This is a genomic window from Maribacter sp. ACAM166, from assembly GCF_005771495.1.
Taxonomy (GTDB): Bacteria; Bacteroidota; Bacteroidia; order Flavobacteriales; family Flavobacteriaceae; genus Maribacter.
Genome location: NZ_VAUW01000003.1, coordinates 57,672 through 288,357 on the forward strand (window position 1 = coordinate 57,672; position 230,686 = coordinate 288,357).

Consider the following 230,686-nt stretch of genomic DNA (forward strand, 5'->3'; position numbering starts at 1 on the left):
TAACGGTTTCAAAACGTTTTAGACCTAATAAAAACTAAGTTTTCAACTATGAAAAAAGTTATGTTTTTGATATTCTTATCAGTTCTTGTATCTAAAGTAAGCGGTCAAGAAGGTTTTAAAATGGGGATACAGGCTGGATTGCCTTTTAATGATTTTAATGAAGCGCTAAGTGTTGTTGTTGGGGTTGATGTCTCTTATATGCACCCGTTGGGCGAAGTTGTTGATATAGGTCCATCGGTGGGTTATATTCACGGGTTTGCAGAAACGTTTCAATCAAATGTTGTTAGCGCTGATTTAGAATCGGTTCAGTTTCTTCCACTGTCGGCAGGAGTTCGATTTTGGACGTCGAATTATTTTTCATTTGGAGGGAATGTAGGTTGGGCAATGGGAATAAATGAAGGTAATGACGGTGGTTTATATTACAGACCAACGATTGCCTATTTAATGAGTTCTAGTGTTGAGATTAATTTTTCATATACAGGCATTGAATTAGATGCTGCCACTTGGTCAACATTAACACTAGGTATCGTATATAATTTTGAACCTAAATATAGAACTCGGCGTTAATTGGAAATAGAGCTTAAAGAAGTAGTACTTCTACAGATTCCTATCTATAGTTAAGGCAACATTTATTACTTTTGAACCATGAAAATTATCATTATTAATGGTCCCAATTTAAATTTGTTGGGAAAAAGAGAGCCAGATGTCTACGGGGTAGAAACGTTTGAAGATTACTTTTCAAAACTTCAATTTAAATTTAAGGATATCGAGTTGGAGTATTTTCAATCCAATATAGAGGGAGAATTGATTTCCAAAATTCAGGAAACAGGTTTTTCTTATGATGGTATTATTTTAAATGCGGCCGCTTACACACACACGTCTATAGGTATTGGAGATGCTGTTAAGGCTGTTGAAACTCCCGTAGTTGAAGTACATATATCAAATACGCACAAGCGTGAAGAGTTTAGGCATATTTCTTATATTTCTGCAGCAGCAAGCGGTGTTATTTTGGGTTTCGGACTCAAAAGTTATGACTTGGCCATTGAAAGTTTTAAGGAGTAATTACTATAATCTTTTAACATCTACCAGCCCATTCTATAACGTACATAGTAAGAAAATTGATTACTATGAAAAGAATTGGCTTTATACTATGCAGCATATCCTTACTGTTATACGTATCATGTAGTGACGAAAGTGATTTGGCACTTACACCAATACCCCAAAATTCGATAACTATTACCAATGCTTTCTCTAACTTGATATTTTCAAGTCCTTTAGACTTGCAATCGCCTGAAGATGGAACCAACAGAATTTTCGTTGCAGAAAAGGGCGGTGTTATAAAAACGTTTGAGAACAGAGAATTGGTAGAAGACGCATCCACATTCTTAGATATTTCAAGTAGAACTGCAACCACTAGTGAATTGGGTCTACTAGGTATAGCTTTTCATCCAAAGTATAGTACAAATGGGTTTCTGTATGTGACCTATACGCCAAGTGAAGATTTGGCCGTAATTTCTAGATTTAAAGTTTCTGAAACTGATATTAATACAATAGATGAATCTAGTGAGACAATTCTATTACAAATTCCACAACCGTTCACGAACCATAATGGTGGTCAATTGGCTTTTGGTTCTGATGGATATTTATATATTGCGTCGGGCGATGGTGGTGGTTCGGGTGATCCAAATGGGAATGCTCAGAACTTAGATAACCTTTTAGGAAAGATTTTACGGATTGATGTAAATATGGAAGATCCCGGATTGAATTATGCAATACCAACGGATAACCCGTTTGTAGGTGATGAGAATGCCAGAAGTGAAATATACGCATACGGCTTAAGGAATCCTTGGAGATTTAGTTTTGATGTTCAAACCAATACGATTTGGACAGGTGATGTTGGCCAAGATGAATTAGAAGAAATAAACATTATCGAAAAGGGAGGTAATTATGGATGGAATATTCTTGAAGGCACTTCTTGCTATCAAAATACAGATTGTAATACGACGCGCACTATAGGGCCAGTTTTTGAATATGGCCACAGTACTAATGATAAATCAATTACAGGTGGCTATGTCTATAGAGGAACTAAAATACCTGAACTAAATGGCTATTATATTTATGGCGATTTCGTGTCTGGCAGAATTTGGGCCTTAGATCAGTCGGGAAATAATCAGTTGTTGTTAGGGACCGGTTTAGGTATATCTTCTTTTGGAACCGACGCAAGCAACGAATTGTATATTTGTAGTTTCGATGGAAAAATTTACCAACTTATGGCAGATAATTAATTAAGAGATTTCTCTTCGGGTCTTAAATACTTTGCTTCAACATAGAAAGTAGCGAAGGGTAGAAGAGAGGCTGCCCCAAATATCAAGAGTTTCTTAACACCCCATTTTTTCTGATAGCCAACTACAATTGTAAGTACTATAAAAGCAATAAATAGAAATCCATGAGCATAGCCAACTAATTTATTGGGTCCAGGTATTTCTGCCCAATATTTTAAGGGCATGGTTACCGCGAACAACGCCAAATAAGAGATTCCTTCCAAAATTGCCGTTGCTCGAAATAATTTTAACATGTTTGTTTTTTTTAATACTTATAAATGGATTACCTCATCATATGCTGCCGCAACTGCTTCCATAACAGCTTCGCTCATAGTAGGGTGTGGATGAACAGTTTTCAAGACTTCATGGCCTGTCGTTTCTAGTTTGCGACCTAAAACTGCTTCAGCAATCATATCGGTTACACCAGCGCCAATCATGTGGCAACCCAACCATTCGCCATATTTAGCGTCAAAAATAACCTTTACGAATCCTTCAGATGCTCCAGATGCTTGCGCTTTACCACTTGCAGAGAATGGAAACTTTCCTACTTTGATTTCGATACCTTTTTCTCTTGCTTGCTTTTCGGTTAAACCTACGGAAGCAATTTCAGGGGAACAGTATGTACAACCTGGTATGTTTCCGTAATCCAATGGTTCTACATGCATATCTGCAATTTTTTCAACACACAGTATACCTTCAGCCGAAGCAACGTGTGCTAGAGCTTGACCTGGTGTAACATCACCAATAGCATAATAACCAGGTATGTTGGTTTGGTAAAAGTCATTCACCAAAATTTTATCACGATCAGTTGCAATACCAACATCTTCAAGCCCTATATTTTCAATATTTGTCTTGATACCAACTGCTGATAGAACGATATCAGCCTCTAAAATTTGTTCACCTTTAGAAGTTTTTACCGTAACTTTTACACCATCACCAGAGGTATCAACAGAAGTAACTTCTGCTGAAGTCATTATTTTGACTCCTGCCTTTTTGAAACTTTTCTCTAATTGTTTTGAAATATCCTCATCTTCAACAGGAACAATATTTGGTAAATATTCTACTACGGTAACTTCAGTACCCATAGAATTATAGAAGTATGCGAATTCAATACCGATTGCTCCACTACCAACAACAATCATCTTCTTCGGCTGTTTTTCTAAGGTCATTGCTTCCCTATAGCCTATGATTTTTTCACCATCTTGGGGTAAATTAGGTAACTCTCTACTTCTAGCACCTGTAGCAATAATAATATGTTTGGCGCTATATTCGGTTTCAGAACCATCTTCGGGCTTGACAGTTACTTTTTTGCCAGTTTTTAAAGTCCCGTAGCCCTTAATAACTTCAATTTTATTCTTTTTCATTAAGAACTGGACCCCTTTGCTCATTCCGCCGGCAACTCCACGACTTCTTTTAACAACAGCATCAAAATCCTTATCAACACTTTCTGCTTTTAATCCATAATCTTCAGCATGTTGCAGATATTCAAATACTTGTGCAGATTTCAATAAGGCTTTAGTTGGAATACAGCCCCAATTTAAGCAAACGCCTCCAAGACTTTCTTTTTCTATAATGGCAGTCTTAAATCCTAATTGTGAAGCCCGAATAGCAGTAACATATCCTCCTGGACCACTACCTAAAACAATAATATCGAAAGTGCTCATATTTTGATTTTTTTGATGTTTTAAATGAGGTGCAAAAGTACAAAACCAAATCGAAATTTGGGTTAGTCAATTTAACATTTATGATTGTAGTACTAGGTCATAATTTGTTGCAGACTACTATAGATAGGCTCCAAATAGTTGAATAGTATTCAGAGCTTATCTAATAGTGTTTAATCTCTTGGCATGGTAAACTACTGTATAGATGGATAATGCGTAATCTTCATCTAAACATAATATTCAAGGTCTTATTTTGAATCAGGCACAAAATTTAAAGCGACTCCATTAACACAATGTCGTAAACCAGTTGGTTTTGGGCCATCTTCAAAAACGTGTCCTAAATGGCCGCCACATGTGCCACAATGCTCTTCGGTTCTTTTGTAGCCTGCTTTAAAATCTACATCATAACTTACATTGCCTTCTATTTCTTCATAAAAACTTGGCCATCCTGTACCAGATTTAAATTTTGTCTTGCTTTTAAATAGAGGAGTTGAACAAGCAGCACAAACGTAAGTTCCTTCCTTTTTGTTCTCTAATAATTCGCTAGTAAAAGGGTTTTCGGTTGCAGCTTCACGCAATACATAATACTGTTCATCGGTCAACTCTTTTTTCCATTCTTCTTTGGTTTTTTGAACCTTAAATTCTTTTTGTTGCTCGGTTTTTGATTCTGTAGCCATTTCTTTCTCCTGTGATGTTACCTTGCAACTTGCAAAAAGTACCAATAGGGCTATTCCAATTTTTATTTTCATAATGCAATTTTAATTTTAGTCGTTAATCTTAAATTATATCTTTCAAGATATTGTATTTACGGAACTATATAGGTTAAGGTTTTCAAAAAATAACTTAACCTACAAAAAGAAAGCCTTTGAGCTATCCTCAAAGGCTTTTAAAAGCTATAATGACTGCGCTATTTTGCAAAATTAGTCAAGCTTAACTTTTTGAATGTTCTCTTCATCAATACCAATATGTCGCAGTACAGCATTAAAATCTGATGTGTCTAGTTTACCTGTAGCAGCAAACTCACCAGGAATAATTACAACTCTTAAAATTTGATTATCTGTAAAATCTGGATTCAAATTAATTAAATCAAAATTTCCATCAATAAATACCTGAACATCAAAAAGTGTATGAGTATAAACATATTGTATCGTTCCTTCTTCTAGGAAGAAGTTTTGGGGAATTAATCCCCAAGAATCTTCGATAGCACCATCTTCAAATTCTACAGGTCCGTCGTACCTGTAAACTAGAACTGCATCTTCCTTTCTCGTTTCGAAATTGGTGAAATCTGAAAAGGTTATTAAAGTTTCGTGTAAATTATCAGCATCGATATAATCGAAGTTTACACCATCTAATTCAAATACTTGAGCTTGAATAGCATCAATGCCGTTCTCACCATTTTCACCATCGAATCCGTCAAATCCGTCCCTTCCATTCAAACCTGGCAGCCCTTCTGGCCCTTCGCAAGAGATTAAAAATAGGGTGACGAGTACTCCTAAAAATAAATTTAATTTTTTCATAAGATTAGTATTATTTAGTTTTTGTATGTAATAGTAAAGTGTATTTCAAAAAGTGTTCCATTTTTGGTTATCTAATATATAAATCGGATATTAACTGCTATAATTTTTAACAAAAACAAACACGGTCGACCGTCTTTCCAAGTTGATTAGCTTTACCAAAAAATTAAACGATAATATGTCTAACGTAATAGTTCACTCATTATTTACTGATTTTGATATCAACCTCTTTAAAAGTGGTAAGCATTACCGACTTTATGAAAAACTAGGTTCACATTTAATTAAGGTTGATGGAGTAAAAGGCACCTATTTTTCAGTTTGGGCACCTAGTGCAAAATCGGTTTCGGTTATCGGGAATTTTAACGCTTGGAATGTGGATAAACACAAACTGAACGTACGTTGGGATGGAAGTGGAATTTTTGAAGGGTTCATCCCAAATGTTGGCAAGGGAGAAGTGTATAAATATAAAATACAGTCTAATAATAATGATATTTGGACGGAAAAGGCAGACCCATTTGCTAGGTTTTGCGAGCATCCACCAAACACCGCTTCTATCATATGGACAGCAGACCATAAGTGGAAGGATACCGATTGGATGGGCTATAGAAAAGAGAAGAATGGATTAGATAAGCCGTATTCAGTTTATGAGGTTCATTTAGGTTCTTGGAAAAAAAATGCTGAGAATAAGTTTTTGACCTATACCGAATTAGCAGAAGATCTTGTTTCTTATGTTAAGGAAATGGGGTATACACATATAGAGTTTATGCCTATTATGGAATACCCTTATGATCCATCTTGGGGATATCAATTAACAGGTTATTTTGCACCCACCTCAAGATTTGGAACACCAGAAGAATTTAAATTATTGGTAGATACCTTTCATCAAAACGATATAGGAGTGATTTTAGATTGGGTCCCTTCACATTTTCCAGAAGATGCACACGGTCTTGGTTTCTTTGATGGGTCAAACTTGTACGAGCATCCAGATAGGCGAAAAGGGTATCACACAGATTGGAAGAGTCTGATTTTTAATTATGGTAGAAACGAGGTTAGGGCTTTTCTAATTAGTAATGCCCTCTTTTGGTTGGATCAATACCATATAGATGGATTGCGTGTAGATGCAGTAGCTTCCATGCTATACCTTGATTATTCTAGGGAAGAAGGGGAGTGGGAACCAAATATATACGGCACTAACGAAAATTTGGATGCGATTTCATTTATACGTGAATTGAATGAAGCAGTATATTCAAATTTTGATGGCGTACAGACAATAGCCGAAGAATCTACTGCATTTTCTGGAGTTTCAAAACCTGTAGAACATGGTGGTTTAGGCTTTGGAATGAAATGGATGATGGGTTGGATGCATGATACCTTACAGTTCTTCCAAAAAGAACCCATATACAGAAGACACCATCAAAATGACCTTACTTTTGGTATGACTTATACCTTTACAGAGAATTTTATGCTACCATTCTCACATGATGAGGTGGTTTATGGTAAGCAATCCCTATTATATAGAATGCCAGGTGATGAATGGCAGCGCTTTGCGAACTTAAGGCTTCTTTTTGGATACATGTTTACACACCCAGGTACCAAACTTATGTTTATGGGCGGTGAATTTGGACAAACCGCAGAATGGAATTTTGAACAAAGTTTAGATTGGCATTTGTTACAATATGAAGGTCATTCTGGGATTCAGAATTTTGTAAAGGATTTGAACCATTTATATAAAAATTCTCCTGCGATGTATGAAAAGCAATTTAGTCAAGAAGGTTTTCAATGGATAGACTATAGCGATCATGAAAATTCAATTCTTACCTATGTACGTAAAGGCCACGATGAAGAAAATGATTTAATTGTAGCATGTAATTTCACACCTATTCCTCGGGAAAATTATAGAATTGGCATCCCTAAAAAGGGTATAATTAAAGAGATTTTGAATAGTGATGATAAAAAATACGGTGGAGGAGGAAATTTAAATAAAACCATCAAAACTTCATCTAAAGTTTCCCACGGGCATAAAAAGTCTATTGAAATCACTATACCCCCATTAGGAATTGTAATTTTAGGGTAATTAGTTTAAGCTAGACGATTTATCATAAGCATTATGTGATTTCGGTTTAATGTTTTTTGATATCCTTGTAATAATATTATCATGATCACAAATACAGAACTTGAATATAAAGGTAATTTATACCCCAACCATATAGTTGAGTTTACGCAAGACACAGATAAGTTGTATTTCACAACAGAGAATGGTGTCGTTCTACAGATTACAATTCTTAGGGGGAGTGTTATACGTTTTAGATATGCTACGAATTACAACTTTGAACCAGATTTCTCCTATGCGATTGATCCCGAAGGAATCATGGGATATAGTAAATTAGAAGTCGTAGAAAACGACACAGAATATATCATATCTACCACAAGGTTGAGTGTATTGGTCGACAAAAAAACCTTGAGAATCCAAATTTCAGATTTAAGCGGAAATATTATATATGAGGATGAACTTGGGTTTCATTGGGAAGAAAATTATCAATACGGTGGCAATACCGTAAAAATGAGTAAGATTACGCAAACAGGTGAAAGCTTTTATGGTATGGGAGATAAAGCCATGCATAGTAATCTTAAGGGTAAAAAAGTAGAGAATTGGGTTACAGATCAATTTGCATATGCTAAGGAGCAAGACCCACTTTATAAGGCAATTCCATTCTATATTGGCTTGAATAAAGGTAAGGCCTATGGTGTCTTTTTTGATAATAGTTTTAAGACAAGTTTCGATTTTTCACATGAACGCAGAAACATAACAAGTTTTTGGGCAGACGGTGGTGAAATGAACTATTATTTTATATTTGGACCAGACATGTCAACGGTAGTAAGTTCGTATTCTAGCCTAACCGGTACACCAGAATTACCACCTATGTGGGCATTAGGCTTTCATCAATCCAAGTGGAGTTATTATCCAGAAAGTAATGTAAAAGAAGTAGCTAGCGAATTTCGGAAACTTAAAATACCTTGTGATGCCATCTATCTAGATATAGATTATATGGACGAATTTAAATGTTTCACTTGGGACAAGAATCATTTTCCCGACCCTAAACAAATGATACAAGAACTTGAGGAGGATGGGTTTAAAACGGTAGTTATGATTGATCCAGGAATTAAAGTGGATCGAAATTATTGGATATATAATGAAGCTTTAGAAAATGATTATTTCTGTAAAAGGGGAGATGGCCCTTTGATGCATGGGAAAGTTTGGCCGGGTGAATGTAATTTTCCTGATTTCACCAATCCTAAGGTAAGAGAATGGTGGGCTGAACTTTATAAAGAGTTTATGACTGAAATAGGTGTTCATGCAGTTTGGAATGACATGAACGAGCCAGCAGTTATGGAAGTTCCTACGAAAACAGCTCCATTAGATACTAGGCATAATTATGATGGTCATCCATGCACTCATAGAAAGGCTCATAATGTCTATGGAATGCAAATGGTTAGGGCTACTTACGAAGGCGTTAAGAAATATGTGTACCCAAATCGACCTTTTGTAATAACAAGGGCAGCATTTGCTGGAACGCAACGATATTCCTCAACTTGGACAGGAGATAATGTGGCCACATGGGAACACTTATGGATAGCCAACGTTCAAATGCAGCGTATGTGTTTAAGTGGTTACTCTTTCGTTGGTTCTGATATTGGGGGTTTCGCCGAACAACCAGATGGGGAATTATTTGCTAGATGGATACAATTGGGAATATTTCACCCATTTTGTAGGGTTCATTCAAGTGGCGATCATGGTGATCAAGAACCATGGTCTTTTGGAACTGAAATTACAGATATCGTTCGAAAGTTTATAGAATTACGCTATCAGCTTTTACCTTACCTATATACCATGTTTCATAAGTATACCAAAGAGAATATACCAATGATACAATCGTTGGTTTTTTATGACCAAGAAGATACCCAAACGCATTTTAGGACAGATGAATTTATTTTTGGTGAAAAAATATTAGTTTGCCCAATTCAAGAACCAAATGCTCAAGGTCGCAGAATGTATATTCCTAGAGGAATGTGGTATGATTTTTGGACCCATGAGGCTGTAGTTGGTGGTAAAGAAAAATGGGTTGCTGCCGGATTGGATAAATTGCCAATTTTTATAAAAGCGGGTGCTATAATTCCGAAATATCCTGTGCAACAATATGTTGGTGAATTGAAAATTGACGAACTATTGTTAGATGTTTATTATAAAGAAGGTGTTGAGGCTTCAGAAGTTTACGAAGATGTATCAAATGGATATGATTATAGAAAGGGGAGATACTCACTGTGTAATTTTAAATTGACCGGAAAAGAAAATTCATTGACCATTCAGTTATTCAAAGACGGAAGTTTTGAAACTGAGTACGAGACTATTAAACTAAATTTTCACGGCTTGCCTTTTAAAATTGAAAGTGTGATGTTAGACAATGAAGATATACCGTTGAAGAGTTTAGCCTTGACGGGAGACAATATTTTGCGTTTAGACAAAAACTTTACTTTATTACATATTACGGGAAAAGAATAACTTTGTATTTTACTGCCATTAATTATAAAAGTTGAAAATGAAAAAAATAGTATTAATAATTGCTGTATTTATTGGTGTTTCTGCCTGTAAGGTAAATCCTTTTACGGGTCAAAAAACATTGAATTTTTATCCAAATAGCCAAGTATTTCCATCTGCATTTGCGCAGTATGATCAATTTTTGACTGAAAACAAAGTAGTAAAAGGAACTACTGAGGCCCAGATGATTACCAAAGTGGGACAACGAATCTCTTCAGCAGCAGAGCGCTGGTTGGCCGCTAACGGGTATCCAGGTTATTTAAAGGATTATAAATGGGAATATAATTTGGTAAATGATGAAACCGTAAATGCTTGGTGTATGCCTGGGGGTAAAATAGTATTCTATTCTGGTATTTTGCCTATTTGTCAAGGAGAAACAGGTGTAGCGGTAGTTATGGGACACGAAGTTGCGCATGCTTTGGCAGACCATGGCGCGCAGCGGATGAGTGCAGGTACATTGCAACAGGTAGGAGCTGTTGCAGGTAATATTGCAATACAGGATGAACAGAAACGTAATTTGTTCAACCAAGCGTATGGTATTGGTTCTCAAGTTGGCATTATGTTACCATTTAGTAGAGGTCATGAAACTGAGGCAGATAGAATAGGATTGCAGATAATGGCCATAGCGGGCTATAATCCAGATGAAGCAGCTGAATTATGGAAACGTATGAAGGCAAATAGTGGAGGTGAAGCTCCGCCAGAGTTTATGAGTACGCACCCTTCTAATGATACTAGAATTAATAACTTAACTGTATGGGCACCATGGGCGAGAGAAGAAGCGACCAAATTTGGAGTTACCGATTTTAACTAAAACTTAAAGCATTATTGTATATTGAAGCCGTTCCGAAAGGAGCGGCTTTTATTTTTATGTATGTCGAAAACACTGGTTTTAAAAGGAAGTAAAAAGTTATTGAATGCATGGGCCTTTTATGATTGGGCGAATTCGGTATATAGCCTAGTGATTTCATCTGCAGTATTCCCCATCTTTTATGGAGCCCTTTTTAGAGTTGCTGGTATTGAGAAAGTGACCGTATTTGGAGGTGAGATTGCCAGAGCACCTTTAATTAGTTATACAACTTCATTGGCCTTTATTTGTATTGCGATTATTACCCCTCTGATTTCTGGAGTTGCAGATTATTTAGGGAATAAAAAGATTTTCATGAAATTCTTCTGTTATTTAGGAGGCTTTTCATGTATAGGATTATACTGGTTTTCACTCGACAATATTTATATAGGCCTTCTTTGCTATTTCTTTGGTTTAGTAGGGTTTTGGGTAAGTTTTGCCTTAAATAATTCTTACTTGCCTGATGTGGCATTTCCAAAACAGCAGGATGCCGTAAGTGCAAAAGGTTTTTCCTTAGGTTATATAGGTAGTGTAATCCTTTTGATATTTAATTTGGCAATGGTGATGCGCCCAGAATTATTTGGAATCAGCACAGATGAAAGTGGTTCAGCCGAAATAAAGGCAATGAAATATTCATTTATTACGGTGGGTATTTGGTGGATTCTTTTCGCTCAGTACAGTTTTTATTATTTACCTGCTGGGTATAGAAAAGAAGGTAAGCGAACTAATATTATTTTAAACGGTTTTAGAGAGTTAAAATTAGTGTGGCATCAGTTAGGAAATCAAACCAAGCTAAAGCGATATCTAAGTGCCTTTTTCGTATACAGTATGGCGGTACAGACCGTAATGTTGATTGCTACCTATTTTGGTGAGGAGGAGATTGCATGGGGAACGGATTCTGAACGAACCACCGGACTTATCATTAGCATTTTGGTAATTCAGCTCGTGGCTATCTTTGGTGCGACAGTTACTGCTCGAGCTTCAAATTTTTTTGGTAATATTAAGACCTTAATTGTAATAAACGCACTGTGGGTGATAATTTGTATTTATGCTTATTTTGTAAAAACACCTACTGATTTTTATGCTGCTGCAGGCTGTGTTGGTTTAGTTATGGGCGGTATTCAGGCATTATCTAGATCAACTTATTCTAAATTATTACCTGAGACTAAGGATACAACCTCCTTTTTTAGTTTCTATGATGTAGCTGAAAAAATCGGAATTATTATAGGTACATTTCTTTATGGTATTATTGCCCAACTTACAGGTAGTATGCGTAGTTCTATTATCTTTTTAGGACTCTTCTTTTTGGTTGGGATGTTTCTATTGGTTAGGGTAAAGGAAATACAAAAGCCTCTTTAAAAGGGGCTTTTGTCATCTAATTGTTAGCAATTTTGATTACAATTTATCCTTTAGAAATATCGCCAGATCCAGAGGTTTTGGTATCTACCTTTTCAGGATTGCCTTTATACGATATATCTCCAGAACCTGAAACCCTTGCTTTAATCGATTTTTTAGCTGTTACTCGAATATCTGCTGAACCTGATATTGTAGCACTCACGTTATCGGCGTCAAGATCATAAGCTTCAATATCTCCACTACCTGAAATTGTTACATCAAAATCGGTAGTATTGCCACTTAGAACAATATCACCAGAACCAGACATTCGAGCGGATAGTGAATTGGTATTAATATCTAAGTTAATATCTCCAGAGCCGGACATATTCGTGCTAAATTTATCGGATTTGATTTTCGTTTTCCCTGCGATATCACCAGAACCCGACAAAGAAACTGAATTGATTGATTCTATAGGTACGGTAATTCGAATCTCAGATTTCCAGGTACTGGTTTTGAGATTTACACCCTTTTCCGTTTTAATCACCAATTTTCCATCTTTAATCTCGGTAATTATATATTGCAATAAATTTTCTTCGCCTTGTAAGGTAATGCTACCCTCGTTACCAGCTATCAAATCCACATCGAACCAACCGGATACATCAACTCCGTTGTAATCTCCTGTGTTTCGTTCAATGGTCACATTGTTTCCATTTCCTTTTATGGTCTTTCCCCACTGTGCAGAGCAGGACATGATCATTAAACCAGCACATACTAATACGCTTAATTTTTTCATCTTTTTCGTTTAAATTTGATTGATTATTTTTTAGTAAAACTAATTCCTCCATAATCACTAGAAAGTGTCATCATATTACCACTGCCTTTAGATCCATAATATCCTTCATAGTGTTTATCTGAAGATTTTTCTGTGCTTACATTTATGATAAAGTCATCTTTTCCGCTAACTCCAGAATAGCTTGTGGTTATATCGAAGTCAAAATGGTATTGATGGTTGTAACCAATTTTAATGCCTGTATAATCAGATTTGATATTTACGTCTCGTGCATCAGCAGCGAGTTCATCTACTCTAATGGAACCATAATCTGAAACAATTGAAACATCACCATGAACAATTCCCATCTTTACAGTGATATAATCGCCATTTCCGTCTATAGAGTTTAGTTCTTCGATATCCATACTTCCATAATCACTATTATATTCCAAATCATCCATTTTTCCTATACTTGCATTGGTGTAATCAGTATTCACTTTCAGGTTTCCGGCCTTAACAATTGTAAATCCTGAATAATCTGCAATAATTTCACCACTATTGATATAGCCAATGGTAGACTTAGAGGTGTAATCAAAATTCAACTGATTATTTCGACCTCTTAATTCACCTAATTCTAGCCGACCATAGTCACAGCTAATTTTAGCGTGGCCATCGATTCTATCTAGAATTATAGTGCCATAATCATTGTTTAGGTCAACATTGTTCTTAATCGGAACCTTAATGGTATAATTAATCTGCATGTTTACATTACTGCTGTTGCCCCAATTCCATCCCCAGCCATTGCTATTTTTGTTGAATATGGTTTCTGCTGAAACCCTGTTATTACTAGCTTCAAAATCAATAGATATCTCATCCAATTTCTTTTTGACCTTTTCTTCATTATTTCCGTTGGTTTTAATATGCACCTCTATAACGACCCGATTTTCATCCCAAGAAGTTATATTTAAATTTCCGTATGAATTACTAACTTTTAATACCGCATTCGCGTTAACATTAAATTCTTTTTTGATTATTTTTTCTTTGGTGTGTTTCCCGTTAAATTTCTTATCATCGGCCGATAGAACCGTAGCGCTAGCTAAAAAAATTAAGCAAGTATATTTAAATAGTATAGTTCGCATTATTTGTATTTTTTATTGATTTAATATTTTCTATTTGAATCATAACTTCATTCAGAAGTTCTATTCTAGTTTGAAAGTTCAGTATCATGGCGCTCAATATTAGCTTACTGTTACCGCCATTTAATAGGTCTTGTTCTATTTTTGCATAATCCAATTGTAATTTTTTCAATTGGAACATAGTGTCGTTAATAATTCGTTCAGTTTCGGGTGATTTTTCAGAGTTAAGCGCTCTTATTTGCTCCTCAATCAAATTCGCAAAGTAAAATTGTGTGTTAGAAGCCTCGGGTGAAATTTCGGCAAGCTTTTCATCTATAGTTTTAGAGTTATTGAATTGAAAAACTCCAACGGTCAAGAGAAGTGTAATCGCAGCAGCAATAGACGTAATTCGCAACCAAGAATAATTCTTTTTGGCAACTAGGGGCGTAATACCATTGGTTGCATTTAGTTTTTCTAAAAAGCGGTGTTGGTGCCCTTCATTGGGTTCTTCAAAATCCATCTTGTCCTGCAACTTATTAAACAGGTCTTTTATGTTATCTTTTTTCATCAGCTTGCTAGTATCAATTTTTTTCTAAGACTTTCTTTTGCCCGTGAAACAGTTGTTCTACAATTGGCATAACTAATATTCATGATTTCACTAATTTCATTATAATCAAACCCTTCTATTAAATGTAAGGTCAAAGAAACTCTGTAATTTTCCTTCAAATCTTTCATGGTCTCCATCACTTTTTGAGCCTTTAGTTCTGTAAACACATGATTGGGGTCTATTCCATCATTATCTTCGACCTTATATAATACTTCATCTAAAGCAACTTCATTCTTTTTTTGTTGCTTTCTATATTGATATATGCTGTTGTTAATTACAATACGTTTTAACCAAGCTCCAAAAGTTACTTCCCCTTTAAAAGTATGCAGTTTTGTGAAAGCGCTTAAAAACGATTCTTGCATAATATCTTCTGCTTGCGCAGTTTCTTTTACAATTCTTAGTGCTGTATTGAACATAGCCTTGTAATATCTATTGTACACTTCTAGCTGTGCACTTTGTATACCGGCTAAGCATGATTGCACTAGCGTATCAATATGTTCTCTTTGTTGGCTCAAAAAGTGATTAGTTTATTTAATGATGATTCAATTTACGGTTTGTTACAGTTGAAGATAATTTATAATTAAATTTTTATTTAAATGTTGCTTGACAATATTTCCTGTGAATTGTTTTTGTTGGCATAAGAATTGAAATAGTAACCTTAGAATAAAGTTTTAATTGCTGTACTCGCTTTGTGTGCAATGCCTTTGCAGCATTTTTGTATAATTTATAAAAATAAAATTCTGTTGGTATAATGACAGAATGACCGATATATAAGTATGGAAGATTCTAAATTTTCAAATTTTGACACTATGTCTTTACAGGGAATCGATCAGGATTCTGAGTTAATACCGTTATTGACCCCTGAGGATGAGGAACAAATGAATAGTGAAACCTTACCCGAAACGTTACCGATTTTGCCTTTAAGAAATACAGTGCTTTTTCCAGGTGTGGTAATTCCAATAACTGCTGGTAGAGATAAAAGTATTCGATTAATTAAAGATGCTAATAATGGCTCTAAAGTGATTGGTGTTGTTTCTCAGAAAGATGAAGAAACAGAAAATCCTGATGTTAAGGATATTAATACGTTGGGTACGGTAGCCAGAATATTACGTGTACTTCAAATGCCAGATGGTAATACCACGGTTATAATTCAAGGTAAAAAACGATTTGAGATTGCAGAAGTTTTAACCAAAAAGCCATACATAACTGCTACAGTTAGGGAAACAAAAGAGGTAAGGCCAAAGAGAAATAATAAAGAGTTTTTAGCTATTATAGAATCCATAAAAGAGTTGGCTCTTAAGATAATTAGGGATAATCCGAATATTCCTAGTGAGGCTTCATTTGCAATTAAGAATATTCAAAGTGATTCCTTTCTTATAAATTTTGTTTCATCCAATCTTAATTTGGATGTAAAGGCGAAACAAGAATTATTGGAGATAGGAAGCTTGCAGAAAAGAGCATTGGCGACATTGAAATATATGAATATTGAGATGCAGAAATTGGAGTTGAAAAACGACATTCAGTCAAAAGTTCGAAATGATCTAGATCAACAACAACGCGAATATTTTCTACACCAACAAATGAAAACCATTCAAGAAGAATTGGGAGGTGTTTCTTATGATGAGGAATTGGAGGAGATGAAGATTAGGTCGAAAAAGAAAAAATGGGGTAAGAAGGTAAAAGAGCACTTTACAAAAGAGTTATCTAAAATGCAGCGGATGAATCCGCAAGTAGCAGAATATTCTATTCAAAGAAACTATTTAGATTTATTACTGGATTTACCTTGGAGGGAGTTTTCAAAAGACAAATTTGATTTAAAAAGAGCCAAACGTATATTAGATCGTGATCATTATGGCCTGGAAGATGTAAAGCGGCGTATCATTGAATATTTGGCGGTTTTGAAATTGAGAAATGACATGAAGTCCCCAATTTTATGCCTATATGGCCCACCGGGAGTAGGTAAAACTTCATTGGGTAAATCTGTTGCAGAAGCATTGGGTAGGGAATATGTGAGAATTTCATTAGGCGGATTAAGAGATGAGGCTGAAATTAGAGGGCATCGTAAAACCTATATTGGTGCAATGCCTGGTAGAATAATTCAGAGTCTTAAGAAAGCTGGTACTTCCAATCCTGTTTTTATATTGGATGAGATTGATAAGTTATCGAATAGTAATCAGGGCGATCCTTCTTCTGCAATGTTAGAAGTTTTGGACCCTGAACAAAACAGCGATTTTCACGATAACTTTTTAGAGTTGGGGTATGATTTGTCAAAGGTAATGTTTGTGGCAACTGCCAATAATTTGGGTACTATTCAGCCAGCATTGCGAGACCGTATGGAGATTATTCATGTAAGCGGCTACACAATTGAAGAGAAAGTGGAAATTGCTAAAAAGCATTTGTTGCCAAAACAATTGACGGAACACGGCTTAAATACAACCCACTTAAAAATTGGTAAACCACAATTAGAGAAAATAGTTGAGGGGTATACGCGTGAATCTGGTGTACGCTCATTGGAGAAGCAAATTGCAAAAATGGTTCGTTACGCTGCGAAGTCAATTGCAACAGAAGAGGAATATGAGATAAAGGTGAGCAATGAGGTTATTATTAATGTTTTGGGAGCTCCAAAAATGGAGCGAGATAAATATGAGAATAATGACGTAGCAGGTGTTGTTACAGGTCTAGCTTGGACAAGTGTTGGTGGGGATATTCTTTTTATAGAATCTATTCTTTCTAAAGGCAAGGGAACCATGAGTATTACAGGTAATCTTGGTAAAGTCATGAAAGAGTCTGCAACTATTGCCATGGAGTATATTAAATCAAATGCAGAACGTTTTGGTATTGACCCGGAAATTTTTGAAAAGTACAATGTGCATATTCATGTTCCTGAAGGAGCAACGCCTAAAGATGGACCAAGTGCGGGAGTAACAATGCTGACCTCATTGGTTTCTTTGTTTACTCAAAAGCGAATCAAGAAGAGTTTAGCTATGACCGGGGAAATAACCTTACGAGGAAAAGTATTGCCTGTGGGTGGAATTAAAGAGAAGATTCTTGCAGCAAAAAGAGCGCGTATAAAAGAAATCATACTTTGTGCTGATAATGAGCGGGATATTAAAGAGATAAAAGAGTCTTATTTAAAAGGTTTGACATTTCATTATGTAAAAGAAATGTCTGAGGTGATTGATATTGCAATAACTGAAGAAAACGTCAAAAACGCAAAAGAGTTATAACCGCTCTTTTCTTTATACTTTTGGAACAATGAAAAAAATTACTATAGCTATTGATGGATTTTCCTCCACAGGTAAGAGTACTTTAGCCAAGCAATTGGCAAAGAAGTTACACTACATATATGTGGATACAGGTGCAATGTACCGTGCAGTTACGTTATTTGCCATGAGGGCGGGTTTTGTAGAAGATGGTAAGATTGATAAGAAACCTTTAATTCAGTCATTAGAAGAAATTGACTTGAGATTTGTTTTTAGCACCAATTTAGGATTCGCTGAAATGTTTTTGAACAGTGAAAATGTAGAGAAGGAAATACGAACAATGTCAGTATCTAGAAATGTGAGTCAGGTTTCTGAGTTAGCAGAAGTGCGAAAAAAATTGGTTGCTATGCAGCAAACTATGGGTGCTGATAAAGGAATCGTAATGGACGGTAGAGATATTGGTTCCGTAGTTTTTCCTGATGCAGAGCTTAAGATTTTTATGACGGCATCCCCAGAAAAAAGAGCGGTAAGAAGGTATAAGGAATTATTGGATAGGGGAGAAGATGTGAAATATAGTGATATTTTAGAAAATGTTCAGAAACGTGATTATATCGATTCACACAGAGCTATTTCTCCGTTGGTGAAAGCTGAAGGTGCAATTGATTTTGATAATAGCGACGTTAGTATGGATGATCAGTTCCAAAGAATTTATGAGCATGCACGTCGTATTATTCAAAAGGAAGCATAAAAAAAGAGGTTAGCACTGCTAACCTCTTTTTACTTTAACTCTAAAATTTATTTGGTATAATCAATACTTGATCAGGATGGATAACATCAGGATTTTTCAAAATATTAGTGTTAGCCTCAAAGATAGCTTTGTATTTCATAGCATCTCCATAATAGTGTTTTGCTATTTTACTAAGTGATTCTCCGCCTTTTACAACATGCCTGTGGTAAACCGAATCGTCTTCTACAGTAATGTTCGCTTTAATATCAGATGGGTTGTCTCCACCTATTTCCTTTATTTTATCCCAAATAAGGTCTTTTTCAAACGGAGTTTTTGCTTCTCCTTTTACCTTAAGAACATCACCTTCAACGGTAATTTTTCCATCTTTTATTCCTAATTGTTCACCTAAGTCTAAAACACCTTGGTATTTCGCTTTAACACTCATAATCATACTTTTTTTAATGGTTAATTAATAACATATAATATAGTAATAATAAAATTATTTTTCTTTAAAACAGCGTATAATATTTTAATGGATACTTCATAGTAGTGTTGTTTGTCTTATTTGAAAAAAATATGTATTTTTGCACACCTTTTTTGCAAGGAATTCAAGAGAAAAAGGATTAAAAAAATAAAGATAACTACTTTCATAATTGTTGCCTAAGTCTTGATAAGGTTATGAAATACAAATTAATAATCAGCAAATGGCTGAAGAAAAAACAAATGCAGAGGTAGATGAAACTACTGAAGCAACACAACAGGCTGCTGTAGAAACTCCACAGCAAGATCCACAAGAATTTTTAGAAAGTTTCAATTGGGAGAAATACGAGCAAGGAATTGAGCGTGTTGATGATTCTAAATTGAAAGAATTTGAAAAATTAGTGGCGGAAAATTTCGTTGACACTGCAGATGCTGAAGTAGTTCAGGGAACGGTAGTTTATATTACGGACAGAGAAGCAATCATTGATATCAATGCTAAATCTGAAGGTGTAATTTCGTTGAACGAATTTCGCTACAATCCAGGTTTAAAAGTTGGTGACAAGGTTGAGGTATTGATTGATATCCGTGAGGATAAAAGTGGTCAATTGGTATTGTCTCACAGAAAAGCGAGAACCATTATGGCTTGGGATCGTGTAAATGCGGCTCATGACAAAGAGGAAATCGTTAGTGGTTTTGTAAAATGCAGAACTAAAGGTGGTATGATCGTTGATGTTTTTGGAATTGAGGCATTCTTGCCAGGTTCTCAAATCGATGTGAAGCCTATTCGTGATTACGATCAGTACGTAAACAAAACAATGGAATTTAAGGTTGTGAAAATCAACCACGAATTTAAAAACGTTGTTGTTTCTCATAAAGCGCTTATTGAAGCGGATATTGAAGAACAGAAAAAAGAAATCATTAGCCAACTTGAAAAAGGACAGGTGCTTGAAGGTGTTGTTAAAAACATTACTTCTTACGGTGTCTTTATTGATCTTGGTGGTGTAGATGGTTTGGTACATATTACTGATCTTTCTTGGAGCAGAATTAATCATCCGAATGAGGTTGTTGAATTAGATCAAAAATTAAATGTTGTAATTCTTGATTTTGATGAAAACAAATCTAGAATTCAATTAGGTCTTAAGCAACTAGAGAAGCACCCTTGGGAAGCGCTAAGTGATGAGATTAAAATTGGCGATAAAGTTAAAGGCAAAGTAGTCGTTATAGCTGATTACGGTGCATTTATCGAAGTTGTGGAAGGTGTTGAAGGTCTTATCCACGTATCGGAAATGTCATGGTCTACGCATTTACGTTCCGCTCAGGATTTCGTAAAAGTAGGTGATGAAGTTGAGGCTATTGTATTGACATTGGATCGTGAAGATCGTAAAATGTCTCTTGGAATCAAGCAATTGACGCCAGACCCTTGGACTGATATTACAACGAAATACCCTGTTGGTTCTAAGCACAAGGGTATCGTTAGAAACTTTACCAACTTTGGTGTATTTGTTGAACTAGAAGAAGGTATTGACGGTTTAATTTATATCTCTGATCTTTCTTGGACTAAGAAAATTAAGCATCCATCAGAATTCACTAATGTAGGTGACACGTTGGAAGTTGAAGTATTAGAGTTAGATGTTAACGGTCGTAAGTTGAGCTTAGGTCATAAGCAAACTACCGAAAATCCATGGGATAAATACGAAACTGAGTTCGCATTAGGTACTGTTCATAAAGCAACAATATCTGATGTAGTTGATAAAGGTGCAACAATTGACTTTAACGAGGATATTACTGCATTTATACCACAACGTCACTTGGAAAAAGAAGATGGTAAAAAACTAGGTAAAGGCGATGAAGCAGAATTCAAAATTATTGAGTTCAACAAAGACTTCAAACGTGTAGTAGCTAGTCATACTGCTATTTTCCGTGAAGAGGAGCAACGTAATGTTAAAGCAGCTGTCAAAAGGCAAGCAACTAGCGGAGATGAAGCTAAGACTACTTTAGGTGATGCTAACGATGCATTACAAGCGTTAAAGGATAAAATGGATGCTGCTGATTCTAAAAAGAAGAAGTAATTTCATAATACATCCTTTATAGGATTTTATTAAAAAGCCCGGATACTAATCCGGGCTTTTTTATTTAAGATGTTTTCCAATTACTCGGTGTGATGATTTATTTGTAGAATTCCTCTATTTCAACTGTTGCAATAGTCTGTTCAATACTAGCGTATTCAGTGGGAGACCAAGTTTAGTTTTTTAAGTCAAATGGTTGAGTCTGGAAAATTTCTTTAGGGGCGTGTTTTTTTTTAATCTTCTTAAATACGTTTTTATTACAGCTAAGTTTTCTTTTTCAGGCACTGGAAAGTCGGTACTACCATTGATTTCGAATACGGGACATATGCCTTTTTTCGAGCAATTTCGCCAGATTTGAGGTTTACAAAGAATGTATCCAAGGGCTATTAATGCTGCTAGATACACTTCATCATTTTTGAAGATAAAAGACTATGTTTAGTTGTAGAGATTCTGATTTTCTATACTAATCTCTCTCGATTTCCTGAGAGAAGAATGCACCTAGGTAACTAAAAATTATACATAAAAAGAAGTATTTCTTCAATGACCAGTATAGCTGTTATTTTAACTTTTAAGGTGCAAAAGATAGTCAAGTAAAATTAGAATAGGGGTTAAAAACTATAGGTCGCAATAATTGATTAAGTTTTAAAGGGAATTCCCTATTTTTGTTTAGCTAAAAGTACGGATGCCAATTATGAGTCAAAAAGTTTTACTCTCTTCCAAGGAAATCAACATCATCTTGCATCGATTGGCTTGTCAGCTGCTTGAAAATCATTTAACATTTGAAAATACAGTTCTTATAGGTATTCAACCTCGCGGGAAGTTTGTTGCACAAAGATTAACTAAAATATTAAAGGAAGAATACAAGGTAAATCATATAGACCTAGGGTTCTTGGACATTACCTTTTTCAGAGATGATTTTAGAAGAGGTGATAAAACTTTAGAAGCCACTAAAACCAATATTGATTTCTTAGTCGAAGATAAGAACGTAGTTTTGATAGACGATGTCTTATATACTGGTAGAAGTATTAATGCAGCTTTAACGGCATTACAGTCTTTTGGTAGACCTAAAGATGTAGAGTTATTATGTCTAATCGATCGTAGATTTAGTAGGCATTTGCCAATTCAACCTAATTATAGGGGTAGACAGGTAGATGCTATTAATGAAGAAAAAGTAAAGGTAATGTGGGAGGAAAATGACGGAGAGGATATCATATATTTAGTAAATAGATAACAAAATGAGCGAACTGAGTGTCAAACACTTATTGGGAATCAAATATCTTAAGGAATCCGATATTCAGCTTATTTTTGAAACTGCCGATCATTTTAAGGAAGTAATTAACCGATCGATAAAAAAGGTTCCTTCGCTTCGCGATATAACAATAGCGAATATCTTTTTTGAAAATAGTACACGTACTAAACTGTCCTTTGAACTGGCAGAGAAAAGATTGTCTGCCGATGTTCTCAATTTTTCAGCTAGTCAGTCTTCGGTAAAAAAAGGAGAAACTCTTATAGATACCGTAAACAATATTCTATCTATGAAAGTAGATATGGTAGTGATGCGTCACCCTAACCCAGGGGCTGGTATATTTCTTTCAAAACATGTAGAAGCTTCTATTGTGAATGCAGGTGATGGTGCGCATGAACATCCTACACAGGCCTTATTGGACTCTTATTCCATTCGGGAGAAGTTAGGTGATGTCGCTGGAAAAAACGTAGTTATTGTTGGGGATATACTTCATTCTAGAGTAGCATTGTCCAATATTTTTGCCTTAAAATTACAAGGAGCAAACGTTAAGGTGTGTGGTCCTAAAACTTTATTACCTAAATACATAGATTCTTTAGGGGTGGGCGTGGAGACCAATTTGAGAAAAGCTTTGGAATGGTGTGATGTTGCCAATATGTTACGTATTCAGAATGAAAGGTTGGACATCAGTTATTTCCCAACAACACGAGAATACACCCAACAGTTTGGAGTCAATAAAAAGCTATTGGATAGTTTGGATAAAGAGGTAGTGATTATGCACCCGGGCCCAATTAATAGAGGTGTCGAAATTACTAGCGATGTTGCCGATTCAAAACAATCTATAATTTTGAACCAAGTTGAAAACGGTGTTGCCATACGTATGGCCGTTATTTATTTATTGGCATCTAAAATAAAATGATATGATTTTTAATAAAGAAGCATCGTTGATTGTAATTTCTCAGGAAAAAATTTCTATTGATGTCTTTTTACAAAATTTAGAAAAGGATTATTCCAAATTAAAAAATGATAATCTGGTCATAGATTTATTGAGTTTTACAAAACTTACTCCGTACAACGTAATTTCGTTTTTAGAAATGGCCAAAAAACATAGAGAAAATGGTAAATCATTTTTATTGGTTTCTGAGAAGGTTTCATACGATGATGTGCCACAAGAAATCAATTTAGTTCCCACACTTCAAGAAGCACGAGATGTTGTTGAAATGGAGGATATAGAACGCGATTTGGGTTTATAATTTAATTAGATTAAAGAACGAATAGAAATTTATTATCACCACTATTTATGCGCCTTACCATATTAGGCTGTTATGCGGCAACCCCAAGAACATTCACGAACCCTACCGCTCAAATTCTTGAAATCAACAATCATATTATTCTTATTGATTGTGGTGAAGGTACTCAAGTAGAGTTACGAAGGCATAAGATTAAATTCTCAAGAATAAATCATATTTTCATATCTCACCTTCATGGAGATCATTTTTTTGGGCTTCCAGGGTTAGTGTCCACAATGCGACTTTTAGGAAGAGAAAAAGAATTACATATCTATGGACCAAAGGGGATAAAGGAAGCCATAACGCTACTTTTAAAATTAGGTGATTCTTGGACCAATTATCCGTTACTATTTCATGAGTTAACATCTAAGGAGCCAGAACTTATTTTTGAGGATAAAAATATTTCTATTACCACCATACCGCTCTATCATAGAATTTATACCAATGGCTTTTTGTTTAGGGAGAAGGTTGGTAAACGAAAATTGAATATTGAAGCAGTTGAAAACTATAAAATAGACAAAGCCTATTTTCAGAATATAAAAAATGGAAAAGATATTGTTCTTGATAATGGAAATACAATTGCTAATAACGAGTTGACCCTTGATCCCCCAACACCAAAGTCATATGCTTTTTGTAGTGATACGGTTTACAATCCAGAAATAGCGGTTCAAATAAATGGGGTTGATGTACTCTACCATGAATCTACTTTTTTGGAATCAGAAGCACTTTTAGCTGCCAAGACCAAACATACTACAGCAATGCAGGCTGCTAAAATTGCTAAATCTGCCAACGTAAAAAACTTAATTCTAGGGCATTATTCAACAAGGTATAAATCAATAACGCTTTTTAAGGATGAGGCATCTACAGTATTTTCAAATGTACATCTTGCGGATGACGGCCGCACTTTTGATTTTTAACTTTTAATCAGATTAAATAGTACTAATCTTCCTTTCTTTTTAGAACTTTGTTTATCTTGTTTTTAAGTTGAAAATGATGCAGAAAGATTTAAGTGATTACCGAAAATCATACGAGAAAAGCGCCTTAATGGAGGATAGTATTTCAGACAATCCTATACAGCTCTTTCAAACATGGTTTTATGAAGTAGAGCAATCAGATGGTGTTGATGAACCTAATGCTATGACAATCTCTACTGTGGGTCTAGATGGTTTTCCAAAAAGTAGGGTGGTGCTACTTAAAAAATATACCCATGAAGGTTTCATCTTTTACACGAACTACAATAGTGAAAAGGGCAAGGCTATAAGAGAAAACTCTAAAGTTTGTATTTCATTTTTTTGGTCAAATTTAGAGCGGCAAATTATAATAAAAGGAAACGCAGAGAAATTAGCCGAAAATCTTTCTGATGGATATTTTGAATCACGCCCAGATGGTAGTAAGCTAGGCGCTTTGGTATCTAACCAGAGTTCAGTAATTGATTCTCGAATAGTATTGGAAAATAAACTTATCCAACTTGAAAATGAATATAGAAATAAAGAGATAGAGAGACCAGAACATTGGGGCGGTTATCTTGTAAGACCTGTTTCTATGGAGTTTTGGCAGGGTAGACCAAATAGGTTGCATGATCGCATACGCTATACGTTGTCAGATGATTTTGATTGGAAAATGGAACGGTTGGCGCCTTAAAAATAAGTAGGTTTAAATGAAGAATTTATATTTAATGCGACACGGCAAGTCATCATGGGAACTCAATGCAAGTGATCAAGATAGACCTCTTGAGCAAAGAGGGATTTCTGATGCTCATTTAGTGGGGGTTGAACTCACAAGAAAAAACTTAGTTATAGATAAAGTTTTTTCTAGTCCAGCTAACAGGGCTTTACATACATGTATGATTTGTTTGAGGGAAATAGAATACCCATTAAAAAACTGTACAATAGTCTCAGAATTATACGATTTTTCAGGTGAGAAGGTTATTGATTTTATAAAAAATACCGATGATGGGTTGGATAATATCCTCATATTTGGACATAATCACGCATTCACTTTTATAGCAAATGCAATGGGAGACAAACATATTGAGAATGTTCCCACAAGTGGGTTTGTGCAATTACAGTTCAAAGAGAATTCATGGTCCCGTGTTACTAAGGGCACAACAATACAAACTATTTTCCCTAAGCAATTGAAGGCATGGTAAAAAATAATAATCAGTACGTAAATAGAGAAATTAGTTGGTTGTGGTTCAACGAACGAGTATTACAAGAAAGTGCCGATAAGAACGTACCATTAATTGAAAGGCTTCGATTTTTAGGAATATTTTCTAATAATTTAGATGAGTTCTTTAAAGTACGATACGCAACTGTAAAACGTATTGTCGAAGCCGGTAAAAATGGGAAGAGTGTTTTAGGAGGGGAGAAAGCCAAAGACCTTCTAGAGGAGATTACTAAAATTGTTATTGAACAACAGACCAAAAGTTTAGTAATCTTAAAACAAATAGGACGTGAACTTGAGGGCAAGAATATTTTTATTTTAAAGGAAACCGAACTAAACGAGGGTCAGAAAGAATTTGTGAAAGACTATTTCTTAAAAGAGGTCAGTCCACAATTAATGACCATTATATTAAGTGAGCTTACGCGGTTCCCAACGTTGAAAGATACTGCTGCCTACTTAGCAGTAAAAATGGTCATTAAGAGCGATAATAGTAAAAAGGAAAAACGGTATGCTTTAATTGAGATTCCAAAAGGAATTGATCGTTTTGTAGTATTGCCTGATGAGGGAGATAAGAGCTTTATCATTATTTTAGATGATATGATTCGGTATTGTTTAGATAATATTTTTACAATGTTTGAATATGAGTCGATTACAGCTCATATGATTAAAATTACGAGGGATGCCGAACTCGATATGGATAATAATGACCTGAGTAAGAGTTTTATTGAAAAGATATCTTCAAGCGTTGAGCATAGAAAGATAAGTGATCCAGTCCGTTTTGTTTATGATAAAAATATTGCGAAGGATACGCTGACATTTCTAAAGGATAAAATGAATATTGAAGATACGGATAGTGTAATACCAGGAGGTAGGTACCATAACCGTAGAGATTATATGGGCTTTCCTAGTTTGGGTAGAAAGGATTTGTTATATGAAAAAATCACCCCATTACCCGTACAGGGCCTAAGCATAGAAGGAAGTATTTTGGAAAGTATTGCCAAAAAAGATTATTTACAGTATACACCGTACCATACCTTCTCTTATATATTAAAGTTTTTACGAGAAGCAGCACTAGACCCAAAGGTTCGTTCAATTAAGATTACCGTCTATAGATTGGCAAGCAATTCTCAAGTAGCTGCCTCTTTGATTAATGCGGTCAAAAATGGAAAACAAGTAACTGTTCAGATAGAACTTCAAGCTCGTTTCGATGAACAGGCGAATATTGAATATGCTGAACAGCTACAAGCAGAGGGTGTTAAATTGATTTTTGGTGTTCCAGGTCTTAAGGTGCATAGTAAAATTTGTTTGATTGAACGGGAAGAAGGAGATATAATAAAGCGCTACGGATTTATTAGTACAGGAAACTTCAATGAATCTACTGCAAGAATCTATACGGATTATACGTTATTTACAGCTCATGATCCAATTTTAAAGGAGCTGAACAAGGTATTTGACTTTTTTGAAACTACGTATAAAATCAACAAGTATAAGCATCTTATTGTTTCACCGCATTATACAAAGAATGCGTTCCAGAAGTTGATTGATATTGAAATTGCAAATGCCATATTAGGGAAAGAGGCCTACATCAAAATTAAGATGAATAGTTTCACTTCATACAAGATGGTAGATAAGCTTTATGAGGCCAGTAGGGCAGGTGTAAAGATTCAATTGATTATAAGGGGTATATGTTGTTTGGTTCCAGGTGTTAAGGGAATGAGTGAGAATATAGAAGCGATAAGTGTAATAGATAAGTTCTTGGAACATACCAGATTATTTGCATTTGCAAATGGAGGCAATCCTATTGTGTATATATCTTCTGCTGATTGGATGACTAGGAACTTAGATTTTAGGGTAGAGGTAGGATGTCCAATCTATGATGAAGATATAAAAAAGGAATTGATGGATACTTTCGAAATTTGTTGGGAGGATAATATGAAAGCTCGAATTTTCACAGATAAACAAGACAATGCATATCGCAAAACCAATCTACCAAAGTTGAGGTCACAATTTGCAACGTATGATTATTATGCCAAAAACTTAAAAAAGGAGTGATTTAAGCGTTAACCATGAATGGATTCTTTCGTGCCTAAATCTTTCATGATTTTGGCTTCGTATTCCAAGAGACTATTCCATTTTTCGTTAACGTCCTCTATATCTCCGTATTTACGGGCAAATCGTAAGAACATGGTATAATGACCAGCTTCGCTTATCATTAACTTATGATAAAAGTCGCCTAATTTTCTGTCTTCCAATTCTTCCGATAGTAATCTGAAACGTTCACAGCTGCGGGCTTCAATTAGGCCAGCATATAACAATCTATGAACTAACTGAGTAGTTCGGCTCCCTCCTTTTGGAAAGAATTTAAGTAGTTCAATTACATATTCATCTTTTCGATCTCTACCTAAAGTATTGCCACGCTTTAAAATAAGGTCATGTACCATTTTAAAATGACCCATTTCTTCTCGTGATAAACTAACCATTTCATCAACAAGTTCAGTATATTCAGGAAAGGATACAATTAGTGAAATAGCGGTACTGGCAGCTTTTTGCTCGCAGTAAGCATGATCGGTCAATATCTCGTCAATATTCTTTTCTACTATATTTACCCATCTTGGGTCAGTAGGTAGTTTTAGCCCCAGCATATTATTCTTTTGTTCAAAATTAGAAAGATTTTACAGACTTCACCAATATAATTAACCAGCTTGTCAACTAACTAGTTAATAATATTTATTTTTGAAGTAAAGTCACTTTTAATTTATAAAATGCACAATCAAAAGGAGATTCAAAATATCTTAGTAAAACATGGTCCGCCTGAAAGTTTGGTGTGGTTAAATGAAAAAATCGCAAAGTTGACGAAAAGCAAATCTTCGAAAGATTTGTTTATGACGTATAGCCTATTAAATGTGAAGTTTGATGCTACTAAGTCCGTTTCATTTGAGAATGAAGACAATGTTAATGCAAATTATTTCAGGACTCATAAAGCAAATTTGCTTCAGATAGCACGTATTTATCTTTTGTCGGCTGTGCTTGAACAGGATCAGGAATTCTATGCGCCAAAGGTTGCGAATATTATACAGGTTGCAGACACAGGAGAGTTAGAAACATTTTTAAAATACTTGGTTTTATTGCCAAATCCAGAGCAGTACAAGCAAACTGCTGTAGAGGCACTGCGCACCAATATTGGTATTATTTTTGACGCTATATCGTTGAATAATCCTTATCCGGCAAAATACTTTGACGACCAACAGTGGAATCAAATGTATTTAAAGGCGGCTTTTATGGAACGTGATCTCTCTCAAATAGAATTTGTAGATAAACGTGCAAACGCAGACTTGACTAGAATTATATCCGATTATGCACATGAGCGCTGGGCGGCTACAAGAAAAATTGACCCGTTATTTTGGCGACCAGTTTCGAAGTTTTTAAATAATCATCTTTTAAAAGATATGACTAGGCTCCTTAATAGCGATGATGCCATAGAGCAAAAGGCAGGAGCTTTATGCTGTTATTATTCGGGAAATGATACAGCGATTGAATTGCTAAATAACTATCCGGAAATGAAGCAAGATGTGAGTTCAAATAAAATTAGTTGGAATACGCTTAAACAATAAAAGTATGGATGATAAAATGATGATTATTGACCCACATGTTCACATGACGTCAAGAACAACGGATGATTATGAAGCAATGGCTGCGGCAGGTGTCGTTGCAATTATAGAGCCTTCATTTTGGATGGGGCAACCTCGAACCCAGGTTGGCTCGTTTCAAGATTACTTCAGTAGCCTTGTAGGTTGGGAACCATTTAGAGCTAGTCAATTCGGTATTAAACATTATTGTACTATCGGGCTAAATTCTAAAGAAGCAAATAACGAGGCACTTGCCGAGCAGGTAATTGAATTGTTACCGTTGTATTTACATAAAGAAAATGTAGTAGCTATAGGTGAAATTGGTTATGACGACCAAACACCTGCTGAAGACAAGTTTTTTAGAATGCAATTAGAAATGGCTAAAGAGTTAGGAATGACCGTACAGGTGCATACTCCGCACCGTGATAAAAAGGCGGGTACTATTAAAAGTATGGAGGTATGCCTGGAACATGGCCTAGATCCTTCAAATGTGATTATTGACCATAATAACGAAGAAACTGTTAAAGATGTATTGGACCGTGGTTTTATCGCAGCCTTTACAATTTACCCTAAAACAAAAATGGGCAATGAACGAATGGTTGAGGTCGTAAAAAAATATGGCAGTTCGAATATTATAGTGGATAGCTCTGCCGATTGGGGTGTTAGTGATCCTTTGGCAGTGCCCAAAACCGCATCGTTAATGTTGAAAAGGGGTATCGATAAGGAAGATGTTAGAAAAACCTGCTATCAAAATGCATTAGATGCCTTTAGTAAGAATGGTAAAATGAAGGAAGCACATTGGTTGCAACCCGATAGTATCAATCAATCGCAACTATTTAACGATAACAGTGTACTAAGAGGACAGATGCCAAGAATCGACGAGGATCAAATCACCTAGAATGAAAGAGAAGCTTTTAGGTTTTGCGCATTTGGCAAGACCTGCAAATTTACCAACTGCTGCTGCAGATATTTTGGCGGGTATTGCAATTGGTCTTTTTTTTGAAAACATTGCTGCCATTGCTTTTTTAAAAGAAAACCTTCTTAGTGTTTTATCATTAATATTTTCATCCGTTTTTCTATATGCCGGAGGTGTTGTTTTTAATGACGTTTTTGATGCCAAGTTGGATGCTGTTGAACGTCCAGAAAGAGCTATACCGAGTGGCTTGATACCCATACGTCAAGCTGTTTGTTTTGGTATCTTTTTGATGGTAATTGGGGTTGTATTGGCATTTAACTGCAATTTAGTAGCAGGAGGGATTTCTATTGTGTTGACCATCGCCATAGTGCTGTATGATGCCTATTTTAAGCAATTTAGATTTTTAGGCCCTTTAAATATGGGTATCTGCCGTGGATTGAATCTTTTATTAGGTATGTCAATAGTAGCAGTACTATCCAATTGGTGTATTTCACTTGTGCCCGTGGTTTATATTTTTGCAATCACTTTAATCAGTAGGGGTGAGGTTCACGGAAATAATAAAAAACACATTGTATGGGCTGGTATATTATATGCTATAGTTATAACGACAATGGCGCTTATAGTAGTACTACACACAGATAATGAATTGGTTTTAGTGCCGTTTTTAATCTTATTTGGAATTCTGATTTTTCGACCATTGTTTACGGCTTATAGGGAGAATTCACCGAAGAATATTAAAAAAGCAGTTATTTCGGGTGTATTGTCACTTGTAGTTATGAACGCCTGCTGGGTGGCTGGTTTTTTAAATTGGCAATTAGCGCTAGCGGTTTTATTGTTATTACCTTTATCTATGATTTTGTCTAAATTATTTGCTGTAACCTAAGAATTGATATGCAATTACCATCTATAAAACAGTCCTTTAAAGTTCAATACGAATATCAATTATATTTTACAGCAGGACTTTTCAATCTAGAAAATCCGTTATTTGAAAAACTTATAGCGGACTATAAAGAGTTTGAACCGGTTAAGTTATTATTCGTTATTGATGATGGGGTTAAAAATTATCATCCTAATTTAATTTCTCAGATAAAAGCTTATTGCAATAGCAATTCCGAAACGCTAAAGCTTACTGAATCAATGGTTGTTTCGGGAGGGGAACAAGCTAAAAATAGCAATGCTTCGATTGAATTGGTTTTAAAAGGAATCAATGAAAACAAAATTTGCCGTCATTCTTTCGTCGTAGTGATTGGTGGTGGAGCGATTATCGATATGGTTGGCTATGCTGCAGCTATAGCGCATAGAGGAGTTAAATTAATACGTATACCAACGACGGTTCTTTCTCAAAATGATTCTGCCGTTGGTGTTAAGAATAGTGTGAACGCTTTTAAAAAAAAGAACTTTTTAGGAACCTTTGCTCCGCCTTATGCAATTATAAACGATACTGATTTTTTAGAAACCTTAGAGCAACGCGATTGGATTTCTGGTGTTGCCGAGGCTATTAAAGTTGCGTTAATAAAGGATAAACTATTTTTTCAATACATCGCTGACCATGCCAGTGCCTTAAAGAAAAGGGAGATGGAACCTATGCAATATGTGATTTATAAATGTGCAGAAATGCATATGCATCATATTGCACAAGGGGGTGACCCATTTGAATCGGGTTCCTCTAGGCCTTTAGATTTTGGTCATTGGGCTGCCCATAAAATGGAATTCATGACCAATTATTCCATGCGTCATGGTGAAGCGGTAGCGAAAGGAATTGCTCTTGATGTAACATACGCTCAATTAATTGGATTAATTACTGAAGCTGATTTACAACATATTTTAGATGTAATGATTACCGTTGGTTTTGATCTTTCTCTTCCTGTGGACACAACGAGTGAAATTGAATCATTGTTAAATGGAATAGAAGAGTTTAGAGAGCACTTAGGTGGACAATTGACTATTACGTTAATTTCTGGTTTAGGCACCAAACATGACGTGCATACCATCGATATAAAGCTTATGGCGCAAGCAATTAAGAAGTTGAATCAACAATTGACTTTAAACTAAATACATGCTAGTAAAAAAGGACCTTCACTTAACATATTGCACCAATATTCATCCTGGTCAAGATTGGAAAAGTACCTTTGAGAGTATTCAAAAACATGTTCCTGGTATCAAAAAAGAAGTTTCTGACGCTGAATCTTTTGGTCTAGGGCTGCGATTATCTAATAAAGCCAGTGAGGAACTTGATAATGGCACTAATATGGCCAATTTTCAAGAATGGTTAGTCAAAAACGATGTGTATGTTTTTACTATGAACGGATTTCCTTATGGTAATTTTCATGATGAACGGGTAAAGGATATGGTTCATGCTCCAGATTGGACTACAAATGAGCGATGTATATATACAAAACGGTTGTTTAAGCAACTTTCAGAACTATTGCCAAAAGGAATAAATGGCGGTATATCAACAGCGCCAATCACATATAAATATTGGCACAAGAGCGAAGATGAAACCGTAAAGGCATTTGAAACTGGTGCCAAGAATATGCTTGAAGTAGCCAACTATTTGTTTGAATTGGAAAAAATAACCGGCAAGTATATGCATTTGGATATTGAACCAGAACCTGACGGACTTTTGGAGAATAGTGATGAAGTACTGCACTTTTTCACAGAATACCTATTGCCAATAGGTATTCCCTTTTTTAAGTCGGAGTTAGGTTTAAACCAACTGCAAGCCGAAGCGCTCATAAAAAAGTATATCACTGTCTGTTATGATATTTGTCATTTCTCATTAGCTTTTGAGGAGCCAAGTGATACCTTTTCAAAGTTTAAGGAGCATAATATTAGTATTGGAAAAATACAAGTAAGTGCAGCATTAAAAATAATATTCGATGGTAGGGACGATGAATCGGTTTGGCAAGAACTTTCCAAATTCAATGAACCCACTTACCTTCACCAGGTAACAGAAAAAATAGGCGATACTGTAAAAACGTACAGTGACCTTCCTGTAATTTTAGAAAAGAAAGGAGCTCATAAAGAATTACGTGCGCACTATCACGTTCCTCTATTTCTGGAGAAGTATGGCGCATTGTTTTCCACTCAAGATCATATTCTAAAGACATTAAATTATATAAAAGACAATCCTGTTTCTGAACATTTAGAAATAGAAACTTATACTTGGGATGTACTTCCATCAGATTTAAAACAAGATTTGTCAGAATCCATTGTTAGGGAAATTCAATGGCTAAAAACACGCTTATAATATGAAGAAGACTGTTGTCATTAATGTAGTTGGATTAACGAAACGATTGATAGGTGAATATACTCCATTCATAAAATCGTTTTTAGAAAAAGGTAAGGCATCATATATAACCCCTGTTTTACCTTCGGTGACTTGTGCCGTACAATCCACTTATGTAACAGGAAAGTGGCCTTCAGAACATGGTGTTGTTGGTAATGGATGGTATATTAAAGATGATTGTGAAATTAAATTCTGGAAGCAGTCCAATAACCTTGTGCAGCAACCAAAAATTTGGGATGATTTAAAAGAAAAATATCCAAATTTCACCTGTGCCAATCACTTTTGGTGGTATAATATGTATTCTAATGTAGATTATAGTATTACACCGAGGCCAAATTATTTAGCAGATGGTAGAAAAATCCCAGATATTTATACGTATCCAGCCAAGCTTAGGGATGATATGCAAGAAGCGCTAGGAACCTTTCCATTATTTGAATTTTGGGGCCCAAAGACGACAATAAATTCTTCGAAATGGATTGCAGATGCAGCAGTTTTGACAGATAAAAAACATAACCCGGATCTTACATTAATTTACTTGCCACATTTAGATTACAATTTGCAGCGGTATGGCCTTGACTTTGATATCATTTCTAAAGATCTCTTGGAAATTGATGAGGTTGTAAAACAATTGGTAACCCATTACGAAGCTTTAGATACGCGTGTTATACTCATTTCTGAATACGGAATTACAAATGTAAATAGACCAATTCACCTCAATAGAGTATTACGAAAAGAGGGGTATATTGCTATTAGAGAGGAGCGAGGGTTAGAGCTTTTAGATGCAGGAGCTAGTGATGCTTTTGCGGTTGCTGATCATCAAATTGCCCACGTATATTGTAAGAATTCTAAAGATATTGATAAGCTTGTTAAGCAAATAAAGCAGATTGAAGGCGTAGAAAAAGTACTTTTTGGTGAAGAATTAGTTAAGCATAAGATTGAACATGAACGGTGTGGAGATATTGTTGTTGTAGCCGATAAAGATTCATGGTTCACATATTACTTTTGGTTAGATGATGCCAAAGCTCCAGATTATGCCAGAATGGTTGATATTCATAAGAAACCAGGGTACGATCCTGTTGAAATGTTGACAGACCCGAAAGATAAACTGGTTATGGCCAAAGTGGTAGGGAAATTACTAAAGAAGAAACTTGGGTTTAGAACTGTAATGGATATCATTCCAATAGATGCAAATCTTATAAAAGGTTCACACGGCCGTTTAAACGAAAATTTAGATGACTACCCTCTTTTAATCAGTAATTATAATGATGGAATTGGGAAGGAAGCAATTGATGCAGTTGAAGTGCGAGAAATTATTGAGAATCACTTATTAAACTAAATTCAAAATGAAGGTAGTATTTAAAGTACTCGGATATCTATTTGCCTTATTATTCTTCATTGGTGCAGCCTTGCAATATAATGATCCAGATGCAATACTTTGGGTGATTATCTACACTATAGCGGCATTGGTTTCAGTAGGCTTTGCATTAAATAAAATTAGATATTATTTACCTATGGTTATTGGGGTAATTGCCTTTATTAATTTTTTGTATTTATATCCTAGGAATTTTCAAGGATTTGATTTGAATGATGGAGATGTCGTAATAGTAGAACTAGGTAGAGAGGCATTTGGCCTTTTAATTATTTCCGTGGTACTATTAGTTTTTGCTTTTAGATTAAAACGAAAACTATAGATCTAAATCAAACTCTGTTCTCAGCAAATCGATAACTGGATATTTTTCACGTAGCTTTTGATATTTTTCCTCTGGTGTAAAAGCAAATTTTTTGGCAGTTTCTTCATTCACACTAATTTCTAATTGAATAAAGTGATTGTTCAATTTGGAGCGTAGATACTCTATAAGTTCATATTGTTCGCGCTCAATTTCCTTTTTCATAGTTCCGTTAGGAAGTTCTATATGAATCGTAAATTCATCCTTTAACTTCGGAATATCTGTATTTAAATTTGAAGCCAGAATCTTTTGTCCCATTTTATCTATACGTTCAACAAATTCAGCCCAATGTTTGCGTAATTCCTCTTCTGAAAATGCGCTTTTCGGTAAGTTGTTTTCATCTACAACTACCTCGATTTTATTTAGCTCATGTTGCTTTTTTGCATTAAGGCTAGAAATTGACAATCCTGATACACGTTTGTTTGGAAGGTTTATGTTGATTTTCTTTGACTCCGTTTCAGATGTAGCGGTATTCAGTTTTTCAGTACCATTAGGAGTGCTTTCAATTTTCGTTTCCTCTTGCCTTGCGGTTACAGGTTGTGGATTGGTTTCTTCCTCTTTTTTAATAGCTACAGAAGTATTCTCGGCAGCTATTTTTACCGCTGCTTTAGATGTAGGTTCTTTCTGTTGAACTATTTCAGGTATTGGAGAGGGAATATCCTTTTCTTCAATCTTTGCAGAAGTATTCTGGGGAGTAGTCTTTTCGGTTTGTTTAATTGGTCGTTTTTGAACCTGCTGATAAAAAGCTGCAGGGGCAATAAAATCTATTGTTTTATTGTGAAGTGCTACGGATTCAGGTTTTTTTTTTCTCCATCAAAATCGATAGAGGCAAGTTTCATCAAGGTAAGTTCTACCAACAGCCGCTGGTTTCTACTTGTTTTATATTTTAGGTCGCAGTCATTTGCAATATCTAAACCCCGCAAAAGAAAGGAGGCAGAAGTGATTTTACTTTGGTCTCTATATAATTGCTGTGCCGCTTCACCTACTTCTAATAAAGTTATAGTATCAGGATGTTGGCATACCATTAGGTCTCTAAAATGTGATGCGAGTCCCGAAATGAAATGGTGTCCGTCAAAACCTAGAGATAACGTATTATTAAAAAGCAAAAGAAGGTTTGGTATGTTGTGCTCTAAAATTAAATCGGTAGCTTCAAAATACGTATCGTAGTCTAAAACATTAAGGTTTTCGGTAACTGCTTTACGAGTAAGTTCCGACCCAGAAAAACTGACGACTCTGTCAAAAATAGATAGGGCATCGCGCATAGCACCATCCGCTTTTTGGGCAATGATATGTAATGCATCTTCTTCAGCATTTATACCTTGATTTTCTGCAATGTATTTTAAGTATTCTGCAGAATCCTTAACGGTTATTCTCTTGAAATCAAATATTTGACATCTAGAAAGTATTGTTGGTATTATTTTATGCTTTTCGGTGGTCGCCAAAATAAAGATGGCATGCTTAGGTGGCTCTTCCAACGTCTTTAAAAAAGCATTGAAAGCAGATAGAGACAACATGTGCACCTCATCTATAATATATACCTTGTATTTACCTACTTGTGGAGGTATACGTACTTGATCTATTAAATTTCGTATATCATCAACAGAGTTGTTAGATGCAGCATCAAGTTCAAAAATATTGAATGCAAAATCTTCATCTGTACGTTCAGTTCCATCAGAATTTATCTGTTTTGCTAAAATACGTGCGCAGGTTGTTTTGCCAACACCTCTTGGTCCACAGAATAATAACGCTTGAGCCAAATGGTTTTGGTCAATGGCATTTTGTAACGTATTGGTAATGGCTTGTTGGCCCACGACATCCTTAAAGGTCTGAGGTCTATACTTACGTGCCGATACTATAAATGGTTCCAAAATACTACGATGATTTAATCTAACACAAATATAAATATAGCGGTTAATTCTAAAGAGAATTAAAAATAGAGATCATCCTTAGTTATCAACAATTACAGTACATTTGCGCAAGCAGGCCACCTTATCGCGGATTCTCCCGATGCTTCGGGTAGAATACGAGGAAAGTCCGGACACCATAGTGCAGTATAGCGGGTAACGCCCGTCCGCTGAAAAGTGAGGACAAGTGCAACAGAAAGCAAGTACAGTTCGGCTGTAGTGAAACCAGGTAAACTCTATACGGTGAAACGTCATGTAAATCGATGTTTAAGGGCTGCACGCTCAAGTCGAAGGGTAGGCGGTTCGAGCCTTGGGGCAACCTTTGGCCTAGATAAATGATAAGGCATTTCTGAACTAGTTTCAGAATATACAGAATCCGGCTTATGGCCTGCTTTTTTTGATTTTAATTAGGAGTTATCTTTGAAGAAACTGAATACACTACCTCCATATTTTCGAGAGTTATTATAAAAAGGGAGGTGCTCTAAACTGGTTCGATTAGAATGTTCAATAATTAAGACACCATCCTCTAAAAGAAGTTTTTTTTCAAAAACCAATTCCGGTAGTTTTTCAAAATCGGAAAGTTCCATGTCATAAAATGGATCCCCGAATATGATATCGAATTGCTCGGTATTACGTTGTAAAAATGTAAAAACCTCACTCTTTAGGGTTCGAATACTCATGTCTAAAAGGCCAGCAGTCTTGTCTATGAAATCTATGCAACCGGCATGAGCATCTATTGCGAGGATATCATCTACGCCTCTAGATGCAAATTCATAACTAATATTTCCAGTGCCGGCAAAAAGGTCTAGAACTTTTAAATCTGGAAAATAATAGCCGTTATTTAGAATATTAAACAAACTCTCTTTGGCCATATCTTTTGTAGGCCTTACAGGTAATTTCTGAGGAGCGATTAAATTACGACCTTTGTGTTTTCCTGAAATTATGCGCATTATAAGGTGTTGATAAGTGTGAAGTCTATTGAACTAGAAGCTGGCTCTCCCATCTTAATCAATTGCAATGATGAAGGTGCAAAGATACGTATATGCTGAATATAAGAATAGCATAATTGAAAGATAGGGTCATCTTCCTCGATAGCTCCAAACAATTTTACAATTGCTATTTTTGGATCTAAATCTAGTTGCTCCAAAACAAACAATAAGTAGTAGGCAAAATCCTCTTTGGTGGTATAGGTAAAGCTATTGTAAAGTAATAATTTACGTTGATTAAGAACGGTAATGTCTAGCTGATTTTTATTTACATGAACATAACAGATGGTTTCTCGGTCTTGGGTTTCATTGTTCATTAAAGACTGTAAAAGTACAGTGCCATTATGCATATAAGTGAATTCTCCAAAAAGGTTGTAGATGTAATTGTTTATGTTCATGTAGGGGACATAGACATTCACTAAGTCATGATTTTCAACTTCATCAAACGATAATACGTCTGTGGCTAAAACTTTGGTGTTGAATTTAAGATACTCTAGTAAGTGCTCTGCGTTAAAAAGGGATTTGGGAACAAGGCCAAAAAGGGTGTTTCTGTGCACTGCTACAACCTCGTCAAATTCCATATGAGTAATTTGATGTTTTTGGAAGAGTTTCTCCAATTCATCTTTTACAATCATTGGATTTTTTTCTTCTGAAAATTCTATAGTATCAGAAATAAGTAATTTTTGTGAAACAGTATCTGCCACACAAAAAGAAAGTCCATTCAAGCTAACTTGAATGGACAATTTCTTAAAATTTTTATCCGCTATATCTAAACGGTTATTGATCGTTTTTTTTGTCATAAACAGCAGGCCAGTTACCTGTAGTACTTACTTCGTCTAAAGAACCTATATAAATTGATGGTCCATTAACCTCTTCTACACTTAAAGCGGCTTTTTCACGAGATAATAAATCTTTTGGTTGGTCATAAAGTATCACTTCCTTATCTACCTTAACTTGGAAAACAGGGGCTCTATAACCACTCTTTTCAACAAAGGCTGCTTTCATCGTGAATTTTTCACCATTAGCAGCAGTAGGTACATCCATCAAATTTTTATAACGCGTATCTTTTTTGAAAAGTGAATCTTTAATAGAAACAAACCCTAATGTATCAATGATTTTAACTTCTTTCAATAAATCGATACCATACGCTTTATCAAACTCCATAAAAGAAGAATCTCTTTGTTGAGTGATTACATAGTTTGCCGTATCGATAAAACTAATTAGACTATTAAAGTCATTTGCGTAGTTACCATTCACCGTTTTATAGGCATCTTGAGAATTTCTAATGTCTTTTAATTTGGCTACAACTTGAGCATAGCGCTCTTGTTTAACTTCGTTGAATTTAATTGGTCCCGTAATGGAATTATAAATTAGGTATCCTAAAGCGATACACCCAACCCAAAGTACAATTTGTATAATGGTCTTCATTTCGTATGTGTTATTTTAATTTAGTGGTCTTCACAAATCTACAATTTTTTTTTAATGGTAAAAGTTTTTGACCGAAAAATCATCTTTATCTTTGAGGGCTCATGAAATCAACAACTCCCGCATCTTTCTATAGTTTACTGGAAACTAAATTTCCATACACACCAACTGCCACACAATCAGTAGCTTTACAAAAACTAGCAGAGTTTACACTGTCAACCGAAAAGGACGAAGTTTTTTTATTAAAAGGCTATGCCGGTACTGGAAAAACTACTTTAATTGGTACTTTGGTGAATAGTCTTTGGAAGGTTCAAAAGAAAGCTGTTCTAATGGCACCGACAGGTAGAGCGGCAAAAGTGATGTCAAACTATGCAAAGACACAAGCGTTTACCATTCACCGAAAAATTTATTTTCCAAAGAAACAAGGTGGTGGCGGTGTACAGTTTGTACTTGCACCGAATAAACATAAAGACACCTTATTTATTGTAGATGAGGCTTCAATGATACCCGATGTGGCGGCCGATTCTAAACTTTTTGAAAATGGTTCATTGTTAGATGATTTAATGATGTTCGTATACTCTGGGCACAAATGCAAATTGTTGTTGATAGGTGATACAGCGCAGCTACCTCCAGTACATTTAGAATTAAGTCCGGCATTAGATGCTGATAAACTTTCTTTGAACTATAATAAAGAAGTCATACGTTTAGAATTGGATGAAGTGGTGCGGCAAGCTGGTGATTCTGGAATCTTGGCTAATGCAACGTTATTAAGGGAACAATTACAGGGTGATTTTTATGATGATTTCAAATTTGATGTAAACCCCTTTACCGACATTGTTAGATTAATTGATGGAAATGAGATTCAAGAAGCTATAGACAGTTCTTATTCAGAAAATGGTAAGGAAGAAACGGCATTTATTGTAAGATCAAATAAAAGAGCAAATCTTTATAACCAGAATATAAGGGAGCGAATTTTATTCTTGGAAAATGATTTGGCAGTAGGTGATTATATGATGGTGGTAAAGAATAATTATTTTTGGATAAAGCCAACTACAGAAGCTGGTTTTATAGCAAATGGTGACATTATTGAAATATTGGAAATTTATGATATAAAGGAAATCTACACGTTTAAATTTGCCGAAGTAAAGGTAAAAATGGTAGACTACCCAAACATGGCGCCGTTTGAAACGGTTTTATTGTTGGATACCATTACGGCAGTATCCCCGTCACTTTCCTACGAAGATGGAAATAGACTCTATCAAGAGGTCATGAAAGATTTTGCACATGAGACATCTAAGTATAAAAAGTTTTTAGGTGTAAAGAACAATAAATATTTTAACGGATTACAGGTGAAATTTTCCTATGCCATAACATGTCATAAATCGCAAGGCGGACAATGGGACACCGTGTTTGTAGAACAACCTTATCTTCCAAATGGAATAGATAAGGAGTATTTACGTTGGCTATATACTGCTGTGACTAGAGCAAAAAATAAATTGTACCTCATAGGATTCAAAGACGATTTTTTTGTTGATTAATAAAAGATTATTTTAGTGATTATGGACAAAGGATGATAACTTTATCCATCGAAATTATAACATGGCAACAGAGACGATTTTAAGTATATTTTTAGGTGTAGGACTTGCTGCTTCAGTTGGTTTCAGAGTGTTTTTACCATTGTTCGCTCTGAGTTTGGCATCTTATTTTGGTGTCTGGGAATTGAATGAAAATTGGCAGTGGATAGGAGGTTTAGTCGCCGTATTGACCTTGGGGGTAGCAACGCTTCTGGAAATTTTCGCTTATTTCATTCCTTGGTTCGATAATTTATTGGATAGTATATCAATACCTTTAGCAGCAATGGCAGGTACCGCCGTTATGGTTTCAACAGTAACAGATTTAGATCCAGTCATAACTTGGTCATTGGCAATTATAGCTGGTGGTGGTACAGCCACTGCAATAAAATCGGCAGGGGCAACTGGTAGATTGGCATCTACGGCCACTACGGGCGGATTGGCAAATCCGGTTCTAGCAACTGTTGAAACAGGTACCGCAATAGTGGTTACTGCAGCATCAATTTTTGCGCCTATTCTTGCAGCCGTACTTGTTATAATAATTCTGGTAATAATTTTTAGGATATATAGAAGTTTCCGACCAAGGTCCAAAACATAAAATAATTTAAGTTGAAGATAATAGCAATGATTCCTGCTCGGTATGCAGCATCAAGATTTCCGGCAAAACTAATGAAAGATTTGGTCGGTAAACCGGTAATTGTTAGAACGTACCAAGCAGCAGTAAAGACTAAATTGTTTGATGAGGTATATGTAGTTACTGATAGTGACGTAATTTATGATACAATAGTTAAGGAAGGTGGTTTGGCCATAATGAGCAAAAAGCAACATGATTGCGGTAGTGATCGTATTGCTGAAGCGGTAATGCAAATGGACGTTGATATAATCGTGAACGTACAGGGTGATGAACCTTTTACGGACCGGGAAAGTCTAGAGGGAGTAATAAAAGTATTTGAAGATGACGTTCACAAAGAAATTGATTTAGCCTCTTTAATGGTGAAAATTACTGATGAAGAAGAAATAAATAACCCAAATACGGTTAAAGTAATCGTTGATAATAGGAATTTTGCATTGTACTTCTCAAGATCTCCTATTCCATACCCAAGGGCGAAAGACTCAAACACAACCTATTTTAAGCATAAAGGAATTTATGCATTCAGAAAAAGGGCCTTGATGGATTTTCAACGTTTGCCAATGTTGCCTTTGGAAGCCACTGAGAAAATAGAAGCCATTCGCTATTTGGAATATGGTAAGAAGATAAAAATGGTAGAAACCAACGTTCAAGGTATTGAAATAGATACACCAGATGATTTAAAGAAAGCGCAAGCAGCATGGAAATAAATTTTGATGGAATACGTGTTATCGGTTTTGATGCTGATGATACATTATGGGTAAATGAAACCTATTTTAGGGAAGCAGAAGATAAGTTTGCAGCTTTATTAGATAAATATGAAACCAAAAACAAGATAGATCAAGAGCTTTTTAAGACCGAAATACGAAATTTAGACTTGTATGGTTACGGCATAAAAGGTTTTATATTATCAATGATTGAATGTGCCTTGGAACTTTCAAATAACCAAGTTTCTCAGAAAACATTGGTAGCGTGTTTGAACCTTGGAAAAGAAATGATATTACAACCAGTAGAATTATTAAATGGGGTAGTAGAGGTCTTGAAAGAGTTGAAAGACAGGTATAGATTAATTGTTTTGACTAAAGGAGATTTGCTAGATCAAGAACGTAAAATAGAACGTTCTGGGCTCTCTGAATATTTTCATCATGTAGAAGTATTAAGTGATAAAAAGGAGAAGAATTATAGCGATTTACTTGAGCATTTACAGGTTTCACCAAGTGAATTTTTAATGATAGGAAATTCTTTAAAATCAGATGTATTACCATTGGTGGAAATAGGAGCACGTGCGGTGCATGTACCTTTCCACACCACATGGCAACATGAAGAGGTGTTAGAACCTGAAGAAAATAAAGGATATATGACAATTTCTACGTTGACTGATATTCTTGAATACGTATAATTACAATGGAGGTTAAAAAAGAAATAGCATTGAAGAACATACCTACTAAAGCTTCCGAACAATATCGAAATTTCCCTATGGTACCAAGAGTAGTCTATGGGAAAGGAAGTTTTGATCAGCTTGGCGATATTTTGATGCCGAAAAGGAAACATTCAGAAGCTCCTATGATTTACTTGGTTGATGATGTTTTTGAAGGGACGGACTTAATTAATAGAATTCCAAGTATTTTCTGTGATCAAATTATTCTAATCTCGGCCGAGGAGGAGCCGAAAACTGAACAAGTAGATACTTTGGTTAAAATGATACTAGAGAAATATAGTGAACTACCTTCAGGAGTTATAGGCATTGGTGGTGGCACCCTATTGGATTTAGCTAAAGCGATTGCTATTATGTTAACCAATAAAGGGGATGCAGCACAATACCAAGGTTGGGATTTGGTTAATAATCGGTCTGTTTATCATGTTGGTATACCAACTATTAGTGGTACTGGTGCAGAGGTCTCTAGAACTACAGTTTTAATGGGTCCAGAAAAAAAATTAGGAATCAATTCAGATTACACCACTTTTGATCAGGTGCTATTGGATCCGGATTTGACTAAAGGAGTGCCAAAAGTTCAGTGGTTTTATACTGGTATGGACTGTTTTATTCATTGTATAGAATCTCTTAACGGAACATTTTTAAATGCTTTTAGTAAAAGTTATGGTGAGAAATCATTAGAGCTCTGTAAAGAAGTTTTTTTAGAAAATAATTCAGAAACGGATAATAGGGAGAAATTAATGATGGCATCTTGGCATGGGGGTATGAGCATAGCCTATTCACAAGTTGGTGTAGCACATGCCATGAGTTATGGTTTGGGATTTGTTTTAGGCGTAAAGCATGGTATAGGTAATTGTTTAGTCTTTCAACATCTTGAAGAATTTTATCCAGAAGGTGTTTCATTGTTTAATAAGATGCTAGATAAACATAACATAGTTTTGCCAACTGAGGTTTGTTCCCGTTTGTCGGTATCTGAAATGGATATTATGATTTCGGTAGCCATTGGAATGGTACCATTATGGGAAAATGCTTTGGGTGAACATTGGAAATCGGTTATTACGCCTGAAAAATTAAAATCGATTTATAAAAAAATATAATTTCAAAAACACTGTTCGTTCTAGCTGAGTCGAGAACTTACTTTGTTTGTAAAATAGTTCGATGCAACAGTTCGCAAAATTCATTTATTTTAAACTTTTAGGATGGAAGCTTAATGGAGAGTTTCCAGGTGACTTGAAAAAATTCGTCATTATTGTAGTGCCTCATACCAGTTGGTGGGATTTTCTATTAGGACTGCTAATCAGAGAGGTTTGGAATCAACAAATCAACTATATTGGAAAGAAAAGCCTTTTCGATTCGCCCGTAGGATGGTTCTTTAAATGGACAGGAGGTGCCCCTATAGATCGTTCGAAAATAAGTGATACCGTAAAAGCAACTGCACAGATATTTGAAGAAAGAGAAATATTCAGGTTGTCATTATCACCAGAGGGTACTCGAAAAAAAGTGGAGAAATGGAAAACGGGATTCTATTTTATCGCCAAAACTGCAAATGTACCAATCGTACTTGTGGCTTTTGATTATGGTAAAAAGGAAATCAAGGTTTCAGAACCTTATTATACTCAAAAAAATCAAGAAGCTGATTTTAAAAAGTACCATGCTTTTTTTGATGGGGTGGTTGGTAAACATCAATAGGAGGTAAAGATTTCTTCAATCTTGAAAATTCTAATTCCATTTAAACTCTACTCGTTTCTTAAAAATTGATAAACAACACTTTTTTTTAACACTTATAATAAAACCTATTTGATATCTACTCGTAAATAAGACGAATAGGGTTGGTCAAGTAGCATTTTAAGATGAACGCTTTTATTCTCAAAAGAGTTATTAAAAAATAGGTTTTATAGGTTGTTTATAATTGGGAAAAGGTCCGCTTTTGGGAAGCGGACCTTTTTATTTTTAAATAATAAAATGAATATTTATTCACTCCTCCATAGAATGATAAACATTCTGAACATCATCATTATGTATTTAGTTATTTGATTTATAACAATTTATGAATTGAATAAATAAAATTAGTTCGTTATTTGTTCGATTATGGTAGATGAATTTTAAAAGTAGAATTGACTTAGGCGTTTTGTAAAGAGCGATTGAGTGCTTAATTTAAGGTAAAATCCTTAAAAAATCTGATGCTAAGATTCAAGAGCCTATCCCTTTTCGATTTCAGGTGACTTTTTCCGGACAGGGACAGTTGGCTTTCCCACCTTGCCGATAAGAAGTGGGGCTATGTGTTCAAGTGCCGTAAATGCGGTCACGGCAAATATTATACCGGTGGCATGCCCTATTCACGTGAGTGTACTTCTTGCCGCTATGACGAATCCCCGGCCGCGGGTGCCCTTTTCCATAAGGTTAAGTTCGACCTGTACAAGGCGTTCTATATAGTGTAATTGGTATCGACCAACAAAAGGACATTAGCTCCACCGAGCTTGCCCGCAAGTTCTCCCTTTGGCAGAAGACCTGTTGGGCATTCAAGCGCAAGGTTATGAAGGCGATGAAAAGTCCGGGCGACCATCCCATAACCGGCACGGCGGCAGTGTACGATACGGTCTTTGGCGGACAGGAAGAAGGTGTCAGGGGCAGGAAGAACGAGAGCAAAAAATTGGTGGTAATCGGCATCGAGAAAAAGAAAAAGGGCGTTTAATCTTTGATAGAGTGTCTCTATCGACTTCTCTTGACATATTCAGGTGTAAAACTTTCTACACACTATTTGCATACAAGCATATCTGCAACATTTTTAAAAATAGGTTAATCTTGCAGAGTTCAATTCTTATAACCAACTATATGTATATTGTTGATTAGAATGTTTAACTGAACTGATAATCATCATTGCTTAAATACATTAGAAAACGGAGCTTTCGGGAAAACAACCAAAACAATGAGATATTTAATCGTTTTGTTGCCCCTGTTAGGACTTATTTGCTGCAAAGATAGTCAAGAGTCGAAAATGGAACCCCTTGACAATATTTCCGTTATAGAACAAGCACATACAAGTAAACCACATCCCGGAAAAATAATCATGGAGCAGGAATGTTATAGCTGCCATGATCCAGCAGCCTCGATGACCAATAGGATCGCCCCACCGATGGAGGCCATCAAAAGGCACTACATCGATTCCAGCATAACGAAAAAAGAATTTACGGAAGCTTTGATTCTGTGGGTCAACGATCCGGAGACGGAAAAGAAAATGCCCGGTGCCCATAAAAACTTTGGCCCTATGCCGTACATGCCCAATCCAGATGAGGCCATTGCTTTGATCGCTGAATACATATACGACTACGAGCTTGAACGGCCTGACTGGTTTGAAGCGCACTTTCAAGAGGCACATAAAAAAGGAATGGGCGTATGTAAATGTTTTGAACTTCAAGAACCAAAAACGGACTAAGTCGATACCGGCTATGTCTATGCCCATAATGCTATGGCAAGCCTAATGAGCAAATAAAGTCATTGACTCCGACCGCCGTAAAAGCTTTTTTCCGATGGACAAGGTCATTAGCGATGAAACCAATGAAGTCCAATACTTGAAGCATCCATTCTCATTGTGGGTATCAACTGCACTTCTATTGCCCATCAAAAAAAATACAATGGGACTGATGTAGGTCATTTCTATTCCCGTTCTCATTTATCATCTTTAATTAATCAAATTACCGTATCGATTTGTGAACATCAGTACTGTCATATCGTAATGGTTTTAAAAGTATACTAACATGGAAACAGGGAATATATTTAAAAAGGATTTTGAAACAAAATTTACAGGTTGGGTTTTTATTGCAGCTGCATTAATGCTTTGGGGGGGATGGATTTTGTCGCCCCATCACATTGGTGAGTATTTGGTAGCTTCAGACTTTACCGCTATTGGTGAGCAGGTTTGGCCATGGATTTGGATGTTCCGAATCCATATTTTTGGGTGGGTCATTATGGCCATTGCAATGTTCGCCCTGGCCTCTATAACATTTAAGAAACCTTATCGGGTTTTAATAGCCCCTGGAGCCGGAATGGTCGTCGTGGGAAGCATTACCCTTGCCCTTGCATCCGCATTTTATTATAATTTTGGTGCATGGGGTGTTGGCGAGACCATGGGCAAGTCGGCCGCTGAAATTCAGGAATTCATGGACAATATTCTGTACACGAACCAATACGTCACGTGTTTTGTTCGATTTGGACGGGTTTTTTCAGGGGTCGGGTTAGTATTGTTGGGCCTTGGACTTGTAAAATGGAAAATTGTCTATGTTTGGTTAGGTTGGTTGACGGCCCTATTGGGTCTTGCCGCTATGGGAATTGTCATGGGCATACCCGACAACTTTGAAATCTATAAGCCTCTTTTTCACGTGAAAGCTATCTGGTTGGGACTCATGGGCATAACGATTCTAAAACGTGGAATTTGCCTTCCGGAGCCTAAATCATAAAATTCTATAGTTTTGGTAAGCGTTGAACATCTTACTCCGCCACCTCAATAAAGGCTCCAATAGCATTGGGGCATAAGTTAACATACGTATGTTTATATGTATCGGATAAGTTGTGCCAGTCAGATTTAACAAGCAAAAATCCCCACTATTTTGTAACTTTAAGATTTATATCTGGAACTGGTACTGATTGAACAATATACTTTGCTAATCTTTTGATTTACCGAATCCATAGATTTCTTGATGTAAAAAATCTTTTGGAAACTTTTCATCCCCCGGAAATCCCAATTCAACTGTACCGCTATCTTCAGGAATATAATTGGTCTTAAAAATATAGTCCCAAAGACTTAGACTGATACCGAAATTGACTCCGTATTTACCTTTTGGAAGCACATAGGCATGATGGTACAAGTGCATTACCGGATTGTTAAAGATATATTTCAGTGGTCCCCATGTAATCTTTAGATTGGCATGGTTGAGGTGTCCGATAGCTATAGCCACAAAATGAACGATATAAGCTTGTTCCGGTTCAAACCCGCCCAATACCATAACGCCAAGGGTCTTTAGGGGTTTGTAAAGGATATTCTCCATCCAGTGATAGCGTAGGTGGGCAGCAAAACCCATTTCTTTTACCGAATGGTGCACCTTATGAAAATTCCATAAAATTTTATACTTATGAAGAAGTACATGGGTAAACCATTGTACAAAATCAAGGATTATAAAGAAAATAAGCAATTGGGCCCACATCGGGATTGCTGAAAGATCCAAAATCGTGAGGCTTTTAGCTGAAATACCTATATCGTTAAAAAGAACTCCTAATAAATTATAGAAACCGCTTATGGCAATGGCAAAAAGAAAAAAGTTGAAATACATGTAAAAGCCATCCAACCAAAAATCCTTCCTAAAAATCGATTGCTCTTTGCGCCATGGGAAGGCAATCTCCAATCCCCATACCACAAGGGATATTACGGTAAGCCCCCAGAAATAATTGGTGTACCAAGGAACCTCGAATAAAATGGATTTCCACGTCCAATCGATACTGCCCAAAAAGGCATCTACAAATGCATTTATATACTTTTCCATAACTTATTTGTTTATTTCTAATACTATTTTTTCGAAAGATGGCTACTATTGTTCAAGTGCGTACCACTCAATATCGGTCAATATTTCCCTTCTTCCCTTTTTCTTTGATGGATAGTTGGTTACCAGATAATTGACTATTATTTCTTCGTTATTTCCTAAATCCCATAAGTTTTGTGTCTCCTGCATCCATCGTATAGTAGCTATCCAACGTTCTTTGTTCATCCTGTTCTGCATTACCAATTTTGCGGAATGGCAGTTGGTGCAATTATTTATGACTTCCGTTAGCCCCTCGGCCTCTAAAAGTCCGGTTCTTAAATGTATACCGTTCTCTATCTTATCATAATCCTCTTCTTCGGGTACGGCAACATATTCAGCTTCGGGTATATTTTTCTTGCGGGAAAGCGCATCAGGATTGTTAAGCATATAAATTATAGCTATTGCCAATACTGCAAATAAGGAGAATATGCCGATAAAAAGTCGGTAAATCTTCCTAATTCCCTGTCTTATTTTTTCATGCTCTTCCATGGCTATATGACCTTTACCGCAATTCTATGACAGGCGTTATTGAGATATCCTTTCGGGTTCCAACCGGGCAGCAACATGGGTTGACTGGTACCTTGAGCATCCGTTGCCCTTGCCCATATCTCATAGTACCCTTTCTTCGGAAAACCGATACTTGCTGAAAAATGCTGCCATGCCAAACGGTTAGCAGGTTTTTCAACAGGGCATTCCTTCCAAGTAGCACCAAAATCTATGGAATACTCCATTTTTGATACTTCCAATTCTCCCGCCCATGCGTGCCCCCTGATATTCAATTGCTTTCCCTCTTTGATTGTCGCACCGGATTTGGGATAGGTAATCAATGATTTCACGGGCATTGATTCTATAATACACATGTCCTCGTCCTTCACTTTTTCGCCCGGCGCTACGGGGTTGCAAGGAACACGATAGGCGTCTCCTGTCATCTTCGGACCGTCATGTACGACATTTCGAATACTAATTCTATTTACCCATTTTCCCGAAACGGAAGCGGGCCAACCGCCAGCTACCAATCTAAGTGGGTAGCCATGGGCAATCGGAATATCTTCGCCGTTCATTTGAAATGCCAGTAACGTCTCGTCCTGTAAAGCTTTGGGCATCGGAGCACCTCGGGAAATGGGTTCTTTATCGGGATCTCTACTAAGGTGTACATCGGCAGCATGGTACCCTATATAAACAGCATCGTCTTTCATACCGACATCTTCCAGTACATCACGTAGGCGTATCCCCGTCCATGTAGCACAGGATACCGCTCCCACCGTCCATTGATTGCCCTTCGCCGGCGGGTCGAATTCACTTCGGCCATTACCCCCGCATTCCAATGTAAGCTGATAAGTATATTGCGGAAACTTAGATTTTAGATCAGCCAACGTAAAGATTTTTTCTTGGTTTACCGATTCTCCATCAATGGTCAATGTCCAACTATTGGCATTCAAATTTTCAGGAATAAGCCCGTTGTTTCGTATAAACATATATTTATTTGGAGTGATTTTATCATCCAACAAATGTGCTTTGGCTTCTATGTTCCATGGTTTGTCATTCAATACCTCCATGCCCTTGTCCTTATTGAACATTTTAAAGGGGTCTGGGTCTTGAAAGGCTAAAGGCCGATATCCCTTGGGCATGGTAGCGGCAAAGACTATTTCCGATCCAATAACTGCGGTCATGGAACCCAAAATGGCTTTTCTAACAAAGTTTCTTCTTTTCATTTGCTGGTTTATTCTGCAATGGGATTTAATTTTTGAAACTAACTTTTTCTGTCATTAGATGCTGTAACTTATGTTACATAAGGGATAAAATTAAAGCACAAGTTTTTTTTGTGGAATGACCTACGTCATTTTAGTTTTAACTGTTACCTGATTTAAAAAAATGTTTCAAAGCAAAACCCGATAGTAAGATGAGTTCACATTCAGCATGTTTAAGGTAAACACCCCTTTTGTGTAACATAGGTTACACAAACCCCCTATATTTATTGACCTTAACTGACCTACGTCATTTTGAAAGCCATAAACGGAACTTAATTTTACCGTATAATTAATTCTAAAATATAATGTGATGAAAAAAATACTGCTTTTAACTGCATTTGTTGTTCTAGGAACTACAATGCTTACAGCCCAAGATCAAGATAAAGTTCAAGATCGTGATCAAGACCGTTTAATGTTGGTCGATGGCGATGTGCTACAAATTCGAGATAGAGATCAAATACGATTACAAGACCCGATTACATTAAATGACGGTACCGTTGTGAACCTTGATGGTTCTTACCTAACGAGGGATCGTGACAGATTACGTTTGAAGGATGGCGAATGTCTGGACAATGATGGTGTCATGTACCGCAACGAATATCAATATCGATACAAGGTAAAACAAGAGAACAAAGGATTAAACGAAGCCCAGATAAATGAGCGTAACCAAAACAGGTATCAAGTGATGATGATCGATGGGGAAGTCTACCAAATTAGAAATAGGGAACAAAACCGACTTCAGAATCAGGTCAATCTAGGGGACGGATTGGTCGTAAACCCGGATGGAAGCTATCAAAATGCCCAGCGGCAACAATTACGCCTTCAGGACGGGGAGTGCATCAATATGGATGGGGCCAAGTTCAAGAACATGTACCAACATCGCAAAACGATGCTCCAAAAAAATAGGATGGGCAACAAAAAAATGATGAATAAGAAAGGCGTGAAGAAACCTGCAACGAAAAAGAAGGGAAAAAAGGCGACTAAATAAGATTTGGTTTTGGGCTTTGCCATGGTCTTATGACAAAGCCCAATTCTTTACCATATAAATCCTTTTATCATGAAAACTTGGTACATCTATTGGTTTTTACTGTTTTTTATGCCTGCATTTTTGATAGCGCAGAACAACAAAAAATCCGCTGAGGAAATCTCCAGCAATGAGCAATCTTACTTCCTAACGGATATCAGCTATATCAATGATGCGGTGTTTATGGGCAGGCGCGATTCCATTGCGGCGCCTTATATTTTCCCCTCCATAGGCTACTACGATAAATCAGGCTTCTTTGTAGATGCTTCGGTATCCTATTTGGTTAGCTCCGAGGAAAACCGGGTGGATCTGTTTTTGACCAGTTTGGGGTATACATTCGGCGGCGAAAAACTAAGCGGCGGAATTTCGGGTACGGCCTATTTTTTCAATGACGATAGTTATAATGCAAAATCCTCGGTTTTGGGTGATATATCAGGATACTTAAGCTATGATCTTAAAGCATTGGAGGTATCCGTTTTGGCCAGTGCGTATTTTAATGATGGCAGTTCTACGGATATTTTCACGGGGTTAATGCTCGACCGTGTTTTTTACAATACTGATAAGAGCTTTTTAATCAACCCCTCGATAGCCGTATATGCAGGTTCCCAATATTTTTATCAGGAATATTACAGTACAAGTCGCTTGGGCAACCGAAAAGGTAAGGGGCAGGGACAAGGTTCTGGAGGTGTTGATGAAACGGTGTCCACTACAGTAGAAATCAAGGAAGCTTCCGAATTCAATATTTTAAATATGGAGCTTAGCCTTCCCTTGCAATACTATCACAAGCAGTTCATTTTTTCATCCACCCCCTTATTAGCAATACCTCAGAGCAGCACGACAATCACTACCGCGGATACGATCATATCGGAAGATTTGGAAAGTACGTTCTATTTTTCGACCGGTATCAGTTATTGGTTCCATACTAAAAAGAAGTCACAATAAGCTGGTTGCCAGTGGTTCTTTGAATAAACTCCCCCACCATAATATAGTAGCAAAATTAGGTTTTTGATTCCATCAAGAACTGCTCTTTAGTTTACTTGGTAACCCAGGTTACTTACCAGCCCTCTTTGAGGTTATAATTTTGCAGCAGTAAAAGAAGAAAATAAAAAATAACGATGAAAAATATTGCATTCATTTTAGGAATATTTCTTTTTGTCCTACCTATAAAGGCCCAGGAAAACCTTCCGATTTCCAAACAGGAGGTCTTGGCAAAGGTTAAAGAAAATAACACTGCTTTGAAAATGGCCCAACAAGATATTCTGATGGCCAAGGGTGATTTTAATCAGACCAATGCGGTGCTTTTACCTACTATTGGAATATCCCATACGGGTATTGCAACTACGAATCCCTTAATGGCCTTTGGTTCTAAATTGAACCAGGAAATATTGACGCAGGCGGATTTTAACCCCGACTTATTGAACGACCCAAGGCAAATAAAGGATTTTGCTACACGGGTGGATGTGCAACAGCCCTTGTTGAATTTGGATGGGCTCTACCAGCGAAAAGCAGCAAAAGCAAAGTGGAACGCCACCGAACTACAATCGGAAAGAAAGCAAGACTATGTGGCCCTTGAAGCGGATAAGGCATACATGCAATTACAGTTGGCTTATAAAACGGTAGAAGTACTTCAAAAGGCCAAGGAATCGGCTTCGGAAAATCTACGGATAGCCAACAACAGTTTTAGACAGGGGTATCTACAGAAGTCCGATGTATTAGCGGTAGAGGTACGTGTGATGGAAATCGATAATCAGTTGCAGTATGCCAAAAGCAATATCCTAAATGCGTCCAATTCCCTTTCTGTTTTGATGGACACAGATTCAAACCAGATTTTAAAACCTACGGATTCGCTGACCTTAGTTTCTGAAACGATTTCCTCAGAAGAATTTCTTGACGATAGAAAAGATATTCAGGCCATGGAATCCATTTCAGATGCCTACAATCAACAATACAAGGCGGACAAAATGAGTTTTCTGCCCCGTTTGAATGCCTTCGGTACTTATGAATTACATGATAACGAAGTCTTCCAAGGTAATGCCAAAGGTTACCTTTTCGGAGCCTCGTTGCAATGGAACATTTTAGAAGGCACCAAACGCTTCGGGAAAGCCCAAAAAAGTAAAGCAGAGCTTGAAAAATCGAAATTGGAGCTTCATCAATACAAAGCGGAGAGCCAATTGGAACTCAACAAGGCAAACAGAATGTTGTCTGATGCCAAGAACAATATAAAACTAACGCAACTGGCCTTGGAACAGTCCAAGGAAGCGCTGCGTATAAGAACCAATCGGTTTGAGCAGGGCCTTGAGAAAACCACGGAACTACTCATGGCCGAAACACAATATTCGCAAAAGCAATTGGAATACTACGCCACGATTTTTCAACACAATTATGCGTTGGCGTATGTAATTTTTTTGACTAAAGAATAAAACGTGAAAAGAATTATACCCTTGAATCTAAAAGAAATAAAAATGAAAAAAATAAACTATATTCTATTGCTGACCGGTGTCTTGGCACTTGCGGTAAGCTGCGGTGGAAACGACGCCAAGGTAGCAGCCCATACCACGGACGTAGTTCCGGTACAGGTAAGAACTGTTGCGAAGGAAGACCGTGGTGCATTGTTAATGGTTAGCGGCACGGTAGAAGCGGTAAAAAGTAGCGCAATAAGCACCCGAATGATGGGGTATATGGATAGAATCTATGTGAACGTCGGGGATAAGGTGCGAAAGGGTCAGCTCTTGTTGAGTATCAACAATGCCGATTTGTCCGCCAAACTGGCGCAGGTAAATGCGGGCATCACGGAAGCATCGGTAGCGTTCAGCAATGCCGAAAAAGATTTTAATAGGTACACAACCCTTTTTAACGAAACTAGTGCCTCCCAGAAAGAATTGGATGATATTTCAGCGAGCTACAATATGGCCAAGGCACGATTGGAATCGGCCAAACAAATGAAAAATGAGGTCAATGCGCAATTTTCGTACGCCAATATACGGGCACCTTTTAATGGAGTGGTAACGAACAAATTCATCAATGCAGGGGACATGGCAAATCCTGGTATGCCCTTATTGGAAGTGGAGGCTCCTGGCAATTTTCAAATACTGGCCATGGTTCCTGAATCTGAAATTTCACAAATTAAAGTGGATACTGAAGTTGACGTGCTCGTAAAATCTTTAAATGAAAGTGTATCGGGCAAAGTAGCTGAGGTAAGCACCTCGGCAAAAAGTACCGGCGGCCAGTATTTGGTAAAAGTATTATTGGACAAAACTGAAACCAACCTCATGTCAGGTATGTATGCGACAGTACAATTTCCGACAGGGGAAAAAGCGATCTCCCAAGCGGTTTTTGTGCCGCTAGAGGCCATTGTGAAGCGAGGACAGTTGTCGGGGATTTATACCGTCAGCCAAAATAACACCGCATTGCTACGTTGGCTGCGTTTAGGTCGAACGTTTGGGGATAGGGTAGAGGTACTCTCAGGGCTATCCCCCGATGAACAATATATCATCGGCTCACAAGGGAAATTGTACAACGGGGCAAAAATCAGTCTTTACGTAAAATAACAAAGCACTATGAAATGAGCATTAAAAAATCTAGATACAATCGAGATGATTAATTGCGAATTACATCTGACTTAACAAAACAATAAAAATAAACAGATGAAAGAAGGATTAGCAGGCAAAATTGCCAAGGTCTTTATCGGGTCAAAACTTACGGTGCTCCTGATGATCGTTTTTATGGTCATAGGGGTGTACAGTTCGTTTCTCATTCCAAGGGAAGAAGAACCACAGATTGATGTGCCGATGGCCGATATATTTGTGGGATACCCAGGGGCAAGTCCCACTGAGGTAGAATCACGAGTCATCAAACCTTTGGAAAAATTGATTTCGAACATCAAAGGGGTGGAGTATGTCTATTCCACAGCGATGAAAGAACAGGGTATGGTCATCGTTCAGTTTTATGTGGGCGAGGATATAGAACGTTCTTTTGTAAAGCTTTACAATGAAATCAACAAGCACATGGATATTATGCCCCAAGGGGTAACATTTCCCTTGGTCAAAACAAGGGCGATTGATGACGTGCCCATGTTGGGACTGACCCTATGGAGCGAAAATTATGATGACTATCAATTAAAGCAGATCGCCCAAGAACTTACCGACGAAATTGAAAAAGTAAACGATGTGTCCGCTACCCAAAAAATAGGAGGACGCAACCGACAGCTTAGGGTTGTTTTGGATAAGGATAAAATGGCCGAGAGCGGATTGGATTTTCTATCGGTTTCCGAAATGATAAAAGCCAACAATCATCAATTGGCCAGCGGTAGTTTTGACAAAAACGATACGGAGTTTTTGGTCACTACAGGCCGATTTCTGGAGAATAAAGAAGATGTAGAAAATTTGGTCGTGGGAACGCAACAGAACAGACCTATTTATCTAAAACAGATTGCCAATATTCAGGATGGCCCCGAACTACCCAAGAACTATGTTTCTTTGGGTTTTGGTCAGGCCAGCGAAAAGGCATCCAGTTATAAATCGGAATATCCTGCGGTAACGATTTCCATTGCAAAGCGCAAAGGTGCCGATGCCATGAAGATTTCGGATATCATCCTTGAAAAAGTAGACCATCTGAAAAAGGACTTGATTCCAGATGATGTACATGTGGAAGTAACCCGTAACTATGGCGAGACCGCATCCCATAAAGTTTCGGAGCTGTTGATGCATTTGATCGGTGCCATTATAGCCGTAACCTTTGTGGTCATGTTGGCGATGGGTTGGCGAGGCGGTTTGGTGGTATTCCTTTCCGTACCCATAACATTTGCGTTGACCTTGTTGAGCTACTATATGTTAGACTATACCTTGAACCGAATTACGCTTTTTGCCTTGGTATTCGTAACGGGAATCGTAGTGGATGATTCTATCATCATTGCAGAAAACATGCACCGGCATTTTAAGATGAAAAGGTTGCCGTTCAAGCAAGCTGCTTTATACGCAATAAATGAAGTCGGTAACCCTACCATTTTGGCCACCTTCACGGTAATCGCATCGGTATTGCCAATGGCTTTCGTTTCTGGGCTTATGGGGCCATATATGTCCCCCATGCCCATAGGTGCTTCCATTGCGATGATATTATCGCTCTTCGTCGCCTTAACTATTACCCCCTATTTGGGATATATTTTCCTAAGAGAAAAAGAAACAAAGGGTAAAGAGAAAGTAGAAAAACCTTTAGAGGATACTTTCATTTATCGCATTTACGAAAAGTTTGAAAAACCACTAATTGAGAACAAAAAGAAACGTTGGTTGTTTTTGGGGATTACCTTCTTGTTGCTATTAGGTTCGATGGGATTGTTCTTTACGAAATCGGTCGCCGTTAAGATGTTACCTTTTGATAATAAGAACGAATTTCAGGTCGTCATCGATATGCCCGAAGGCACCACTTTGGAACGCACAGGAGTCGTTGCCCAAGAAATAGCGCAATACTTGGCTACACGCCTAGAAGTAGTGAATTATCAAAGTTATGTAGGCACTTCGGCACCCATAACCTTTAACGGTTTGGTACGGCATTATGATTTACGGGGCGGCAGCAATATGGCGGATATTCAAGTGAACTTGATTGACAAAAGAGAACGAAGTGCTCAAAGTCATGACATTGCCAGCCTTTTTCGTCCAGAAATACAGAAGATCGGGGAAAAGTACAATGCGAATATCAAAATAGTAGAAGTTCCACCCGGACCACCTGTGCTCTCGACCATAGTTGGGGAAATCTATGGCCCTGATTATGACCAGCAAATCGATATTGCCGATCAAGTACAGGGTATTTTAAAGAACACCCAAGATGTAGTGGATGTGGATTGGATGGTAGAGGCCGAGCAGACCGAATATGAATTTATCATCGATAAAGAAAAAGCAATGCTTTATGGGGTGGCACCACAACAAATTGCCCATACCATGAACATGGCGTTATCGGAAAGGGCGGTAACTACGCTGTACGATGAAAATGCCTCCAACCAAATCGGATTGATTCTGGCCATGGATGAAAAGGAGAAATCAACCATCAATGATATTGCCCAACTGAAGGTAAAATCATCGCAGGGTAACATGATTACCGTAGGCGATTTGGTTCAAATCGAGGAAGCTACGCGAGCAAAAAACATTTATAGAAAGAACCAGAAACGGGTCGTCTATGTACTCGCCGATATGGCCGGGGAACTCGAAAGTCCGGTATATGCCATTTTGGGCATGACGGACAAGCTAGCGGCCATGAACCTACCAGAAGGATATTCCATTGACGAACTTTATCTGGACCAACCCGAATTCGAAGATGACTATACCGTTAAATGGGATGGGGAATGGCAGATTACCCTAGAAGTTTTTCGGGATTTAGGATTGGCTTTTTTAGGGGTTATCATCATTATTTACATCTTGATCGTAGGCTGGTTCCAAAACTTTAAGACACCTATTGTCATGATGGTTGCCATCCCGTTATCTCTGATAGGAATTATTTTAGGGCACTGGTTGTTGGGCGCATTTTTTACGGCCACGTCTTTTATAGGAATGATTGCTTTGGCCGGAATCATGGTACGGAACTCTGTTTTACTTATTGATTTCGTCAATTTACGTCTGGCAGACGGAATACCCATAAAACAAGCGGTAATCGAAGCAGGAGCTGTACGAACCACTCCCATTTTATTGACTGCGGGCACGGTAGTTATTGGTGCCTTTGTCATTTTGTTCGACCCAATTTTTCAAGGTTTGGCCATCTCCTTAATGGGTGGTACAATTGTATCCACGGTATTGACGCTTTTGGTCGTGCCTTTGGTTTACTACATGATTGAGCGCAAAAACTATCTCGAAGAACCCGAAACGGTTGTTGTTGAAGAAGTTGAAATACAAAAAAATAAATAAAAAAATGAAACTACTAATTGTAACGGTCGTAGAAGAATTCCATGACAAGATCCTGCTCCTATTTAAGCAGGCAGAGATTGAGAGCTTCAGTGGTTCGGAAATTGACGGATATAAAAGTTCGGCTTCCCTGTTAATGACGAAGAGCTGGTTTCCGAGTGAAAAGGGAGGGGCCGAATCCAGTTTATTTTTCTCCTTTACCGAAGAAGAAAAGATAGAAACCTTGTTCGGGTTAATCGAGGAATTCAATCAACATTTGGAGACCAATAATCCCATTAAGGCAGTTGTGGTTCCCATTGAAAAATTTATATAAACCAAAAATGTATTACTATGATTAATAGATATATAAGAGCCATCGCAGGTACTTTTATCATTATAAGTGTATTATTGGCGATGTATGTAAACATCAACTGGTTGTGGTTTACCCTCTTTGTGGGTGCCAACCTATTGCAATCGGCTTTTACACGATGGTGTTTAATGGAAAAATTCATATTTCGGCTGGGTATCAAAAAGGATGGAGGCAGTTGTACCACCTAGCTTAATAATTGTAATTTTAGATAATGCGCTTCAATTATGACCGTACATCACTTTGGCGAGGGAAATTCGCTATTAAATCAGTTCATTTCAGAAATTAGGGATGTTGAAATCCAAAAAGATGCTATGCGTTTTCGCAGAAATATCGAAAGAATTGGAGAAATTCTGAGCTATGAGCTAAGTAAGAACTTAAATTATGTCGATAAAACCGTAAGGACACCCTTTGGGAGCAAGGAAATGTCACTACCCCTAGATAAGTTGGTACTCTGTTCCGTACTGCGGGCAGGCCTACCCCTGCACCAAGGCATGTTGAACTATTTTGACGGAGCGGAAAATGCTTTTATTTCTGCCTATCGCCATCATCGGGGCGATGAAGATGCCTTTAAGGTCATCGTAAAATATTTTGCCGCGCCCTCTTTGGTCGGTAAAACCTTAGTGCTTACAGATCCGATGTTGGCCACAGGAAAGACCTTGGAAAATGTGCTCAATGCGCTAAAGGATCATGGGAATCCAGAACAGATTCATATCCTTTCCGTAATCGGCTCTCAGACAGGCATCGAACATATCAAAAAAGTTTTCCCCGAAAGCACCCATTCGTGGATTGCGGCCATTGATGAAAAGCTAAATAACAGAGGTTATATTCTTCCAGGAATCGGGGATGCAGGGGATTTGGCTTTTGGTGTAAAACTATGATTGTTAAAAAAAAACATAACTAAATATCTTTTTTATAGCCTTCCTCTTTTTGTTGTTATTTTCTTTGAAATAGGTCTGTACTGATCTAGGTCATTTCATATAAAACACTCCTTTTCTATCTTTCCGTTTGTAGAAACTACAATAAAGAGGTCTACCTAAAACTTAGTTAGAAAATGGCATTGATCACAAAAAAGGAAATCGAGGAGTTGGACGGTATCCATAGCGAAAGCTGCATTTCTATTTTCATACCCACCCATCGTGCAGGGGAAGAGGTATTGAAGGGAAAGGACGCCCTTAAACTAAAGAACCAATTGAAAGAAGTCAGCAACAAGCTGGAAAAAGAGGGAATGGGCCCTAGGGAGATCGACACCCTCATCACACCCATTCAAGAACTTTTGGATGACAGCGAATTCTGGCGGCACCAATCTGATGGACTTGCGATTTTCCGTTCCGATAGTTTTTTTAAAAAATATACGCTTCCCGTTCATTTCGAGGCCTTCGATTATGTGGCAAATGGGTTTTACCTAAAACCTTTGCTTCCCATGTTTGCGGGCGATGGAAGTTTTTACGTTTTGGCCTTGGAACTAGAGAAAGTAAGACTCTACGAGCAGACCAGGCACAGTATCGCCGAGGTCGTCCTCGATGATTTGATTCCGTCACGTATGGAAGAACGTGTAGGCTATGATTACGAGCCGAAAAGCCTTCAGTATAAAAGCGGGGCAGATGCCCAGGGCCGGGCCATGTACCACGGCCATGCGGAAGGAGACCGGGATCGCAAGAACGAAATAGCTCGATATTTCAGGGCGATCGACAAAGGACTGATGACCCTTTTGAAAGATGAAAACGTTCCGATGGTCGTCGCATCGCAAGACTATTTGTTTTCGATATATAAAGAGGGAAACAGTTACCAACATTTGTTGGACGGCCCTATAACCTGCAATCTGTCGGAGACCGATACCTTGCTCTTGCACGAAATGGCCTGGGAAAAAGTCGCTCCAATTTTTGATGGGGAGCGCAAGGAAAAAATAGAAAACTTTAAGCAATATGATGGTACGGGCAGAACTTCCTCTGAAATAGAGCAAGTAGTGCCCGCTGCCTTGGACGGAAAAATAGACACGCTTTTCGTGCAGAATAGCACCGATATCTGGGGCATCTACGATCCCGAAAAAAGACATGTGAGGGTAGATGAAGAGCCATTGTCCTCAAGTGTATCGCTATTGAACAAAGCGGCTATCAAAACCTTTTTGAACGGGGGCAAGGTCTATTTATCGGAAAAAGATGAAATGCCGAACCCGCATTCAAAAGTGAACGCACTATATCGGTATTAAGCGACTATTTGAGATGATAGGTATAACAAAAGTCCTTACCGGTTTTCATTGCTCAAATGGCATTTTATTTAAAGAAAACAAAAAATAACAATCGATGAAAGTGAATATTCAATTTGTACAGACCGCCCAGAGAAAATGGGCAGAAGAATTAGTCGATCAAAAGCTGGATGATCTGGGCCAAAAATACGACTGGATTATTGGAGCCGACGTTTTTTTCAAAGAGGAAAAAGATACTGACGGAAAGGGTAAAATATGCGATATACGCTTGAGTTTGCCTGGCCCTAGAATATTCGCATCCTCTGATGAAGAAAGCTTTGAAGCCTCTGTCGCCGAGACCATTCGCGATTTGGAAGTCCAACTTAAAAAGAGGAAGGCCCAGATGAGCACCCATTGAAACCTAATATGAAACCCGAGATAAAATGAATATCCGTAGCGTTATCCTTATAGTAGTATTTTTAGGTATCGTAAACGCATGCCAACCTCCCGTAGTTTTCGGCGAGCCGCAGCCCAGCGATACAAAACCGCTATCGGCGATTCCCCGTGACTATCAAGGCATCTATTGGTGCAAGGTCGATAGTGCCTCCTTATTTATTGATGACCGAACTTTTATCAAGCGAAAGGAATTCCTGATAAAAATGACCCGTGCCGAAATAGATTCCAGTAATGATCTTGAACTTCGCAACGGTAGGTTGTTCGTAAAAGAATGGGAAACCGACTTCCCCACTAATGAAAAAGGCGATACTATCGTGTCAAAGGTCGTTATGCGCGATACCATTTTTGCGATACGGGAAGGACAGGTTCTGAAACCCTATAAAGGACATCTCATCTTGAATACCAAATTGGACGAAGATGGTTGGGCAGTTTTGGTGGCTTCCCACAAAGGGATCGGAACGCTTTCCCTTTCACGGGCCGAAATCCCCGAAAACCTCTCACAATTAGATGCCATCACTCCTGTAAAAATGCTAACAGAAGGTGATGAAGAAGGAACACAGATCTACATTACCCCAACGGCGGAGCAATTTGGCCGTATTCTGGATCGAGGCCTACTATTTAATTCCTCCTGTTCCGAATTCGAACGGATTATTCCTTTGCCGGAGCATATCTATTAAAGTTGTTTCAAAAATAATCTCAAAAAAGTATACTGTACTGATGTAGGTCATTTTCAAAACTAGATGCTGATTGTACTTTAGGGTCAGATTTAAATGATTGTTTAACCCAAAATTATAACATTATGTCACTAGTAAAATTTAGAAGAAGACCTTTTGGAAATCTCGCAACCCAAGATTTTTTCGACATGGACAATTTTTTCGATAACCGATGGGCAAGTAACATGCTTCCCGAGAATTTTTGGAACGGCAAGTCGGCCGAACCTGCCCTGAACATCAAGGAAAACGATGATAATTTCGAGATCGAACTTGCCGCGCCCGGTTTCGGTAAAAAAGACTTTGAAGTGACCATTGAAGATGGTTGCCTCAATATCAAGGCCGAAAAAGAAACCTCCGAAGAGGAGAAGGACGACAACTATACCCGTCGTGAGTTCAGCTACAACGCTTTCGAGCGTTCGCTGCAATTGCCCGATAGCATAAAGGATGAAGACATCAAGGCCAAGTATGACGGTGGTATCTTGAGCTTTAAATTGGCCAAAAAAGAAGAGGCCAAGAAATTGCCGCCCAAAAAGGTACAGATCGCTTAATACTGTTAAGAATCAAAATGCCCTCTTGCCACCACCTAAATGCGTCCATGTAAATAGGTTTGGTTCGGGGGCATTGTCGGTTTTTGTGGTGGGTTTGTTATTCCGAGGCAAGCTCTTTTTTGTTATTCCGACGAAGGAGGAATCCCACGCACCGCCGTTCTGACGCTCCGATATAGAGATTCCCTGTCCGTCCGGCAAGCGGGTTCGTGCCTCGGAATGACAACCATACTAAAGGAATGACAGATAACAAACAAAACCCCAAAAAAGATGCCCCAAGATCCGTGCGCCCTTCCTGTAGAAAAAATCCTCGCCCAATTCGGCAGCGATAGCGAACACGGTCTTGAAAAAGAAGAAGCCAGAAAGCGTCTTGAAAAATACGGACTGAACCAAATTCCCGAACAAGGCACTAAAAGCCGCTGGCGAATATTGGCCGATCAGTTGTTCGATCCCATCATCTATATTTTGGCCGTAGCGGCCGTACTCGCATTTTTCTTTAGTGATTTGTTGGAGGGTTTCGCCATTATCGTTGTAATCCTGATTTCAGTAGGCATCGGATTTTTTATGGAGTTGCAAGCCATCCGTTCCTTGGAGGCATTGCGGAAAATGGGCCAAGCGATGATTTATGTCATCCGCTCGGGAAAAAGAATCAAGATCAAAGCTGCAGAAGTTGTTCCGGGCGACATAGTACTCATACAAACCGGGGATGTAATCCCTGCTGATGCCCGATTGATGACAGTTGATGTGCTATCCGTAAAAGAATCCGCCTTAACGGGAGAAAGTATTCCGGTAACCAAAAAAACCGAGGTGTTAAAAGAAAAGACCTCGATTACAGAACGGACCAATATGGTCTTTAGGGGAACAATGGCCGTTACGGGATCGGGCAAGGCTGTGGTAATTGCCACCGGGAAAAATACCGAACTGGGCAAGATCCAACAAATGGGCGTGGATGCGCATAAGGAACGCACGCCTTTGGAAAAGAAACTGAACCAATTGAGCAAATGGCTGATCTGGTTGACCCTGTTTTTTGCCGTCTTGATTGTGGTTACGGGATATATTCGCGGAAAAGACCTGTTACTCATGATTGAAACGGGCGTGGCACTTGCCGTGGCGGCCATACCCGAAGGACTCCCCATCGTAGCCACCATTGCTTTGGCTCAGGGGATGCTGCGCTTATCGAAAAAAGATGTTATCATCAAAAAATTGGAGGCCGTTCAGACCTTGGGCGCGACCGATATTATCTGTACGGACAAAACTGGCACGCTGACCGAGGACCAAATGAAGGTGCATACCGTGGTTCTCGGTACTGAATCTTTGAGCGGAGTGTTTCCCACCAAATCAGATGTCTTGAATTCTGAAAGCAAATATGCGGCTTTTGAGAAAATGATAATGGCTTCCATTCTCTGTAATAATGTTGCTGCTGACGATGAAGACGGGCAGGGCGATTCCATTGAACTGGCCTTGATACATTTCGCTAACCGTTTGGGCTACGACACGGCCTCCATCAAAAATGAACATCGCGAAAAGTTCGAACTTCCCTTTGATGCCGAGCGCAAATTGATGGCGACCGTCAACCGGAACAAAGCTAGTTTCGAAGTATTTGTAAAAGGAGCATTTGAAAGTGTGATGCCCCATTGCGATTCTTATTGGGATGCATCAGGAAGAAAACCCTTCGACCAAAAAGAAGCATGGAACAAAAAATTGGACGGATTGGCATCCCAAGGACTGCGCACTTTGGCTTTTGCCTTCAAGGAAGTACAGGAAATTCCAAAGAAAAATTACCTGTTAAAAAACCTTACTTTTTTAGGTATTATCGGTTTTATCGATCCCGCGCGAGCGGATGTAAAACCGGTCATGGATATCTATAAAAAAGCGGGCATACGAGTTGTGATGGTAACGGGAGACCATCCGGGCACTTCCCGAAAAATAGCGGAAGAAGTAGGTTTGTTGGAACCTGATTCCTCAAATGAAAAAGTCCAATTAGGGAGAAATCTTCAAAACAGCTCGGACGATAATGGTAATCTATCCATTGAATTGGGCAAGGCCTCAGTTTTTGCAAGGGTAACTCCCGAGCAAAAATTGAATTTGGTATCCATGTACCAAAAGAACGGTCATATCGTAGGGATGATCGGCGATGGCATTAACGATGTGCCCGCCCTGAAAAAAGCCGATATTGGCATCGCGATGGGTATTCGTGGCACCGAAGCCGCGCGTGAAGTAGCGGATGTGATTCTAAAGAACGATAAATTTACGGCCATTGAACTGGGCATCCGGCAGGGTAGGGTGGTGTTTCAGAACATCCGTCAGTTTGTGGTATACCTTTTGTCTTGCAACCTTGCCGAGATTCTATCCGTGGGCTTGGCGGCATTATTCAATTTACCCGCACCATTGTTGCCGTTGCAAATATTGTTTCTCAATTTAGTAACCGATGTCTTCCCAGCTTTGGCACTCGGGCTCGGAAAGGGGGAGGCCGATATTATGGAGCAACCGCCCAAAAACCCAAACGAACCTATCATGAGCCGTCAAGATTGGTCGGCGACCGCAGTTTATGGACTTTGCATTAGTGCCGCCGTACTCGGGGTCGTAGCCTATGGAAATTTTGTATTGGAATTGTCAGCAAATACAATCAACAACATGGCATTTTATACCTTGGTCATGGCACAGTTGTTCAACGTTTTCAACATGCCCAAACGGCAAGAATCGTTTGTTAAGAACGAAGTGACCCAAAACGTTTGGGTATGGGGCGCAATTGTACTTTCATTGTTGATTACCATTGCCGCCTATCTGATACCGCCCGTGGCGGATGCACTTTCTTTACAGGCCTTGTCCTTTGAACTAGTTGTTACCGTTGTTGGGTTTGGGCTGGGTTCTTTGGTGCTAGCGCAGTTGCTGAAGCGTGTTGCGTAGTTTTTTAAATTGAATCTTTTGATAAGACCAACCCCCGTTTTTTGTCATTCCGACGCAGGAGGAATCCCACGGCCAGTTGCGCCCTGCTGTTCCGAAAAACAGATTCCTCGTGCCTCGGAACGAAAAAACCTTGGTATTACTTTCCGAAACCATCAAGATCTGTGTTATCTCACATAACCTGAATAGTTGAGAAATACTCCTACTACCCTTAATCCGCTTAATGGCATATTTCAAAATAGCCTCCAAATTACCATTGCCGCACTTTCATAACTTGCAAAACGAATGCCGATAAACTACATTTGACATGCATGTCAAATGAAACGAACCGGAATCTTAGCATCCCCGAATTATGAGCGACCAAGTAAACTATGCCCCCTTTTTCGAATCGATATTTGAGACCGCTGTTGAAGGCATATTGGTCGTCGGAGAAAAAGGAAACATTAAAATGGCAAATGCGGCCAGCGAACTTATTTTTGGGTATGGCAAGGGCGAACTGAACGGCAAGGGCATCGCCGAGCTTATTCCCGAAAAATTCAGGAAATCGCATCGCGATCATGAACTAAAATATACCGAAAAACCCAAAAAGCGGACGGTAAGCAAACAAATAGACCTGTGGGGTCTTAAAAAAGATGGAACTGAGTTCCCCATTGACATCAGTCTTACCCCTAACAACTTTGACGGCCAATTCGTGACCGTTGCTTTTTTACGGGATGCCACCAATCGAAAAAAAGACACCTCTCTTTTGGAAAAATCGAACACCGTACTGACCGAGACCAACCGAAAGTACAGCACCTTGATCGGTAACCTTAGGGGCATCGTCTATCGCTGCCAGAACGATCGCGACTGGACTATGGAATATATAAGCCAGGGATGCGAACGGATCACGGGCTATACTCCAAAAGAATTTTTGGAGGGCAAGGTGCAATTTTCACATATCACTTTTAAGGAAGACCAAAAAGAGGTTTGGGAAATTACGCAAAAGGCTTTGGAGAAAAAAGAACCCTTTAGCCTTGCCTTTCGGATAAAGGATAAGAAGGGCAGGGTAAAATATATGCGCGAGCTAGGTCAGGGCATTTTTGACGAGAAAGGAAATTTGATTGCCCTGGAAGGTTTTATGGCCGACATCACACCCCAAAAAGAGGCCGAACTAGAAGTGCGTGCCAACGAGGCCAAGAACAAGGCCTTGCTAGAAGCAATGCCCGATATGATGTTCATACAGGATTATAAGGGAAACTATCTCGATTTTTATGCCCCAGAACCTGAAAAACTGCTCGTGCCCAAAAAAGAAATTATCGGGAAGAATATGAAAGACCTTTTGCCATCAGCGGTGTACAAAAAAGTAAAAGCGGCGATGGAAAAGGCTATTGAAGGCAAAGAGCTACAGATTATCGAATATGCCATGGGCGATGCGGTCGGCCAACGGATGTTTGAGGCGCGCATCATAAACCTTAACAACCATGGGGTCTTGACTATTGTCCGCGATATTACTGAAAACAAACAAGCGGCACTTGCCCTTAAAAAAGAGAAAGATACCCTGAAACAATACCTCGATACGGCCGCATCGATTTTCGTGGTCATAGGTACTGATCACAAAATAAGGTTGATCAACCAAAAGGGTTGTGAAATACTTGGTTTTACAGAAGATGAAGTCTTGGGCAACAGTTGGTTTGATAGGTTCATCCCGAAAAGGGAACAAAAAGAAATGATCGTACTATTCGACAAAGTACTCCAAGGAAAAATACCGTTCGAAGAACATTTTGAGAACGATATTGTGACCAATGAAAAACAGAAAAGGTTGATCCAATGGCGCAATGCGATTATAAGGGATACTGCGGGAAAACCAACGGCAATCTTAAGCTCAGGGGTAGATATTACCGAGGCAAGAATCCTACAGAACGTCCTGAACACTAGAAATAGTGCCTTGGAGGCCGCTAGCAATAGTATCATTATTGTAGATACCCAGACCGAAGACCTTCCGATTATCTACTGCAACGATGCTTTTTGTGCGATGACCGGTTACGCAGAACATGAGATTTTGGGCAAGAACTGCCGCTTTTTACAGTCCGATGATAGAGAACAAGAGCAGGTGGATGTCATCCGTCAGGCGATTGTTGCCGAAAAGCCTTCGGAAACGATATTGCGTAATTATAAAAAAGACGGCACCCTTTTCTATAACGAATTGACCATAACCCCCGTAAAGAACGATCAGGGCAAACTGACGCATTTCATAGGCGTTCAGAACGATGTAAGCGAACGGATCAAGGAAGAACAGCTCAAAGACGAAATACGAAAAATTTTAGAGATGATCGCCAAGCGAGGGGCTTTGGAGGAAATTGGCATTGCCATATTAAAAGCATTGGAAGGTCATTTAAAGGGTTGTGCGGGATCTATCTTAAGGTTGGATCCGAAGGAGAAAACGCTACACAAATTGGCAGCACCAAATCTTCCGAAAGGGTTTTGCGATGCCATCGAGGGCTTAAGGATCGGGCCAAAAGTTGGTGCTTGCGGTACGGCGGCATACCTGAAAAAAGAAGTGATTACAGCCGATATTGCAACCGATCCCCTTTGGGCCGATTATCGGGCGGTAGCCTTAGACCATGGGTTGCGCTCCTGCTGGTCGTTTCCCATATTTTCTCCGAATAAAACGGTATTGGGTACTTTTGCCGTTTATTGTGAACAGCCCAAAAAACCGACAAAAGCGGATCAAGAGATGATTGCCGACCTAAACCAGTTGACCAGCGTGGCATTGGAACAGCACCAAATACATCAACAATTGGATAAAAGCCGTTGGCTGTTACAAGATTATGCAAAAGAACTTGAACAGACCGTTACGGAGCGCACCGACGAGCTCAAGGCCGCCGTACAAAAACTGGTAGCGACCAACGTAAAACTCAAAGATCAGGTACAAGAGACCCTAGCGGCCGAAAGCAGGGCTTTAGAGAGCCAAGCGATGTTTGCCGCCATTTCAAAAAACTTTCCTAAAGGGGTCATCATCGTGTTCAATGCCGATTTTGAAGTCGCCTATATCGATGGGGGAGAAATACAGCGTATGGGCTTTGATAAAGCCCAATTTGAAGGATTGTGCATCGATGACATCGACATCTTTTCAAAAAAACGGATAGAAAGAATAAAGAAGGATGTTAAAAAAACCTTTGAGGGCGAACAGCTCTCTTTTGAAATAAAGTTCAGGAACAAGGCCTATACCGTGAATACGTCTTCCTTGTTATCCGGAAACAATGAAGCGCAATGGGCACTTTTCGTTTATAACGACATCAGCAAACAAAAACAGGCCGAAGAAGATATCCGCAACGCCTTGGTACGCGAGCAGGAGCTTAACGAACTGAAATCTCGATTTATTTCCATGGCCTCGCACGAGTTCCGCACCCCTTTAAGTGCCATAAGCACTTCGGCCATATTGATAGGCAAGCAGAATATGCCCGGAAAGGAGGAAAAACGTGAAAAGTATGTGGAACAGATACAGAAGAATGTGCGTAATTTGGTAACGATATTGAATGACTTCTTGTCCTTGGGCAAGTTGGAAGAGGGCAAGGTACAGGCCAAGCCCGAATTCTTCGATTTGGTCGAATTCGCTAACGATCTGGCCCTTGAAATGGAGCCCAACAGAAAACGTGACCAGAAGATAATGGTTTACGTGAACCGGGAGTCCATCCAAGTGTATCTAGATTCCAAACTGATGCAGCACATCTTGAGCAACCTTTTGAGCAATGCCATCAAATATTCCGACGAGGGCGATACCATTTCGGTTATGCTGAAAAGTGGAAAGAAAACCGTTAAAATCGAAGTTTCGGATGAGGGTATCGGTATTCCCAAAGAAGAACATGACAATATGTTCCAGCGGTTTTTCAGGGCGGAAAACAGCACCAATATTGAGGGTACGGGCCTAGGTCTGAATATTGTAAAACAATACACAGAACTCATGGGCGGAAAGGTAGGTTTTGAAAGCGCATTGGGAGAAGGCACGACGTTTTGGGTGGAGTTTAAAGCCCCCTAACCCCTGAAGGGGGAATTATTTTGGTTATGAAAAAATAAAGGAAAAAAGTTCGAGATACGAGGTACGAGTCTTTTTTATCCTTCCGACGCAGGAGGAAACCTTCACAACGCGCGTCCATAACCTAAAAAAATTACCTTACATCTGCTATATGCCGCAATTCTTCCTTATCCAGCAAAACGATCCTTCGGCCACGACCCATGGTTATCAGGCCTTCTTCCTTGAATTCGGAAAGGCTGCGGATCGCGGTCTCGGTAGCGGTGCCGACAATGCCCGCAAAGTCTTCCCTCGGAATATCGATACCCTCGTTGGGCAAATCCTTTATAATGCCTTTGGCGTACAGGTTCAATAAGGTCTTGGCCACACGCTGCCGAACGCTTGAATAGGCCATGTTGACCAGTTGTTCCTGCACTTCCGCCAGATTGTTGCCAATGATGTCCATAAACTTTTGTGCTACCTCTTTGTTGTCGTTAAGCAGATGAATGAAATCTGATTTGGGAATGTGGTACACCTCGGAATCCTCCATAACCATGGCAGACTCCAAATAAGTGCCTTTTTGGTTCATCAGGGACAATTGCCCCATAAAATCGCCCGCTTTAAGGATTCCGGTAATAAACTCCTTGCCCGATTCGGTCGATTTGTACGTTTTTGCCGTTCCGCTCTCGATAAGGTACAAGGTGTGCGCGCCATCGCCTTCCATAAAGATAAAATCCTTTTTTTTATACGTTTTAGGGCGATAATCCCTTGAAATGGTTTCGAGGTTCAGGTAGTGGCCGGCATCCTGAAAAAAATCGTTGATACCCTTTATGTTCCTTGAAAACTCCTTCCGTAGAAAATCGTTCTTTTTCAAGCGGCTTTCGATGGCATCCAGAAGCTCAAGTTCCTCAAAAGGCTTGGTCAGGTAATCATCGGCACCGAGGTTCATACCTTTTCTAAAATCGCTCCTATCGGTTCTGGCCGTCAAAAAAATAAAGGGAATACCGGCCGTTGTAGCATCCTTGCTCAATGCGTCAAGTACTTCGTAACCGTCCATCACGGGCATCATAATATCGCAAAGAATAACATCGGGATGGAACTGTTTTCCTTTTTCGATACCTATTTTTCCATTTTCGGCGGTCGCCACCGTATAATTGGAAAATTCCAGAATATCGGCCGTGTTCTCCCGAACATCTTTGTTGTCTTCTATTAAGAGTATTTTTTTCATTTTCCAATAGGTTTTAGTGCCTGTACAAAATAATTGGTTTTGGGGCGGACATTGTTATTTTTCTTGATTACATCATTCCGTTGTAGTTTCTGAGTTCGATGATGTATCGAAAAAATTTGATCGGTAATTGTTCAACTACTCCTAAAAAAATCACTCCAAAAGCTGCTCCGGTTCACTCCTACGAAAGTTTCTTAAAACCCCTGAAACATTGGAAAGTTTTTTGACGGCGAAGGTCAACAGCATTTTTTGTAAAATGCCTTTTGTACCGCCAAGCAATTGGGTGGGGTAGAAGTTGGCCTTGGTGCGGTTTAGATGTAGTTTAAAACTCTCGGTATCGATTTCGCGCCTTAGTTTCAATACCTTAAGCCGTTCGTCGACTTCCTTAAAAGAACTGTACCTGTTTTCCATATCAATCAAAATATAGTTTGGAGAATTTACGTAGTAAGGACTTGTTCAGGCTATCCCGAAAAACAAAGCAAATAATGGTGATCAGTATATAGAATGCTCCTGTGATTATAAAACCGAGATAGAGACTGCCGAGTAATTCGTTTAAGGCCAATGACACCCCCAATGAAGGGATGAACAGGGCAAGTATCACAATGGCCGCTATCAAAAAACCTTGGGCCATGGTAGTAACCAACCCCATCAATACCTTAAAAACCTTGAGTTTCAGGTATTCCGCGCTGTTTTCGAGATAAGACCTCACATCGACCTCGGCTTCCGTGAGGTCCTGCTTCAATTCTTCGAAGGCCATGGGCGACTATTTCTGTAATTGGGCGTTTTTCTTTTTGAGGTCTTCGAGTTTGCGCTCCAAGGTCGCGATAATGTCATCGGCCTTATAGCTCATGGTCGAGATGGCCTCGTCTAATTTTTGGTCGAACTTGTCTTTTTGTTCCGCGGCCGATTTGGTCAGTTCTTCCTTGGCATGGTGCATGCGGTCGGTCAGATCGTGTTTGGTATCCACGGCCTTGTCCCTAATCTTGTGTCGGGTTTCGCTACCCTTGTCGGGAGCATACAAAATGCCGAAGCCCGCACCAATGGCGGCACCTGTTAACAGCGCCAATAAAATGTTCCCACTACTATCGTTTGACATAATTTCTGGTTTTTAAATGAATATTAGGTTTATTGGGATAAAAATACCTTGGCAATGGGAAACGGGGAATGACCTTAGTCAGTATCGCAACTTATTTTGAACTCGTTTAAAATTTTTAGATAAACGAATTCTTTAAATGACCTAGATCATTTTGGGCATAGTAGTTGTGAAGTAACTTGCAATTGAATTGCCGAGAACACACCAGCCTAAGAAATAGTGTATTCTCAAATGATGTATGATGAAAAAGTCCATTCGGGCAACGGCAACAAAGTATGTTGTGCCCAAAGTCTTCGCCCAATTGACCGAAGTTGAACGGGCGATTAAAAATAGTACCAAAACCAATGATACCGAAACCCAGTTGACCCTGCTCGTAAAACTGGACGGTGCCAACTATGCCGATATCGGCCGCTACGAAGAAAAGAACAACAAACTAGAATCGTATTTGAAAGCCTTGTTGGGGCCAAATACCGAATTCGGATTTTTCTACAACCGCGAGATCGGGACTATTTTCGTCGCAGGCTCTTTATCCGAACAATTTCTACATGATATAGACGGTAAAAAAATCGGAGAGCTCTCCGAAGGCCCGTATGGAATATTACGGGGTTTGGGGATATCGGCACCCGAAGCGACGGATGCGGTCAAACGACTCGGCAAAGGAAAATATCTGCTTTTGGTCAGGGGCAACCGTTTCGCCCAAAATGATTTTGAGGCCATTTGGGACAAGACGGGTTGAAAGGATTTCTTTCGGGGGATTAGGCTTGTTAAAAACCTTCCATTTTTAAAAATACCGAACAGTAAAACGGAAATCGTACCTTTATGGGAACTTAAGGAAAAGGAACATGGAGACCGTAGATTTAAAAAAGAGCGTACTCGATTATATCGACAATGCGGACGAACGCCTGCTGAAGTTGATAAAGGCCCTTGTGGAAACGTATCAGGAAGATAAGAAAACAGATGCCGTGGCCTACAATATAGATGGCGAACCCCTTACTTTGAAAGAATATAACCAAGAATTGCTCAATGCGGAAGCAGAGATTGAAAACGGCAAGTACACCGCTCAAGAAGACCTAGAAAAAGAATCGGAGAATTGGTAATGGGAAAACTTAAGCCTATTTGGACCGATGGGGCAAAAGCACAGTTAAGGCAGATACATGATTACCTGAAATACGTAAAAAATACACCTCAGGGTGCGACCAATGTTAAGCGGGATATTTTAGCGGCCAGCAAGGGCGTTACCTATGCCGAACAATATCAAAAGGACGATATTAATCCGAATTACCGCAGAATAACCGTTAGACATTATAAGTTGATTTACAAAGTGCAAAAGGAAAGGCTATATATCCTTAGGGTTTTTGATACCTATCAAGATCCCGAAAAATTACAAGAGGGAAACGAATAATCCATTTAGCCAATAACCCTAAAACGCCCAAGGATACGTTTCGGGCAACTGCGATTTATCCACATACACATCCATCGCATGAACCCCCTCGGAAGTATCGATATGGATAAAGGCATCGTACCGTTCGGGCATTACGGAAGGTACATAATTGCCTATTTTCTCGTACTTGGGATGATAGACCACCCCGATGGCGCGGTGGCCGATAGGATCTTTAAATAAGGGGTTTCCTTTTAAGTCTTCCATGAACAACAATTGATTGCCTTTTCCGGTCCGGTGCAATAGGTATTCCCAAGAACCTTCAATGGCGGGCGGTACGTGCATGTTACGCATGGGTGCGCCCCACTCCGAACCTGCCACCACAGTACCTTGGTAGGATCCAAAACCGACGATCTTTGGGTTGAGGTGCGACAGTTCTTCCCGTACCAATTGGCCTACGTTTATGGTGTTGTCCAACGCCATATCGGTCGCACGGGCATCGCCAACATGGGTATTGTGCTCCCAAACAATGGCTTTTGATTTTCCACCATGAAAATGTAGCAACCGTTGAAGTGTATCCATCATGTGGTGGTCGCGAATATTCCAAGAGCTTTGGTTCGCATGCACCATGGAGCGGTAGTAACTTTCGGCATTTTTGGCGATGTGGGCGTTCTGTTCCATGTTCAATGTGGCCTCGATGTCGGTATTGAAACTTTGAGAGCGTTGTTTGATCTCTTGCAATAACGACACCACTTCATTTTCACAGGTCTTCGGGATAAAGCGTTGCAGGGATCGGGCATAGGCCATGCCCATTTCGTCGCCGAATGGCTCAAAACAGCCCATGGCCCTTTTGGCCGAAGGTACCAGAATTAGGTCATGGATCTTAAGATAATCGATGATCGCTTCCATCGATTCCCAAAGACTATAGACATCGAGTCCGTAGATACCGACCCTTTCATTGGCGGGCCGGTGTTCGTTATGGGTATAGAGCCAATCGGTCAAAGTCTCGATTTCCCAATTGGCCCACATCCACGTCGGCCATCGATTGAATTTCTTTAAAACGTCCACCGAATTTTGATGGCTGTTTCCGTAATGTTTTACATAGCGGTTTACCCGATAAAAATCGGGCCAATCGCCCTCTACGGCGATAAGATTGAATCCATGTTCTTCGATTAATCGCTTGGTAATGGCGGTACGCCATGTGTAGTATTCATGGGTGCCGTGCGATGCCTCGCCCAAAAGTACCAAGCTAGAACCGGACAATTTTTCGATCAACGGATCCAAATCAAGGGTGTTCTCCAATTTTTTGCCTACTTTTTTCAGGGCAGCTATTCTTTGTTCTTTTATGTCCATCGGTTTTATAATTTAAGGAATCAGGAAATAGGTGCTTCGGATGTTGTTTCGCCCATTAACCTTTCCAGTTTCTTTTTGGCATCGCCAATAATCTGGCTATGCCTGTAAAAGTCTTTCCAAGGATCTGTTTTTAATTTTAAGCGTTTAAAGACGGTATGGATATCGAAGGGCTGCGCATCCAATATTTGCGTTCCTACCTCGTTCCAGCTAAGCGGTAGGGCTACGGGCGCACCTTCCATTGCCCGAACGGAAAACGGACAAACGGCGGTCTGTGCATACGAATTGCGAAGGTAGTCTATGAACAACTTGCCGCTGCGCTGATGTTTTCGCAGTTGAACGGTAAATTCCTTAGGGTGTTTGTTCGCAAGATATCGGGCCACCGTTTTAGCAAAATCACGCACTTCGTCAAAGTTTTCGGCACGGCAAATGGGTACGACCACATGAAGTCCCGTGGAGCCCGTTGCCATGGGGTAGGTGGTAAGGCCCAATTCTTCTTCCAACAACCCGCGTAATAGTTTTGCGCTCGTTACTGCCGCATGAAAATTACTGTCCGGCGGATCTAGGTCGAATATCAACTTGTCGGGGTAGTCGATCTTGTCCGTTTTGCTCAATGTGACGTGAAAAGTAACGACCCCTTGATTGACCAGATAGAGCAAGGTCTCGACATTCTCACATACGACGTGGTTGACCCAACCGCCTTCCTTTTTTATTTCTACTGTCTTGATCCAATCGGGAAAATAGTCCGATGCGTTCTTTTGGTAAAACCCTTTGTGGTGTATGCCTTCGGGAAAACGGTGCAAGGTCAACGGACGATCTTTCATAAAAGGCAGCAAGGTATCGGCGATCCGCTCATAATATTGTGCCAGATCGCCTTTGGTGATCTTCGATTTCGGGAACATGACCTTATCGGCATGTGTTATTTCGAGTGTTTTCATTGTGATTCTGTTTTATTGTCATTTCCATCCCTTTTTTTTGATTGTCATTCCGAGGCAAGAGGAATCTCTTGAACGGAGAATCTGCACGTGGGATTCCTCCTTCGTCGGAATGACAAAAAAAGAAAAAATGGGGGGTGTTTGTCCAACATCAAGCATACGCCGGATAAAACTGCACCTTGATCTCATTTTTCACTTCGGTAACACCTGGGGCGTGAAAAGCGGCCTTTGTGGCATCGTCCTTTTCCTTGATGGAACTTACCGTGCCGGTCAGGGTCACCACCGAACCCTCTATTTTTACCAACACGTGCTGCGCATCGATATCGGCAGATCGCTCAAAAGCCTTCTCGATCTGTTCCTTGACTTCTTTGGGCTCTACTTTTTGAATGATCTCGATATTATTGACTACGCCCTTTACGCCCAAGAGGTTTTCTATGGTACGCTTGGCGGCATTTTTCTGGTATTTCCAAGTCACATCGCCAGTTAGGACAATATAGCCATCATCTACTTTGACCAGTATCTTGTTATTTGGCACCGAAGCGTTCCATTCGAGGGCATTGACGGCAGCCTTGGCAATTTCCTGATCGGTCTTTCTATAATCGTCGCCGTACTTGATTTGAATATCCTCGGCAACGGCCTTAACGCCCGCAACGCTTTTTGCAGCTTTTTCGGCTGCCACCTTTTTCGAAAAGGCATCTACAAATCCGGTTAAAGTAACCACACCGTCTTTTACAATGACCCCGATTTCAGTCTCGTCGATATTGGGCTGGAATACCAGTTCGTCTAAAATGTCCTGTTTAATCTGTGCATCTGATTTCATGTTTTCTAGTATTTAATAATTAGTATTTCCTTTTTTTATCTTTTTCTGTTTTTGCTGTCATTTCGATTCCCACCGTATTGCCATTCCCAGGCACGAGGAATGACAAAAAATTGAACACAAAAACCCCCTACGCAAACTCCGGATACAATTGCACCACAATATCGTTTCGAACTTTCTTTACCCCAGGTGCCTTGTAAGCCGCATTTTCGGCCAGTTCTTTTTCTAGGTGCGAATGTACACGCCCTTTCAGTTGTACGGTTCGCCCATCAACTTGTACCCGAATGCCCTTGGCTTCAAGGTCGGCAGAACGCTCCAAAGCTTTCTGTATTTCCTTGCCGATATTCTCGGGCTTGGCCGTAGGCGTGATTTCGATATTGTTGATGACCCCCTTTACGCCCAATAGATTCTGAATCGTCCGCTTGGCCGCGTTTTTTTGGTATTCCCATGGCAATTCGCCCGTAAGGTAGATATACCCGTTATCGACTTTTACCATGACCTTTTCTTTAGGTACCGAAGCATTCCATTCCAGCGCATTGACAGCGGCCTTGGCGATTTCCTTATCTGTCTTCTTATAATTGTCGCCGTATTTCACTTCGATATCCTCGGCAACAGCCTTTACGCCCGCTACACTTTTGGCAGCTTTTTCAGCGGCCACTTTTTTGGGGAATTCGTCAACAAACCCCGTTAGGGTTACCACACCGTCTTCAACAATGACCCCGATCTGGGTCTCGTCGATGTTGGGTTGGAACACCAATTCGTCTAAAATATCCTGTTTGATCTGTGCATCTGATTTCATAATAATAGTTTTTATTTTCATTTCCGCGAAGGCGGAAATCTATTTAATTGAATATTGATTTTATCGTTTTCTGTGTTTTGATTTCATTCCCTTGTTTGTCTATCATTCCGATTCCCTCCGTATTGTCATTACTAGGTGTTTTGAGCCTGCCGAAGCGCACGACGAATCTCACGTGCAGTTGCTCCGTTCAACACATTCCCTGCCCGTCCAACAGGCGGGCTCCTGAATCGGAACGACAGCCAAAAGAACGGAATGGCAATAAATAGAATTCCCCATAAAAGTAATTCCACGATCCATCCTCCAAAATGACCCACATCAGTCTTGGAACATTTTAACATGAATTTTTTTTCCTGCCAAAAAAGATTTTGCAACTGATCTACGTCATTTTACCGATCGCAACAAGATTGCATTTTTGTTTATCCTAAAAAAATATCTATGGAAAAAACTATCGACTATAAGGGCCAAAAAGAGTTTTACACTTTTGTGGCGAGTACCTATTCCGATTTGCGAAAATTCAAAGAAGCAGGTAAAAAAGCCGCCTTCAACGAACTATTGTTGAAAGATCTTTCGCAGGTAAAACGATACATTACCAAACGGTTGAACACCGCTTTATCAAAGGGCAACTTGCCAATGGGGAAATACCGCACCAATGATTTTTTGGATCAATTGTTCATTGAGGTCTATGACCATTTTGAAGAAGTCAAGAACAAGAAGAACCTGTACCCATGGCTGTTCAAAAGGGCCGATACCATATTGGAAGATACAATCGTGGACGAGGAATTCGATGAAGTTTTTTTTGAGAACATCGATGATTTTTCAAAACCCGCTTGGGATGCAATGGAAGAAAAATTCAGTACCGATGGCGACGGCGATCTGGTCATGATGGAAGAACTGGACGATATATCATACAGAAAGAATGATTACGTACTGAACCATGTCTTTGTGCAAGACGATAACAATGAAATGATCGCCCAATTAGACGAGAAATGGGGCCAAGAGAATATCAGAAAACATGCCGATATGGTCTTGCACCACCTGCCCATGCCCATGCGAACGGTCTTTGAACTCGCTACCGAATACCATTTCAACGTGGAGGAAATCGCCCAAATACGCGACCAGAGCCTTGATGAAGTACAGCAACTTTTAGAACATGCCCGAAAAAGTCTGGAGATCAGTTTTTTCAATAGATATGCTATCGATAAATAGCACTTTATAGCAATGAATTATAAAGATTATTACAAAACATTGGGGGTTGCCAAAGATGCTTCTCAAAAGGATATTAAAAAAGCCTATCGAAAACTTGCGGCCAAATACCATCCCGATAAAAACCCGAACGATAACGCTGCCGAAGAGAAATTCAAGGAAGTAAACGAGGCGAATGAGGTTCTCAGTAATAAAGAAAAGCGGGAGAAGTATGATACGTTGGGGTCTAATTGGGAGGCGTATCAGAACACCGGCGACGATTGGCGTGAATATGCCGACCAAGCAAATCAAAGAGGGAGAAATACCCGCTACTATCAGGGGAATGCCTCCGATTTTTTCGGACAAGGCGGTGGGGCAGGCGGACAGGATTTTTCCAGTTTTTTTGAAACTTTTTTTGGTGGTAGGGGCGGTCAGACCTCGTTTTCAGGAGGCGACACCCAAGCAGAAATGCCCATTACCCTTTTGGAAGCGTATGAGGGCAGCAAGCGCACCTTTGAGATTCACAACGAAAAATTACGGATAACCATTAAAAAGGGCTCTTATGATAGGCAACAATTAAAAATAAAAGGAAAGGGACAGCTTGGTGTACAAGGGAGCAACAGGGGCGATTTGTATATCATTCTAAGGGTACAGCCAGACCCACGCTTTCAAAGAAGAGGCGATGATTTGATGTACGTTGCCCAAGTGGATCTGTATGCCGCTATTCTTGGCGGCAAGGTTGAAGTACCCACACTTATCGGAAAGGTAAATGTAACCGTGCCCAAAGGAAGCGAAACCGGTAAAACGCTAAGGCTTAGAGGTAAGGGAATGCCAAAATACAGCAGGCCAAGTACACATGGTGATCTGTTGGTCAAGCTCAATGTCAATTTGCCAAGGCAGCTTACCACCGAAGAAGAAAAATTATTTAAAAAATTACAGGATTTAAGGGAAAAAGAACCCGCAACTACAAATTAAAACATACTATTATGAATACGACAACAACAAATCCGAAAACGGAACTATTATTGGGCGCCGGCCTTGACGTGCTGCATTTTGAAAGTAGAGAATGGTTGAGCGACATCGCCTTTTATAAGGACGAAACTAGATTCTTTGCCGACCTACTCAAAAAAAAGAAAACAAAGGATGCAGCCCAATCGGCCTATAGTAAAATACTGGAAAACCTTGATGAAGTACATGCCGAACTCTTTGATTATCTGGCAGACGATATCGTAGCACATGAAAAACTATTGTCCCGCTTGGAGAAAGGCGAAAAAGGTTTGGCCGATGGGGATTATAGGGATAAGCATAGAGAGCTTAAAAAAAGAATGGAAACTTTTACCAGCGCTTTTCGTGAATTCAAAAAAATGGTTTTTGGGTACGCCAAAAAACTTTGAACCGTAAAAGCTGTCCCTAGAAAGTAAGTATCAAGAAATATGCTGGGGCTGGCCAAACAAAAAATAAAACACCTATGGAAATAGCAATTTACGCCAAAGCATATAGACCGGACAGCATTGATAATTTTATTGATTTCTATAATAGCCTACATATGCGTTACTTAGCGAGCGACCTGTTGAATGAGGGTCTAACGCCCAAACAGATCAGCGATGCTGTTGTCAGGGCTATTAACGTAGCAAAATCTTCGAGAATGAGCATACGTGAGCATTTTAAGCCTGTTTTTAGCAGTATCAATAACGAAATTATTAGTGATTGCAAACTATCACGATTAGGTTATTGCCTGGTTTTGATGAATGCAGAAACGAAACTTTCGGCGGTGGGCGATTTTCAGATAGATGTTTTAAAAAAGTATTTAGATACTACTTCTTGAGCTAGACAAAACTGCAAGAGTCCTATATCAGCCGAGTTTTACGGGGGTAAATATAATGAAGTTGGATAGGGCTCTTTTCAAGAAACTCTTTTTGCAGCTTTCTTGGAATAGATCCAAGCCCCAATGGCCAATACTAGATACAGGATTATGACGGCGAGAATTGCCCCTAAGATAACAAGATTGGTTTCTAAACCGCCGAGTACGTTTCCTGCCCCTGCGGCCAATACAAATTCTTTGTTTTTGATGATTTCTTCCGTTGGTATCCGGATTAACGCTCCCATCGATATCGTTTCTCTATATGGCTCGTAGCATGTAAATTATAAAATTATTTTCGGATGAAGCACGGGCGAATTTTTAAATTTCTCTTATTACCTTTTTTTATCAATAAGCCAAATTTAAAAATTTGACGAACTAGAAAATATACCTTAACTTAGATTAAGCAACTGTCTATCTATGAGATATATACGTTTTTTTTTACGTTTTTTTTTCGCAATGTAGCATTCAACAATTCGGAACTTCTCGCTTTAAATTTCCTTTACCTTTTACAAAAGACATATTAATTAAAATCCACCAATCTCTGTTAGATTTCTGATTCAAGCTTTCTGGTATTTTTCCAATTATTTTAAAGTCGGTAATTAAATTTTCATATAGTTCCTGAATATCTTTTTCTTCAATTTCTACTGTTAGACTTATTGCTATATCCGAAAACATAGTATGATTCACGATATAGCCACCGCAATTATCAATACAACTCTTTAATTTTTCAATTGAGTCAAATCTCGGTATATCGGTTAATATTTGCCAATTCGTTTTATTCTCCAAAGTTTTACTATTCATTTTAAAATATATACCTTTCTATTTAACGCCTCGATGATTTCAAAAGGCTGCAAGCCACTGGAAGTCGATGCCAATCGGGTCGCTTCGATAATTTTATCGATTTTTGGCTGCGGTACTTTTTTGCCGTTCATGGCCTTGGTGGCGTAGCGCCATTTTAGTTTTTCGAGCAGTTCCATAGTTGTTTTTTGGGATTTTTGTTGTTGTTTAATTTTAAGGATAAATTACTTGTTGTCAATCCGAGAGCTGCTTTTTTGTCATTCCGAGGCACGAGGAAGCCCATGCCATGCCGTCCCATAAAGAGATTCCTAGTGCACTTCAGCTGGCTCAGTAACCATCCGGAATGACAAAAAAGGAGGCAAGAGAACGTCACATAAGAGAAAACAATAGGAAGGCGTACAAATCGCAATTTGCCCATCTTCCTCTTATTATTTAGTTCAAAACTACGTTATGCGTACTCCGTATAGTATTGCACTTTGAGCTCATTCTTCACATGAAACACTCCAGGAGCGCGATATGCGGCAGTTTCGGCATCTTCCTTTTCTTTGATAGAATGTACCTTACCCTGTAGTGTAACCGTATGGCCGTCGGTCAGTACGGTAACCTTATTAGCATCGAGCTCTGCGGAGCGCTCAAAAGCATTTTTGATGCGTTCTTTTACCTCGTAAGGCTTCACATCTTGCTTTATACTGATCTTGTTGATAACGCTGCGCACCCCAAGTAAATTTTCAACGGCACGTTTGGCGGCTTTCCGCTGGTATTCCCACTTAACGTCTCCCGAAAGATATACCCAACCGTCTTCGACCTTGATAGTTACATCGTCTTTCGGTACGGCTGTATTCCATTCGAAGGCATCGACCACGGCCTTGGCGATCTCCTTGTCCGTTTTTTTGTAGTCGTCGCCGTATTTGACCTCGATATCCTCGGCTACTGCTTTAACGCCATCTACACTTTTTGCCGCTTTTTCGGCCGCGATTTTTTTGATATAATTGTTTACGGTTCCGCTTAGGGTAACAATGCCGTTTTCAACGCTAACGCCGATTTCGGTCTCGTCGATATTGGGCTGCCAAGCCAATTCATCCAGTACATTTTCTTTGATCTGTGCATCTGTTTTCATGATATTATAATTTTGGATTAAACAATTAATTACACCCTCAAAGATATTTGGGCGCAGGGCGTTTGAAAATGATGTGGGTCAGGGAGTACCGACTTTAACAGAAAAAAAGTTGCCCGAAACGCCATATTTCTGACAATCTTTTTTTTGAAATAATCTTGTATGAATCAGTACTTCGGTCTTATGCATATACAGATTCGAAGTCTACTTTCAGGTTGTTTTTTACATTATAGATGCCAGGGGCAAAATATGCTGCCCTTTGTGCATCTTCCTTTTCCTTAATGGAAGTTACCGTACCGGTCAAGGTAACGGTATCGCCATCGACGGCAACTTTTACTTTGTTCGAATCGATAGTTGCCGAACGTTTGAAGGCCTCAGAAATCCTGTTTTTGACATCTTTTGATTTCACGGTCGATTTTAGCTTGATGCTGTTGACCACCCCTCGAACACCGATCAAATTCTGTACGGCACCTTTTGCGGCACGTTTTTGATAGTCCCAATTGACTTCGCCGGATAGATAGACCCAACCATCCTCAACTTTTATCATGACCTTGTCATCGGGGATCGAAGTATCCCATTTGATAGCATTTACTGCGGCTTTGGCGATTTCGGTATCGTTGGGTTTGTAGGAAACGCCGTAAACAACCTCGATATCTTCGGCAACGGCCTTTACGCCCTGTACTCTTTTTGCGGCCTTTTCGACTGCAAGTTTTTTGGCGTAGGTATTTACCGTACCCGAAAGGGTTACTACGCCTTTATCGACCGTAACCCCGATTTTGGTCTCGTCGATACTAGGTTCCCAAGACAATTCGTCCTGTACATCGATTTTGATTTTTGAATCTGTTTTCATGATACTAAATTTTTGGGTTAAACTTTGTTTTAAATTCGACTTAAAAGTAATAGCGTATTAGAGCGTTGAAAATGATGTTCATCATTCACGGGAATTTTAAGTGTTAAATCTTACGATAAAAAAAGCCCGCCCCGCTATGAATTAATTATCGGGGCGGGCCATTGAAGAATTATTTTTACCAATTATTTAAGCTTATGCCGAGGTATATTTACTTTAAGTTCGTTTTTAACGTTATAAACTCCAGGAGCCCTATAGGCTGCGGTTTCTGCATCCTCTTTATCTTTAAGGGAATTTACCTTTCCCTTTAAGGTAACTGTATAACCATCGGTAGATATAGCGATACCATTAATATCTATACCAACTGAGATTTCAAAAGAATTCTTGATTTTATCACGTACCTCATCGAGTTTAATCGTATTATGTAGAAGGCTAATGTTGTTGAGGACATTTTTAACTCCAAGTAAATTTTCGACCGCTTGTCTTGCGCCGTTTCTTTGATAGCCCCATTCCACTTCTCCGTTAAGATAAACCCAACCATCTTCTACTTTAACCGTTAGATTTTCCTCAGGTACGGAGGCGTTCCATTCAAGGGCATCTACAACAGCCTTTGCGATTTCCTTGTCTGTTTTTTTATACGCATGGCCACGTTTCACTTCAATATTCTCGGCAACCGCCTTTACGCCGTCTACACTTTTTACAGCTTTTTCTGCGGCTATTTTTTTTGAATAATTGTTTACCGTCCCACTTAAGTTCACGATACCGTCCTTTACAGTCACACCGATCTCGGTCTCGTCGATATTGGGTTGCCATGCCAATTCATCCAAAACGTCTTGTTTGATTTGTGCATCTGTTTTCATAAGTAAATATATTATTGTCATTCCCACCCTTAGTCAAAGCTTTCGATAAACTCGACCAAAATCTTTTAGGGTAAACATTATTTAATATTTAAAGGTACTATCGCCACAAGCCTATAAAAATGATGTACATCAGTCCTATGATTTTTAACATAAATAATTGGATTTATGAGAATTCGAAAGAATAAAAACCCGCCCCCGATTTTAAGTCCATCAAGGTCGGGCAGGCTTCATAAGCAATTTTATTTCAAGCTACGCATAGGCGGAAGCATATTGAACTTTTCGTTCATCTTTAACATCCTAAACACCAGGAGCCCCATATGCAGCGGTATCGGCATCCTCTTTTTCCTTTAAGAAATTTACCTTGCCTTTTAAGGTAACTGTATGTTCAACCGTGGATATAGTGGTGTTATTGGCATCAAGATCGGCGGAACGCTCAAAGGCGTTCTTGATTTTTTCCGTACCTCAAGCTTTTACATCTTGCTTGATTTTAAGGCTGTTGATGACCCCCTTCACACCGAGCAGATTCTCCACAACGTGTTTAGCGGCTTTCCGCTGGTATTCCCAGCTAACATCTCCCGAAAGATAGATCCAACCGTCTTCGACCTTGATGGTTATATCCTCTTTAGGTACAGCGGTGTTCCATTCAAACGTATCGCATATAGCCTTGGCAATTTCCTGGTCCGTTTTCTTATAGTCATCCCCGTATTTGACCTCATATTATCATCCAATGCTTGGGCAATGGCGGTAAAATGTTGTGTGGGGTTCGAATCGGACATTTTTTCTTTGGAGGAATAGAATATGATATAATCGCCCTTTTTATTTCGTTGTAAAGCTGCTTTTTACCCTTGACTGACCTGCATAATATTCAAATCCTTGGCTTTCAGCAGATGGTCTTATGAGATGGTCGCTATTCAATATTTTGTGTTTTCCATTTTGTTCTATTAATATATATGTTGTGCATATCGGTTATAATTATGTATGCTCCTAATATTCGCCATATTCACAGCCACCCAAAGAACCTTCCAGCTCATCAATAAGCTTAAACTCCTTAGCTTCCTTTTTATATAATTTCACTATTCCTTCGGCATATCCACCATTTCTCAATTTAGTGTGCTTTATAGGGCCATTTGGGGATTCATAGGTTATGAAGAGCATTTTAGATTTGTCACATTTGAATTTAACATCGATTTTGAACTTTCGATTTTCGGAAACTACCGTCCAGTACAAGTATTGGGCATCTTCGTGTATACTGAATTGCTGATGGGATCTTTTCCAAAATTTGGAAAAATTGAATTCAATAAATTCCCCTTTGTAATAGAATGCAGTCAAGATCTTTCGCCGAAGAGGAATACCGAATATCTTTGGACAGCCGCCGCCCACATCTAAACTGGCATCAATTTTAGTGTCGGTCAATTTTGAAGTAAAGTTATTACAGTTCAGCCAGATCCAAGGGTTGGTATACTCTTTGCCCCAATTTTTATCTTGATAGCCATACGAAGTTTCGGGATGGACAATATACTTTTCTTCGTTAAAAACAATCTCGCCCTTATATTTGCATTTCATGCCCTGTACGTGCCAGTACATTTCAAATAGACCCATTAGGTTGAACAACCATGAAGTACCGTAACCCATATCGAATTGCACCTCTTTTTCAACCTTCAGATCCCATTTTAGGGAACCATAACCGCTCATAAATTCGGGTAAAACGTCTTGTTCTTTTTCGGAAACGGTTACCGAGCCGAACAAGTAGGAATCGGTAAGTTCATTAGATCCTATTTTACAATTGAGGTCATTCGAAGAGGCATAGAAATCCGAAATATCATAAAAATTGTGCAACTGTACCTTATCCTCTCCCCAAGTGCCGACCTTTAACATGGCATAACACGGCTTTTTCTTAGTGTTTTTGTTTTCTTTTTGTTGTCCCCAAATAATCTTACCATTCCATAGAGCAGGATTTATCACATAATATTCAATAAAGAAAGGTTTCAATTTACCGGTTTCGGCATGTGTTGCAACAAACGAGTGCCACCACCAATTGTACCCGTTCTTTTTAGAAAACCGGGTTAAACTATATCCGTTTTTGCTCATAACTTCAAAAATGTTTACATCATCAAATGAATGCCAATATTGGTTTTGGGGATATTAGATCTAAAATCTGGTATGGTATTTCATTGCCAATCAACCTCTGAAATAATTGGTTTCGGTACGGCAACTAAAAAATAGATAATGACCAGCACCGTCATGATAAAAGTAATGATAAACCTATAGTACCGAAAGAGAAGATGCGAAGTCGATTATCGAAAAGTTTAGCATGCTATATTTCAACTATTGTTTTTGACATCAGAGCTTTCCAGTAGCTATAACTTTATTTAGTATTTAAAACGATTTGCTCGTATTCGTTTTTAAAGCTGTGCATCATTTTTAGGTCAAATGCCAAAAACAACCGAAAAGCTCCTGCGACTACAAATGTCATACCTGTTACGTACGAAGTGTTTAAGCCGTCGTTTATGGAATTATGCAGTAACAAAAAGAAAAAGTTCACAATGCCCGATGCAAGGAGAAGAAGCCATATCCAATCAAGTTTTCCAAAAAGTCTTGCTCGGTACGAAAACCCAACGGCGACAATACCCCTAAAAAGCAACCAAATGCCCATATAAAAAGGTAAAAACGAGAGAATTGCTTCGGGGTAGGCCAATAGCAAAAACGCTATTACCAAATCTAGAATGCCGGCCAACAAACAACCTTCCCTGTTCATTGCGTTCGTTCTATTCCGCACAAAGAAAACTATCTCCGATATTCCTGAAATAAAAATGAAAATACCCGATATTATGTATAATGCGAGGTAACTTTCAAAGGGGACGGCAAATGCCAAAAAGCCAGCTAAAATGTAAAGTACTCCTGGTAAAATCAAAATTTGCCAGCTTCTTAACCCGTTTTGGGTATTATTATGGATATGTTCTAAACCCTTCTTTTTCATGATTTCAAGGTTATTTCAATAATCGATGCCGAAAGTAGTAGGCCGATTTTGGTTGCAAAATAATATTGGTCAGCTCTCCTTTGTATTTGTCATTTCGGCATCTCCCCTTTTCCTTCGACTTCGCTCAGAATGACAAGGGGAGAACCTATTTTTTCAACCTTCTAAACTATTATTCCACATTGTTCTTAAAAAGATCTTTAAGGGCGGTACCGAGTTCGTCCATATCGTGTTTGAATTCGCGCTCAAAAGACTTTTCTTTTTCTTTGGCTTCATCGTTAAACTCGATCAGGTTTTCTTTGAACCGATGCCCGCGTTCGGCCAACTTTTCTTTTAGTGCTTTGTTCTTTTGTTCCAATTTGTCGAGTTCCGCGCTTAATTTTTCACGGTCTTTTTTGGCGGACTTGGCAATCTTTTCCCGAAGTTCTTTGATCTGCGTTTCGGTATTGAGAATAATTTTTTCCGATTCGCTTTGGAATTTTTTCCAATTCGTCTCTAAATAGGCACGGTTCTCCTCACGGGCATCCTTTGCGGCCTGTTTTATGTCTTCTGTTGCTTCGCCCATATTTTCCTTGGCCGATTTCATGTCCTTTTTCGAGGCTTCGCCACAAGCGGCGAACATTAAGGTAACCAGTAGGCCTGCCAACATCGATATTCTTTGTGTTGTTTTCATTTTTTAATATTTAGGATTCATTTCAATATGTCTGACTCTGCCAATTTGCCTATTTCCTCGTCCAGTTCCCAAAGGGTTTCAGATGCTTCGCCGAAGGTTTTTAGCCTATACAAAAGGGTTTAGATCAAGTCAAAACTATGAAGATGGTTTCGGGTCGAAAATGATGTAGGTCAGGAAGCCGAAAAAAGGGTAAGAATTTGAAGTATGCTTCGATTTATCGGGAAATCAAAATATACAGTACCCCGATAATGATAACGCCGGCAAAGGCGACTATCAATAGCTAAAACGTAAAGGTAGCGGTTAAAGTACCCAGTACAAATCCTAAAATAGTAGCGATAGGAAAGGTGCGTATGCCCGCAAAGCCTTTATCATACTCCCGCTCCAAACCCAATATCAGGCCGATGCCCATAATGATCAGTACGCCCAAAAGATAGGGATCCAAGATTTCACTAAGGGTCTAGTCGAATTGCATGCTAGTCGTTAGTTAGAATTGGTTGTTTTTGAATATGGAAATAACCACCAAAAAGCCCAAAATTGCTGAAAGTACAAACCCGATGGCACCTAATAGGGGGACACCGTTGACCAAAGGCGGCATTTTGGCGATAACCAAAATGGAGGAGCCGATGGAAAGGGCCGCAATAATAACTGCAAAAACAAGTCGGTTAGTGGCCTTGCTCAACGCCGTTTGAAATTCTTTAAGACCTTTATGCTCATGGACGACGACGAGTTTGCCATCCTTTATTTTTTTGAGGATAGTGTTGAGATCATCGGGAAGCGAATCGACCAGCGTACTGAAATCTTGCAACCTCGCCAAGTTCTTTTTGAACAACCGCTTTAACCCGAAACGTTTACGGGTCAATTTGGCCATATACGGTTTTAGGTTGTCGGTAATGTTGAATTCGGGGTCTAGCCGGAGTCCAACGCCCTCCATGATGATCAGGGCGCGTATCAATAAATACAAGTTATGCGGAAGTATGATATTGTTTCCGTACAAAATGCTTTTGAACTGCGTTAAAGTAGCGCCCAGTTTGATGTTTTGGATGGAGGTATCACTGATGCCCTGGACCAAGGCGTTTAAATCTTGTTCTAATTTTTTGTAGTCGGGAATGTCTGTTTTTTCGGCAATATCCTCTAAAATGGGAATCAGTTTTTTGATATCCTTTCTTGTAAAATGGAGCAGTAGGTCGCCCAACAGTTCCTTGTCCTTGGGCAACAGAGTGCCCATCATTCCGAAGTCGAGAAAACAGAGTTGGTCGCGATCGGTTAGTACGAACAGATTCCCCGGATGCGGGTCGGCATGAAAAAAGCCATGTTCCAAAACCTGTTCCAGATAAAGGTCAACGCCTACTTTGGCGACGGTCGTGCAATCGATATTCAATGCCTTTAACCTATCGATTTCTGATATTTTGATGCCCTCGATATATTCCATGCAGATCAGTTTGTCCGTGGAAAGCTCACGGTACACTTTTGGAACGTAAATGGATCCGTTGCCCTCAAAATTATGGGCAAACCGTTCGATATGGTCTATTTCCTTTAAAAATTGAAGCTCTTCATGTATGCTCTGCTCGAACGATTCTACGATACGCATCGGCTGGAATGCCTTGGCCTGTATGCTGTGTTTTTCAAGGCTGCCCGCTATTTGTTTCATCACGGCAATATCGGCCTCGATGGTTTCCGTGATATTTGGCCTTTGGATTTTCAGCGCGACAATTTCGCCATTTTGCAATTGTGCCTTATGGACTTGTGCCAAGGAAGCTGCGGCCAAAGGTTCAAGCTCGATGGAGCGAAAATGGTCTTCCATTTTGATGTTCAGTTCGCTTTCAATCGCTTTTTGCACATCGAAGTTTTGCAAATGGGGCACATGATCTTGCAGTTTTTCCAGTTCTTTGATAAGCCCGGGGGGAAGCATATCTTCGCGATTGCTAAAGATCTGCCCCAATTTCACATAGCTCGGCCCAAGTTCCTCCAAGACCATGCGGATGCGCTCGAATTTAGAAAAAGAAATGTTCCTGTCCGTATTAGGATGTTTTTTTAGATAGCTGGCGGGCAGCACTTTTCTGAGTCCACTTTGAGCCACAACGTCCTCAAAACCATATTTGGCCAGTACGCTGAACAACTTGTTGTATCGTTTGAGTTCCCGCTTTTTTGGGAGGTTGATGCCGAGCATGTTTTATTGTTGATATTTTCAATTTTAATGGCTCCTCCCTTTTTTAAAGGGAGGTGGGGTCCGCTTGCGGAGCCGGAGGGATTATTTCGCAAACTTGCTCAGGTACAGCTTTACCGCACGAAATTATGGGTCAAGTATTGTGTCAGCAAGTTCGCGGGTCAAACTCCCCTTTCTCCACAAGAGCATTCATTCCCCCCCCTTTATCCAAAGAGGGGAGCAAAAAAGAAGCTTTTTAAACCTTTTCAATCCAGTTCTAGCCTTACATATACTTGCTCAAAAACCGAAAGAAATCCTTTTTTAAATCCGCATAGATTTCGCGCTGTTTTTCCATTTTGTGTCGGAATTCCAAATGCTGTTTGGCGAAATTACGGTCGATGACATCTTCGTTCTTTTTGCTGTGTTCGGCCATATCGGTCTCGTGCACGTTGATTTCGTGTTGCAAAGTGTCGATGACCTCGCCGTGCAGGATGAACTCGTTTTGGTAATGCTCCAACTGGGCGAGTACATTTTTGTCCGTCCACCGTTTGACCAGCTCTGCCAATCGGTTTTTGAACGATTTCAGTTCGTCTTCCCAAAAGGCCAATTCGCTGCGCCATTGTTTGTGTTCAAAATGCAGGTCTTCGTTGTAGAGTACCTCGGCGATTTTTTTCTGTGTTTTTTCCATGATATATTTGTTTTTATAGTTTAAATTTTTGAATTGTCATTCATCCCTTTCTTGTTTGTCATTCTACAACCGTTGAAATTCCTCCTTTGGGGGTTCGGGGGCTTTCGCGTTTCCCTAAAATCTTCTCTAGATCCTCTTTTTCGACTACTTCCTGTTTTAAGAGCAACTGCGCCAATTTTTCGAGTTCAACCTTATGTTGGATCAAAAGGTTTTTAGTGCGTTCATAGGCGGTGGTAATAAGATCTTGAACTTGTTTGTCGATTTTTTTAGCCATGTCCTCGCTGTAGGGTTTGCCCAGCATACGTTCGTTGTCTCCAGAGGAATCGTAGAAACTGATGGGGCCGATTTCTTCGTCCAGTCCGTAATAGGAAACCATGGTATAGGCTTGTTTGGTCACTTTCTCTAAATCGTCCAAGGCACCGGAGGAAGGCTCCCCAAAAATAATGTCCTCGGCGACGCGCCCGCCCAACGACGCACAGATTTGGTCCATAAACTGTGATTTGGTCACGATCTGCCTTTCTTCGGGCAAATACCAGGCGGCACCTAGAGATTTCCCTCGCGGAATGATGGATACCTTGACCAATGAATCTACATTTTTAAGATACCAGCTGGCCACTGCATGACCTGCTTCGTGGTGTGCCACGATTTCTTTTTCCTTGGGCGAGATAATCTTGCTCTTGCGTTCCAGACCGCCGATAACGCGGTCGCGCGCTTCCATAAAATCAGATTGTTCCACTTCCTTCTTTTTCTTGCGTGCGGCGATCAGGGCGGCCTCGTTGCAGATATTGGCAATATCTGCTCCTGAAAAACCTGGGCTCAGTTTCGCCAATAGTTCCACATCGACATTTTTTGAAAGTTTTAGCGGGCGAAGATGGACCCCGAAAATCTCTTGACGTTCCTCTTTGGTGGGAAGCTCCAGATAAATATGGCGATCGAAACGGCCTGGGCGCAACAATGCCTTATCGAGTACGTCGGGACGGTTGGTGGCCGCCAATACGATGACCCCCGTGTTGGCACCGAAGCCATCGAGTTCGGTCAATAATTGGTTCAATGTACTTTCTCGTTCGTCGTTGGCCTGAAAGGCGTTGACCTTGCCCCGAGAACGCCCGACCGCATCGATCTCGTCGATAAAAATGATACTCGGTGCTTTTTCTTTGGCTTTTTTAAAGAGGTCGCGTACCCTTGAAGCTCCCACGCCCACGAACATTTCCACAAATTCCGATCCCGAAATCGAGAAAAAGGGCACTTGTGCTTCCCCCGCAACCGCCCTGGCCATTAAGGTCTTTCCCGTTCCGGGAGGGCCTACCAATAAAACACCTTTGGGGATTTTGGCCCCCAATTTGGTATAGGTTTCCGGATTTTTCAGGAAATCGACCACCTCCATGACCTCGGTTTTGGCTTCTTTCAATCCTGCAATATCCTTAAACGATGCGGAGCTTTTTGTTCCTTTTTCCGAAATCTTGGGCGTTGACTTCCCGAAATTGAAAAGTGGATTTCCGCCCGTGCCGCCACCGCCCATTCTGCGTAGCATGTACATCCAGAAAAAAATGATAATGCCCAAGGGCAGTAGCCATGACAATAGACTGATCCAACTGGTGCGGTTCTGATACTGCACGTCGACTTTTTCCGTCGATTGAAAGCCTGCCTGTGCACGTTGCAGTTTGTCCTCAAAGGTTTCTACCGACCCGATGGTCATGCTGTACTGGGGTGCTTCCGCCGAACGAAACAACTTTTCGCTGACCTCTTTGTGCTTGGTGTCGCTCAGGTGTTCTTTTTTGATGTAGATCTCGGCGACTTCCTTGTTGATGACCACGATTTTCGAGACTTCCCGTTGTACCAAAAGGGAATCCTGCAAGAACGACCAAGTGACTTCCTTGGTATTTGCAGCGGGATTGGAAAAGATGGAAAACCACAATATAATCCCGAACAACAAAAAATAGAACCAATTGAAACCATACCCACCAAAGGGCCGTTTTGGTTCTTCGTTTACCGAGGGGTCGGGTTTTTCCTTTTTGTTTTTATACGATGGCTGTTTCATTTTTTTCAAGTACTGCGAATTGATCTAAGGCCTCCATGGCCTCACAACCATACACTACCGAAGGGCCACCGCCCATGAGTACGGCCACGCCGATGGTCTCCAAAATCTCTTCTGAACTGGCACCGGCCGTTAACGAATCGTGTACGTGAAAGGCGATACAACCATCGCAGCGTACAGTTATGGCAATGCCCAATGCGATAAGTTCCTTGGTCTTTGACGAGAGGCTCCCTTTGTCGGTACTGGCCCTATGCAGATCGGTAAAACCTTTCATGGTACCGGGGATGCGGGTGCCCAATTTTTTCATGGCCCGTGTGAGGTCGTTGTAGTTTTTTGAATAGTCGCGTATCATTGTTAGCTAAATTTTAGGTTCGACTTTTTAGTGCCGTGGAAGATGGCCCATAGCGTTACGCCAAAGCTATTTGATGCGGATGGGTTTCAAAATGATTTAAATCATTACACATGAAATCGTTTTGGTTTTATTTCGCGTAAGTTTTTTGCGTGAGGGATTGCAGCGGTTACCCCGCAGGACTTTTGAGCCATTTTCGGATCTAAAGGCGGAGGAGTATGAGTGGAAAGCCCGACCCTTGTGGTCACGCCCTTATTCAAGAAATAATAGTGAATTCTAACCTTTACATTTTTGAACCATGCTGGGAGATTTAACAAGTTCACAAATAGAAACACTTTTACACAGCGAGGTAATCGGCCGTATCGGTTGCCATGCAGATGGGATGACCTATGTTGTGCCGATGACCTATGCCTATGACGGCGAATACGTTTATGGACATACGAAGGAGGGAATTAAGATCAACATGATGCGCAAAAATGGCAAGGTCTGTTTTGAGGTCGATGTGATGGAGAATATGAGCAATTGGCGCAGTATAATCGCTCAAGGACTATTCGAGGAACTGAAAGACCCCAAAGCCCGTAGGGCGGGCATGCAAAAACTCATCGACAGGGTATTACCCTTGATGACGGGCGAAACAACCGTAAGCCACTCGATGACGGACGGGCATGGTAAATATATCGAGGCGATGAAAGGGGTGGTGTACCGAATAAAACTAACCGAGAAAACCGGACGGTTCGAAAAGCGGTAAGTCTGGGGGTTTTCATGGGTTGTTACTTGGCCTAAGGTTTTCTTTAGGCAAATTTCACCTATCATACACTTTTATTTATTGAAAAAAATGTGATGGTAATGATGCAGGTCATTTTCAATTTACCGTGGTCGCTTTTATTTTGTTGTTCAAATACAAAGTGATGGAAAACAGAAATTTACTTAAATCTTTAGTGCTATTTATTTTGACAATGCTAGTGATGTTGTTGGCAAGCTGTGGCCCAATGGTCATTACTTCCCGACCCAACAATCCGCCGCCGCCTTGGTTTTACCCGAATCGGGTAGAGGTGGTGCGCTATGTTTATTTTCCCGAATTCAGTATCTATTATGATCTTTCTGCAAGAACGTACCTGTATTTGGACGGGGGCGTTTGGGTGCGCCGTAATGTGCTTCCACCGAGATATAGAAGTATCGATTTTAGTAGAAGCCGCTACCGAAGGGTGCCAAACTATAACGATGACAACATACGGCGATACCACGAGGAGAATAATGTCAATAGGGGCAGGAGTAACAGGACTACGCCTAGAAGCAACAGAAATACGAATAGAAAAAATAATTAATTACGGTTGAATTAACTCAAAGGTCATGAGAACAATAAGAACAAAAATCGGCATACTATTGATGGCTCTGGTATCCGTTTCGATTACGTCGTGTAAAGATGTAAACGGGCTACCCGAAAATAGCGATAATGAGCGCTTGCAGTTATATGCCGAGGAAACAAGTAATGAAAAAACGTCAAAGAATGACATAACAGAAGGCAAAGGTGGCCCTGTAGATTTTACCGAAACCGCCAAAAAGGTTTTGGATGCCGTGGTGCATATCAGGTCTACTCAGACTAGCCCTAACGAAAATACTGATAATCAACTGCGCGAACTGCCCGAATTTTTCAGGGATTTTTTCGGGGATCGTTTTCAAACGCCCGAGAATATACCCCAACAACAGATGTACGGCTCTGGTTCGGGGGTCATTATCGACTCCGATAAGGGTTATATCGTGACCAATAACCATGTAATCAATAATGCCACGGAATTAGAGGTTACCCTACATGATAACGAAACCTACAACGCAACGGTAATCGGTACCGACCCCACTACCGATATTGCCTTGTTGCAGATCAAGGGCGACAATCTAAAAGCCTTGTCATTTGTGGATTCCGATGATGTGGAGATCGGGGAATGGGTATTGGCCGTAGGAAACCCATATAGCCTTTACTCCACGGTTACAGCCGGTATCATAAGTGCGAAGGCACGTAATATAAATATCAATCCTGAGAAATTTGCGGTCGAAAGTTTTATACAGACCGATGCGGCTATAAATCCCGGCAATAGTGGTGGTGCACTGGTAAACCTTGACGGTCAAATTATCGGAATCAACTCGGCCATCGCCAGTAGAACGGGTAGCTATACTGGTTATGGGTTCGCCGTACCCAGCAATATCGTTACCAAGGTGGTAGCCGATCTATTAAAATACGGCAGTGTACAACGTGGTATGCTGGGTGTCACAATAAGAACCATGAACGGTGGTTTGGCCAAAGAAAAGAATATGGATTTCGTCAAAGGGGTCTGGATCGAAAACGTTGGCGAAGATAGTGCGGCCGAGAAGGCGGGGATCAAAGCTGGCGATATTATTATCAAGGTGGGCGATAGCAGGGTAAGTACTTCCCCAAGATTACAAGAGATCATTGCCCAGCACAGACCGGGCGACAAATTATCGATTATCGTGAACCGAAAAGGAACCGAAAAGGAATTTCAGGTCATTCTTGAAAACGTAAAGGGCACTACCGACATTACGAAAAAAGAAAATGTGGAAATGCTCAATTATCTGGGAGCCGATTTTGAAACGCTGGATATGGAAACCGCCAAAAAGTTGAATTTGGATGGTGGTGTCAAAGTCATTAACCTGTATCCGGGCCTGCTGCGCCAAAGTACCCAAATGCGCCCGGGTTATATCATTACCCATATCGATGGAAAAAAAGTGAGTAATATAAAGGAATTGGTAGCTCTATTAGAAAAGAAAAAAGGAGGCGTAATGCTCGAAGGTGTATATGAAGATATGCCCGGAAAACAATATTATGCCTTTGGGCTAGGGTCTTGAGTCATGCTACCCCAGAAAGAAGAAATCATTTAAAAAGATTAAAAAAGAATGAATACGGCAAAGTATGCATTTTTAAATCAGTTCCGCTCAGGGTTGATGGAGTTCAGCGGGGGATTGAAGGATTGACTATTGGTTGTACTCCTTGAAAAAACAATCCGATAAAGCAAGGAAGTTAATTTTTAGGCAAACTGTTTTTCTAAATATTATAGTTATGAAGAAGTATTTATTGACATTAGTATTCGTCATTTCGACAACGGGTCTTCAAGCCCAAAAAAATGCGGAACAACAAGAAGTAAAAGTAGGAGATGTATTGCAAATTGGAAAACCCAAGGCCTTGCAATACAAATATATCGATTTTCCCAGACCAAACTTTATCATTAAACGTGGCGGTTTGGCGAATTATGATAGGGTCTTTGGAAATAGGGTAGTGGTTACTTCCGTCAAGCAAAAAAAAGATGGCACCATTAAGGTAAGGTTAAAGCGTGCTGATGGAGGCCGATTTTTTGGGAGCCATTCACAAGTGGCAGCAAATTTCCGAGAAGCCTTGAAATCAGGCGAACTACGCACTTTATAGCTCACAGAGGGCACCATTAGAATTTTGACTTTGCATGCGGCCTAGTGGTTTCTTAGATTTTAATAATATCGGTAGGGGTTTCCACTAAAATGGTAATATCTCCTCTCAAGGCAATGGGCTGTTTCATGATTTCAGGATTGTGCCGTATCATTTTTATCCAATCCCTTTCAGAAAAATCATGATGTTCGAAACGCGATTTATACGAGGGGTGTTCTTGATTTACCAAGTCTTTGATTTCAATATTTAATCGACCCGCAAGTTCAGCTATTTGGGTTCCTGTTAATGGTGTTTTTAGTATGTCTATTTCTTGTATTGCCACCCCCTCTGCTTTAGCATAGGCCAAGGTTTGTTTTGCCCTTGTTGATTTTGAGCTATAGAACAATGTTATTTGTCTATCTGATGTAGCGATTTCTCCCATGATGTGTATTTTAAATATGCTAATTATTTAATTCTAAATGATACGGGTAATTTGTTTTCTATTTCAGCATACGGGTTATCCATTTTTCTTTACTTTTTGTATGAGGGCTATATTTTAAATTAAGTTCAAACCCAGTAGGTTTATCTAAAATGCTTTTATAATGGGAGAACGTTCGAAAGCCAAACTTTCCGTGATACGCTCCCATACCACTTTGGCCCACACCACCAAAAGGTAAATTGTTATTTGAAAAATGCATCAGAGCATCATTGACGGCACCTCCGCCGAAAGAGATTTCTCTCAAAATTTTATTTGTGGTTGGCTTGTCATTTGAAAAAACGTAACAAGCTAGGGGTTTTGGCCTGGTCTTGATTTGAGAAATCACGTTATCAAGGTCGTCATATTCAATAATGGGTAAAATAGGGCCGAATATTTCTTCTTCCATGATTTCGTCTTCAAAAGAAATCTCGGTCATTAGGGTCGGGGCGATGTATCTATTTTCTAGATTATAGTCGCCACCATAGTAGATTTTGTCGGTATCCAATAAATTAATTAACCGTTCCGTATTTCTTTTGTTGATGATTTGCACATAGTTGCCATTTTCAATCGAAAAATCCGACTTTTCTATTTCTGCTAAAGCTGATTTAAGGAACTCTGATTTTCTCGATTTGTGTACCAAAACATAATCCGGGGCAATACAAATCTGGCCCGCATTAAGAAATTTGGACCAAATCAATCTTTTAACTCCCATTTTCAGATTACAATTCTCGGAAAAGATGGCAGGACTTTTTCCACCCAGTTCAAGAGTTACAGGAGTGAGATTTTTGGCTGCAGCCCGATATACGATTTTCCCGACTTTAGGACTTCCGGTAAAAAATATCTTATCGAATTCTTGCTCAAGTAATTCTGTAGTTTCTGGAATACCTCCTTCTATTACTTTGAAAAAGGAAGCATCAAAATTTTCATTGATTAACTCAGCCATGATATAACTGGTATTCGCTGGCAACTCGCTAGGTTTGAGCACGACCGTATTCCCTGCGGCAATTGCAGAAATTACAGGAGCAAGAGACAGTAAATAGGGATAGTTCCACGCACCAATAACCAGTACAACACCCAAAGGTTCGGGTATGACATAGCTTGATGCGGGAAAATTGGCAACATTCGTTTTTACCTTCTTAGTTTTCGCCCATTTTTCGACCTTTTTGCAAGCCTCATTGATCTCTTGATACAATGGCGCAAGTTCGGACATACTATTTTCGAAGGCCGATTTTTTAAAATCCGCATAAATCGCCTCATGCAATCTGTCTTCGTTCGCCTTCAGTATTTTTTTTAGCTTTTTTAATTGACCGATTCTGAATTGAATATCCTTAGTCGCGTTGCTACTAAAAAAAGTACGTTGTAAATCAATTAACGATTCCATGTTTATAGTTTCATTATTCAGCTCCCTTTAGGAATTACTTTTATGCGTCTCCACATGATTTTCCAATAAAGCCTTTAAACTTTCCAAGTACTCCTGCATTACTTTTTTATCCATATGCGGATGCTGTTTGACGGGCAATGTCATAGGGTTTTCATCCAATGAACGATAGAGTTCAGGGTAATTGGTTTCAATGTTAGTTGTGATTTCTGTTATCTCTCTCAGTACGTTATGTAAATCTTTCATAAGGGTTTATTTTAATTGATTTCACTCATATCTCAAGGCATCGATAGGATTTAATTTTGCCGCTTTTCGTGCAGGAAAATATCCGAAGGCAACGCCTACCAAGGCCGAAAACCCAAAACCGATTAATATCGAATAAACAGCGGTAGGGATAAAAAAATCGGTTGCTTTATAGATGATTTGATTTCCGATAATCCCAAAGACAATACCTAGAAGACCACCAACCAAACTCAAGACGATGGCTTCGATCAGAAATTGGGTCAAAATATCGCTTTCCCTAGCACCAATGGCCAGTCGCGTACCGATTTCACGGGTTCGTTCGGTAACGGAGACCAACATAATATTCATAATGCCAATACCCCCAACTATCAATGAAATACTGGCAACGGCACCTAATAAAATGGTAAGAATACCTGTAATGTTTCCTGTAATTTCCTGAAGCTCTATTTGTGTGGTAATTTCAAAATCATCTTCGTCCCCAGCCTTGATCTTATGCGATTCGCGCAACAGTTCAGTAGCTTCTATTTTTGCATCAGCGATGTGGTCTTCGCTCAATGCACTAGCCATAATCAGATTATATCCTCTTTGGTGGCCGAACAATCTGTTTTGGATCGTGGTATAGGGAGCAACGACAATATCATCCATATCCTGACCCATACCTCCTGTTCCTTCCTCTTTCAATAGACCTACTACGGTAAAAGGTACTTTATCTATTCGTATCTGTCTGCCAACCGGGTCTTGTCCAGGGAAAAGTTCTTCCCGTATCGTTTCGCCGATAACACAGTACTTTTTAGCTGTTTTTACATCTTCTTCCGTAAAGAAGCTCCCTAGTTCTATCTCTCTGCTCGTAATATAAAAATAGTCATAGGAAACCCCATAGACCGTTGTGGACATATAACCATTAGGGCCAATAGCTTGTGCTCCAATAGCTACCAAAGGGGAAAGTTGTGGCATCCAAACAGAATTTTTCTGTAACATATCAAAGTCCTTCTTATCTATAGGTCGTCCCATTCTCACATTGATGCCTGCCTTATGTTCCGACTTGGTCTGTATCATCAATAGGTTAGTTCCCAAGCCCGATATTTGATTTTGAACTTGCAATGTTGCTCCCTCTCCTGCCGAAATGGTCATGATTACGGCTCCAACTCCAATGATGATGCCGAGCATCGTCAATAGGCTCCGTGTCCGGTTCTTATTGATGGACTGGAAGGCAACTTTGAATATTTTTAAAAATCGTTTCATAGTTTTCTTGCCTTAAGGTGTTACCGGTTTTTCCAGTTCTTTGAGCGCAAATTCCTTGGTACTCCTATCTTCAATAATCTTATCTGAAATGATTCGTCCATCCCTCAAGTAGATCATACGCTTGGCGAATTGGGCAATTTCAGGCTCATGGGTAATCATGACGATGGTCTTTCCCTTATTGTTCAACTGCACAAAAAGGTCTGCGATGTCGATACTGGACTTGCTATCCAGATTTCCTGTGGGTTCATCGGCAAGAATAAGAGCCGGATTGTTGACCAAAGCCCTGGCAATGGCTACCCGTTGTTGTTGTCCACCGGAAAGTTCATTGGTCTTATGGTATATTCTATCTGCCAGACCAACCTGTTCCAATGCTTTTTTAGCAAGTTCTTTGGTATTTGAAAATTGCCCTGTTCTATCATAGATCAAGGGCAGTTCCACATTTTCTAGGGCTGTGGTGCGGGACAATAGATTATAGCTCTGAAAAATAAAGCCTATCTTCTGATTTCGAACATCCGCCAATTTATTTTTGTCCAATTCATTCACTCGCACATCATCTAAGTTATATTCGCCAGAGGTAGGTCGATCCAAACAACCAATAATATGGAGTAAGGTTGATTTACCCGAACCTGATGCTCCCATGATGGCAACGAATTCCCCTTCTTCGATGACCATGTCCACATCGGTAAGCGCATGCACCTCGATCTCCCCGTTTTTGAATATGCGGCTCAGTTTTTTGGTTTCTATGACTTTTTTTGAAGGCATACTCTTATTTTTTGGATTTAATACCGTTGATGGCCTTACTACCTTCAGATAGGTCTGAACCATCCAAAAAACGTTTTATCTCTGATTGCAGTCCGGTTTTGATTCCGATTTCTACAAATTTGAAATCCAATTTTCCCTGTTCATTTTGATAAAAGAAACCATCGATGTTGCGGGGCAGATTTTTCTTGTAGTTTATTGGGGTGTATAACTCTTCGCTGTTAATACCGCTATTAAACTTTGCCTGTAACGAATCTGGAAGCATTGCTGCGGCCTTCTCTTCCAAAACTGGTTTAATCTCTTCGAGCATGACCTCATTGGGTCTAAAGCGCAATGCCGAATTATTGATCAGCAGTACGTCTTTCGCTATGGCCGTAATGAACTCAAGGTTTGCGGTCATTCCTGGTAATAGCAGTCCCTTTTTATTGTCAACATCCACCACTACCTGATAATTGACCACATTGTTAATCTCGATGGGTTGCAACCGTATTTGACTTACCACCCCGTAAAATTTTTTTTCAGGATACGTCTGTACGGTAAAGCGAACTTGCATGCTATCTTTTATATAGCCAATGTCGCTTTCATCCATATCCGCCAAGATCTGCATTTTTGAGAGGTCTTCGGCGATAATGAACATGGTAGGGGTAGCAAAGGATGCGGCTACCGTTTGGCCCTCCTCGACGCTGCGCTCGATTACGGTACCATTGATAGGCGAGGTAATGTGGGCATACCCCATACTGACCTGTATATTTTTTACTGCCGCCGCGGCCGCTTTTTTAGCGCTAAGTGCCTGATTGTAGGCGTATTTGGAGTTGGTGTACTCTTTGTTTGAAATGACACTCTTTTCATATAAGGTTTGATTGCGTTCATACTCGTCTTTGGCCTGATATAATTGTGCTTCGCTGACCGCTAAATTGGCCTGTGCACTATTTAAATTGGTGTTCAATAGTTTTAAATCCATCTCGGCCAAAACCTGCCCGGCGTGTACCCTGTCGTTATAGTCCACATATATTTTTATGATGGTTCCTGAGATTTGGGTACCTATCTCCACCGTATTGATTGCTTCCACGGTGCCGGTGCTAGATACATCGGCCTCGATATTCCCTTTTTCGAGAGCGGTATAGGTAAAATCAAGTTTTTTGGTATTTAGTTTTGGTTTTAGGATCAAGTAACCCACTACGGCCAGTACCAGAATCCCTAAAATGATCCATGTTGATTTTTTCATTGGTCTCTACTTTTGTTCTAGCAATTTCATTTAAGAGTTCAAAATTATAGCGAAGTAATGGTTTCTAGAATGATATAAATCAGGGGAGGGATGGCAAGTGCAAAAGAGAATATTCAAGAATTGATTTGTAGTGATGAACAAGCTGCTATAAAAGAAATTAACGAACCATCGGTAGTACCGCGTTTGCAGATACCATTATAGGTTACTTGTCATATATCCCCCGCATCCCGCGAAACGCAACAACTTCGTCCCTTTCTACAATATTTGGGCGATACCAAACCATTATCAGGCCCTACAGCTCCTGCGGAAGTAATACACCAGCAAATTGTATTGGCATCATCTAATAAGAGCCAGGGACTATCCCCTCCTTCCATCATGCCATAGGGGTTTCTAGCGCGAAGGAACTTGCAGATGCCTAATTTGTTGGGTTTGTTTTCTTCCATATCTAAGAAATTTCCAAAATTGCCTGCTTAAGAGTAGCAATAAATAGGGGCACCTTATACCCATTTTTAGCAAGTGGGCGCGCTATTTTCATAGCTGCTTCTGCCGCCGCAAATGCATTTTCACTGTTAATGGTCTTATTTTCAATAGCCTGTTGGGCTTCCATAGAGCGATAAGGTACCGGAGCGGCCGCCCCTAAAACGATGCTCGCCGAACGACAGGTATTCCCCGAAACCTCAAAAACTACCGCTACATCTCCCAATGACCAGTCATAAGATTCACGGGCCACCTGTTTAATATAAGCGCTCTTGGTATTTTTTGTGGGAGCCGGAAGAATGATTTCCGTAATAATTTCCTTTGCCTGGAGGATGTTTTCCATAGCGATATCCTTGCCTGCGGTAACAAAGAAATCATCCATGGTCACTTCTTTCTTTTCTCCTTTACCATTGATGATAACAACACTGGCATTAAAGGCCATCAGTGCCGTAGCTATAGAGGATGCATGGACGCTTACACAGGAACCATTGTCGATAATAGCGTGATTTTCATTTTCGCCAGTTTCAGATTGGCGGGCAAAACAACGAGCTCCTCCTTTGCGGAAGCAATCGTGATCGGCAGAGCGAAAATACCAGCATCGGTTACGTTGGGCTATATTTCCTCCCAAGGTGGACATATTACGTAGTTGGGGGGTGGCAGCATGGTTTACCGCTTGATGCAGTGCCCAATAATGATTCTTTGTTTCAGGATTTGACGCTATTTCGGCCAAGGTTACATTGGATCCGATGCTCATTCCCTTTTTAGGGTCATAGCTGATTTTGTCCAGATCTGGAATGTTTCGAATATTGACGATTTTTTGCGGTTTGAGCAGGCCTTCCTTTACCCAGTCGAAGACATCAATACCTCCCGATTTAAAAACCGCTGCTTTATCGGTAGCCTGATATAACTCTTCTGATACTGTTGAATTCACTTGTTCAAGGGCATCTTCAACAGATTTGGCTTCGTACCAACTAAATTTATTCATGTCTTTGTATTTAAGAGACTTTATTCAATGCTTTAAGAATACTCGATGGCGTAATGGGTATTTCATATAACCTTACCCCAATGGCGTTATAAACTGCATTGGCAATCGCGGCCGCCGTTGCAATATTTGCTGGTTCCCCTATGCCATACGCATCCGTTGAGGAAAGTGCAGAATATTCCTCGACAATTATGGTTTCGATCTCGGGAATTTCCATGGAAAATGGCACCTTGTACTGATCTACATTGGCATTCATCATATGACCCGTACCTTTGTCCATCACCCTATTTTCATATAAAGCATACGATACACCTTGAATGACTCCTCCATTTATTTGACTTTCCAATTGACCTATATTGAGCGGTCTGCCACAACTGTGGGCAGCGACGATTTTATCGACCTTTACAAATCCTGTTTCGGTATTGACACTTACTTCTGCAAATTGTACCGAGCCCAGATCACCATAGGCCAGTCCCCATGGTTGTTGAAAGCCACCATAATCATCCGATCGGCTTGCAATTTTACTGATTTGGCTGGTCTGCATTAATTTGGTCGCCTCTTTAAAGGGCATTTTCAGACCAGCATCCTTTTTACTGCTTACCTGACCATTCTCAATAAACAATTCGGATGAATCCGTTTTCCATTCCTTGGCGACCAATTTCAATAACGCGTTTTTTGCCTCAAAAGCTGCGTTACGGGTCGGAGGGGTAATAGAACCGGTGACCACACTTCCCCCGGAACCGGGTCCCACCGGGAAAAAGGTATCGCCAATATTGACCGTAATATCTTTTACCTGAAGCCCTAATTCCTCCGCGACAACTTGGGCAAGAATGGTTTTTGTCCCTGTTCCTATGTCCTGGACGCCAGATCGTATTTCAACACCACCATCGTTATGAATCTTAACTTCTACGGAAGAATCGAGCGTTACGAATCGCGGCCAAGTAGATTGGCCTATTCCAAGTCCTTTCTTTACTATGCCTTTGTCACTGCCAGCGGGTTGACGTCGTGACCAATCGAAAAGTTTCGCTCCGCGTTGGCGCTCCACCTTTCTTACCTCACTTTTATCTATTTGATTCCTATAACTTAAGGGGTCTACATTTAGTTTTTCCGCCAATTCATCAATAGCCTGTTCCAGCCCAAAAGCACCTTGAACATTACCAGGTGCACGCCAAGCAGCCCCGGGGCCAGCGTTGGTCAATACATCATATTGTTCGGTCGCAAAATTAGGACAGGGATACAGTATTTGTGCTATCCGACCAACGCCAGCACCAAGGGCTACCCCTGCCGTTCCATGGGAACGTTGTTGAATTCCCGTCAAGGTACCATCTTTCTTGGCTCCTATTTTTAGATATTGAATTGAGTTGGGCCGGTTTCCCTCAGAATGGTGTTCTTCTTTTCGATCCATCATTAGCCAAACCGGTCTTCCGGATTTTTTGGCAAGATTTGCCGCCATGGGACCAAAGCTGCCTGCACTATGTTTGGCACCAAATCCGCCACCCATAAAATCACAGACTACCCGGACTTTACTTTTTGGTAAATTAAAGACGCTGGCCATTTCATTTCTTACCGCATTGGTATTTTGGGTAGATGCATAGATCATCATCACGTCAGAATTCCAGTCGACCACGACGCCATGCGTCTCTAAGGGCATATGTGTCTGCACCTGCGTGCGGTATGTTCTTTCCACTACAACATCCGCTTCTTTGAAACCTTCTTCCAAATTACCTCTGGGGCCACCAAAAAAACTACTGGTAGATGGTCCCCTAACATTACCTTCCCCTTCACTGCCATCATGCGTTTCGCCTACATCCCGCCATCTTCCTTTTGCGTAACGGGCTCGTCAAATACGACAGGCGCATTGATTTCCATGGCAGCTTCAAGGTCTATGACGAAAGGCTTCTTTTCATAGTTCACTTTGATCAAGGAAATGGCATCTTTGGCAATTTCCAGACTTTCAGCTGCTATACCTCCCAAGGGTTGGCCCACATACTTTACCATTGGGTATTTACCATTCTTATTCCCTTCCCCTTCTTTCTGGACATTTTCGATAAGGTGTATGGCATGCACGCCTGATAGACTTTTGGCATTGCTGATGTCGATAGAGGTAATCACTGCGTGGGGTACGTTTGAACGCAACATTTTCGCGTAGAGCATCCCAAGCAATCTGATGTCGGAAGTATATATTGCCTTACCTGTCACTTTATCGAGGGCATCGATTCTTGTGACTCTTTTTCCAATTATTTTTAATTTATCGTTGACAGGCCATACGGGTGGCTCTTCAATAGGGATATCCCTTTCTATTTCACTTAAATTATGCCCTGGAATACCGTATGGGAATTTTTCTTTTCTCGTATCCATCTTATATCGTTTTTTTTGCTGCTGCCAAAGTAGCCTTAAAGACATGGGGATGCGTACCACAACGACAAAGGTTGCCCCTAGTGGCATTTTTTACATCTTCCAAATTGAGATCGGTGCTGTTATCCACAACGTGCACGCAAGACATGATCATCCCGGGTGTACAGTAGCCACATTGGGAAGCATCATGTTCGATAAAAGCTTTCTGAACCGGATGCAATTCGCCGTTTTTTGCTATACCTTCAATGGTCGTAATTTCTTTGTCTGCGACATCAAAAACCGACATCATGCAGGAGTTAACAGGTTTTCCGTCCAAGTAAACCGTACATGCCGAACAGGAGCCCCGATCACAACCAACCTTGGTTCCCGTAAGCTCCAAATGGTCTCTTAAGGCAGAGGCCAATGTTGTTCTGGGTTCCACACTAAGTGATTTCACTAAACCATTGACCTTCATCTTGATGGTCATGGCATCGGGGCCAAATTCTTCCCCGGCACTACGATGCTCCCTATAGTCTAAAGCAAAAGCATTTGTCGTTAGCAGTACACTACCCGCGGTGGATAATCCGGCACCCCTAATGAAACTTCGCCTACTTAAACCTTTTGTTGGTTTGAATTTCGAATCTTGGTTTTTATCTTCCATAAGATTTTACTATGGGTTTATAAACTATTCAATTTAATTAAACAGTCATTAAGCACTTAAATTCAACTGTTTGACCATTTCCTCAGTATCAATTACATATTCCGTAACCTTGAAAACTTCTTTTCGGTTTTTTCTAAAATCGTTGACAAAATCGGCAAGCTTTTCCTCAAGCTGCTCATGTTCTGCTCTGAATTGATGCGAATCGTACGCAAAAGGATTATCGATCAACTCAGTCAAATGGTGTAAGTGTTTGTCTGCCCTGTTCAGCAAAGCACCACATTGGTTGTCCATTTGTAGTAACCCAACCTCGATTTCGCGAACCATGTCAATGTTCTCTTTTTTTGAGATCCACATAAAATATTTGTCGATCAGATGGTGTAAAAATTTGAGGTCATCATTATAAAACTGAAGGTCGGATTTCCAGTCTTCCGTGAGTAAATAAAGTTCTTGCCAATCGGCTTCTAGTATGTAATTGGCCTTGGGCCTGCTTCTAAAGTGTGTCATTTTTTTATGATTTTTCGGCCTTTGCAATAACTTCCCCTGTTTTGGCCGTTTCCCCACGTTTTATCTTGATTTCTTTTAAGATTCCCGAAAAAGGTGCAGGTACCTCAAAGGCTACCTTTTCGGTCTGCACCTCTACCAAAGTTTCGCCCTCCTCAAAAGATTCGCCGATTTCCTTGTACCAGAGTACGATAGAACTTTCGGCATCTTCGCCCAATTCCTTAGGGAGTATTATTTCACTTAATTTCGCCATATTTTTAGGCCGTTACCATTTTTTCCACTGCATTGATAATATCCTTTGCATCCGGAATCACAAACTTTTCCATGATACGGCTGTAGGGAATCGGCACATCGGGAATCGCCAAACGGACAATAGGTACCTTTAGATAATCAAAACCTTCGGAGGCTACAATGGCACTAACCTCGGCAGTAATTCCGTAGGAATAATAATCCTCATCGACGACCACTAAACGGCCTGTCTTTTCAACGGATTTCAAAATGGTTTCCTTATCGATAGGTTTTATCGAACGCAAATCGATAACCTCGGCATCAATACCTCTTTCGGCCAGTTTTTTGGCTGCATCGAGTGCTTCCACGGTCATCATCTGTGCGCCGACGATGGTCACATCTTTTCCTTCGCGTACTACTTTTGCCTTGTCCAACGGCACCGTATAGGCTTCTTCGGGAACAGGGCCAAGAGAGGCATCCAACTGATCCATCCAACCCAATCCTTGCAGGGTTTTATGGAACATGAACACCACGGGATTGTCATCACGTATCGCCGAGATCAACATCCCCTTAATATCATGCGGAAAGGTGGGTGCCACCACTTTCATTCCGGGCAGATGCCCGAAACTGGCATACAGCGTTTGCGAATGTTGTGCGGCATCGCTATACCCGCCGCCCACGGCGGTCAATAGCGTAATGGGCAGTTTCACATGGCCTCCGCTCATATAAGGTATCTTGGCCATGTGGTTGTAGATCTGATCCATGACCACACCGTGAAAATCCACGAACATTAGTTCTACCACGGGTCGTAGCCCTTCGGCAGCGGCACCGATGGCCGCACCGATAAAGCCAGTTTCGGAAATGGGGGTGTCCATGATACGGTCTTCGCCGAATTTGTCGTACAGTCCGGTAGTGGAACCAAAAATTCCTCCGTATTTGCCGACATCCTCGCCCATGACAAAGATGCTTTCGTCCCTGTTCATTTCTTGTTCCAAGGCTTGCGCCATGGCCTTACTTCCGGTAAGTTTTCTTGTTTTTTCTTTTGTTGCTTCCATAATTGATATTTTTATTGTTATTCCCTTGAAGAAGGGAATCTTCAAAATTTCTTTCTAAAAAGATACTTTCTATACAAACACATCCTCTAAAGCGGCTTCAGGTTCCGGGTATTCGCTGTTAATCGCAAATTCATAGGCATTATCGACCTCTTTTAAAATCTGCTGATCAAGTGCCTTTATATCGTCCTCGGAGGCTAAAGTCTCCTTTAAAAGGTATTTTTTCAACCGTTCAATAGGATCATTGGCCCTTAATTTGGATACTTCGTCCTTTGGCCTGTACAACTCGGGGTCGCCCTGAAAATGTCCCAAATACCGATACGTCTCGATTTCGATGATCGATGGCCCTTCGCCTTTTCTTGCGCGTTCGACCGCTTCTTTGCTGACCCTGTACATTTCCAAAGGGTCGTTATCCCGTACCTCATACCCTTTTATGCCATAAGCAGCAGCCCTAACATCGTTGGTCGGCACACAAGTGGATTTATCTTTGGCTACCGAAATGCCCCACGCATTGTCTTCAACGACTACAATAAAGGGCAGGTTCCATAAGGCCGCTAGATTTAGTGATTCGTGAAAGGCTCCGGAATTTACCGCACCTTCGCCGATGAATGCCACGGCCACACGATCCGTACCTTTCTTTTTGTTCGCCAAAGCGGCACCCACGGCATGTGGAATACCTCCACCAACAATTCCCCCGCAAGAGAATTTTACATTAGGGTCGAACAAGTGCATGTGTCCGCCCTTGCCTTTGCCCAATCCTGTTTTTTTACCGAAAATCTCGGCGGTCATTTTTTTCAGGTCAACACCCTTGGCGATAGCCTGATGGTGCGGACGGTGGGTTGCGGTTACGGTATCTTCATTTGTGAGATGCACGATCATTGATGCGGCTGCAGGCTCTTGTCCGTTCGACAAATGCATCTCTCCCGGTACCGGCCCTGCACCGATATTGAACACAGGCTGTTTGCCTTCCATATAGGCTTTTTCCATTCGTTCCTCAAAATATCGGGAAGTTTTCATCTTGCGATAGATCCACAGAAGGTCTTGTTTATTGTTGTTCTTCATGACGATAATTTTTTAAGATGGATAAATGTATTTTATCTCTATGGTTTTCAAAATGACCTAGGTCATCCTAACAAAAAGATGGATTAATCCCAAATTCTTCCTGAAACTGACCTTCGTCATGGCGCATGCTGTCGCCTCCTTCTATTTTTATCCCACTAAAACACAAAAAAGTGTGCCATGAACAAACGTATTCTTTTACCGACCGATTTCTCGAAGAACGCTCTGAATGCTATCCGCTATGCATTGGAACTCTATAGGGAGATAGATTGCGATTTCTATTTTGTTAACGTGTACCATGTTGATGGCTATACACTCGACAATATGATAATGATACCAGAGCCTGGTGAACCTGCCTACGAAGCGGCGCGGGTAAAATCGGAGGAGGGACTCGAAAACCTTATGGAACAACTGCGGATCCACCCCGATAACCCCAAGCATACCTACCATCAGATCTCCACTTTCAATTCGTTGTTGGAGGCCGTAAACAATACCATCGCCAAAAAGGATATCGATATCGTGGTCATGGGCACCAAGGGCACCACGGGATCCCGAACGGTTATCTATGGCACCAACACGATCAATGTCATGGAGAAAATACGGGCTTGCCCGGTGCTGGCCGTACCGGAAAATGTGCGGTTTTCGCCGCCAAAAGAAGTTGTTTTTCCGACCGATTTCAAGACCGTGTTCAAGCATAAGGAACTTGCCTACCTTATCGAGATCTGTACCGCGCACAGGGCGTTCATTCGGGTACTGCATATCGATGATGGCGACGATCTTAACCGGAAACAGCAAGAAAACAAGGAGCTGTTGGAAACTATTCTGCACCAAGCGGACCACAGTTTCCACACCCTAACACATATAAAAGTACAGGAGGGTATCAACACCTTCATCGAAAGCCGTGATAGCGACATGATCGCCTTTATCAACCGGAAACACCACTTTTTCGGAAGCATCTTTACCAAACCGCTCGTCAAGGAGTTGGGCTACCATTCGCAAATTCCCATTTTGGTACTTCGCGACCATTCGTAAATCGCAGAGCAATACTTTAAAATCGTAAAATTTTTGGGGAAGGGGGCCAGTTTTCCATAGAAAAACTTCAAAACTCATTATATACAAAAATACCTTAAGAAGTGACCTAGGTCATTTCATGGATTGATTTTGGAACCTACTTTTGATATGTTGAAAAATCTAATAGTAATGAAGACAATTCTATACACCACCGATTATTCCGAAAATTCCGTAGCCGCTTTAAAATACGCGCAAAAAATGTCGGAACAGATGGAAACCCGTTTAGTGATTTCCCATGTATTCGATTATCCGACCGTTTTGGGTTCGGAAGCACTCTCGGAACCCTTTCCACAATTGGAGAAAGATGCTTTTAGAACGCACCAAGCTAAACTAGAGAAATTCTGTGAGGCGCACCTTGGAAGCGACTGGAAAACCCCGAACATAGAGTTGGAGGTCGTTGAAAACAAGTCCGTGCTAAAAGGCATTATTTCGGTGGCCGATCAATGGCACGCCTATTTGATAGTCGTTGGTATGAAGGGGGGAAGTACGTTACGGGAAATGCTAATGGGTAGCACGACAAAACATCTTATCGAAAAAGCACCTTGTCCCATTTTATCCATTCCAGCAGATGCAAGTTATATGCCGTTAAAGACTATCGTATACGCCACCGATTTTGAGGATGAGGATGTGTATGCCATTCGAAAATTGGCGGAAATGGCCAAGCAGTTCGAGGCCGAGATTAAAGTCGTTCATATTTCCACCAAAGAAGAATATGCAGGCGATATGCTAATGGAATGGTTCAAAACGACGCTCCGAGAAAAAGTAAGCTATGAGCGAATGGATTTTAAGGTGTTGTTTACCGATGATGTTTTTAATTCCCTTAGAATTTATCTTGGGAATACGAATGCAGATCTGATGGTCATGCTCGAAAGGGAACATAAAAGCATCATAAAAAAATGGTTCCATCGGGATCTTGTCAAAAAAATGGAAAACTACGGAAGGATGCCTCTTTTAAGTTTTAGGGGTGCTAACCATCAACACTTTTATTTTAAGGCAGCACTTTAAAATCTATTGAAATGGCCAGAAGAATCTACAGTATAGTAATCGCAGTTGCATTAGGATTGGGTTTTTACCTATACACTATCAAGGACACCCATTCGGACACCTTTTTGATTATAATTTCAGGACTGATTTTTACGCTTTTGAGTGTCGGCATCCATGGATTGATCGCACATTCGCTGCACCCGAAAGTGAAGGGCGGTATTTTGACCTATCCCTTGTTGATGGGTGTACTTTGGGCCGTACTGTTCTTTTTGTTCGTGTTTTTTGTGATTCCGATGTTCTGCCCCGATTTTTTGTTGACACCTTGATTGCTCTAGTTCTGATCAACGCCACTTTTTAGTTGAAGGTTTACTTTTTCATCCTAAAAAAATCACAAATGCGATCAAAATGATGCAGGTCATTTTCGCTATGCGAATTGCGTACTATATTGAGAAAATAATCCCAAAAAGCAATATAAATGAAAGCTATTGCAAATATCAAAAATCTGCAATGTGAGGAGGGAAAAAATCGGATTATCAGAAATCTGCACCGCATCCTTGACATTCGTATATTGGATATCGATGTAGAAAACGGTATGATGTTTTTCCTGTATGCAAGTCCGATTGCGTTGCAACAAGTAAAACAAGAACTTCAACGGATCGGATATCCGATGCAGTCCTGCAAATATCCAGAACCGCTTTCTCCTAAAACATACGGCGGCGGCCAAACCACGGAATTGGCTTCGGCATAAACTATGCGACGATTTGCGGCAGCACCAACAATGGCACTTTGGTCTTGAAGGCCATATGCTTTATAACAGGTTCATGTAACAGTTTTTGAAAGAATCCGTGTTTGGTATTAAGAAGGGCGACCATACCGATTTCTGGGTGTTCGTGCTCAAAATTACGGAGCGTAATCGAGATTGTATCTTCCATTGTTATTTCTACAAATTGCGATTTTACCGATTTTAGGCCATTCTTGAGAAGCTCGTTGTTTTCTTTTTGGTCATCGTTCAGTTCTTTTTCGGTATGGATATGGAGTATCGATATCTTTGAATCCCAAAGTTTTGAAATACTGATAAGTGGAACAAGTTCGAGATTCGCAAACGCATGTTTAAAATCGGTCGCAAAGACAATTTCATCGGGCAGATCATAATCGTAATCTGCAGGAACGGCAACGATCGGACAAGGAACAAGATGCTTGATAGCATCTACGGTATTGCTGCCCAGAAATATCTGGCGAAGTGCAGAAGATCCCTTGGTGCCCATAAAGACAAAGTGTGCGGCATAATCGATGACCGTTCTGTTCATCAAGTTGACCAGCGAATCATTTTCAAGGATCGCTTCGAAATGATGGTTGGTGTTGTTGTTTTTGGCCTCGGTTCGCTTTACCAAGTTTTTGAGGTCATTTTCAATATCGAACTTGGTGGTAGGTGCCGAGGGTGCATCGTGATATGCATGCAGCAAATAAAAGGTGCAGATTTCTTTTTCAAAAAGAAAAAGAGCATAGTCGATGGCGTTTTGGGCGTTATCGGAGAAATCGGTGGGCAAAATTATTTTTTTCATATATTCCTATGTTTATTTTCATTCTCGTGAAACAGGAGTTTTTTCCTCCCCGGCACCCAAAGATAATCTTCCAAAAATCCCTTTAAAATGATGCAGGTCATTTGGGGACAAGGGGAATTCAGCCAATTTTATAGTTCACTTTAAAGCAAAACATCATGGCACTAAATTTCAATCAATACGCAACGGAAGGAAACACTTTTTTAAAGGAGTACACCAAAGAAATGAACCTGGGTACCGATACGGATAAAGGCGGACGTATTTTTACGGCGATTATGCGTGCCCTACGCGATATTATTCCTCCTGAAGAATCATTACAGTTGATCGCCCAACTGCCCATGTTCCTCAAGGGAGTTTACGTAAACGGATGGAACATCAAAAAGCAAAAACCTAAGATCAAGCACATGCCAGAGTTCGTGGAACTGGTGCGCCAACACGATAACCCCGCAGCCGGTGGCGATTTCGGAGAGGATGATGATCTGGCCGAACGCTACATCGATACCACATTTATCTATTTGCGTAAATACATTTCCTTGGGCGAAATGGAGGATATCCGCGACGGACTCCCCAAAGACCTCAAAAGTATGATTTATTCGAATCTGATGTTCTGAAAAAGGAGTCGGCAGTTTACAGTAGCAGTAGATAGTAAAAATATCTTTACTGCCTACTGCGTAAAGAGAACTGAATTTTACTGAATACCGCCCACTCTTTTTACCACTCCCTCTTGTTCCAACTGTTTTACCGTTCTATTTACATAATCATTTACCGCCGAACTTATCGTTGAAGGATCTACGATGTTGAAAGTGCCCACCCATACCAGTGATTTTTCCTCGTCGGCCTTTAAATTGTATATGGAAGTCTCCACGTGGTACACTTTATAATCGCTGTAATAATCGGGCGTGAAGTACACGTTTTGAAACCGGTAATAGTAAGGGCCGAAACGGTACCAGTAATAATTGCCAAAATCGTAGTAACCGGAGCTAAAGTCCGTTTTATCATCGACACCTACCACGGCCGTTATTGCAACGGCATCGAAACCTTTGGCTAAAAGTTTATCTTTCATGGCATCGATCTCTTGTTCGCTGCGTTCCTCTGAAGTAAATGATCTATCTAGCACCGATGCACCTTGTTGGGCATCGATACCTCTTGCGACGAAGGCATCCGATAGTTTTTCCTCAAAGATCTTTCGTGCGGTCAGATTGTTCGTCATACCGATGACCAATAGTTTTTGAGGCTGGAAAGTCGTTATTTCCCTGTTTTTCCAACTGTCCACAAATTGTGTGGAGGAGCAGGAGGAAAGTAAGATGAATCCTAATATAAAAGCTATTTTTTGCATGATCTTGTTTTTAATATTCGCCAACAAAATTATATCCCATGCCATCCCATGACAATGATCTAAATCAGTTTTCAAACAAGAGAAGAACGTTTGCTATTGACGGAAATCATTTCGGAAAAGTCTTCGCATCGATGGCTATATCCAAACAAACAAAGTTCCAGCTTTAACTTGACTAGTTCCGGTATTGCTTTTTTTTTTACAAACGCCGATAAACTTAACAAACCCTGACCATATTTTCGGTGTAATGATAATGGTCAATCTACAAAACTGACTTGTATCATTCTGGTCTATTGCCAGACCTTTTATTTTTGGTATAGAAAAATTCAAGTGAACATCCCGAGAAGTAAAATAAAAGTATGAACCTGAAAAAATAATCAAATGAAACGTATACCTTTTATTCATTTAAAGCCTTTACTATGGTCGCTCTTGACCATAGCAATTTTGGCTGGCAACAACTCTTGCAAAAGGGCAGCAGAAAAGGCTACTGAAAAAATAGTGGAAAAATCGATCGGGGATGAAGTCGAAGTCGATATCGATGATGAGAAAGTGGTCATCAAGACCGATGAAGGCACTTTAACTACCGATGCCGCGGTCAAATCTTGGCCTAATGATATACCGGATGAGGTTCCGGAATTCAAATCGGGAAATATAGTCAGCGTTACTACACAAGAAATCAATGAAGATAATAACTGGGTCGTTATTTTCGAAGATGTTACCACGGCCGCTTTAGAAAAATACAAGGATGCCCTTGAAAGTGAGGGCTTCAAAATTAATTATACCACTACAGCGGGAACCAGTGGGCATCTCGCCGCCGAGAAGGAAAAATTGGCCGTGGTTGTAATGGTGGGGGAGGGTAACGCCACGGTTACCGTGGGCAAGAACAATTAAACGAGTTCAATTTTAAATAAAGGCATTACATAGTATTTAACGTAACACAACAAAAAAATATAAGCATGGCATCTATCATACATTTCGATATTTCGGCAGACGACGTACTAAGGGCAAAAACTTTTTATGAAAAGCTTTTCGGTTGGAAAATCGAAAAATTTCCTACTGGCCCAAGGGAGTACTATCTAATAGAAACGCTTGCAAAGACCGGTAAAAAAAGTATTGGTGGTGGAATCGCCAAAAGGGAAAAGACAGATCAGCAGATTACCAATTTCATCGAAGTAGATTCCATCGATGAGGCCATTGCCAAGGTAAGGGAACTTGGAGGGGAAATCGTGGAACCCAAGTCCGCTATTCCCAATGGAGGTTACATCGCCGCATGCAAGGATACCGAAGGCAATACCTTTGGAATGATGGAGTTGAAAAAGTAATAGACTGAAAAATGCGACTCCGGAGCTGGGGGCAGGTAAAAGATCAACTCAAGATGAGTTCAATGTGTAAATGTCCATCATACTACGGATCAAGCTAAAAGTCTTTGGTGCACACTAGGCACTTATTTAATCTTGAATCTTGAACGATAACTGCAATGAACCAACGACTTACTTTGTTTCTTTCTGAAGATGTAATGATGGGCTTTGGAAATGTCTGGATACTTTGCCATCTGAACAATACTAATATTTTACGAATCCTATGTTAAGGATGTGCGCCACTAAGCAGTACTATCCGGGCAGGAGAATGGGTCAATATATACTCTTCGTCATCGCTTTGCAAAAAAAATGAACGTGTAGTACAGTTTTGGTTATTCCACAGGTTTCAATCCTTTCCTTTTTTTAAGTGTAGGTAAGGTAGTGTGGGCAAAAAATGTGGCTTCCTCCCTTGTAACTCCCTTTTTCTCGTCCATCTTGATGGTTTACTCTATTTTCTGTTCCAAGGTAATTCCATGATCGATGAATTTTCCTTTTTGATAGCAATCATGACAGAATTCGGTATTTACGGTACCATCTTCATTAGTGCCAAAATCGGCCAGTTTTAGTATGGATGCCCCACAGCTCTCACATATATTTTTGTCGAAAAATTTCATTTCCATTCTTAATTGGGTTAGCGAATCAACTATAGTTTTATAGGGAAAATTAGCCTCTTATTGGATTGGTTGAAATGACCATGGTCAGTTCTGCCGACCAAGCGCGTTAAAGAATAGATTGAGAACGACATTTTAAGGGGTTTCCATAGCGGATAGTTTCTTTCGTACCAGCACCTTTCGGTACAATGCGACATCTAAACCGATAAACCAGCTTATAAAAAGTGTGAACGTAATCTTCTGGATGACGGGTAGCGATGAAATGAACAGGCCGGTTTCATAAATGTAATAGTTGACCATAAAGACCAAAAGACAAAGTACACCGAACAAGAACAGGGTTTTATAGCCCGATTTGAAAAGTTCGATCGAGCAAGTAATAAAGGCGATTACGCCAAAAAAACCTGCAATCCGTACAATTTTATCGTGATTGCCTGAAGCCAAAAAAAGGATTATCAGTAATGACAAAAGCCCCGAGACCCTCATCACTTTTTGATTCAAACTCTTGGTGTTGAATAATTTGGGCAAATAATACCATAACCAAAATAAGCCCATACACAACAAGCCGAGGGCTGCTATTGAATAAGCTCGAGCCGAATTAACCTCTCCGTTGATCGCATAAATGTCTAATAGGTCACAAAGATAATTGTGCCAAAAACTAAAGCCATCTTTGTTTGGAAATACCCACGAACCTCCGGGGTAGGTAAATGCGGCCAAAAGATATAGGGCCACAAACAATGCCATGCCGACCAAGGGTAGCAACAAAATATTTGGTTTCTTGAGTATAAAATCGGACTTTATTTTTTTCATTTTCTTCCGATTATTTTTTTGTCTCTACTTGCCAGTCTGGTAGGCAAGTTTACGCCTGTTGTTGTTAGAACTTTATACCGTAGTATACCGTGTTGCATATGAAATTACAAATTGAATCCTCTGATGACAATGACCTAAATCAGCTCCGAAAATCTATATCGACAGCTCTAATTGATACGACTGACCGAAATCATTTCGGAAAAAGTACGCCTTGTTTATTTTTATCCAAATAAAAAAACCATGAAGAAATGAAACGTTTATATCTATTTATAGCATTGATTGCCATACCATTTTTCGGCACTTCACAGACCTTGGAAGAACTCAACAAACCCATCGTAAGTGGACTCGATGAGGTAACGACATGCAACGAAGGCCTAACAGCGGTCAGAAAAGGAAATCAATGGGGCTTTATCGATAAGACCGGAACCTTGATCATCGATTTTAGGGACGATTTGCTTTGGAACAAAGAAGCCGATACAAACATTTTAGGTGTTGGAGGTATCGGTTGTCCTGAGTTCAAGGAAGGGCTTTGTATTGTAAAAGCATTGAACGAAGAAGGTATTGCCCGATATGGTTTTATGGATATCACGGGAAAGATTGTAATCGAACCTGAATTCCTCAATGTTACACAATTTGATAATGGCCGTGCCGTGGGCATTTTTGAACGAAAGTCATTACGGGGAAAAAATCCGTTTCAACTAAAAATATACGATTATGCCTTTACCGAAGTGGTCGTTAACAAAAAAGGGGAAATGGTCTGGCCCATACAGGAAAGACACAACATCGTGATGTCAAAAAGGTTATATGAACTGCCGGAACTACACGCCAAAATCGTTTCCGAAAATCTGTTGGCCGTCAAGGGCAAAGAGAATAAATGGAAGGTTGTACAACTTGAACTGAAATAAAATTGGGAGTTACCAGTACGGTCGTCGGGCAGAGCTGAAGTGCACATACGGAAACGACAATAAAATGTTTGATTATGGAACGCTTAAAAAATAAAGTCGCCATTATTACAGGTGGTGCCGGAGGCATAGGAAAAGCTACCGCAAAACTGTTTTTGGAGGAAGGGGCCAAAGTAGTCATTGTAGATCTTGACAAAGAAATTTTGGAAAAGGCCGCCTATGAGCTCGACCACGAAAACCTTTCGTTCTGCGTTGCGGATGTTTCCAAGGTAAAGGATGTTGAAAAGTATGTGCAGGAAACTTTGGAGGTTCATGAAAGAATCGACATTTTTTTCAACAATGCCGGTATCGAGGGCAGGGTCAAGTCTATTGCCGAGTATCCGGAAGACGTTTTCGACAAGGTCATCGCCGTGAATCTGAAGGGTGTTTGGTTGGGGTGTAAACACGTTATCCCCAAAATGGAAGAGGGCGGTAGCGTCATGATTACGTCATCCGTTGCCGGACTCAAAGGCTTTGCAGGCTTAGGTGCCTATGTGGCTAGTAAACATGCCGTCGTAGGCATTATGCGCACAGCGGCATTGGAATTTGCGGACAAGAATATCCGTGTGAATACGGTGCATCCCGCTCCGGTAAACAATCGGATGATGCGGAGTATCGAAGGGGATAGTAATCCTGATAATCCGGAGGATGTCAAAAAAGGATTCGAGGCCACCATTCCCTTAAAACGCTATGCCGAATCGGAAGAGATCGCACAACTCGTCTTGTTTCTCGCCTCTGATGAAAGTAAGTATATTACGGGTAGTACCTATGTAATCGATGGGGGGATGCTGACGGCTTAACGCATGTTAGGGCAACAAAAAGTTTATAGTCATTTTGATTTCAGTATTCAATATTCAGTCGATTGCCTATCTTTGAACTATGGCAACCGCTGAACAGATAAAGTCATTATTGCAGTCGCACTATAAAAACGACGATGATCGGTTTACTTCTATCGCCCTCCAAGTAGCGGCACATGAGGCTCGAAAGGGCAATATGTCGATTGCCCAGGAAATCAAGTCTTTGGTCGAAAAATCGAAATCTGGTGGGTTCAAGATCATTAAGCTAAATAGGGATGTTAGCGATCTCGTACTTGTCTTCCATCCCGAGAATAGGTTGAACGAACTGATACTTTCCGAGGAGGTCAGAAGCAAACTGGAAAGAATAATCACGGAATATAAACAAAGGGACAAAATACAAAAATTCGGTTTGAACAACCGTAGAAAGATTCTGTTGTCGGGCATTCCCGGTACGGGAAAAACTATTACCGCTTCGGCCATAGCTGGCGAATTGAAATTGCCCTTATATGTCATTATGATGGACAAGCTCATGACCAAATATATGGGCGAAACGGCAGCCAAACTTCGGGATGTCTTTAATATGATGCAATCGAACCGAGGGGTGTATCTCTTCGATGAATTCGATGCCATCGGTGCCGAAAGAGCACGGGACAATGAAGTAGGGGAAATGCGAAGAGTGCTGAACGCCTTCCTACAATTTATTGAACAAGATACCTCCGATAGTATAATTCTTGGGGCTACCAACAATATAAAAATCCTTGATTCCGCTCTTTTTAGGCGTTTTGACGATATTATCACATATACAATCCCTAATACACAAGAAATCAAGGAATTGATCGGTTTAAAATTATCTGGATTTCTGGGAAAATATAAACTGGACAAAGTTATCAAAGAGTCCAAAGGTTTAAGCCATGCCGAAATTACCAACGCCTGCAACGATGCTTTGAAAGAAACAATATTGGCAGATAAGAAAACAGTTTCTCAAGTGCTATTGATTCGAATGATACAGGATAGAAAGACCAACTACTTGTAAACCTGATTTATGGCCGAAGACTTCAAACCACACCTCTTTGTACAAAACATTCATACCGCCCAGAAATACAAAGTCCCTCCCAGAAACATACAAGCCAGAAACGCTATTCCTGAACGTGATAGGGTACAGCATGGCAACTCTGTTTTAAACCAGCTTAAAGAAGTATGGAATAAGGCGAACCAAGAATCCATTTTGCGTAAAGCCCAAAACTTACCCACTAAAGATGGCGAGTATGTTACCTTTAAAAGTGCCAAGGAAAACAAACTCAAAATCGAATCCCTCGATGCAAACGGAGCAAGGCTCTTGAATGTGAAGTTTGATGAAACCTCGTTTGAAGAGTTGGCCACACTCTTCATTCCCGATGAAAAAAAGGAACAACTCATTTCAAAAATCGAGAAATACGCCGACATACAAAAGGTCGAAAGATTCAATAAAGAATTGGTTGCCAGAATCGAACAGATTTTATCTGCCGGAATTGAAAATTTGTGGAGTAGTGCCATTGAATATCTGCCAAAAGAAGAAGCCATTTGGATAGAGCTTTGGCTAAGCGGAGGCAAACAACTTTATGAAGAGGTCCAAGCCGAATTTCAAGATGTATGTGAACTGTTCAATATTCAGATAGGGGAAGGCTTGCTGGTATTTCCTGAACGAACCGTTATCAATATCAAAGCCGATTACGAGCAACTTGGCGAACTTGTAAAATCGTTCGGTCATATTGCGGAGTTGCGAAAACCGGAAGAACTGAATTCATTTTGGCTGGACCGTACCGTTATTGAACGTGAAGATTGGATTAATGAAACCTTGGATAACATCACATTCAATAAGACGGATAATTTTATATCCGTTTTGGATACCGGAATAAATAATGCACATCTTTTGATTGCTCCCGTATTGGATGACGAAAACAAACTAACGGCAGATATCAATTGGGGCACGAACGATAAAGGTGGCCATGGAACCAAAATGGCGGGAGTGGCCGTTTACGGAAATCTAAATTCGGTTTTTGAGAATCCCGCAATCGAAATAAACCATCAACTAGAGTCGGTAAAAATTATCGCCCCGAACGGAGAGGCCGAGGAAGAAAAATTACCTTTCGTTACCCAAAATGCCATTAATTTGGCGATTATCAATAATGCGGATATTAAAAGAATCTATTGCTTTGCAAATACCGGAAGAAACCAATTTGAATTTGGCCGTCCCTCCACATGGTCCGCGACCATTGATAATCTTATTTTTGGCGATGACCATGAAGATAAAAAGGTATTTGTCATTAGTGCCGGAAACATAAGGGAAGAGGATGATTATTCGCAATATCCCGAGAACAATCTGAACCTTCAGATTGAAAGCCCGGCACAATCGTGGAATGCCCTGTCCGTAGGTGCATTTACGCAAAAAATACTACCGAATAGGAATACGGTTGCAGGCAATGATGAATTATCCCCTTTTAGCAGAACATCGAACGCATGGGAATCGAACTGGCCGATAAAACCCGATATTGTTTTTGAAGGGGGGAATTTGATAAAGTTGGATAATGGCGACATTGATTTTCATGATGACCTAGACGTTTTGACCACATCAAGTAATGCCGTAATCAACCAATTGACGACCATAAATGCCACAAGTGCGGCAACCGCCTTTGCGAGCAACTTTATTGCAAGATTAAGACACGCTTATCCAAACGCTTGGGAAGAGACATTGAGAGGTTTGGTCGTTCATTCTGCATCGTGGACACCGGCAATGAAGGAACAATTCGATTTTGATGGCAGCCAAGCTTCTATTGTTAAAATGCTTAGAACATACGGATATGGAGTTCCTAATTTGGAAAAGGCCATCGAATGCCAATCGAACTATTTAACCTTTATTTCAGAAGAAATAATTCAGCCATACATCAAGGAGGAAGGAAAGAATCCGGCAACAAACGATGTTCATTTTTACGAATTTCCATGGCCTAAAGATACTCTGGAAGGTTTAGGAGATGTGGATGTAACCGTACGAATTACACTTTCCTATTTTATAGAGCCCAACCCGGGAGAAAAAGGCTACTCCACTAAATATTCCTATCAATCGACAGCGTTGAAATTCGCCATGATGCCACCGAACGACTCCCCTGAAAATTTTATGCTACGGATCAACAATGCCGCAAGGGAGGATTTGAAGGAAGAACTTGAGGTTGAAAGATTACCAGAAGATGCTATAGAAAGAATGTCTAATGTGAAGTGGGCCTTGGGTGCGGAGAATGTATTCAAGGGTTCTGTTCACAGCAATTTCTGGAAAACTTCCGCAGCAAATGCGGCAGCTTGCAACTACATAGCCGTTTATCCACAGCCTTCAGGATGGTGGAAAAATCTAAAAAAGAAACACAAGTATAACGAAAAACTCAGGTACTCTTTGATCGTATCTATTGAGACCCCTGAGAATGTTGCGGATATCTATACTATGATAGCCCAAAAGGTCAATGTAGAAAATCTGATCAAAGTATAATCAAAAATTAGCTTAATTGTGCATAGTCCTTAAAGGCTTTGTACGGCCGTTTTCAACTTATTCCGCACTTCATCCGCTATACCCGCCAACCCCTCGTTCTTTACGCCCATCATAGAAGCGACCGGATCCACGGCGGCAACTTCTACCGAGCCGTCCTTGGTCTCGCGAACGATGACGTTACAGGGCAGCATGGTGCCGATCTTGTCCTCGGCCTGAAGGGCTTTATAGGCAAAACTGGGACTGCATGCGCCCAAAATCTTGTAATTGGGAAAATCAACGTCCAGTTTTTTCTTCAGGGTAGCTTTGATGTCAATTTCGGTCAATATACCGAAGCCTTCTTCCTTTAAGGTTTGGGTTATGCGCTCTATCGCCTTATCAAAGGATGTATCGGTAAGGGTCTTGCTGAAATAATAGTCCATTTTTTTGCTTTTTATTGAAACTTCAAAAATAGTGGATGGTCTTTTTGGAGCAAATGACGAATATCATTTCAAAGGTGCTTCCGTAAAAATAATTTTGTAAAAGTTTACAGGGGTTAATAGAGTATAGAAAAGTAAATCAAATGGAATATGTTCAAAGAGCTGACAAAACACTACGGACGCATTTTTGAGGAAGAATTGCTTAGGGAGATCAACCAAATTGGTGCTTTTAAAGAAGTAAAGGAAGGCCAAGTATTGATAAAAATCGGGCAATACGTGAAATTTATGCCCCTTTTGGTTTCAGGGGTACTCAAAGTTATGCGAGAAGACACCAACAACAAGGAATTACTCCTCTATTTTTTACAGGATGGCCATACGAATTCCATCAAATGGGTTTGGGGCACCGAACGAAAAAAAAGTAGGGTCAAGGTGGTTGCCGAGACGGATGCCCAGGTCATTATGCTGCCTGCCAAGAAAATGACGGAGTGGCTTTTGAAGTATAAAAGTTGGGGCACATTTGTACTTTCCAGTTATGACCACCGGATGAACGAACTATTGGATATGATGGACAGTATCGCCTTCTTGAAGATGGATGAACGCCTGCTCAAGCACTTAAAAGAACGGGTACGCATTACCAAGAGTACAATGCTATACTGTACCCATCAAGAAATTGCCGATGACCTCAATACCCCTAGGGAGGTGGTTTCCCGATTGTTGAAAAAATTGGAAAATATGGGTAAAGTTAAACTTCAGCGCAATCAAATCGAAATTCTTGACTCAAAATTTCGTTCGCTATCGCACTCAAAAAGAACGGCTTAACTTTTTTTCAAAAAAAGAAGCTGCCTGTGTGATAAAAGTCACAAAGATGAAGGCAGTCTCGCAAATATCTTTGTAAAAAAAAAGCAAGGGTAATGCAGAAGAGCGATGCGACTTTTAACCTACTTAGTTCCCCCGAAACGTAGCGCAATTGTTTTGTTATTTTTTCGGGAGTGGTGCTGTTAGTGTTTCCGCTCCCTTTTTTATGCATCGGCTTTTCAAAATTACTGCTCAAAAGTCTCTTATGGATAGAAAACAAAAACCACCTAAGAATATTACACTATTACCAGCCCCTGAATTCATTACAGCCGTTCAAAATAGAAAGGTTCAGTTGATTGATATTCGAACGCCTCCAGAATATGATGCCAAGCATATTAGGGGTGCCATAAATATTGACTTGTCCTGTTTTGATAGTTTTATCGAGGCATTTGAAAAAATCGAAAAAACCAGACCGCTTTATTTGTATTGCGAAACCGGAAGAAAAACAGAAAAAGTGGTAAAGCTTTTTTCTAAAATGGGTTTCGAAAGCATCTGCCATTTAGAACGCGGTATTAAAGGAATTTAAGGAGTAGGGGGCAGCCAAAAACAGAAACAGGAGGCCTATGGTCTCCTGTTTCCTTTTGAAGCGTTCGAATTTATTTTTTGTTTCTGACACATCCTTAGCATTTTCATCGCTGAAATTGCATTGGGCGGTCTTCGTTAAAAATAAGAGCGAGCCCTTTCTGGACTTTAGAATTTTGCAATTCTATCGCCCTTTCCCTTATGTTTTTAAAAAGAACCGGAATATCGGAATATCCCGATTCTTTTTTATGGTATCCTACGATTCTAATTTTTGAATGCAGACCAAGCAGGAACGTACTAGCATACGCATATACTTGGATTTCTAAATGAAAGAACTCGCTGCGATACCACTTTTATGGCCGCCAAGGCATTGCTGCTTGGAAGCCTTTATCGTTGATTTGAATAACTCCTATTTTACCTCCCCTAAGGGGAGGTCGAAATTGATTTTTCGCAATTTCGGGTGGGGCTAAGAGAAAAAACAGGAAGCCGAGACTTCCTGTTTTCCATAAAGAAATGAAATTCATCGTTACCTTCAACTTATCTTTTATATCATTTTATCACTAAAATAATCTAACCGATACATTTGGGTTTCAACTGCATCCTTTTCTTCATTATGATTTGTGCCGGTCTTACGATGGCACCGATCAATGCTTTAAAGAAACTGGAACATTCGCATGTTCCAGTTTCCAAGAAAGTGTAAAATTTACCGTTGACCGCTTTACGTAATCTTGAGTGAAACCTATTGCTAGGCCATAGCTAAGACCACACGGCTTGGGGTATTTTTAACACCTTCCTATACCAGACCTTATTACTCCCCACGAATAATAAGTTCGTCGTATTTTTAACCTTGAAGTCGTTCGGACTTCGTTTTTCAAAGAACTAGATCGTTTCTAATGATGCCACTAAAATAGGGGAGGGCACCACCGCTCAAAATGACCTACGTCAGTTTGCTGCTTTTTTTTAGAAAAAGAAACTAGGATACCGAGATACCCTAGTTTCCTAGAAGACGTTATTCTAACCTATAACCTCTTATACTGGTACTTACTTGAATTTATCGCTAAATCCGTTCAGGACTCAAATGGTATAAAGGATGTCCTAACGGCCTCCTTTTCTTTGGCTTTTCGTTTCCCCACGAAACAAAGACCCAACCTACTTATTTTTTCAAAGAACTATATCGTTTCTAAATATGATGCTAAAATAGGGGAGGGTTTCCATACTCAAAATGACCTACGTCAGTTTGAACATTTTTTTTGAAAAAGAAACTAGGATACCGAAATATCCTAGTTTCCTAGAAGACGTTCTTCGACCCGATTTCCGCTTATAATGATATGTACTGCGGTAAATTGCTCAACCTTCTTCCATATCAAGGGTACAAAAGGGATTCTGTAACGGCCTCCTTTTCTTTGGATTTTTGTTTCCTTGTGAATCAAAAACCCAATCAACCAACCAAACTATTTTTTCAAAGAACTATTTCTATCTTATTTATAAGGCTAAAATATAGCAGTTTTTCGATGTTCAAAATGACCTAGATCAGTTTGAGGATTTTTTTTATTTTTTAACAGTTTGTGCCCTCCTGATCCATTCGTACAACTTGTCCGCATCGTCTTTGTTGCACAATTTCGTTCCCTCGTGCATGGTAGCCGCCGTGCCGCAGGCTACTCCGTATTTTACCATGTCGCTGAACGATTTGCCCCAGATAAGGCTCATGACCATACCGGCGACCATGCTATCGCCCGCACCGATGGTACTTTTTTGAAGCACCGTGGGGGCGGGCACATACTCCATTTCATACTTGGTAGCCAATAGTGCTCCTTTTGCGCCGAGCGAAACCACCAAAGCCTCACAATCATGTTCCGCCAAAAACTTTTTCGCCAAGATTTCCAGTTCCAAGGCCGAAATTGATGGTACGCCGCACAAGGCGGCCAACTCGCCTAAATTGGGTTTTAGGATATAAATGTGTGAATGGGCAGCGGCCTTCATTAAAGCTTCTCCCGAGGTATCCAAAATAAAACGCGCCTTTTTCTTTCGGGCGATTGCTGCCACTTGTACATAAAAGTCATCGGGAATTCCAGGAGGCAGTTTTCCGCTGGCAATCAGATAATCGCTCTCTTGAAGATAATCCTCCAATTGTTTTAGAACGGCTTCCCATTCCTCCTTTTTTACATTCGGCCCGGGCATCCCGAACCTGTATTGCTGATTTGTAACGGTATCGGTCACGGCGAGGTTGTCGCGCGTCCACCCTTCGATTTTGATAATTGATTGCTCAATGCCATCCTTGTCCAATAGCTGTTTGAGATGATTTCCGGTCGGGCCACCGGCCAGATACATACCAAGCGAATCGCCCCCTAATTTTTTGATGGCGCAGGACACGTTTATTCCCCCGCCACCGGCATCATAAGTGGGTTCTGTACAGCGCAATTTGCTATTAGGGCTTATTCCGACTACCGTAGTGCTTTTGTCGATTGTCGGATTTAAGGTCAATGTGATGATTCTTCTGTGCATTTTTAAGATTGTTTCTTAAATCAGTTCAACGGCTCTTTTTTTCAATTTTTGCTTTCCTAGAAGTTTTAAGGTATCATCGAATTCATACATAAAAGGAATTCCCGTCGGGACTTCGATATTTGGCAGGTCCGTATGTTTTATTTGCTCCAAATGTGCCATCAAGGCGCGAAGTGAATTTCCGTGCGCGGAGACCAGAACGGTTTTGTTTCGGGCCAGTTGGGGCACAATGGCATCGTAGAAATAATTGACCGCCCTGAGTTGGGTAATTTGCAATGATTCGGTATTAGGCAACAGATTTTCATCCAATGCCTTATAATTGCTATCATATAAAGGATGCCGTTTGTCCTCCAAAGTAAGTGGCGGCGGTGGGGTAGCATAGCCCCTTCGAATGCCCCAATAGGTTTTTTCGCCTACTTCTTTGAGCACTTCGTCCTTATTTTTGCCCTGCCAATCGCCGTAATGCCGTTCGTTCAATTTCCAATGATATCGGGTATCTACGTGCATCTGTTCGGCAGTATCCAAAATTATCCAAGCGGTCCGTATCGCCCGTTTTAGGTAAGAGGAAAAACAAATGTCAATATCAATGTCGTTCGATTTTATAATTTCTCCTGCTTTTTTGGCCTCTTCTATGCCTTCCGGGGCTAGATCTACATCCGTCCAACCCGTAAAAATGTTCTGTACGTTCCATTCACTTTTGCCATGGCGTACCAATATTAAATTTCCCATTTCCTAGTATTATTTATTTCAGATACAAAGTAATGGCTCAAGAAATTGATGTAAAATGATTTGAGTCATGCCTAGTGACAGGTTTTATGGCGGTAGGAGAACAATTTCGTTTCAGCTATTGGTTTATCAGTTTTTCCAATTCCAAAATAAATGGCATTTGCCCTCGAACGATTTTTAGTTTCGCATCGATTAAATCGAACCAAGACGCTTTATCGATTTCCGGAAATAGTGCTTTCTTGCTGGATTTGGGTGGCCATTCCATTTCAAAGGAATTGCTCTCGATTTTTGAAATATCAAAATCTCCTTTTACCGACCATGCATGAATCACTTTGCCACTTTTTTGTTTTTGGGATTTTAAAGGAGTAAATTCTCCCTGTACTTCTAATCCGGTTTCTTCCTCGGTCTCGCGAATGGCGGCATACAACGGATTTTCGTCAGGTTCGATTTCTCCCTTGGGAATCGACCAGACACCAATATCCTTTTTTGCCCAAAACGGCCCGCCGGGATGTACCAATAGCACTTCCAACGCTTTGTTATTCCATCGATACAGTAGGATGCCCGCGCTTTGTTTTGGCATAGACTTTTTCAGTTACTACTTTCCGCCATACCAAAAGTTACCAAATCCTCCTCTGCGGCATTGATGTTCTCGATACCGGCAATCAGGGCATCCGCATTAAAAGAAATGGAGTTTATTCCCTTTTCCACCAAAAACTGGGCAAACTCGGGATAATCGCTGGGTGCCTGCCCGCACAACCCGATTTTGGTATGGGTTCTTTTGGCGGAATCTATGGCCATAGCGATCATTTTTTTGACTCCGGGATCATTGATGTCAAAAATGTCGCTCAATAATTCGGAATCCCTATCCACGCCCAAGGTCAATTGGGTCAAGTCGTTGGAGCCGATGGAAAATCCGTCGAAGAATTCGGCAAACTCCGCTGCCAGAATTACATTATTGGGTATTTCGGTCATCATGTAGAGCTGTAGTCCGTTTTCGCCCCGTTTCAATCCGTTGTTTTTCAAAACTTCCACTACTTTCTTGGCCTCTTTTAAGGTGCGGCAAAAGGGAATCATGATCTTTACGTTATCCATGCCCATATCCTCGCGTACCATTTTCATCGCCTTGCACTCCAGTTCAAAGGCTTCTTGGTACTTGGGATGATAATAGCGCGATGCGCCCCGAAACCCGATCATGGGGTTCGATTCTTCAGGCTCGAATTCGGTACCGCCGATTAGGTTGGCATATTCGTTCGATTTAAAATCGCTGGTACGCACAATGACATCCTTCGGATAAAAGGCCGCGGCAATGGTCGCGACCCCTTCCGCCAATTTATGTACGAAATAATCGGCCTTATCGGGATAGTGGTGTGTCAATTTTTCTATTGTTTCCTTGGTGGACGCATCCTTCAAGGTATCAAAATGTTTTAAGGCCATGGGATGGATCTGAATGGAATTGTTGATGACGAATTCCAACCGCATCAACCCGATGCCCTCCGTGGGATAGAACGATAGCTTGAATGCCTGATCGGGATCGGCCAAGATCAACATGGGTTGGGTCTTAGGTTTTCTAAGGGCTTGGGTATCGACTTCCTGTTCGTTCCATTTCAAACGCCCTTCATAGGCGATACCCGTATCGCCCTCGGCGCAAGAAATAGTGATTTCCTGTCCGTCTTTGATGGATTTTGTGGCATCTATGGCCCCCACAATGGCCGCTGCTCCGACTTCACGGGCAACGATGGCGGCATGGCTGGTGCGCCCGCCCTGGTCGGTAATGATACCCGCCGCTTTTTTGAGTATCGGATCCCAATCGGGATCGGTTCTTTCCGTAACCAGAATTTCGCCCTTTTGTAGTTTGTCCGATTCTTGGGGAGAATGCAGCACCCGTGCCTTACCGGCGGCTATTTTATTCCCGAGGCCCATTCCCTTGGTCAGTATCTTGCCCTTTTCGAGGAGTGTAAAAGTGGTAATTTTGAGTTTGTTCGTGATGGCACTCTGTACCGTTTCTGGCCTAGCTTGTACGATAAACAGTTGGTCATTTTTTCCGTCCTTGGCCCATTCGATGTCCATTGGGCGTTGGTAATGTTCTTCGATGATCATGGACCATTCGGCCAGTTTTAGCACTTCCCTGTCGGTTAGGACGTATTGTTCCTGTTTTTCCAATGAAGTGTCCAGATTCAAAGTGCCGTTGCCCGATTCATCATAGACCATAGTCTTTTTCTTGCTTCCCAAATTTCGTGAAATTATGGGCTGGCGGATGCCTTTTTTTATACTCGGTTTGAACACATAAAAATCATCGGGGTTAACGCTACCCTGTACGATGTTCTCTCCCAACCCCCAAACCCCCGATATCAAGACCACATCATCAAAACCGGTATCGGGATCGAGGGTAAAGTTTACCCCCGAACAGGCCAGATCGGCGCGGACCATCAATTGCACCCCGATGGAAAGTGCTACCTCCATCTGGTCAAAACCATTGTCCTCACGATATTTTATCGCACGATCGGTAAACAACGAGGCATAACACTTATGGCAGGCGGCGATGAGTTCGCTAAAACCCTTTACGTTGAGATAGGTTTCTTGTTGGCCCGCGAAACTGGCATTGGGCAAATCTTCGGCTGTGGCACTACTTCGCACGGCCATGGAAATTCCTTCTCCATATTCCTTGACCAGATTTTCATAGCCTTCTTTTACCGACTTCTTGATGGCCTCCGGAAACTCGGCATCGGCGATCGTCTGTCGAATGGACTTACCGACTTCCCTTAAATTGGAGAATTCCTTTTTGTCCAGTTTTTTTATTTCTTGGGCTAAGCTGTCCTTTATGCCAGCTTCCTCCAAAAAGAGCCAATAGGCTTCCGAGGTCGTTGCGAATCCGTCCGGTACTTGTACGCCTTTGGATGTCAATTTTTGGAACATTTCCCCCAAAGAGGCATTTTTTCCACCTACGATGGGTACGTCATTGATGTCTATTTCGCTGAAGCGTTTGATGTAGTTTTTCATTTTTTTCATTTTTTTTTGGAATCGGAAAATCAAAATTCACATGGTTGGTCTTTTTATACAATGATTCAGATCAGTTGCCCATATTTCTACTAGTTTGAACCTCATCATCCTTCGTATTTTTGTCGAGTCTTTTATTTGGTAAACCCATTAACTCTCTTAATGCCCCATGAACAAATGCAATTGGTAATATAAGAGCACCGGCTATCAACATCCCCAGTTCATAAAACAAGGAACTCCCTTTGAACGGTGTCCCCTTAAGCCTAGACTGAAATGCACTATAAGGAATGCCGTACATATTGCCCGAAATCATGAACTGCACGGCGGAAAGCATGATACCCGCTTCTTTTTCGTCATATTCCTTCACGATGGCATCATATGCGTATTTCTTGGGAAAACCCCTTGAATCGGCAAAATGCTTGGCGAACATAATCGCTTTTGCTTCTTCCGGCTTTATGTATTGGTCGCCACCACTTAAAAAACTGCTTATTTCCTCACCGCTCATGCCTTGCTGCAAGGCCATTTTGGTATGAAAATAAGAGCAGGCTGGGCATCCGCTCACTTCGGTCACGGCCAATTGCAAACGCTTCAAAAAATCGGGATCCACGAGCTTGCGTTTATGGTTCCCTATCATTCTTGTCATGGCGCTAGGGAGGGAGGTAAAAGAGCCGTACATCTCCCAAAAACTGAACTTATTTTTAAATTCGTTTTGCGACCTTATGGCTTCGGGTATTACGGTGTCCGTTTTCATTCTTGCGCGGTTTTATGAGTCCTGATTTACAAAAAGAGATTTCAACCCTGCCGTTTTTTTCCCGTAATCTCACGTATCTTGATGCGATAGACCACCGGGATTCCTTCTCCTTTCAGCTTGGCCGAAAACTCGCCGATGAATTGGGGGTGTTCGTGTTCCCTTTCCGTGATGACCTTCTTCACGCCCTCGGCAAACTGGTGCAACAGGTATTTGGCATCAATCTGCTCTAGTTCTTCGAACAGACCGTGTACCAGCACCGATCGCCAATGGTTTACCGAGGTAATCTCATCCACCTCCAAGGAAACGTTGCGATTTTTTCGCATAGCTTCTATTTTGTGGCCTTCCGCTGAATAGCTGATAATACTGTTATGGTCTTTATCGTAATAGTAATAGGTAACGGGAATGATATAAGGTTCTCCCTTTGCTATAAAACCCAAACGGCCTATGTAGTTTTTGGCGAGCATATCAATACATGTTTTAGTGCTTAAATCTTTTATCATAATTTTCATTTTTACTTTATCGAATTTGTTGTTAGACCTGACCGGTTTCCGTTTGTGTCCTATTTATTTCGGTAAAAACTGGTAGGTCAAACGCTATCCCATTCTATATCCATTCCACTAAAGGCAGATCTCGACGGTGGTTCAACCCTTTGTTCTTTGGGTAAAAGCGGATATCGTACTGAAAGGCTCCTGTCATTGATGCCGTAGCTTCGCCCTTGTACAGCGTTCGGTGCTTTTTATGGGAGACCTTTTTCAATTCTTCCGCTTGACGGACCCGATAGTTGCCGTCGTCGGCACGTTTGGCAATGACCAGTTCTACCCCAATATCATCAGGGGAGAGTCCGCTTAGGTCCAAGGTAACTTCGGCCTTGAATTTTTCGCCCAGTTCCAAGGGTTTGATACCATCGGAAACCTGAACGTCCACAACGGAGATCTTATCCCAATTTTCGTTGATATGCTTGCTCCATTCCACCAAGTATTTTAGCTGTTCATAATCGTTTTTTTGCAATTTCTGTATGCGTTCGTACATTTTGTCATAATAGTTGTGGGCATATTCGTGTAGCATTCGGGCCGTAGTAAAATGGGGAGCGATATGGGCAAAGGCGTTCTTGATCTTGTCCGCCCATTTTTCAGGAATTCCTTGGGCATTCCTTTCAAAATATTCGGGAATGATCTCGTGTTCCAGCATATTAAAGACCATCTCGGCATCGAGATCGTCTTGATCCTCATCATTGTCGTAGATTTTTTCTTTGGGAAGGCACCATCCGGCATCTTCACGATAGCCCTCTGCCCACCAACCGTCCAACACGCTAAAGTTCAAGGTGCCGTTCAGTACCGCTTTCATACCGCTAGTGCCCGAGGCTTCATGCCCGCGTTCGGGCATGTTCAGCCAAACATCGCATCCTTGAACCAGCAATCGCGCCAAGGCCATGTCGTAATTTTGGATAAAGAATAGTTTGCCCATAAATTCAGGCCGTTGGGAAAGTTCTACGATATGCCTGATGATTCCTTGACCGGTTTCATCAGCGGGGTGCGCCTTCCCTGCAAAAATAATTTTAACGGGCCGATCCGTATGGTTCAGTATTTTCGAAAGTCTAACCAAGTCCTTGAAAAGAAGATCCGCACGCTTGTAGGTGGCAAAGCGTCGGGCAAAGCCGATAAGCAGATCGCCATCGTCTAAACTGTTCAGGGAACCGTATAGTTCCTTGGAGGCGGAATGAAGGGAGAGCATCCTTTTTTTTACGGAATCTATCAAGACCGTCTTCATTTCTTTTTTGATTTCCATTATTTTTTTGGAAGGAATTTCCCTGGCCTTGGCCCAATATTTCGCGTTCGAAACATCCTGTATAAAATCTTCGCCAAAAGTCTGCTTGAAGATCGATTTCCATTGGTAAGCCGTCCATGTACCAAAATGTACCCCATTGGTCACGTTTTTGATTTCGAGTTCTTCGGGCAGAAACCCTTTCCATATCGGTGCGAACAATTTTTGGGTCACTTCGGCATGTATTGCACTAACCGTATTGATTTCGCCCGCTGTTCTAGCGGCCAAATAGGTCATGGAGAAAGCTTCATCGGGATTGGATGGATTCAGTTTGCCCAGCCCCAGAAATTGTTCCCAAGGCATGTTCATGGTCTCGGCAAAGTGTGCTTGATAGCTGCGCAACAGCACCTCGCCAAAAAGATGCTGTCCGGCGGGCACGGGGGTGTGGGTAGTGAACAGTGTAGAGGCCCTTACGAACTGTCCGGCTTCCTCAAAACTCAGATTTTCCTGTACCACGAGCTTCACGATACGGATCAGTCCCGTAAATGCCGTGTGGCCTTCGTTGTAATGGAACAGATTTGGTTTCCACTCCAGTTTTTCAAGCAATTGCACCGTATTTATCGCCAGCAGCAATTCTTGCCGAAAACGGTTGTCGTTGTCCCCGCCATAAAGATTGTGGGTTATTTTTTTGTTCTCGTCGCTGTTCTCGGGGATGTCCGTATCGAAGAGGTACAGGGGAACACGGCCAACATCCATCCGCCAGACCTGTACGTTGATGATCGGACCGCGAAGGGGAAGGGGCAAAATCAGGCGATTGCCATCGGCATCGGTTACCGGCGAAATGGGCAACATGGTAAAATGCTGTTTGACGTAATTGGCCGTTTGATCGCCATGCAGGGTAAGTCCTTGTTCGAAATAACCGTACCGATAGAGCAATCCGAAGGCGACCAAGTCGGTATTTTGGTCGCTGGCCTCCTTTAAATAATCCCCTGCCAAAATACCCAATCCGCCAGAATAAATAGGTACGGATTCGTGCAGGCCGTATTCCATACACAGATAGGCTACTTTGGGGCCTATTTTTTCAGAAGCCTCTTGCATATAGCCATCGAATTCTTCGGAAATGGTATTTAAACGGCCCATGAAATCGGTATCCCTTTCAAGTTGTAGGAAACGGTCATAATCCAACGAACTCAATAGGGCAATGGGATTGTGACCGGATTCTTCCCATAATCCCGAATCAATGGAACGGAAGAGTGCGCCCGCTTCGCAATGCCACGTCCACCAGAGATTTTTTGCCAGTTTTTCCAAGGCCTTCAGACTGTCGGGCACTTTGAATTTTACCATGGCCTTCTTCCAGATCGGTTCGTTGGATTTTGCTTGTGGTACGACTATTTTCGGTGTCATCTCGCGCAACCGTACCATCGTTTTGGTACGCAGGCCCTGTCTGTTCAAGGCCAAAGCATAGCACGTTTTGTAGTTTTGGATCAGATTCTCCCAAAGAAAGAAGCGTGAAATGTCAAAGGCCTTTTTGCGAGCGGACTTCATTTGCAACGCATCCTTTTGGCCGAAGCCAAAAATATAATTGGCGATCTGTTCGGTAACGGTACGGTCGTTAAAATCGGAGCGTTCTATGACCAACATGCCCTCTTTATAATCCTTCAGATTCGATTTCACTTGTTTTCCGAAGCCGGTCAATGTGGTGGTTACGGTTGGTACTTGAAAAGCAAGACTTTCCAAAGGGGTGTACCCAAAAGGTTCGTAATATGATGGAAAAACGGTCAGGTCTAACCCGATAAGCACCTCGTAGTAGGATAGGTCGAAAATACCATCGGCACCGTCAAGATAGATCGGGGCATAGATGATTTTGACCTTGGAGTTTTCCGAATTGTCAAAACCGCTGTTTTGGATCTGTTTGAAAATGATATCATTATCGGGATCTTGCAGGTAATGGGTAAGTGCGTTCGGGGCATTGCCTTTTGTAAAACTACCTGTTTCAATACCAATTCGCACTTCGGGAATCGCAATGGTATGGTTCGCGGGCACGAATACAAAGGCGATGGTCTGAGGTTGTACATCGTCTTTTTGATGTAAATCGCCCAACGCATCGATAAAAATATCGATACCCTTGTTGTGGTATTCGTACCGGCCGCTGGTGGCTACAAGAAAAGCATCGTCCGGTACTTTATGGCCTATTACCGCCGAAGCGACCTTTAATAATAGCTCGCGCGATGCCGACTGCTTCTTTTCGAACGTTTCGCTTTGTGGTAAGAACGAATCGTCAAATCCGTTGGTGGTTACCTTGTCAACGGCCTTGCCCAACAATTGTTGGCACTCTCTCGCCGTATTGTCGCTGACCGTGGTAAAGACATCGGCGGTAATGGCGGCGGTCTTTTCTAGGGAATGTTGTGCCGATACGTTGTTCTCCTTGGCGACCTGATCGCCGTTATATGTATCGAACCGACTATAAAAGGGTTGACCGCCGCCACACAATGTTCTGCCGGTAACGGTCGCATGGGTGGTAAATACCGTGGCGATCTCGGGTGCCGAATTTTCAAGGTAAAGCACCCCTGCGCCGGTCATCCATTCGTGAAAATGCGCCAAGGTATGCTGATCGGGCCGAAGATAGAATCGATTGTAATTCTCGATGACCTTGCCAGAGGCCACCCCGAACAGGGCGGGTTCGATATAGTTCCATCCGCCCATGAGCGAATCGAGTTTGTTCTTGGCCCACAGTTCGCTGAGAATGGCATCCTTTTTTGTAAAGAGCGGAGAAAAATCCACTAAAACAACCATCGGTTTGCTGGGAATATCCCATCTTCCGGCACGTATTTTCAGGCCGTCAACATTGAACTGGTTTTTCCAATCCTTGAACAGTTCGGGTTCTTCCAAGAATTCCCTATTGCCGGTTTCGCCTTTGTAGAGATCGGGACCGATCATGATAAAACCGTCCCCAAAAGTTTTCTGCATCAAGGAAGCCTTTGTCGATAGTACGGTGTGGATACCGCCGATCTTGTTACAGACTTCCCAACTGATTTCGAAAAGACGGTCTGGACTTTCAAGTGCTTTCAATTTTTTGTCTTCTTCCATGTTTCTTTCTATGTTTTTTTTCTACGGTAGCTGATTTTGCTTTGACCTTATTTTTGACTTTGAGTTCAAGATCCGACAAAACGTTCATGTATTTGAGAAAAGCATCATAGGCGTTTTCATACGGATTGCCCCCGTTTTTTTCATCCATATATAAAAAATGATCGGCGGACTTTAGGTACTCCCAATTCCGTGATAATTCTTTGTCATTGATCAATTTCAGGTCGTTTTTTAGCGCATAGACTCTTTCTATGGCTTCAATTTGAAGTTCATTGTTTTCCCAAGCGGATAGATTTTTTTGGATCCCAGACCATGAAATCGCATTGGGCACCTGAAGTTTTTCCTCCTTTTTACCCGTTTTCAATGCCGACTGTGGCGGGCACAATTTGAAATTGTTTTCTTGTACCAGATTTTCCAATAGATACTGTAGAAAATCAAAAATGCCCGTTTCCTTTTTGTGGTGTTCCCCAAAAGTGGCATAGTCCATTGCTAAGGTTACGGTTTGGTCGTCTGGGGAAAGCTGTTTTAGCCAACCGATATATTTTTCGGAGGTCAATGGCCATTCGCTCCAATCATGACGGGCAAATCGAAAAGCAATATCATCGCTCAATGAAGTGTTCCTCAAAAGCAATTTTAGCGGTGGGGCAGTCGTGCTTTCATATATCCTATTAAGGTTGCGCCCTTCAAAAATTGGGGTTGCACCTTCAATGACGGCAGCTTTGAAACCTTGGTCGGCGATGAGTTTCCCGATCTTGTCCGAATAGACGAGACCCGTATTGAAGAAGGTTTTTGGCCTTTTTCGGAATAGGGTAAAAAGGCGTTTTTTATGGTCCGATACCTCATCAGCGAAAAGGGAAGCATCTTTTACCGAAGACAATGACCCGGAATAGGTCTGGCCCAAGAGTTCAACATTGCCGGTCGCAACCAATTGCTGAAAACTTTCCAAGACCTCTGGGAAATAAGCTTCCATTTGATCCAAGGCACAGCCCGAAATAGCAAGACCGATCTTGATTTTAGTACCGTATGACTTTATAAGATCTTGGAGCAAACGATTGGTGGGCAAATAACTGTTCTCCGCTACCTGTCGGATGATCTTTGCATTCTTTTCCTCATCAAAATAAGGATAGCGTCCGCCAATTTCAAAGAAGTGGAAGTTTCTTAGGCGAAAGGGTTGATGGACTTGAAAAATAAGGCAGATCTGTATCATGTTTTCTTTTGGTTTAGGCTACGGATGCGTAAGTAGCCGCAACTTTTGCCGCTGTATGGTCCCAAGTAAGGTGTTCTAATGTCCTGCTTCCGAATTCCTTCACGGTCTTGGAGAGGGACGTATAATTGAGCAGTCCGTTGATGGCCTCGGCGAGCTGATCGGTGTCCCAATAATCGACGAGCAAGGCATTGGGCAACACCTCGGCCACGCCCGATTGCCTTGAAATGATCACCGGTACATCGGATCGAATGGCCTCCAAGGGGGCGATACCGAAAGGTTCCGATACCGACGGCATGACAAAAACATCACTTATGGAGAGCATTTGATCTACCTCCCTGTTTTTCAAATAGCCCGTAAAATGAAAGCGGTGCGACATCCTTTTGACCGCTACTTTTTGGATCATTTCTTGCATCAGATCGCCCGAACCGGCCATAACGAAACGTACGTTCTTGTTTTTCTTGAGTACTTTTTCAGCTGCATCCACAAAATATTCAGGGCCTTTTTGGTAGGTGATCCTTCCTAAAAATGTTACGATTTTATGTTCCAAGGTTTTAGGGTATACATCGGGTTCGCTATTCTTTTGTAGTACCCCGTTATAGGTCGTAACGACTTTTCCCGGGGCAATTTTATACTTATTGATGATGGTAGTGCGGGTAAGGTTGCTTACCGCCATCACTTTGTTCGCCGTCAGCATGCCCTGCCGTTCTATTTCATACACCTGCGGATTGATCCTTGCCGAACGATCGAACTCGGTGGCATGTATATGAACCACCAATGGTTTTCCGCTGATTTCCTTGGCCACCATTCCCGCCAAATAGGTAAGCCAGTCATGTGCATGGATTACGTCGAACTCCAAATCCTTGGCCAGTTTTGCGGCCACCACGGCCAACCAATGAACCTCTTCCAAAAGGTTGGGGCCGTAGGCGCCCGAAAATTGGTAGGTCTCTTTTTTTAGAAAATCCCGTTGGCCTACATGGGGTAGATGGCGGTTCAATAGTGCGGTCGTATTGCTATCGGGGCGGTCGGGGAGTACCACATTACTGGCACTTATCAAACGGAACCGATCCGTTGAGATTTCTTCTTCCGCTTTGGGGATTACGAAGGTAATGTCATGGCCCGCTTTACGTAGACCTTGTACGAGACCGTGGCAAGCGGTCGCCAATCCTCCCGTAATATTTGGCGGGTACTCCCACCCAAACATCAATATTTTCATGTGTTTGTTTTTAGTATTTTTATCAAGGGTTTAAAAGTAAGATGTAGAGAGTCTATTAGAAATGATACAGGTCAGTTGGCCGAAATAATTTCGGGGAATTTTAATATTAGGTAGCCGGATACTTTAATTAACTATACCTTCCTTTTTGGGCTTTAACATTTTTTTAGGATTTTAACATTTTTTTTAGGATTTTTCCTGCAAAGAGTACTAAATTAATTTTTATTAGGTGCTTAGGTGCTTAGGTGCTTAGGTGCTTAGGTGCTTAGGTGCTTAGGTGCTTAGGAAGTATTTTGTTTCTTGATTTTTGCCCCAAAACAAGTTTGCCTATGGTATCTATTGTGCTTATTGAAGATTACGCCGACATACGGGAGAGTACCGCCGAAATTTTGGAACTTGAGGGATATCAAGTAACGACCGCCAAGAACGGAAAAGAGGGACTTGACCATATTCTATCTTCTCCGCCAGACCTCATCATCTGCGATATGCGGATGCCCGAAATGGACGGACTTACTTTACTAGGTATCTTGGGCAACTCTGCGGACTTAAAACGCGTTCCCTTTATTTTCTTTAGTGCGAAGTCCGAAAAGGCAGATATTAATTTAGGTATTGAGGCCGGTGCCGACGAATATCTGACCAAACCCTTTGAACTTCAGGATCTTTTGGGAGCGGTACAACGTTGTTTATTCAAGGGGAAGGTTTCTTAGGGTGTTTTCGCTTTTCTCTCTTTTTTCTTGTCGTTCTGACTCAAGAGGAATCCGTTGAACGGATCAATGGGCGTGTCTGTGCGTGGGATTTCTCGTGCCTCGGAATGACAAAATCAACTTATATCTCCGCACTCATAACTCATAACTTTTGAGTCTTTTCTCTCTTTTCTTTTTTTCTTCCCAAACTGACCCACGTCATTGTGATGCGCTCGCCACGCCCTTAATTTTGAGGCGATGAACGGATACGTCCATCTTAATAATATCTAATTTTAAAAACAGAAAGTTATGTCAGTTTTAAAAGTAATAGAGATTTTAGGCAACTCGACCAAGAGTTTTGAAGACGCCGTACAAAACATTGTAAATGAGGCATCCAAGTCCGTAAAGAACATTAAATCCGTCTATATCAATGATATGCAGGTTTGCGTAAAGGACAATAAAATATCCGAATACCGTGTCAACGCCAAAGTTACCTTTGGTATTATGCAGGAATAGGGTGTTCACATAGTTTGGTTGGTTGTACAAGACACCGGTTAAAAGTAGTTTTATGCTTTTGGCGGTGTCTTGTCGCTTGTAAAGCGTGGTAAACAGGCATATCGTAAATCTAATGCCTAAGGTTTTGCAAAAAGTCTAGGGTAAATTGATTTTCGTCATTGTGGTTTGCATATTTACTTGGCAACTTTAGGAAAAATAAAACTATATGGAAACTACAAAAGCATTTGACGCACACGTCACGGAATACGAGAAGTGGTATGAAAACCACCCTGAGGCTTATCAGTCTGAAATTTTGGCTTTACAGGAACAGTTTTTAAAGCTGCCCCAGAACCTTCATGGGATAGAGGTCGGAGTCGGTACCGGAAGGTTTTCCGAACCTTTGGGCATTAAAGAAGGTATAGAACCCTCTGCCGAAATGGCCAGACTGGCACAAAAAAGAGGAATCGAAATTATGGACGGGGTCGCCGAACGTTTGCCCTATGCGGCTATGAAGTTCGATTTCGTGCTTTTCGTTACCGTTTGTTTTTTAAAGGATATCAAAAGTGCTTTTAAAGAAGCCCACAGGGTACTGAAACCAAATGCCTCGATTATTATAGGTTTCTTGGATAGCGATCGCGAAATTGCCAAGCAATACCATGAAAAACGGCATCGCAGTAATTTTTATCAGAATGCCCGTTTTTATACCGTTGATCGAATTAAAAATCTTCTTAAGGAGACTGGATTCAAAGATTTGGAATTCAACCAGACTCTGTTCGGAAAATTGGAGGATATTGAAGAGGTGCAAGTTCCAAAAACGGATTTTGGCAAAGGGTCTTTTGTTACGGTACGGGCGATAAAGAAGTGAGTGCGAGGTAAGGGCAAGTTGTTATTTCGAGGTGGTTGCAGAGCTTGCCGAAGTGTATGTGGAATCCCACAACCAGTTGCTCCCTTAAACAGATTACTACTTTCGTAGGAACGACAAAAAAGGAAATGTTTTCTGAATAAAAAATAGCGCGAAAGCATCAACCCCCAAATTCCTCCAAAATCGCGATTGCTTCTTGATCCGAAACCTGTTCGAATACCCGATAAAATTGTCCTACCGCCCGAAAATTTTGCGGAACGAGCAGACAAATTATTTCATTTACGTTGGTGTTGGTTTCAAATTTATGTATGCCCGAGTTCGGGGCAACGGGAATCGCTACGATTATCTTTTTCGGTTTTTGTTTACTGACCAGTTCTACGGTTGCCAACAGCGTATTGCCGGTCGCGATGCCGTCATCAACGATAATCACGGTTTTGTCCGTTAGTTTTTGAGGCGTATTGTTCCTGTAATATTGGTCGTGGCGCTGCCTTAGTTTTTTTCGTATCCGGGCTACTTCTTCCTCGATATATCCTTGGGTAATGCCCATAGCATCGGTCAATATAATATCTTCGAGGCTTGCGGCACCGATGGCAAACTCTTTATGGTAAGGGTGGCCTATCTTTTTGGTCAGGGCTACATCTAAAGGGGCTTTCAGAGCCTTTGCCACTAGGGCGCCAATGGGCAATCCGCCTCGGGGAACGGCTATTACCACTACGTTTTCGTTTTTGAACTTTAGCAGTTTTTTCGCGAGTTGCGTTCCCGCATCGATTCTATCTTCAAACATGGCTTTCCGATGTTTTGTTCAACAACTGTTTTACAAACCATTCCGCCGAAATTCGGGCGACTTCCTGCAATTTTCCGGGTTCCTCGAACAAGTGGGTGGCATGTGGAATGATCTCCAGTTTTTTGGTGCCTTGCAATTTTTCAAAGGCTTTTTCGTTAAGTTCGATGACCACATTGTCCCAGCCTCCAATTATCAAAAGTGTGGCAGCGGTTACTTTATGAAGATCCGGTAGGGCCATATCTGGTCTGCCTCCCCTTGAAACGACCGCCTTGATATCTTTACCGTAAAAAGCTGCTGCTCGCAATGCGGAAGCCGCGCCCGTGCTCGCCCCGAAATACCCGATAGGCAATTTTTTGAGTTCTTTTTGGTGTTGTACCCATTGGGTTACGTCGATCAGTCGCATCGTGAGCAAATCGATATTGAACCGGTTTTCATAAATGCGGTCTTCATCTTCCGTCAACAGGTCGAAGAGCAAAGTGGCGAGACCTTTTTTCTGTAATACCTCGGCGACATAATTGTTTCTGGGACTCAGGCGGCTACTTCCGCTACCATGGGAGAAGATGACCATACCGATGGCCTTTTCGGGTACGACCAGCGTTCCTTTTAAAACGGTGCCATCAAGTCTGATGGAAATGGTTTTGTGTATTTCTTCGGATGTTATCATTGTGCTTTAGATTTTTTGTTCTCCAAATTCTTGACCTCTTCTTTGTTCACGCCCAATATTCTTTTTGTTGAAGCTCAATAGCGGAAAATGTCCTTCGCTCTTCATGCGTTTGACCAGATCGCGATGTCGCAAGTCTTTGATCAGGCCATGACCCTCGCGTTCCAACATGACGATCATATCAGGTTCGATTTCGTTGACATAATTTTGTAAGGCGGCAAAAATATCCTCCCCGTAACGCAGGTCAAAACGTGTCTTTTTATAAACGACCTTATGGCGCAGCATGTTCTTGAACCAATGCAGTTGGTCTTCTGCGGTTTTTTTGTCCTTGTCCGTAATATGTACCAAACGAATCTCCGCATCAAAAGGTTCGGCAAGCCTGACGAGATCCTCGATGGTAAAAATGTCGGAACCTTCAAAATCGGAGGCATAAACGATAAGCTGCAACTCGTTATACTTGGTGCCGAGTGGTATGGCCAGTACCGGGCAATAGGCCTTTTCGATGAGGGCGGCGGCGGTGCTGCCGAGAAAAAACTTGCGTAACGGGCTATCGCCTTTGGTGCCCACTACAATCAAATCGGTTTCGGTTTCGTCGGCCTTTTCGAGAATGCCTTCCCATATCGTTTCGTCCTCCACAATTTTTATCGAAATGTTGAGTTTATCGGGGTCGTTGCCCAAATGGCGGGCGCAGTAAGCTTGTAGTTTTTCCTTGTCCTTTGCGAATGCCTTCACCTCCCTGCGCGAATAGGTCAGCGATACTGCACTTGCCCAGTTGATCTGCATATCGAACACATGAATAGCCACCAACTGCGCGTTCAGTTTTTTGCTCAGTCCGTAGGCATAATGCAGAGCGGCTACTGACTTTTCCGAATAATCGGTAGCGTATAAAATGGTATTCATCACATCACTTTTTAAATTTCTATATAAAAGTAACCGGATACCTGATTGGGTAAAATGACTCCCGTCAGTCCGTCGCGATTACGTCACATGATTATGGTCATTTTGGGAATAACGCTTCCATACTACATTTGATAGGCAATCGTAAAAACACTTACCATCATGAGCATAAAAAACAATGGTCCCGAGCCCTATTTTTTAAAAATGTTTCGGCAAAACCGAAAAGAAATCTTTGCCCAGACCGAGTACGCCATCGATGGTGAAAAATTGGCCCATAGTGTTAAATCTTTAAATTGCTTAACATGAAGAATTCAAAACAAATACTGGAAGAAATTACGACGTTGACCACCAAAATCGAAACCGATTACCCCGAGCTCTACCGCTATCTCGACGAGGAGCCTTTGACCTTACCCGAGAAACCCCATCCCAAAATGGACGAAGAGCAATTAAATGATTATCTCGAAAGCCTACAACAATTGTTAAAGCATCATTTGGAAACGCATGAACTTGGAAAGGAAGGATAAATTACTAAAAATTAAAGGGATGAAAAATTTTAGATTCGTGCTGTACGGTCTGTTGGCCGTTCTTGTTTTTTTATTTGGTTTTGCACTATGGTATCGGTACACCTATTCAATGGAAACCGTGCAGGCCTACGAGGTCAATTCCCCAACCTTGGCTCGTAGCCTTTTGATCGCTGCCCAAGGAAGCGAATTTAAAAACTCCGTAGTCGAAGGAATAGTAGACCACTACAAATCCAATGCTATTTTTATAAAGGTCGTAGATATTTCGGCTTTGGAAAATATGGATGTTTCCGGTTTCGACGCGATACTTTTGATCCATACTTGGGAGTATCGCAAACCACCGGAAGCAGTCCAGTTGTTTATGGACAAAAATCCGGGACTGAAAAGTAAAATGGTCGTGCTGTCCACTTCTGGCGAAGGGAGCGGAAAAATGGAAGGGGTAGATGCGATAACGGGCGAGTCCATAATTAGTGATGTGTCGCTATACGTGGAAAAGGTCATTATCAAGCTCCACCAACTTTTGGAAACGGGAAACTGATATGCTGACATTCAAAAGCTTCAATATCGCCGATTGGTTTTCGTCCTACCGCATCGCAGCTGTTCCGGTATTGTTGGCCTTGATCTTGTTGGATGAGCGAGCGCTTTTCACTTGGTTTTTGCTCGTCAGTTACAGTACCGATGCCATCGACGGCTATCTGGCCAGAAAACTGAAGATCAGTAGCAAAAGAGGTTCGCAACTCGATTCCATGGGCGATCAACTCACGTTTGCCATGGGACTCATCGGACTTTGGACTTTTGAGAATTCCTTTATCCGTGAAAATCTCTTGCTGATAGCCATCGCCTTTTCTCCTCATCTTTTACAGATGGCGATCGCCTTCCATAAATATGGTAAGATCACCGCTTTTCATACGTATTTGGCAAAAACTTCCGCCGTGCTACAAGGCGTTTTTATTCTCTTGGCCCTGTTCTTTGGCCCTGTTTATGGGTTGTTCTATGCGATGATGATCATAGGTATTTTGGAGACCGTTGAAGAAATTACTTTGATATTTATGTATGACGATTGGGCGGAGGATGTCAAGGGAATTTATTGGGCTTTGAGGGATAGGCGGATGATCAAAAATACTGGTTAAATCTATTATAAATGAAAAATTTAAAAGAACTCATCCGCTACGCAACCAAAGCCCCATCAGGCCATAACAGCCAACCTTGGAAATTTAAGATTGACGAAACTAGTATCGAGATCCATCCCGATTTTGATTTTGCTTTGCCTATTGTTGACCCAACACATCGTGAACTTTACGTGGGCTTGGGCTGTGCGACGGAGAACTTGTGCCAAGCAGCATCGTCATTTGGATACAGTACAAATTTAGAGATTCAAAAATCTCCGAAAGGAATATATTTTATCAATATAACTCTTAAGGAATCCAGTATTGATTCTGATAAGTCCGTGCTGCAAACCATTGAAAAAAGACAGTCCAACAAAGCAATTTACAATGGATGGATTGTTTCCGAAAACCTCTTGGACCAATTAAAATCTATATCTCAGGAAGAAAATATCAATGCCCATTATTTTATAAAGGGTAGTAATCATTTTTCCATTATTAAAAACTATATCAAAAAGGGCAATACCGTCCAAATGAACGATGATGGGTTTAAAAACGAACTGCTTTCTTGGATGCGCTTTAATAAAAGTCACGTAAAAAACACCAATAACGGATTGACCTATAAAGTGATGGGCTCACCATCCACTCCAAAATTTATGGGGCGGGCCATTGTAAAATCATTCTTGACGCCAGAAAAACAGAACAAATCCGATGTAAAAAAGATTGATTCATCCTCGCACTTTGTTATTTTAACTACAAAAACGGACAGCCACGAAGAATGGGTGAAGCTGGGCATGTACCTTGAATGAATTTTGCTCAAATTGACCGAATTGGGTATTGCCAACTCCTATTTGAACCCGCCTTGCGAAATCGAATCATTGGCGAGTGGATTACAAAAGGAACTCTCGATAAACGATGAATTTCCGACAATCATCATGCGAATAGGCTATGCTGAAGTTCAGCCTTTTGCGCCGAGGAAAGCAGTTGAAGAAGTGATTTTCTAAAAGATAAGAAATGGAAAAGCTTATAAAAGCATCCCGAAAAAGCAAAAATTAAACTAAACAAGCCTTATAAAGCTCCATTAAAAGCAAAGTGGCATGATCTATCTTAAAATTCATTACTTTTGGAAGGGTCACCTCAACATCTAAACAAACAACTTTACCCCAGTTACTGCATTGAAAATTCGGGTGCGTATCCTTGTGAACGCCCTGCGGGCATCCGTTACATTTTGCATACCATCTTAGCCCGTCCTTACCCAAAAAAGAATGGATAAGCCCTTCTCTTTCCAACCTATCAAGAATTCTCTAAACGGTGGTCTTGTTCATTTTTTATTAAGCCTTGCTACCAAATCTACTACTGCTGCTGTTGCCTTTCTTTTTTGCTCGAATAGGCATAACACAGCGTTTACCGATTTCGTTTTTCTTACTATTCCCATAGCATAAAAGTAATGCAACTTAAATGAAAACCTAACTTGAAAAATAACACCCTCCATAAAGTAAGTACCCTTACCGCGGTCGCTTTGGTCGTTGCCAATATGATCGGCACAGGGGTCTTTACGAGCCTGGGGTTTCAGCTGAAGGATATTAACGATCCTATGGCGGTGCTATTGTTATGGGTACTAGGCGGCCTTTTGGCTTTGTCTGGGGCATTTAGTTATGCAGAAATTGGTACGGTATTCAAAAAATCGGGCGGCGAGTACCACTACTTGTCCAAATTATATTCACCCTTTATCGGCTATCTGGCAGGGTGGGTATCGCTTACGGTGGGCTTTGCGGCACCGGTAGCCCTGTCGGCCATTGCGGTTATGGCGTATTTTCCCTATGCGGAACTAAATCCTGTATGGAGCAGTATTGCGCTTGTGGCCCTGATTACGGCATTGCACACTTTTGACCTCCGTACAAGCGCCAGATTTCAAAACGGAAGTACCCTTTTAAAGGTGTTGCTCATTGTGGTGTTGATCGCCATTGGACTATGGGTGCCCGGATTTGAAGGCAATACCTATTTGGAACCTCCCAAGGTTTCGTCACTTATTTCTTCCTCCTTTGCAATAGCACTGATCTATGTGAGCTATGCCTACTCTGGTTGGAACGCGGCCGTTTACATTACCGAAGAGCTAAAAAATCCTAAAAAGTCCTTGACCTATGCCCTTATCGGCGGTACATTATTTGTTACGGTCATTTACACGCTGCTGCAATTTGTTTTCTTAAAGCACGTACCCGTACCGGAATTGGTGGGGCAAGTGGATATAGGAACTATAGCCGCCACAAAAATAATGGGCAGGGATATGGGCGACCTCTTTGGTCTTGGCATCTCGCTGCTGTTGATATCCGGTATTAGTGCCATGATCTGGGTAGGGCCACGGGTCACCGCGGCAATGGCCCAAGACATACGTTTTTGGCGGGGTATTAAAAATAAGCCTAATGAAATTCCCAAAAAAGCACTATGGCTTCAATTTGCTATCACAAGCCTACTGCTGTTAACAGGCACTTTTGAACAAATTTTAATCTACTGTGGCTTTCTGATTACCCTTTCTTCCATGCTCACGGTATGGGGTGTTTTTCAACTGCGCCGTAAAAAGAAAGAAACTTATAACAATAGTGATACCTTTAAGAGTCCGCTTTTCCCCTTATTCCAAATCATTTATATCTTTTTTGCCCTGGGTATCCTTTTTTTCACCTTTATGGAAAGACCCATGGAAGCAATGCTGGGTACAGGAAACTTGGTACTTGGAGCACTTACATGGTACATCGGCAAAAAAATAAGCTTTAAATCTTAATAACATGAAGCCGACATGATTAGAATCATTTTTAAACATACGGTTAATGATTATTTTGGTCATCAAAAATTAGCTATGATTTTTAAAATTAATTAAAGAAAGACACATGAAAAAAACCATTTTTATGATTTCTCTCGGAACTATGTTAGCCTGCCAAGGGCAGGAACATAAAAAGGAGCAATCCCAAACAAAAGCTGCGGGCCCTAGCAGCACCGAACGTACTGGACACGACAATAAAGAAGACCATGCACCGGGATCGGCAAATGAGTACATGCACCAATCTAAGGTGGAAGATCTTGTAGAGCGTTTTGAATCGCCCGAACGGGATGCCTACCAAAAACCAGAAAAAGTATTGGAATTTCTTGGCGATATCTCGGACAAAACAATTATGGATATTGGTGCAGGCTCCGGATATTTTTCGGTGAAGTTGGCAAAAAATGGTGCAAATGTCATCGCTGCGGACGTAAATGAAGAGTTTCAGGCCTTATTGAACGAACGGATCAAAAAAGAGAACATACAACAACTGACCACAAGAAAGATTCCGTACGATTCGCCCGGTCTGGAAGAAAAGGAAGTAGATATGGTGCTTATCGTAAACACCTATCACCACATAGAAAACCGCCCAGATTATTTTGCCAAGGTCAAAAAAGGACTAAAAGCTAATGGCGAACTGGTCATCATCGATTTTTTTGATGCGGATATTCCAGTTGGCCCCAAGCACCATAAAATTTCCATAGATACCGTAATCAGCGAATTAAAGCAGGCCGGGTACACCCATTTTGAGGTGGAAGCAGATTTATTACCTTATCAATATATCATAACATCTAAATAATACTAATTATGAAACGTACAAAACAATTCCTATCCATCTTTATGCTAGTGGCATTTACATCCCTGTATTTGTCCTGTAAAAACACCGACAAAAAAGACGCCGTAAGTGAAGAACCTTCAGAAGAGATTGCCACGAAAACGGTGAGTCCGGTCGTACTATTTGAAAATGACTATGCCAAAGTAGTCAAAGTAACCCTAAACGAAGGCGAAGCATTGGCAGCGCATCCGGGCGAGGAACGCGTAATTTATTCCCTTACGGATTACACCATAGCCTGGCAAGAGCAAGATGAGGAGATGGGTTCCAAATCTTGGAAAAAAGGCGATGCACATGCGCATACCGCCGGGCAACATGCCGCAAAAAACAACAGTACTGATACCGCCGAATGGTTAACATTTTCTAAAAAAGATACAAAATTGCCGGCTTGCGCAGAAAACACCTTGGAAAAAGATGTGAACTCCGTCGCCCCTGATGTTTCCAAACTACTTTTGGACAATGATGATTTTAGGATCACCATGGTAACCTTGCCCGAAGGAGAAAAAATACCGATACATTCGGGAAGCAACCGAATTATTTACGCCCTTTCCGATTATGAACTGGAGTACACATCCGATACCCAAGATGACCTTGACAAACAATTTAAGTCAGGTGACATACATTGGCATGAGACCTGTGAGCATTCTATTGAGAATATCGGTAAAACTGAGGCCAGTTTTCTTGTCGTAAGCTATAAGCAAAAAGACGAATAGCCAGATTGGCCAAGGCAAGCCTTCCGTAGGGCGGGCAGGAGTAACATAGCAAAACAAGAAAACATAGGAGTTTTAAGTTGACGGTTTAGTGGTCAGAAAAAAGCTTCGCGAACGATTGCGGAGCTTTGTTATTGTGGCAAACCCAATGTTGCAAAGTGAAAATTGAGCCGGTCACTCCTCTAAAATCAAGCCTTCCTATTATAACATAAGGATGTTTTGCACAGCCCCTTTTCACTACTCTCGGAGTCCTATAAAAACTCACCCATCTTGAATTTCACAAAAAAAACAGCACCCTGATGTAGGTAAGTATAATCATCTTCAAACCAAAATATCTTTGGGTTATTATTAACTAAACTACCATCTGCTAAAGACCGATGGGTTTGAGTTCCGCCTAAAGGCGGCTAAAGCTAATCGACTATGGTAATTTCTCCATCCTCCTTTTCATTGTTGTCTTGATTTTTGATATATTCCATTATCATTTCGTCCGTGATGTTTCCGGAGGTAGCGACAAAATATCCCAAAATGGATGATTGGTTGTTGATAAAGGATATGGAAACCATACGGACTGAATCCAGAATACCTGAAAGTAATTTATTAAAGCCCTAACAGATTTGCCTCCAATGATTCCTGTTCGAGAGCTGTTAAAATGTATTGAGTTTTGTAGAATAAAAGAAAAACCTGTTAGGTCTGAATTAAAAACCGATGAAAATAGCTTTTACGATACTTGTCTTAATCCATAGCCTCATCCATATTATGGGCTTTGCCAAAGCTTATGATTTGGGAGAAATGGCACAGTTTACCAAATAAATTTCAAAACCCTTGGGCAGTTCTTGGTTGCTAACCGGATTACTTTTTATGGTGGCAACCATTTTGTTGCTTTTGAAAAAAGAAGATTGGTCAATCGTTGCTTTGATAGGGGTGACCTTATCACAGTTTTTGATTTTAAGCGCATGGAGCAATGCTAAATATAACACTATCACCAATATCATTATTCTTATAACAACCATTATTAATTTTACATCCCACAATTTTAAAAACAACTATAAAAAAAACATTACCTCAACAATACAAAAAACCAGAACACAAACCGAGATCCTGACCGAAAAGGACCTCGATCAATCTACCTACTATAGTCCAGAATTTTTTTAGATATGCTGGTGTAGTTGGAAAGCCCAAGGTGTATAATGTAAAAATCGTTTTTGATGGCGAAATGCGTGACAGGGACAAGGATTGGTTCAAATTCACTTCCGAACAGTACAGTTTTTTCCATGACCCAGCCCGACTTTTTTTTATGAAGGCCAAGATAAAGGGTCTGTCGACCCACGGGTATCATTGCTATAAAAATCAAGCAGCCAGCATGCGCATCAAGGTGCTTTCCCTAATTCCCGTTGTAGAATTGGATGAACCTGAACTGTTCCCTACCGAAACGGTTACTTTTTTTAACGACCTCTGCATGTTTGCACCGGCAGCTCTAATCGATGAACGGATTATCTGGAAAACCATCGATGATTACTCTGTAAAGGCGGTTTTCACTAACAAGGGCACTAGAATTTCAGCCGTTCTATATTTTAATGAAAAAGGACAGTTGGTCAATTTTATTTCCGAGGACCGGATTGCCCTGGATGAAAGGAAGACCTATCCATTCTCTACTCCGGAGAGCAAATATCAAAAATGTAAATGGCTACAACCTACCAACATATGGCAAGGCCGTTTGGCACTATCCCGATGGGGAGTTTGTGTACTGGAAGTTTAATTTAAAAAGTGTTTATTATAATATATCATTTTAGTTTGTCATTTTCTAAATTTATGTCATTCCGACGAGGGAGGAATCCGTTTGACGGAGCGAATTTACGTGGGATTCCTCCTGCGTCAGAATGACAAAACGCCCAATATGAAGTAGCACTATGAAAACAAACAAAGCATGGGATCAAGCCCATAAAATGCCAAAAAATGCCACTACCGACCAACGTATCGCATGGCATTTGGAACATAAAAAGAACTGCGATTGTAGGGATATCACCGACAAGTTAAAAGTCGAAATAAAGAAAAGAGGACTGATCTGATGTTACGATGAAAAGGGAACTGCTCATCATCAAGAGTGTCCACACCGTAATCTGGTTGTTCTTCAATGGGGTCTCTTTTACTTGCTTTATGCGGTAATCATCAACAAAATAGACCAATGGGTCTGGCAATGTGTTGGCCTCGTCATAGCAGAAGGCTCGGTGTTGCTTGCGTTCAAATGGTTCTGTCCGCTTACGGTAGTTGCCCGAAAATATTCGGATAGCACGAAAGAGAACTTTGATGTTTTTTTGCCGAACTGGTTGGCCAAACATAACGAATTGATTTACACGAGCATATTCGGGGCCGCTATCATGATTTTGATATATCGGATACTCTTTTAGTAAAAAAGATCAAACCTTAAAAGTTGGAATCCTAGAAAATCTTTGAGGTTCCAAATTCTTTTCCGAACTGATAACGGTCATTTCCAAAACCTTCCGGATAAAGTAATTTTCCGTCTAATCCAATAAAGAAATCCCTAAGATGCTAGGAGAAAGAAACACCCCTGAAGAATTGCTGACTGCGTTCCATCATGATGCCGAATGGTGGAAATCGACTGTTGGCTATATCGAAAATGAGATTGAATTCGTCAATAGGCTGTTGAATGCCCATGTGTTCAAAGAGAACACGCCCAATCTTTTTGAGCATTTGCAACAGTTCAAACATGTTATGGGGACGAAAACCAGGGAGACATCTAACCTAAAGAAAGAAATCCTCGAATACGAAGATAAACTACGGGGCATTTTAGAATGTCAAGATGTAGCTTGCGACACCTATTATCTGGAAAATCACAAAGCATTAAAGGAACGTTTTGAGGATTTCTATATCGGATTTAACGATTATAAAACAAAAGTTTTCGATTATCTTGGAGCTATCCTGCTTACGAAATAAGAAAGTATCGAATGCACAGTAATTTAAACCATAAATAGAAAATGTCAATCTTAGAAGCATACGAATCAGGTGCCCATGAAAGCAATGTAGCACACTTTGCCGCAATCGTTAAATTGGCGACTGTAGATGGGACTATAAATCTGGAGGAGAAGATTGTTTTAGCCCGATTGGCCTTTAAGCTCGATGTTTCCGACGAAGAGGTCAAGCCGATATTGAAACATCCGGAGAAGTATCCGTTGCTACCACCCTATACTTTGGAAGAACGTATTGAGCGGCTTCATGACTTGTTTAGTGTCATTTACGCCGATAGTGAAATCGATGCCGAAGAACAAAAACTGATTTACAAATATGCCATTGGTCTGGGTTTTTCAAGTGAAAGGGCAACCCAGGAAATCGAGAAATGTATCCGAGTCTTCGGTGGAGAGGCCGAGTTTGAGGATTGACGGTCTACTCTAAGTCCCTGTTTTTTTTGTTCTAGAGTTAAAAATCTATTCCCTATTTTGGTATGAATGCCACAATGAGTGCCCAACGCCCCTTTTCGCTTAAACTTTTTCTGTTCATCGTTATTCTGCTTTCTTGGCCCTTTCAAATCGCTTATTTTTTTCTAGGGGAGGAATACAAGCCACTGCTTTTGCTATCTATGGTTATGGTCGGGGTCGCCACCTTCGTTTCAGGAAAATGGGTATTCAAAAATGAGTTTAATGGAGCGGGATAGCATTGGGGCAGGCCTCGACATTACCTGTATGTGTTTGTTTTGGTATTGTGGTTATGGCTTTTTCCGAGTATGATGGAAATGGTATTGGGTTTTTATGAGCCAAGCGGCAACTATAATGTTAGTGGTATTTTGTTTGCATTTGGGTCAAGTACATTGCTTACTATCGTTCCAGCATTTGGCGAAGAATTTGGCTGGCGTGGCTATTTGTTGCCCCAGTTGCTCAAAAAGTATTCGTATCGAAAAGCATTGCTCTTACACGGATTGGTTACGTGGATTTGGTATCTTCCTGTGCTAATTTTCATGGGAACGCAGACAGGAAACAACCTATTGTTCTTTATTCCCGTTGTTTTAGTGGCCAGTTTTATCCCCACGATCATGCACGCCGTTGTGTTTGCCTATATTTGGAACCGCACTGCCAGCTTGGCGGTTGTATCCGCCTATCACGTCTTTTTTGACGAAATACGGGATACTTTGGAAAACTCTGTGGGACTAGGGTTTTTAGGGCAGAACTGGCAAATGCTCGTACTGACCGTTTTGGGGATGTTGGTTTTGTGGAAGACCAAATGGAAATTGGTCCAAGAAACCAAGGTACGGCCAACTGACCAAGGTCATGGTTAAACTATCGGTTGCCCCTTATATTTGTTTCAAATCAAAACGGATAACCTTTAGGTTGCTGAACATATGCAAAAATACACCCTTAATCTGGCCAATATTTTTTATCTGCTTTTTATCGTCATCGCGATGATATGGATTCTTATTGTCGGAAAGGTGGTTATCGTTCCCTTGGTATTCAGTTTTTTTTTGCTCTGATGTTGAAGCCCATCGTAGGTTTTTTTGAGAGGAAGTTGCGCAATCGCATTTTGGCCATATTCCTCTCCTACGTTTTGGCTTTGATTCCCCTCTTCGCCCTACTGTTGTTCTTTATCAACCAATCGCGCATTCTGTTCAGCGACCTACCGTCGGTGCGAGGCCGGTTGAACGAGGTCATGACTTCGGCCTTCGAATGGTTGGACGATAAATTCCGTTTGGATGCTGATTCGACTTCACAATGGATTTCCGATAACATTCTGGTCGCCTCAGATATTCCCATCAACTTGATCCAAGAAAGTGTTCAATCTACAGGTTATGTCATAGCAAATATGGTTTTTATCGTGGTCATCACATATTTTATGCTGTTGTACAGAACGGCTTTCAAAAACTTCTTTCTGGCCCAAATAAAACCTGAAAGTAGGGAAAGGGTAGTAGAAGTATTGCATAAAATACAGACCTTGACGAAACGCTATATGATGGGCCAGGGGGCGGTTATCGTGATACTTGGCCTGTTGATAGGATCGGGACTTTGGTTGATAGGGGTGCCTTACCCATTTTTTTGGGGGTTTTTGGCGGGCTTTTTGGAAATCATTCCCTACGTCGGTACCTCCATCGGTGGTATTTTGCCCGTCTTTTACATGTTGATGGTGTCCGATACCCTGTGGCAACCGGTGGCGGTGGTCGTTCTCTATATCATCGTACAACAAATCGAGGGAAATATTATTTCGCCCAACATTATGGGGCCGAGCATCAAGATCAATCCCATGTTCATTATCCTTGGACTTTTTATCGGTGGAATTCTGTGGGGAATCTCGGGAATGATCCTCGCCCTACCCATCTTGGCGGTATCGAAGGAAATATTTAGAAGTTTCGATGCCACAGAACCCTTGAGCTATCTCATGGAAAACGGACTTTCGAGAAAGAGCGCTATTTTCTTGGAACGGTTCGACCATGATAAGAATCGTTTGTTCCGCTTGTTTTTTGAAGAGCTCGCAACGAAACCGTAAAGCTCGGTACTAACTTCTATCGGGAAGCACCAAAAACGGAACATCGGAATACATACTGACATCCTTGATGACAGGTTCATGGGTCAACCGTTCAAAAAGATTATGCCTACGTTGTACCATGGCGAACAGATCTACCTTTAATTTATCCAAAAAAGCATCGATGACCTTGGCCTTATCGCTAAAATCGTACATCTGGTGGAACGAATGTTCGGTATCCCTTAGACATTCCTCCAAACCTCTCCGGTTGGTTTCTTGAGCGGGACTCAACAATTGTTCTTCGTTGATGTGCATGACCCGTATGGCTGCGTTTGAAAGTTTGGCCAAGAACAAAAGGGGCGCAATGGTTTCCGGATGGCAGCCCGTTTTATAGTCGGTCACAAAGGCGATTTCTTTAGGCGGTGTAAAATCCATTTCTCCCGGGATGGCCAGCACGGGACATTCTTTAAGATGGTTCACCACTTTTATGGTATTGTTTCCGAAGAACATATCCGCAGTATCCGTAAGACCTTTGTTGCCCATTACTACAAGGTCTATATTTTCCTTTGCTATAATTTTGACAACGGTTTTTACCAAATCGCCATTTTGGGAAATGGTCTTGAATGTGTGCTTATCGTTACCATTGTCCAAAACAATTTTATGAAACGTCTCGGTCAATTTTTCCTCGGATTCCGTTTTTAACTCCCGCATCAATTTTTTACTTCCAAAGAGAGGGGCAACTTTGCCATGTAAGGGAGTAAGTTCATTGTAGGTGTTCAACAGGATAAAGTTACACGGCTTCGATTTTAAAAGCTGTGTTGCATAGAACAAGGCACAATAGGCGTTGTTCGAAAAATCGGTGGCTACTAGGATGTTTTTCATGATAATCGATTCATAATTGTGGCAGCACCATAAATGGGATCTGTATATGAAAACCTATTTTCTTGATGACAGGTTCGATAAAAAGCCGTTCAAAAAAAGTATGCTTGTTCTGAACCATGACCAAAAGATGTATTTTTTCTTTCGTTTGACAGTTATTGACCGCAGCAATTATGGCATTATCGGGTACATCGTGCAAAAGGCAATTTTTGCCGAATATTTTTTTAACCTGCTTCTTGTTCTTTTCCTGTTCTTCGGTAAGGTCAAACCCTGTGGATACATGCATAATGTGTACCCTTGAACCTTGCACTTTGGTTATATCGAGCAACTGCTTGAATTTTTCTTCTTCATATTCGATTTCGAAGTCCGTAGGGAAAAGAATCTCTTTGGGTGCGATATATTCGAAATTTGGCGGTACGACGATTACAGGACATTTTGATTTTTTTATCACATGCACCGCATTGGTACCGAACAAAATTTCTTTGGCACCGGTCGCACCTTTGGTCCCCATAACGACCAAATCGATTTTTTCTGCCTCAATGGTTTCCAAAACTTCGTTTAGAATGGAATTCATGGCGGTATGGACCATGAATTTGTGATTTGGGTTATGGTATTGGTTTTCCAAACGTTTTTGTAATTTTTCCAATTGTCTCAATGAGCTTTCTTGGAATATATCGCCCAAACCTATCTGTCCGGGGCTACCCAGCACATATTCCGGCTCATACACCGGCGGGTTGTAGGTATGCAATAAATAGAATGTACATGTAACATCTTTTAGAACGAGCAAGGCGTACCTGATGGCTTCAAATGAGTTATCGGAAAAGTCCGTTGGTAATAAAATTCGTTTCATCCTTCATTTATTTAAGTTCAAAGAACAAAATTATAGGGCACGGATGACAAGCACCATGATTTTGGTCAGGCTGGGCCATTGATTTTATGGTTTCGATTTTTTAGGAACAGGGCTGTGTAGAAGGGTATTGTTTTTTGCCAAAAGCATTGCCGAAAGAGAAGAAACTTCCCAAGTTTTTGAGTTGAATGATTTACATCATTTTAAAATGTGTTGAAGCTGCCTAATTTCGCAAGGCAAACGAAAAAGTTATGAAAACCACATTTGAACTTGGAACCAAAATTTCGGGCAAAGGCAAAAAATCGATTTTCGAAAACCTGAACATGCTTGAGAACATTTGGAATGTTGAGGTAGATAATGATCTGGCAAGGGTTTCTTTCGACTACATGGCCTCGGCCGATCTGCATCTGGTAAGACGTGAACTTCACGAGTTGGGCTATCATATCATCAACGATACCCATCGGTTCGATGCTCCCGAAAAACCTTTATAAACAATGAACAGCAGATTGAAAATCATACTTATTGTAGTCCTGTTGCTCTTGGCCTTACTGTTGATAGGCTATATGAGGGAATCGCCCCAAAAGGAAGCAACACGGTTTTCGGAGGCGGTTCAAAATACCACAAGTGAACCTGATTTTCCCAAATGGATTTCCATTCACGATACCGTTCGGGTACGCGATTATTTCAATACTATCGATTCGCTCGTGGTCGCCTATGATTCATTGACGGATTATCCCCTTTCGGAGCATCTTTTGGTCCACGCCAACCCGTGGGTCATCGATACCTTGGCCAATACGGATTATTATCGGATGATGGAAAAGGATTCGTTTGTTTACGACCAGAAGCAACTCATTGTTCTAAGGCCTACGGATTCACTTTTGATTCCCGATTCGCTGGCCGCCGTTCATCTTTTGGATAAGATAGAACGTACCCTGATCGATATAAACATTCCCGAATTCAAATTGCGTATTTATGAGGATTCGACGCTAGTGTATACTTTTCCCGTGCGGGTAGGGCAAAATCGAAAGCGTTATTTAAAAATGGGCGACCGGATCACGGATTTAAGAACAAAAACGGGAAAGGGCGAAGTCGTGGATTATCGTCGGGATCTTGTTTTCTACAATCCCGTGGACGGAGAACGGTTTTATGTGACCAAAAGGGATGATGAAAGAACCACCTTGATGCCACAGATTCCTTGGATAGAAACGGAAATCAACGGAATAAGAAACGGTCAATTGATACACCCGACTACCAATCCCAAATCATTGCAAAAACCTTATTCCAACGGATGTATCGGCACTTCGGAAGCAGCTGCATGGGTCATTTATTACCATGCGCCCATTGGTACGAAAGTGAACATTCGGTATGATTTGAAGGTTCAGGATTCATTGGAGAACGAAATGATTTTGGAAGATATATATAAAAATACCCGCCTGAAAATCGATAAAATAAATGAACAAAAAATAAATAGATGATGAACAAACGTAAATTTTTAAAACAGTCCGTATTGGTATCGGCAGGGGCCTCGATTGCCCCTTCGATATTGTTATCGGCTTGTAAAACGGAACCTAAAAAAGAAGAAATAATGAAAACAGACACCATTGCTACCAGTACGTTTAAATTGCCGGAGATTCCCTATGGCTATAACGCCTTTCCCGATGTCATTGATGCCATGACCATGGAAATACATCATACCAAGCACCATCAAGGTTACACCGATAAATTGAACGCGGCCTTGAAGGAGGCGAATATTTCAGGGAAAACCATTGAAGAGATTTTAAGTATGGATAATCTACCCACGGCAATACGCAATAATGGGGGCGGGTATTATAACCATAGTCTCTATTGGGATATTTTGACACCGGGCGGCGCGATGAGCGATAGTTTCAAGAACAAGATTACAGAAGACTTTGGTTCAGAGGAAACTTTTATGAACGAATTGTCGGATGCTGCGGCAAACCGTTTTGGTTCGGGCTGGGCATGGGTAGTTCAGGACGGCAACAAAAAACTGCAAATTTTTTCGACCCCGAACCAAGACAACCCTTTGATGAATGTAGCGGAGATGCAGGGTACCCCTGTTTTGGGCATTGATGTTTGGGAGCATGCCTATTACCTTAAATATCAGAACAAAAGAGGCGATTACCTGAAAAATATAATGGACATTATTAATTGGGGAAAGGTGGAGGATAGGATGGTGTAGTTTTTTAAGGAGTAAAAATGAGTATGTAATAAAGCCTAGGGAATTTGGGCTATAAAACATTTATTTATAGCCCAAAATATGATTATATTTGAGCTATAAAAGAAACGGTTATCGCTCATGGCATATCGAAAATGGAACTGGCAAAAAGAAGAATGGCCTAATTTTTCCTATAATCCAGAAGCTTTAAAAAGCCTTGAATATCAATTTATGAAGGCCAACGGTATCGCTTTGGGTGCTTTCAAGCATGTTCAAAATGATGAAAAGGATGAACTGCTTATTGAAATTCTTGTCAATGAAGCCTTGAAAACCTCGGAAATCGAAGGCGAGTATCTTGACCGAGATAGTGTTCAAGAATCCATCAAGAAAAATCTTGGACTGGAATCCACAAAAAGAAAGCTGCCCGCTGCGGAATTCGGAATCTCTGAAATGATGGTCGATCTCTATCAGAGCTTTAACAAACCATTGACCAATAATCGGTTATTCCAATGGCATACGATGTTGACCAATGGTCGGCGAGATCTAATGGATATTGGTAGATATCGTACCCATAAAGATCCTATGCAAGTCGTTTCAGGAAGATTGGACAAGCAAACCGTCCATTATGAAGCTCCGCCGTCTGAAACGATGAAAAAAGAAATGGAGGCCTTTGTTTTATGGTACAACCGAGTGCATGAGCAAAATGACGAAACTATGCTTCCCTTAGCGAGAGCTGGGATAACACATTTTTACTTTTTGGCCATACACCCTTTTGAAGATGGCAACGGACGTATAGCAAGGGGTCTTTCGGAAAAATCAATTTCTTTGAGTATCCAACGTCCGGCCTTGATTTCCCTATCGCAAATGATCGAAGCAAAAAAGAAGGATTATTATGCCTTTTTGGAAGCGCACAACACGACATTGGATCTAACAAAATGGTTACTATACTATGGACAAACCATTTTAGATGCCCAAGACAATACATTGAAGATTATTGAATTCTTGATCGAAAAAGCCAAATTTTTTGACCGTTTTTCTAATCAACTCAATGAGCGCCAGACCAAGGCGATAAAACGCATCTTCAATGCCGGTCACGAAGGATTCAAGGGCGGATTGAGCGCAGAAAATTATATGCGTATCGTCAAAACATCGGCATCGACCGCAACAAGGGATTTAAAAGATCTGGTCGATAAGGGAATATTGCTCAAAACAGGAGAGCTAAAGAGTTCGCGATATTGGCTTGCATTGGATAAAAAATATAAAACCTAGGGTCGCTTCCGTAAGACCAGTAGAGATCCATTTTGTATTTCCGTGTTCCTGCGGAAGTTGAAAAACCTTCGCCTCCAATCCTCCCGAGCGGCCGACCTTCGCCCTGCCGCTTTCGGTCGTCTTTCCGGCTCCGGTTTTTCAACCCCCTCGGAACCGCGTATAAACCCAAACGGACGAAGAAAAATCGTCCGCTTGTATTTATCTTCCTGCCGCTTTTTTTGGATTTATTTATCTTTAGAGGACAAAACCTTATCTACCGCTATGAAAAAAATACTATTTGGTCTGCTATTGGCAATTGCGATGGTTATTATTTCGTGCAATAAAAATGATGACGATATTTCCGTTGATGACAGAAACGAAGCTTTATTCGGTCAATGGGAATACGAGGCAATTATGTCCAACACTGCCGTGGATATCAACGGCGACGGAACGGTCAATATCGATTTATACAATACCAATGAAATCCGTCAGTGCCTAAAAGATAACCTTACCTTTTTCGCTTCTAGAGGCGGCGAGGAGAAAAATGCTTTCAGTATAAATGAGAACGGATTGAGTTGTGGTGAGGTCAATGCCTTCGAAACCGTGGAATCAGACAACTACGAACTAGTAAACGATGAAATTCTGCGTTTTGATAGTCGTAACGACATGCGCATCATCGAGTTCGAAAATAATAAATTAGTTCTGGAGCAAGATGATTTTTTGGACGACCAAGAGGTAATAATAACCTATACCTACAAGCGAAGTTAGCATGTTAGGAGTCAGGTATATGATTGTCCATGCTCCTTTTTACACCCTCACGATGGTTCCTGACGTCCATTCGCTCCATTGCCCATTACTATCGCGTACCCTCATCTCGTAATCTTGATCCAAATATTTCAACTTTCCTTCGCTAGGCTCCTTTTCTAAAAGAAAATAGCGATCTACACCCGTACCAGCTGCATTGTTGTAGTTTAGTAGCTTAGTATCCCATCTCCTAGCTTGTCTATTGTAAATTCTAACTTCAACTTGCTGAATATTCGCCCCGTTATAAGCTTCTGAACAGTTGGCCTCAAAACAGGTGTATATGCCCACTTCGTAATCACATCCATTCAGCCCCCCGCAACTCACATTTCGCTTTTCACCTTTTGAAACTGCTAGCGGTCTTTTGAACATTTCAACACTTTCGCTCGCCGTCTGAGATTGTCCTGTCGAGTTCTCTACTAAAAAGTTAATAGTAAAGTTCTCGTCGGTCACCGGCATGAACTGTATAGGCGCGCTACCATAATCCAAAGGAATGATTTCGCCCTCTCCATAAATGATGTTTTTATAGCGCAACGAACCTGCATTTGCACCGTTAAACGTAAATGTCATGGAATACATCACATTCGGGGCGTGCCCAGAAGTGGCATTCGTTATTGCAGTTATATCGAACGGAATGTCGATATATTTGTCTTGCGAGGATTGACTCAAATTCAACGTAAATGGTTCTTCATAGACCGAATAGTTTATATTGACACTTGTCTTTTTTTCTACATCGGAAGAAGAACGCACCGTGAACGTTATGTTATGGCTTCCTTCGGAGAAACCTAAGTACTTTCCTGAAAACGCTCCAACTGGTACTGTAAAACTTTCCCCTGCGGAATATTCGGTTCCACCGTATTCAAAAGTACCGTTGTTACCACCTGCCGAAAAATACATTTCGTATGTATCCCCGCCGATGCCGATTTCAGAGATATTAAAGTTCATATCGACCAGCTCTTCGGTATAAGCCTGTTGCAGGGTGCCGGACGCGTTGAATGTATAATCTTTGGCTGTAATGTTTACCGTAATATCCACAGTTTTTTCTAGCCCCGTATCATTTTGGACAACAAACACAATTTTTACGGTACTTTCATCGGTGCCTTCCAGCGTCCAGTTGAAGTTGCCCGTATTCACATCATAGCTGTTTCCAGGACTTATCTCGATACCATTGCTGTCGGTAAGCTTTGCGTTACCGTTCATCGTAAAGAGCATGGTATATTCGGAGGACCCCACACTTTCCGAAATATTGAAATTAAGGCTTGTAGTCTCGCCGACCGATATATCCGATTTTTGGGTGCCCCCCGTAAAGATAAAATCAACTTGATCAAAAGTAATGGTAGTATTCGCCGTCCGGGTCACATCGGAACCCGATTCGGCGCTAAGAACGATGTTATGCTGACCTGGTTCCAAGCCCGTATAGGATATGTTGTTGACCCCGGCACCTAGCGGAAACTGTTCGCCCGGACCATAGAAAATACCATTGACCGACATCGTACCGTTTTGGCTCGAAGAGTAAAAAACGGTATAACTGTCGTTCGCTCCTTCGGGAACTTCATCAATATCTACAATCATACTTACTGGGAAATTAGAGAACTCCGTCGCCTTTGATGGAGTCATATTGACCGTAAAATCGTTGTTCCCAACTACCAAAATCACTTTTTCTTCCAAAATCTGGCCGTTGCTATCACGAAGAAGAAAAGTAATTTCATAGGTTCCGGCTTGCTCTGCGATAAAATCGTAGGCGAAACTTCCCGGATTTACGGTAAAGTACTGACTTTGCGTAATCTCGGAGTTGCTATTGTATAATGCCGCACTGCCACCTGAAATAAAATAGTTGAGTTCATACGATACCCCATCGTACTCCCCTTTTTCGATAAGGCTCAATGCCACGATACCCCGTTGGCCGACCAATATCTCATTGCTGTTGGCAGAGGCATTGAACTCCAGTTCCAGTTCTTCGGTGTCCAAATCGATTTCAACAGGACCGACCTCTTGCCCGTAATTATCCGTTACCAAAAAGCTTATTCGATGCGTACCCAATGTTTCGGGCGTGTAGAAAAGAGAGAAATTACCCAAGTTTACTTGATAATCGGTATTATTCGTAATCGCATTTCCATTGACACCAGTTACCCGGCCATTTCCCTCTTCCAAGTTGAAAGTCAGAGAGTAATCGATGTTATCAGTGTTGCCGCTTGACTTGATATTAAAATTAAGTTGGGTACGTTGGTTCATAAAAACTTGGTTGCTTTCCGCGTTTCCGCTAAACGTGAACGGAATGTTAGCCACTTCGATTTCGACGCTGTCCCTTTTCATTTGGCCATTGCTATCCCGGATATCAAAATAAATTTTTCGTTGCCCTAGTTCATCGTCCTCGAATGTAAAATTGTAGTTTCCAGGTCCAATAGTTCGAAAAGTTCCGGCATCCATGACCCCACCATTTTGGTCGCGCACGATTCCAGCCCCTTGGCTTTCGGCAGAAAAAGAGTGGCTTATATCGTAAGTAACTTCAGTTTCCTCGTCCTGCGTGCGCAAATCGATATTCACGGCCAAATTGGAGTCGAGTTCAACTTGTGAGGAAGCTGCTGTGGCCCTAAACGTGAAATTGACATTACTGACATTAAAAATAAGTTCGTTTGAAATGGTCGCCCCATCGGGAGCCTTAGCCGTCATGGTTAGTTTATACTCCCCAAGCGTTTCGGGAAGATATCCAAATTCCGTAACCCCCTTGGGCAATTTGAAAGATTCTCCCGCATCATAGGCAACATCGTCCAAATAAAGTTTTCCCGAGCCGTTCTCCAATTGGTAGGTTATCTCGAAATCTTGATTTCTGGTGCCATTGATCGGTCCCGTGTCTTTATCCCTAAGCAAGGTAACCGTGACGGGGTTTTGGCTATTTATAATGAAATTATCGGTACCCTTGCCCAAAAGAAAACTAAAACTAGCATACTTTACGTTATAAATCAATTCCAGCTCTTTCTCCATTTTGTTAGAGTCCCAAGCTAAGACCTTTACTCTATGCAGTCCCGTATCGATGGGCATATAACGATACGACAGATTAAAGTTCTTAACCGATATGGTATCGTTCGCACGAACCGTATCGTTTTCAATACCAATGTAGTAACCCTTTCCATCAAGATTATGGTATTTCATAAAATAGGAAACATTGGAAACCATTCGTTCGGGTTCCAAAATGAAATCCGTTTTCGTCGCTTCGAATACGAATCCGTTCTCCTCGTTGGAGCCTTCAAAAGTAAAGTCGAAGGAATCTTGAACGATATCCTCGAAATCCTTACTACAGGCCAGTATTAAAACTAAGCATGATATAATCAGCGAGAATATTCGTTGTGGAGCATTTAGTTTCATAAGGTCTTTTTAGAACAAAAAATAGCGCAGGCCGACTCCGGCATACGGATAAAAATTTCCCACATCGGAATTGATGTGGTAGTACTCGTTCACTTTTATGAGCAGGGAAAAATCATTACTGATACCTACTTCGGCTTCCGCCCCTATATAGAGACCATAGACAAACTGGCTTTTCGCATTGATCAAGGCTCCGCTCGGAAGCTCATTGCTACCGTTGTTGATGACCTCATATCCGAAGAGTCCGCCCCCACCCAAGAAAAGACTGAAATTTCTTTTTCGTGGTGCTACAAAGACCCGGTAGTAAAGCCCGGGCTGAATAGTGAAAATATTATAAGGAATATTCTGTGTGCCCTTGTCCTCAGCAATGGCAGCCAATACGCTAATTTGAAAATAGCGGTACCGGTCTGGATGAAAGTTGAACGTACCCATTATGCCATAACCATCTTCAACGTACCCGCCGCTCAAACCGACCGAAGAGGCCAAGTTGCCCCGTAGTTGGCCAAAACTTGAGTAAACAGCTAATAGCATTGCTGCCAATATGCAAAAACTAATTTTCCTCATAATTTAAAAGCTGAAGGGTTATTGATCACAATGTGGTCTATTTCCAAGGATAGGTTTCGATTGCCTTTGTCCTCATCTAGGTTAATCTTAAGTACTTTTTTTCGGTCTAAAGTGAACTTATCGAAGACCACCATAAAGTAGTTCTCGGAATTCCCTTCGACCCTTTTAGGAAATTTATACCGGAATAAAGGCTCGTGTTTTTTATTGATGTTGTTGGGACTGTTCTTGTAATTGGACGCGATACTGAACTTTAGAAAATTCACATCGTAGGCCATATGCGCTTTGTTTTCCAAACGAAACTGTAGGTATATCTCGTTATTTTCATAAAAGATATTTTCAAGCCATAAAAAAACGTCGTCATATTTGGCGAAATAACGAATGATCTTGCCCTTGTTGAACTGGTTATAATAACATCGTCTACGAACGTATTCAATACGATCAAGCACATAAAGTTCTCGAGTAAGCGACAAAGGTTCGCCCGTCGCTTCTTCATTTGGCAAGACCACTAATCTTTCTTCAGTTGTGGCGTTAGCACTATCCGAATATTCAATTTGAGGTTTTGGTGTAGCATCGGAAGTTGAAACATCGGGTCTAACATCCAGCACGGATAACGCTTGTGGGTTTTCAGCCATCGATTTGGAAATTGACCACCTTTTCCTCTCGGGTACATTTACCAGTCTTAAGATAAAATCATAGGTAAGCCCGTCTCCAGTATACACGGTATAGTTGGTATGGTCTTCGCTATCAGGTGCCACATCATTGTAACTGAGCAGGACAATACGCTTTGAATTTTTAGACGCATTTTTGGCTGGAAAGGATTCGATAAAATTCAGTTCCTTACCGTTAATGGAGAAATCGAAGATTTCAGGCAGAACAAGTATGGTCTTATAATCCCTGGAAACCGGAATGGTGTCCGTTTGCGCATTTCCGGAAAGCGAGCCGAATAATAAGATCAACAGTATGAAGGTCTTTATTCTCATTGCGTTACCAATAAAAGTTCGTAATCATCTATCAAAAGAATCTTTTCTTTCTCCCGTAATTTTTTCTTTCTAAAAAAGGACCCCAACCCTCGTGCTATATCCGTAACCAAATCGGGAGAACCGCTGGTCAGTTCCTCGGTCGCACCCGTCAGTAAATTGCTGCTTGCATTCGCTTTATATTCCCGCCATAGTTCTCCGGCCCTCGTGCTATATATGCCTTCCCGACCATCGTTGAAATCTTTGACCGATAGATTCACGGGGTGGTGTTCGACATTGTCGATGTCCAAATAGACCCGGTTCTCTTTTATTGTTGCCATAGCGTAGATAAAGGTGTTTTTTGCAAAGCTTTTGTTAGCGTAGACCATATCTTCCATGAGCAGCAAGCGTACATTCTCATTGGGAAGGATAAATTGGTCTCCATATACCGTAGCTCGATATGAGATTGATTTTTTAATATCCATTACCGCCTCAGGGGGCGAATACCTTTGGTTGTTTTGGGAATCGCCTATCATTTTCTCTTTCCCCTCTAAAAGCTTCTCGCGGTAGGCCAACCGATTCTCCACGAATTGTTGTTTTTTCTCATCTGCCGTCATTTCAGGCCGCTTTTCCCTATCCATGCTCATGCTTCTTTTGTTTTCCGGGATTTCGGCCTTGACAACTTTTTTAGTATCAGGCTTCATGGACAGACCTTCCAGCTGCTTCAAAATCCGCTGAAGTGAATCGTTTTCGGAATTTTTCAAATCCCCAAGATCAATTCCCACCTTTGTATTTTCGGCTTCCTCCTTTTCCAAAGAATCCTTGATTTTCCATGTTCCTTTTACTATATCGGAATTCAAGGTCGGTGTTTCGCCCGGTAGTTCGGAATTAAACCCATTTTGGTTTGCCGCTTTATCACCACCTATCCGAAAGTCTTTTAGATTTTCAATGACGAAAAAACTGGTCAATATCAGAATTGGTGGTAAGGCCATCGCTACTTTTCGGTTTCTGACCACCCATCTCTTTATGACTTGTATGTGTTCCTTTATCTTCATATTACATGCGTTCCAAGTCGGAATTGTCGACCACCTGAAAGTCAATAATCTTAATGCCGTTCAAATTACTCGGGGTAACCCCCGCTTTTTTTAATTGTCCCTTTGTAATCAGGTTTCTGTACGTTGTTGATTTGCCTTTTTCTATGGCCTGTTTGCCATAAAATGTGAACGGAAATGGGTAGGTGGCATAGTCGATGTGCATCGAATCTAGTTCCACAAAGTAGCGATAGTCACGCATTGCTACATCATGGAAGTACTTTTTTTCGACCAAACGAGCGTATAAGCGGTTGCCTGACCAGTCGACCATATGTAATGCCTTTCCTTCAATGTTTCTTTTAATTAGCTTCAAATTAGGTTCTAAGGAAAAAAAGAGCTCATGAAAATTGTAAAGATGGCCCTCACAAAGAATTTCCAAATTTTCCTTGACATCCCGTATGGGAGCCATGGGCAATCTTTGTCCTCCATGAAGCACATATGCGTTGTTCTTGGCGCGTTCATCCGCCTTCATCACATAGTATGTGGCCATTGCGAAAACTAGCGCAACCAACAGTAAGCAACTATATACCAGCCTATTGTTATGTCTTCTATTTTGGGCAATGTCATTGAAAACTTGATATTTTCCTTTCATAAGCTGATTATTGGGTTAATGTTCGGACCGCTTTGGTGGCCCCACCGCTTTTCACGTCCATGGCCGTTTGGATTGCTTTTTTACCATAGTGTTTTGGTTTAGCGACGATTCCACCGCCCGAAATATTAAGGCCTTGGACTACAAAATTTGCTAAGGTCGGTGCTTTGATATAAAAAAATGAGGTCATCAGTATCAGCATAGAGGAACTTAGAATAAGTCCCAGATCGTAGGAACTGTTTCGAAGCAAATGATCGACCAACTGGTCTACGAGGTTGACCATAAACATATCCACCACATAGAGCATAGGCAGCCAAAGACAGATACTCATGAATTTTTGTAACCATGCTTTCCAAAGACCTGAAATAGCAGGGATGAAGGAAAGGCCGATATTGATGGGGCCAAAAATGATAAGAATAAAAAGATATATGGTGGCCAGAGCTTTTATGCCTATAAATATCAAGGTGGAAATGATATGGGCGAATGCTGTTATCGAACCAGCCAGTCCGGTAAGTGCAAATGACTGTAGCCCATCGATGTCCATGCTTAACAGATTCCATTCCACAAGATTGTTCGCTGCTACATCGATTTGCGCCAAGGCTATTTTCTGCCCAATGGTATCCCAGCTTTTTTGTGTACTGACAAAAGATGAACCGAGATTATTGTAAAATTCAAATATGGCGTGTGCAAACTCTGAATAATTGAATAGAATAAACATTAAGGGAAACCATTTTAGCGCCTTGAAAACATCCGCGCGGTCATTGCCCATAAAATGCGTGATGGCGAAAATACCCAAGCCTATTTTGGCCATTGCGAATCCGATGCTCAACGTAGGCCCCAAACTGGCAAAAGCATCGGCGATGTATTGGTCAAAAATAGTATTGACCGTTACCCTAAAGCCCGAACTGGATTGTAAGGCATACATTAATTCGTTTTTATGAGTGAATAGACCGCCTTGCGGTGTTCGTTTTTCTGTAGAAGTGATGTATTTATTTGATTCACCTTGTCCAAAAGTCCGTTCATCTTCTCCAAAATTGACTTTAGCGATGATAACCTATCCGCCGATTCGATGATTTCACCGGTAGAAGCAATATGTGAACCCTGAGAAACAAGGGAGGAAACCTGTAGGATGGCGTCGGCCAAAACTTCTGTGGCCCTGTTCTTCTCCACTTTTTCCAGATTGCTAAACGTTCGCAGGTTCTTTTTTGTGCCTTTATAAGCCGCTATGATTTTATCCTTTAATTCAAATAGCTCCGTCATCTCAGGGCTTCCCAATACGAAACTGGCCGGAGTTCTTTTTGAGGTCAGATCTTGGCTTATCATTTTGCTGGTACCGGTAGTAGCGGTAACATTCCGCTCCATCTGGGTCAATAATTTACCCATGGTCGAGTTCAAAGTGGCCAATTGCGAGTTGAGCGTGGCCACATTTTGATTCAATAAGATCATTTGCGCATTCGCTGCCACATCGGTCACCGGAATCTGGGCGGTTGTCAAGTAGGGCAGCAGTCCTAAGGACAGCATTGACATTACTTTTTTTAGTCTTCGATTTTTCATTGTTTCTAGTTTAAAGTGTTCATACTATTTCCATCCAGGTTTTTCAAATCCGTATTGGTTCGTTTCATCTCCAATTGTTTGTATGCAATAGCGGTTCGTTCCCAATCATGACCGTAATTTTCGTGTAGACGGTTGATTTTCGCTTTTTCGTTGGGGTTTGTTTCGAACAGACATTTGGTAGGCAACGAAGTTTCCAATCCAAAAACTTTGACCTTGTCCTTCCAACAAATAGCCATTTCCCTGAGTTTGCGACCCTTTGGCAAATCTTTGTTAACCGATAGGTTGAGTTGCTTTTGTTTTGCGTTCAGACCTAATATGTTTTGGATTTCATCAAAGGAGTTGGCGAATTCACCAAGGTCGAGCAACACCTTGATATGACTGTTCACCACTATGGTTTTGCCGATAAATTTTGATTTCACGAAATCATCGACCTTTTGAGATATGAAAATGGGTTGCCCTCCATATTTCCGTGCCATTCTTGATTTGGCATCAAAATGATTGGCCATAATGGGATTATCAAATAAATTCCACGCCTCATCTACCGCCAATATTTTATTCAGGGAAAGTTTCTTTGGGTCTTTTAATTTTTTATCGAATACATCGATCATTAAAAATGCGACGATGGGAAAGAGTTCTTCGTTATTCACCAAATTTTCCAGTTTGAAATAGACCAGTCTTTCCTGACTCAATTGGGCTATTCTCTTATCCTTGCTATTTAAGAGATATCCCCTCGGTCCATCATGTGCATATTTGCTGAGCAACAATAAGAACAAATTGGGATCGAAGACTTCATTTCGAATGCCCTTTGATTGCATTAAGGGTTTTAGGTTTTGTTGCGTGTAGTCATAAAATGTATTAAAAGAATTATCGGTGCTCTCCTTTGAAAATTGATCCTCATAATACCCCTGAACAAGAAACTCGATAATTGTCCGGACCACCACGCTGCCATGGGTGTCTCCCACTTCATTGTCTTTTCGTCCGTAGAGCAGGTACACCAAAGCGATAAGCTGGGTCAGTTTATGTTCGGTTAGCGTTTTTTCGCCATCTTTCAGGACAACATCGATAGTATCGAGTATAAAAGGGTTGAACGTAAATGGGTTTTGGTCGTCATTGGCTATAATGACCCCGTTCAGATGGTCCAACAGCTTATCGTATGAATTTCCGTTCTCAAGAATCAAAATTTCTGCGCCTTCGCGATATTCGGAAAAAAGGTAGGCATTGGTGTAAAATGTCTTTCCACCGCCGGAGCCCGATGCGATAAGCATCCCTCTATTAAATATCCAATCTTTTTCCTCTGGCTCGCGATAGAGGCTTACCAATAGGGGTTGCCCCGTGGCCCTATCTACCATGCGCAGACCGTGCAGGCCATGAAGCCTATTTTTATAACCTCCTTCGAAATACCATAGACTGGAAGCCATTTCGGAGGAGAATGGACTGTAAAGCTCCATACTCGTACCGATGCCGTTTCCGAGAATGCCCCCGAAAAATAGATTCTTGCGATCCACGGAATTTTCCTTGGCATGGATGCCCAGTTTTCCAAAAGCGGATTTTACCGTGTTGCACATCGACCGAAAAGATTTTTTGGAATCGGCCAGCCCCAATACGTTCAAATGATAATACACCAGTTCTTTATGGTCGTTCAGAATCGCTTGTTGGAACTCATAGATCTGGTCACGGTAGGTGCTGTTTTTATCCCCTTTTCGATTGGTAGCGTATTTGTTCAATCGTTTGGCTTTCGATTTCAGCTTGCCCATCGCCTTTTCCTTCTCAGGAATATAGATGTACTGGTTGATGATATGTTCCTGTGGAATCTTAAAACCCAAGGAGAACAAGTTCCCGATTGGAAAAAGGTTTTCACCGGTAGTGTATTTTCCGAAATATTCGTGAAAGGCCATATCCTCTTTTGTGAACTGATCTAAATTCTCCAAAGTAAAATATTGTCCCTGTTTGTCGCCGATGCGTAAGGTGTTGTCCGAGAAATCAACATCTTTGCCAACACCTTCTTGGTAGCTTGCTTCCAAGTAATTGTCGTAATAGCCGGCCGGCGCAAATAAGTCTTCATAGCCCAGGATTTTGGAACTCATTAAACCCGAATCGTTGATCAAGTCGTTTACGGCTCCAACTCTCGCTTCAAAATCGGCCATGACCTCAGTATCAAGATATTCTTCGGGGAGGGCGTTTTGACCATAGAAATGGCGTTCTTTTTTCAAAAAGGAGTTTACACCTAAAGGTGTTCTGCCAATATAGCTTTTGGGTACCTTATGTATCGCCAAAAAAGAGCGATGCTTTAAAAAAGGCCTGTTTTTAAAAAAGAGTTCATCCTGCGTTTCAAAAAAATCACGTTTCATACGCAAAGGATCTACTACATAGTTTTCCCCGAAGAACAGATCTTGTTTGTGCAACAGGCAATTTTCACCCATAATCTCTAGAATAGCGGCCACCATTCGATTCAAGTTCAGATAGTCCTTCCCATCCATCGTATAGATTTCTGGAAGCTCCAATTCCAATGGAATACTTATACAACCCTTTTCTTTTGATATCAAAATAGGGGTCTCATATCCGTAGATTGGGAAAGCATCCAGTAGATTTACCGTTTTTTCCATAGCACCAAAAGTTTTTTGTTCACGTGGCCTTTAAGCGCATCCGGGCCTTTCCTGTCCGCTCGGGACTTTATAAAACCGTTTTCACCATAAGCTTTGGAATAAAAGAGCATTAGCCCGATATAGAGTGCCGCGGTACAAAAGGAAAGTATAAGGCTGAGGAAGGTGGGTATGACCGTACTCAAAAACAGCCCTAACATCAAGGATAGGAAGGAGCCCTTGAAAGCTTGATCTACGTATTTAGCGCGTAGCCCGAAGAAGAAGACATCCTTCTGAAGGGCCTTTGGGATTCTCACCAGCTTGTTTTCCATCTTTAACTGGCCAAGTTTTCCCCTATCTCGATAAGGCCGTAGAAAATGACCAAGCCCAAAATGGCGTTCCCTACTTTTCGGGCCATGTCCTGATTCTGTTCCCTTACAATAAGAAAGGCTATGGCTGCAATGGCCAATAAGACTCCGGCAGCAACTTTGATGATCCGGAAAATACTATTGCCGATCTGGACCGTACCCTGTTCCGCCTCGTTGACCTGATCGACAAGTTCGTCGATTTGGGCAAAGCCAAAATGGTGGGAACCAAGAATAAAAATAAATGTCAAGAAATAACTACATGGAGTCGTCCACCTCCGGATTCGGCGGCGGCTCTGAATTTTTGATAATCTTAAATTTTTCATGTTCTGGAATTAAGGATTCATTCTGAACATCTTTATCGGAAGCATTGAAAATATCTAACAACTCGGAGCTGGTTTCGTTCTCATCGACACGGTTGAGTAATTGGTCCATATCTTTTTCCTTTAATGATGTATTTTTTACAAATATAGAAGATTTTTGCACAAATGAATCATTTCCCTGAACTTTCTTTTCTTTTTTATTTCGTTTGAGTATGACAAAGACCACCATGTACCATAGCAAGCCTAAGGTACAGATGACCACATAGACGATATGTTCCCATTGCCAATTCAAATCTTATCGATAATATCCTTTAATTCCATAACGCTTTTTTCGTGAAACAGCTCCAAGGCCTTTCGCATAATGTCGTTGCGGGACACTTTTTTGTTCAACTTATAGTTATAGGCACTTGCCAATTTTTCGTAATCCTCGAAACAGGTCTTGCTCAATCTAAAAATAAATTGTTCTTTCTTATCGGTATACCGATCTTGCTCAAGGAACATTTCAAAATCCGTTACTTTTTTTCGTTCATTCATATTCAAGTTTGAGGTTGGAAAACTATCTACGGTCGACTCCTTTGATTCAATATTTCCCAAACTTTTACCCTTCAAATCATTCTGCTTGATGTTCAGCTCTCGCTCATCCCTGAGACCTTTAACTTCTTTTTGTGTGTCCATATTGTCCAAAATCGCTGAATCGAGCAAATCTTTGACGTTTAATTTCTTTCCCATAATCAGTTTTTTGATATTTCAAGTACTTCTTCCATGAATCGCTTAAGCCCCCGTTCTCCGTTTTCTTTGGATGACGGAATGGGAACAAGCGTATTTCGATATTTCTCCCTATAAATGGTTCGCTCCATGACCACCTGTCGCATCATGGGCATTCCCGCGCTAGCTAGGGTTCTACGAACGGCATTGAACTTGTTGACCTTGACGAGCTCGTAACGGTTAAAAAAAAGATTGACCGAACGTAGCACCCTATCATCATTGCCCAGAAAATTCTTCCGCAAGGTCTTATAGAATACGGCGGTACTGTCGATTTCCAATTCGTCAAGAAAAAAGGGAATGAAGATGTGTTCGACATACAAAAGACCCCGCACCATCTCCTCATTCAAGTTTCCAGGAAAATCGATGATGATGAAATCCATGGTGCCATAATACTTTTTGATCAACGGTTCCAAGGTATGGATGGTGGCTCGTTCTACGGGAAAGAATTTTGTCTCGGTCGCACCGATTTGTGTCAAATCCCGTTTCCGTTTTTTGTAGACCGAATACTGCGGATTGTCCATATCGATCAATACCACCTTTTTACCGTACAAATGAAAAAGGTTGGTGGCCAGGATAATGTTCAGGGTCGTTTTGCCACAACCACCCTTTTCGCCCGTACAGGAGATAATTTTAGTTTCCATAGGTATACTTTTAAATTTATATGGTCATATGATTATAGCGTCATATGGCCATTTGGTACTATGAGCATTCCATGCAATAGCGCTATGATGCTATACAGCTATATAGCATTGTTGCAATACAGCTATAGTGCATTGAACCTATATCGCTATATAACAATGACCATTGCTTTAGTAGGTATTCGAAAGAGGGGATTATGCTGTTACAAGTAATTAAAAGCGAGTCGACTTGGGGGCTGCGAAGAGATGCTACAATTCGGACTTAAAATCCTTTATGGCATCCGATATGCGTTCTTCAAGTTCAAGGAATTTTTCTTGAAGCCCTTCCTGATAGACCATATTCTCCCCAAGCTTTCTCTTTTGTATAAATTCGTTGTCAGGCAAAAGAACCCATATAGGATTGTATCCTAGGCTATAGAAATAGAGAATGATCTTTATCGAATTGACCATGGAAGAGCCGCGCTCGACATTGGCCAAAGTCGCACGGTCGATGTTCAGTCGTTCGCTCAGTTTCGTTAATGAAAACTCACTAAATCGTTTGTCCTCGATATCGTCGAGTTCGACGAGTTCAAGTCGTATTTCCTTTAAGCGTTCCCCGATATATCCGAGGTCTTTGGAGTCTAGTGCAATAATTGATTCAATATCCATTATTCAAAATTTTCTATGGGATAAGAGGAAAACTTCTCCTCAAAAATATGTTCCGATTCTTCTTGAAGGTCGGCCAAACTATTCATTTCCGAATCTTCAAGTTCTTTTTCAAAGTTATCCATGAATTCCGTTACCGCCGCTCCAGAATTGTCGATTGACTTTGCAATTTCACCATTTATTTTCTTTTCGTCAAATATGGCACTCTTTAGTTCCTTTCCGGTACTGCGCTTATACTCTTCCTTGACCAATTCGTCGACTTCGCTGATGATCTGATCGAATTTCGCCTGAGTTACCCTGTCTATTTCCGTCTGCACCAAAAACTCTTCCACGATGTGTCCGAACAGATTTTCCCATTCAGCGGAACCTGCACCTTCTTTTAAAAGTTCTAAAATAGAACTTTTGTATTCGAAAAGGCGAAGTTCTTTGACCACGCTTTTAAAGATTCTGCATTTGGTGCCGTTGGAAAAGCTACTCTTCGCTACTTTATCGAGATGCGGGCCGTAGAACTCGATATAACCCATGTCATTTTCCAATAACGACCTTGATTTTTTTGCAAGTTCAAGTTCCCGGACAAGTTTTATTTGCGTTTGAAATTGTTTTTCGTAATCTGCCGGTCTGAAATCATTGACGATGGGCAGCTCATGTCTCATGGCCCGCTCTTTACCTGCAATATCCGGCAGTAGTTGACCATAACACTTTTTCTCCGGTATTTGGTGCTCGAAAGTATCCGCCAAAAGGCCGGCAAAATGACCCGTCGACATCGAAGCGATCTTACTTTTGGGCAATAGTTCCATCATCTGGGTACTCCAATTGGTGCTCACATCGGAACTGCTCGTGTTTTTTGAAATTCGTTCTTGATGTATTTTTCCAAAAAGCTCGCTCAATCGCCTAGCGGTCTCCCCCTTGGCCGCACCGCAAATAACATTGGCGCAGTTGGCATAAATTACATCGGCCAATTCCCTGCCATAGTCCAAGATGAGTTGCCCTACGCTTTGTAGGCCCAAGATGGTGGCGATTTTGTTTTCCCTGCCGGTATCGATAATAGTCCGTAACAACATGATGAACAGCGTTGGCACCTCGTCGATGATAAGGGCCATCGGGCGCTTCCCAGGTTTATTGACCTGTTTTAGAATGGTGTTCATATACAGGCCCAAGGGAGCGGAGTACACTTCCTTACGCTCGGGATTGTTCTGAAGGGATACGATTTTAGGATATCTTGGGTCATTGACATCAAGACTAAAGTCATTGCCCGACATCACATAAAAAATTTCCTTGGTCGCCATGCTGGAAAGGCTTATCTGAACAGTACTGGTCTGACCTGATAATTGTTCCATGGCTTCTTTTTCAAGTGCATCACGAAAGGGCACCAGTATTTGGCGTACCTCGACATCCTTGGTCATGATTTCCATTAAAATGTCGATTTTGACCGTGGTCAATATAGCCAAATGCCCTGGGGTACAGATATAGTTTCCAGTCTCCTCGGATTTCTTTTTAAGGTACCAGATGCAGCCTCCCGTATAACTGATGGCACTTCGCGAAAAGTAGTCCTGCCTCTTGATCCATTCTGGGTTCAGGTTCTTCATAAGCGTCGCGGCAGTATCGATGGCATCGGATTGATTAGTAAGTCTATAGGGATCCATGGGATTGTTCTTGTGGGTCATTCTCAGGTCATCGAAACAGATCCGATATAATTTTGGAAAAGGCGTTTCGGAATTATCGCCATGCTTTTTCTTGGCTTCTTGCAGGTAGCCATAGGCCTTTCGGGTCAAGGTATCGAACTTGAAATCGTAGATGACCATAGCGAATTTCTTGTTGATAAACTGCGCCATGATTTCCTCGATAACAGAGAACGATTTACCGCTGCCCGGCGTACCTATAACGAGCAACGAGCGAAACAGGTTCACAAAATTAATCCACCCTTTCCGTTCTTTTCCCTTATGGGTATAGGCATATGGAATGTTTACGGAGTGCGGCGTATCGATGCGCTCTTCAGTCTGTTCAAAAGTTTCGTTCGCATCATTGAACGGGTCTTTGTCGGCAAGGTTCATGAAATTGAGAAATTGAAACAAGCGCATGCCAAAGGTCATCAAGCCTAGATAAGCACAAGACAATAATGTCAAAGAAACCCACATGCCGCTTAAGGAAGCTCCATAAATAAGGGCGGAAACAAAAAGGATGCCTATAGAAATCACAAAACCTAGAATACTTTTTTTGCGATTGATGTCTTCCTTTTTGGTTGGTCGGTACATCATGATACCACCCATCAAAAGACCGAATAATAGAATGCGGGCAGTTGTCCCCTCAGAAGGTAATCCCGATTGTACCAAATACGTGTAAGCTTTGTTTAAAAATGCATTTTGACCATAATGATAAACATACAGCGCATAATATTCCCGAAAGGCAATAATAGTGAAGTAGAAGGCGGACAGGTACATGCCCATATACCCTTTGTTCTTATCTTGCATAACCTCTTCGTTTGCGTTTCTTTCCTTTCTCTGCCATCTTATGTTTCACCAAGGTTGGACTAGCCGACAATCGGACTTTTTTTTTACAGAAATCAGTTCGTCGTTCCAATCTTTATGGGTGGGGGATTTGTCTATTTTTAACACGTCCTTCAAAAAACATTGCGATAGTATGTCCATCCCCCTTTGCCAGAATGTTCTTGATGCTTCTTGCAACTGGTGGATTTGTTCTAGGTTGAGCTCCCAAATCACCTTATCCTTAAAGCAAATCACCTTGTCAAAGACCTGTGTCATCCCCTCGGGGCCGCTACCGATTTGCCTATTGATAAAGTCTGCATCCCGCTCCATTGCAATAAGGGATTTGGACTGATAGTTCAGCTTGAGCTGCATAATAGGGCGCTTCCAATCAAGTTCCATAAAAACGCTATCTGACCGTCGATTAACATAGCTGCTCAGTACCATAAGGTCGTAGCGCATCCCTTCGATATCATGGTCAAGGGCCAAATGAATCGGCAAAGGAGTAGGCCCACTAACCACTTTGTTCCATTGGAAAAACTGCTCCAATTTTCGTGAATCGATATGGCCCGACATGGAAATATAAAATGCATTCGGATGTCCATGTAGCTCATGATAGGCCATAGCGTCAAATCCGCTTTCCACGCACACCACTTTTTCAGCCTCGACCTCTGGATTTGAAACGAAAAGATATTCGTAGCGTTCATTTAGAAACAATCTAAATTTCTTCATTTTGCCATCTTTTCGGTCCCGATACGGTCTATTGTACAAGGTGTAATTTTTGATACCGCCATCAGTTGCGTATTTCGGAAGCGCGATATTGGCAATACGACCTTGGTTATCGTTAACATGGAAGGCATTAAAAATTCTATCCTTAAAGGCTTCGGATTGAAGCGTTAGCTGACTAACATGGCGTTCCTCTGTTAGATAAACGGATTTGGTCAGAGGTTGAATGTTATAGCGTTCTTCTAAGCTGATGAAATTCTTAGTGCTCTTTTGTGGTGTAGGAGTATTTACGGTGGGATAAGTTCGTTCGATTGCATCTAATCCTGATTTTATGGCTTCATAGAAATTCAAGGAGCGAGTATGTATGAATTTGAAAAAACGCCCCTTATCCGAGCTGTTATTGCGATTGAAATAGGTAACGGGTTGTCTCTTGACCTGCAGCACGATTCGTTTATCGTCCTTTCTAAATTCTTGGGAACCGGTACTTTTCTTTGATAGCTGATAACCTTGGGATATCAGATACCCTGAAAAGTTGACCTCCTCATTGATTTGGGCTATCAATTGTTTGTAGTGTAAAGGGTCTTCGGAATAATTTTTCATAATGAATGTATAAAAGATTTCACTTTGTTGGAACTTCAACAAAATGAATCTTTTAGTATATAAAAAGTGATGTTAAAAAAGGCCGTCCAGAATGGACGGCCTATAGTTGGTATAAAGTCAATCCATCAGACTTTCATGCCTCGGCTGCGAGGCTTTTTTTTTTCGTCCTGATGCACCTCGATGTTCTTGGCTTTCGCCAAGTCGACATTTTTGGTAATATAGGATTCCCTTCGTGGAGAATAGGATACCAAGTAGGGCTTGACGCCATGTTTCTTACTCTTGATGACCATTTCTATTTCCTGGCCCTTGTTAAGCGAATCGGCTTGTTTTGTCGTCAATTTCTCTCCATAGAAATAAGTGTTGGTAGAGAGTGCGGATTTGGTCCTAATGTCCTGTATCCTCGGTTCGAAATAGGCCAGTTTTTGAAAGACCTCGCCGTCGTTCGTACTTCCTTGAAATACAACGAAGTCTTTTTTGTCCACCATACGTTCGAATTCGTCAGCACTAAAAGTATGGTTGTAGGCCCGAGCTTTATCTAAGGTAACCGGCTCGTTTCTTCTGTACTGAACGTCCAAACGGGAGCCCAGGTTACGGTCGTATACCATCTGTACCATCTTCGCGCCCTCTTTTAGCTCGCCCTCTGAAATATAGGTCGACTCATGAAAATACTCTTTCCCCTCGACCAAATTATCGCGCACACTTTCAGGAAGCTTTGCATAACTAATGTATTGGCCTTCTAGTTGTTCCTTTACATCGCCGTAAGCGAATTTTTGCTCTTTGGATGCGATAGGTTCCAAGAATTTGCTGTTTTTAGGCAGGTTGAACGCCTGCCCGTCATTGGTCATAACCGACACCTTGTCGTCCTGTTCTCCGGTTTTCGTGGCACGTTGCCACTTTTGGTTTACTTTGACGTAAACCTTTTCTGCTTGATTTTCCATTTTTCAAGTTTTAAATTAAGGATTAATAAACATTTGTTAACTTCGTAATTCTTAACATGAGATTTCCATTTTTCATGTTTGGAATTAAGGATAAAAGGGGACGGGAGCGTCCCCTTTTTTTATACGGCCATTTTAAAGGCCTTTAATTTCTCGGTTCCTTTGTAGGCACCATTTTCTTCATACTCCAAGGTCCAATTGGCATTTTTCGGTTTTACTATTTCTATGATTTTGTGCATATAGTTGCGATAATAGCTCCAGAGAAAGTACCGTAGCGCATTTACCTCGTATGGAATACGGCACGCGACCCACTCCTTTTCTTGGTTCAATACAATACTTTTTCTATCGAGCAGGGACTGGTCGGTAATTTTATTGAACTTTAAATATTCCTTCATTAAACCGCCATTGTATTTCAAGATCTCATTATGCAATTTCACCAATGGTTTCTGTCCCTCGGGGTTGAATTTGACGGATAGATGGTCCTTGTCTACCCTGACCAAAAAGCGAGAGTCGTTGATAAAGGATATCAACATTAAATCCTGAATGTAGCCTTCGATTTTTGAAGAACCCGTAAAACTGAGCACCATTTTTTTCAGTTTGGTGCGCTTTAAAATTTGTATCAGGATTTTTGAGCTACTATAATTGATATCTGACAAGGCTAGAAAAATGACATCCTCCAATTGAAATCTCTTTTGAAATGCCAAGGCCTCCATTGGGGTTCGTAGTACGACCAGATTTTTAATGGTCTTTGGTACCTCGCTGAACCAGACGGACTCGGATATTGCGCTTTCGGCGAGCAGGGATAGTTTCCCTTCATTTTCCGTGACATAGCCTGTAAGGTTGTTGGCAAGGTTTCGGTATGGAAAATATAACTGGCCTTTGGAGTTTTCGAAAACCCTGTTCTCGAACATCTGCAAACCTACCGACTGAATAGGATGTTTGGTCAATGAAAACTCCGTTTCGAAATCATTGAAATGATTATAATCAAGCGCAACAGTCTCCAATGTATTTTTGGATGTATCGCTCAAAAAAAAGTCTGGCTTTTTTTCTATATAGGTATAGAAGTCATCTAGCCTTGACCAAAGCCCTGATGTATTATTTGTCTCGTTTCGTGAAATACGTTCCAATATAAAATCAAAAGGAGTGAGTTTTTTTTCGGGTGCACTTGTTCTATAATATCGATGCCCTAAATCGGTACCGATTACTATATAACCGTTACTATAAGTTCTATAGGTATTGGTCTTACGCTGTTCCTCCATTCCGAAATGTTCCATAAGGAATATCAAGTTCAGGGTTTCATCAAATTTTCGCCACTTATTTTTCATGTGTGTAAAAATTACATATATTTGCAAATATTACAGCAAATATACTAAATTTGTTGAATTACCAAAACATTTGGTTTAAAATTTAAAAATGGAACACAATGGCCTTATGGAATAATCTTAAGAAAACTACGCTGGGATGGATCAAAGGATATGCTTCAAAGATAGGCGGTGTAACCAATTCCAAGGATGAGAATCATTTTACACCTCAAAATGCGGCCTATTGGATATTCGTTGGATTGTTCTTTCTATGTTTTGCGGTCAACCGCTTTTTTTATGGGAATGTTCAAAGAACGGAGCATTCAGACAGCCTAACACAACACTTCCAAATTTCTGAAAGTACATCAATCCGGAATAACGTGGTGTATTTGAAACTCGGCCAATTGTTCGGGCAATTGGAAAATTTCCAACAAATGGAACGTCTAGAATCTTTCCTTGCTTTACATCCCGAGATTTTGGATAGTGTTCCTTCTGCTGTTCCCTTGTTTCGAGAACATTATGTTCTTTCGAGTCCCTATGGCAAACGCTACCATCCCATACATAAGATTTCCAAAAAACATTTTGGTGTCGATTTAGCCGCCGCAAAGGACACCCCCATATATGCCACCGCTGCCGGAAGGGTCACTAGTATTGAAAACAACCCTAAAGGTCATGGCCTACATGTCATTATTTCCCATGCCCATGGTTTTCAAACGCTTTATGGCCATATGGAATCGGTTGCAGTTTCTGAAGGAGAGAACATTGGTGCCCATGATTTTATTGGAGCCGTAGGCAGTACCGGTATTTCAACGGGTCCTCATCTTCACTACGAAATCATTAAAAACGGTAAGCGGATCGACCCAACAGGCTCGTTCAATCTGAAATATGAAGTGTACCTGAAATTGAAGAACCTATAATTCATCGAAAGCCATGAAAATAAAACTGGACCGACGCAATGCAATCAAACTTTTTTACAAAGTAAGGAATCTGTTGTCTCGCATTCTCGACCCTAATTTCAATACATTCCAAAAATTTGAGTACAAGGTTAACGCGACCGATGAGTTGAACGATTTAAAAAAGTTACGTTACGTTAAAAATCTTGAGCTTGCGGAATCTGGTTTTATCAATACGGTATTGAAAGACCAATTAACCCGTCTAAAGAACAAAGACCTTTTATTTCAAAAAGACCTGACTATTACCCCGATCGGGCGTATCACCGTATCGGAAAGTGGTACTACTGTGATGTCCTTATTATTGGGATATTGCGAATCGGAAAACAGAAATTACTTATCCGATAACAAAGTGAACAATTGCCCGGTTTGGCGCACCTTCGATGATTCACAATACGAGAAACTCGTAAAACATATCTATCCTTCGCTTTCCGATAATCTCTTTATGAAACATCGTTATTTTGATAAGGACGTATCATATTTGGATATAGCCAACCAGAATAAATCGCTTCAATTTTTTAATGCCGCTTTAAAAGCTATGTATTCGCACAATAAGTTCCTTCAAAATGGCATTCAAAATATAGAACCGCCCACCGATATCGCCGAGCAACTATCCCATGGGTTGCCTATTCGCATTAAAAATGGCGAAAACGGACTTTTTGTGCCCACCACTCTCCGAAAGGATTATGTGATATTGGTACCCTACCTTGCCGTGAGCAATGACCAGAACCGTGTTCATTTCTCAGCAGAAGAGTTCCGTTCCCTACTTGGGGGAAAATCGATTTCCCCTTTTGCCGAAACTAAATTAGGTTTTTCCCTCGGCACCTTTAAAGACATACTTTATCTAAAAGCGAATACGAAAGGTGGTTATGATGGCACCCTCAAACAATGGATTTCGTTAGATGATTTTTTGGAATCAAAAAGCGTTTCCAAACTTTTGAAGTATACGATTGTAAACGATATTATCAAGAAGAAGGACTTTTTTGTCGAGACAGACGAAATTCAAATTTCTGGCACCCAAACTAGAATAGCGCTTAAAAAGCACTACGGTTCCGGAAAGACCTTTTTCGCTTTGACCCAAAACGGACAAGTACCGGAACTTAAAGAATACAGGCCAATTGAATCTTTAAAAACCCATTACCCCGAATATTACGCACGTTACAGGGCATCTTGCGAATGTATAACTGCATCGGAAACTATCCAGCCCAACGAACAAAAAACTTTTAAAACCTCAATTTGAACCTATGCTATTTGAAATCAAAATTACCGACCCGATGGGACACATTATTCTGAACGATATCTTTTTCATGGATAGTATTACGGATTTAATGGACATATCTACCGATATGGTAATCCATGACCCCGAAAACACGGATGAAAAGACGTTTAGGCTCATCATCTTAACCGAAAAAGAGTGTCACATCGATTACTGCTTCGCTGAGTTGCGCACGGTAATGGTTTTCAAGAATATGCTTTACGACCGTCTTATCGAACTGAACAGTCCGCTAGCTAGTCGAGAAACTGATTTGAAATTAGCTTATAAATTAAAGGAATCTTTATAAAATTAATACGATGAAACAAGAAGAACTTTTACTTACCGATAGCACTATCGCTTTCAGAACCGAGCATCCCGAAACCATCAAGAACTGGGAACGTCAGCTCATCGGGGACGAGTGTACCGCAGACCTTCATTTTTGCTATCACGCCTTGGAGGAATACCCCAACCTCATTGCGAATCTTGATGCTGTCGAATACCGGATGGATTTCGCCATCAACGCCCACATCCTTCATGCCAAATTACAGGAACAATTTCTTGATGATGGACTTACCGGACCGATTGCCCTTGAACATGCCAATAGCGAGCTGTTGAATATTTATGGGGCCTTAAATGAAAAAGAGCCCGTAGGACGGGCGGCCATTTTAAAATCCCTTCAATAGTCCGCGATGAAACACGAGATATTGGCGCAGATTTTTGAAGTGATTAAAGCTGCCAACCCTAAAAACTTTTATATCAATAATGGTGGTTTGGCAAAATTGGGGCAGTCATTGTTTTATCCTCCAAAAGGAAAAGAAAGCGAATCCATACAATTATTGCAAACTATCGAGCGAGCCTTTCCAGAAACTTCCAAAGAAATTCTCGCTTCACTAAAACGGTACCATCTTACAAGCTACTATACCCCAAAAGCGTTAATCGAGTATAAAATCAATCTGCTAAAAAAAAATGGTTTCGAACCAAAGACCATATTGGAACCTTCGGCAGGAAACGGGGCTTATGTTCAAGAATTAAAAAAAGCCTTTCCTAATGCCCGGATAACTGCTTTGGAGCCGGATATCCTGTCCTTTGAAATATTGAAGGCCAATAATGTCAAAAGCGATAATGTAACGGTACTCAATATCCCTTTCGAAGACTATTACTTAAATCATGCAAAACAAGGGATATTTGATTTGGTCATGACCAATATTCCCTTTGGGGACATTCCGATTACCAAAGCGTACCAACACGAATATCTGACCGAACGTACGCTTAAGAACGTTGGCAATTATTTCAATGTATACGCGCCTAAAATGGTTCGACAAGGTGGTATTACGGCCTTGATTACCTCCTCGGCCTTTGCCGAACGTAGTGGTTATAATGATTTCAGGAAACGAATTTTAATGGAAAACGACTTGCTTTTGGCCAATCGATTCAATACAGACCTGTTCTTCGAAGAAGGGACAAAGGTAATATCCGATTTATTGGTCTATCGTAAGACGTCGAACAAAAGCGTTCTTTCTGAAACCGAAATGCAATTTGTCCAAACCGATAGCATTGAAATAGATGGCCATAGTTTTGTTACCAACCAGTTCTTCAAAAAGAATAATGAACAGGTCAACGGCAGTCCAAAACTGGGCTTTTTCCATAACCGACCAAGTGTGGTCATTGAACCCGACGACATATCCCTTTCCGATTTTTTGGAACGGCAGTCCAATAGCTTTGACTTTGAACAAATTGCTGCACCCCGAATTATCGAAAAAGTTCAGGAAACCGTGCTCAAAACAACAACACCCGAAACGGAAGAAGCTACAGCAGCCCCATCCTCTGAATTAGAGGTTGCTTCCATACCTGTACAATTACACGACGAAGATGCCAAACGATACACACGTTTATTTTTTGGCACCTACAATTTTGACAAAAAAGGAGCCGTGTTCTTTTTTATGGATCCTCATAGCACTAGAAAAGTGCCAACTAAAATTGCCGAATTGGTAACGGACTACGCCCATATGCGGAACGACCTTGTGCTTTTGAACCTGAATATCGAAAAAAGCGCACTCTTGGAAGAAGACATCGAACAACGTTTTCGAGATATCGATTACCAGTTGGATACTTTCCACTTTAAATGGGGCTCTTTAAAGCAACACCTTATTTTTCTCAAAGAGGACCATTATTTTGAACAAGTACGTCAACAGTTCGAGAAAAAGTTAGAAGGTAAAGGCTACGGTAAAAACCCAGAATTTAGGCTACAGCGATTTCAGAAATCGAAAGCTGTTCCGAATATCTCAAAGCGATTGCCAGTAACCGAGAAGCTACAACCTACGACGGTTACTGAAAATCGATTTGAAAATCCCGAACAAATGGCGCAATACCAATTTGACCAAAATGGAAAAATCGATATCGGTACCATAGCACAAACATTTAAAATTCTCGAAAAAGAACTGTTGCTTGAAGGACTGGAAAAGAAATCCTTCTTCCTTGAACCCGATTCGAATTCTGAATCGGGCTACGTTGTTGTTCCCTATTTTGTCTTTTCTAGTGGATACATCGAAGACAAATTAGCTTATGTAAAAAACAATCCTTTGCCTTTCGGAATCGAGACGGATATAATGCAACGTGCTTTGGAAGGACATCTTCCAGCCAAATTGAATTTAAACGATATCGAGTTCAATTTTGAAAGTCACTTTATTCCCATTGCTGCGAAAGAGTCGTTTTTGAATGAACTTATCAATGAAAAAGTAAAAATCAACGTGGCCCAGTTCAGCGCCACCCTGACCCTTTTGTTTCCGAGGGAATATAACCAAGAAGCGCATGAACGTTTTAGTGTTGTGCTTCGCCATGAGGTCAAAGCAGGCTATAAACGGATATTACAACACTTTGCGGAAAATAGATATCCCGTTATTTTTACTTCTTACAAGGACAGCTCGGGAACAACAATTCGAAAGTTGGACAAGGACGCCACTTTAATGGCGCAGAATTTATATGAAGAACTACAACTACATTTCAAATCGTTTATTGATAGTAGAAGGGAGTTGAAAACGATTATCGAAGATAATTATTATCAAGCGTTTTTAGCGGATGTCAACATTTCGGTGCCTAAAGGGTGGCTTACCTTTCCGGAAACCTTGGTGTATCCGCCATATCAACACCAAATCGATTCCACGCTTTTCGGCCTTGCCAATGGGAGTGCTTTGAACGACCACCAGGTGGGCAAGGGCAAGACCCTTTCCATGGCAATGTTATCCTATAAATTGAAGCAGCATAAAAAAAGCACACGGACAATCCTGCTGACCTTAAAAAGCGTTGCCCCTCAAATCGAAGCTGAAATCAGGAATAACTTTCCCGAATTGAACGTACTTCGATTAAGTTCCAAGAATATGGCGAAAAGCAAACGCCCTAACACCCTACGCACAATAAAGAACAACAAGGCTATTGACTTGATTATAGCGGAGCATGGCCATTTAAAACAAATACCCAAAGAACGAAATTTTGTATTGTCGACCCTTGAGGAAAAAATCGAAATGATCGAACAGGATCTGGAAACTGCAAAAGAATATGGAAATGACAAGGAATCCAAAAAGCTGATCAAGGGCATGATAAAGCGTAAGGAACATTTGGAGGACAAGTTGCAGGACATCTTGAAAAAAATGGACGAGCATAAAGAAGAAACAAGCACAACCTTTACGGAAATGGGTATCGAAGCTATACTAATAGACGAGGCCCACTATTTTAAGAACATCGGTTTTACGACCCGCCACCAAAATGTATCGGGACTTAATAATCATTCGGATAGCCAAAGGAATCTTGACCTGGAAATCAGTATCAAATCCATACACGCTCGGATGGGCAACGATCAAAATATCTTTTTTTACAGCGGTACTCCCTTGAAAAATTCGGTCACGGAACTCTATGCCTACCAACGCTATCTGACCCCAGCCGCATTGAAGCGGAAGAACATTTTTAATTTTGATGCATGGGCCTCCATCTTTCTAAAACAAAGTGTCAGTATCGAGCCCAATATTTTTGGCGACCCCAGAATGCACGCCCGGTTCAGGTACTACACCAATCTTCCTGAATTGAGCAAAATGTACAACTCTTTCACACATATCTGTAGGGATAAACATTTCAAGACCCATAATTTGACTGCGGATAGGGAGTTTGTCATTCTAGAATCAACAGCTGCATACGAGAAACTGAAGCAGGCCTCTCTTGAATTTACCAAGAACCAAAACCAAAATGCACTTTTCAAAGTACCTGTTTATGATCAGCAGCAAATGAAGTCCGCCCATATAACGGCCCTGAACATCAATAGGTCGCTCTTGATCGATCCTCTTGCCAAAGATAATATGGCCATAGAATTTACAGAACTCGACCAGTTCAAATTACAACGCCTTTGTCGCGATGTAGGGAATTTACATAAAAAAACATCGGAACATAAAGGCGTTTGTTTAGTATTCTCCGACTTGAACGTTTGGAAACCTGGCCAATACAATTCCTATAACACGGTTCGTGAAATCCTTTTAGAAGATTATGGTATCCCTGCCCACGAAATTGCCTTGGCTCAAGAAGAAAAAGCAAAGAACAAAACGGACCAAATGCAAGAAAAAATCCGAAACGGTTCCATACGTGTGGCATTGGGAAGCACTCAGGTTTTAGGTACGGGTACCAATATTCAAAAACGAATCGTGGGAATTTTTCATATGGATATTCCGTATTCTCCCGACGCTTTTGACCAACGTGCCGGAAGAGGTCTGCGTAAAGGAAACGAAGTGGCGCAGCTTTATGATAATACCGTTGTAGAACGATTTTACGGTATTAAGGACTCCACGGATATTTTTTCATATTCCCTTAACACACATAAAGAAAAATTTAGAGAGCAGATCAGGGAAGCCGACCCGAACAAACGAGTTTACGACGATCTGGTACCCGATGATAAAAGCCTCTCCTACGAACAGATGCAAGCGGCCCTGATAGGGGATATGGACCAGTTTCAATTGGTTAAACTCTCCGACGACCTTAAATTTCTTCAGTCCCAAAAAAGACTGCATGAACTCAACAAGGCCAATTCTTTCAAAGCATTGGAACGAATTGAAAAAGAGAATAAACATATCATTTCACAAGTTGTGGAACTGGAAAAAGCAGAAACTTTCATCAAAAAATTGAACCTGACTTTAGAGGAAATTGAGGCCGAAACTATGCCAATATTAAAAACCGGTTTGAGCCGTCTAATCGCAAACTCCCGTCTTGAGACGAACGAACTTGAGTCAATGGAGGCAAAAGAGTTTTTAAAATATCTCGGTCTTAGTATCGTTGAACGATCGAAACTGAACCTAAATTATCAAAAGCATAAAAACATCGCCCACTTACCGACGCTTAATGCGAATCTGGTCTTTCAAGCGGAATTCGTGCCAGCAAATGAAAATTACCTCTACTCTTTTGAATTGGAGTTTAAGAAAATTCAAATTGTTGGTAGAAAACAGCAACGTTTCGACCCCGAAAAGGTAATCTTTCAACTCTTAAAATTATGTCAAAAGATACCCCGGGAAATAAAGTCGAAAAAATTTGACTTGAACTATAACTTGCGTTCATTGGAAACCCACCGTAAGAAAACGGCCATTGGTTTTCCGAAAGAAAAAATTGCCAAGATGCAGGTTTTGAAACAAGATATTAAAACGCTTAAAAGAAAAAGAGCGATTTGATAAACATTGTATTATCGCATCAAAATTTCTAAAAAAATAAAAGAATTTGTCGTAATATTGAAATAACGTCAAGTTATGTAATAGAAATAGTGTTAAATTTTTAACAAAATAGTTCTCTATTACTACAATTTTGAGGGCTTTTCATAGTTGTACCTAAGTATTAATCTTAAAAACAGTACATTATGAAAGCACAAAGAATTATTTTGGCAGTTGTATTTTTATTTGCATTAGCAATGACATCTTGCACTAAAAGTAGTGTAGATGAAGATGGTTTGTATGAAACAGAAGCAGTTGACCTTACAAAAGTTCATAGACCAGGTTCAGGCGGGCAGTAATAACTCGCTTAATGAACGGGTGTCAACAATGGCATCCTTAATCATAGCCTTATCAGGATTAATTTTGTATTCTGATAAGGCTTTAGCATTTTTTGATATTGCCATTATAATGCCAGATAAGTTTGCTGAAAAAGGAGTGAGTACTGAGATTTTTGTTTGGCTTGTAGCACAAACCTTATCACCATTACTTATAATAATAGGCTCAATACTTCGCCCTTACTTTTATGCCTACACTATTCCGATTTATTGTTATGTCTTACAGTTTTACTTCGTGTTAATTGATTACAGTCTGGTTGATGACGGGTATAGCTACGCCTATTCATTGGGAATAACCGCATTATTGGTATTGATAATGTATTTCGCGCGAACTGCTTCACAACGCAGCACTAAAATGATGATCGAACAGTCGAAGGAAAAAATCAGAAAATCCAAAGTTGAACATGCGGCAGACTAAGTTTACTAAAATAAGGCTGCTTTTGCAGGGCGCAAATGAACTTTTCGACGAAGGTAAAATCACTTCGGATGAATTTGCGGAATTGGTGTCTGGCGTAGAAAACGATTATAACAAAATTGTTAGAGAAATGGACATCGTGGACACTTCGGAAATTCTCTTAAACTACATCAACCAATCTAAATAGGATGATGCTACTTCTTTGTAACTTTCGCAACCTTCTTTTTTGCAATTTCGATTGCTTCTTTTGTTTTTAGCTTATCAAGATTGTTTACCAAATCCGCTTGATAACCTTTAATGTCCGATATCTCTTTTTCAAACTGTCCTTTTACTTTACCGATAAGCAATTGAGCTAAATCCTCAATATGTGAATTTATAGGCTCCACCCCAAAAAAAACAAAATTCAAATCAAACCCTTTTGCATTACAAAAATCTATTATCAACCTATAGTCGATAGAATCGCGTTTTTTCCATGTTGAAAGCGTAGTTGGCCGAACTTCAAGCAATTGTGCTAACTGTAAATCTCGCTTGATATTCGCTAAATCTTTCAAACGGCTTATAATTAAAGTTGCATTTTGAGTATTTTTATTAGGAAAATTCACAATTTGAGTATAAATTTATATTCTAAAGATACTAATAATTGCTTAAAATGACGGAATTTATTGATAACAGCAAAAAAGTCTTGAAAGAGTTGAATACGTTTTCCTTTCAAGAAATACCAACCTTCGTTTTATATGGTTCCTATGCTGCAATGGAACTATTTGCTGAATCACCTGAAATTTTAATGAAGTCAGATAACTTTGATTATCATATCATGAAACTGGCACTTCATGAGTTTGGAAAAGATTTCTTGGAAGAAATCGTTCCTATTCAAACTTACGTCGTTATTGATGAGAATATGTTTCGAAAATTACATTTGAATCTTTGTTCTAAAGCAGGGAAAATTATTCGTATCCCAGTAAAATAATCTAAAAGTTATATTCAATTAAGAAAAACTTGATTCGCGTAAATTACTTGAATTTTATCTACTTTTAAAAATTCAAACTATATTCTCTTTCCAAATTTAACTGCAGAAGTGTTGAAATAAATCTATTTTTAAATTTAATGCCAACTCAAGTTAAATATCGATAACGTCGATGAAAAAAAGATTTTAGTTGCAATCTATAATTCTAGTAATTAATTAGGCTATTTGCCTGCTTCTCTAAATCTGTGCCGATATTCATTGAAGAAAAGTTTTATTTTATTTTGTGTTTCTTCTAATCTCCTTGGATTAAAATATCCACATGTATAGGGAGAATTTAATGACATGTCAAAAGCTAGACTAAATGAATTCTTTTCAGTAACGTTCACGCCTACAGTACATATTCCAACATATTTGGGTAAATCCGTTGCGAGTAATCTCTTCATTTGCTTAATTGAAGACCACCTGGAAAAATCATCCATTAGATGTTCTGGAGCCTCATGTATTAGTATATCATTTTCAGCTTCTTCCCCTCCGATTCCTCCAATATACTTGATTCTCTTTTTTTCATTTTCTTTTAATGGTTCCGTCATACAAACATGCAAGAGTCCAACGAACGGAAACCCATCGTGAATTAAACCTAAAGTTTGTGATACTCCCAGCGAATTTGCATTTTTTGAGGGTTTCATTCTAGTAGGTCTAACAATTTTTACCTCAATTGCACAAGTTTTATTAAAGTGAATGACCTTTTTTGAGAAAGGAATTATTACAATGTCAAAATCCCCAGGTTTGCTACGGTTATCGAACCCTAATTCAGTTCTAAGAATATTTTCGGCCACAAAAAAGCCCTCATATTCCATATACGATTTCTTCAAATAAGGAGTGTCTAATAAGTTTTTAAACAAATTGTAATTTAATTTCCCCTCATTGTCAATTGATATCAATTTTGTCAGTTCTTTTTCGTCCAAATATTCATTAATAAAAGTGGGTACAATATTTTTCATTTAGAGCAATTTAAATGATGAATTGGCAACTCAAATTTACACTTCCATATTTAATGACTTCTCTCTAATAAAATATTTTAAATAATTTCATTTACAAAAGCCGTGTTTGTCATACTTACTAGTGTTTTCAACTGAATTATATGGCCTTTTAATGTCAACATATGGATAGCTGTTCCAACGCCCCTTCGGGGCGTATTTTGTGGTTAGGGAAGAAGAAGTCGATTCCTTTTTAAAACATTGATATACTGTTTCTTAGTATATGATATGGGTATCTTGTAGTGGTAATACAAAAGCTATCACTATGACAACATTCTTCAAATCTCTAGGCGATATGGGTGTCGCTCAATTTTCAATATCGGTATCCTTTTATGGCTCCGACTGCGCTGTGTCTCTGCTACCGAAAGTGGTAGAAGGTGACAATGCCCTAAACACGATACGTCCATTCACTTTAAAGGGCAGTATCGATGAAATCGATGCCGTTTTCTTCGAACGATTAGGGCGACCTATGGAAGAAACAAAAGTGCTTTTCAATAATGCTAGCCAGTATTTGGACAATCTTAAAAAAGTTGAGGAAAAAACCAAAATGGCGAGCGACCAAAAAGAGAAAAAGAAGAAAGCCCTGTCAGACCTAAAAGAAGTGGTTAAGGGTAAAACTTTCAATCCGCTGACAGAGCATGAAAAAGCCGTCGAGCTTGCTAATAAAGTACTGGAACTCGATGAAAGCGACCCCTTGGCTAAAAAGACCATCGAAGACATGAAAGCATATCAGCAACCCACCTTTTTTTAAGCAACAAGCACTATGGAGATATTAGGACTAAAACGAAAATTTAAGTTGAAAAACGTGTCGGGAGATTTCCTCTTGGACGACATCGACCCGAACTGGCAACCGAATCAAATCAAGGATCATTACGCATCTGTCTATCCTGAACTCACCAACGCAAAAACGGTGGATAATGGAATTGTCAACGGTTTCCATGAAATCATATTTAAGACGATAGCAGGAACTAAAGGATAAGCATGAATGAAAGAGGAACACATACCATCGAAAAAAGACCTATCCACATTTCACAAGGGGTTGTTCTGTATCTTGAATACGGAAAACAAGCCTTTTTCAGGAACCCAAAGACCCAAACACATTCAACAAGGGGAACGTTTTTATCTGACCTGACCATTCCCGTTCTACCACGACTGGAAGTTTTCGAAGCCGAAGAAAAAGCGCATTGGAGATTATTGAGCGATACGACCAAAAAGGCATTGGATAAACTTTGCAACACAACTACAGAACAACCGAAAGCAAAACCTGAACTGCAATTTTTTGGGCAATTGCAACGGTTGCACAAAGAAATTCCCCATGCGCTTGTCAAGGAAATTCATACCCATGATGAAAGGGACGGCATTTGTATTATGAAACCCCTTTGCGTAGCACATCATATATGGGCAATACCTATGAAACCTATTTTTTTGCTTCGGGAAAGAAATCCAAAACTATATCGCTCGCTATTGTCCTTTGTCCATTCCCTACCCTTTGATAATGTTTTCAAACGCATGGGCTACTTATTGGAATGCTTGCTCGAATGGACGTTCGATATAGCGAAATCTGAATCTGAACCCGAAGTCGATTGTTGTGCCAACGGTGAATGCATACGATGTTTTATCACAACCTACACTCTTGAGTATGTCAAGTTTGAGGATTTCGATTGGTTGCGATGTATGACGAGTTATCGACCCAAAAATCCGTTGTTCAAACAAATACGGAATTTATTGTTGGAAGCGTCTGCCCTTAATTTTGAAGCCTATGGAAACCTCCGTTTTTTGGAAGATGATTTGGATCTGCAAGTGGACGACCTTATCGTATTCATCGATAGGCAGGACTCCGAATTGGAAAACGGGTATATCAATTTTGTAAACGAAATAGCCCAAAACGGGTATTCGCACACCATCTATGATTCTTCTATAACCATTGGAGAAAGCACCACGGACTTTTATATGCATGATGCGCAAGAGGTCAAAGCTATTTTCGATTTTATGAACCGTTTAAATGAACTTTTAAGAAAACTCTGATGCGAAAAGAAACCCTACACGACCCAAGACAACATTATGAACCAAAAGTTGCCTTAATAGGCTATGAAGCGGTCAATGGATATAACGGACAGGACAAATGCTACTTTTCAAAGCATCCCATTCGTAAGGGTAAATTAGGTGCGGGAGCACCGCTTACCAAAGATGCGGTGCGTGACATGCTCAAATTAGTCGATGTGGACAAGAACCAGTTTTCATTCAAAGGACTGTTGCCTAGGAAACTGCTCTATTTCAAAGAAAAGGGCACGCTACAACTGGTATGGTGCTGTAATAGAAAAACGGAAAGGCTATTGTTTAAGGATGGATTGGAGATTTCGACAGGAGATTATCCCATACCGAAGTTATTATTTTCCCTTTTTGGGGAATCCCTATCGGTCTATGGGCTTTTACGAAAGAAACCGATACATGAGCGTTCCGAACTATATCATGCCCCTTTTATGAACACATATATAACGGGAAATGTTTGTATGGGCAACGCTACCTTGGACTATGGTCATTTAGGCTTTTATGAGGACATCATGGCATTTGCCGAACAACAATTTTTTCAATCTGTGTTCACCCATACCAACCATAATCATCTGTTAAACGGAAACTATGTGGAATTGATGCCGCAGATGTTAGAAAAACAGAATTTTGATGAAACCCTTTTGATTCCGAATCATAAGACTATAAACGATATCTATGAAAACTGATTATCACTACGCACCGAACTATTTTTTTGCACCTACCCATCCCATAACCATTGCCCTGATAGGTGCAGGGGGTAATGGTTCATTGATGCTGGCACGTTTGGCAAGGCTTGACCATGCTTTGGTGCAATTGGAGCATCCTGGCATCTATGTAACTGTTTTTGATGGAGATGTCGTGCAGCCGTCAAATGTAGGTCGCCAATTATATGCTCCACAGGATGTAGGGGGCAATAAGGCGATCTGTGCGGTTACCAAGGTCAATCATACGTTTGGATTACAATGGGATGCCGTTCCCGAACGGATTGAAGCTACCGATGAAAGATTGTTTTGCAATCTGATTATCAGTTGTGTGGACGGTGCCGATTTTCGGTTGCAATTGGCAAAGGTATTGGAGAACTCAAATTCAAGCCACTTTCCCTACAAACACCAATATTATTGGATGGATTTGGGCAATGGAAAATATTTTGGACAATACATTCTCGGAAATCTTTCGAACGACGACGGAACTACTGAAGTCCAAGCACAGTACCATAAATTAGATCATATCGTAGACATGTTTCCCAACCTCTTAGCGATGGAAGATGATGTAGAACAAGGCAGGGGTTGCAGTTATGCTGAGAAATTACAGGAGCAATCGCTATTTGTCAACGATGTACTAACCTCAATGGCGGTTCATTGTCTTTATGAATTACTTATAAACAAAAAAATCCAATATCACGGAGCATTTGTAAACCTTGAAACAGGTAAAACGAATCCAATCCCAATCCCAATAAAACCCGATGTATATGCTATCGCTTGAAATTCTTTATGAAAAATTACCATTTATGGTGTTCGTCCTGTTCTTATGGACTGTGTTTCAAGGAATAATGAGGCTCAAACGGTTTTTGAGACTGCCGCTATTGCTCTTCGCTTTTATCTTGGTGGGCATCCCCTTCATCAAGGATTTGGTATGGCTGTTCGGAGTCATGGAGATGTCTGTGCTTGGCTATTACCTCGCCAAACGCTTACCGAGAACCTATCCCAAATAATCCTGATAAAGTGTATAGAAGATAAATTATGAACGATTTGAAACAAGATATAAGTTTTATATACGATACTGTTGAAAAGCTACCACAGTCAAAAAGACGAGAGATTATTTTATTGATGTTGGCCGTACTGTATGGTAAGTTAAAATGAGTTTATTTTTTAGGGTTTTTGGTCAATTAAGATTTTGATTTTTAGCATAAAAAAAGAAAAATTTGAAGCATAAAATAACATATTTTCCTTACTTTTTTTGGAGCTTGCTCCAATATGTATCCACCGCTTATTTTCCTCCCTCCCCATGGTTTCTGCGGAAGTTATGCAAAAGCTGCGCCTTAGCGGCTTGCTTTCGCACAACCTCCTCGAAACGTAAAGCAAAACTATAAAAGCCCGAAAAGGGCTTTCATACATTTGCCTTATATGTTTAGAAGCCCCTATCAGCATTTTATAAGTTTCTTACACCAGACCATTCCATGTGTGATTAATCAATAGTATCAGCTATCGATTCTTATGAAATTTTTTGTAATTTGCTATCTACGGCAAGGGGAATATTTTATGGTTTAGAAAGTTAAAAATCTTAAGTATCTTACTTTTTTTCCTTCTATCGCTTGATGATTCCTTTTTAACTATGTTATATTGATTCATGGCCAAGTGAACAGGAAACATTTTGCTACATATAACACAGTTTTTCTAATTGATTTAAAAAATGTCGGAACTGGAATATTACCAATTGAAATTTGACGCACGGGTAGATGAAAAACCATTTTCTGAATTAATCAATGAAATTAATGTTAAGAACAGTTCCTATGAAAATTTTCGTCTCCCGCCGAAGCATTTAAGAGCTTTTATTGCTGTAATCTTTACCTATGGACTTCACTATGATGAAGTACCGCAAGGTAAACGAGAGCTGTTTATGAGTGCAGTTTTAGACAATAAACAGCACTTTTTAAATCTTTCCCAAACATTCGTACAACATCTAATTCATAATTTTGACGAAACTACAAAGGCTCAATTATTAGCATTAGAAAAGCTGGAGTTCAATATATTGGAGCCCTTGAAAAATCCAAGCTTATTGGATTTTGTCGAAATGAACTTGATGGATCAAACAACTTCATATAGAAAATGGGAGTATGGGCGTTTTTCAATTGCTTATTTCCTAGGGGAATTTTCAGAACGTATTCCGTTAGCCGATTCGATAAAATCCCTAATAGAAAAAAACCATAGCCCAAAAAGTATCGTTGATTTCTTTGATGAGGAGTTCCAAAATGCCCATTATGATATCGATGACCACGAAAGCAAATTATTAGCTCTTATTATAAAAGCAAAGTGCCAGCCGAAAGCGACTACTATGGCGGACTATATATTGGCAGGGTCAATCGTTCAACAAAATCTATTGGGACTTTCATTGCGATTGGAAAAGCTAACCGAGACTATCGAAAATGCAATGAAAAAATCTGTGTCAATAGGCAAGCGAAAAGGTGGTCCCAAATTATGATTTCCTCTGAAAAACTTCTTAAGTACCTTATAGAACTTTCAGCAGAAGAAAACCCAGAAATCGGTGGACAGAAATATTCGCAATCGGATGTTTTGTCGGCCGAACAGCTTGTTCGAGACGCTCATGAGGCACTTCAGTTGACGCTGAGAAAACCGAAACTATCAAGACGAAGAGCTTTCATCGTAATTTTAGAGGAATTGTATTTTGATGTCTTAAAGTATCCGGACGACCTTAAAATTGAAAGCATTCATAGAAGGGCATCGCAACGGTTTGAATATATGAACAGGGATACGAAATCGTTCAATACACCAAGCGATATACACCCAAAAGATCCTTGCACATTTTATGAGGATAATGGCTATGCCAAATCTCGTTACAAATCGGCATTGCAACATCTCGTCTTGGAATCCCACCGCTATTTTGAAGTTCCCGAAGCTGAGGTTTCTCTTAAAGTTATATTCGAGGATGTAAAACTCTGCTAAAAATTTTACCGTACAATACTTCGTGTACGGCAAAGCCCTTTCCGATATTCGAAAAATTCTAGGTTTGACCCATATTAATTGGAGGTCATGTAGCAAGCCATGTTTTTGCAAGCAAAAACCGCTCACTTCGTTTGCGAGGCGTGTTCAAAATCCTTCCTAAATCCAATAATTATGGCAAGGCCGAAAAAGAATATCGAATCATTGAAGGCGATAAGGGTCAATCTTCGGATGACGGTTAACGAATACTTGATAGTCTCCGGAAGCGCGGCTACATTAGGTTTGTCCATTCCTGATTATATAAGAAAAAAGGTTTCGGGCAGGTCGCTTCCTAGGAAGAAGATAAGCCCAGAAAACAGACAGTTGTTTGTTGAGCTAAGCCGTATTGGAAACAACATAAATCAATTGACAAGAAACTCCCATTTGCGAATGCACGCGCCCAAAAGCTTGTTTTACCAGTTGGAGGAATTGAGAACAATTTTACATGAATTAAAGTCCGAAATCAAGAAGCGATGATAGCCAAACAAATAATCGGAAAAGATTTTTATGGACTATTGGCCTATAATCAAAAGAAGGTTGAATCGGGTGAAGCGGTTGTTCTGAATGCAAATATCGATTTGGGGAACACGGTCGAAATGACCGAAGACTTCAATATTGTTCGCGCGCTGCTTCCACGCCTTGGTCGAGCTGTTTACCACGTTTCGTTGAACCTACCACCCGGGGAGGAGTTAAATGATAGCCAATTCGTTTCTTTAGGAGAGGAGTATTTAAAGGGAATGGGATTCGATGACAATCAATATATCATCTACAGACATAATGATGAGAGCCACCAGCATATCCATATTGTAGCCAATCGGGTAAAGTTTTCCGGTGCATTAGTTAGCGATAGTAAAGATTATCAACGAAGTGAACGACTGGTCAGGAAGCTCGAAAAAAAGTACGGTATTTCACAACTGCCTGACCTGACAATAAAACGAAAGTCGGCATTAACTCAAATGGAAATCGAGAAGTCTATCCGGACAGGAAGCGCGCCTGTCAAAAGTGTGCTCCAACATCATTTAGGCGAAACGCTGAAAAATTCAATAAATACAGAGGATTTTTTAAAAGAACTCAAGTCAAAGGAAATCAGACCCAAATTCAACATTAGCAAGACCACAGGAAGGATATCCGGTATTTCCTTTAAATACGAGGGCATCATTTACAAAGGAAGCACCTTGGGAAGACGTTTTTCTTGGAACAACATTATAAAACAAATCAATTATGAACAAAGCAGAGACTGTACAATTATTCTCGAAAATAATCATCCAGAACAAGGAGCTAAAGGAACTGTTATTTCAGATACAAGCACATCAAGATACCTTATCGGAAAAACAGAAAATGCTGAGAGAGGGACAATCCAAGTTGATAAAAAACCAAAATACGATTTGGGAAGCACTCAAGAGGATGGTCTAGAAGATGAACCGTTTACTCCGTTCAAGATAGAGTTGGAAGATTTTGACCGTAGGAAGCGCAAAAAGAAGAGGAAAAAAAGATAGACGAAATTCTAGTATTATTTGAATTCATGGTTAACCAAGTAGACATACAACCGCTTAATCTCACGGGAAAAGCTTTTTGCGAAAAACTTGGTGTGTCTTATAATGGTCAAATCATGTTGGCCCTGCGTGAGCTAGGGTTAGTTAATTTTTTCAAAATTGGAAAAAAATATTTATATGCTCACGAGGATGTTGAGGCGGTCAATCAAAAACTGAGAAAAGGAGAAATAAGCATCAGGGTTGATAAAGGGTATTATATCTCATTGAACGATTAGGGATAAATAAATTTATGAGATTAATGGAGCCTGCCTGTTTAATAACAAAATGGATTAATGATTTTTCAGATTACTTCGAGACCTAGATTAGTTCTATTGTACTCTTTACAAAAAGCGGATTTTGTAAAGAGTGATACTATTTTGATTATATTCTAGGGTGTTCAACTACAATACTGAAACAATGGTCAAAAGGCATAATGTAAAGAGTACATCTTAACGACTGTCTGAGGTAAACTATTTCCGCTTTTTCTAAATATGCAAAACTTTGATTTTAATACATAAAGTTCAACTAAATCGAAAATAGAATTTATGTGAAATTCAAAAATAAAAATTATGATAAGGATACCAGTTGAAAAAATAAACCTACCTCAATATGATGATAATCATGTGATTCAGTCATGGGAATGGTTTATGTCATTTATGTCAGAAAAGGATTGGCAAAAGAGAAAAGCTGATATTGAGAATAAGATTGCAGTCCAATTTAAAGCCACTCAACCTTTTTCAGAACCCCTATCCGAAGGAACCTTAGTTGTAGTAAAAAACGATGTAATTGGTTGGTATTTATATCTTTTGGATATGCTAATCAATGAACCGCATAAGTACGAATTCTTCCAAGGGTCTAGGATTGTCCCAATTTTTAAGCGTTTTGGACTAGACTTAGACTTATTGAGAAATATTGGAGGAGTTGAAAAAAAAATAAAAGAATTGATACGTAAAAGAAAATCAGAAGCTGATGCTTTTCTTTTTGAAATTATGACAGCTCTTCTTTGGGCCAGAAATGGATATCAAGTAGCATTTCTCGATGAAAAAAAAGCTGGCAAAACTTCGGACATAATAGCTAAAAAAGATGGAGAAACTTGGAGTATTGAATGCAAAAGGCAATCAAAGACTTCGGACTACACCTACAGAGAAAATACGAAAAGACAAAAGATGGTTTCTTATATCAGCAAAACACTCTTAGAAAGAAATATCTTACTGGATATCGAATTTCATGTAGAGCTTGAGAGCTTACCTGATACTTTTTTAAAAAACCTATTAGAAGAACAGCTTAAGGGGGCAGTTGCTGGAAAAATTGTTTCCAACGCCAATGTAGATATAGAATTATCATTTGTTGATATGTCTACAATAAAAGAGCATCTAGAAAATAATTTTGTTAAAGATTATTCCCCAATGTTGCATAGTTTAATAGGAAAAAAGCCAATAGATAACAAAGGGTTTACATGTGGCATATCCGCTAATTTTTTTAGAATTGGAGACGGTAACGTCAACAACGTGTACATATCAGATATTAATAATGCTTTTGGTGTTTATTGTAGCTGTGATGCTAAAGAAGCCTTATGGGCTAAGGCCAGAGACATTAAAAATCAGGTGCACAAAGCAATGCTACAATTCAATTCTGAAAATAAAGCAGTAATTCATGTGGGCATGGAGACATTTGACGGTCCACAAGTTGAAAAGAAAAGATTTGATAAAATCAAGAATACAATAGGAAAAATAAGCACTCAAAATACTAATTTAAGGTGGATTTTTTGTAGCTTCTTTCAAGCATATTCAAGACCTGACGAATATTGGGTTTTTGATGAGACCGTTTCTACGATATCACCATATTTCTCGCTTAGACCACCCCTAAATACACGTTTAATGATTGTGCCAGAAGATGAAATTACTGAAGACGATGCAAATCATTGGGATAGGCCGCTACCATGATTGGAATTTGCTGCCAAGAATGGGTCTATTGTAGACTCACTTACTCATCCATAAATATGGAAATATTCCAAATATTAATAAAATTTCAATTACCAAAATCTCGAAATCATTTGTATCTTTGGAATTAATTTAGTATGTAACTAACTATCAGGTATTTTGGACAACTTTCGATATGATTGATTTTGATATAATAGAAAATTTAGGCTTGGATAAAGCCGTCTCTGTTACTTCGGAATCTAATCAAATATCTGAAAGTCAGTTAGTTGTAATAAATCAAGTTAAGGACTTCGGTATTGATGAGATTTATTTCAGTACAGACGAAAATCACAATAGCTATCCTGCGGTCTTTCTAAAAAAAGTTGAAAAATTTGATGACTTAGCACTTCGACAAGTTGCAATTGCTCAAAAAAAAATCTGGAATTTTAAAAAGGTAATTTTTCTATACGTTTATTCGGAAACTGAAATTCGTATTTACAATTGTGCGGAAAAACCTCTTTTGATTAAATCAAATGATTTTGATTATAAGAAGGAGCTTAAAACACTCGAGATTGAGTCCTACAAGTTCAAAGATAAAACCAAACTTAAACAGCTTCAAAATCTCTTTTCCACTATCGCTATTGATACTGGTATTATATGGACATTGGAAGAAGCTTTTGAGATTAGAAAGAAAATTAGCCTTCAACGAAGGGTTGATAAATACCTTGTAGAAAGCCTTACCTATACTGCCAAGCAACTACAAGCTGAAGGGTTAGAAATTAACCTTATCCACAAAATAATAATGCGTTCTCTATTTCTTTTGTATTTAGAAGACAGAGGCGCAACGGATGAAAAATTCTATTCAGAAATAAAAAATGGTGCAAAGTCTTATTTTGACATTCTGGATGATTCTGATAAGACGTATTCTCTTTTTCAAAAATTGGAAGAATATTTCAACGGTAATGTATTTACTTTAGATAGCAATGAGGCAATTTCTAGAGAACATCTACAAATCATTAGAAAGTGTTTTATTAATGGCAACGATAATTCTTCTCAGCAGAATCTTTTTGAAGATTTACGCCTTTTCGATTTTAGCATTATTCAAATAGAATTATTGAGTGAAATCTATGAGAATTTCCTATCTGAAATAAATCCAACTTTAAAACAAGATACAGGTACATATTACACACCACCTTCCCTAGTTGAACTTATATTAAATGAGAAATTACCAATCTCTAGGACGGAAAAGAATTTTAATGTTAAGATATTAGATCCAACTTGCGGTTCAGGTATTTTTTTGGTCGAAAGTTTTAAACGTTTGGTTAAGCGTCACGAAAATGCAAATGCAAAAAAGCTTACGGACTTTAATGAGCTGAAGAAACTACTAACGGATAATATTTTTGGTGTAGAGATACATCCCCAGTCCATCAAGGTAGCAGCATTTAGTCTTTACTTAGCTTTGGTAGATAATTTGAACCCTAAGACGATCTGGCAAAATAAAGATTATCGCTTGCCATATCTGATAAATGACCCTTCAGACGATACCTTGGTAGAACAGGGTAATAACTTATTCCGTAGTGATACTATTCAGGAGAATCCAGAAGTAGAAAAAATTAATTTCGATTTAGTGGTGGGAAACCCACCTTTTGGTACTAAGAATCTATCCCAAACTATTCGTGATTATAGCGATAGATACGGTTTTGCTAAAGAAATGGTTCTTCCATTTCTTCACAAAGCAACTACACTTTCTAAAAATGGCGAAATTGCCTTGATTTTCAATACTAAAGTACTCACAAATACCAATGGTAAATATCAAGCTTTTAGAGAATGGCTTTTTAATGAATGCTATGTAGAAAAGATATATAATTTTTCAATTTTAAGAAAAGTTCCTGAAGATTTTGGCGGTCAGTTATTTGGTTCTGCAACTGGACCCATTAGCGTTATTTTTTATAGGAAAAATACCCCAAAAAAGAAATCAGATACAATTATCTATTATGCCCCAAAAACTTATATAAAGTCAAATGTCATAGAAGGTGTAAGTATCGATAGTACAGATTTAAAATATCTTCCTAGAGAGGAATGTCAAAAACCATCCACTAAAATTTGGAAAGTTGCTATGTGGGGTGGAATGAGCGATTTTGATATTATCAATAGAATATCAAAAAAGACGGTCTCAATGGAAGCGTTTTTAAAAAATACTAAAAATGGTTGGAATTTACCTAGAGCTGGGCTTAACGGAGATAGAGAGCATCAAGATTTTATTCCGGAGGAAGTAATCAATTCAAGATACATCCAAAGGTTTTATACCCCTAGCGATGCCTTACAAAAGAATGACAAGTATTTTAGAAATATAGATAAGAATCTATTTGAACCACCATTCGTTTTATTTAAAAAAGGACAAAAGAATAGAAAGCTAACTGCATCGTTTATTGATTACTTCGCATTTTGTACTACAGCCTGTTATGTATTTAATGGCAATGTTGAAAGTGATTACAAGAAGGCTTTGACTGCTATTTTCAACTCAAAAATAACTACCTATATTTTATTTATGGTTAGTTCTTCTTGGGGAATAGAAAGAGAGCAAATTTTTATGGATGAAGTGATGGACACTCCAGCAATTATTGATTTGCTTAATCAAAAAAACTTGTCAAAAATCGTAGGTCATTTTGACGAAATTATGAGTGGAATTAAATCGGATTTTTTCAAAAAAGATTATTCCCAATTAGAAGAAAAGATTGATAAGGTAATTTTGAAGGATGTTTTGGGGATGACAGATAGAGAGATGGTCATAATAAATGACAGTCTTGAATACAGTCTTGACCTATTCGAAAACAAGCAAAAATCAAAAGCACTATTACCAGTAGTAAGTGTATCGGACTATTCTGAACGAATTTCTTCAGAAATAAACAAATTTCTTAATAACCAGGATATTGTTTGTAATGCTACAGTTTTTAAAATGCCTCATTTTTCACCATTGATGATGGTTAAATTATCTTTTGGAACTAAAAAAAGTGGTTTGATAAAATCTAAAGAAAACGTGGCTGAAGAACTGAGGCAACTAGATAAGCATTTATGGACTAAACAAAGCACAAACATCTATTTCAGAAAAAAATTAAATTATAAAACAGGCAACGAGATTTTTATTGTTCGTCCCAATCAGAGGAGATTCTGGACTCAATCGATGGCGATTGAAGATGCTTCAGAATTAATACTGGAAATCCTTAATGAAGTGTAATAAATGGGATTAAACAAGGTAATAGTTGCTTGCTTCAAAAGAGGCTTTGAAGAAAAATGCTTTCAGCTGATAACAGAGTCTTATGTTTCAGCTATGGAAGCTAAGGTCATTAAACTAAATTGGGATGAAAATGACATTACTTCTGAGTTACACGAACACATCAAGGAGAATCCATTAAGATTAGAGTGGAGCATTGTTACGAATGTTGAGCAGCACTTGCCAAAAGATGATATAAAAAAAGAAAAAGGGTTTGCAGCGAAACTGCCTAGAATAGACCTTAGATTGGTAACTATAAATTCATCTTTAGAGTATGAATACCATATGGAAGCCAAAAACCTCAAAGAAAAAGATTCTGGTTTGAAGCGACGTTATATTGATACAGGAATTGACAATTTTGTATCAAATAAATATGATAATGGATGTCTACTTGGTTATGTTTTGGATGGAGAGCTAGATAAAACTGTGGACGGAGTAAATAAACTTTTGAAGAAAGACGAAAGGGGGCTTGAATATTTAAAATTCCGCACCTACGATTTACACGATAAATATTACGAATCTGTACACCCAAATAATTTGCAAATAAAACATTTTATGTTTGATTTTACCTCTTTACATAGTGCTTAAAAATAATCATGACTAATTGAGATGAACACCCAGAAAGACATATTCAGGATTTTAAACTATTTACAAATTGCACCTTTTGTTAAGAGTTTAGAAATATTTTAGGGAAACTGATTTTTATTACCCAAACAATCGGTTCATTTCTTCTGACTCTTCTTTATGGTAAAAATCTTTTAGATAATGTTGGGTGGTGGATAATTTGGTATGACCTAAAAGCTTAGAAATCATCAATAGGCCAGTATTATTTTTAACGGCGAAATCTGCAAAAGAATGTTTGGCCATATGCATATTTACCCATTTTTTTATTCCAGCTTTTTCGCAGACAATTCTCAAGGATCTGTTTGCAGCATTGTTTGCGATATATAATTTATGTTCTATTTCTTCCAAACCTTTTTTATTCATACCATAGAGTGGGGGAAAGATAAAAATGTCATCATTTCCTCTATACTTATCTAAAATGGCAATCGACTTGGGAGTTAGGGGAAGTGTTCTTTTTGCCCCAGCTCTCGCCCTAGACTTATGCATGGTGTAAACAATTTCATTTCCAACAATATTCTGCCATTTAAGCCTACAGACATCTGAGAATCTCATACCAGCGGTGTAAAAAGAGAATAAGAACAAATCACGAGCCTTTGCCATTCCTTTGAACCTCGAAGGTATCTCCAATTCTGAAAGTTTTGTTATCTCTTCAAATGTCAATGAATCTTTAGGGGTATTTTCTGTTGTAATTTCAAACCCTTTTATAGGATTATGATTTATAACGCCAATTTTTACCGCTTTGTTTAATACAGAATAAATTGCTTTGAAGTTAGAGGCTACTGTGTTTACCTTATTTCCTTTTTCAAGCATCCATTTTTCGTAATCTTTAGCAAATTGAACAGATAGGTCCGAAAATGAGATGTGACTTGCAAATTTCTTCAGTTTTTTAATGTATTTATCCTGAGTATTGGCAGTGCGTATTTTACCCTTCAATCTTGCCTCATCAACGATTTGTTGGTAGAAATCTAAGAAGGAACTTGAATCATACTTTTTGTTGTTTTTGTACAAAAAAAGCAATCGTTTTGCCGAAACACCTGTATTGTCGTAATATAGTTTTTGAACGGAAACTAAGAGGGATGTCAAATTTGAATTTAGTTTGTCTTCGAGAGGATGTCTTTTTATTTTTTTCCTCTTACCATCCCATTGATTCTTTTGAACTGAAATTCCAGAATCTAAATACTGTACATCTGATTGGGAAGTTTCTAATTTTAGTCTTAACAATTGCGTACCGTTCTTTTTTTTGTAAGAGGAAAGAAAATAATTAAAGTTCATTGTTAGTTCGATATTAGTTCGAAATCATAACAAATATAAGTAAAAATAAATGATTATAAACTTTATTGAAATTGCATAAAACGCCGATATGGTTATAGTGTGCGGGTCCTGGCGCATTTACTCCCTCATCGTATGATACACATTCTGTACGTCATCATCCTCTTCCAACTTTTCTAAAAGTTTTTCTACCTCAGCAGCATCTTCTTCCGATAAAGCTTTTGTTACTTGAGGGATTCTTTCAAAACCAGAGGAAAGGATTTCCAGTTCCCTATTTTCTAATTCTTTCTGTATAGCTCCAAAACTTTCAAACGGAGCGTATATTAAAATACCGTCATGATCTACAAAAACTTCCTCTGCGCCAAAATCAATCAATTCCAATTCCAGTTCTTCTGGGTCAGTACCCTCTGTAGGGATTCTGAAATTACACGTATGGTCAAACATAAATTCTACGGAGCCTGAGGTACCCATATTTCCGTTACATTTATTGAAATAACTTCTTACGTTTGCAACGGTTCTAGTATTATTGTCCGTAGCAGTTTCAACCAAAATTGCTATCCCATGCGGAGCATACCCTTCAAATAGCACTTCCTTATAATCACCAAGACTTTTATCGCTAGCCCTTTTTATGGCACGCTCTACATTGTCTTTCGGCATGTTGATTGACTTCGCATTTTGGATAACCGCTCTAAGTCGAGAATTAGTATTTGGATCAGGACCACCTTCTTTTACGGCCATAACAATGTCTTTGCCTATACGCGTAAAGGCTTTGGACATTGCTGACCATCTTTTCATTTTACGTGCTTTTCTAAATTCAAAAGCTCTTCCCATGGTTAATTATTTTATAAACAAATGTACAAAAACAGGCGATGTTCAGAAATCATAAAACTTACTTTACTGAACAAGGGTTTTTTGTTTTATGAATTATTATTCGCTCTCAATTATGGCCTCTATACTGCGTGCAAGTTCAAAATCTTTTTCTGTTACGCCATTTGCGTCATGAGTACTTAATCGAATATTTAGCGTTTTGTAAACATTACTCCAATCTGGGTGATGGCCTTGAGCTTCACACTCAAAGGCAATTCGGGTCATTACAGAAAACGCTTCTTTAAAATCTTTGAATTCAAAAGTGGTTTCTATTGCACCATCGACATACTCCCACCCGTCTAGTTGACTTAGGTAATCTGCTATTTGTTGATCAGTAAATTTTTCTATTTCTTTCATGATTGTTGCTAATTAAGGACATGATGATCAATAATATCCTGATATGTAAATTGTAAATTTTTTGGTAATTTATTGGTTTTGGGCAGTACTGCCAAATATCGATCCTCATTAGTGGTATATACCCTTTTTAATATCGGATTGAATTTACCTACGCGTTCTAAAACTTCCTTTATGAAATCTTCATGATGTGTTAAATCATTACTTCCCAAATGATAAATTCCTGTTTTATTTCTATTTATAAGATAATGAATTTGCTGCGTTACCTTATCATCATTTGTTACGTTTAAAATCAAGTTTGGAAATACGTCCACCGGTTTATTTTCGATTATTGCCTTTTTCATATCCCGTATTCTAGGGGAGCTATTTCCAAATACCATGGGCATTCTTAAGATAGCCATTTTTTCTTTGGGTAATCGAAGAAGCATATTTTCAATTCTAATCTTTAATCTACCATAAATACTTTCACTAAGTGTTTTGTCCATTTCGTATGATGGATATTTACTATAGGCATCAAAAACGTTTGCCGATGAAATAAAATAAATTAGACAGTTCTCCTTTATTATATATTCTAAGATATGTTCGTGAGCTATTACTTGTGCAGCAAAATTACCACGTAATGCAGAAATTATAATTTGGGGTTTTATCAATTCTAAAACTTCAACAATATCATCTTCCTCTAAATTATAATGCACAAATTGCTTATTAGAAGAATAGGAATTTGCGGCGTGACAATAGGTACCGTAGGTATCGAAATATTTACAAAGCTCTTTATATATAGCATTGCCAATAAACCCACTACCACCAAGGATTAATATTTTTTTGTTTTCCAATGTCAAAAGATAGAGAGTTCTGTTTGTGTCGTCAATCTTTCCAAGGCTAGCATTCCTAATTTTGAATTACCTTTTTCGTTTAACCCCGGAGACCACGTTGCCACACAAAATTCATTAGGCAATAATGCAACGATACCCCCGCCAACACCACTTTTACCAGGTAGCCCAACTTCAAAGGCAAATTCACCAGCTTCATCGTAAAAACCACAGGTAAGCATTAAGGCATTTATACGCTTCACTTGCCCTTTAGATAATTGAGTATTGTTTCTTCTGCAATTACCATTGTTAATAAACATATAAAAGGCATTTGCTAATTGTGCGCAACTCATTGAAATTGAACATTGATGAAAATAAAAATCTAAGACGCTATCCACATCATTGGTCAAATTCTTGTAGGATTTTAAAAGATTCGCCGCAGCGTAATTTCGATATCCTGTCATTTTTTCAGATTGAGCTACTTCTTCATCATAATTTATAGAATCATCATCTGCTAAATTTCTGATAAATGCTAAAAAATCGTCTTTTGGATTGTCTAATATCGATACCAAGATATCTGCCACAACTATGGCTCCCGGATTAATTAAGGGATTTCTAGGGATACCATTTTCCATTTCTAATAAAGATAGGTGGTTGAAAGGATCTCCCGAAGGTTCTACGTCTACACGTTCCCAAAGTTTTTCTCCAATTAAACCTAGTGCCATAGAAAGTGTAAAAACTTTTGATATACTTTGAATGGAAAATCGTTCATCTGAATCCCCAGATGAAAAGCTATGTTGCTTTATGTTGATTAAATGGATACCAAATTTTTGTAAATCAATCTTTTCCAACTCAGGGATATAGGAAGCAATACGTCCTCTATCCGTAGCTTTTGTTGCCGTAATTCCAATACCATTTAAAACACTTTGAAAGTCTACCATTAAGCTTTATAAAATGGTAATTTAACTACGGTTGCAGCAATAGCATTCTTTCGAATTTGAATATGGATTTTACTTCCTAGTTCTGAAAAAATAATAGGGACATAACCCAAACCTATGCCTGTGCCCATTGATGGGGACATAGTACCCGAAGTTACTACTCCAATAGTTTTTCCATTTCCATCAACGATATCATAACCATGTCTTGGAATGCCACGATCATCTAATTCAAAGGCAACCAATTTTCGTTCTAGTCCATGTTGTTTTTCCTTCTTAAGTGCTTCCGAATTGACGAAATCTTTTGTAAATTTTGTTATCCATCCTAATCCTGCCGCTAAAGGGGAGGTTGTGTCGTCAATATCATTTCCATACAGACAGAAACCCATTTCTAAACGTAATGTATCTCGTGCAGCTAATCCAATCGGTTTTATTCCGAATTCGGCACCAGCTTCGAATACCTTATCCCAAATTTGTTTTACATCTTGATTTTTGCAATAAATTTCAAAACCCCCAGATCCAGTATAACCCGTAGCGGAAATGATTACATGCTCAATACCTGCAAAATCAGCTATTTCAAAATGATAGAATTTCATAGCAGCCAAATCTATGGAGGTCAAGCTTTGCATAGCTTCAACAGCTTTAGGACCCTGAATCGCTAATAGGGAATAGCTGTCGGATATATTTTTCATATCCGCTTTAAACTCATTGTTATAGTTTAAAATATGAGCCCAATCTTTATCAATATTAGAGGCGTTTACAACCAATAAATATTGCTCTTCTTTAATACGATAAACAATAAGGTCATCGACGACTCCACCAGTCTCATTTGGCAAATAACTATACTGTGCTCTACCTAAGGTCAATTTAGACGCATCGTTAGAAGTTACTTTTTGAATCAAGTCTAAAGCATTTGGGCCTGAAATTAGAAATTCTCCCATGTGAGACACATCAAAGACACCAACACCTTTACGTATCGTTTCATGTTCAGCATTTACACCTTCGTACGAAACAGGCATACTATATCCAGCAAATGGAACCATTTTGGCACCAAGCGATTCATGTGTTTTGGTAAGCGCAGTATTTTTCATCTTCTTTTATTTATCGGCGATACAAATTTATCGAAAATAAATAGAAGCAATTATGGGAACATCGCTATTTAGGAAAATATTGTAATCTATATCTTATAATCAAGAAGTCATAAGAAAGTCCTTTAGGTTTTGATAGGTAGAAATTTTAGTTGATTTTTTAGTTTTGCCCATCACTTTTTGTATTTGTACAGGAATTTCTAATTTTTCAGCTAATGTTTCTTCTACAATGTCCAAGAATTTTACTGGGTGGGCAGTTTCTAAGAATATGCCATATGTATTTGGATGTCGTTCTTGATATTTCTTCAATCCTAAGTAACCTACAGCACCATGTGGATCAGCAATATATCCGTCAATAGTATAAATTTCTTTTAACGCTTCTTTTGTTTGTTCATCATTAAAAGAGTAGGAGGAAAGGTTCTTTTTTAACGCCTCGAAATCATCTTGAAATAAGTGTCTAATACGGATAAAGTTACTGGGGTCACCAACATCCATAGCATTAGAAATAGTAGCTGTAGATGGTTTTGGGCTATATTCTTTTGTCAGCATAAACTGTGGTACCGTATCGTTAACATTAGTTGCCGCGATAAAATGGTTCACCGGCATTCCTAATCGCTGCGCTACCAAACCTGCACAGATATTCCCAAAATTACCAGAAGGAACGGAAAAAATTAGTTCTTTTCCTTTTGATTTCGCTTGTTTATAAGCAAATAGAAAATAAAAAAGTTGTGGCAACCATCTCGCTACATTAATCGAGTTAGCCGATGTTAATTTCATGTGAGTTAACAAATCGTTGTCCAAGAAGGCATTTTTGACCATGGCCTGACAATCATCAAACGTACCATCAACCTTTAACGCTGTAATGTTTTGACCTAATGTGGTTAATTGTCGTTCTTGTATATCACTAACTTTACCACTTGGGTATAAAATCACAACCTTAACGCCCTCAACACCGAGAAAACCATTTGCTACTGCCCCACCTGTATCGCCAGATGTGGCAACCAAAACGGTAATTTCCTTTGTATTGGCTCTTGAAAAATAACCCAGGCATTGTGCCATAAATCGGGCACCAACATCTTTAAACGCCATTGTAGGACCATGGAAAAGTTCTAATGTGCCAATGGAAGGAGTTATTTCTACAACCGGAAATTCAAAATCAAGCACTTCTTTCAAAATAGCTTTTAAGACATCATCGGGTAGAGTTCCTACTACGAATTGACGTATGGCCGTAAACGCGATTTCTTCATTGGATAAATGTTCTATTTCCTCGAAAAAAGAGCGGGATAAAGGATTTATTTTTTCAGGAAAGTATAATCCTTTATCAGGAGCTATTCCATTTACTACAGCAGTTTCAAAAGATACTTCAGGTGCTTTACTGTTTAAACTATAGAATTTCAAGATGTGTATTTTTTATCGGTTAAAATTGAATTGTTTCGAAAATTATACGGGCCGTACGCCATCCATATTAATCTTTGAAACATGTATTTCGTAGGCAATGCCAATTTTATCATAGACCAACTTCATTGAATCTGCCACGTTTAAGGCGGTATTATGACCTTGGCTAAAAGCAAAAATGGAAGGACCTGACCCTGAAATGCCAGAGCCTAATGCTCCAGCTTGAAGGGCCACTTTTTTTACTTCATCAAACCCAGGGATCAAAATGGAACGGATGGGCTCAACAATATGATCTTCTAAAGACCTACCTATAAGTTCATAATCTTCCTTGAACAAACCAGCTACAAGTCCGCCAACATTTCCCCATTGTTTAATACCCGTTTCCAAAGAAATCGTTGTCTTCAATATTTTTCTAGAATCGGACGTTTTTATCTCTATCTGTGGGTGAATTATAGTTACATATAATTCAGGTGGTGCAGGAATTGTAATTACGTCTAATGGGCTGTAACTGCGCACCAAAGTAAATCCACCAAATAGGGCTGGAGCGACGTTGTCTGCATGGGCAACATCACTTGCCAAACGCTCCCCTTCCATAGCAAATTTAACCAATTCAGTTTTACTGAATGGATTGCCTAAAAGATAGTTCATTGCCCAAACGGCACCGGCCGAACTAGCGGCACTACTACCTATACCGCTACCAGGTTTTATTTTTTTATTGATTTCAATCTCAAAACCTCCATCATAATTAGCTGCTAATAGAAACGCATTTCCTGCTACACCGGCCACATTGTTCAAGGTTTCCTTAGGTAGGTCTTGTCCAGTAAGTTTTGTAATCTGTATTCCTTTTTCTGGAATCTTTCTTATAATCATTTCATCACCAACTGAATCCAAGGCAACGCCAAGAACATCAAATCCGCATGAAATGTTTGCTACCGTAGCCGGACAAAAAACTTTTATTTCGTTCTGGTTCATGATATTAAACGATTGTGTTGAGTTTTAAAAATTACCTATTCTAATGATATCTGCAAATATGCCAGATGCTGTTACATCTGCACCAGCCCCTGCTCCTTTAATAATTAAGGGTTGGTTTGGGTATCGTTCCGTATAAAAAAGCACGATGTTATCACTACCTTCTAGCGTATAGAAATCATGACCTTTTGGTATTTCTTGCAAACCAACACTTGCTTTTCCTTCATCGAATTGTGCTACGTACTTCAACCTGCTATTGGCATTTTTCGCACTTGAAAATAAGGATTGAAAATGTGGTTCATGTTGTATCAAAGAGGCAAAGAAATCATCATTATTGTTGGTGTTCAAACTCACTTCTGGTAAGAATGATTTGTTTTCAATATCACTAATATCTAGTATGTTACCGCTTTCCCTAGCTAAAATCAAGATTTTTCGCATCACATCGACACCACTTAAATCTATTTTTGGATTGGGTTCAGTATAGCCTTCTTCTTGCGCCTGTTTTACAACATCATGAAAGGTGGTTTCTTCATTGAAGTTATTAAATACAAAATTTAAGCTTCCAGATAGAACGGCTTTAATCCTTATAATTTTATCACCAGATGCAATTAGATGTTTTAGGGTGTCAATAATGGGTAGTCCGGCTCCAACATTGGTTTCAAATAAGAAAGGAGCGTTATAGGTCCTAGCAAGAGATTTCAAATGTGAATAGTTCTCATAGGAAGAGGAACAGGCTATTTTATTACAGGTAACAACAGATATACTATTACCTAAATATTCACTGTACGAAGTGGAAACATCTTCACTGGCAGTATTATCGACAAAAATACTATTTCTAAGATTGACGGTATTGACTAATTCTAGAAATTTCTCTTTATCCGCTTTTTGTCCTTGGGCTAATTTTTCTTGCCAATCATTTAAGTTGATTCCTTTTTCATCAAAATACATGGTTCTTGAATTAGATATCCCGATTACACGGATGTTCAATTTCAAGTTCTCCTTTAAGAATTTACGTTGTGATCTAATTTGTTCCAAAAATTTAGCACCCACATTACCAACTCCCATTACAAATAGGTTCAGTTGCTTTATGTTTTCTTCAAAAAATTCTTCATGTAATGCGTTCAGCGCCTTTTTCACATCCTTTTCATCGATGATGCATGATATATTTCTTTCTGAAGCTCCTTGCGCAATAACGCGAATATTTACGTTGTTTTTACCAAGTGTGCTGAACATTTTTCCACTAAGTCCTTGGTGACTTTTCATATTATCGCCTACCAATGCGACAATGGCCAAGTCCTTTTCAGGAATCACTTGTTTAATGCGTCCTCTTTCAATTTCAATTTCAAATGCATCATTAACTATATGGACGGCATGTTCAACATCATCAGCAGAAATACCAACACAAATTGAATGCTCAGACGAGGCTTGAGTGATTAGCACGACACTTATATCGGCTAGAGAAAGTACTTCGAAAAATCGTTTAGAAATACCAGGAATACCTACCATGCCAGGACCTTCTAATGAAAGCAAAGCTATATGACCAATGTGGCTTATGCCTCTAACTGTTTTTCCTTTTTCGTTTTTTGATTTTGTAATTAGCGTTCCTTCTTCATTGGGACTAAACGTATTTTTAATAACGATGGAAATTCCTTTGGATAATACAGGCTGTATAGTAGGAGGGTAGAGCACCTTAGCACCAAAATGTGAAAGTTCCATAGCTTCCTCGTAAGATATATGTGGCATAGCCTTGGCTTGTTTTACCATTTTCGGATTGGCAGTGTACATTCCGCTAACATCTGTCCAGATTTCCAAGATATCAGCATTTATGGCAGCTGCATAGATGGCAGCGGTGTAATCAGAACCACCTCTACCTAGCGTTGTAGTTACTCCTTCTTCTGAAGTAGCTATAAATCCTGGACAAACGGTAATTTTTTTATTTGAGGATTTAAAATAGTCAACGCAGTTGGCATTAGTACTGGTGAAATTCACCATATTCTTACCATTTAATTTATGAGTGACAATGATATCCCTACTGTCTTTAAATTCGGCATCTAGATGTTCAGTAATGAGGTATTCACTAATAATGTAGGATGAAAGTAATTCACCATAACTAACAATTTTATCAGATAATTTAGGGGTAATTTCACCTATAAAATAGGCACCTTCCAATAAAGTTTCTAAAATATTAAACTCGCTTTTAACTTTACTTAGCACTCTACTTTGAGCCGTTACGGGAAGTAATTCTTTAATTGTGGTAAGATGTCTTTCCTCTAGAGATATAAGTACCTCTTTGTATGATTGGTCTTGTGAAGAAGCCAGGGCACCGGCCTTTAGCAGTAAATCTGTCACACCTCCCAAAGCAGAGACCACTAATATGATGTGGTCTTCGTAAGTGGAAATAATATTTTTAATTTTAATTATATTTTCAGGATTGGCTACAGATGAACCACCAAATTTTAGAACTTTCATGCTATTGACTTTTTAAAAAGATATGGTGTTATTATACACAAAAACGGAGAACTATAGTTTTTAACCCCAAGGGGTAAACCATGTGGTAGTAGAACCATAGCAATTGGTAACTGAAGTGAAATTGAAATTTATGTCTGTCTTATCGCAGTCCATAATACTAATGGTTGAGCACCAAAAGTAGTACATTTGATACCCTAATCAAATGATTCTACAATTTTTTACGGAATCGTTATTTTTTAGTTTAAAAATAAATATAAGAATGAAATTATTTAGTACAAAGCAAGTATATAAAGCAGATCAAATTACCACGAAGAAACAAGGTATAGCCGGTGAAGAATTAATGGAACGTGCGTCTTTACAGTTATTTAATTGGATGCATTTACGCATGCAGGGCGCCCCTGTAAAAATTCATTTGTTCTGTGGTATAGGAAATAATGGTGGAGATGGTATAGCATTGGCTAGACATTTATTGGAACACGGTTATACTATAGCTGTTTACGTTGTTAACTATAGTGAAAAACGCTCCAAAGATTTTCTAATTAATCTAGATCGTTTAAAAGAGCGAAAATGTTGGCCGAATTTTATGAATTTAGGTGACGAACTACCCGAGATTGATAAGGATGATATTATAGTGGACGGTATTTTTGGAATAGGACTTAATAGAACTCCTGATGTTTGGGTTGCTAAAATAATTCAGCATTTAAATACATCGGAGGCATTTATATTATCGATTGATATTCCATCAGGTTTATTTGCTGATCAAGGGCCTAAGGATTTCGAAACCATTATAAAATCAAATTTTGTGCTAAGTTTTCAAACGCCTAAACTGGTGTTTTTTTTACCAGAAACTGGTCCGTTTATAAATCAGTGGGAGGTGTTGGATATTGGCTTAGACGCTGAGTATTTAATGACAACGGAAACTGATTTTGAATTAATAGGTAAGAACGAAGTATTGGCACTGTATAAGCCTCGTGAAAAATATGGACATAAAGGCACATACGGACATACCATGATAGTAGGTGGTAGTTATGGTAAAATAGGTGCTGTTTGTTTGGCGTCTAAGGCAGCGCTCCACGCTGGTAGTGGGTTAGTAACCTCATTTGTTCCAAAAATAGGGTATTCGATACTACAAACTGCTTTGCCAGAAATAATGGTGCTTACGGATACCGAGGAGGATTCTCTTACCAATATAAAGTTTGACATAAAGCCTACGGTTATAGGAATTGGGGTGGGTATGGGAGCAGACGCTAAAACTGTTGCTGCTTTTACCGATTTCTTGAATAGGAATAAACAGCCATTGGTAATTGATGCAGACGCACTTAATATTCTTTCAAAATGCCCAGAGTTATTATTCAAAATACCAGAAGACACTATTTTAACTCCTCATCCAAAAGAGTTAGAAAGACTAATAGGTGCGTGGAAAGATGATTTTGATAAACTGATTAAGGTGAAGGATTTTTCAAAAAAGTACAACTGTATCGTTGTCATTAAAGGGGCAAACACAATTATTGTACACCATGATAAAGGTTTTGTGAATACCACAGGTAATCCTGGTATGGCTACAGCAGGTAGTGGAGATGTTTTAACGGGAATTATAGCCGGTCTAAGAGCTCAAGGGTATTCAGCTTTGAATGCTGCAATCTTTGGAGTGTATCTTCACGGAAAAGCAGGTGATATTGCTATAGAAAAAACAGGTTATCAGTCTTTAACAGCATCCTGTATCATTGATAACTTAGGGAGCGCTTATCTTGATATGTTTTACGTTCCAGAGCAATCACAACCCGAAGTAGAAAATGCAAACTAATAAATAAGGTAGCAAGTATAGCTTATCAGAAATGAGATTAAGAATTAATCCTTCTTTTCACCCACTTAAGAGCATTGTTATATTCAATGAAAAACTTCATTGGTTTTTTATAGAATAATTTTTCAATCTTAAAGTTGTGCATATCTATCTCCTTAACAGATACAATTGCAAATGCTTTAAGGTTGTCTAATTGTTTTAGGTAGTTATAAATGGTCGGATCAATTGCAAATGAATTTTTACGTAAACTTATAAATCCAAAATTTTTATCCCTAAAATGTATTTCTGAAATACCAATAATTTGGTATGCTCGCTCAAGGGTTAAAGTAGCACCTTCATCGAAAATGGATACCATATAATTTTCAAATACTTGAATTTTTCCTGTTTCCAATTCGTATTCCCGTACAATTACCTTCTTTTTGGTAGATTCAATTTTCATTATGCTCGTATTATTATAGTGTGTCTGGAGTAAAAGTAAATTGAACTTTAATCTTGGAATAAATTAATGGTTTAAATGCGTAAATATCGTTTGTACTGTTTAGTGCTAGTACTATAATGAAAATTAACAATCCGATACTGACAATTTTAGTAGCTTAATTAATTCTAGAATAGAAAGAACTATTGGAATACTAATTCCGTTAACTTTTTTTTTAAAGCCAAATGCTTTGCTCCACGTACAGATTTTGAGCTTGCTGAAACTATTTCAATCCAATCTGTAACCTTATTGTTTTCGTTCGTTTTTTTGTTCCAACGTCCAGCTAATTCAATAGCTGACGTATTTGCTAAAATTTCAATTATAGAATTGATGTTCTCAAATAAGTTTATAAATATTCTTGGAACTTGCTTATATTCTTTATTGTTCAATATAATACAGCTCTCCCTTTTGCAGTAAATGCATCTCTAACATTTGGGCAAACAAGACCTTCGTTTTTAACTAACCAAATTGCAAAACGACTATACTTATCTTGACGATGTCCAAAAATTTCTAGAAACACGACCATTGCTGTATTAACAAAATCGTCTTGTTCGGCAGAAGATAAGTTGTTCTAAATATTGATAATAAGGTTACTTGCTTTTTCGGTGTCTTGAATCCACCATAAATCTTGTCCAGGTTTTAATTTACTTTTGTAGTAATCTGTAATTGATTTTATAGGATTTTTATTTTAACGTAAAATGTCGTGAGATGTATTTATTTCATCAAAAATTGTCTTGCCTTTTTCCAAGTTCATATCAATTAAATACCTTGGCGATTGCGTAACAACGACTTCCGATAGACATTCTTCGTAAGCCCGACATCTAAATTCAATTGGCTTTCCAAGTTTTCCGAAACGCATAAAAATTCGCTAAACATCATCAACCCTTGTAGATTCTAAAACACTATTTCCGGTAGTTTTCCAATGGTTTTGTGTTGTAGTTTTAACTTCAATCCCATAAAATTTTTTAGCAACAATATCAGGAAATTTTTGTCCGCCAATCAGTTCTATTGAGTTTTCAAATTCGGAGCCGACTGCTAAATCGGTCATAACATCTCGCACGTAAGGTTCAAGTTTGTTTCCTCTTAACTGTTCAATCTTTATAGGAGATTTCTTTGCGTGAGCGTTTAATTCTTCAATTGTTGAATTTAATAAAGCGTTGAACTCGCTTTTATGTGGTTCTGAATTTATTTATACTACCATTTAATTCAAGATATATCTGTTCCAATACCAAACTTTTCTCTTAATGGTTTATTGATTTCTAAACCAAATAGGTATATATCCAAATTTTTACTTTCGCATAGATTCCAACACGATTCTAAAGTTAAATTTAATTATGCCTTTTCGCTTTCTTCTAAACCATAGGTCTTGAAATCTTCATCAGGTGACCAATTAAGACCAAAATAGGTGTTCATTTATATGAAGAAATTTTCTATATTTTTCAAAGTTTCTATCTTTTCTGTTTTTATAGTTTTTCTCATAATTATGATTTTTTAAAATATAAATCCCAAACATCTTCTATTCTCATTGCTAAATTGTAGGCGAGTAGCGGAGGAACAGCATTACCAATTACTTTATATGCTTTTGAAGGGCTTACCAAATATGAACCTTTACGACCATGTTTGTTTTCAATTACAAACTCGTAATCAGGTGGAAAAGTTTGAATTAAAGCACATTCCCTTGGTGTTAAACGCCTCTCTTTTAGGCCTTTTGAGAGTTCGTCTGTTAGTATTCCTCCGTTCTTTTTTGATAATCTTCTAAACTCAATATTTCCGTGATGTTCAGCTCTAATCGTTGGGCTAATTCCATCTGGTTTTATTTCTACTTGACCTTGGCAATGTTTACCCATAAATTTTGCTTTTGAATAAAATTTTTGAGATAAATCTTTTGATTTTTCAGGCTCATTTATATTAGCAAAAAGTCCTTTTAAATCTACATGTCGTTTTAAACCTTCTCCATCTGTCGTGTAAGCGTGTGTTGGTTTTGGATAAGGAGTATATTTATCTGAAATATTGTCTTTTTTTAATTGTTCAAGTGCAGATTTTTTTAATGCAGATTTTTTGATTCCTACAAAGAAAACTCGTTCTCTCGATTGCGGAACACCATAATCTGCTGCGTGTAAAACACGAGGTTTTAAAACTAAATATCCATTATCTCCTGCAGAAGAAAAATCACTTTGAATAATATCTTTTACATTTGAAAGGTTAACCAAACCTTTTACATTTTCTGCAATAAAAATTTTAGGCTGGGTTATTTCAATAACCTGTTTCATCCACATATAAAGCTGCCCACGAGTTTCTTCGGTTGCGGTGTTTTCTGTATTGAATTCGCCTTTATGATTTTTGTGTGAACCAAAACCGTTTCTCTTTCCTGCAATACTAAAATCTTGACAAGGAAAACCACCAGTTACAATGTCAATATATTTAGGAAAAACCGTTGTTCCGCTTTGATGCAGTTTTACCAAATCGACAATGCTGTCTGTTTGGTAATCTTCTGCGTTGTGTCCTCTTTTTGAAAAGTAGTTTACCCAAGCATTTCTTGCATCTTTTAAAATATCATTGGCAAAAACTGTTTTAAAGCGTGTTTTTTTGAGTTGAATAAAATTATTGTCCAGATCTTTGTTTATAAAATTAGGATTTAGAACCTCGTTCACGGATGCTTTTGAAACTGAGAAATCTCCTTCAAATCCTAAATCCATACCACCACAACCAGAAAAAAGGGAAAGCATATTTAAGGTAGATTTCCCTTCTTTGATTTTCTTTGTGACTTTTTCTTTTGTATAAAATTTTACTGCCAATTGAGGTTCCTTAACTACGCTCGTACTCTCGGTATCGCCTGTTATTGTTCGCATAGTTAGTTTTGTATCGGATGTGATTTTAAATATTTTATTTTTTTTTCAGCTACTTTTAGCACTTTTTCGGCACAATCTTCGCCCGCAATTTCATAAGCAATTTTGTCGCTAATAAATTGTACTAATAATTCGTCTTTATTAAGTTTAAGAATTTCAGAAAGTTTTCCCAACATTTCTTTTGTTGGTTTTCGCTCGTTTCTTTCTATTTTACTCAGTATAGCTTGGTCAATATCAACATAAGCTGAAACTTGCCTTAAAAAAAGGCCGAGAGTTTGTCTTTTATTCCGTAAAATTTGTCCGATTGTTTCCATTTGAAAATTATTACTTGACAGTAAGTGTCAAATTTAATTCATCAAAACGTATAAATTGATTAAATATTTAAGAATTTAAATCAATTGTACGAAAAAGGAGTCCGATGAGGGACTCCTTTTTTTAATAAAATATGCTGTAAAAATTGTTATGTCTTAGGAGTCTCTTCCTCAGCTTTCTCAATTTTAATAGTTAATTCTTCACTTTTCTTATCAAGATCGATATAAATACTATCTCCCTCTTTAAGCTTAGAATTCACTATTTCTTCTGCTAGGGCATCTTCAATATACTTTTGAATAGCTCTTTTAAGCGGTCTTGCACCATATTGCTTATCGAATCCTTTTTCAGCAATATAATCTTTTGCACTGTCGGTAAGAATTAAATGATAACCGATATCCTCAATTCTTCTATACAGTTTAGCAAGTTCAATATCAATAATTTGATGAATATGCTCTCTTTCAAGTGCATTGAATACGATTACGTCATCAATTCTATTTAAAAACTCAGGAGCGAATGCTTTTTTAAGGGCATTTTCTATTACTCCTTTTTGATGTGAAAATTCTTGCGATTTTTTAGCTGATGTTCCAAAACCTACACCTTGACCAAAATCTTTCAATTGTCTAGCGCCAATATTGGAGGTCATGATTATAATTGTATTTCTAAAGTCGATTTTACGACCAAGACTATCCGTTAAATACCCGTCATCAAGTACTTGTAAAAGCATATTGAACACATCTGGATGCGCTTTTTCAACTTCATCAAGTAATATTACAGAATAGGGCTTTCTTCTAACTTTTTCTGTTAGTTGACCACCTTCTTCATAGCCTACATATCCTGGAGGTGCACCAACTAATCTTGAGATGGCAAACTTTTCCATGTATTCACTCATATCGATACGTATAAGCGCATCTTCTGAGTCAAAAAGTTCTTTTGCAAGTACTTTAGCTAACTGAGTTTTACCAACACCTGTCTGTCCTAGAAAGATAAAGGAGCCAATTGGTTTATTTGGATCTTTTAAACCTGCTCTATTTCGTTGAATAGCTTTAGAAACTTTAGCAACCGCTTCATCTTGACCAATTACATTCGCCTTAATCAGTTGAGGTAATTCTGCTAATTTATTACTTTCTGTCTGTGCAATTCTATTGACAGGAATACCGCTCATCATAGAAACTACGTCTGCAACATTGTCTTCACTTACGATTTCTTTGTTAAGTTTGCTATCATCTTCCCAACGCTCTTGTGCAATGGCAAGTTCTTTTTCTAAACTTTTTTCATCATCACGCAGTTTTGCAGCCTCTTCATACTTCTGTTTTTTGACTACACTATTTTTAAGCTCACGAACGTCTTCCAATTTCTTTTCCAATTCAATGATTTGTTTTGGAACGTCCATATTAACGATATGTACACGTGAACCTGCCTCATCCAAGGCATCAATCGCCTTGTCCGGTAGAAAGCGATCTGTCATATACCTGCTAGTCAATTTCACACAAGCTATTATTGCTTCGTCGGTATAGGTTACATTGTGATGGTCTTCGTATTTGCTTTTTATATTATGTAAAATTTCAATGGTCTCATCAACTGTGGTAGGTTCAACGATGACTTTTTGAAATCTTCTTTCTAAAGCACCATCTTTCTCTATATACTGCCTATACTCATCTAATGTTGTGGCGCCAATACATTGAATTTCACCTCTTGCCAAGGCAGGCTTGAACATATTTGAAGCATCTAAACTTCCTGTTGCGCCTCCTGCACCAACAATGGTATGGATTTCATCAATGAATAAAATAACATCGTCATTTTTTTCAAGCTCGTTCATTACCGCTTTCATTCGCTCTTCAAACTGACCACGATATTTGGTGCCAGCAACCAATGAAGCTAAATCAAGTGTAACCACTCTTTTGTTAAAAAGAATTCTAGAAACCTTTTTATCAATTATGCGTAAAGCCAAACCTTCGGCAATAGCACTTTTACCAACTCCTGGCTCACCGATAAGCAAGGGGTTGTTCTTTTTTCTTCTACTAAGAATTTGTGAAACACGTTCAATTTCCTTTTCACGACCAACGACGGGATCTAACTTGTTTTCTTCTGCCATTTGGGTAAGGTCCCTTCCGAAATTATCCAACACGGGTGTTTTGGATTTTTTGGTTCCCTTTTGTCCTGAGGTAGCACCAAACGTACTTTCCTTTCCTTCGTTAGTGTCCTCAGGGTCACTAGGAAAAGATTCGGCCGTTGGGCCATCTACGATATCGTCGTCACTTGTAATCATAAATTTGAACTGCTCTTTAACCCCGTCATAATCAACTTTTAATTTGTGTAAAAGTTTTGTTGTAGGGTCATTTTCATTTCTAAGAATACAAAGTAAAAGGTGAGCGGTATTTATCGAAGAACTCTGAAAAAGTTTGGCTTCTAAAAAAGTTGTTTTTAGCGCACGTTCAGCTTGTCTCGTTAAATGCAAGTTCTTCTTATCTTTTTGGACACCGCTAGCATTAGGGTTGGAAGGGCTTAGAATTTCTACTTTTCTACGCAAATGTTCCAAATCAACTTCCAGGGCATCTAAAATACTAATAGCCTTCCCGTTTCCATCTCTAAGAAGCCCTAACATAAGGTGCTCGGTACCGATAAAATCGTGACCAAGTCGTAATGCTTCTTCCTTACTATAAGCAATTACATCCTTTACTCTTGGGGAAAAATTATCATCCATATACTATAATTATCAACTATAAAATTACTAAATCTCCTTCAATCAAAGGCAAATACCATACCTATAATCGTTAAAGTTATTGTAAAACCCATAAAATGTGAGTCTAAAAGGATGAAAATCATCGTATAAATGAATAATTAACATTACTTGGGTAGGTGTTAATAAAATTTGATATTATTAAATCAAGTTGTTCTTGAAACGCCTAGGATTTAAGTATATTGGCTTGCTTTTTTACTAACAAAAAACAGAAGATTTTAAAATGACTGACGGTGAAAAATTGATACCCATTAATATTGAAGATGAAATGAAATCTGCTTACATTGATTACTCAATGTCGGTCATTGTGTCACGAGCCCTGCCAGATGTCAGGGACGGGTTAAAACCAGTACACAGAAGAGTTCTTTTCGGAATGCATGAATTAGGGGTTAGAAGTAATAGCTCACATAAAAAATCTGCTCGTATTGTCGGGGAGGTTCTTGGTAAGTATCACCCCCACGGTGATACTTCAGTATATGATGCGATGGTTCGTATGGCTCAAGAATGGAGTCTGCGTTATATGCTTGTGGATGGTCAAGGTAACTTTGGGTCTATAGATGGTGATAGCCCTGCAGCAATGCGATATACGGAAGCCCGTATGCGTAAGATTGCGGATGATATGCTAGCAGATATAGATAAAGAAACTGTAGACTATCAATTAAATTTTGATGATTCTTTGAAAGAGCCTACCGTACTTCCTACTAGGGTTCCTACCCTGTTGATTAATGGAGCATCTGGTATTGCTGTGGGTATGGCTACAAATATGCCTCCCCATAATCTAGCAGAAGTTATTGACGGTACGGTTGCATATATTGATAACAATGACATTGAAATCGATGAGCTAATAACTCATATAAAAGCTCCCGATTTTCCAACGGGTGGTATTATTTATGGGTATGATGGTGTAAAGGAAGCTTTTCATACAGGAAAAGGACGTGTTATGATGCGTGCTAAAGCGACCTTTGAAGAGGTGCAAGGAAGAGAATGTATCATCGTTCATGAGATTCCTTATCAGGTGAACAAGGCGGATATGATTAAGAAAACCGCTGACCTTGTCAATGATAAGAAAATTGAAGGTATTTCAAATATTAGAGACGAGTCTGACCGTAATGGTATGCGTATCGTGTACATCTTAAAAAGAGATGCAATACCTAATATAGTTTTGAATATGTTGTATAAGTATACAGCATTACAAACCTCTTTTAGTGTCAATAATATTGCCCTTGTGAATGGAAGGCCACAATTATTGAACGTAAAGGAAATGATTCATTACTTTGTAGAGCATCGCCATGAGGTTGTGGTTAGACGCACCCAGTTTGAGTTGAAAAAGGCTGAGGACCGCGCGCATATATTAGAAGGATTGATTATTGCCTCAGACAATATTGATGAGGTAATTGCAATCATAAGAGCTTCTAATAATGCAGACCAAGCTCGCGAAAACTTAATAGAGCGCTTTAAGTTGAGTGAAGTTCAGGCTAAGGCAATTGTAGAAATGCGATTACGTCAACTTACTGGTCTGGAGCAGGACAAGCTTAGAACGGAATTTGATGAAATTATACTTTTGATTGCTGATTTAAAGGATATACTTGACAAAAAGGAGCGCAGAATGCAAATCATAAAAGATGAGCTGCAGGAGATAAGGGATAAGTATGGCGATGAAAGAAGATCTGAAATTAATATTGCAGGTGGAGACCTAAGTATGGAGGATATGATACCAGATGAACAAGTGGTCATTACTATCTCTCATGCAGGTTATATCAAAAGAACAGCATTATCAGAATATAAGACACAACATAGGGGTGGAGTAGGTCAAAAAGCATCTTCAACTAGAAATGAAGATTTCTTGGAGCATCTATTTGTAGGTACCAACCACCAATACATGTTGTTCTTTACTCAAAAAGGGAAGTGTTTCTGGATGAGGGTTTTTGAAATACCTGAGGGTAGTAGAACTTCAAAAGGGAGAGCGATACAAAATCTGATTAATATTGAGCAAGATGATAGTGTAAAAGCATTTATATGTACGCAAGATTTAAAGGATGAGGAGTATATAAATGCCCATTGTGTTATTATGGCAACTAAGAAAGGTGTCGTGAAAAAAACATCTTTGGAGCAATATTCTAGACCACGACAAAATGGTATTAATGCTATTACCATTCGTGATGGGGATGAATTGTTAGAGGCGAGATTAACAACAGGTACAAGCCAAATATTCTTAGGGCTAAAATCTGGTAAGGCAATTCGTTTCGAAGAAAGCAAGACTAGACCTATGGGAAGGAATGCTTCTGGAGTACGTGGAATTACATTGGCTAATGAAGAAGATGAAGTAATTGGAATGGTTTCGGTTCATAATTTCGAAGATGAAATACTAGTAGTTTCCGAAAAAGGATATGGTAAGCGATCAAGTATAGAAGATTACAGAATCACAAACAGAGGCGGTAAGGGTGTTAAGACAATTAGTGTAACCGAAAAGACCGGTGGACTAGTTGCTATTAAAAACGTTACCGATTCTGATGATTTAATGATTATAAACAAATCTGGTATTGCTATTCGTATGAGCGTTGAAGATTTACGTGTAATGGGAAGAGCTACTCAGGGTGTTAAATTGATAAACATTAAGGGTAATGATTCAATAGCAGCAGTTGCCAAGGTCATGAAAGATGAAGACGATTTGGAAGAATCTGAAATACTTGATATTGAGGTTGATACAGAAAATGGCACGGAGATTGATTCAGATGATATCGATGAAAAAACATCATAATTTTAAACACTAATTATTAATAGAATAAAAATGAAGAATAAGATTTTACTTGTCACGGCGTTGACTTTTACGATGGTCGGGTTTGCGCAAAAAAATGAAATTAAAGATGCTGAAAAGGCTTTGAAAGATGGCGATGCAGCAGCAGCGCAGACAGCTATTGAAGCTGCATCTGCTACTATAGCATCTGCAGATGAGAAATTGCAAGCACAGTATTATTATACCAAAGGTAGAATTTACAGTGATTTGGCTAAAAAAGGTAATAATGATGCATTTGAGAAATCTGCAACGTCCTTTAAAAAAGTTATTGAGATTGAGGAAATATCAGGTAAGAAAAAATATTCTGACGAAACCAATCAATATATGGCGGCATTAACAGCTGACTTAGTGAATTCAGCGGTAAGCGATAATGGAAATAAGAAATTTAAAGAAGCTGCTGAAAAGTTATATATGAGCTATACGCTTAGCCCAAGAGACACTTCTTATTTATATTATGCGGCCGGTAGTGCTGTAAATGGAGGTCACTACGAGATGGCATTAGACTACTATGATAAACTACAAGAAATTGGGTATGATGGTAGTGGTGCAGTGTATAAAGCTACTAATGCAGCTTCAGGTGAAGTTGAGGAAATGGATAAGGTTCAACGTGATCTTATGGTAAAGTCAGGTACTTACACAAACCCTTTAGATGAAAAAACTCCATCTAAATCTGCGGAAATTGTGAAGAACACAGCTTTAATTTACTCCCAATTAGGACAAGATGAAAAAGCATTGGAAGCTTACCAGGCTGCTAGAATAAATGATCCTGAAGATGTGAACTTGATTTTGAATGAAGCTAACCTTTACTTTAATCAGGGAAATAAGGTCAAGTTTAAAGAACTAATGGCTGAAGCGATTACCTTAGCTCCTGATAATCCAGACCTTCATTATAACGTTGGTGTAATTAGCATGGAACAAGACAATTTTGAAGACGCTAGAGTATCTTATAAGAAGGCAATTGAAATAGATGCGAATTATACAAATGCTTACCTTAACCTTTCTACTACCTATGTAAACGAAGGTAATGCCATGATTGACGAAATGAACTCTTTAGGTAACTCTAGAGCTGATATCGCTAAGTATGAAGAGCTAAAGGAGGAAAAGGATAGCTTGTTCAGGGAAGGTGCAGATGTTTTAGAAGAAGCTTTGAGGGCCAATCCAGAAAATGAAAATATTATGACCCAGCTTAAGAATATTTATGGTGCAATGGGAGATAATGAAAACTTCATGAAAATGAAAAAGATGTTAGGAGAATAATTTTATTTTTACCTATAAAAAAAGGCCCTAATTAGGGCCTTTTTTTATATAATCTTTTTAATTACCCTTAACTGATGCGTATAGGTTCTAAGGTCATTGTTAAATATGCCTGTATGGTCTAAACGGTCAATCCTCACCTTGCCATTTACGTGAATAACATAGTTATTGTCCATTATTATTCCAACATGGTCTATTGCTCCGCTAGCGTTGTCAAAAAATGCTAAATCACCAGCTTCACTTTCTTCTACAAAACTGAGAGCACTACCTTGAGTGGATTGACGTTCCGCAGTTCGTAAAAGAGTATGGCCATTTATTTTGTAAACCATTTGAGAAAATCCTGCGGCATCTATCCCAAATGGTGTTCTACCACCTTTAATTTCTGGAGAATTTAGATAAAGTAAAGACGTTTTAACAAGCCGCTCTTTAGGTTGTAGTTTACTGATAATAGATCCATCAAATTTCATTGATAATGAAGGGGTGTCTGGAATACTAGATCCCAAAAGTATGGGTGTTAATATTTGATTGTCATCTTCAACAAAGGTAATAAGGTCAGCAACTAGATTACGTTCATTGCTTTGTTCAAGGGTTGCAAATTCATCCTCTGGAATAAAAACTAGTTGGTTATTCATTATCCAACCTTCGCATTTATCAAATAATGTTTTAATTCTAGACCAGTTTTTTCTAGACTCCAAAATTTTAAAATGTTCACCAAACAATAGCTGGGTTACCATTTCAGTTACTTCATCGGGAGCACTTCTAACTGGGATAATGCTTAAGTGGCAGATACCGTATTGCATGAAACTTTTTTAGGCTCTTTCGATTATAATAGCCGAAGCGCCACCACCACCATTGCAAATTGCCGCTGCACCAAGTTTGGCATTGTTTTGTTCCAATACATTTATTAGCGTAATTAATATACGTGCACCAGAGCATCCTAGTGGATGACCTAATGAAACAGCACCACCGTTAACATTAACGTTTGTATCATCTAATCCTAATAATTTCATGTTGGCTAGCCCAACTATTGAAAATGCTTCATTAAATTCAAAGAAGTCTATTTCTTCAATCGATAAATTAGCTTTTGCCAATGCCTTTGGCAGCGCTTTCGCTGGGGCAGTTGCAAACCATTCAGGCTCGTGGGCTGCATCTGCATACCCTTTTATAACGGCCACGGGTTTTAAATTTAGCTCATTAGCCTTTTCTCTACTCATTAATACTAATGCAGCAGCTCCATCGTTTATTGTTGATGCATTCGCAGCGGTAACTGTACCATCTTTTGAGAATGCTGGTCTTAAATTCGGAATCTTATCAATTAAAACATTGGTAAACTCTTCATCTTTTTCTACCATTTTCGGTTCACCACGTCTTTGAGGTACGGCAACCGGAACAACTTCATTATTAAATTTCCCATCTTCCCAAGCTTTTGATGATCGCGTATAGGATTGAATGGCATAGTTGTCTTGGTCTTCTCTTGAAAAATCATATTTAACAGCACAAGCATCTGCGCAAACACCCATAGCATTTTCATCATAAGCATCTACCAAACCATCTTTTTGCAAACCATCGATTAAAGTAGATGGGCCAAATTTAGTGCCTGTTCGCATATGAACGTAATGAGGTGTCAGGCTCATGTTTTCCATTCCACCTGCAACTACAATATCTGCATCTCCTAATGCGATTGCTTGGGCACCTTGCATTACAGCCTTCATTCCAGATGCGCAAACTTTATTTATCGTGGTACAGGGTACAGTATTTGGAATACCAGCAAAAATGGCAGCCTGTCTTGCGGGTGCTTGTCCTGTTCCTGCCTGTAAAACATTACCCATAATCACTTCATTTACTAGGGTAGCATCTAAATTTATTCTTTTTAATGCCCCTTCAATAGCTATTGCACCTAATTTTGGAGCAGGTATTGTGGATAATCCACCCATAAAACTTCCAATAGGTGTTCTTACTGCTGAAACTATAACAACCTCTTTCATGATTCGAATAATTTGATTTGACGAAATTACTAAATTCTATAGCAACCCAAGGGATATCGTTTCAATTACTAGTTATCAGTTTATTATTTTCTATTTTTGATGAACTTATTAAATTTTTCTTTTGGATAATCTTTACAAACAGCAATCGCTCATTTTTAAATATATTCTATATATAGCGGCTATTGCATTTATTGTTTTTTTCTTACCGAAGGGAGGTAAATTTAAATATGAATTTCAAAAAGGGAAGCCTTGGCAGTTTGAAAACCTGTACGCGCCTTTTGATTTTTCAATTAAAAAAACCGATTCCGAGATAGCAAAAGAAAAACAGACCATAGCGAGTAATCAACTTCCCTATTTTAAGTATGACCAAAAGGTCGTGGAAGGTTTACATAAAAAATTTGAAGAGGAATTTAAAGAAATATGGCATAATGCCGATTTAAGTAATAGTCAAAGGAATCGTTTAAGGAGCTTTTCTGAAGCTATTTTAGACTCCATCTACACTAAGGGTGTTTTACAGAATAATGGTAAACAGGTTCAGCGCAACTTTATCTTTTTGGTTAAAGAGAACGAAGCTAAGAAAGTAAGGGTTTCAGAATTTTATAGAATCAATGAAATCAATGATTTGGTAAGTCAAGTTTTGATGCAGAATAATCTTTCAAAATTTGAAAATAAAACCCAATCGCTCTTTTTTGACCTTATTGTCCCAAATGTGAATTTTGATAATAATCTAACAAAAAAAGCAAGGGATGAGGCCTTGTCAAAATTGTCTTACACAAGAGGAACGGTTGATCAGGGCCGATTGATTATTGCGAAAGGGGAAGTAGTTGAGGCAGATAATTTAAAGGTCCTTGAGTCTTTAAAAGGAGAATATGAGTCAGAATTATGGACGGCCAATAACTACTACTATATTTTAATAGGATATACGGTTCTTGTCGCACTCGTATTAATGATGCTTTTTCTATTTCTTAAAAAGTATAGAAAAGAAGTTTACGACAATAACACGAAGGTCACCTTTATATTTTTCAATATACTTTTGATGGTTTTTATCACCACTATGGTCATAAAGTATAATGACCAATTGGTTTTTGTGGTACCATTGTGCATACTTCCATTGATTTTAAAAACGTTCTTTGATGCCAGGCTAGGTCTTTTCGTTCATGTACTAACAGTATTAATTTTAGGCTTTGTAGTACCTAATAGTTTCGAATATATATTTCTTCAGATTATCACAGGTATTGTGACTATTCTCACGGTTTCTGAGCTATACAAGAGAGCTAATTTATTTGTAAGTGTAGGTCAGATTACATTTATTTATATCATAGGATATTTAGCGTTTCATACGATTCATGAAGGTGATTTGAGTGATATAGAATGGTATATCCTTGGACTTTTTCTATTGAACGGAATGATTACCCTATTTGTACAGCCCTTGATATATATCTATGAAAAGCTATTTGGACTTGTATCGGATGTTTCACTTTTAGAACTCTCCAATACCAATTCTAAGTTATTAAAAGAATTATCGAATAAGGCTCCAGGTACATTTCACCATTCTTTACAGGTTGCGAATTTAGCCGAGGCTGCTGCGAATGAAATAGGAGCTAATGCAATGTTGGTTAGGGTAGGGGCTTTATATCATGATATTGGCAAAATGAATGAGCCTACATTTTTTACCGAGAATCAGATAACTAATGTGAATCCTCATGATGAACTAAGTCCGAAGGATAGTGGTCAGATAATAATTAATCATGTTATTAAGGGGATTGAACTCGCTAGAAAAAATAATATTCCCGATCGTATTATAGATTTTATTCGATCACATCATGGTACAACTTTAGTGTATTACTTCTATAAAAAACAAAAAGACTTAGAGGGTGAAGCGAATGAGGAGGATTTTAGATATCCTGGTCCATTACCCTTTTCTAGGGAAACAGCAATTTTGATGATGGCAGATTCGGTAGAGGCAGCATCTAAAAGTTTAAAGAACCCTACTTTTTTAGTCATAGATGAATTTGTTGACAAGATAATTTCAGGACAAATGAAGGCAAATCAATTCTTGAATGCCGATATTACATTCAAGGAAATAGAAACGATCAAGAAAATATTCAAACAAAAGCTAATTAATATTTATCATTTACGTGTGGAATACCCTGAGTAACAGGAGGCTAAATTTTTATGAAAAAAAACATAAAAAATAGTTGTTTAAGACGGTTGATAAATCTACATTTGCATCCGCTATTTGAAGCAAAAGTTCTTTGAAGAATTACTGGAGAGGTGCCTGAGTGGCCGAAAGGAACGGTTTGCTAAATCGTCGTACCCTAACAAGGGTACCCAGGGTTCGAATCCCTGTCTCTCCGCAAATTTCTGTGGGAGACAGAAAAATAAGATAACCAATTCGGGGTGTAGCGTAGCCCGGTTATCGCGCCGCGTTTGGGACGCGGAGGTCGCAGGTTCGAATCCTGCCACCCCGACGAACCACTTTTCAAGTGGTACTAGAGAGCTGTTAATCTATTGATTAGCAGCTCTTTTCATTTTATATGGTATCAGTTGATATCGTTTGATATCATATAACTGGTGTATGGTTCGGTGAATGGATTAATACACAAGTTGTTGTAAATTTAAGTAGCATTTAGGGCTATTTAAGGTCGTCTTTGCAAACAAGGTTTGTAGAACTTAAAAGACGTATATCATGCGCAACAACAGCACTTTAGCAGTACTTATTTTCACTCGGGACATTACTTACAACCCCGAAAGACTTACTATTTATGCTCGTATCACGGTTGATAGAAGACGGGCAGAAATCAGTTTAAAACGTTACACCTCGGTGAATGTTTGGGATGCCTCTAAGGGAAGAATCACGGGCACTACCCAAAGAGCACGACTACTCAATAGTTATTTAGACGAGGTATACGTGCAAATTATGGAGGCGCATAAGAATTACTTTCCGAAGGAAAGATGATTACTGCACAGGCCATAAAAGCCCGTTATTGAGGGCAAGACGAACAGTATAAGAGCTTGAAGGAGCTGGTTACTTATCACAACACAAACATGGATTCCGTATTGAAATACGGTACCATGAAAAACTACTATTCTACAGAGCGATATCTACACAAGTTTTTAAACGACAAATTCAAGACCCCCGACATCTATTTAAAACAATTGAACTATCGATTTATAGTTGATTTCGAACAATACCTTTTAAGATACCGTCCAGAGAAAGCTAGAAAGACTTGTTCCAATAACGGAGCGATGAAGCATTTGGAACGTTTGATGAAAATGACCAATCTTGCCCTGAAATTGGAATGGTTAGAAAAAGACCCGTTCAAACATTTTAAACTC

General features: G+C 39.7%; 232 protein-coding genes, 2 tRNA genes, 1 other RNA gene and 3 pseudogenes (1 of these 238 running past the window's edge). 126 read left to right on the forward strand and 112 right to left on the reverse strand.

Annotation, left to right across the window (positions count from 1 at the left end; all coding sequences use genetic code 11):
* Window positions 1-48: 48 nt before the first annotated feature.
* The 3 genes from ES765_RS02975 to ES765_RS02985 all read left to right on the forward strand — a co-directional run bounded on the left by ES765_RS02975 (window position 49) and on the right by ES765_RS02985 (window position 2,285).
* Window positions 49-567, forward strand: coding sequence for an outer membrane beta-barrel protein (locus tag ES765_RS02975; RefSeq protein ID WP_138111111.1), 519 nt, complete (start codon window positions 49-51; stop codon window positions 565-567).
* Between the two features lie 78 nt (window positions 568-645).
* The gene (gene aroQ / locus ES765_RS02980) at window positions 646-1,062 is read left to right on the forward strand and encodes a type II 3-dehydroquinate dehydratase (RefSeq protein ID WP_138111112.1); all 417 of its coding nucleotides are present in this window, start codon (window positions 646-648) and stop codon (window positions 1,060-1,062) included.
* A gap of 65 nt (window positions 1,063-1,127) precedes the next feature.
* Window positions 1,128-2,285, forward strand: coding sequence for a PQQ-dependent sugar dehydrogenase (locus ES765_RS02985; protein WP_138111113.1), 1,158 nt, complete (start codon window positions 1,128-1,130; stop codon window positions 2,283-2,285).
* Here the strand turns inward: ES765_RS02985 and ES765_RS02990 are convergent.
* The 4 genes from ES765_RS02990 to ES765_RS03005 all read right to left on the reverse strand — a co-directional run bounded on the left by ES765_RS02990 (window position 2,282) and on the right by ES765_RS03005 (window position 5,499).
* The gene (locus ES765_RS02990; protein ID WP_138111114.1) at window positions 2,282-2,575 is read right to left on the reverse strand and encodes a DUF3817 domain-containing protein; all 294 of its coding nucleotides are present in this window, start codon (window positions 2,573-2,575) and stop codon (window positions 2,282-2,284) included. The two genes, ES765_RS02985 and ES765_RS02990, sit on opposite strands and share 4 nt — an antisense overlap.
* An 18-nt stretch (window positions 2,576-2,593) precedes the next feature.
* Entirely contained in the window at window positions 2,594-3,985 is a 1,392-nt protein-coding gene (gene lpdA, locus ES765_RS02995; RefSeq protein ID WP_138111115.1) for a dihydrolipoyl dehydrogenase, read from the reverse strand.
* A gap of 245 nt (window positions 3,986-4,230) precedes the next feature.
* Window positions 4,231-4,731, reverse strand: a complete 501-nt coding sequence (msrB, locus tag ES765_RS03000) for a peptide-methionine (R)-S-oxide reductase MsrB (RefSeq protein WP_138111116.1) — start codon at window positions 4,729-4,731, stop codon at window positions 4,231-4,233.
* Window positions 4,732-4,902: 171 nt separating this feature from the next.
* A complete protein-coding gene (locus ES765_RS03005) occupies window positions 4,903-5,499 on the reverse strand; it encodes a collagen-like protein (RefSeq protein WP_138111117.1) in 597 nt (198 codons plus the stop codon).
* A gap of 175 nt (window positions 5,500-5,674) precedes the next feature.
* On the opposite strand from ES765_RS03005, the gene glgB reads away from it, so the two are divergent.
* The 4 genes from glgB to ES765_RS03025 all read left to right on the forward strand — a co-directional run bounded on the left by glgB (window position 5,675) and on the right by ES765_RS03025 (window position 12,293).
* Window positions 5,675-7,570: a 1,4-alpha-glucan branching protein GlgB gene (gene glgB, locus ES765_RS03010; protein ID WP_138111118.1), complete on the forward strand. Its 1,896-nt coding sequence runs from the start codon at window positions 5,675-5,677 to the stop codon at window positions 7,568-7,570.
* Between the two features lie 81 nt (window positions 7,571-7,651).
* On the forward strand, window positions 7,652-10,054 hold the full coding sequence (locus ES765_RS03015; RefSeq protein ID WP_138111119.1) for a glycoside hydrolase family 31 protein: 2,403 nt from the start codon (window positions 7,652-7,654) through the stop codon (window positions 10,052-10,054).
* 37 nt (window positions 10,055-10,091) lie between these two features.
* Window positions 10,092-10,901 carry a M48 family metallopeptidase gene (locus ES765_RS03020; protein WP_138111120.1) on the forward strand — a complete coding sequence of 270 codons (810 nt, stop codon included), beginning with the start codon at window positions 10,092-10,094 and terminating at the stop codon, window positions 10,899-10,901.
* A 60-nt stretch (window positions 10,902-10,961) separates the two neighbouring features.
* A complete protein-coding gene (locus tag ES765_RS03025; RefSeq protein ID WP_138111121.1) occupies window positions 10,962-12,293 on the forward strand; it encodes an MFS transporter in 1,332 nt (443 codons plus the stop codon).
* A 43-nt stretch (window positions 12,294-12,336) separates the two neighbouring features.
* Here the strand turns inward: ES765_RS03025 and ES765_RS03030 are convergent, their stop codons facing one another.
* The 4 genes from ES765_RS03030 to ES765_RS03045 are packed head-to-tail and all read right to left on the reverse strand — an operon-like array spanning window position 12,337 to window position 15,275.
* Entirely contained in the window at window positions 12,337-13,062 is a 726-nt protein-coding gene (locus ES765_RS03030) for a head GIN domain-containing protein (RefSeq protein WP_138111122.1), read from the reverse strand.
* Between the two features lie 23 nt (window positions 13,063-13,085).
* Window positions 13,086-14,177, reverse strand: a complete 1,092-nt coding sequence (locus ES765_RS03035; RefSeq protein ID WP_138111123.1) for a hypothetical protein — start codon at window positions 14,175-14,177, stop codon at window positions 13,086-13,088.
* On the reverse strand, window positions 14,158-14,721 hold the full coding sequence (locus tag ES765_RS03040) for a hypothetical protein (RefSeq protein WP_138111124.1): 564 nt from the start codon (window positions 14,719-14,721) through the stop codon (window positions 14,158-14,160). Before ES765_RS03040 ends, ES765_RS03035 begins: the two co-directional genes overlap by 20 nt.
* Window positions 14,721-15,275: an RNA polymerase sigma factor gene (locus ES765_RS03045; RefSeq protein WP_138111125.1), complete on the reverse strand. Its 555-nt coding sequence runs from the start codon at window positions 15,273-15,275 to the stop codon at window positions 14,721-14,723. Before ES765_RS03045 ends, ES765_RS03040 begins: the two co-directional genes overlap by 1 nt.
* Window positions 15,276-15,536: 261 nt before the next feature.
* On the opposite strand from ES765_RS03045, the gene lon reads away from it, so the two are divergent.
* Together lon and cmk are read left to right on the forward strand one after the other, a co-directional pair.
* A complete protein-coding gene (gene lon / locus ES765_RS03050; RefSeq protein WP_138111126.1) occupies window positions 15,537-17,987 on the forward strand; it encodes an endopeptidase La in 2,451 nt (816 codons plus the stop codon).
* A gap of 28 nt (window positions 17,988-18,015) precedes the next feature.
* On the forward strand, window positions 18,016-18,711 hold the full coding sequence (gene cmk, locus ES765_RS03055) for a (d)CMP kinase (RefSeq protein ID WP_138111127.1): 696 nt from the start codon (window positions 18,016-18,018) through the stop codon (window positions 18,709-18,711).
* A gap of 40 nt (window positions 18,712-18,751) precedes the next feature.
* Here the strand turns inward: cmk and ES765_RS03060 are convergent, their stop codons facing one another.
* Complete coding sequence (locus ES765_RS03060) at window positions 18,752-19,135, reverse strand: LysM peptidoglycan-binding domain-containing protein (protein WP_138111128.1); 384 nt, start codon at window positions 19,133-19,135, stop codon at window positions 18,752-18,754.
* A gap of 259 nt (window positions 19,136-19,394) precedes the next feature.
* Between ES765_RS03060 and rpsA the strand changes: the two genes are divergently transcribed.
* The 8 genes from rpsA to ppk1 all read left to right on the forward strand — a co-directional run bounded on the left by rpsA (window position 19,395) and on the right by ppk1 (window position 27,983).
* Entirely contained in the window at window positions 19,395-21,239 is a 1,845-nt protein-coding gene (rpsA, locus tag ES765_RS03065; protein ID WP_138111129.1) for a 30S ribosomal protein S1, read from the forward strand.
* Between the two features lie 688 nt (window positions 21,240-21,927).
* Window positions 21,928-22,467, forward strand: a complete 540-nt coding sequence (pyrR, locus tag ES765_RS03070) for a bifunctional pyr operon transcriptional regulator/uracil phosphoribosyltransferase PyrR (RefSeq protein WP_138111130.1) — start codon at window positions 21,928-21,930, stop codon at window positions 22,465-22,467.
* 4 nt (window positions 22,468-22,471) lie between these two features.
* On the forward strand, window positions 22,472-23,398 hold the full coding sequence (locus ES765_RS03075; RefSeq protein WP_138111131.1) for an aspartate carbamoyltransferase catalytic subunit: 927 nt from the start codon (window positions 22,472-22,474) through the stop codon (window positions 23,396-23,398).
* Window position 23,399: 1 nt separating this feature from the next.
* Window positions 23,400-23,732 (forward strand): ribonuclease Z, encoded by a 333-nt coding sequence (locus ES765_RS03080; RefSeq protein WP_138111132.1) that lies wholly within the window; start codon window positions 23,400-23,402, stop codon window positions 23,730-23,732.
* A gap of 47 nt (window positions 23,733-23,779) precedes the next feature.
* Window positions 23,780-24,685, forward strand: coding sequence for a ribonuclease Z (locus ES765_RS03085; protein ID WP_138111133.1), 906 nt, complete (start codon window positions 23,780-23,782; stop codon window positions 24,683-24,685).
* A gap of 76 nt (window positions 24,686-24,761) precedes the next feature.
* The gene (gene pdxH, locus ES765_RS03090) at window positions 24,762-25,409 is read left to right on the forward strand and encodes a pyridoxamine 5'-phosphate oxidase (protein WP_138111391.1); all 648 of its coding nucleotides are present in this window, start codon (window positions 24,762-24,764) and stop codon (window positions 25,407-25,409) included.
* Between the two features lie 16 nt (window positions 25,410-25,425).
* The gene (locus tag ES765_RS03095) at window positions 25,426-25,917 is read left to right on the forward strand and encodes a SixA phosphatase family protein (protein ID WP_138111134.1); all 492 of its coding nucleotides are present in this window, start codon (window positions 25,426-25,428) and stop codon (window positions 25,915-25,917) included.
* Entirely contained in the window at window positions 25,911-27,983 is a 2,073-nt protein-coding gene (ppk1, locus tag ES765_RS03100; protein WP_138111135.1) for a polyphosphate kinase 1, read from the forward strand. The genes ES765_RS03095 and ppk1 overlap by 7 nt, the downstream gene beginning before the upstream one ends.
* An 8-nt stretch (window positions 27,984-27,991) precedes the next feature.
* On the opposite strand, the gene ES765_RS03105 is transcribed toward ppk1, so the two are convergent.
* On the reverse strand, window positions 27,992-28,573 hold the full coding sequence (locus tag ES765_RS03105; RefSeq protein WP_138111136.1) for a tRNA-(ms[2]io[6]A)-hydroxylase: 582 nt from the start codon (window positions 28,571-28,573) through the stop codon (window positions 27,992-27,994).
* Between the two features lie 120 nt (window positions 28,574-28,693).
* On the opposite strand from ES765_RS03105, the gene ES765_RS03110 reads away from it, so the two are divergent.
* Genes ES765_RS03110 through ES765_RS03140 form a run of 7 tightly spaced genes read left to right on the forward strand, consistent with a single transcriptional unit; the run spans window position 28,694 to window position 35,453 of the window.
* The gene (locus ES765_RS03110) at window positions 28,694-29,542 is read left to right on the forward strand and encodes an EboA domain-containing protein (protein WP_138111137.1); all 849 of its coding nucleotides are present in this window, start codon (window positions 28,694-28,696) and stop codon (window positions 29,540-29,542) included.
* Between the two features lie 4 nt (window positions 29,543-29,546).
* A complete protein-coding gene (locus tag ES765_RS03115; RefSeq protein WP_138111138.1) occupies window positions 29,547-30,455 on the forward strand; it encodes a TatD family hydrolase in 909 nt (302 codons plus the stop codon).
* Window position 30,456: 1 nt separating this feature from the next.
* Window positions 30,457-31,356, forward strand: a complete 900-nt coding sequence (gene eboC, locus ES765_RS03120; protein WP_138111139.1) for a UbiA-like protein EboC — start codon at window positions 30,457-30,459, stop codon at window positions 31,354-31,356.
* An 8-nt stretch (window positions 31,357-31,364) separates the two neighbouring features.
* Window positions 31,365-32,525, forward strand: coding sequence for a 3-dehydroquinate synthase (locus ES765_RS03125; RefSeq protein WP_138111140.1), 1,161 nt, complete (start codon window positions 31,365-31,367; stop codon window positions 32,523-32,525).
* A 4-nt stretch (window positions 32,526-32,529) separates the two neighbouring features.
* Complete coding sequence (gene eboE / locus ES765_RS03130) at window positions 32,530-33,723, forward strand: metabolite traffic protein EboE (protein WP_138111141.1); 1,194 nt, start codon at window positions 32,530-32,532, stop codon at window positions 33,721-33,723.
* Between the two features lies 1 nt (window position 33,724).
* The gene (locus ES765_RS03135; RefSeq protein ID WP_138111142.1) at window positions 33,725-35,098 is read left to right on the forward strand and encodes an alkaline phosphatase family protein; all 1,374 of its coding nucleotides are present in this window, start codon (window positions 33,725-33,727) and stop codon (window positions 35,096-35,098) included.
* A gap of 7 nt (window positions 35,099-35,105) precedes the next feature.
* Window positions 35,106-35,453 carry a transmembrane 220 family protein gene (locus ES765_RS03140; protein ID WP_138111143.1) on the forward strand — a complete coding sequence of 116 codons (348 nt, stop codon included), beginning with the start codon at window positions 35,106-35,108 and terminating at the stop codon, window positions 35,451-35,453.
* Here the strand turns inward: ES765_RS03140 and ES765_RS22225 are convergent.
* Window positions 35,448-37,357, reverse strand: a pseudogene (locus ES765_RS22225) (DNA polymerase III subunit gamma/tau). The gene ES765_RS03140 and the pseudogene ES765_RS22225 overlap by 6 nt on opposite strands.
* 108 nt (window positions 37,358-37,465) lie before the next feature.
* Here ES765_RS22225 and rnpB point away from each other — a divergent pair.
* An RNA gene (rnpB, locus tag ES765_RS03160) (RNase P RNA component class A) lies at window positions 37,466-37,792 on the forward strand.
* Between the two features lie 8 nt (window positions 37,793-37,800).
* Here rnpB and ES765_RS03165 read toward each other — a convergent pair.
* Genes ES765_RS03165 through ES765_RS03175 form a run of 3 tightly spaced genes read right to left on the reverse strand, consistent with a single transcriptional unit; the run spans window position 37,801 to window position 39,807 of the window.
* Window positions 37,801-38,343 carry an RsmD family RNA methyltransferase gene (locus ES765_RS03165; protein WP_138111147.1) on the reverse strand — a complete coding sequence of 181 codons (543 nt, stop codon included), beginning with the start codon at window positions 38,341-38,343 and terminating at the stop codon, window positions 37,801-37,803.
* Entirely contained in the window at window positions 38,343-39,179 is an 837-nt protein-coding gene (locus ES765_RS03170; protein ID WP_138111148.1) for a DUF3822 family protein, read from the reverse strand. The genes ES765_RS03165 and ES765_RS03170 overlap by 1 nt, the downstream gene beginning before the upstream one ends.
* Entirely contained in the window at window positions 39,157-39,807 is a 651-nt protein-coding gene (locus tag ES765_RS03175; RefSeq protein ID WP_138111149.1) for a hypothetical protein, read from the reverse strand. The genes ES765_RS03170 and ES765_RS03175 overlap by 23 nt, the downstream gene beginning before the upstream one ends.
* A gap of 101 nt (window positions 39,808-39,908) precedes the next feature.
* Between ES765_RS03175 and ES765_RS03180 the strand changes: the two genes are divergently transcribed.
* The 9 genes from ES765_RS03180 to ES765_RS03215 all read left to right on the forward strand — a co-directional run bounded on the left by ES765_RS03180 (window position 39,909) and on the right by ES765_RS03215 (window position 47,892).
* Window positions 39,909-41,342, forward strand: coding sequence for an ATP-dependent RecD-like DNA helicase (locus ES765_RS03180; RefSeq protein WP_138111150.1), 1,434 nt, complete (start codon window positions 39,909-39,911; stop codon window positions 41,340-41,342).
* A 61-nt stretch (window positions 41,343-41,403) separates the two neighbouring features.
* A complete protein-coding gene (locus ES765_RS03185) occupies window positions 41,404-41,973 on the forward strand; it encodes a DUF4126 domain-containing protein (RefSeq protein ID WP_138111151.1) in 570 nt (189 codons plus the stop codon).
* A gap of 26 nt (window positions 41,974-41,999) precedes the next feature.
* Complete coding sequence (gene kdsB, locus ES765_RS03190; RefSeq protein ID WP_171017222.1) at window positions 42,000-42,713, forward strand: 3-deoxy-manno-octulosonate cytidylyltransferase; 714 nt, start codon at window positions 42,000-42,002, stop codon at window positions 42,711-42,713.
* A complete protein-coding gene (locus ES765_RS03195) occupies window positions 42,704-43,402 on the forward strand; it encodes an HAD family hydrolase (RefSeq protein ID WP_138111153.1) in 699 nt (232 codons plus the stop codon). Before kdsB ends, ES765_RS03195 begins: the two co-directional genes overlap by 10 nt.
* Window positions 43,403-43,407: 5 nt before the next feature.
* Window positions 43,408-44,535: an iron-containing alcohol dehydrogenase family protein gene (locus ES765_RS03200; RefSeq protein ID WP_138111154.1), complete on the forward strand. Its 1,128-nt coding sequence runs from the start codon at window positions 43,408-43,410 to the stop codon at window positions 44,533-44,535.
* A gap of 61 nt (window positions 44,536-44,596) precedes the next feature.
* Window positions 44,597-45,127: a 1-acyl-sn-glycerol-3-phosphate acyltransferase gene (locus tag ES765_RS03205; RefSeq protein ID WP_138111155.1), complete on the forward strand. Its 531-nt coding sequence runs from the start codon at window positions 44,597-44,599 to the stop codon at window positions 45,125-45,127.
* An 844-nt stretch (window positions 45,128-45,971) separates the two neighbouring features.
* Window positions 45,972-46,130 carry a hypothetical protein gene (locus ES765_RS21620; protein ID WP_171017211.1) on the forward strand — a complete coding sequence of 53 codons (159 nt, stop codon included), beginning with the start codon at window positions 45,972-45,974 and terminating at the stop codon, window positions 46,128-46,130.
* A 234-nt stretch (window positions 46,131-46,364) separates the two neighbouring features.
* A complete protein-coding gene (locus ES765_RS03210) occupies window positions 46,365-46,871 on the forward strand; it encodes a hypothetical protein (RefSeq protein WP_138111156.1) in 507 nt (168 codons plus the stop codon).
* A gap of 322 nt (window positions 46,872-47,193) precedes the next feature.
* Window positions 47,194-47,892 (forward strand): hypothetical protein, encoded by a 699-nt coding sequence (locus ES765_RS03215; RefSeq protein WP_138111157.1) that lies wholly within the window; start codon window positions 47,194-47,196, stop codon window positions 47,890-47,892.
* Between the two features lie 204 nt (window positions 47,893-48,096).
* Here ES765_RS03215 and ES765_RS03220 read toward each other — a convergent pair whose 3' ends face one another.
* From ES765_RS03220 to ES765_RS03230, 3 genes are read right to left on the reverse strand one after another with little or no spacing between them, the layout of a single operon-like run.
* Complete coding sequence (locus tag ES765_RS03220) at window positions 48,097-48,972, reverse strand: sterol desaturase family protein (RefSeq protein ID WP_138111158.1); 876 nt, start codon at window positions 48,970-48,972, stop codon at window positions 48,097-48,099.
* 45 nt (window positions 48,973-49,017) lie between these two features.
* On the reverse strand, window positions 49,018-49,497 hold the full coding sequence (locus ES765_RS03225; RefSeq protein ID WP_138111159.1) for a monoheme cytochrome C: 480 nt from the start codon (window positions 49,495-49,497) through the stop codon (window positions 49,018-49,020).
* Between the two features lie 2 nt (window positions 49,498-49,499).
* Complete coding sequence (locus ES765_RS03230; RefSeq protein ID WP_138111160.1) at window positions 49,500-50,720, reverse strand: sulfite oxidase; 1,221 nt, start codon at window positions 50,718-50,720, stop codon at window positions 49,500-49,502.
* Window positions 50,721-51,066: 346 nt separating this feature from the next.
* Between ES765_RS03230 and ES765_RS03235 the strand changes: the two genes are divergently transcribed.
* From ES765_RS03235 to ES765_RS03300, 14 genes are all read left to right on the forward strand, one after another.
* Complete coding sequence (locus tag ES765_RS03235; protein ID WP_138111161.1) at window positions 51,067-51,744, forward strand: DUF6799 domain-containing protein; 678 nt, start codon at window positions 51,067-51,069, stop codon at window positions 51,742-51,744.
* Between the two features lie 69 nt (window positions 51,745-51,813).
* A complete protein-coding gene (locus ES765_RS03240) occupies window positions 51,814-52,722 on the forward strand; it encodes a hypothetical protein (RefSeq protein WP_171017212.1) in 909 nt (302 codons plus the stop codon).
* 173 nt (window positions 52,723-52,895) lie between these two features.
* Window positions 52,896-54,200, forward strand: coding sequence for a TolC family protein (locus tag ES765_RS03245; RefSeq protein WP_138111162.1), 1,305 nt, complete (start codon window positions 52,896-52,898; stop codon window positions 54,198-54,200).
* Between the two features lie 42 nt (window positions 54,201-54,242).
* The gene (locus ES765_RS03250; protein ID WP_138111163.1) at window positions 54,243-55,328 is read left to right on the forward strand and encodes an efflux RND transporter periplasmic adaptor subunit; all 1,086 of its coding nucleotides are present in this window, start codon (window positions 54,243-54,245) and stop codon (window positions 55,326-55,328) included.
* 96 nt (window positions 55,329-55,424) lie between these two features.
* On the forward strand, window positions 55,425-58,667 hold the full coding sequence (locus tag ES765_RS03255; protein WP_138111164.1) for an efflux RND transporter permease subunit: 3,243 nt from the start codon (window positions 55,425-55,427) through the stop codon (window positions 58,665-58,667).
* A gap of 4 nt (window positions 58,668-58,671) precedes the next feature.
* On the forward strand, window positions 58,672-58,977 hold the full coding sequence (locus tag ES765_RS03260; protein ID WP_138111165.1) for a hypothetical protein: 306 nt from the start codon (window positions 58,672-58,674) through the stop codon (window positions 58,975-58,977).
* A 17-nt stretch (window positions 58,978-58,994) separates the two neighbouring features.
* Window positions 58,995-59,201: a DUF2892 domain-containing protein gene (locus tag ES765_RS03265; protein ID WP_138111166.1), complete on the forward strand. Its 207-nt coding sequence runs from the start codon at window positions 58,995-58,997 to the stop codon at window positions 59,199-59,201.
* Window positions 59,202-59,237: 36 nt separating this feature from the next.
* Window positions 59,238-59,891, forward strand: coding sequence for a uracil phosphoribosyltransferase (gene upp, locus ES765_RS03270; protein ID WP_138111167.1), 654 nt, complete (start codon window positions 59,238-59,240; stop codon window positions 59,889-59,891).
* 173 nt (window positions 59,892-60,064) lie between these two features.
* A complete protein-coding gene (locus ES765_RS03275) occupies window positions 60,065-61,219 on the forward strand; it encodes a hypothetical protein (protein WP_138111168.1) in 1,155 nt (384 codons plus the stop codon).
* Between the two features lie 94 nt (window positions 61,220-61,313).
* Window positions 61,314-61,613, forward strand: coding sequence for an HPF/RaiA family ribosome-associated protein (locus ES765_RS03280; RefSeq protein ID WP_138111169.1), 300 nt, complete (start codon window positions 61,314-61,316; stop codon window positions 61,611-61,613).
* Window positions 61,614-61,854: 241 nt separating this feature from the next.
* A complete protein-coding gene (locus tag ES765_RS03285) occupies window positions 61,855-62,328 on the forward strand; it encodes a hypothetical protein (protein ID WP_138111170.1) in 474 nt (157 codons plus the stop codon).
* Between the two features lie 122 nt (window positions 62,329-62,450).
* Complete coding sequence (locus ES765_RS03290) at window positions 62,451-62,912, forward strand: Hsp20/alpha crystallin family protein (protein ID WP_138111171.1); 462 nt, start codon at window positions 62,451-62,453, stop codon at window positions 62,910-62,912.
* A gap of 267 nt (window positions 62,913-63,179) precedes the next feature.
* Window positions 63,180-65,816, forward strand: a complete 2,637-nt coding sequence (locus ES765_RS03295) for a cation-translocating P-type ATPase (RefSeq protein WP_138111172.1) — start codon at window positions 63,180-63,182, stop codon at window positions 65,814-65,816.
* 349 nt (window positions 65,817-66,165) lie between these two features.
* On the forward strand, window positions 66,166-69,828 hold the full coding sequence (locus ES765_RS03300) for a PAS domain S-box protein (RefSeq protein WP_138111173.1): 3,663 nt from the start codon (window positions 66,166-66,168) through the stop codon (window positions 69,826-69,828).
* A 130-nt stretch (window positions 69,829-69,958) separates the two neighbouring features.
* On the opposite strand, the gene ES765_RS03305 is transcribed toward ES765_RS03300, so the two are convergent.
* The 4 genes from ES765_RS03305 to ES765_RS03320 form a co-directional block, all read right to left on the reverse strand.
* The gene (locus ES765_RS03305) at window positions 69,959-71,029 is read right to left on the reverse strand and encodes a response regulator (protein WP_138111174.1); all 1,071 of its coding nucleotides are present in this window, start codon (window positions 71,027-71,029) and stop codon (window positions 69,959-69,961) included.
* A 150-nt stretch (window positions 71,030-71,179) separates the two neighbouring features.
* Entirely contained in the window at window positions 71,180-71,437 is a 258-nt protein-coding gene (locus ES765_RS03310; protein ID WP_212744201.1) for a DUF6327 family protein, read from the reverse strand.
* Window position 71,438: 1 nt separating this feature from the next.
* Window positions 71,439-71,783, reverse strand: coding sequence for a hypothetical protein (locus ES765_RS03315; RefSeq protein ID WP_138111175.1), 345 nt, complete (start codon window positions 71,781-71,783; stop codon window positions 71,439-71,441).
* Window positions 71,784-71,789: 6 nt separating this feature from the next.
* Window positions 71,790-72,122: a YtxH domain-containing protein gene (locus ES765_RS03320; RefSeq protein ID WP_138111176.1), complete on the reverse strand. Its 333-nt coding sequence runs from the start codon at window positions 72,120-72,122 to the stop codon at window positions 71,790-71,792.
* Window positions 72,123-72,360: 238 nt separating this feature from the next.
* Here ES765_RS03320 and ES765_RS03325 point away from each other — a divergent pair, with 238 nt between their 5' ends.
* The 3 genes from ES765_RS03325 to ES765_RS03335 all read left to right on the forward strand — a co-directional run bounded on the left by ES765_RS03325 (window position 72,361) and on the right by ES765_RS03335 (window position 73,521).
* Complete coding sequence (locus tag ES765_RS03325) at window positions 72,361-72,855, forward strand: hypothetical protein (RefSeq protein WP_138111177.1); 495 nt, start codon at window positions 72,361-72,363, stop codon at window positions 72,853-72,855.
* 106 nt (window positions 72,856-72,961) lie between these two features.
* On the forward strand, window positions 72,962-73,216 hold the full coding sequence (locus tag ES765_RS03330) for a hypothetical protein (RefSeq protein ID WP_138111178.1): 255 nt from the start codon (window positions 72,962-72,964) through the stop codon (window positions 73,214-73,216).
* Complete coding sequence (locus ES765_RS03335; RefSeq protein WP_138111179.1) at window positions 73,216-73,521, forward strand: type II toxin-antitoxin system RelE/ParE family toxin; 306 nt, start codon at window positions 73,216-73,218, stop codon at window positions 73,519-73,521. The genes ES765_RS03330 and ES765_RS03335 overlap by 1 nt, the downstream gene beginning before the upstream one ends.
* An 18-nt stretch (window positions 73,522-73,539) precedes the next feature.
* Here the strand turns inward: ES765_RS03335 and ES765_RS03340 are convergent, their stop codons facing one another.
* The 4 genes from ES765_RS03340 to ES765_RS03355 all read right to left on the reverse strand — a co-directional run bounded on the left by ES765_RS03340 (window position 73,540) and on the right by ES765_RS03355 (window position 77,398).
* The gene (locus ES765_RS03340) at window positions 73,540-74,850 is read right to left on the reverse strand and encodes an erythromycin esterase family protein (RefSeq protein ID WP_138111180.1); all 1,311 of its coding nucleotides are present in this window, start codon (window positions 74,848-74,850) and stop codon (window positions 73,540-73,542) included.
* 20 nt (window positions 74,851-74,870) lie between these two features.
* Window positions 74,871-75,785: a non-homologous end-joining DNA ligase gene (gene ligD / locus ES765_RS03345; RefSeq protein WP_138111181.1), complete on the reverse strand. Its 915-nt coding sequence runs from the start codon at window positions 75,783-75,785 to the stop codon at window positions 74,871-74,873.
* A 148-nt stretch (window positions 75,786-75,933) separates the two neighbouring features.
* Window positions 75,934-76,602, reverse strand: coding sequence for a BON domain-containing protein (locus tag ES765_RS03350; protein WP_138111182.1), 669 nt, complete (start codon window positions 76,600-76,602; stop codon window positions 75,934-75,936).
* 127 nt (window positions 76,603-76,729) lie between these two features.
* Complete coding sequence (locus ES765_RS03355; RefSeq protein ID WP_138111183.1) at window positions 76,730-77,398, reverse strand: BON domain-containing protein; 669 nt, start codon at window positions 77,396-77,398, stop codon at window positions 76,730-76,732.
* Between the two features lie 435 nt (window positions 77,399-77,833).
* Here ES765_RS03355 and ES765_RS03360 point away from each other — a divergent pair, with 435 nt between their 5' ends.
* The 4 genes from ES765_RS03360 to ES765_RS03375 all read left to right on the forward strand — a co-directional run bounded on the left by ES765_RS03360 (window position 77,834) and on the right by ES765_RS03375 (window position 80,405).
* Window positions 77,834-78,604: a sigma-70 family RNA polymerase sigma factor gene (locus ES765_RS03360; protein ID WP_138111184.1), complete on the forward strand. Its 771-nt coding sequence runs from the start codon at window positions 77,834-77,836 to the stop codon at window positions 78,602-78,604.
* 12 nt (window positions 78,605-78,616) lie between these two features.
* On the forward strand, window positions 78,617-79,555 hold the full coding sequence (locus ES765_RS03365; RefSeq protein WP_138111185.1) for a DnaJ C-terminal domain-containing protein: 939 nt from the start codon (window positions 78,617-78,619) through the stop codon (window positions 79,553-79,555).
* A gap of 11 nt (window positions 79,556-79,566) precedes the next feature.
* On the forward strand, window positions 79,567-79,974 hold the full coding sequence (locus ES765_RS03370) for a hypothetical protein (protein WP_138111186.1): 408 nt from the start codon (window positions 79,567-79,569) through the stop codon (window positions 79,972-79,974).
* A gap of 74 nt (window positions 79,975-80,048) precedes the next feature.
* Window positions 80,049-80,405, forward strand: a complete 357-nt coding sequence (locus ES765_RS03375; RefSeq protein WP_138111187.1) for a hypothetical protein — start codon at window positions 80,049-80,051, stop codon at window positions 80,403-80,405.
* Window positions 80,406-80,482: 77 nt separating this feature from the next.
* Here ES765_RS03375 and ES765_RS22010 read toward each other — a convergent pair whose 3' ends face one another.
* The 16 genes and pseudogenes from ES765_RS22010 to ES765_RS03450 form a co-directional block, all read right to left on the reverse strand.
* Entirely contained in the window at window positions 80,483-80,686 is a 204-nt protein-coding gene (locus tag ES765_RS22010) for a hypothetical protein (protein ID WP_212744202.1), read from the reverse strand.
* Between the two features lie 220 nt (window positions 80,687-80,906).
* On the reverse strand, window positions 80,907-81,242 hold the full coding sequence (locus ES765_RS03385) for a hypothetical protein (protein WP_138111188.1): 336 nt from the start codon (window positions 81,240-81,242) through the stop codon (window positions 80,907-80,909).
* A gap of 11 nt (window positions 81,243-81,253) precedes the next feature.
* A pseudogene (locus tag ES765_RS03390) lies at window positions 81,254-81,418 on the reverse strand (nitroreductase family protein); the annotation flags it as partial.
* Window positions 81,419-81,687: 269 nt separating this feature from the next.
* Complete coding sequence (locus ES765_RS03395; RefSeq protein WP_138111189.1) at window positions 81,688-82,356, reverse strand: BON domain-containing protein; 669 nt, start codon at window positions 82,354-82,356, stop codon at window positions 81,688-81,690.
* A 178-nt stretch (window positions 82,357-82,534) separates the two neighbouring features.
* Window positions 82,535-83,203, reverse strand: a complete 669-nt coding sequence (locus ES765_RS03400) for a BON domain-containing protein (protein ID WP_138111190.1) — start codon at window positions 83,201-83,203, stop codon at window positions 82,535-82,537.
* A 182-nt stretch (window positions 83,204-83,385) separates the two neighbouring features.
* A complete protein-coding gene (locus ES765_RS03405) occupies window positions 83,386-84,060 on the reverse strand; it encodes a BON domain-containing protein (protein WP_138111191.1) in 675 nt (224 codons plus the stop codon).
* A 297-nt stretch (window positions 84,061-84,357) separates the two neighbouring features.
* Complete coding sequence (locus tag ES765_RS22830) at window positions 84,358-84,510, reverse strand: hypothetical protein (RefSeq protein WP_410504321.1); 153 nt, start codon at window positions 84,508-84,510, stop codon at window positions 84,358-84,360.
* Window positions 84,511-84,522: 12 nt separating this feature from the next.
* Window positions 84,523-84,732 carry a BON domain-containing protein gene (locus tag ES765_RS22835; protein WP_138111395.1) on the reverse strand — a complete coding sequence of 70 codons (210 nt, stop codon included), beginning with the start codon at window positions 84,730-84,732 and terminating at the stop codon, window positions 84,523-84,525.
* 312 nt (window positions 84,733-85,044) lie between these two features.
* Window positions 85,045-86,148, reverse strand: coding sequence for a tocopherol cyclase family protein (locus ES765_RS03415; protein ID WP_138111192.1), 1,104 nt, complete (start codon window positions 86,146-86,148; stop codon window positions 85,045-85,047).
* Between the two features lie 277 nt (window positions 86,149-86,425).
* Window positions 86,426-87,037 carry an HdeD family acid-resistance protein gene (locus ES765_RS03420; protein ID WP_138111193.1) on the reverse strand — a complete coding sequence of 204 codons (612 nt, stop codon included), beginning with the start codon at window positions 87,035-87,037 and terminating at the stop codon, window positions 86,426-86,428.
* A gap of 169 nt (window positions 87,038-87,206) precedes the next feature.
* A complete protein-coding gene (locus ES765_RS03425) occupies window positions 87,207-87,707 on the reverse strand; it encodes a hypothetical protein (RefSeq protein WP_138111194.1) in 501 nt (166 codons plus the stop codon).
* A 280-nt stretch (window positions 87,708-87,987) separates the two neighbouring features.
* Window positions 87,988-88,149 carry an MgtC/SapB family protein gene (locus ES765_RS03430; RefSeq protein ID WP_171017213.1) on the reverse strand — a complete coding sequence of 54 codons (162 nt, stop codon included), beginning with the start codon at window positions 88,147-88,149 and terminating at the stop codon, window positions 87,988-87,990.
* Window positions 88,150-88,191: 42 nt separating this feature from the next.
* A complete protein-coding gene (locus ES765_RS03435; RefSeq protein WP_138111195.1) occupies window positions 88,192-89,874 on the reverse strand; it encodes an ABC1 kinase family protein in 1,683 nt (560 codons plus the stop codon).
* Window positions 89,875-90,133: 259 nt separating this feature from the next.
* Window positions 90,134-90,538: a hypothetical protein gene (locus tag ES765_RS03440; protein WP_138111196.1), complete on the reverse strand. Its 405-nt coding sequence runs from the start codon at window positions 90,536-90,538 to the stop codon at window positions 90,134-90,136.
* A gap of 58 nt (window positions 90,539-90,596) precedes the next feature.
* Window positions 90,597-92,576, reverse strand: coding sequence for an ATP-dependent zinc metalloprotease FtsH (ftsH, locus tag ES765_RS03445; RefSeq protein WP_138111399.1), 1,980 nt, complete (start codon window positions 92,574-92,576; stop codon window positions 90,597-90,599).
* Window positions 92,557-92,925 carry a carboxymuconolactone decarboxylase family protein gene (locus ES765_RS03450; RefSeq protein ID WP_138111197.1) on the reverse strand — a complete coding sequence of 123 codons (369 nt, stop codon included), beginning with the start codon at window positions 92,923-92,925 and terminating at the stop codon, window positions 92,557-92,559. Before ES765_RS03450 ends, ftsH begins: the two co-directional genes overlap by 20 nt.
* A 295-nt stretch (window positions 92,926-93,220) precedes the next feature.
* Here ES765_RS03450 and ES765_RS03455 point away from each other — a divergent pair, with 295 nt between their 5' ends.
* The 4 genes from ES765_RS03455 to ES765_RS03470 all read left to right on the forward strand — a co-directional run bounded on the left by ES765_RS03455 (window position 93,221) and on the right by ES765_RS03470 (window position 96,355).
* Entirely contained in the window at window positions 93,221-93,670 is a 450-nt protein-coding gene (locus ES765_RS03455; RefSeq protein WP_138111198.1) for a pyridoxamine 5'-phosphate oxidase family protein, read from the forward strand.
* 160 nt (window positions 93,671-93,830) lie between these two features.
* A complete protein-coding gene (locus ES765_RS03460; protein WP_138111199.1) occupies window positions 93,831-94,247 on the forward strand; it encodes a hypothetical protein in 417 nt (138 codons plus the stop codon).
* 25 nt (window positions 94,248-94,272) lie between these two features.
* Entirely contained in the window at window positions 94,273-95,781 is a 1,509-nt protein-coding gene (locus tag ES765_RS03465) for a Do family serine endopeptidase (RefSeq protein ID WP_138111200.1), read from the forward strand.
* 211 nt (window positions 95,782-95,992) lie between these two features.
* On the forward strand, window positions 95,993-96,355 hold the full coding sequence (locus ES765_RS03470; protein WP_138111201.1) for a hypothetical protein: 363 nt from the start codon (window positions 95,993-95,995) through the stop codon (window positions 96,353-96,355).
* Window positions 96,356-96,407: 52 nt separating this feature from the next.
* On the opposite strand, the gene ES765_RS03475 is transcribed toward ES765_RS03470, so the two are convergent.
* From ES765_RS03475 to ES765_RS03540, 14 genes are all read right to left on the reverse strand, one after another.
* Window positions 96,408-96,773 carry an arsenate reductase family protein gene (locus ES765_RS03475; RefSeq protein ID WP_138111202.1) on the reverse strand — a complete coding sequence of 122 codons (366 nt, stop codon included), beginning with the start codon at window positions 96,771-96,773 and terminating at the stop codon, window positions 96,408-96,410.
* Window positions 96,774-96,831: 58 nt separating this feature from the next.
* Window positions 96,832-98,190, reverse strand: a complete 1,359-nt coding sequence (locus tag ES765_RS03480; protein ID WP_138111203.1) for an aldehyde dehydrogenase — start codon at window positions 98,188-98,190, stop codon at window positions 96,832-96,834.
* A 27-nt stretch (window positions 98,191-98,217) separates the two neighbouring features.
* On the reverse strand, window positions 98,218-98,433 hold the full coding sequence (locus ES765_RS03485; protein ID WP_138111204.1) for a hypothetical protein: 216 nt from the start codon (window positions 98,431-98,433) through the stop codon (window positions 98,218-98,220).
* 21 nt (window positions 98,434-98,454) lie between these two features.
* On the reverse strand, window positions 98,455-99,672 hold the full coding sequence (locus ES765_RS03490; protein WP_138111205.1) for an ABC transporter permease: 1,218 nt from the start codon (window positions 99,670-99,672) through the stop codon (window positions 98,455-98,457).
* Window positions 99,673-99,684: 12 nt separating this feature from the next.
* Complete coding sequence (locus ES765_RS03495; protein ID WP_138111206.1) at window positions 99,685-100,434, reverse strand: ABC transporter ATP-binding protein; 750 nt, start codon at window positions 100,432-100,434, stop codon at window positions 99,685-99,687.
* Window positions 100,435-100,438: 4 nt separating this feature from the next.
* Entirely contained in the window at window positions 100,439-101,656 is a 1,218-nt protein-coding gene (locus tag ES765_RS03500) for an efflux RND transporter periplasmic adaptor subunit (RefSeq protein WP_138111207.1), read from the reverse strand.
* Window positions 101,657-102,101: 445 nt separating this feature from the next.
* A complete protein-coding gene (locus ES765_RS03510; RefSeq protein ID WP_138111209.1) occupies window positions 102,102-103,118 on the reverse strand; it encodes an FAD binding domain-containing protein in 1,017 nt (338 codons plus the stop codon).
* 10 nt (window positions 103,119-103,128) lie between these two features.
* Window positions 103,129-104,802 carry a xanthine dehydrogenase family protein molybdopterin-binding subunit gene (locus ES765_RS03515; protein ID WP_249356224.1) on the reverse strand — a complete coding sequence of 558 codons (1,674 nt, stop codon included), beginning with the start codon at window positions 104,800-104,802 and terminating at the stop codon, window positions 103,129-103,131.
* 116 nt (window positions 104,803-104,918) lie between these two features.
* Window positions 104,919-105,473, reverse strand: a complete 555-nt coding sequence (locus ES765_RS22235) for a hypothetical protein (protein ID WP_249356218.1) — start codon at window positions 105,471-105,473, stop codon at window positions 104,919-104,921.
* 1 nt (window position 105,474) lies between these two features.
* Window positions 105,475-106,110: a (2Fe-2S)-binding protein gene (locus ES765_RS03520; protein ID WP_138111210.1), complete on the reverse strand. Its 636-nt coding sequence runs from the start codon at window positions 106,108-106,110 to the stop codon at window positions 105,475-105,477.
* Between the two features lie 48 nt (window positions 106,111-106,158).
* Entirely contained in the window at window positions 106,159-106,614 is a 456-nt protein-coding gene (locus ES765_RS03525) for a hypothetical protein (protein ID WP_138111211.1), read from the reverse strand.
* A 4-nt stretch (window positions 106,615-106,618) separates the two neighbouring features.
* Complete coding sequence (locus ES765_RS03530; protein WP_138111212.1) at window positions 106,619-106,864, reverse strand: lipoyl domain-containing protein; 246 nt, start codon at window positions 106,862-106,864, stop codon at window positions 106,619-106,621.
* Between the two features lie 4 nt (window positions 106,865-106,868).
* A complete protein-coding gene (locus ES765_RS03535) occupies window positions 106,869-107,894 on the reverse strand; it encodes an alpha-ketoacid dehydrogenase subunit beta (protein ID WP_138111213.1) in 1,026 nt (341 codons plus the stop codon).
* Window positions 107,895-107,963: 69 nt separating this feature from the next.
* The gene (locus ES765_RS03540; protein WP_138111214.1) at window positions 107,964-108,953 is read right to left on the reverse strand and encodes a thiamine pyrophosphate-dependent dehydrogenase E1 component subunit alpha; all 990 of its coding nucleotides are present in this window, start codon (window positions 108,951-108,953) and stop codon (window positions 107,964-107,966) included.
* Between the two features lie 177 nt (window positions 108,954-109,130).
* Here ES765_RS03540 and ES765_RS03545 point away from each other — a divergent pair, with 177 nt between their 5' ends.
* The 4 genes from ES765_RS03545 (at window position 109,131) to ES765_RS03560 (ending at window position 111,753) form a co-directional block, all read left to right on the forward strand.
* A complete protein-coding gene (locus tag ES765_RS03545) occupies window positions 109,131-109,982 on the forward strand; it encodes a universal stress protein (RefSeq protein WP_138111215.1) in 852 nt (283 codons plus the stop codon).
* Between the two features lie 168 nt (window positions 109,983-110,150).
* On the forward strand, window positions 110,151-111,026 hold the full coding sequence (locus ES765_RS03550) for a universal stress protein (RefSeq protein ID WP_171017214.1): 876 nt from the start codon (window positions 110,151-110,153) through the stop codon (window positions 111,024-111,026).
* Between the two features lie 11 nt (window positions 111,027-111,037).
* The gene (locus ES765_RS03555; protein ID WP_138111217.1) at window positions 111,038-111,331 is read left to right on the forward strand and encodes a hypothetical protein; all 294 of its coding nucleotides are present in this window, start codon (window positions 111,038-111,040) and stop codon (window positions 111,329-111,331) included.
* A gap of 149 nt (window positions 111,332-111,480) precedes the next feature.
* The gene (locus ES765_RS03560; RefSeq protein ID WP_138111218.1) at window positions 111,481-111,753 is read left to right on the forward strand and encodes a hypothetical protein; all 273 of its coding nucleotides are present in this window, start codon (window positions 111,481-111,483) and stop codon (window positions 111,751-111,753) included.
* A 1-nt stretch (window position 111,754) separates the two neighbouring features.
* On the opposite strand, the gene ES765_RS03565 is transcribed toward ES765_RS03560, so the two are convergent.
* The gene (locus ES765_RS03565; RefSeq protein WP_138111219.1) at window positions 111,755-112,567 is read right to left on the reverse strand and encodes a universal stress protein; all 813 of its coding nucleotides are present in this window, start codon (window positions 112,565-112,567) and stop codon (window positions 111,755-111,757) included.
* A 155-nt stretch (window positions 112,568-112,722) separates the two neighbouring features.
* Between ES765_RS03565 and ES765_RS03570 the strand changes: the two genes are divergently transcribed.
* Window positions 112,723-113,175 carry a DUF2267 domain-containing protein gene (locus ES765_RS03570; RefSeq protein ID WP_138111220.1) on the forward strand — a complete coding sequence of 151 codons (453 nt, stop codon included), beginning with the start codon at window positions 112,723-112,725 and terminating at the stop codon, window positions 113,173-113,175.
* Window positions 113,176-113,252: 77 nt separating this feature from the next.
* Here the strand turns inward: ES765_RS03570 and ES765_RS03575 are convergent, their stop codons facing one another.
* Entirely contained in the window at window positions 113,253-113,900 is a 648-nt protein-coding gene (locus tag ES765_RS03575; protein WP_138111221.1) for a DUF4136 domain-containing protein, read from the reverse strand.
* Between the two features lie 378 nt (window positions 113,901-114,278).
* On the opposite strand from ES765_RS03575, the gene ES765_RS03580 reads away from it, so the two are divergent.
* Window positions 114,279-114,788: a hypothetical protein gene (locus ES765_RS03580; protein ID WP_138111222.1), complete on the forward strand. Its 510-nt coding sequence runs from the start codon at window positions 114,279-114,281 to the stop codon at window positions 114,786-114,788.
* 65 nt (window positions 114,789-114,853) lie between these two features.
* The gene (locus ES765_RS03585; RefSeq protein WP_138111223.1) at window positions 114,854-115,219 is read left to right on the forward strand and encodes a VOC family protein; all 366 of its coding nucleotides are present in this window, start codon (window positions 114,854-114,856) and stop codon (window positions 115,217-115,219) included.
* A gap of 479 nt (window positions 115,220-115,698) precedes the next feature.
* On the opposite strand, the gene ES765_RS03590 is transcribed toward ES765_RS03585, so the two are convergent.
* Window positions 115,699-115,875, reverse strand: a complete 177-nt coding sequence (locus ES765_RS03590; RefSeq protein ID WP_138111224.1) for a zinc ribbon domain-containing protein — start codon at window positions 115,873-115,875, stop codon at window positions 115,699-115,701.
* Window positions 115,876-116,001: 126 nt separating this feature from the next.
* Window positions 116,002-116,673, reverse strand: a complete 672-nt coding sequence (locus ES765_RS03595) for a hypothetical protein (protein ID WP_138111225.1) — start codon at window positions 116,671-116,673, stop codon at window positions 116,002-116,004.
* 248 nt (window positions 116,674-116,921) lie between these two features.
* Between ES765_RS03595 and ES765_RS03600 the strand changes: the two genes are divergently transcribed.
* From ES765_RS03600 to ES765_RS03615, 4 genes are all read left to right on the forward strand, one after another.
* Window positions 116,922-117,578 carry a WG repeat-containing protein gene (locus tag ES765_RS03600; protein WP_138111226.1) on the forward strand — a complete coding sequence of 219 codons (657 nt, stop codon included), beginning with the start codon at window positions 116,922-116,924 and terminating at the stop codon, window positions 117,576-117,578.
* A gap of 74 nt (window positions 117,579-117,652) precedes the next feature.
* Window positions 117,653-118,414: an SDR family NAD(P)-dependent oxidoreductase gene (locus tag ES765_RS03605; protein ID WP_138111227.1), complete on the forward strand. Its 762-nt coding sequence runs from the start codon at window positions 117,653-117,655 to the stop codon at window positions 118,412-118,414.
* A 79-nt stretch (window positions 118,415-118,493) separates the two neighbouring features.
* Window positions 118,494-119,444, forward strand: a complete 951-nt coding sequence (locus tag ES765_RS03610) for an AAA family ATPase (protein ID WP_138111228.1) — start codon at window positions 118,494-118,496, stop codon at window positions 119,442-119,444.
* 9 nt (window positions 119,445-119,453) lie between these two features.
* On the forward strand, window positions 119,454-121,925 hold the full coding sequence (locus ES765_RS03615; RefSeq protein WP_138111229.1) for a S8 family peptidase: 2,472 nt from the start codon (window positions 119,454-119,456) through the stop codon (window positions 121,923-121,925).
* A 29-nt stretch (window positions 121,926-121,954) separates the two neighbouring features.
* Here the strand turns inward: ES765_RS03615 and ES765_RS03620 are convergent, their stop codons facing one another.
* Window positions 121,955-122,344 (reverse strand): DUF302 domain-containing protein, encoded by a 390-nt coding sequence (locus ES765_RS03620; protein ID WP_138111230.1) that lies wholly within the window; start codon window positions 122,342-122,344, stop codon window positions 121,955-121,957.
* Window positions 122,345-122,491: 147 nt separating this feature from the next.
* Between ES765_RS03620 and ES765_RS03625 the strand changes: the two genes are divergently transcribed.
* Both ES765_RS03625 and ES765_RS03630 read left to right on the forward strand, forming a co-directional pair.
* Entirely contained in the window at window positions 122,492-123,160 is a 669-nt protein-coding gene (locus tag ES765_RS03625; RefSeq protein WP_138111231.1) for a Crp/Fnr family transcriptional regulator, read from the forward strand.
* A 241-nt stretch (window positions 123,161-123,401) separates the two neighbouring features.
* On the forward strand, window positions 123,402-123,722 hold the full coding sequence (locus ES765_RS03630; RefSeq protein WP_171017215.1) for a rhodanese-like domain-containing protein: 321 nt from the start codon (window positions 123,402-123,404) through the stop codon (window positions 123,720-123,722).
* 1,544 nt (window positions 123,723-125,266) lie between these two features.
* On the opposite strand, the gene ES765_RS03635 is transcribed toward ES765_RS03630, so the two are convergent.
* From ES765_RS03635 to ES765_RS03675, 9 genes are all read right to left on the reverse strand, one after another.
* Window positions 125,267-126,220, reverse strand: a complete 954-nt coding sequence (locus ES765_RS03635; protein WP_138111233.1) for a 1-phosphofructokinase family hexose kinase — start codon at window positions 126,218-126,220, stop codon at window positions 125,267-125,269.
* A gap of 15 nt (window positions 126,221-126,235) precedes the next feature.
* On the reverse strand, window positions 126,236-126,946 hold the full coding sequence (locus ES765_RS03640) for a 2,3-bisphosphoglycerate-dependent phosphoglycerate mutase (protein WP_138111234.1): 711 nt from the start codon (window positions 126,944-126,946) through the stop codon (window positions 126,236-126,238).
* A 115-nt stretch (window positions 126,947-127,061) separates the two neighbouring features.
* A complete protein-coding gene (locus ES765_RS03645; RefSeq protein ID WP_138111235.1) occupies window positions 127,062-127,523 on the reverse strand; it encodes an NUDIX domain-containing protein in 462 nt (153 codons plus the stop codon).
* Between the two features lie 8 nt (window positions 127,524-127,531).
* Window positions 127,532-129,940, reverse strand: a complete 2,409-nt coding sequence (ppsA, locus tag ES765_RS03650; protein ID WP_138111236.1) for a phosphoenolpyruvate synthase — start codon at window positions 129,938-129,940, stop codon at window positions 127,532-127,534.
* 70 nt (window positions 129,941-130,010) lie between these two features.
* The gene (locus ES765_RS03655) at window positions 130,011-130,688 is read right to left on the reverse strand and encodes a carboxymuconolactone decarboxylase family protein (RefSeq protein ID WP_138111237.1); all 678 of its coding nucleotides are present in this window, start codon (window positions 130,686-130,688) and stop codon (window positions 130,011-130,013) included.
* Between the two features lie 41 nt (window positions 130,689-130,729).
* Entirely contained in the window at window positions 130,730-131,188 is a 459-nt protein-coding gene (locus ES765_RS03660; RefSeq protein WP_138111238.1) for a pyridoxamine 5'-phosphate oxidase family protein, read from the reverse strand.
* 103 nt (window positions 131,189-131,291) lie between these two features.
* Window positions 131,292-135,536, reverse strand: a complete 4,245-nt coding sequence (glgP, locus tag ES765_RS03665; RefSeq protein WP_138111239.1) for an alpha-glucan family phosphorylase — start codon at window positions 135,534-135,536, stop codon at window positions 131,292-131,294.
* Window positions 135,505-136,740 carry a glycoside hydrolase family 57 protein gene (locus ES765_RS03670; protein WP_138111240.1) on the reverse strand — a complete coding sequence of 412 codons (1,236 nt, stop codon included), beginning with the start codon at window positions 136,738-136,740 and terminating at the stop codon, window positions 135,505-135,507. Before ES765_RS03670 ends, glgP begins: the two co-directional genes overlap by 32 nt.
* Before the next feature lie 13 nt (window positions 136,741-136,753).
* Window positions 136,754-137,953, reverse strand: coding sequence for a glycosyltransferase family 4 protein (locus tag ES765_RS03675; protein WP_138111241.1), 1,200 nt, complete (start codon window positions 137,951-137,953; stop codon window positions 136,754-136,756).
* A gap of 326 nt (window positions 137,954-138,279) precedes the next feature.
* On the opposite strand from ES765_RS03675, the gene ES765_RS03680 reads away from it, so the two are divergent.
* From ES765_RS03680 to ES765_RS03690, 3 genes are all read left to right on the forward strand, one after another.
* Entirely contained in the window at window positions 138,280-138,657 is a 378-nt protein-coding gene (locus tag ES765_RS03680) for a response regulator (RefSeq protein ID WP_138111242.1), read from the forward strand.
* Window positions 138,658-138,942: 285 nt separating this feature from the next.
* Window positions 138,943-139,149: a dodecin family protein gene (locus tag ES765_RS03685; protein ID WP_138111243.1), complete on the forward strand. Its 207-nt coding sequence runs from the start codon at window positions 138,943-138,945 to the stop codon at window positions 139,147-139,149.
* A gap of 205 nt (window positions 139,150-139,354) precedes the next feature.
* On the forward strand, window positions 139,355-139,993 hold the full coding sequence (locus tag ES765_RS03690) for a class I SAM-dependent methyltransferase (protein ID WP_138111244.1): 639 nt from the start codon (window positions 139,355-139,357) through the stop codon (window positions 139,991-139,993).
* A gap of 157 nt (window positions 139,994-140,150) precedes the next feature.
* Here the strand turns inward: ES765_RS03690 and ES765_RS03695 are convergent, their stop codons facing one another.
* The 3 genes from ES765_RS03695 to ES765_RS03705 are packed head-to-tail and all read right to left on the reverse strand — an operon-like array spanning window position 140,151 to window position 142,335.
* Window positions 140,151-140,774: a phosphoribosyltransferase gene (locus tag ES765_RS03695; protein WP_138111245.1), complete on the reverse strand. Its 624-nt coding sequence runs from the start codon at window positions 140,772-140,774 to the stop codon at window positions 140,151-140,153.
* Entirely contained in the window at window positions 140,767-141,438 is a 672-nt protein-coding gene (locus ES765_RS03700; protein ID WP_138111246.1) for a dienelactone hydrolase family protein, read from the reverse strand. The genes ES765_RS03695 and ES765_RS03700 overlap by 8 nt, the downstream gene beginning before the upstream one ends.
* A gap of 6 nt (window positions 141,439-141,444) precedes the next feature.
* A complete protein-coding gene (locus ES765_RS03705) occupies window positions 141,445-142,335 on the reverse strand; it encodes a universal stress protein (RefSeq protein ID WP_138111247.1) in 891 nt (296 codons plus the stop codon).
* 299 nt (window positions 142,336-142,634) lie between these two features.
* Between ES765_RS03705 and ES765_RS03710 the strand changes: the two genes are divergently transcribed.
* The 8 genes from ES765_RS03710 to ES765_RS03745 all read left to right on the forward strand — a co-directional run bounded on the left by ES765_RS03710 (window position 142,635) and on the right by ES765_RS03745 (window position 148,310).
* On the forward strand, window positions 142,635-142,856 hold the full coding sequence (locus ES765_RS03710; protein WP_138111248.1) for a hypothetical protein: 222 nt from the start codon (window positions 142,635-142,637) through the stop codon (window positions 142,854-142,856).
* Window positions 142,834-143,391 (forward strand): hypothetical protein, encoded by a 558-nt coding sequence (locus ES765_RS03715; protein WP_138111249.1) that lies wholly within the window; start codon window positions 142,834-142,836, stop codon window positions 143,389-143,391. Before ES765_RS03710 ends, ES765_RS03715 begins: the two co-directional genes overlap by 23 nt.
* Window position 143,392: 1 nt before the next feature.
* Window positions 143,393-143,983: a CDP-alcohol phosphatidyltransferase family protein gene (locus ES765_RS03720; protein ID WP_138111250.1), complete on the forward strand. Its 591-nt coding sequence runs from the start codon at window positions 143,393-143,395 to the stop codon at window positions 143,981-143,983.
* Between the two features lie 11 nt (window positions 143,984-143,994).
* Entirely contained in the window at window positions 143,995-144,765 is a 771-nt protein-coding gene (locus tag ES765_RS03725) for an Acg family FMN-binding oxidoreductase (protein ID WP_212744203.1), read from the forward strand.
* Between the two features lie 3 nt (window positions 144,766-144,768).
* Complete coding sequence (locus tag ES765_RS22015; RefSeq protein ID WP_212744204.1) at window positions 144,769-144,960, forward strand: hypothetical protein; 192 nt, start codon at window positions 144,769-144,771, stop codon at window positions 144,958-144,960.
* Between the two features lie 467 nt (window positions 144,961-145,427).
* Window positions 145,428-146,732 carry an APC family permease gene (locus ES765_RS03735; protein WP_212744205.1) on the forward strand — a complete coding sequence of 435 codons (1,305 nt, stop codon included), beginning with the start codon at window positions 145,428-145,430 and terminating at the stop codon, window positions 146,730-146,732.
* A 106-nt stretch (window positions 146,733-146,838) separates the two neighbouring features.
* The gene (locus ES765_RS03740; RefSeq protein ID WP_249356219.1) at window positions 146,839-147,564 is read left to right on the forward strand and encodes a class I SAM-dependent methyltransferase; all 726 of its coding nucleotides are present in this window, start codon (window positions 146,839-146,841) and stop codon (window positions 147,562-147,564) included.
* 8 nt (window positions 147,565-147,572) lie between these two features.
* Window positions 147,573-148,310, forward strand: coding sequence for a cupin domain-containing protein (locus tag ES765_RS03745; protein ID WP_138111251.1), 738 nt, complete (start codon window positions 147,573-147,575; stop codon window positions 148,308-148,310).
* A gap of 407 nt (window positions 148,311-148,717) precedes the next feature.
* Here ES765_RS03745 and ES765_RS21625 read toward each other — a convergent pair whose 3' ends face one another.
* A complete protein-coding gene (locus tag ES765_RS21625) occupies window positions 148,718-148,870 on the reverse strand; it encodes a hypothetical protein (RefSeq protein WP_171017216.1) in 153 nt (50 codons plus the stop codon).
* Window positions 148,871-149,487: 617 nt separating this feature from the next.
* Here ES765_RS21625 and ES765_RS22020 point away from each other — a divergent pair.
* The 7 genes and pseudogenes from ES765_RS22020 to ES765_RS03775 all read left to right on the forward strand — a co-directional run.
* Window positions 149,488-149,907 (forward strand): annotated as a pseudogene (locus ES765_RS22020) (DUF6544 family protein); the annotation flags it as partial.
* A gap of 25 nt (window positions 149,908-149,932) precedes the next feature.
* Window positions 149,933-150,097 (forward strand): DUF6920 family protein, encoded by a 165-nt coding sequence (locus ES765_RS22840; RefSeq protein WP_410504309.1) that lies wholly within the window; start codon window positions 149,933-149,935, stop codon window positions 150,095-150,097.
* A gap of 117 nt (window positions 150,098-150,214) precedes the next feature.
* Window positions 150,215-150,373: a hypothetical protein gene (locus ES765_RS21630; protein WP_171017217.1), complete on the forward strand. Its 159-nt coding sequence runs from the start codon at window positions 150,215-150,217 to the stop codon at window positions 150,371-150,373.
* A 478-nt stretch (window positions 150,374-150,851) separates the two neighbouring features.
* Window positions 150,852-151,259 (forward strand): hypothetical protein, encoded by a 408-nt coding sequence (locus tag ES765_RS03760; protein WP_138111252.1) that lies wholly within the window; start codon window positions 150,852-150,854, stop codon window positions 151,257-151,259.
* A 41-nt stretch (window positions 151,260-151,300) separates the two neighbouring features.
* The gene (locus ES765_RS03765; RefSeq protein ID WP_138111253.1) at window positions 151,301-151,702 is read left to right on the forward strand and encodes a TerB family tellurite resistance protein; all 402 of its coding nucleotides are present in this window, start codon (window positions 151,301-151,303) and stop codon (window positions 151,700-151,702) included.
* A gap of 311 nt (window positions 151,703-152,013) precedes the next feature.
* Window positions 152,014-152,592: a CPBP family intramembrane glutamic endopeptidase gene (locus ES765_RS03770; RefSeq protein ID WP_212744207.1), complete on the forward strand. Its 579-nt coding sequence runs from the start codon at window positions 152,014-152,016 to the stop codon at window positions 152,590-152,592.
* A gap of 128 nt (window positions 152,593-152,720) precedes the next feature.
* Window positions 152,721-153,791 carry an AI-2E family transporter gene (locus tag ES765_RS03775; RefSeq protein ID WP_138111254.1) on the forward strand — a complete coding sequence of 357 codons (1,071 nt, stop codon included), beginning with the start codon at window positions 152,721-152,723 and terminating at the stop codon, window positions 153,789-153,791.
* 9 nt (window positions 153,792-153,800) lie between these two features.
* Here ES765_RS03775 and ES765_RS03780 read toward each other — a convergent pair whose 3' ends face one another.
* Complete coding sequence (locus tag ES765_RS03780; RefSeq protein WP_138111255.1) at window positions 153,801-154,649, reverse strand: universal stress protein; 849 nt, start codon at window positions 154,647-154,649, stop codon at window positions 153,801-153,803.
* Between the two features lie 10 nt (window positions 154,650-154,659).
* On the reverse strand, window positions 154,660-155,496 hold the full coding sequence (locus ES765_RS03785; RefSeq protein ID WP_138111256.1) for a universal stress protein: 837 nt from the start codon (window positions 155,494-155,496) through the stop codon (window positions 154,660-154,662).
* 248 nt (window positions 155,497-155,744) lie between these two features.
* Here ES765_RS03785 and ES765_RS03790 point away from each other — a divergent pair, with 248 nt between their 5' ends.
* The 5 genes from ES765_RS03790 (at window position 155,745) to ES765_RS03810 (ending at window position 159,685) form a co-directional block, all read left to right on the forward strand.
* Window positions 155,745-155,984 carry a hypothetical protein gene (locus ES765_RS03790; RefSeq protein WP_138111257.1) on the forward strand — a complete coding sequence of 80 codons (240 nt, stop codon included), beginning with the start codon at window positions 155,745-155,747 and terminating at the stop codon, window positions 155,982-155,984.
* Between the two features lie 3 nt (window positions 155,985-155,987).
* Window positions 155,988-156,968 carry a L,D-transpeptidase gene (locus tag ES765_RS03795; protein WP_138111258.1) on the forward strand — a complete coding sequence of 327 codons (981 nt, stop codon included), beginning with the start codon at window positions 155,988-155,990 and terminating at the stop codon, window positions 156,966-156,968.
* Window positions 156,965-157,693, forward strand: a complete 729-nt coding sequence (locus tag ES765_RS03800) for a superoxide dismutase (protein ID WP_138111259.1) — start codon at window positions 156,965-156,967, stop codon at window positions 157,691-157,693. The genes ES765_RS03795 and ES765_RS03800 overlap by 4 nt, the downstream gene beginning before the upstream one ends.
* 117 nt (window positions 157,694-157,810) lie before the next feature.
* Window positions 157,811-158,938 carry a Fic family protein gene (locus ES765_RS03805; protein ID WP_138111260.1) on the forward strand — a complete coding sequence of 376 codons (1,128 nt, stop codon included), beginning with the start codon at window positions 157,811-157,813 and terminating at the stop codon, window positions 158,936-158,938.
* 261 nt (window positions 158,939-159,199) lie between these two features.
* Window positions 159,200-159,685, forward strand: coding sequence for a hypothetical protein (locus ES765_RS03810; protein WP_138111261.1), 486 nt, complete (start codon window positions 159,200-159,202; stop codon window positions 159,683-159,685).
* A gap of 39 nt (window positions 159,686-159,724) precedes the next feature.
* On the opposite strand, the gene ES765_RS03815 is transcribed toward ES765_RS03810, so the two are convergent.
* The 18 genes from ES765_RS03815 to ES765_RS03900 form a co-directional block, all read right to left on the reverse strand.
* On the reverse strand, window positions 159,725-163,081 hold the full coding sequence (locus ES765_RS03815; protein WP_138111262.1) for a TraQ conjugal transfer family protein: 3,357 nt from the start codon (window positions 163,079-163,081) through the stop codon (window positions 159,725-159,727).
* A gap of 9 nt (window positions 163,082-163,090) precedes the next feature.
* The gene (locus tag ES765_RS03820; RefSeq protein WP_138111263.1) at window positions 163,091-163,642 is read right to left on the reverse strand and encodes a conjugal transfer protein TraO; all 552 of its coding nucleotides are present in this window, start codon (window positions 163,640-163,642) and stop codon (window positions 163,091-163,093) included.
* Complete coding sequence (locus ES765_RS03825) at window positions 163,639-164,622, reverse strand: DUF4138 domain-containing protein (RefSeq protein ID WP_138111264.1); 984 nt, start codon at window positions 164,620-164,622, stop codon at window positions 163,639-163,641. The genes ES765_RS03820 and ES765_RS03825 overlap by 4 nt, the downstream gene beginning before the upstream one ends.
* Entirely contained in the window at window positions 164,619-165,653 is a 1,035-nt protein-coding gene (gene traM, locus ES765_RS03830) for a conjugative transposon protein TraM (RefSeq protein WP_138111265.1), read from the reverse strand. The genes ES765_RS03825 and traM overlap by 4 nt, the downstream gene beginning before the upstream one ends.
* Before the next feature lies 1 nt (window position 165,654).
* The gene (locus tag ES765_RS03835; RefSeq protein ID WP_138111266.1) at window positions 165,655-166,281 is read right to left on the reverse strand and encodes a hypothetical protein; all 627 of its coding nucleotides are present in this window, start codon (window positions 166,279-166,281) and stop codon (window positions 165,655-165,657) included.
* Window positions 166,282-166,288: 7 nt separating this feature from the next.
* Complete coding sequence (locus ES765_RS03840) at window positions 166,289-167,203, reverse strand: type IV secretion system protein (RefSeq protein ID WP_138111267.1); 915 nt, start codon at window positions 167,201-167,203, stop codon at window positions 166,289-166,291.
* Complete coding sequence (locus ES765_RS03845; RefSeq protein ID WP_138111268.1) at window positions 167,203-167,832, reverse strand: hypothetical protein; 630 nt, start codon at window positions 167,830-167,832, stop codon at window positions 167,203-167,205. The genes ES765_RS03840 and ES765_RS03845 overlap by 1 nt, the downstream gene beginning before the upstream one ends.
* Window positions 167,833-167,837: 5 nt before the next feature.
* On the reverse strand, window positions 167,838-170,435 hold the full coding sequence (locus tag ES765_RS03850) for a TraG family conjugative transposon ATPase (RefSeq protein WP_138111269.1): 2,598 nt from the start codon (window positions 170,433-170,435) through the stop codon (window positions 167,838-167,840).
* Window positions 170,420-170,743, reverse strand: a complete 324-nt coding sequence (locus ES765_RS03855; protein WP_138111270.1) for a DUF4133 domain-containing protein — start codon at window positions 170,741-170,743, stop codon at window positions 170,420-170,422. Before ES765_RS03855 ends, ES765_RS03850 begins: the two co-directional genes overlap by 16 nt.
* Before the next feature lie 2 nt (window positions 170,744-170,745).
* Complete coding sequence (locus ES765_RS03860) at window positions 170,746-171,027, reverse strand: hypothetical protein (protein WP_138111271.1); 282 nt, start codon at window positions 171,025-171,027, stop codon at window positions 170,746-170,748.
* A gap of 7 nt (window positions 171,028-171,034) precedes the next feature.
* Window positions 171,035-171,391 (reverse strand): hypothetical protein, encoded by a 357-nt coding sequence (locus ES765_RS03865; protein ID WP_138111272.1) that lies wholly within the window; start codon window positions 171,389-171,391, stop codon window positions 171,035-171,037.
* Window positions 171,388-171,828: a hypothetical protein gene (locus ES765_RS03870; protein ID WP_138111273.1), complete on the reverse strand. Its 441-nt coding sequence runs from the start codon at window positions 171,826-171,828 to the stop codon at window positions 171,388-171,390. The genes ES765_RS03865 and ES765_RS03870 overlap by 4 nt, the downstream gene beginning before the upstream one ends.
* A 2-nt stretch (window positions 171,829-171,830) precedes the next feature.
* Entirely contained in the window at window positions 171,831-172,505 is a 675-nt protein-coding gene (locus ES765_RS03875; protein ID WP_138111274.1) for a ParA family protein, read from the reverse strand.
* A gap of 246 nt (window positions 172,506-172,751) precedes the next feature.
* Complete coding sequence (locus tag ES765_RS03880) at window positions 172,752-173,150, reverse strand: hypothetical protein (protein ID WP_138111275.1); 399 nt, start codon at window positions 173,148-173,150, stop codon at window positions 172,752-172,754.
* A complete protein-coding gene (locus ES765_RS03885) occupies window positions 173,150-175,615 on the reverse strand; it encodes a type IV secretory system conjugative DNA transfer family protein (RefSeq protein ID WP_138111276.1) in 2,466 nt (821 codons plus the stop codon). Before ES765_RS03885 ends, ES765_RS03880 begins: the two co-directional genes overlap by 1 nt.
* Before the next feature lie 45 nt (window positions 175,616-175,660).
* The gene (locus ES765_RS03890; RefSeq protein ID WP_138111278.1) at window positions 175,661-176,953 is read right to left on the reverse strand and encodes a toprim domain-containing protein; all 1,293 of its coding nucleotides are present in this window, start codon (window positions 176,951-176,953) and stop codon (window positions 175,661-175,663) included.
* Window positions 176,954-177,078: 125 nt separating this feature from the next.
* Window positions 177,079-177,891: a hypothetical protein gene (locus tag ES765_RS03895; RefSeq protein WP_138111280.1), complete on the reverse strand. Its 813-nt coding sequence runs from the start codon at window positions 177,889-177,891 to the stop codon at window positions 177,079-177,081.
* A gap of 119 nt (window positions 177,892-178,010) precedes the next feature.
* The gene (locus ES765_RS03900; RefSeq protein ID WP_138111282.1) at window positions 178,011-179,213 is read right to left on the reverse strand and encodes a hypothetical protein; all 1,203 of its coding nucleotides are present in this window, start codon (window positions 179,211-179,213) and stop codon (window positions 178,011-178,013) included.
* A gap of 98 nt (window positions 179,214-179,311) precedes the next feature.
* Here ES765_RS03900 and ES765_RS03905 point away from each other — a divergent pair, with 98 nt between their 5' ends.
* The 8 genes from ES765_RS03905 to ES765_RS03935 all read left to right on the forward strand — a co-directional run bounded on the left by ES765_RS03905 (window position 179,312) and on the right by ES765_RS03935 (window position 188,063).
* The gene (locus ES765_RS03905) at window positions 179,312-180,106 is read left to right on the forward strand and encodes a M23 family metallopeptidase (protein WP_138111284.1); all 795 of its coding nucleotides are present in this window, start codon (window positions 179,312-179,314) and stop codon (window positions 180,104-180,106) included.
* A gap of 13 nt (window positions 180,107-180,119) precedes the next feature.
* Entirely contained in the window at window positions 180,120-181,379 is a 1,260-nt protein-coding gene (locus ES765_RS03910; protein ID WP_138111286.1) for a hypothetical protein, read from the forward strand.
* 4 nt (window positions 181,380-181,383) lie between these two features.
* Complete coding sequence (locus ES765_RS03915) at window positions 181,384-181,701, forward strand: hypothetical protein (protein ID WP_138111288.1); 318 nt, start codon at window positions 181,384-181,386, stop codon at window positions 181,699-181,701.
* 10 nt (window positions 181,702-181,711) lie between these two features.
* A complete protein-coding gene (locus ES765_RS03920) occupies window positions 181,712-182,077 on the forward strand; it encodes a hypothetical protein (protein ID WP_138111290.1) in 366 nt (121 codons plus the stop codon).
* Between the two features lie 6 nt (window positions 182,078-182,083).
* Complete coding sequence (locus ES765_RS03925) at window positions 182,084-187,090, forward strand: helicase-related protein (protein ID WP_138111292.1); 5,007 nt, start codon at window positions 182,084-182,086, stop codon at window positions 187,088-187,090.
* 182 nt (window positions 187,091-187,272) lie between these two features.
* The gene (locus ES765_RS21635) at window positions 187,273-187,425 is read left to right on the forward strand and encodes a hypothetical protein (protein ID WP_171017218.1); all 153 of its coding nucleotides are present in this window, start codon (window positions 187,273-187,275) and stop codon (window positions 187,423-187,425) included.
* Window positions 187,367-187,879 (forward strand): hypothetical protein, encoded by a 513-nt coding sequence (locus tag ES765_RS03930; RefSeq protein WP_138111294.1) that lies wholly within the window; start codon window positions 187,367-187,369, stop codon window positions 187,877-187,879. Before ES765_RS21635 ends, ES765_RS03930 begins: the two co-directional genes overlap by 59 nt.
* Window positions 187,866-188,063, forward strand: a complete 198-nt coding sequence (locus tag ES765_RS03935; protein ID WP_138111296.1) for a hypothetical protein — start codon at window positions 187,866-187,868, stop codon at window positions 188,061-188,063. The genes ES765_RS03930 and ES765_RS03935 overlap by 14 nt, the downstream gene beginning before the upstream one ends.
* 7 nt (window positions 188,064-188,070) lie before the next feature.
* Here the strand turns inward: ES765_RS03935 and ES765_RS03940 are convergent, their stop codons facing one another.
* The gene (locus ES765_RS03940) at window positions 188,071-188,427 is read right to left on the reverse strand and encodes a helix-turn-helix domain-containing protein (protein ID WP_171017219.1); all 357 of its coding nucleotides are present in this window, start codon (window positions 188,425-188,427) and stop codon (window positions 188,071-188,073) included.
* A gap of 98 nt (window positions 188,428-188,525) precedes the next feature.
* On the opposite strand from ES765_RS03940, the gene ES765_RS03945 reads away from it, so the two are divergent.
* A complete protein-coding gene (locus ES765_RS03945) occupies window positions 188,526-188,843 on the forward strand; it encodes a hypothetical protein (protein WP_138111300.1) in 318 nt (105 codons plus the stop codon).
* Between the two features lie 218 nt (window positions 188,844-189,061).
* Here the strand turns inward: ES765_RS03945 and ES765_RS03950 are convergent, their stop codons facing one another.
* A complete protein-coding gene (locus tag ES765_RS03950; protein ID WP_138111302.1) occupies window positions 189,062-189,841 on the reverse strand; it encodes a hypothetical protein in 780 nt (259 codons plus the stop codon).
* A gap of 301 nt (window positions 189,842-190,142) precedes the next feature.
* On the opposite strand from ES765_RS03950, the gene ES765_RS03955 reads away from it, so the two are divergent.
* The 14 genes from ES765_RS03955 (at window position 190,143) to ES765_RS04020 (ending at window position 202,952) form a co-directional block, all read left to right on the forward strand.
* Entirely contained in the window at window positions 190,143-190,628 is a 486-nt protein-coding gene (locus ES765_RS03955; protein ID WP_138111304.1) for a hypothetical protein, read from the forward strand.
* 12 nt (window positions 190,629-190,640) lie between these two features.
* Window positions 190,641-190,856, forward strand: a complete 216-nt coding sequence (locus ES765_RS03960) for a PRTRC system protein C (RefSeq protein WP_138111306.1) — start codon at window positions 190,641-190,643, stop codon at window positions 190,854-190,856.
* 2 nt (window positions 190,857-190,858) lie between these two features.
* Window positions 190,859-191,902 carry a hypothetical protein gene (locus tag ES765_RS03965; RefSeq protein WP_138111308.1) on the forward strand — a complete coding sequence of 348 codons (1,044 nt, stop codon included), beginning with the start codon at window positions 190,859-190,861 and terminating at the stop codon, window positions 191,900-191,902.
* Window positions 191,902-192,612, forward strand: a complete 711-nt coding sequence (locus ES765_RS03970; RefSeq protein WP_138111310.1) for a hypothetical protein — start codon at window positions 191,902-191,904, stop codon at window positions 192,610-192,612. The genes ES765_RS03965 and ES765_RS03970 overlap by 1 nt, the downstream gene beginning before the upstream one ends.
* Complete coding sequence (locus tag ES765_RS03975) at window positions 192,602-193,408, forward strand: PRTRC system ThiF family protein (protein WP_138111312.1); 807 nt, start codon at window positions 192,602-192,604, stop codon at window positions 193,406-193,408. Before ES765_RS03970 ends, ES765_RS03975 begins: the two co-directional genes overlap by 11 nt.
* Window positions 193,409-193,453: 45 nt before the next feature.
* Entirely contained in the window at window positions 193,454-193,669 is a 216-nt protein-coding gene (locus tag ES765_RS03980) for a hypothetical protein (protein ID WP_138111314.1), read from the forward strand.
* A gap of 666 nt (window positions 193,670-194,335) precedes the next feature.
* Complete coding sequence (locus tag ES765_RS03985; protein ID WP_138111316.1) at window positions 194,336-195,124, forward strand: hypothetical protein; 789 nt, start codon at window positions 194,336-194,338, stop codon at window positions 195,122-195,124.
* Window positions 195,121-195,606 carry a hypothetical protein gene (locus ES765_RS03990; protein WP_138111318.1) on the forward strand — a complete coding sequence of 162 codons (486 nt, stop codon included), beginning with the start codon at window positions 195,121-195,123 and terminating at the stop codon, window positions 195,604-195,606. Before ES765_RS03985 ends, ES765_RS03990 begins: the two co-directional genes overlap by 4 nt.
* A 171-nt stretch (window positions 195,607-195,777) precedes the next feature.
* Complete coding sequence (locus ES765_RS03995) at window positions 195,778-196,119, forward strand: plasmid mobilization protein (RefSeq protein ID WP_171017220.1); 342 nt, start codon at window positions 195,778-195,780, stop codon at window positions 196,117-196,119.
* Window positions 196,116-197,138 carry a relaxase/mobilization nuclease domain-containing protein gene (locus ES765_RS04000; RefSeq protein ID WP_138111322.1) on the forward strand — a complete coding sequence of 341 codons (1,023 nt, stop codon included), beginning with the start codon at window positions 196,116-196,118 and terminating at the stop codon, window positions 197,136-197,138. The genes ES765_RS03995 and ES765_RS04000 overlap by 4 nt, the downstream gene beginning before the upstream one ends.
* A gap of 26 nt (window positions 197,139-197,164) precedes the next feature.
* Entirely contained in the window at window positions 197,165-197,410 is a 246-nt protein-coding gene (locus ES765_RS04005) for a hypothetical protein (RefSeq protein WP_138111324.1), read from the forward strand.
* 333 nt (window positions 197,411-197,743) lie between these two features.
* A complete protein-coding gene (locus tag ES765_RS04010; RefSeq protein WP_138111326.1) occupies window positions 197,744-199,117 on the forward strand; it encodes a hypothetical protein in 1,374 nt (457 codons plus the stop codon).
* Between the two features lie 172 nt (window positions 199,118-199,289).
* Window positions 199,290-202,328, forward strand: coding sequence for a class I SAM-dependent DNA methyltransferase (locus ES765_RS04015; protein ID WP_138111327.1), 3,039 nt, complete (start codon window positions 199,290-199,292; stop codon window positions 202,326-202,328).
* A gap of 3 nt (window positions 202,329-202,331) precedes the next feature.
* The gene (locus ES765_RS04020) at window positions 202,332-202,952 is read left to right on the forward strand and encodes a hypothetical protein (protein WP_138111329.1); all 621 of its coding nucleotides are present in this window, start codon (window positions 202,332-202,334) and stop codon (window positions 202,950-202,952) included.
* Between the two features lie 117 nt (window positions 202,953-203,069).
* Here the strand turns inward: ES765_RS04020 and ES765_RS04025 are convergent, their stop codons facing one another.
* The 9 genes from ES765_RS04025 to thrA all read right to left on the reverse strand — a co-directional run bounded on the left by ES765_RS04025 (window position 203,070) and on the right by thrA (window position 213,143).
* Window positions 203,070-204,260, reverse strand: coding sequence for a tyrosine-type recombinase/integrase (locus ES765_RS04025; RefSeq protein WP_138111331.1), 1,191 nt, complete (start codon window positions 204,258-204,260; stop codon window positions 203,070-203,072).
* A 117-nt stretch (window positions 204,261-204,377) separates the two neighbouring features.
* Complete coding sequence (locus tag ES765_RS04030) at window positions 204,378-205,088, reverse strand: YebC/PmpR family DNA-binding transcriptional regulator (RefSeq protein WP_138111333.1); 711 nt, start codon at window positions 205,086-205,088, stop codon at window positions 204,378-204,380.
* A 96-nt stretch (window positions 205,089-205,184) separates the two neighbouring features.
* Entirely contained in the window at window positions 205,185-205,481 is a 297-nt protein-coding gene (locus tag ES765_RS04035; RefSeq protein ID WP_138111335.1) for a 4a-hydroxytetrahydrobiopterin dehydratase, read from the reverse strand.
* 8 nt (window positions 205,482-205,489) lie between these two features.
* Window positions 205,490-206,311, reverse strand: a complete 822-nt coding sequence (locus tag ES765_RS04040) for a sugar nucleotide-binding protein (protein WP_138111337.1) — start codon at window positions 206,309-206,311, stop codon at window positions 205,490-205,492.
* A 2-nt stretch (window positions 206,312-206,313) separates the two neighbouring features.
* Window positions 206,314-207,228: a glutaminase gene (locus ES765_RS04045; RefSeq protein WP_138111339.1), complete on the reverse strand. Its 915-nt coding sequence runs from the start codon at window positions 207,226-207,228 to the stop codon at window positions 206,314-206,316.
* Window positions 207,228-208,313, reverse strand: a complete 1,086-nt coding sequence (gene gcvT / locus ES765_RS04050; RefSeq protein WP_138111341.1) for a glycine cleavage system aminomethyltransferase GcvT — start codon at window positions 208,311-208,313, stop codon at window positions 207,228-207,230. The genes ES765_RS04045 and gcvT overlap by 1 nt, the downstream gene beginning before the upstream one ends.
* A 99-nt stretch (window positions 208,314-208,412) precedes the next feature.
* Window positions 208,413-209,708 (reverse strand): threonine synthase, encoded by a 1,296-nt coding sequence (gene thrC, locus ES765_RS04055; RefSeq protein ID WP_138111343.1) that lies wholly within the window; start codon window positions 209,706-209,708, stop codon window positions 208,413-208,415.
* Between the two features lie 42 nt (window positions 209,709-209,750).
* Window positions 209,751-210,677: a homoserine kinase gene (locus ES765_RS04060; RefSeq protein ID WP_138111345.1), complete on the reverse strand. Its 927-nt coding sequence runs from the start codon at window positions 210,675-210,677 to the stop codon at window positions 209,751-209,753.
* A gap of 24 nt (window positions 210,678-210,701) precedes the next feature.
* The gene (gene thrA, locus ES765_RS04065) at window positions 210,702-213,143 is read right to left on the reverse strand and encodes a bifunctional aspartate kinase/homoserine dehydrogenase I (protein ID WP_138111347.1); all 2,442 of its coding nucleotides are present in this window, start codon (window positions 213,141-213,143) and stop codon (window positions 210,702-210,704) included.
* 259 nt (window positions 213,144-213,402) lie between these two features.
* Here thrA and ES765_RS04070 point away from each other — a divergent pair, with 259 nt between their 5' ends.
* The gene (locus ES765_RS04070; RefSeq protein ID WP_138111349.1) at window positions 213,403-214,947 is read left to right on the forward strand and encodes an NAD(P)H-hydrate dehydratase; all 1,545 of its coding nucleotides are present in this window, start codon (window positions 213,403-213,405) and stop codon (window positions 214,945-214,947) included.
* Between the two features lie 37 nt (window positions 214,948-214,984).
* Here ES765_RS04070 and ES765_RS04075 read toward each other — a convergent pair whose 3' ends face one another.
* The 6 genes from ES765_RS04075 to ES765_RS04095 all read right to left on the reverse strand — a co-directional run bounded on the left by ES765_RS04075 (window position 214,985) and on the right by ES765_RS04095 (window position 221,278).
* Entirely contained in the window at window positions 214,985-215,383 is a 399-nt protein-coding gene (locus ES765_RS04075; protein ID WP_138111351.1) for an STAS/SEC14 domain-containing protein, read from the reverse strand.
* 179 nt (window positions 215,384-215,562) lie between these two features.
* Window positions 215,563-215,808 (reverse strand): hypothetical protein, encoded by a 246-nt coding sequence (locus ES765_RS22025; protein WP_212744208.1) that lies wholly within the window; start codon window positions 215,806-215,808, stop codon window positions 215,563-215,565.
* 479 nt (window positions 215,809-216,287) lie between these two features.
* A complete protein-coding gene (locus ES765_RS22030; RefSeq protein WP_212744209.1) occupies window positions 216,288-216,467 on the reverse strand; it encodes a hypothetical protein in 180 nt (59 codons plus the stop codon).
* Between the two features lie 433 nt (window positions 216,468-216,900).
* Window positions 216,901-218,268 carry a DNA cytosine methyltransferase gene (locus ES765_RS04085; RefSeq protein ID WP_138111353.1) on the reverse strand — a complete coding sequence of 456 codons (1,368 nt, stop codon included), beginning with the start codon at window positions 218,266-218,268 and terminating at the stop codon, window positions 216,901-216,903.
* Window positions 218,269-218,270: 2 nt separating this feature from the next.
* Window positions 218,271-218,579 (reverse strand): helix-turn-helix domain-containing protein, encoded by a 309-nt coding sequence (locus ES765_RS04090; protein WP_138111355.1) that lies wholly within the window; start codon window positions 218,577-218,579, stop codon window positions 218,271-218,273.
* Between the two features lie 146 nt (window positions 218,580-218,725).
* On the reverse strand, window positions 218,726-221,278 hold the full coding sequence (locus ES765_RS04095) for an ATP-dependent Clp protease ATP-binding subunit (RefSeq protein WP_138111357.1): 2,553 nt from the start codon (window positions 221,276-221,278) through the stop codon (window positions 218,726-218,728).
* Window positions 221,279-221,537: 259 nt separating this feature from the next.
* Here ES765_RS04095 and gyrA point away from each other — a divergent pair, with 259 nt between their 5' ends.
* Together gyrA and ES765_RS04105 are read left to right on the forward strand one after the other, a co-directional pair.
* On the forward strand, window positions 221,538-224,072 hold the full coding sequence (gyrA, locus tag ES765_RS04100) for a DNA gyrase subunit A (RefSeq protein WP_138111359.1): 2,535 nt from the start codon (window positions 221,538-221,540) through the stop codon (window positions 224,070-224,072).
* A 30-nt stretch (window positions 224,073-224,102) separates the two neighbouring features.
* Window positions 224,103-225,365 carry a tetratricopeptide repeat protein gene (locus ES765_RS04105; RefSeq protein WP_138111361.1) on the forward strand — a complete coding sequence of 421 codons (1,263 nt, stop codon included), beginning with the start codon at window positions 224,103-224,105 and terminating at the stop codon, window positions 225,363-225,365.
* A 44-nt stretch (window positions 225,366-225,409) separates the two neighbouring features.
* On the opposite strand, the gene ES765_RS04110 is transcribed toward ES765_RS04105, so the two are convergent.
* Together ES765_RS04110 and ES765_RS04115 are read right to left on the reverse strand one after the other, a co-directional pair.
* Window positions 225,410-226,162, reverse strand: coding sequence for an NlpC/P60 family protein (locus ES765_RS04110; protein WP_138111363.1), 753 nt, complete (start codon window positions 226,160-226,162; stop codon window positions 225,410-225,412).
* A gap of 9 nt (window positions 226,163-226,171) precedes the next feature.
* Complete coding sequence (locus ES765_RS04115; protein WP_138111365.1) at window positions 226,172-227,347, reverse strand: acetyl-CoA C-acyltransferase; 1,176 nt, start codon at window positions 227,345-227,347, stop codon at window positions 226,172-226,174.
* 121 nt (window positions 227,348-227,468) lie between these two features.
* On the opposite strand from ES765_RS04115, the gene ES765_RS04120 reads away from it, so the two are divergent.
* The 5 genes from ES765_RS04120 to ES765_RS04135 form a co-directional block, all read left to right on the forward strand.
* On the forward strand, window positions 227,469-229,505 hold the full coding sequence (locus ES765_RS04120) for an HD family phosphohydrolase (protein ID WP_138111367.1): 2,037 nt from the start codon (window positions 227,469-227,471) through the stop codon (window positions 229,503-229,505).
* Between the two features lie 110 nt (window positions 229,506-229,615).
* Window positions 229,616-229,704, forward strand: a tRNA-Ser gene (locus tag ES765_RS04125).
* Between the two features lie 39 nt (window positions 229,705-229,743).
* Window positions 229,744-229,818: transfer RNA gene (locus tag ES765_RS04130), tRNA-Pro, on the forward strand.
* 218 nt (window positions 229,819-230,036) lie between these two features.
* A complete protein-coding gene (locus tag ES765_RS22665; RefSeq protein ID WP_317131391.1) occupies window positions 230,037-230,306 on the forward strand; it encodes an Arm DNA-binding domain-containing protein in 270 nt (89 codons plus the stop codon).
* Between the two features lie 116 nt (window positions 230,307-230,422).
* Window positions 230,423-230,686: the 5' end (the start) of a site-specific integrase gene (locus ES765_RS04135; protein ID WP_317131392.1), read on the forward strand. The gene runs 606 nt beyond the window's last position; the window shows 264 of its 870 coding nt (coding positions 1-264); it begins with the start codon at window positions 230,423-230,425; its stop codon lies beyond the right edge, outside the window.

Excerpts from the sequence above, each read along its gene's own strand:
- ES765_RS03285 (WP_138111170.1), top strand. The coding sequence starts at position 61,855 with ATGACCCGTGCCGAAATAGATTCCAGTAATGATCTTGAACTTCGCAAC.
- ES765_RS04085 (WP_138111353.1), bottom strand. The coding sequence starts at position 218,268 with ATGCGAACAATAACAGGCGATACCGAGAGTACGAGCGTAGTTAAGGAA.
- ES765_RS03905 (WP_138111284.1), top strand. The coding sequence starts at position 179,312 with ATGGCCTTATGGAATAATCTTAAGAAAACTACGCTGGGATGGATCAAA.
- ES765_RS21630 (WP_171017217.1), top strand. The coding sequence starts at position 150,215 with ATGAAAACAAACAAAGCATGGGATCAAGCCCATAAAATGCCAAAAAAT.
- ES765_RS03025 (WP_138111121.1), top strand. The coding sequence starts at position 10,962 with ATGTCGAAAACACTGGTTTTAAAAGGAAGTAAAAAGTTATTGAATGCA.
- ES765_RS03435 (WP_138111195.1), bottom strand. The coding sequence starts at position 89,874 with ATGCTCGGCATCAACCTCCCAAAAAAGCGGGAACTCAAACGATACAAC.
- ES765_RS03855 (WP_138111270.1), bottom strand. The coding sequence starts at position 170,743 with ATGGAAAACAAGCTGGTGAGAATCCCAAAGGCCCTTCAGAAGGATGTC.
- ES765_RS03240 (WP_171017212.1), top strand. The coding sequence starts at position 51,814 with ATGAAAACTTGGTACATCTATTGGTTTTTACTGTTTTTTATGCCTGCA.
- ES765_RS03600 (WP_138111226.1), top strand. The coding sequence starts at position 116,922 with ATGAAACGTTTATATCTATTTATAGCATTGATTGCCATACCATTTTTC.
- ES765_RS03695 (WP_138111245.1), bottom strand. The coding sequence starts at position 140,774 with ATGTTTGAAGATAGAATCGATGCGGGAACGCAACTCGCGAAAAAACTG.
- ES765_RS03230 (WP_138111160.1), bottom strand. The coding sequence starts at position 50,720 with ATGAAAAGAAGAAACTTTGTTAGAAAAGCCATTTTGGGTTCCATGACC.
- ES765_RS03895 (WP_138111280.1), bottom strand. The coding sequence starts at position 177,891 with ATGGAAAATCAAGCAGAAAAGGTTTACGTCAAAGTAAACCAAAAGTGG.
- pdxH (WP_138111391.1), top strand. The coding sequence starts at position 24,762 with ATGCAGAAAGATTTAAGTGATTACCGAAAATCATACGAGAAAAGCGCC.
- ES765_RS03965 (WP_138111308.1), top strand. The coding sequence starts at position 190,859 with ATGAATGAAAGAGGAACACATACCATCGAAAAAAGACCTATCCACATT.
- ES765_RS04015 (WP_138111327.1), top strand. The coding sequence starts at position 199,290 with ATGATTGATTTTGATATAATAGAAAATTTAGGCTTGGATAAAGCCGTC.
- ES765_RS03595 (WP_138111225.1), bottom strand. The coding sequence starts at position 116,673 with ATGAAAAAAATAAAGTCCGATTTTATACTCAAGAAACCAAATATTTTG.
- ES765_RS03110 (WP_138111137.1), top strand. The coding sequence starts at position 28,694 with ATGCACAATCAAAAGGAGATTCAAAATATCTTAGTAAAACATGGTCCG.
- ES765_RS03395 (WP_138111189.1), bottom strand. The coding sequence starts at position 82,356 with ATGAAAACAGATGCACAGATCAAAGAAAATGTACTGGATGAATTGGCT.
- ES765_RS04025 (WP_138111331.1), bottom strand. The coding sequence starts at position 204,260 with ATGAACTTTAATTATTTTCTTTCCTCTTACAAAAAAAAGAACGGTACG.
- ES765_RS03185 (WP_138111151.1), top strand. The coding sequence starts at position 41,404 with ATGGCAACAGAGACGATTTTAAGTATATTTTTAGGTGTAGGACTTGCT.
- ES765_RS03880 (WP_138111275.1), bottom strand. The coding sequence starts at position 173,150 with ATGGATATTGAATCAATTATTGCACTAGACTCCAAAGACCTCGGATAT.
- ES765_RS03195 (WP_138111153.1), top strand. The coding sequence starts at position 42,704 with ATGGAAATAAATTTTGATGGAATACGTGTTATCGGTTTTGATGCTGAT.
- ES765_RS03910 (WP_138111286.1), top strand. The coding sequence starts at position 180,120 with ATGAAAATAAAACTGGACCGACGCAATGCAATCAAACTTTTTTACAAA.
- ES765_RS02975 (WP_138111111.1), top strand. The coding sequence starts at position 49 with ATGAAAAAAGTTATGTTTTTGATATTCTTATCAGTTCTTGTATCTAAA.
- ES765_RS03675 (WP_138111241.1), bottom strand. The coding sequence starts at position 137,953 with ATGAAAATATTGATGTTTGGGTGGGAGTACCCGCCAAATATTACGGGA.
- ES765_RS03825 (WP_138111264.1), bottom strand. The coding sequence starts at position 164,622 with ATGAGAATAAAGACCTTCATACTGTTGATCTTATTATTCGGCTCGCTT.
- ES765_RS03915 (WP_138111288.1), top strand. The coding sequence starts at position 181,384 with ATGCTATTTGAAATCAAAATTACCGACCCGATGGGACACATTATTCTG.
- ES765_RS03580 (WP_138111222.1), top strand. The coding sequence starts at position 114,279 with ATGAAACGTATACCTTTTATTCATTTAAAGCCTTTACTATGGTCGCTC.
- ES765_RS03785 (WP_138111256.1), bottom strand. The coding sequence starts at position 155,496 with ATGAAACGAATTTTATTACCAACGGACTTTTCCGATAACTCATTTGAA.
- ES765_RS03625 (WP_138111231.1), top strand. The coding sequence starts at position 122,492 with ATGTTCAAAGAGCTGACAAAACACTACGGACGCATTTTTGAGGAAGAA.
- ES765_RS03620 (WP_138111230.1), bottom strand. The coding sequence starts at position 122,344 with ATGGACTATTATTTCAGCAAGACCCTTACCGATACATCCTTTGATAAG.
- ES765_RS03800 (WP_138111259.1), top strand. The coding sequence starts at position 156,965 with ATGATGAACAAACGTAAATTTTTAAAACAGTCCGTATTGGTATCGGCA.
- ES765_RS04045 (WP_138111339.1), bottom strand. The coding sequence starts at position 207,228 with ATGGTAGACTTTCAAAGTGTTTTAAATGGTATTGGAATTACGGCAACA.
- ES765_RS03935 (WP_138111296.1), top strand. The coding sequence starts at position 187,866 with ATGCGGCAGACTAAGTTTACTAAAATAAGGCTGCTTTTGCAGGGCGCA.
- ES765_RS03885 (WP_138111276.1), bottom strand. The coding sequence starts at position 175,615 with ATGCAAGATAAGAACAAAGGGTATATGGGCATGTACCTGTCCGCCTTC.
- ES765_RS22235 (WP_249356218.1), bottom strand. The coding sequence starts at position 105,473 with ATGGATACGAGAAAAGAAAAATTCCCATACGGTATTCCAGGGCATAAT.
- ES765_RS22030 (WP_212744209.1), bottom strand. The coding sequence starts at position 216,467 with ATGACCGATTTAGCAGTCGGCTCCGAATTTGAAAACTCAATAGAACTG.
- ES765_RS03495 (WP_138111206.1), bottom strand. The coding sequence starts at position 100,434 with ATGCCTTCAAAAAAAGTCATAGAAACCAAAAAACTGAGCCGCATATTC.
- eboE (WP_138111141.1), top strand. The coding sequence starts at position 32,530 with ATGCTAGTAAAAAAGGACCTTCACTTAACATATTGCACCAATATTCAT.
- ES765_RS04105 (WP_138111361.1), top strand. The coding sequence starts at position 224,103 with ATGAAGAATAAGATTTTACTTGTCACGGCGTTGACTTTTACGATGGTC.
- ES765_RS03170 (WP_138111148.1), bottom strand. The coding sequence starts at position 39,179 with ATGACAAAAAAAACGATCAATAACCGTTTAGATATAGCGGATAAAAAT.
- ES765_RS03980 (WP_138111314.1), top strand. The coding sequence starts at position 193,454 with ATGGACTGTGTTTCAAGGAATAATGAGGCTCAAACGGTTTTTGAGACT.
- ES765_RS03235 (WP_138111161.1), top strand. The coding sequence starts at position 51,067 with ATGAAAAAAATACTGCTTTTAACTGCATTTGTTGTTCTAGGAACTACA.
- ES765_RS03590 (WP_138111224.1), bottom strand. The coding sequence starts at position 115,875 with ATGGAAATGAAATTTTTCGACAAAAATATATGTGAGAGCTGTGGGGCA.
- ES765_RS21635 (WP_171017218.1), top strand. The coding sequence starts at position 187,273 with ATGAAAGCACAAAGAATTATTTTGGCAGTTGTATTTTTATTTGCATTA.
- ES765_RS03555 (WP_138111217.1), top strand. The coding sequence starts at position 111,038 with ATGGCCAGAAGAATCTACAGTATAGTAATCGCAGTTGCATTAGGATTG.
- ES765_RS04005 (WP_138111324.1), top strand. The coding sequence starts at position 197,165 with ATGGTTAACCAAGTAGACATACAACCGCTTAATCTCACGGGAAAAGCT.
- ES765_RS03085 (WP_138111133.1), top strand. The coding sequence starts at position 23,780 with ATGCGCCTTACCATATTAGGCTGTTATGCGGCAACCCCAAGAACATTC.
- ES765_RS04035 (WP_138111335.1), bottom strand. The coding sequence starts at position 205,481 with ATGAAAGAAATAGAAAAATTTACTGATCAACAAATAGCAGATTACCTA.
- ES765_RS03850 (WP_138111269.1), bottom strand. The coding sequence starts at position 170,435 with ATGGAAAAAACGGTAAATCTACTGGATGCTTTCCCAATCTACGGATAT.
- ES765_RS03630 (WP_171017215.1), top strand. The coding sequence starts at position 123,402 with ATGGATAGAAAACAAAAACCACCTAAGAATATTACACTATTACCAGCC.
- ES765_RS03700 (WP_138111246.1), bottom strand. The coding sequence starts at position 141,438 with ATGATAACATCCGAAGAAATACACAAAACCATTTCCATCAGACTTGAT.
- ES765_RS03405 (WP_138111191.1), bottom strand. The coding sequence starts at position 84,060 with ATGAAAACAGATGCACAAATCAAACAAGACGTTTTGGATGAATTGGCA.
- ES765_RS03340 (WP_138111180.1), bottom strand. The coding sequence starts at position 74,850 with ATGGACATAAAAGAACAAAGAATAGCTGCCCTGAAAAAAGTAGGCAAA.
- ES765_RS03030 (WP_138111122.1), bottom strand. The coding sequence starts at position 13,062 with ATGAAAAAATTAAGCGTATTAGTATGTGCTGGTTTAATGATCATGTCC.
- ppk1 (WP_138111135.1), top strand. The coding sequence starts at position 25,911 with ATGGTAAAAAATAATAATCAGTACGTAAATAGAGAAATTAGTTGGTTG.
- ES765_RS03560 (WP_138111218.1), top strand. The coding sequence starts at position 111,481 with ATGAAAGCTATTGCAAATATCAAAAATCTGCAATGTGAGGAGGGAAAA.
- ES765_RS03475 (WP_138111202.1), bottom strand. The coding sequence starts at position 96,773 with ATGGGAGAAATCGCTACATCAGATAGACAAATAACATTGTTCTATAGC.
- ES765_RS03360 (WP_138111184.1), top strand. The coding sequence starts at position 77,834 with ATGGAAAAAACTATCGACTATAAGGGCCAAAAAGAGTTTTACACTTTT.
- ES765_RS03215 (WP_138111157.1), top strand. The coding sequence starts at position 47,194 with ATGGAAACAGGGAATATATTTAAAAAGGATTTTGAAACAAAATTTACA.
- ES765_RS03265 (WP_138111166.1), top strand. The coding sequence starts at position 58,995 with ATGATTAATAGATATATAAGAGCCATCGCAGGTACTTTTATCATTATA.
- ES765_RS03745 (WP_138111251.1), top strand. The coding sequence starts at position 147,573 with ATGAAACGTACAAAACAATTCCTATCCATCTTTATGCTAGTGGCATTT.
- ES765_RS03820 (WP_138111263.1), bottom strand. The coding sequence starts at position 163,642 with ATGAGGAAAATTAGTTTTTGCATATTGGCAGCAATGCTATTAGCTGTT.
- ES765_RS03460 (WP_138111199.1), top strand. The coding sequence starts at position 93,831 with ATGGAAAACAGAAATTTACTTAAATCTTTAGTGCTATTTATTTTGACA.
- ES765_RS03525 (WP_138111211.1), bottom strand. The coding sequence starts at position 106,614 with ATGACACACTTTAGAAGCAGGCCCAAGGCCAATTACATACTAGAAGCC.
- ES765_RS03135 (WP_138111142.1), top strand. The coding sequence starts at position 33,725 with ATGAAGAAGACTGTTGTCATTAATGTAGTTGGATTAACGAAACGATTG.
- ES765_RS03125 (WP_138111140.1), top strand. The coding sequence starts at position 31,365 with ATGCAATTACCATCTATAAAACAGTCCTTTAAAGTTCAATACGAATAT.
- ES765_RS03465 (WP_138111200.1), top strand. The coding sequence starts at position 94,273 with ATGAGAACAATAAGAACAAAAATCGGCATACTATTGATGGCTCTGGTA.
- glgP (WP_138111239.1), bottom strand. The coding sequence starts at position 135,536 with ATGGAAGAAGACAAAAAATTGAAAGCACTTGAAAGTCCAGACCGTCTT.
- ES765_RS03365 (WP_138111185.1), top strand. The coding sequence starts at position 78,617 with ATGAATTATAAAGATTATTACAAAACATTGGGGGTTGCCAAAGATGCT.
- ES765_RS03970 (WP_138111310.1), top strand. The coding sequence starts at position 191,902 with ATGCGAAAAGAAACCCTACACGACCCAAGACAACATTATGAACCAAAA.
- ES765_RS03925 (WP_138111292.1), top strand. The coding sequence starts at position 182,084 with ATGAAACACGAGATATTGGCGCAGATTTTTGAAGTGATTAAAGCTGCC.
- ES765_RS03440 (WP_138111196.1), bottom strand. The coding sequence starts at position 90,538 with ATGGAAAAAACACAGAAAAAAATCGCCGAGGTACTCTACAACGAAGAC.
- ES765_RS03095 (WP_138111134.1), top strand. The coding sequence starts at position 25,426 with ATGAAGAATTTATATTTAATGCGACACGGCAAGTCATCATGGGAACTC.
- traM (WP_138111265.1), bottom strand. The coding sequence starts at position 165,653 with ATGAAGATAAAGGAACACATACAAGTCATAAAGAGATGGGTGGTCAGA.
- ES765_RS03920 (WP_138111290.1), top strand. The coding sequence starts at position 181,712 with ATGAAACAAGAAGAACTTTTACTTACCGATAGCACTATCGCTTTCAGA.
- ES765_RS03455 (WP_138111198.1), top strand. The coding sequence starts at position 93,221 with ATGCTGGGAGATTTAACAAGTTCACAAATAGAAACACTTTTACACAGC.
- ES765_RS03425 (WP_138111194.1), bottom strand. The coding sequence starts at position 87,707 with ATGAAAACAACACAAAGAATATCGATGTTGGCAGGCCTACTGGTTACC.
- msrB (WP_138111116.1), bottom strand. The coding sequence starts at position 4,731 with ATGAAAATAAAAATTGGAATAGCCCTATTGGTACTTTTTGCAAGTTGC.
- ES765_RS03180 (WP_138111150.1), top strand. The coding sequence starts at position 39,909 with ATGAAATCAACAACTCCCGCATCTTTCTATAGTTTACTGGAAACTAAA.
- ES765_RS03605 (WP_138111227.1), top strand. The coding sequence starts at position 117,653 with ATGGAACGCTTAAAAAATAAAGTCGCCATTATTACAGGTGGTGCCGGA.
- ES765_RS03930 (WP_138111294.1), top strand. The coding sequence starts at position 187,367 with ATGAAACAGAAGCAGTTGACCTTACAAAAGTTCATAGACCAGGTTCAG.
- ES765_RS03200 (WP_138111154.1), top strand. The coding sequence starts at position 43,408 with ATGGAGGTTAAAAAAGAAATAGCATTGAAGAACATACCTACTAAAGCT.
- ES765_RS03870 (WP_138111273.1), bottom strand. The coding sequence starts at position 171,828 with ATGGGAAAGAAATTAAACGTCAAAGATTTGCTCGATTCAGCGATTTTG.
- ES765_RS03330 (WP_138111178.1), top strand. The coding sequence starts at position 72,962 with ATGGAGACCGTAGATTTAAAAAAGAGCGTACTCGATTATATCGACAAT.
- lon (WP_138111126.1), top strand. The coding sequence starts at position 15,537 with ATGGAAGATTCTAAATTTTCAAATTTTGACACTATGTCTTTACAGGGA.
- ES765_RS03995 (WP_171017220.1), top strand. The coding sequence starts at position 195,778 with ATGGCAAGGCCGAAAAAGAATATCGAATCATTGAAGGCGATAAGGGTC.
- ES765_RS03500 (WP_138111207.1), bottom strand. The coding sequence starts at position 101,656 with ATGAAAAAATCAACATGGATCATTTTAGGGATTCTGGTACTGGCCGTA.
- ES765_RS03945 (WP_138111300.1), top strand. The coding sequence starts at position 188,526 with ATGACGGAATTTATTGATAACAGCAAAAAAGTCTTGAAAGAGTTGAAT.
- ES765_RS04020 (WP_138111329.1), top strand. The coding sequence starts at position 202,332 with ATGGGATTAAACAAGGTAATAGTTGCTTGCTTCAAAAGAGGCTTTGAA.
- ES765_RS03765 (WP_138111253.1), top strand. The coding sequence starts at position 151,301 with ATGTCAATCTTAGAAGCATACGAATCAGGTGCCCATGAAAGCAATGTA.
- ES765_RS03175 (WP_138111149.1), bottom strand. The coding sequence starts at position 39,807 with ATGAAGACCATTATACAAATTGTACTTTGGGTTGGGTGTATCGCTTTA.
- ES765_RS03020 (WP_138111120.1), top strand. The coding sequence starts at position 10,092 with ATGAAAAAAATAGTATTAATAATTGCTGTATTTATTGGTGTTTCTGCC.
- ES765_RS03795 (WP_138111258.1), top strand. The coding sequence starts at position 155,988 with ATGAACAGCAGATTGAAAATCATACTTATTGTAGTCCTGTTGCTCTTG.
- rpsA (WP_138111129.1), top strand. The coding sequence starts at position 19,395 with ATGGCTGAAGAAAAAACAAATGCAGAGGTAGATGAAACTACTGAAGCA.
- ES765_RS03660 (WP_138111238.1), bottom strand. The coding sequence starts at position 131,188 with ATGATAAAAGATTTAAGCACTAAAACATGTATTGATATGCTCGCCAAA.
- ES765_RS03225 (WP_138111159.1), bottom strand. The coding sequence starts at position 49,497 with ATGGAAGAGCATGAAAAAATAAGACAGGGAATTAGGAAGATTTACCGA.
- ES765_RS03205 (WP_138111155.1), top strand. The coding sequence starts at position 44,597 with ATGCAACAGTTCGCAAAATTCATTTATTTTAAACTTTTAGGATGGAAG.
- ppsA (WP_138111236.1), bottom strand. The coding sequence starts at position 129,940 with ATGAAAAACTACATCAAACGCTTCAGCGAAATAGACATCAATGACGTA.
- ES765_RS03290 (WP_138111171.1), top strand. The coding sequence starts at position 62,451 with ATGTCACTAGTAAAATTTAGAAGAAGACCTTTTGGAAATCTCGCAACC.
- ES765_RS03260 (WP_138111165.1), top strand. The coding sequence starts at position 58,672 with ATGAAACTACTAATTGTAACGGTCGTAGAAGAATTCCATGACAAGATC.
- gyrA (WP_138111359.1), top strand. The coding sequence starts at position 221,538 with ATGACTGACGGTGAAAAATTGATACCCATTAATATTGAAGATGAAATG.
- pyrR (WP_138111130.1), top strand. The coding sequence starts at position 21,928 with ATGAGTCAAAAAGTTTTACTCTCTTCCAAGGAAATCAACATCATCTTG.
- ES765_RS03950 (WP_138111302.1), bottom strand. The coding sequence starts at position 189,841 with ATGAAAAATATTGTACCCACTTTTATTAATGAATATTTGGACGAAAAA.
- ES765_RS03005 (WP_138111117.1), bottom strand. The coding sequence starts at position 5,499 with ATGAAAAAATTAAATTTATTTTTAGGAGTACTCGTCACCCTATTTTTA.
- aroQ (WP_138111112.1), top strand. The coding sequence starts at position 646 with ATGAAAATTATCATTATTAATGGTCCCAATTTAAATTTGTTGGGAAAA.
- ES765_RS03510 (WP_138111209.1), bottom strand. The coding sequence starts at position 103,118 with ATGAATAAATTTAGTTGGTACGAAGCCAAATCTGTTGAAGATGCCCTT.
- ES765_RS03545 (WP_138111215.1), top strand. The coding sequence starts at position 109,131 with ATGAACAAACGTATTCTTTTACCGACCGATTTCTCGAAGAACGCTCTG.
- ES765_RS03780 (WP_138111255.1), bottom strand. The coding sequence starts at position 154,649 with ATGAAAAACATCCTAGTAGCCACCGATTTTTCGAACAACGCCTATTGT.
- ES765_RS03570 (WP_138111220.1), top strand. The coding sequence starts at position 112,723 with ATGGCACTAAATTTCAATCAATACGCAACGGAAGGAAACACTTTTTTA.
- ligD (WP_138111181.1), bottom strand. The coding sequence starts at position 75,785 with ATGAAAACACTCGAAATAACACATGCCGATAAGGTCATGTTCCCGAAA.
- ES765_RS04030 (WP_138111333.1), bottom strand. The coding sequence starts at position 205,088 with ATGGGAAGAGCTTTTGAATTTAGAAAAGCACGTAAAATGAAAAGATGG.
- ES765_RS03635 (WP_138111233.1), bottom strand. The coding sequence starts at position 126,220 with ATGCACAGAAGAATCATCACATTGACCTTAAATCCGACAATCGACAAA.
- ES765_RS03210 (WP_138111156.1), top strand. The coding sequence starts at position 46,365 with ATGAGATATTTAATCGTTTTGTTGCCCCTGTTAGGACTTATTTGCTGC.
- ES765_RS03900 (WP_138111282.1), bottom strand. The coding sequence starts at position 179,213 with ATGAAAAATAAGTGGCGAAAATTTGATGAAACCCTGAACTTGATATTC.
- ES765_RS03725 (WP_212744203.1), top strand. The coding sequence starts at position 143,995 with ATGAAAAATTTAAAAGAACTCATCCGCTACGCAACCAAAGCCCCATCA.
- ES765_RS03520 (WP_138111210.1), bottom strand. The coding sequence starts at position 106,110 with ATGGAAGATAAAAACCAAGATTCGAAATTCAAACCAACAAAAGGTTTA.
- ES765_RS03960 (WP_138111306.1), top strand. The coding sequence starts at position 190,641 with ATGGAGATATTAGGACTAAAACGAAAATTTAAGTTGAAAAACGTGTCG.
- ftsH (WP_138111399.1), bottom strand. The coding sequence starts at position 92,576 with ATGAAACAGCCATCGTATAAAAACAAAAAGGAAAAACCCGACCCCTCG.
- ES765_RS03535 (WP_138111213.1), bottom strand. The coding sequence starts at position 107,894 with ATGGAAGCAACAAAAGAAAAAACAAGAAAACTTACCGGAAGTAAGGCC.
- ES765_RS21620 (WP_171017211.1), top strand. The coding sequence starts at position 45,972 with ATGAAGGCGATGAAAAGTCCGGGCGACCATCCCATAACCGGCACGGCG.
- ES765_RS03845 (WP_138111268.1), bottom strand. The coding sequence starts at position 167,832 with ATGAAAAATCGAAGACTAAAAAAAGTAATGTCAATGCTGTCCTTAGGA.
- ES765_RS03075 (WP_138111131.1), top strand. The coding sequence starts at position 22,472 with ATGAGCGAACTGAGTGTCAAACACTTATTGGGAATCAAATATCTTAAG.
- ES765_RS21625 (WP_171017216.1), bottom strand. The coding sequence starts at position 148,870 with ATGGTTTCCATATCCTTTATCAACAACCAATCATCCATTTTGGGATAT.
- upp (WP_138111167.1), top strand. The coding sequence starts at position 59,238 with ATGACCGTACATCACTTTGGCGAGGGAAATTCGCTATTAAATCAGTTC.
- ES765_RS03550 (WP_171017214.1), top strand. The coding sequence starts at position 110,151 with ATGAAGACAATTCTATACACCACCGATTATTCCGAAAATTCCGTAGCC.
- ES765_RS03715 (WP_138111249.1), top strand. The coding sequence starts at position 142,834 with ATGAACTTGGAAAGGAAGGATAAATTACTAAAAATTAAAGGGATGAAA.
- ES765_RS03335 (WP_138111179.1), top strand. The coding sequence starts at position 73,216 with ATGGGAAAACTTAAGCCTATTTGGACCGATGGGGCAAAAGCACAGTTA.
- ES765_RS03680 (WP_138111242.1), top strand. The coding sequence starts at position 138,280 with ATGGTATCTATTGTGCTTATTGAAGATTACGCCGACATACGGGAGAGT.
- kdsB (WP_171017222.1), top strand. The coding sequence starts at position 42,000 with ATGATTCCTGCTCGGTATGCAGCATCAAGATTTCCGGCAAAACTAATG.
- ES765_RS03810 (WP_138111261.1), top strand. The coding sequence starts at position 159,200 with ATGAAAAAAATACTATTTGGTCTGCTATTGGCAATTGCGATGGTTATT.
- ES765_RS03220 (WP_138111158.1), bottom strand. The coding sequence starts at position 48,972 with ATGGAAAAGTATATAAATGCATTTGTAGATGCCTTTTTGGGCAGTATC.
- ES765_RS03375 (WP_138111187.1), top strand. The coding sequence starts at position 80,049 with ATGGAAATAGCAATTTACGCCAAAGCATATAGACCGGACAGCATTGAT.
- ES765_RS03790 (WP_138111257.1), top strand. The coding sequence starts at position 155,745 with ATGAAAACCACATTTGAACTTGGAACCAAAATTTCGGGCAAAGGCAAA.
- ES765_RS03485 (WP_138111204.1), bottom strand. The coding sequence starts at position 98,433 with ATGAAAGATTTACATAACGTACTGAGAGAGATAACAGAAATCACAACT.
- ES765_RS03105 (WP_138111136.1), bottom strand. The coding sequence starts at position 28,573 with ATGCTGGGGCTAAAACTACCTACTGACCCAAGATGGGTAAATATAGTA.
- ES765_RS03480 (WP_138111203.1), bottom strand. The coding sequence starts at position 98,190 with ATGGAATCGTTAATTGATTTACAACGTACTTTTTTTAGTAGCAACGCG.
- ES765_RS03245 (WP_138111162.1), top strand. The coding sequence starts at position 52,896 with ATGAAAAATATTGCATTCATTTTAGGAATATTTCTTTTTGTCCTACCT.
- ES765_RS03890 (WP_138111278.1), bottom strand. The coding sequence starts at position 176,953 with ATGAAAAATTATTCCGAAGACCCTTTACACTACAAACAATTGATAGCC.
- ES765_RS03295 (WP_138111172.1), top strand. The coding sequence starts at position 63,180 with ATGCCCCAAGATCCGTGCGCCCTTCCTGTAGAAAAAATCCTCGCCCAA.
- ES765_RS04110 (WP_138111363.1), bottom strand. The coding sequence starts at position 226,162 with ATGCAATACGGTATCTGCCACTTAAGCATTATCCCAGTTAGAAGTGCT.
- ES765_RS03015 (WP_138111119.1), top strand. The coding sequence starts at position 7,652 with ATGATCACAAATACAGAACTTGAATATAAAGGTAATTTATACCCCAAC.
- ES765_RS03685 (WP_138111243.1), top strand. The coding sequence starts at position 138,943 with ATGTCAGTTTTAAAAGTAATAGAGATTTTAGGCAACTCGACCAAGAGT.
- ES765_RS03875 (WP_138111274.1), bottom strand. The coding sequence starts at position 172,505 with ATGGAAACTAAAATTATCTCCTGTACGGGCGAAAAGGGTGGTTGTGGC.
- ES765_RS03385 (WP_138111188.1), bottom strand. The coding sequence starts at position 81,242 with ATGAATAGTAAAACTTTGGAGAATAAAACGAATTGGCAAATATTAACC.
- ES765_RS03740 (WP_249356219.1), top strand. The coding sequence starts at position 146,839 with ATGAAAAAAACCATTTTTATGATTTCTCTCGGAACTATGTTAGCCTGC.
- ES765_RS03985 (WP_138111316.1), top strand. The coding sequence starts at position 194,336 with ATGTCGGAACTGGAATATTACCAATTGAAATTTGACGCACGGGTAGAT.
- ES765_RS22665 (WP_317131391.1), top strand. The coding sequence starts at position 230,037 with ATGCGCAACAACAGCACTTTAGCAGTACTTATTTTCACTCGGGACATT.
- ES765_RS03690 (WP_138111244.1), top strand. The coding sequence starts at position 139,355 with ATGGAAACTACAAAAGCATTTGACGCACACGTCACGGAATACGAGAAG.
- ES765_RS03060 (WP_138111128.1), bottom strand. The coding sequence starts at position 19,135 with ATGAGTGTTAAAGCGAAATACCAAGGTGTTTTAGACTTAGGTGAACAA.
- ES765_RS03975 (WP_138111312.1), top strand. The coding sequence starts at position 192,602 with ATGAAAACTGATTATCACTACGCACCGAACTATTTTTTTGCACCTACC.
- ES765_RS03775 (WP_138111254.1), top strand. The coding sequence starts at position 152,721 with ATGGATTCTTATTGTCGGAAAGGTGGTTATCGTTCCCTTGGTATTCAG.
- ES765_RS03835 (WP_138111266.1), bottom strand. The coding sequence starts at position 166,281 with ATGAAAGGAAAATATCAAGTTTTCAATGACATTGCCCAAAATAGAAGA.
- ES765_RS03670 (WP_138111240.1), bottom strand. The coding sequence starts at position 136,740 with ATGATACAGATCTGCCTTATTTTTCAAGTCCATCAACCCTTTCGCCTA.
- ES765_RS03370 (WP_138111186.1), top strand. The coding sequence starts at position 79,567 with ATGAATACGACAACAACAAATCCGAAAACGGAACTATTATTGGGCGCC.
- lpdA (WP_138111115.1), bottom strand. The coding sequence starts at position 3,985 with ATGAGCACTTTCGATATTATTGTTTTAGGTAGTGGTCCAGGAGGATAT.
- ES765_RS03640 (WP_138111234.1), bottom strand. The coding sequence starts at position 126,946 with ATGGGAAATTTAATATTGGTACGCCATGGCAAAAGTGAATGGAACGTA.
- eboC (WP_138111139.1), top strand. The coding sequence starts at position 30,457 with ATGAAAGAGAAGCTTTTAGGTTTTGCGCATTTGGCAAGACCTGCAAAT.
- ES765_RS03645 (WP_138111235.1), bottom strand. The coding sequence starts at position 127,523 with ATGCCAAAACAAAGCGCGGGCATCCTACTGTATCGATGGAATAACAAA.
- ES765_RS04115 (WP_138111365.1), bottom strand. The coding sequence starts at position 227,347 with ATGAAAGAGGTTGTTATAGTTTCAGCAGTAAGAACACCTATTGGAAGT.
- ES765_RS04095 (WP_138111357.1), bottom strand. The coding sequence starts at position 221,278 with ATGGATGATAATTTTTCCCCAAGAGTAAAGGATGTAATTGCTTATAGT.
- ES765_RS03040 (WP_138111124.1), bottom strand. The coding sequence starts at position 14,721 with ATGAAAAAAGATAACATAAAAGACCTGTTTAATAAGTTGCAGGACAAG.
- ES765_RS03840 (WP_138111267.1), bottom strand. The coding sequence starts at position 167,203 with ATGTATGCCTTACAATCCAGTTCGGGCTTTAGGGTAACGGTCAATACT.
- ES765_RS03610 (WP_138111228.1), top strand. The coding sequence starts at position 118,494 with ATGGCAACCGCTGAACAGATAAAGTCATTATTGCAGTCGCACTATAAA.
- ES765_RS03400 (WP_138111190.1), bottom strand. The coding sequence starts at position 83,203 with ATGAAAACAGATTCAAAAATCAAAATCGATGTACAGGACGAATTGTCT.
- ES765_RS03415 (WP_138111192.1), bottom strand. The coding sequence starts at position 86,148 with ATGAGCAAAAACGGATATAGTTTAACCCGGTTTTCTAAAAAGAACGGG.
- ES765_RS02985 (WP_138111113.1), top strand. The coding sequence starts at position 1,128 with ATGAAAAGAATTGGCTTTATACTATGCAGCATATCCTTACTGTTATAC.
- ES765_RS03540 (WP_138111214.1), bottom strand. The coding sequence starts at position 108,953 with ATGAAGAACAACAATAAACAAGACCTTCTGTGGATCTATCGCAAGATG.
- ES765_RS03720 (WP_138111250.1), top strand. The coding sequence starts at position 143,393 with ATGCTGACATTCAAAAGCTTCAATATCGCCGATTGGTTTTCGTCCTAC.
- ES765_RS03565 (WP_138111219.1), bottom strand. The coding sequence starts at position 112,567 with ATGAAAAAAATAATTTTGCCCACCGATTTCTCCGATAACGCCCAAAAC.
- ES765_RS04060 (WP_138111345.1), bottom strand. The coding sequence starts at position 210,677 with ATGAACCAGAACGAAATAAAAGTTTTTTGTCCGGCTACGGTAGCAAAC.
- ES765_RS03275 (WP_138111168.1), top strand. The coding sequence starts at position 60,065 with ATGGCATTGATCACAAAAAAGGAAATCGAGGAGTTGGACGGTATCCAT.
- ES765_RS03655 (WP_138111237.1), bottom strand. The coding sequence starts at position 130,688 with ATGAAAACGGACACCGTAATACCCGAAGCCATAAGGTCGCAAAACGAA.
- ES765_RS04000 (WP_138111322.1), top strand. The coding sequence starts at position 196,116 with ATGATAGCCAAACAAATAATCGGAAAAGATTTTTATGGACTATTGGCC.
- ES765_RS22010 (WP_212744202.1), bottom strand. The coding sequence starts at position 80,686 with ATGGGAGCGTTAATCCGGATACCAACGGAAGAAATCATCAAAAACAAA.
- ES765_RS03530 (WP_138111212.1), bottom strand. The coding sequence starts at position 106,864 with ATGGCGAAATTAAGTGAAATAATACTCCCTAAGGAATTGGGCGAAGAT.
- ES765_RS03325 (WP_138111177.1), top strand. The coding sequence starts at position 72,361 with ATGAAAAAGTCCATTCGGGCAACGGCAACAAAGTATGTTGTGCCCAAA.
- ES765_RS03255 (WP_138111164.1), top strand. The coding sequence starts at position 55,425 with ATGAAAGAAGGATTAGCAGGCAAAATTGCCAAGGTCTTTATCGGGTCA.
- thrA (WP_138111347.1), bottom strand. The coding sequence starts at position 213,143 with ATGAAAGTTCTAAAATTTGGTGGTTCATCTGTAGCCAATCCTGAAAAT.
- ES765_RS04070 (WP_138111349.1), top strand. The coding sequence starts at position 213,403 with ATGAAATTATTTAGTACAAAGCAAGTATATAAAGCAGATCAAATTACC.
- ES765_RS04075 (WP_138111351.1), bottom strand. The coding sequence starts at position 215,383 with ATGAAAATTGAATCTACCAAAAAGAAGGTAATTGTACGGGAATACGAA.
- ES765_RS03805 (WP_138111260.1), top strand. The coding sequence starts at position 157,811 with ATGGCATATCGAAAATGGAACTGGCAAAAAGAAGAATGGCCTAATTTT.
- ES765_RS03355 (WP_138111183.1), bottom strand. The coding sequence starts at position 77,398 with ATGAAATCAGATGCACAGATCAAACAGGATATTTTAGACGAATTGGTG.
- ES765_RS03165 (WP_138111147.1), bottom strand. The coding sequence starts at position 38,343 with ATGCGCATAATTTCAGGAAAACACAAAGGTCGTAATTTAATCGCTCCT.
- ES765_RS03315 (WP_138111175.1), bottom strand. The coding sequence starts at position 71,783 with ATGGCCTTCGAAGAATTGAAGCAGGACCTCACGGAAGCCGAGGTCGAT.
- ES765_RS04090 (WP_138111355.1), bottom strand. The coding sequence starts at position 218,579 with ATGGAAACAATCGGACAAATTTTACGGAATAAAAGACAAACTCTCGGC.
- cmk (WP_138111127.1), top strand. The coding sequence starts at position 18,016 with ATGAAAAAAATTACTATAGCTATTGATGGATTTTCCTCCACAGGTAAG.
- ES765_RS03320 (WP_138111176.1), bottom strand. The coding sequence starts at position 72,122 with ATGTCAAACGATAGTAGTGGGAACATTTTATTGGCGCTGTTAACAGGT.
- ES765_RS03300 (WP_138111173.1), top strand. The coding sequence starts at position 66,166 with ATGAGCGACCAAGTAAACTATGCCCCCTTTTTCGAATCGATATTTGAG.
- ES765_RS03815 (WP_138111262.1), bottom strand. The coding sequence starts at position 163,081 with ATGAAACTAAATGCTCCACAACGAATATTCTCGCTGATTATATCATGC.
- ES765_RS03990 (WP_138111318.1), top strand. The coding sequence starts at position 195,121 with ATGATTTCCTCTGAAAAACTTCTTAAGTACCTTATAGAACTTTCAGCA.
- ES765_RS02990 (WP_138111114.1), bottom strand. The coding sequence starts at position 2,575 with ATGTTAAAATTATTTCGAGCAACGGCAATTTTGGAAGGAATCTCTTAT.
- ES765_RS03760 (WP_138111252.1), top strand. The coding sequence starts at position 150,852 with ATGCTAGGAGAAAGAAACACCCCTGAAGAATTGCTGACTGCGTTCCAT.
- ES765_RS03615 (WP_138111229.1), top strand. The coding sequence starts at position 119,454 with ATGGCCGAAGACTTCAAACCACACCTCTTTGTACAAAACATTCATACC.
- ES765_RS03350 (WP_138111182.1), bottom strand. The coding sequence starts at position 76,602 with ATGAAATCAGATGCACAGATTAAACAGGACATTTTAGACGAACTGGTA.
- gcvT (WP_138111341.1), bottom strand. The coding sequence starts at position 208,313 with ATGAAAAATACTGCGCTTACCAAAACACATGAATCGCTTGGTGCCAAA.
- ES765_RS03140 (WP_138111143.1), top strand. The coding sequence starts at position 35,106 with ATGAAGGTAGTATTTAAAGTACTCGGATATCTATTTGCCTTATTATTC.
- ES765_RS03490 (WP_138111205.1), bottom strand. The coding sequence starts at position 99,672 with ATGAAACGATTTTTAAAAATATTCAAAGTTGCCTTCCAGTCCATCAAT.
- ES765_RS03575 (WP_138111221.1), bottom strand. The coding sequence starts at position 113,900 with ATGCAAAAAATAGCTTTTATATTAGGATTCATCTTACTTTCCTCCTGC.
- ES765_RS03955 (WP_138111304.1), top strand. The coding sequence starts at position 190,143 with ATGACAACATTCTTCAAATCTCTAGGCGATATGGGTGTCGCTCAATTT.
- ES765_RS03470 (WP_138111201.1), top strand. The coding sequence starts at position 95,993 with ATGAAGAAGTATTTATTGACATTAGTATTCGTCATTTCGACAACGGGT.
- ES765_RS03115 (WP_138111138.1), top strand. The coding sequence starts at position 29,547 with ATGGATGATAAAATGATGATTATTGACCCACATGTTCACATGACGTCA.
- ES765_RS03585 (WP_138111223.1), top strand. The coding sequence starts at position 114,854 with ATGGCATCTATCATACATTTCGATATTTCGGCAGACGACGTACTAAGG.
- ES765_RS03420 (WP_138111193.1), bottom strand. The coding sequence starts at position 87,037 with ATGAAAAAGAAGGGTTTAGAACATATCCATAATAATACCCAAAACGGG.
- ES765_RS04010 (WP_138111326.1), top strand. The coding sequence starts at position 197,744 with ATGATAAGGATACCAGTTGAAAAAATAAACCTACCTCAATATGATGAT.
- ES765_RS03305 (WP_138111174.1), bottom strand. The coding sequence starts at position 71,029 with ATGAAAAAAATACTCTTAATAGAAGACAACAAAGATGTTCGGGAGAAC.
- ES765_RS03080 (WP_138111132.1), top strand. The coding sequence starts at position 23,400 with ATGATTTTTAATAAAGAAGCATCGTTGATTGTAATTTCTCAGGAAAAA.
- ES765_RS03450 (WP_138111197.1), bottom strand. The coding sequence starts at position 92,925 with ATGATACGCGACTATTCAAAAAACTACAACGACCTCACACGGGCCATG.
- ES765_RS03705 (WP_138111247.1), bottom strand. The coding sequence starts at position 142,335 with ATGAATACCATTTTATACGCTACCGATTATTCGGAAAAGTCAGTAGCC.
- ES765_RS22840 (WP_410504309.1), top strand. The coding sequence starts at position 149,933 with ATGAAAGGAAGACCTATCCATTCTCTACTCCGGAGAGCAAATATCAAA.
- ES765_RS03250 (WP_138111163.1), top strand. The coding sequence starts at position 54,243 with ATGAAAAAAATAAACTATATTCTATTGCTGACCGGTGTCTTGGCACTT.
- ES765_RS03710 (WP_138111248.1), top strand. The coding sequence starts at position 142,635 with ATGAAGAATTCAAAACAAATACTGGAAGAAATTACGACGTTGACCACC.
- ES765_RS03310 (WP_212744201.1), bottom strand. The coding sequence starts at position 71,437 with ATGGAAAACAGGTACAGTTCTTTTAAGGAAGTCGACGAACGGCTTAAG.
- ES765_RS03035 (WP_138111123.1), bottom strand. The coding sequence starts at position 14,177 with ATGCGAACTATACTATTTAAATATACTTGCTTAATTTTTTTAGCTAGC.
- glgB (WP_138111118.1), top strand. The coding sequence starts at position 5,675 with ATGTCTAACGTAATAGTTCACTCATTATTTACTGATTTTGATATCAAC.
- ES765_RS03280 (WP_138111169.1), top strand. The coding sequence starts at position 61,314 with ATGAAAGTGAATATTCAATTTGTACAGACCGCCCAGAGAAAATGGGCA.